This window comes from Pseudomonas sp. CH61, assembly GCF_059429415.1.
Map to the genome: position 1 here is coordinate 5,668,174 of NZ_CM182098.1, position 226,827 is coordinate 5,895,000.

The 226,827-nt window shown below is 59.4% G+C and carries 209 protein-coding genes (2 of these 209 cut by a window edge); 92 read left to right on the forward strand and 117 right to left on the reverse strand.

Annotated features, from left to right (window positions below):
• The 4 genes from AC5SEM_RS25605 to AC5SEM_RS25620 form a co-directional block, all read left to right on the forward strand.
• Positions 1–603 carry the 3' end of an ankyrin repeat domain-containing protein gene (locus AC5SEM_RS25605; RefSeq protein WP_495471531.1) on the forward strand. The gene continues 1,287 nt to the left of window position 1, outside the view, so the window shows 603 of its 1,890 coding nt (coding positions 1,288–1,890); its start codon lies beyond the left edge, outside the window; the stop codon is at positions 601–603.
• Positions 604–768: 165 nt separating this feature from the next.
• Entirely contained in the window at positions 769–1,794 is a 1,026-nt protein-coding gene (locus tag AC5SEM_RS25610) for a histone deacetylase family protein (protein WP_368966353.1), read from the forward strand.
• Between the two features lie 153 nt (positions 1,795–1,947).
• Positions 1,948–5,268, forward strand: coding sequence for a dermonecrotic toxin domain-containing protein (locus AC5SEM_RS25615; protein WP_495471532.1), 3,321 nt, complete (start codon positions 1,948–1,950; stop codon positions 5,266–5,268).
• Positions 5,265–6,542 (forward strand): hypothetical protein, encoded by a 1,278-nt coding sequence (locus AC5SEM_RS25620; protein WP_495471533.1) that lies wholly within the window; start codon positions 5,265–5,267, stop codon positions 6,540–6,542. The genes AC5SEM_RS25615 and AC5SEM_RS25620 overlap by 4 nt, the downstream gene beginning before the upstream one ends.
• Here AC5SEM_RS25620 and pdxR read toward each other — a convergent pair.
• Positions 6,499–8,052 carry a MocR-like pyridoxine biosynthesis transcription factor PdxR gene (gene pdxR, locus AC5SEM_RS25625; RefSeq protein WP_495471534.1) on the reverse strand — a complete coding sequence of 518 codons (1,554 nt, stop codon included), beginning with the start codon at positions 8,050–8,052 and terminating at the stop codon, positions 6,499–6,501. The two genes, AC5SEM_RS25620 and pdxR, sit on opposite strands and share 44 nt — an antisense overlap.
• A gap of 92 nt (positions 8,053–8,144) precedes the next feature.
• Between pdxR and AC5SEM_RS25630 the strand changes: the two genes are divergently transcribed.
• From AC5SEM_RS25630 to AC5SEM_RS25640, 3 genes are read left to right on the forward strand one after another with little or no spacing between them, the layout of a single operon-like run.
• Positions 8,145–8,768 (forward strand): FMN-binding negative transcriptional regulator, encoded by a 624-nt coding sequence (locus tag AC5SEM_RS25630; protein WP_495471535.1) that lies wholly within the window; start codon positions 8,145–8,147, stop codon positions 8,766–8,768.
• A 10-nt stretch (positions 8,769–8,778) separates the two neighbouring features.
• Positions 8,779–9,225 (forward strand): GNAT family N-acetyltransferase, encoded by a 447-nt coding sequence (locus AC5SEM_RS25635; protein ID WP_495471536.1) that lies wholly within the window; start codon positions 8,779–8,781, stop codon positions 9,223–9,225.
• A 12-nt stretch (positions 9,226–9,237) separates the two neighbouring features.
• The gene (locus AC5SEM_RS25640; RefSeq protein ID WP_495471537.1) at positions 9,238–9,909 is read left to right on the forward strand and encodes a GNAT family N-acetyltransferase; all 672 of its coding nucleotides are present in this window, start codon (positions 9,238–9,240) and stop codon (positions 9,907–9,909) included.
• 100 nt (positions 9,910–10,009) lie between these two features.
• Here the strand turns inward: AC5SEM_RS25640 and AC5SEM_RS25645 are convergent, their stop codons facing one another.
• A complete protein-coding gene (locus AC5SEM_RS25645) occupies positions 10,010–10,909 on the reverse strand; it encodes a homocysteine S-methyltransferase family protein (protein ID WP_495471538.1) in 900 nt (299 codons plus the stop codon).
• Positions 10,910–11,022: 113 nt separating this feature from the next.
• Between AC5SEM_RS25645 and AC5SEM_RS25650 the strand changes: the two genes are divergently transcribed.
• Entirely contained in the window at positions 11,023–11,844 is an 822-nt protein-coding gene (locus AC5SEM_RS25650; RefSeq protein ID WP_495471539.1) for an ABC transporter substrate-binding protein, read from the forward strand.
• Entirely contained in the window at positions 11,841–12,677 is an 837-nt protein-coding gene (locus AC5SEM_RS25655) for an amino acid ABC transporter permease (RefSeq protein ID WP_495471540.1), read from the forward strand. Before AC5SEM_RS25650 ends, AC5SEM_RS25655 begins: the two co-directional genes overlap by 4 nt.
• 32 nt (positions 12,678–12,709) lie before the next feature.
• Here AC5SEM_RS25655 and AC5SEM_RS25660 read toward each other — a convergent pair whose 3' ends face one another.
• Complete coding sequence (locus AC5SEM_RS25660; RefSeq protein WP_077575106.1) at positions 12,710–12,988, reverse strand: helix-turn-helix domain-containing protein; 279 nt, start codon at positions 12,986–12,988, stop codon at positions 12,710–12,712.
• 243 nt (positions 12,989–13,231) lie between these two features.
• Between AC5SEM_RS25660 and AC5SEM_RS25665 the strand changes: the two genes are divergently transcribed.
• Positions 13,232–16,189 (forward strand): autotransporter outer membrane beta-barrel domain-containing protein, encoded by a 2,958-nt coding sequence (locus AC5SEM_RS25665; RefSeq protein WP_495471541.1) that lies wholly within the window; start codon positions 13,232–13,234, stop codon positions 16,187–16,189.
• A 199-nt stretch (positions 16,190–16,388) separates the two neighbouring features.
• On the forward strand, positions 16,389–18,566 hold the full coding sequence (locus AC5SEM_RS25670; RefSeq protein WP_495471542.1) for an autotransporter outer membrane beta-barrel domain-containing protein: 2,178 nt from the start codon (positions 16,389–16,391) through the stop codon (positions 18,564–18,566).
• A 192-nt stretch (positions 18,567–18,758) separates the two neighbouring features.
• On the opposite strand, the gene oadA is transcribed toward AC5SEM_RS25670, so the two are convergent.
• Both oadA and AC5SEM_RS25680 read right to left on the reverse strand, forming a co-directional pair.
• Positions 18,759–20,567 (reverse strand): sodium-extruding oxaloacetate decarboxylase subunit alpha, encoded by a 1,809-nt coding sequence (gene oadA / locus AC5SEM_RS25675; RefSeq protein WP_077575109.1) that lies wholly within the window; start codon positions 20,565–20,567, stop codon positions 18,759–18,761.
• Between the two features lie 101 nt (positions 20,568–20,668).
• Positions 20,669–22,084, reverse strand: coding sequence for an acetyl-CoA carboxylase biotin carboxylase subunit (locus AC5SEM_RS25680; RefSeq protein WP_025112637.1), 1,416 nt, complete (start codon positions 22,082–22,084; stop codon positions 20,669–20,671).
• Between the two features lie 190 nt (positions 22,085–22,274).
• Here AC5SEM_RS25680 and AC5SEM_RS25685 point away from each other — a divergent pair, with 190 nt between their 5' ends.
• Positions 22,275–23,237 carry a LysR family transcriptional regulator gene (locus tag AC5SEM_RS25685; protein ID WP_077575110.1) on the forward strand — a complete coding sequence of 321 codons (963 nt, stop codon included), beginning with the start codon at positions 22,275–22,277 and terminating at the stop codon, positions 23,235–23,237.
• Here AC5SEM_RS25685 and AC5SEM_RS25690 read toward each other — a convergent pair.
• The 3 genes from AC5SEM_RS25690 to AC5SEM_RS25700 form a co-directional block, all read right to left on the reverse strand.
• The gene (locus AC5SEM_RS25690) at positions 23,179–23,382 is read right to left on the reverse strand and encodes a PA3496 family putative envelope integrity protein (protein ID WP_495471543.1); all 204 of its coding nucleotides are present in this window, start codon (positions 23,380–23,382) and stop codon (positions 23,179–23,181) included. The two genes, AC5SEM_RS25685 and AC5SEM_RS25690, sit on opposite strands and share 59 nt — an antisense overlap.
• Positions 23,383–23,621: 239 nt before the next feature.
• A complete protein-coding gene (hexR, locus tag AC5SEM_RS25695) occupies positions 23,622–24,488 on the reverse strand; it encodes a transcriptional regulator HexR (protein ID WP_007912071.1) in 867 nt (288 codons plus the stop codon).
• Positions 24,489–24,615: 127 nt separating this feature from the next.
• Complete coding sequence (locus tag AC5SEM_RS25700) at positions 24,616–27,486, reverse strand: putative bifunctional diguanylate cyclase/phosphodiesterase (protein WP_495471544.1); 2,871 nt, start codon at positions 27,484–27,486, stop codon at positions 24,616–24,618.
• Positions 27,487–27,743: 257 nt separating this feature from the next.
• Between AC5SEM_RS25700 and uvrD the strand changes: the two genes are divergently transcribed.
• The 4 genes from uvrD (at position 27,744) to AC5SEM_RS25720 (ending at position 32,108) form a co-directional block, all read left to right on the forward strand.
• Complete coding sequence (uvrD, locus tag AC5SEM_RS25705; protein WP_007912069.1) at positions 27,744–29,927, forward strand: DNA helicase II; 2,184 nt, start codon at positions 27,744–27,746, stop codon at positions 29,925–29,927.
• 142 nt (positions 29,928–30,069) lie between these two features.
• The gene (locus AC5SEM_RS25710; RefSeq protein ID WP_495471545.1) at positions 30,070–30,510 is read left to right on the forward strand and encodes an EamA family transporter; all 441 of its coding nucleotides are present in this window, start codon (positions 30,070–30,072) and stop codon (positions 30,508–30,510) included.
• A gap of 176 nt (positions 30,511–30,686) precedes the next feature.
• On the forward strand, positions 30,687–31,562 hold the full coding sequence (locus tag AC5SEM_RS25715) for a Tim44 domain-containing protein (RefSeq protein WP_150649087.1): 876 nt from the start codon (positions 30,687–30,689) through the stop codon (positions 31,560–31,562).
• 138 nt (positions 31,563–31,700) lie between these two features.
• Positions 31,701–32,108, forward strand: coding sequence for an SMI1/KNR4 family protein (locus AC5SEM_RS25720; RefSeq protein WP_003187120.1), 408 nt, complete (start codon positions 31,701–31,703; stop codon positions 32,106–32,108).
• A gap of 21 nt (positions 32,109–32,129) precedes the next feature.
• Here AC5SEM_RS25720 and AC5SEM_RS25725 read toward each other — a convergent pair whose 3' ends face one another.
• Positions 32,130–33,893 carry a cation:proton antiporter gene (locus AC5SEM_RS25725; RefSeq protein ID WP_495471546.1) on the reverse strand — a complete coding sequence of 588 codons (1,764 nt, stop codon included), beginning with the start codon at positions 33,891–33,893 and terminating at the stop codon, positions 32,130–32,132.
• Between the two features lie 279 nt (positions 33,894–34,172).
• Between AC5SEM_RS25725 and AC5SEM_RS25730 the strand changes: the two genes are divergently transcribed.
• Positions 34,173–34,655 (forward strand): acyl-CoA thioesterase, encoded by a 483-nt coding sequence (locus AC5SEM_RS25730; RefSeq protein ID WP_003229693.1) that lies wholly within the window; start codon positions 34,173–34,175, stop codon positions 34,653–34,655.
• Positions 34,656–34,759: 104 nt separating this feature from the next.
• Here the strand turns inward: AC5SEM_RS25730 and pdxY are convergent, their stop codons facing one another.
• Positions 34,760–35,632 (reverse strand): pyridoxal kinase PdxY, encoded by an 873-nt coding sequence (pdxY, locus tag AC5SEM_RS25735; RefSeq protein ID WP_116028573.1) that lies wholly within the window; start codon positions 35,630–35,632, stop codon positions 34,760–34,762.
• 117 nt (positions 35,633–35,749) lie between these two features.
• Here pdxY and AC5SEM_RS25740 point away from each other — a divergent pair, with 117 nt between their 5' ends.
• Complete coding sequence (locus AC5SEM_RS25740) at positions 35,750–36,163, forward strand: DUF3301 domain-containing protein (protein ID WP_026000521.1); 414 nt, start codon at positions 35,750–35,752, stop codon at positions 36,161–36,163.
• A gap of 78 nt (positions 36,164–36,241) precedes the next feature.
• On the opposite strand, the gene AC5SEM_RS25745 is transcribed toward AC5SEM_RS25740, so the two are convergent.
• Positions 36,242–37,207, reverse strand: coding sequence for a CobW family GTP-binding protein (locus tag AC5SEM_RS25745; RefSeq protein WP_116028574.1), 966 nt, complete (start codon positions 37,205–37,207; stop codon positions 36,242–36,244).
• 29 nt (positions 37,208–37,236) lie between these two features.
• Between AC5SEM_RS25745 and AC5SEM_RS25750 the strand changes: the two genes are divergently transcribed.
• Positions 37,237–37,593 carry an NADH:ubiquinone oxidoreductase gene (locus tag AC5SEM_RS25750; RefSeq protein ID WP_116028575.1) on the forward strand — a complete coding sequence of 119 codons (357 nt, stop codon included), beginning with the start codon at positions 37,237–37,239 and terminating at the stop codon, positions 37,591–37,593.
• A gap of 4 nt (positions 37,594–37,597) precedes the next feature.
• Here the strand turns inward: AC5SEM_RS25750 and AC5SEM_RS25755 are convergent, their stop codons facing one another.
• Positions 37,598–38,242 (reverse strand): DUF1826 domain-containing protein, encoded by a 645-nt coding sequence (locus AC5SEM_RS25755; protein ID WP_495471547.1) that lies wholly within the window; start codon positions 38,240–38,242, stop codon positions 37,598–37,600.
• Positions 38,242–39,447: a zinc metallochaperone GTPase ZigA gene (zigA, locus tag AC5SEM_RS25760; protein WP_495471548.1), complete on the reverse strand. Its 1,206-nt coding sequence runs from the start codon at positions 39,445–39,447 to the stop codon at positions 38,242–38,244. The genes AC5SEM_RS25755 and zigA overlap by 1 nt, the downstream gene beginning before the upstream one ends.
• A gap of 221 nt (positions 39,448–39,668) precedes the next feature.
• Here zigA and AC5SEM_RS25765 point away from each other — a divergent pair, with 221 nt between their 5' ends.
• Positions 39,669–40,046: a glutamine synthetase gene (locus tag AC5SEM_RS25765; RefSeq protein ID WP_495471549.1), complete on the forward strand. Its 378-nt coding sequence runs from the start codon at positions 39,669–39,671 to the stop codon at positions 40,044–40,046.
• Here the strand turns inward: AC5SEM_RS25765 and AC5SEM_RS25770 are convergent.
• The gene (locus tag AC5SEM_RS25770) at positions 40,043–41,245 is read right to left on the reverse strand and encodes an N-acetylmuramoyl-L-alanine amidase (RefSeq protein WP_495471550.1); all 1,203 of its coding nucleotides are present in this window, start codon (positions 41,243–41,245) and stop codon (positions 40,043–40,045) included. The genes AC5SEM_RS25765 and AC5SEM_RS25770 overlap by 4 nt on opposite strands.
• A gap of 84 nt (positions 41,246–41,329) precedes the next feature.
• Between AC5SEM_RS25770 and folE2 the strand changes: the two genes are divergently transcribed.
• From folE2 to AC5SEM_RS25800, 6 genes are read left to right on the forward strand one after another with little or no spacing between them, the layout of a single operon-like run.
• A complete protein-coding gene (gene folE2, locus AC5SEM_RS25775) occupies positions 41,330–42,226 on the forward strand; it encodes a GTP cyclohydrolase FolE2 (protein ID WP_495473503.1) in 897 nt (298 codons plus the stop codon).
• Positions 42,223–42,891 (forward strand): metal ABC transporter ATP-binding protein, encoded by a 669-nt coding sequence (locus AC5SEM_RS25780; RefSeq protein ID WP_495471551.1) that lies wholly within the window; start codon positions 42,223–42,225, stop codon positions 42,889–42,891. Before folE2 ends, AC5SEM_RS25780 begins: the two co-directional genes overlap by 4 nt.
• Entirely contained in the window at positions 42,891–43,757 is an 867-nt protein-coding gene (locus AC5SEM_RS25785) for a metal ABC transporter permease (RefSeq protein WP_077575123.1), read from the forward strand. Before AC5SEM_RS25780 ends, AC5SEM_RS25785 begins: the two co-directional genes overlap by 1 nt.
• A gap of 11 nt (positions 43,758–43,768) precedes the next feature.
• A complete protein-coding gene (locus AC5SEM_RS25790) occupies positions 43,769–44,644 on the forward strand; it encodes a metal ABC transporter substrate-binding protein (RefSeq protein ID WP_495471552.1) in 876 nt (291 codons plus the stop codon).
• Positions 44,641–45,201 (forward strand): gamma carbonic anhydrase family protein, encoded by a 561-nt coding sequence (locus tag AC5SEM_RS25795; protein ID WP_077575125.1) that lies wholly within the window; start codon positions 44,641–44,643, stop codon positions 45,199–45,201. Before AC5SEM_RS25790 ends, AC5SEM_RS25795 begins: the two co-directional genes overlap by 4 nt.
• Positions 45,202–45,204: 3 nt before the next feature.
• Positions 45,205–46,536 (forward strand): dihydroorotase, encoded by a 1,332-nt coding sequence (locus tag AC5SEM_RS25800; protein ID WP_495471553.1) that lies wholly within the window; start codon positions 45,205–45,207, stop codon positions 46,534–46,536.
• A 96-nt stretch (positions 46,537–46,632) separates the two neighbouring features.
• On the opposite strand, the gene AC5SEM_RS25805 is transcribed toward AC5SEM_RS25800, so the two are convergent.
• A complete protein-coding gene (locus tag AC5SEM_RS25805; RefSeq protein ID WP_038359480.1) occupies positions 46,633–47,151 on the reverse strand; it encodes a DUF3617 domain-containing protein in 519 nt (172 codons plus the stop codon).
• A 132-nt stretch (positions 47,152–47,283) separates the two neighbouring features.
• Here AC5SEM_RS25805 and cls point away from each other — a divergent pair, with 132 nt between their 5' ends.
• Positions 47,284–48,723 (forward strand): cardiolipin synthase, encoded by a 1,440-nt coding sequence (cls, locus tag AC5SEM_RS25810; protein WP_495471554.1) that lies wholly within the window; start codon positions 47,284–47,286, stop codon positions 48,721–48,723.
• A gap of 48 nt (positions 48,724–48,771) precedes the next feature.
• Here the strand turns inward: cls and cfaB are convergent, their stop codons facing one another.
• The 5 genes from cfaB to hflK (AC5SEM_RS25835) form a co-directional block, all read right to left on the reverse strand.
• Positions 48,772–49,959, reverse strand: coding sequence for a C17 cyclopropane fatty acid synthase CfaB (gene cfaB, locus AC5SEM_RS25815; protein WP_495471555.1), 1,188 nt, complete (start codon positions 49,957–49,959; stop codon positions 48,772–48,774).
• 168 nt (positions 49,960–50,127) lie between these two features.
• The gene (locus AC5SEM_RS25820) at positions 50,128–52,035 is read right to left on the reverse strand and encodes a heavy metal translocating P-type ATPase (RefSeq protein WP_495471556.1); all 1,908 of its coding nucleotides are present in this window, start codon (positions 52,033–52,035) and stop codon (positions 50,128–50,130) included.
• Positions 52,032–53,081 carry a protease modulator HflK gene (hflK, locus tag AC5SEM_RS25825; RefSeq protein ID WP_371042134.1) on the reverse strand — a complete coding sequence of 350 codons (1,050 nt, stop codon included), beginning with the start codon at positions 53,079–53,081 and terminating at the stop codon, positions 52,032–52,034. Before hflK (AC5SEM_RS25825) ends, AC5SEM_RS25820 begins: the two co-directional genes overlap by 4 nt.
• On the reverse strand, positions 53,078–54,118 hold the full coding sequence (gene hflC / locus AC5SEM_RS25830; RefSeq protein ID WP_495471557.1) for a protease modulator HflC: 1,041 nt from the start codon (positions 54,116–54,118) through the stop codon (positions 53,078–53,080). Before hflC ends, hflK (AC5SEM_RS25825) begins: the two co-directional genes overlap by 4 nt.
• On the reverse strand, positions 54,115–56,079 hold the full coding sequence (hflK, locus tag AC5SEM_RS25835; protein ID WP_495471558.1) for a protease modulator HflK: 1,965 nt from the start codon (positions 56,077–56,079) through the stop codon (positions 54,115–54,117). Before hflK (AC5SEM_RS25835) ends, hflC begins: the two co-directional genes overlap by 4 nt.
• Before the next feature lie 212 nt (positions 56,080–56,291).
• On the opposite strand from hflK (AC5SEM_RS25835), the gene lpdA reads away from it, so the two are divergent.
• Entirely contained in the window at positions 56,292–57,692 is a 1,401-nt protein-coding gene (gene lpdA / locus AC5SEM_RS25840; protein WP_495471559.1) for a dihydrolipoyl dehydrogenase, read from the forward strand.
• Positions 57,693–57,822: 130 nt separating this feature from the next.
• On the opposite strand, the gene AC5SEM_RS25845 is transcribed toward lpdA, so the two are convergent.
• Positions 57,823–58,296 (reverse strand): Lrp/AsnC family transcriptional regulator, encoded by a 474-nt coding sequence (locus tag AC5SEM_RS25845; protein WP_077575134.1) that lies wholly within the window; start codon positions 58,294–58,296, stop codon positions 57,823–57,825.
• A 144-nt stretch (positions 58,297–58,440) separates the two neighbouring features.
• On the opposite strand from AC5SEM_RS25845, the gene AC5SEM_RS25850 reads away from it, so the two are divergent.
• Complete coding sequence (locus AC5SEM_RS25850) at positions 58,441–59,070, forward strand: LysE family translocator (protein ID WP_495471560.1); 630 nt, start codon at positions 58,441–58,443, stop codon at positions 59,068–59,070.
• Here AC5SEM_RS25850 and AC5SEM_RS25855 read toward each other — a convergent pair.
• The 7 genes from AC5SEM_RS25855 to AC5SEM_RS25885 form a co-directional block, all read right to left on the reverse strand.
• Positions 59,067–61,205 (reverse strand): hypothetical protein, encoded by a 2,139-nt coding sequence (locus AC5SEM_RS25855; protein WP_495471561.1) that lies wholly within the window; start codon positions 61,203–61,205, stop codon positions 59,067–59,069. The two genes, AC5SEM_RS25850 and AC5SEM_RS25855, sit on opposite strands and share 4 nt — an antisense overlap.
• Positions 61,192–62,376, reverse strand: coding sequence for a DUF3142 domain-containing protein (locus tag AC5SEM_RS25860; protein ID WP_495471562.1), 1,185 nt, complete (start codon positions 62,374–62,376; stop codon positions 61,192–61,194). The genes AC5SEM_RS25855 and AC5SEM_RS25860 overlap by 14 nt, the downstream gene beginning before the upstream one ends.
• A 134-nt stretch (positions 62,377–62,510) precedes the next feature.
• Positions 62,511–63,350, reverse strand: coding sequence for a class I SAM-dependent methyltransferase (locus tag AC5SEM_RS25865; protein ID WP_495471563.1), 840 nt, complete (start codon positions 63,348–63,350; stop codon positions 62,511–62,513).
• Positions 63,344–64,498, reverse strand: a complete 1,155-nt coding sequence (locus tag AC5SEM_RS25870; RefSeq protein ID WP_495471564.1) for an acyltransferase family protein — start codon at positions 64,496–64,498, stop codon at positions 63,344–63,346. Before AC5SEM_RS25870 ends, AC5SEM_RS25865 begins: the two co-directional genes overlap by 7 nt.
• Positions 64,495–65,367, reverse strand: coding sequence for a class I SAM-dependent methyltransferase (locus tag AC5SEM_RS25875; RefSeq protein WP_495471565.1), 873 nt, complete (start codon positions 65,365–65,367; stop codon positions 64,495–64,497). The genes AC5SEM_RS25870 and AC5SEM_RS25875 overlap by 4 nt, the downstream gene beginning before the upstream one ends.
• Complete coding sequence (locus AC5SEM_RS25880) at positions 65,364–66,668, reverse strand: glycosyltransferase (RefSeq protein ID WP_495471566.1); 1,305 nt, start codon at positions 66,666–66,668, stop codon at positions 65,364–65,366. The genes AC5SEM_RS25875 and AC5SEM_RS25880 overlap by 4 nt, the downstream gene beginning before the upstream one ends.
• The gene (locus AC5SEM_RS25885; RefSeq protein ID WP_495471567.1) at positions 66,662–68,260 is read right to left on the reverse strand and encodes a glycosyltransferase; all 1,599 of its coding nucleotides are present in this window, start codon (positions 68,258–68,260) and stop codon (positions 66,662–66,664) included. The genes AC5SEM_RS25880 and AC5SEM_RS25885 overlap by 7 nt, the downstream gene beginning before the upstream one ends.
• Before the next feature lie 427 nt (positions 68,261–68,687).
• On the opposite strand from AC5SEM_RS25885, the gene AC5SEM_RS25890 reads away from it, so the two are divergent.
• The 8 genes from AC5SEM_RS25890 to AC5SEM_RS25925 are packed head-to-tail and all read left to right on the forward strand — an operon-like array spanning position 68,688 to position 77,697.
• Positions 68,688–69,602 (forward strand): GDP-mannose 4,6-dehydratase, encoded by a 915-nt coding sequence (locus AC5SEM_RS25890; RefSeq protein ID WP_495471568.1) that lies wholly within the window; start codon positions 68,688–68,690, stop codon positions 69,600–69,602.
• Positions 69,599–70,570, forward strand: a complete 972-nt coding sequence (gene gmd, locus AC5SEM_RS25895) for a GDP-mannose 4,6-dehydratase (protein ID WP_011336673.1) — start codon at positions 69,599–69,601, stop codon at positions 70,568–70,570. The genes AC5SEM_RS25890 and gmd overlap by 4 nt, the downstream gene beginning before the upstream one ends.
• A 3-nt stretch (positions 70,571–70,573) precedes the next feature.
• On the forward strand, positions 70,574–72,016 hold the full coding sequence (locus AC5SEM_RS25900) for a mannose-1-phosphate guanylyltransferase/mannose-6-phosphate isomerase (RefSeq protein ID WP_331693181.1): 1,443 nt from the start codon (positions 70,574–70,576) through the stop codon (positions 72,014–72,016).
• A complete protein-coding gene (locus tag AC5SEM_RS25905; RefSeq protein ID WP_495471569.1) occupies positions 72,017–72,814 on the forward strand; it encodes an ABC transporter permease in 798 nt (265 codons plus the stop codon).
• Positions 72,814–74,079: an ABC transporter ATP-binding protein gene (locus tag AC5SEM_RS25910; RefSeq protein ID WP_495471570.1), complete on the forward strand. Its 1,266-nt coding sequence runs from the start codon at positions 72,814–72,816 to the stop codon at positions 74,077–74,079. Before AC5SEM_RS25905 ends, AC5SEM_RS25910 begins: the two co-directional genes overlap by 1 nt.
• Positions 74,076–75,452: a glycosyltransferase family 4 protein gene (locus tag AC5SEM_RS25915; protein ID WP_495471571.1), complete on the forward strand. Its 1,377-nt coding sequence runs from the start codon at positions 74,076–74,078 to the stop codon at positions 75,450–75,452. The genes AC5SEM_RS25910 and AC5SEM_RS25915 overlap by 4 nt, the downstream gene beginning before the upstream one ends.
• On the forward strand, positions 75,436–76,566 hold the full coding sequence (locus AC5SEM_RS25920) for a glycosyltransferase family 4 protein (RefSeq protein WP_495471572.1): 1,131 nt from the start codon (positions 75,436–75,438) through the stop codon (positions 76,564–76,566). Before AC5SEM_RS25915 ends, AC5SEM_RS25920 begins: the two co-directional genes overlap by 17 nt.
• A complete protein-coding gene (locus tag AC5SEM_RS25925; protein WP_495471573.1) occupies positions 76,567–77,697 on the forward strand; it encodes a glycosyltransferase family 4 protein in 1,131 nt (376 codons plus the stop codon).
• A gap of 137 nt (positions 77,698–77,834) precedes the next feature.
• On the opposite strand, the gene AC5SEM_RS25930 is transcribed toward AC5SEM_RS25925, so the two are convergent.
• The 20 genes from AC5SEM_RS25930 to mnmG all read right to left on the reverse strand — a co-directional run bounded on the left by AC5SEM_RS25930 (position 77,835) and on the right by mnmG (position 98,356).
• The gene (locus AC5SEM_RS25930) at positions 77,835–79,865 is read right to left on the reverse strand and encodes a pyridoxamine 5'-phosphate oxidase family protein (protein WP_495471574.1); all 2,031 of its coding nucleotides are present in this window, start codon (positions 79,863–79,865) and stop codon (positions 77,835–77,837) included.
• 45 nt (positions 79,866–79,910) lie between these two features.
• A complete protein-coding gene (locus AC5SEM_RS25935; RefSeq protein WP_371042150.1) occupies positions 79,911–80,537 on the reverse strand; it encodes a glutathione S-transferase family protein in 627 nt (208 codons plus the stop codon).
• Between the two features lie 105 nt (positions 80,538–80,642).
• A complete protein-coding gene (locus AC5SEM_RS25940) occupies positions 80,643–81,569 on the reverse strand; it encodes a LysR family transcriptional regulator (protein WP_495471575.1) in 927 nt (308 codons plus the stop codon).
• Between the two features lie 71 nt (positions 81,570–81,640).
• Positions 81,641–82,396 (reverse strand): helix-turn-helix domain-containing protein, encoded by a 756-nt coding sequence (locus tag AC5SEM_RS25945; RefSeq protein WP_495471576.1) that lies wholly within the window; start codon positions 82,394–82,396, stop codon positions 81,641–81,643.
• 198 nt (positions 82,397–82,594) lie between these two features.
• Positions 82,595–84,427: a glutamine--fructose-6-phosphate transaminase (isomerizing) gene (gene glmS, locus AC5SEM_RS25950; RefSeq protein ID WP_495471577.1), complete on the reverse strand. Its 1,833-nt coding sequence runs from the start codon at positions 84,425–84,427 to the stop codon at positions 82,595–82,597.
• A gap of 2 nt (positions 84,428–84,429) precedes the next feature.
• Positions 84,430–85,206, reverse strand: a complete 777-nt coding sequence (locus AC5SEM_RS25955) for a DeoR/GlpR family DNA-binding transcription regulator (RefSeq protein WP_495471578.1) — start codon at positions 85,204–85,206, stop codon at positions 84,430–84,432.
• Between the two features lie 159 nt (positions 85,207–85,365).
• Positions 85,366–86,733: a bifunctional UDP-N-acetylglucosamine diphosphorylase/glucosamine-1-phosphate N-acetyltransferase GlmU gene (glmU, locus tag AC5SEM_RS25960; protein ID WP_077575153.1), complete on the reverse strand. Its 1,368-nt coding sequence runs from the start codon at positions 86,731–86,733 to the stop codon at positions 85,366–85,368.
• A gap of 118 nt (positions 86,734–86,851) precedes the next feature.
• Positions 86,852–87,277 (reverse strand): F0F1 ATP synthase subunit epsilon, encoded by a 426-nt coding sequence (locus AC5SEM_RS25965; RefSeq protein ID WP_007911962.1) that lies wholly within the window; start codon positions 87,275–87,277, stop codon positions 86,852–86,854.
• 45 nt (positions 87,278–87,322) lie between these two features.
• A complete protein-coding gene (atpD, locus tag AC5SEM_RS25970; RefSeq protein WP_016984062.1) occupies positions 87,323–88,702 on the reverse strand; it encodes a F0F1 ATP synthase subunit beta in 1,380 nt (459 codons plus the stop codon).
• Between the two features lie 27 nt (positions 88,703–88,729).
• Positions 88,730–89,590 carry a F0F1 ATP synthase subunit gamma gene (gene atpG, locus AC5SEM_RS25975; RefSeq protein WP_007911960.1) on the reverse strand — a complete coding sequence of 287 codons (861 nt, stop codon included), beginning with the start codon at positions 89,588–89,590 and terminating at the stop codon, positions 88,730–88,732.
• A 50-nt stretch (positions 89,591–89,640) separates the two neighbouring features.
• Positions 89,641–91,185 (reverse strand): F0F1 ATP synthase subunit alpha, encoded by a 1,545-nt coding sequence (gene atpA / locus AC5SEM_RS25980; protein WP_016984064.1) that lies wholly within the window; start codon positions 91,183–91,185, stop codon positions 89,641–89,643.
• 21 nt (positions 91,186–91,206) lie between these two features.
• Positions 91,207–91,743 carry a F0F1 ATP synthase subunit delta gene (locus AC5SEM_RS25985; protein ID WP_007911956.1) on the reverse strand — a complete coding sequence of 179 codons (537 nt, stop codon included), beginning with the start codon at positions 91,741–91,743 and terminating at the stop codon, positions 91,207–91,209.
• 12 nt (positions 91,744–91,755) lie between these two features.
• On the reverse strand, positions 91,756–92,226 hold the full coding sequence (locus AC5SEM_RS25990; RefSeq protein ID WP_003229781.1) for a F0F1 ATP synthase subunit B: 471 nt from the start codon (positions 92,224–92,226) through the stop codon (positions 91,756–91,758).
• A gap of 59 nt (positions 92,227–92,285) precedes the next feature.
• Positions 92,286–92,543 carry a F0F1 ATP synthase subunit C gene (gene atpE, locus AC5SEM_RS25995; protein WP_003097235.1) on the reverse strand — a complete coding sequence of 86 codons (258 nt, stop codon included), beginning with the start codon at positions 92,541–92,543 and terminating at the stop codon, positions 92,286–92,288.
• 133 nt (positions 92,544–92,676) lie between these two features.
• A complete protein-coding gene (atpB, locus tag AC5SEM_RS26000) occupies positions 92,677–93,546 on the reverse strand; it encodes a F0F1 ATP synthase subunit A (protein WP_007911917.1) in 870 nt (289 codons plus the stop codon).
• A gap of 16 nt (positions 93,547–93,562) precedes the next feature.
• A complete protein-coding gene (locus tag AC5SEM_RS26005; RefSeq protein ID WP_008084411.1) occupies positions 93,563–93,970 on the reverse strand; it encodes a F0F1 ATP synthase subunit I in 408 nt (135 codons plus the stop codon).
• Between the two features lie 148 nt (positions 93,971–94,118).
• Entirely contained in the window at positions 94,119–94,991 is an 873-nt protein-coding gene (locus tag AC5SEM_RS26010) for a ParB/RepB/Spo0J family partition protein (protein WP_116028606.1), read from the reverse strand.
• A 9-nt stretch (positions 94,992–95,000) separates the two neighbouring features.
• Positions 95,001–95,798, reverse strand: coding sequence for a ParA family protein (locus AC5SEM_RS26015; protein ID WP_007911909.1), 798 nt, complete (start codon positions 95,796–95,798; stop codon positions 95,001–95,003).
• Between the two features lie 18 nt (positions 95,799–95,816).
• The gene (gene rsmG, locus AC5SEM_RS26020) at positions 95,817–96,461 is read right to left on the reverse strand and encodes a 16S rRNA (guanine(527)-N(7))-methyltransferase RsmG (RefSeq protein WP_007911906.1); all 645 of its coding nucleotides are present in this window, start codon (positions 96,459–96,461) and stop codon (positions 95,817–95,819) included.
• Positions 96,458–98,356 carry a tRNA uridine-5-carboxymethylaminomethyl(34) synthesis enzyme MnmG gene (gene mnmG / locus AC5SEM_RS26025; protein WP_495471579.1) on the reverse strand — a complete coding sequence of 633 codons (1,899 nt, stop codon included), beginning with the start codon at positions 98,354–98,356 and terminating at the stop codon, positions 96,458–96,460. Before mnmG ends, rsmG begins: the two co-directional genes overlap by 4 nt.
• A 570-nt stretch (positions 98,357–98,926) precedes the next feature.
• On the opposite strand from mnmG, the gene AC5SEM_RS26030 reads away from it, so the two are divergent.
• The 3 genes from AC5SEM_RS26030 to AC5SEM_RS26040 all read left to right on the forward strand — a co-directional run bounded on the left by AC5SEM_RS26030 (position 98,927) and on the right by AC5SEM_RS26040 (position 102,936).
• The gene (locus AC5SEM_RS26030; protein ID WP_077575156.1) at positions 98,927–99,433 is read left to right on the forward strand and encodes a sigma-70 family RNA polymerase sigma factor; all 507 of its coding nucleotides are present in this window, start codon (positions 98,927–98,929) and stop codon (positions 99,431–99,433) included.
• Positions 99,433–100,380: a FecR domain-containing protein gene (locus AC5SEM_RS26035; RefSeq protein WP_495471580.1), complete on the forward strand. Its 948-nt coding sequence runs from the start codon at positions 99,433–99,435 to the stop codon at positions 100,378–100,380. The genes AC5SEM_RS26030 and AC5SEM_RS26035 overlap by 1 nt, the downstream gene beginning before the upstream one ends.
• A 120-nt stretch (positions 100,381–100,500) precedes the next feature.
• A complete protein-coding gene (locus tag AC5SEM_RS26040) occupies positions 100,501–102,936 on the forward strand; it encodes a TonB-dependent siderophore receptor (RefSeq protein WP_495471581.1) in 2,436 nt (811 codons plus the stop codon).
• 43 nt (positions 102,937–102,979) lie between these two features.
• On the opposite strand, the gene mnmE is transcribed toward AC5SEM_RS26040, so the two are convergent.
• The 5 genes from mnmE to rpmH form a co-directional block, all read right to left on the reverse strand.
• The gene (gene mnmE, locus AC5SEM_RS26045) at positions 102,980–104,350 is read right to left on the reverse strand and encodes a tRNA uridine-5-carboxymethylaminomethyl(34) synthesis GTPase MnmE (RefSeq protein ID WP_034152189.1); all 1,371 of its coding nucleotides are present in this window, start codon (positions 104,348–104,350) and stop codon (positions 102,980–102,982) included.
• 79 nt (positions 104,351–104,429) lie between these two features.
• Positions 104,430–106,109 carry a membrane protein insertase YidC gene (yidC, locus tag AC5SEM_RS26050; RefSeq protein ID WP_123593439.1) on the reverse strand — a complete coding sequence of 560 codons (1,680 nt, stop codon included), beginning with the start codon at positions 106,107–106,109 and terminating at the stop codon, positions 104,430–104,432.
• A gap of 2 nt (positions 106,110–106,111) precedes the next feature.
• Positions 106,112–106,357, reverse strand: coding sequence for a membrane protein insertion efficiency factor YidD (gene yidD / locus AC5SEM_RS26055; protein WP_010465488.1), 246 nt, complete (start codon positions 106,355–106,357; stop codon positions 106,112–106,114).
• Complete coding sequence (gene rnpA / locus AC5SEM_RS26060; RefSeq protein ID WP_016984072.1) at positions 106,350–106,751, reverse strand: ribonuclease P protein component; 402 nt, start codon at positions 106,749–106,751, stop codon at positions 106,350–106,352. The genes yidD and rnpA overlap by 8 nt, the downstream gene beginning before the upstream one ends.
• Before the next feature lie 16 nt (positions 106,752–106,767).
• On the reverse strand, positions 106,768–106,902 hold the full coding sequence (gene rpmH / locus AC5SEM_RS26065; protein ID WP_003213577.1) for a 50S ribosomal protein L34: 135 nt from the start codon (positions 106,900–106,902) through the stop codon (positions 106,768–106,770).
• A 566-nt stretch (positions 106,903–107,468) separates the two neighbouring features.
• Between rpmH and dnaA the strand changes: the two genes are divergently transcribed.
• From dnaA to AC5SEM_RS26090, 5 genes are all read left to right on the forward strand, one after another.
• Positions 107,469–108,995 carry a chromosomal replication initiator protein DnaA gene (gene dnaA, locus AC5SEM_RS26070; protein WP_212620707.1) on the forward strand — a complete coding sequence of 509 codons (1,527 nt, stop codon included), beginning with the start codon at positions 107,469–107,471 and terminating at the stop codon, positions 108,993–108,995.
• A 39-nt stretch (positions 108,996–109,034) separates the two neighbouring features.
• Positions 109,035–110,138, forward strand: coding sequence for a DNA polymerase III subunit beta (dnaN, locus tag AC5SEM_RS26075; RefSeq protein ID WP_007911887.1), 1,104 nt, complete (start codon positions 109,035–109,037; stop codon positions 110,136–110,138).
• Positions 110,139–110,152: 14 nt separating this feature from the next.
• The gene (gene recF, locus AC5SEM_RS26080; RefSeq protein ID WP_038359568.1) at positions 110,153–111,256 is read left to right on the forward strand and encodes a DNA replication/repair protein RecF; all 1,104 of its coding nucleotides are present in this window, start codon (positions 110,153–110,155) and stop codon (positions 111,254–111,256) included.
• A gap of 5 nt (positions 111,257–111,261) precedes the next feature.
• Positions 111,262–113,679 carry a DNA topoisomerase (ATP-hydrolyzing) subunit B gene (gyrB, locus tag AC5SEM_RS26085; protein WP_007911885.1) on the forward strand — a complete coding sequence of 806 codons (2,418 nt, stop codon included), beginning with the start codon at positions 111,262–111,264 and terminating at the stop codon, positions 113,677–113,679.
• Positions 113,680–113,825: 146 nt separating this feature from the next.
• Positions 113,826–115,949 (forward strand): DUF6311 domain-containing protein, encoded by a 2,124-nt coding sequence (locus AC5SEM_RS26090; protein WP_495471582.1) that lies wholly within the window; start codon positions 113,826–113,828, stop codon positions 115,947–115,949.
• 47 nt (positions 115,950–115,996) lie between these two features.
• Here AC5SEM_RS26090 and AC5SEM_RS26095 read toward each other — a convergent pair whose 3' ends face one another.
• Complete coding sequence (locus AC5SEM_RS26095; protein WP_495471583.1) at positions 115,997–116,716, reverse strand: response regulator transcription factor; 720 nt, start codon at positions 116,714–116,716, stop codon at positions 115,997–115,999.
• 169 nt (positions 116,717–116,885) lie between these two features.
• Between AC5SEM_RS26095 and AC5SEM_RS26100 the strand changes: the two genes are divergently transcribed.
• Positions 116,886–118,418, forward strand: coding sequence for a sensor histidine kinase (locus AC5SEM_RS26100; RefSeq protein WP_495471584.1), 1,533 nt, complete (start codon positions 116,886–116,888; stop codon positions 118,416–118,418).
• 168 nt (positions 118,419–118,586) lie between these two features.
• Here the strand turns inward: AC5SEM_RS26100 and AC5SEM_RS26105 are convergent, their stop codons facing one another.
• The 4 genes from AC5SEM_RS26105 to glyQ form a co-directional block, all read right to left on the reverse strand.
• Positions 118,587–119,366 (reverse strand): lysophospholipid acyltransferase family protein, encoded by a 780-nt coding sequence (locus AC5SEM_RS26105; protein ID WP_016984077.1) that lies wholly within the window; start codon positions 119,364–119,366, stop codon positions 118,587–118,589.
• 83 nt (positions 119,367–119,449) lie between these two features.
• Complete coding sequence (gmhB, locus tag AC5SEM_RS26110; protein ID WP_174245032.1) at positions 119,450–119,989, reverse strand: D-glycero-beta-D-manno-heptose 1,7-bisphosphate 7-phosphatase; 540 nt, start codon at positions 119,987–119,989, stop codon at positions 119,450–119,452.
• Between the two features lie 4 nt (positions 119,990–119,993).
• Positions 119,994–122,048: a glycine--tRNA ligase subunit beta gene (gene glyS / locus AC5SEM_RS26115; protein ID WP_495471585.1), complete on the reverse strand. Its 2,055-nt coding sequence runs from the start codon at positions 122,046–122,048 to the stop codon at positions 119,994–119,996.
• A complete protein-coding gene (gene glyQ / locus AC5SEM_RS26120; protein ID WP_034152298.1) occupies positions 122,045–122,998 on the reverse strand; it encodes a glycine--tRNA ligase subunit alpha in 954 nt (317 codons plus the stop codon). Before glyQ ends, glyS begins: the two co-directional genes overlap by 4 nt.
• 81 nt (positions 122,999–123,079) lie before the next feature.
• Here glyQ and AC5SEM_RS26125 point away from each other — a divergent pair, with 81 nt between their 5' ends.
• The 3 genes from AC5SEM_RS26125 to AC5SEM_RS26135 all read left to right on the forward strand — a co-directional run bounded on the left by AC5SEM_RS26125 (position 123,080) and on the right by AC5SEM_RS26135 (position 124,911).
• Positions 123,080–123,637: a DNA-3-methyladenine glycosylase I gene (locus AC5SEM_RS26125; protein ID WP_123593434.1), complete on the forward strand. Its 558-nt coding sequence runs from the start codon at positions 123,080–123,082 to the stop codon at positions 123,635–123,637.
• A gap of 40 nt (positions 123,638–123,677) precedes the next feature.
• Positions 123,678–124,565: a lysophospholipid acyltransferase gene (locus AC5SEM_RS26130; protein WP_008084359.1), complete on the forward strand. Its 888-nt coding sequence runs from the start codon at positions 123,678–123,680 to the stop codon at positions 124,563–124,565.
• A 106-nt stretch (positions 124,566–124,671) separates the two neighbouring features.
• Positions 124,672–124,911, forward strand: a complete 240-nt coding sequence (locus AC5SEM_RS26135) for a PilZ domain-containing protein (protein WP_105704752.1) — start codon at positions 124,672–124,674, stop codon at positions 124,909–124,911.
• A gap of 1 nt (position 124,912) precedes the next feature.
• Here AC5SEM_RS26135 and AC5SEM_RS26140 read toward each other — a convergent pair whose 3' ends face one another.
• The 5 genes from AC5SEM_RS26140 to def all read right to left on the reverse strand — a co-directional run bounded on the left by AC5SEM_RS26140 (position 124,913) and on the right by def (position 129,608).
• Positions 124,913–125,227: a tetratricopeptide repeat protein gene (locus AC5SEM_RS26140; protein WP_495471586.1), complete on the reverse strand. Its 315-nt coding sequence runs from the start codon at positions 125,225–125,227 to the stop codon at positions 124,913–124,915.
• Between the two features lie 150 nt (positions 125,228–125,377).
• Positions 125,378–126,754 (reverse strand): Trk system potassium transporter TrkA, encoded by a 1,377-nt coding sequence (gene trkA, locus AC5SEM_RS26145; protein WP_077575169.1) that lies wholly within the window; start codon positions 126,752–126,754, stop codon positions 125,378–125,380.
• A gap of 22 nt (positions 126,755–126,776) precedes the next feature.
• A complete protein-coding gene (gene rsmB / locus AC5SEM_RS26150; RefSeq protein WP_495471587.1) occupies positions 126,777–128,087 on the reverse strand; it encodes a 16S rRNA (cytosine(967)-C(5))-methyltransferase RsmB in 1,311 nt (436 codons plus the stop codon).
• Positions 128,084–129,043 (reverse strand): methionyl-tRNA formyltransferase, encoded by a 960-nt coding sequence (fmt, locus tag AC5SEM_RS26155; RefSeq protein ID WP_495471588.1) that lies wholly within the window; start codon positions 129,041–129,043, stop codon positions 128,084–128,086. Before fmt ends, rsmB begins: the two co-directional genes overlap by 4 nt.
• 58 nt (positions 129,044–129,101) lie before the next feature.
• On the reverse strand, positions 129,102–129,608 hold the full coding sequence (gene def, locus AC5SEM_RS26160; RefSeq protein WP_016984087.1) for a peptide deformylase: 507 nt from the start codon (positions 129,606–129,608) through the stop codon (positions 129,102–129,104).
• Between the two features lie 160 nt (positions 129,609–129,768).
• Between def and AC5SEM_RS26165 the strand changes: the two genes are divergently transcribed.
• The 4 genes from AC5SEM_RS26165 to AC5SEM_RS26180 all read left to right on the forward strand — a co-directional run bounded on the left by AC5SEM_RS26165 (position 129,769) and on the right by AC5SEM_RS26180 (position 133,503).
• The gene (locus AC5SEM_RS26165) at positions 129,769–130,794 is read left to right on the forward strand and encodes a LysM peptidoglycan-binding domain-containing protein (protein WP_495471589.1); all 1,026 of its coding nucleotides are present in this window, start codon (positions 129,769–129,771) and stop codon (positions 130,792–130,794) included.
• 80 nt (positions 130,795–130,874) lie between these two features.
• Positions 130,875–131,975, forward strand: a complete 1,101-nt coding sequence (gene dprA, locus AC5SEM_RS26170; protein WP_495473504.1) for a DNA-processing protein DprA — start codon at positions 130,875–130,877, stop codon at positions 131,973–131,975.
• A gap of 55 nt (positions 131,976–132,030) precedes the next feature.
• Entirely contained in the window at positions 132,031–132,588 is a 558-nt protein-coding gene (tsaC, locus tag AC5SEM_RS26175) for an L-threonylcarbamoyladenylate synthase type 1 TsaC (RefSeq protein WP_038359601.1), read from the forward strand.
• Positions 132,589–132,828: 240 nt separating this feature from the next.
• Positions 132,829–133,503, forward strand: coding sequence for a hypothetical protein (locus AC5SEM_RS26180; RefSeq protein WP_077575174.1), 675 nt, complete (start codon positions 132,829–132,831; stop codon positions 133,501–133,503).
• 64 nt (positions 133,504–133,567) lie between these two features.
• On the opposite strand, the gene AC5SEM_RS26185 is transcribed toward AC5SEM_RS26180, so the two are convergent.
• Positions 133,568–134,545 (reverse strand): NADPH:quinone reductase, encoded by a 978-nt coding sequence (locus AC5SEM_RS26185; protein WP_495471590.1) that lies wholly within the window; start codon positions 134,543–134,545, stop codon positions 133,568–133,570.
• Between the two features lie 149 nt (positions 134,546–134,694).
• Between AC5SEM_RS26185 and hemF the strand changes: the two genes are divergently transcribed.
• Both hemF and aroE read left to right on the forward strand, forming a co-directional pair.
• Positions 134,695–135,609 (forward strand): oxygen-dependent coproporphyrinogen oxidase, encoded by a 915-nt coding sequence (gene hemF, locus AC5SEM_RS26190; RefSeq protein WP_495471591.1) that lies wholly within the window; start codon positions 134,695–134,697, stop codon positions 135,607–135,609.
• A 9-nt stretch (positions 135,610–135,618) separates the two neighbouring features.
• Positions 135,619–136,440: a shikimate dehydrogenase gene (gene aroE, locus AC5SEM_RS26195; RefSeq protein ID WP_495471592.1), complete on the forward strand. Its 822-nt coding sequence runs from the start codon at positions 135,619–135,621 to the stop codon at positions 136,438–136,440.
• A gap of 117 nt (positions 136,441–136,557) precedes the next feature.
• On the opposite strand, the gene AC5SEM_RS26200 is transcribed toward aroE, so the two are convergent.
• The 3 genes from AC5SEM_RS26200 to betC form a co-directional block, all read right to left on the reverse strand.
• Positions 136,558–138,126 (reverse strand): SulP family inorganic anion transporter, encoded by a 1,569-nt coding sequence (locus tag AC5SEM_RS26200; RefSeq protein WP_495471593.1) that lies wholly within the window; start codon positions 138,124–138,126, stop codon positions 136,558–136,560.
• Between the two features lie 257 nt (positions 138,127–138,383).
• A complete protein-coding gene (gene choX / locus AC5SEM_RS26205; protein ID WP_212620697.1) occupies positions 138,384–139,304 on the reverse strand; it encodes a choline ABC transporter substrate-binding protein in 921 nt (306 codons plus the stop codon).
• Positions 139,305–139,320: 16 nt separating this feature from the next.
• Positions 139,321–140,835: a choline-sulfatase gene (betC, locus tag AC5SEM_RS26210; RefSeq protein WP_495471594.1), complete on the reverse strand. Its 1,515-nt coding sequence runs from the start codon at positions 140,833–140,835 to the stop codon at positions 139,321–139,323.
• Between the two features lie 114 nt (positions 140,836–140,949).
• Here betC and AC5SEM_RS26215 point away from each other — a divergent pair, with 114 nt between their 5' ends.
• Positions 140,950–141,900, forward strand: coding sequence for a choline sulfate utilization transcriptional regulator (locus AC5SEM_RS26215; protein ID WP_137218437.1), 951 nt, complete (start codon positions 140,950–140,952; stop codon positions 141,898–141,900).
• A gap of 72 nt (positions 141,901–141,972) precedes the next feature.
• Here AC5SEM_RS26215 and AC5SEM_RS26220 read toward each other — a convergent pair whose 3' ends face one another.
• Complete coding sequence (locus AC5SEM_RS26220) at positions 141,973–142,638, reverse strand: NAD(P)-dependent oxidoreductase (protein WP_077575182.1); 666 nt, start codon at positions 142,636–142,638, stop codon at positions 141,973–141,975.
• An 82-nt stretch (positions 142,639–142,720) separates the two neighbouring features.
• Here AC5SEM_RS26220 and AC5SEM_RS26225 point away from each other — a divergent pair, with 82 nt between their 5' ends.
• Positions 142,721–143,047, forward strand: a complete 327-nt coding sequence (locus tag AC5SEM_RS26225) for a DOPA 4,5-dioxygenase family protein (RefSeq protein ID WP_495471595.1) — start codon at positions 142,721–142,723, stop codon at positions 143,045–143,047.
• Between the two features lie 16 nt (positions 143,048–143,063).
• Here AC5SEM_RS26225 and AC5SEM_RS26230 read toward each other — a convergent pair whose 3' ends face one another.
• Complete coding sequence (locus tag AC5SEM_RS26230; RefSeq protein ID WP_495471596.1) at positions 143,064–143,465, reverse strand: GFA family protein; 402 nt, start codon at positions 143,463–143,465, stop codon at positions 143,064–143,066.
• Positions 143,466–143,786: 321 nt separating this feature from the next.
• On the opposite strand from AC5SEM_RS26230, the gene AC5SEM_RS26235 reads away from it, so the two are divergent.
• The 9 genes from AC5SEM_RS26235 to AC5SEM_RS26275 all read left to right on the forward strand — a co-directional run bounded on the left by AC5SEM_RS26235 (position 143,787) and on the right by AC5SEM_RS26275 (position 154,241).
• Positions 143,787–145,094: a CitMHS family transporter gene (locus AC5SEM_RS26235; RefSeq protein ID WP_495471597.1), complete on the forward strand. Its 1,308-nt coding sequence runs from the start codon at positions 143,787–143,789 to the stop codon at positions 145,092–145,094.
• An 85-nt stretch (positions 145,095–145,179) separates the two neighbouring features.
• The gene (locus AC5SEM_RS26240; RefSeq protein ID WP_095119663.1) at positions 145,180–145,947 is read left to right on the forward strand and encodes a TerC family protein; all 768 of its coding nucleotides are present in this window, start codon (positions 145,180–145,182) and stop codon (positions 145,945–145,947) included.
• 305 nt (positions 145,948–146,252) lie between these two features.
• On the forward strand, positions 146,253–147,911 hold the full coding sequence (locus AC5SEM_RS26245) for a Na/Pi cotransporter family protein (RefSeq protein WP_495471598.1): 1,659 nt from the start codon (positions 146,253–146,255) through the stop codon (positions 147,909–147,911).
• Between the two features lie 168 nt (positions 147,912–148,079).
• Positions 148,080–149,471, forward strand: coding sequence for a M16 family metallopeptidase (locus AC5SEM_RS26250; RefSeq protein WP_495471599.1), 1,392 nt, complete (start codon positions 148,080–148,082; stop codon positions 149,469–149,471).
• A gap of 178 nt (positions 149,472–149,649) precedes the next feature.
• The gene (locus tag AC5SEM_RS26255) at positions 149,650–150,678 is read left to right on the forward strand and encodes a DUF5924 family protein (protein WP_095049553.1); all 1,029 of its coding nucleotides are present in this window, start codon (positions 149,650–149,652) and stop codon (positions 150,676–150,678) included.
• A 54-nt stretch (positions 150,679–150,732) separates the two neighbouring features.
• Positions 150,733–151,881 carry an ABC transporter permease gene (locus AC5SEM_RS26260; protein WP_495471600.1) on the forward strand — a complete coding sequence of 383 codons (1,149 nt, stop codon included), beginning with the start codon at positions 150,733–150,735 and terminating at the stop codon, positions 151,879–151,881.
• On the forward strand, positions 151,878–152,681 hold the full coding sequence (locus tag AC5SEM_RS26265; RefSeq protein WP_007911797.1) for an ABC transporter ATP-binding protein: 804 nt from the start codon (positions 151,878–151,880) through the stop codon (positions 152,679–152,681). Before AC5SEM_RS26260 ends, AC5SEM_RS26265 begins: the two co-directional genes overlap by 4 nt.
• A 1-nt stretch (position 152,682) precedes the next feature.
• Positions 152,683–153,621, forward strand: a complete 939-nt coding sequence (locus tag AC5SEM_RS26270; protein WP_016986431.1) for an MlaD family protein — start codon at positions 152,683–152,685, stop codon at positions 153,619–153,621.
• Positions 153,618–154,241: an ABC-type transport auxiliary lipoprotein family protein gene (locus tag AC5SEM_RS26275; RefSeq protein ID WP_123593420.1), complete on the forward strand. Its 624-nt coding sequence runs from the start codon at positions 153,618–153,620 to the stop codon at positions 154,239–154,241. The genes AC5SEM_RS26270 and AC5SEM_RS26275 overlap by 4 nt, the downstream gene beginning before the upstream one ends.
• Positions 154,242–154,358: 117 nt before the next feature.
• On the opposite strand, the gene AC5SEM_RS26280 is transcribed toward AC5SEM_RS26275, so the two are convergent.
• The 5 genes from AC5SEM_RS26280 to AC5SEM_RS26300 form a co-directional block, all read right to left on the reverse strand.
• Positions 154,359–155,588 carry a nucleoside recognition domain-containing protein gene (locus AC5SEM_RS26280; RefSeq protein WP_007911793.1) on the reverse strand — a complete coding sequence of 410 codons (1,230 nt, stop codon included), beginning with the start codon at positions 155,586–155,588 and terminating at the stop codon, positions 154,359–154,361.
• A gap of 198 nt (positions 155,589–155,786) precedes the next feature.
• Complete coding sequence (gene gltP / locus AC5SEM_RS26285; protein ID WP_034152229.1) at positions 155,787–157,118, reverse strand: glutamate/aspartate:proton symporter GltP; 1,332 nt, start codon at positions 157,116–157,118, stop codon at positions 155,787–155,789.
• 701 nt (positions 157,119–157,819) lie between these two features.
• Complete coding sequence (locus AC5SEM_RS26290; RefSeq protein ID WP_077575191.1) at positions 157,820–158,284, reverse strand: inhibitor of vertebrate lysozyme family protein; 465 nt, start codon at positions 158,282–158,284, stop codon at positions 157,820–157,822.
• 2 nt (positions 158,285–158,286) lie between these two features.
• The gene (locus tag AC5SEM_RS26295) at positions 158,287–158,451 is read right to left on the reverse strand and encodes a DUF1328 domain-containing protein (protein ID WP_003177151.1); all 165 of its coding nucleotides are present in this window, start codon (positions 158,449–158,451) and stop codon (positions 158,287–158,289) included.
• Between the two features lie 73 nt (positions 158,452–158,524).
• On the reverse strand, positions 158,525–158,809 hold the full coding sequence (locus AC5SEM_RS26300) for a hypothetical protein (protein ID WP_077575192.1): 285 nt from the start codon (positions 158,807–158,809) through the stop codon (positions 158,525–158,527).
• A 427-nt stretch (positions 158,810–159,236) separates the two neighbouring features.
• On the opposite strand from AC5SEM_RS26300, the gene algB reads away from it, so the two are divergent.
• The gene (gene algB, locus AC5SEM_RS26305) at positions 159,237–160,583 is read left to right on the forward strand and encodes a sigma-54-dependent response regulator transcription factor AlgB (protein ID WP_025112294.1); all 1,347 of its coding nucleotides are present in this window, start codon (positions 159,237–159,239) and stop codon (positions 160,581–160,583) included.
• 10 nt (positions 160,584–160,593) lie between these two features.
• Positions 160,594–162,384 carry an ATP-binding protein gene (locus tag AC5SEM_RS26310; protein WP_368967405.1) on the forward strand — a complete coding sequence of 597 codons (1,791 nt, stop codon included), beginning with the start codon at positions 160,594–160,596 and terminating at the stop codon, positions 162,382–162,384.
• Here AC5SEM_RS26310 and AC5SEM_RS26315 read toward each other — a convergent pair.
• The 7 genes from AC5SEM_RS26315 to AC5SEM_RS26345 all read right to left on the reverse strand — a co-directional run bounded on the left by AC5SEM_RS26315 (position 162,381) and on the right by AC5SEM_RS26345 (position 169,770).
• Positions 162,381–163,994, reverse strand: a complete 1,614-nt coding sequence (locus AC5SEM_RS26315) for an EAL domain-containing protein (protein ID WP_495473505.1) — start codon at positions 163,992–163,994, stop codon at positions 162,381–162,383. The two genes, AC5SEM_RS26310 and AC5SEM_RS26315, sit on opposite strands and share 4 nt — an antisense overlap.
• Before the next feature lie 76 nt (positions 163,995–164,070).
• Entirely contained in the window at positions 164,071–164,853 is a 783-nt protein-coding gene (locus AC5SEM_RS26320) for an N-acetylmuramoyl-L-alanine amidase (protein ID WP_495471601.1), read from the reverse strand.
• Positions 164,854–164,954: 101 nt separating this feature from the next.
• A complete protein-coding gene (locus tag AC5SEM_RS26325) occupies positions 164,955–167,027 on the reverse strand; it encodes a GGDEF domain-containing protein (RefSeq protein WP_495471602.1) in 2,073 nt (690 codons plus the stop codon).
• A complete protein-coding gene (locus AC5SEM_RS26330; protein ID WP_007911779.1) occupies positions 167,024–167,902 on the reverse strand; it encodes an endonuclease/exonuclease/phosphatase family protein in 879 nt (292 codons plus the stop codon). The genes AC5SEM_RS26325 and AC5SEM_RS26330 overlap by 4 nt, the downstream gene beginning before the upstream one ends.
• A 14-nt stretch (positions 167,903–167,916) precedes the next feature.
• Positions 167,917–168,558, reverse strand: coding sequence for a thiol:disulfide interchange protein DsbA/DsbL (locus tag AC5SEM_RS26335; protein ID WP_495471603.1), 642 nt, complete (start codon positions 168,556–168,558; stop codon positions 167,917–167,919).
• Between the two features lie 266 nt (positions 168,559–168,824).
• Complete coding sequence (locus AC5SEM_RS26340; protein WP_008081240.1) at positions 168,825–169,436, reverse strand: c-type cytochrome; 612 nt, start codon at positions 169,434–169,436, stop codon at positions 168,825–168,827.
• 43 nt (positions 169,437–169,479) lie between these two features.
• The gene (locus tag AC5SEM_RS26345; protein ID WP_016986444.1) at positions 169,480–169,770 is read right to left on the reverse strand and encodes a c-type cytochrome; all 291 of its coding nucleotides are present in this window, start codon (positions 169,768–169,770) and stop codon (positions 169,480–169,482) included.
• A 191-nt stretch (positions 169,771–169,961) separates the two neighbouring features.
• Here AC5SEM_RS26345 and yihA point away from each other — a divergent pair, with 191 nt between their 5' ends.
• Positions 169,962–170,606, forward strand: a complete 645-nt coding sequence (yihA, locus tag AC5SEM_RS26350; RefSeq protein WP_008081236.1) for a ribosome biogenesis GTP-binding protein YihA/YsxC — start codon at positions 169,962–169,964, stop codon at positions 170,604–170,606.
• A 412-nt stretch (positions 170,607–171,018) separates the two neighbouring features.
• On the opposite strand, the gene polA is transcribed toward yihA, so the two are convergent.
• A complete protein-coding gene (gene polA, locus AC5SEM_RS26355; protein WP_495471604.1) occupies positions 171,019–173,823 on the reverse strand; it encodes a DNA polymerase I in 2,805 nt (934 codons plus the stop codon).
• A gap of 74 nt (positions 173,824–173,897) precedes the next feature.
• Here polA and AC5SEM_RS26360 point away from each other — a divergent pair, with 74 nt between their 5' ends.
• Both AC5SEM_RS26360 and AC5SEM_RS26365 read left to right on the forward strand, forming a co-directional pair.
• Positions 173,898–174,194: a DUF2782 domain-containing protein gene (locus AC5SEM_RS26360; protein WP_077575200.1), complete on the forward strand. Its 297-nt coding sequence runs from the start codon at positions 173,898–173,900 to the stop codon at positions 174,192–174,194.
• Between the two features lie 61 nt (positions 174,195–174,255).
• Entirely contained in the window at positions 174,256–175,209 is a 954-nt protein-coding gene (locus AC5SEM_RS26365; protein ID WP_495471605.1) for a homoserine kinase, read from the forward strand.
• An 88-nt stretch (positions 175,210–175,297) separates the two neighbouring features.
• Here the strand turns inward: AC5SEM_RS26365 and AC5SEM_RS26370 are convergent, their stop codons facing one another.
• A complete protein-coding gene (locus AC5SEM_RS26370; RefSeq protein WP_116028678.1) occupies positions 175,298–176,218 on the reverse strand; it encodes a zinc ABC transporter substrate-binding protein ZnuA in 921 nt (306 codons plus the stop codon).
• Between the two features lie 66 nt (positions 176,219–176,284).
• Here AC5SEM_RS26370 and AC5SEM_RS26375 point away from each other — a divergent pair, with 66 nt between their 5' ends.
• Genes AC5SEM_RS26375 through AC5SEM_RS26390 form a run of 4 tightly spaced genes read left to right on the forward strand, consistent with a single transcriptional unit; the run spans position 176,285 to position 179,084 of the window.
• The gene (locus AC5SEM_RS26375; RefSeq protein WP_007911760.1) at positions 176,285–176,767 is read left to right on the forward strand and encodes a Fur family transcriptional regulator; all 483 of its coding nucleotides are present in this window, start codon (positions 176,285–176,287) and stop codon (positions 176,765–176,767) included.
• On the forward strand, positions 176,767–177,552 hold the full coding sequence (gene znuC / locus AC5SEM_RS26380) for a zinc ABC transporter ATP-binding protein ZnuC (RefSeq protein ID WP_201229598.1): 786 nt from the start codon (positions 176,767–176,769) through the stop codon (positions 177,550–177,552). The genes AC5SEM_RS26375 and znuC overlap by 1 nt, the downstream gene beginning before the upstream one ends.
• Positions 177,545–178,333 carry a zinc ABC transporter permease subunit ZnuB gene (znuB, locus tag AC5SEM_RS26385; protein WP_007911758.1) on the forward strand — a complete coding sequence of 263 codons (789 nt, stop codon included), beginning with the start codon at positions 177,545–177,547 and terminating at the stop codon, positions 178,331–178,333. Before znuC ends, znuB begins: the two co-directional genes overlap by 8 nt.
• 37 nt (positions 178,334–178,370) lie before the next feature.
• Positions 178,371–179,084, forward strand: a complete 714-nt coding sequence (locus AC5SEM_RS26390; protein WP_008081221.1) for a PA5502 family lipoprotein — start codon at positions 178,371–178,373, stop codon at positions 179,082–179,084.
• A 105-nt stretch (positions 179,085–179,189) separates the two neighbouring features.
• On the opposite strand, the gene katE is transcribed toward AC5SEM_RS26390, so the two are convergent.
• The gene (katE, locus tag AC5SEM_RS26395) at positions 179,190–181,331 is read right to left on the reverse strand and encodes a catalase HPII (RefSeq protein WP_495473506.1); all 2,142 of its coding nucleotides are present in this window, start codon (positions 181,329–181,331) and stop codon (positions 179,190–179,192) included.
• Positions 181,332–181,591: 260 nt separating this feature from the next.
• Between katE and AC5SEM_RS26400 the strand changes: the two genes are divergently transcribed.
• The 3 genes from AC5SEM_RS26400 (at position 181,592) to AC5SEM_RS26410 (ending at position 184,120) form a co-directional block, all read left to right on the forward strand.
• Complete coding sequence (locus AC5SEM_RS26400) at positions 181,592–182,599, forward strand: methionine ABC transporter ATP-binding protein (protein WP_127925315.1); 1,008 nt, start codon at positions 181,592–181,594, stop codon at positions 182,597–182,599.
• Positions 182,599–183,273 carry a methionine ABC transporter permease gene (locus AC5SEM_RS26405; protein WP_016986455.1) on the forward strand — a complete coding sequence of 225 codons (675 nt, stop codon included), beginning with the start codon at positions 182,599–182,601 and terminating at the stop codon, positions 183,271–183,273. The genes AC5SEM_RS26400 and AC5SEM_RS26405 overlap by 1 nt, the downstream gene beginning before the upstream one ends.
• Positions 183,274–183,349: 76 nt before the next feature.
• A complete protein-coding gene (locus tag AC5SEM_RS26410; RefSeq protein ID WP_476336397.1) occupies positions 183,350–184,120 on the forward strand; it encodes a MetQ/NlpA family ABC transporter substrate-binding protein in 771 nt (256 codons plus the stop codon).
• 279 nt (positions 184,121–184,399) lie between these two features.
• On the opposite strand, the gene AC5SEM_RS26415 is transcribed toward AC5SEM_RS26410, so the two are convergent.
• The 5 genes from AC5SEM_RS26415 to AC5SEM_RS26435 are packed head-to-tail and all read right to left on the reverse strand — an operon-like array spanning position 184,400 to position 188,308.
• Positions 184,400–185,035 (reverse strand): SCO family protein, encoded by a 636-nt coding sequence (locus AC5SEM_RS26415; RefSeq protein ID WP_034152246.1) that lies wholly within the window; start codon positions 185,033–185,035, stop codon positions 184,400–184,402.
• The gene (gene cyoE, locus AC5SEM_RS26420) at positions 185,032–185,931 is read right to left on the reverse strand and encodes a heme o synthase (protein ID WP_077575206.1); all 900 of its coding nucleotides are present in this window, start codon (positions 185,929–185,931) and stop codon (positions 185,032–185,034) included. Before cyoE ends, AC5SEM_RS26415 begins: the two co-directional genes overlap by 4 nt.
• Complete coding sequence (locus tag AC5SEM_RS26425) at positions 185,919–186,998, reverse strand: COX15/CtaA family protein (protein ID WP_116028648.1); 1,080 nt, start codon at positions 186,996–186,998, stop codon at positions 185,919–185,921. The genes cyoE and AC5SEM_RS26425 overlap by 13 nt, the downstream gene beginning before the upstream one ends.
• A gap of 10 nt (positions 186,999–187,008) precedes the next feature.
• Positions 187,009–187,602 carry a PA_0111/PP_0108 family redox-active disulfide protein gene (locus tag AC5SEM_RS26430; RefSeq protein ID WP_495471606.1) on the reverse strand — a complete coding sequence of 198 codons (594 nt, stop codon included), beginning with the start codon at positions 187,600–187,602 and terminating at the stop codon, positions 187,009–187,011.
• The gene (locus tag AC5SEM_RS26435) at positions 187,568–188,308 is read right to left on the reverse strand and encodes an SURF1 family protein (RefSeq protein WP_495471607.1); all 741 of its coding nucleotides are present in this window, start codon (positions 188,306–188,308) and stop codon (positions 187,568–187,570) included. The genes AC5SEM_RS26430 and AC5SEM_RS26435 overlap by 35 nt, the downstream gene beginning before the upstream one ends.
• Before the next feature lie 71 nt (positions 188,309–188,379).
• Between AC5SEM_RS26435 and AC5SEM_RS26440 the strand changes: the two genes are divergently transcribed.
• Entirely contained in the window at positions 188,380–188,583 is a 204-nt protein-coding gene (locus AC5SEM_RS26440; RefSeq protein WP_127925322.1) for a twin transmembrane helix small protein, read from the forward strand.
• A 9-nt stretch (positions 188,584–188,592) separates the two neighbouring features.
• Here the strand turns inward: AC5SEM_RS26440 and AC5SEM_RS26445 are convergent, their stop codons facing one another.
• From AC5SEM_RS26445 to coxB, 4 genes are all read right to left on the reverse strand, one after another.
• Positions 188,593–189,480 carry a cytochrome c oxidase subunit 3 gene (locus AC5SEM_RS26445; RefSeq protein WP_495471608.1) on the reverse strand — a complete coding sequence of 296 codons (888 nt, stop codon included), beginning with the start codon at positions 189,478–189,480 and terminating at the stop codon, positions 188,593–188,595.
• 25 nt (positions 189,481–189,505) lie between these two features.
• Positions 189,506–190,057: a cytochrome c oxidase assembly protein gene (locus AC5SEM_RS26450; RefSeq protein WP_495471609.1), complete on the reverse strand. Its 552-nt coding sequence runs from the start codon at positions 190,055–190,057 to the stop codon at positions 189,506–189,508.
• Between the two features lie 126 nt (positions 190,058–190,183).
• Positions 190,184–191,770 (reverse strand): cytochrome c oxidase subunit I, encoded by a 1,587-nt coding sequence (gene ctaD / locus AC5SEM_RS26455; protein ID WP_034152254.1) that lies wholly within the window; start codon positions 191,768–191,770, stop codon positions 190,184–190,186.
• 82 nt (positions 191,771–191,852) lie between these two features.
• Positions 191,853–192,980, reverse strand: a complete 1,128-nt coding sequence (gene coxB / locus AC5SEM_RS26460; protein WP_077575211.1) for a cytochrome c oxidase subunit II — start codon at positions 192,978–192,980, stop codon at positions 191,853–191,855.
• A gap of 369 nt (positions 192,981–193,349) precedes the next feature.
• Here coxB and AC5SEM_RS26465 point away from each other — a divergent pair, with 369 nt between their 5' ends.
• Positions 193,350–194,000 carry a hypothetical protein gene (locus tag AC5SEM_RS26465; protein ID WP_038365058.1) on the forward strand — a complete coding sequence of 217 codons (651 nt, stop codon included), beginning with the start codon at positions 193,350–193,352 and terminating at the stop codon, positions 193,998–194,000.
• Between the two features lie 128 nt (positions 194,001–194,128).
• On the opposite strand, the gene AC5SEM_RS26470 is transcribed toward AC5SEM_RS26465, so the two are convergent.
• The 3 genes from AC5SEM_RS26470 to AC5SEM_RS26480 all read right to left on the reverse strand — a co-directional run bounded on the left by AC5SEM_RS26470 (position 194,129) and on the right by AC5SEM_RS26480 (position 197,770).
• Entirely contained in the window at positions 194,129–195,655 is a 1,527-nt protein-coding gene (locus AC5SEM_RS26470) for a SulP family inorganic anion transporter (protein WP_016983437.1), read from the reverse strand.
• 90 nt (positions 195,656–195,745) lie between these two features.
• Positions 195,746–196,474 (reverse strand): carbonic anhydrase, encoded by a 729-nt coding sequence (locus AC5SEM_RS26475; protein WP_007911720.1) that lies wholly within the window; start codon positions 196,472–196,474, stop codon positions 195,746–195,748.
• A gap of 237 nt (positions 196,475–196,711) precedes the next feature.
• On the reverse strand, positions 196,712–197,770 hold the full coding sequence (locus tag AC5SEM_RS26480; RefSeq protein WP_077575212.1) for a PA0069 family radical SAM protein: 1,059 nt from the start codon (positions 197,768–197,770) through the stop codon (positions 196,712–196,714).
• A gap of 226 nt (positions 197,771–197,996) precedes the next feature.
• On the opposite strand from AC5SEM_RS26480, the gene AC5SEM_RS26485 reads away from it, so the two are divergent.
• Positions 197,997–198,299: a hypothetical protein gene (locus AC5SEM_RS26485; RefSeq protein ID WP_331693340.1), complete on the forward strand. Its 303-nt coding sequence runs from the start codon at positions 197,997–197,999 to the stop codon at positions 198,297–198,299.
• Between the two features lie 69 nt (positions 198,300–198,368).
• On the opposite strand, the gene AC5SEM_RS26490 is transcribed toward AC5SEM_RS26485, so the two are convergent.
• From AC5SEM_RS26490 to AC5SEM_RS26500, 3 genes are read right to left on the reverse strand one after another with little or no spacing between them, the layout of a single operon-like run.
• Positions 198,369–199,670: a c-type cytochrome gene (locus AC5SEM_RS26490; RefSeq protein WP_495471610.1), complete on the reverse strand. Its 1,302-nt coding sequence runs from the start codon at positions 199,668–199,670 to the stop codon at positions 198,369–198,371.
• Positions 199,671–199,682: 12 nt separating this feature from the next.
• The gene (locus tag AC5SEM_RS26495; RefSeq protein ID WP_016983441.1) at positions 199,683–201,467 is read right to left on the reverse strand and encodes a GMC family oxidoreductase; all 1,785 of its coding nucleotides are present in this window, start codon (positions 201,465–201,467) and stop codon (positions 199,683–199,685) included.
• A gap of 2 nt (positions 201,468–201,469) precedes the next feature.
• Positions 201,470–202,216, reverse strand: coding sequence for a gluconate 2-dehydrogenase subunit 3 family protein (locus AC5SEM_RS26500; protein ID WP_137219433.1), 747 nt, complete (start codon positions 202,214–202,216; stop codon positions 201,470–201,472).
• A 305-nt stretch (positions 202,217–202,521) separates the two neighbouring features.
• Here AC5SEM_RS26500 and AC5SEM_RS26505 point away from each other — a divergent pair, with 305 nt between their 5' ends.
• Positions 202,522–203,166: a dual specificity protein phosphatase family protein gene (locus AC5SEM_RS26505; protein ID WP_495471611.1), complete on the forward strand. Its 645-nt coding sequence runs from the start codon at positions 202,522–202,524 to the stop codon at positions 203,164–203,166.
• 49 nt (positions 203,167–203,215) lie between these two features.
• Here AC5SEM_RS26505 and AC5SEM_RS26510 read toward each other — a convergent pair whose 3' ends face one another.
• On the reverse strand, positions 203,216–203,503 hold the full coding sequence (locus AC5SEM_RS26510; RefSeq protein WP_077575217.1) for a YheV family putative zinc ribbon protein: 288 nt from the start codon (positions 203,501–203,503) through the stop codon (positions 203,216–203,218).
• On the reverse strand, positions 203,500–205,551 hold the full coding sequence (gene prlC / locus AC5SEM_RS26515) for an oligopeptidase A (RefSeq protein WP_495471612.1): 2,052 nt from the start codon (positions 205,549–205,551) through the stop codon (positions 203,500–203,502). Before prlC ends, AC5SEM_RS26510 begins: the two co-directional genes overlap by 4 nt.
• An 88-nt stretch (positions 205,552–205,639) precedes the next feature.
• Here prlC and AC5SEM_RS26520 point away from each other — a divergent pair, with 88 nt between their 5' ends.
• Positions 205,640–206,185, forward strand: a complete 546-nt coding sequence (locus tag AC5SEM_RS26520; RefSeq protein ID WP_116028656.1) for a gamma carbonic anhydrase family protein — start codon at positions 205,640–205,642, stop codon at positions 206,183–206,185.
• A gap of 29 nt (positions 206,186–206,214) precedes the next feature.
• Entirely contained in the window at positions 206,215–206,865 is a 651-nt protein-coding gene (locus AC5SEM_RS26525) for an HAD family hydrolase (RefSeq protein ID WP_495471613.1), read from the forward strand.
• A gap of 93 nt (positions 206,866–206,958) precedes the next feature.
• On the opposite strand, the gene AC5SEM_RS26530 is transcribed toward AC5SEM_RS26525, so the two are convergent.
• A complete protein-coding gene (locus AC5SEM_RS26530; protein ID WP_077575221.1) occupies positions 206,959–208,041 on the reverse strand; it encodes an aminopeptidase in 1,083 nt (360 codons plus the stop codon).
• Positions 208,042–208,100: 59 nt separating this feature from the next.
• Here AC5SEM_RS26530 and AC5SEM_RS26535 point away from each other — a divergent pair, with 59 nt between their 5' ends.
• Both AC5SEM_RS26535 and AC5SEM_RS26540 read left to right on the forward strand, forming a co-directional pair.
• The gene (locus AC5SEM_RS26535) at positions 208,101–208,523 is read left to right on the forward strand and encodes a PA0061/PA0062 family lipoprotein (protein ID WP_077575222.1); all 423 of its coding nucleotides are present in this window, start codon (positions 208,101–208,103) and stop codon (positions 208,521–208,523) included.
• Positions 208,524–208,563: 40 nt separating this feature from the next.
• Entirely contained in the window at positions 208,564–208,983 is a 420-nt protein-coding gene (locus AC5SEM_RS26540) for a PA0061/PA0062 family lipoprotein (protein ID WP_077575223.1), read from the forward strand.
• A 6-nt stretch (positions 208,984–208,989) separates the two neighbouring features.
• On the opposite strand, the gene AC5SEM_RS26545 is transcribed toward AC5SEM_RS26540, so the two are convergent.
• Both AC5SEM_RS26545 and AC5SEM_RS26550 read right to left on the reverse strand, forming a co-directional pair.
• Complete coding sequence (locus AC5SEM_RS26545; protein ID WP_077575224.1) at positions 208,990–209,229, reverse strand: DUF1161 domain-containing protein; 240 nt, start codon at positions 209,227–209,229, stop codon at positions 208,990–208,992.
• A gap of 242 nt (positions 209,230–209,471) precedes the next feature.
• Positions 209,472–209,903, reverse strand: coding sequence for an OsmC family protein (locus AC5SEM_RS26550; protein WP_034152273.1), 432 nt, complete (start codon positions 209,901–209,903; stop codon positions 209,472–209,474).
• 241 nt (positions 209,904–210,144) lie between these two features.
• On the opposite strand from AC5SEM_RS26550, the gene AC5SEM_RS26555 reads away from it, so the two are divergent.
• A complete protein-coding gene (locus tag AC5SEM_RS26555) occupies positions 210,145–211,146 on the forward strand; it encodes an LLM class flavin-dependent oxidoreductase (protein WP_034152274.1) in 1,002 nt (333 codons plus the stop codon).
• A gap of 249 nt (positions 211,147–211,395) precedes the next feature.
• Here AC5SEM_RS26555 and AC5SEM_RS26560 read toward each other — a convergent pair whose 3' ends face one another.
• The gene (locus tag AC5SEM_RS26560; RefSeq protein WP_150795092.1) at positions 211,396–211,620 is read right to left on the reverse strand and encodes a DUF1161 domain-containing protein; all 225 of its coding nucleotides are present in this window, start codon (positions 211,618–211,620) and stop codon (positions 211,396–211,398) included.
• 128 nt (positions 211,621–211,748) lie between these two features.
• Positions 211,749–211,964 (reverse strand): dodecin, encoded by a 216-nt coding sequence (locus AC5SEM_RS26565; RefSeq protein WP_007911688.1) that lies wholly within the window; start codon positions 211,962–211,964, stop codon positions 211,749–211,751.
• A 156-nt stretch (positions 211,965–212,120) separates the two neighbouring features.
• Between AC5SEM_RS26565 and AC5SEM_RS26570 the strand changes: the two genes are divergently transcribed.
• Positions 212,121–212,447 carry an ElaB/YgaM/YqjD family protein gene (locus tag AC5SEM_RS26570; protein ID WP_007911686.1) on the forward strand — a complete coding sequence of 109 codons (327 nt, stop codon included), beginning with the start codon at positions 212,121–212,123 and terminating at the stop codon, positions 212,445–212,447.
• Here AC5SEM_RS26570 and AC5SEM_RS26575 read toward each other — a convergent pair.
• Positions 212,420–213,337, reverse strand: coding sequence for a LysR family transcriptional regulator (locus AC5SEM_RS26575; protein ID WP_495471614.1), 918 nt, complete (start codon positions 213,335–213,337; stop codon positions 212,420–212,422). The two genes, AC5SEM_RS26570 and AC5SEM_RS26575, sit on opposite strands and share 28 nt — an antisense overlap.
• Positions 213,338–213,451: 114 nt before the next feature.
• On the opposite strand from AC5SEM_RS26575, the gene trpB reads away from it, so the two are divergent.
• The 3 genes from trpB (at position 213,452) to AC5SEM_RS26590 (ending at position 216,089) form a co-directional block, all read left to right on the forward strand.
• On the forward strand, positions 213,452–214,699 hold the full coding sequence (trpB, locus tag AC5SEM_RS26580) for a tryptophan synthase subunit beta (protein WP_077575227.1): 1,248 nt from the start codon (positions 213,452–213,454) through the stop codon (positions 214,697–214,699).
• Positions 214,699–215,511: a tryptophan synthase subunit alpha gene (gene trpA / locus AC5SEM_RS26585; RefSeq protein ID WP_123593399.1), complete on the forward strand. Its 813-nt coding sequence runs from the start codon at positions 214,699–214,701 to the stop codon at positions 215,509–215,511. The genes trpB and trpA overlap by 1 nt, the downstream gene beginning before the upstream one ends.
• 122 nt (positions 215,512–215,633) lie before the next feature.
• Positions 215,634–216,089, forward strand: a complete 456-nt coding sequence (locus AC5SEM_RS26590) for an anti-virulence regulator CigR family protein (RefSeq protein ID WP_495471615.1) — start codon at positions 215,634–215,636, stop codon at positions 216,087–216,089.
• A 47-nt stretch (positions 216,090–216,136) separates the two neighbouring features.
• On the opposite strand, the gene AC5SEM_RS26595 is transcribed toward AC5SEM_RS26590, so the two are convergent.
• The 10 genes from AC5SEM_RS26595 to AC5SEM_RS26640 all read right to left on the reverse strand — a co-directional run bounded on the left by AC5SEM_RS26595 (position 216,137) and on the right by AC5SEM_RS26640 (position 226,048).
• A complete protein-coding gene (locus AC5SEM_RS26595; protein ID WP_495471616.1) occupies positions 216,137–218,098 on the reverse strand; it encodes a DUF7844 domain-containing protein in 1,962 nt (653 codons plus the stop codon).
• Positions 218,095–218,415, reverse strand: a complete 321-nt coding sequence (locus AC5SEM_RS26600; RefSeq protein ID WP_007911662.1) for a DUF2388 domain-containing protein — start codon at positions 218,413–218,415, stop codon at positions 218,095–218,097. The genes AC5SEM_RS26595 and AC5SEM_RS26600 overlap by 4 nt, the downstream gene beginning before the upstream one ends.
• A 44-nt stretch (positions 218,416–218,459) precedes the next feature.
• A complete protein-coding gene (locus AC5SEM_RS26605) occupies positions 218,460–218,777 on the reverse strand; it encodes a DUF2388 domain-containing protein (RefSeq protein ID WP_122596922.1) in 318 nt (105 codons plus the stop codon).
• Positions 218,778–218,884: 107 nt separating this feature from the next.
• Complete coding sequence (locus AC5SEM_RS26610) at positions 218,885–219,202, reverse strand: DUF2388 domain-containing protein (protein ID WP_007911658.1); 318 nt, start codon at positions 219,200–219,202, stop codon at positions 218,885–218,887.
• A gap of 375 nt (positions 219,203–219,577) precedes the next feature.
• A complete protein-coding gene (locus AC5SEM_RS26615; RefSeq protein WP_007911656.1) occupies positions 219,578–219,793 on the reverse strand; it encodes a DUF1127 domain-containing protein in 216 nt (71 codons plus the stop codon).
• 322 nt (positions 219,794–220,115) lie between these two features.
• Positions 220,116–221,609 (reverse strand): succinyl-CoA:acetate CoA-transferase ScpC, encoded by a 1,494-nt coding sequence (scpC, locus tag AC5SEM_RS26620; protein WP_495471617.1) that lies wholly within the window; start codon positions 221,607–221,609, stop codon positions 220,116–220,118.
• A 214-nt stretch (positions 221,610–221,823) separates the two neighbouring features.
• Positions 221,824–223,257 (reverse strand): NAD(P)(+) transhydrogenase (Re/Si-specific) subunit beta, encoded by a 1,434-nt coding sequence (locus AC5SEM_RS26625; RefSeq protein ID WP_093429468.1) that lies wholly within the window; start codon positions 223,255–223,257, stop codon positions 221,824–221,826.
• Complete coding sequence (locus AC5SEM_RS26630; protein ID WP_003187417.1) at positions 223,257–223,577, reverse strand: NAD(P) transhydrogenase subunit alpha part 2; 321 nt, start codon at positions 223,575–223,577, stop codon at positions 223,257–223,259. Before AC5SEM_RS26630 ends, AC5SEM_RS26625 begins: the two co-directional genes overlap by 1 nt.
• Before the next feature lie 15 nt (positions 223,578–223,592).
• Positions 223,593–224,714: a Re/Si-specific NAD(P)(+) transhydrogenase subunit alpha gene (locus tag AC5SEM_RS26635; protein ID WP_007911649.1), complete on the reverse strand. Its 1,122-nt coding sequence runs from the start codon at positions 224,712–224,714 to the stop codon at positions 223,593–223,595.
• Between the two features lie 434 nt (positions 224,715–225,148).
• Positions 225,149–226,048 carry a LysR family transcriptional regulator gene (locus AC5SEM_RS26640; RefSeq protein WP_137219445.1) on the reverse strand — a complete coding sequence of 300 codons (900 nt, stop codon included), beginning with the start codon at positions 226,046–226,048 and terminating at the stop codon, positions 225,149–225,151.
• 158 nt (positions 226,049–226,206) lie between these two features.
• Here AC5SEM_RS26640 and AC5SEM_RS26645 point away from each other — a divergent pair, with 158 nt between their 5' ends.
• Positions 226,207–226,827, forward strand: the 5' portion of a protein-coding gene (locus AC5SEM_RS26645) for an acyl-CoA dehydrogenase (protein ID WP_007953903.1). The gene runs 561 nt beyond the window's last position; 621 of the gene's 1,182 nt are visible here — the first part of the coding sequence; its start codon is at positions 226,207–226,209; its stop codon lies beyond the right edge, outside the window.

Genomic DNA, 226,827 nt, shown 5'->3' on the forward strand with positions numbered 1-226,827 from the left:
AGCGAGCCGCTGGTAATGCAGGCATTCAACAAGGATCTCAAGACCAACAAGGATCCGGAACAGGGCCAGCGCACGCAGTTTCTACTCAGTGTCGGCGCCGCCATCGACGAACCCGATGCACGGGGTGAAACCCTGTTGATGCAGCGCGTGTCACAACGCGATGACGCACTGTTCAACTGGCTGTTCAAGCACCCGCAAAACCTTGATCGACGGCAGAGCAAAGAACAGCGTACCGCGTTGTACGAAGCGATCTACCGTAACAACTATGCGGCGGCCAAACGTCTGGTGGAGGCCGGCGCGCAACTGAATCTGCTCTACCCCGCCGGGCGCTGCTACGAGCGTGATCGCATGGATTCGGCGCTGTATTTGCTGGCCAGCGAGGCGCCAAGAAGCGACATGGACAATGAACTCGCCCGGCAACAGGTGCTGGAACTGTTCACACTGATGTTGGAGAAAGGCGCCGACCCGACGCTGGGCGATGCTTGCACAGGTGATGCCTACGAAAAACTGCGCACCGTGTTGGAGCAACGTAAACGCGCGGACTGGTTAGAAGTGCTCGATCGCCATCAATCGGTGTACAACCAGAAGCCGACACGTCTCTAATCACCTGCAGGCGCCCCGTCAGTGGGCGCCTTGCGTCTGCGAGGGGCGAATTTCGGTCACTTTTTTTGGCCATATCAGTCCCCTTTTGGCCTTTCCTGCCGTTCTCCGATTCGCTTCGCGCCGCAACACTGAGAGCAACCGAATCAGCCCTGCGGAGAACAACAAATGCTGACGATCTACTCGGACGATCACCACCTGCACCATGGCCGCTGCGAACTCATCGATGGCCAGCTCAAACCGTGCTTCGAGATGCCGTCGCGCGCCGACCATGTGCTGCAACGCGTGAAAAACCAGAACCTCGGCCCGGTCGAGGCACCGAAGGATTTCGGTCTGCAGCCGATCGCCCGTATCCACAGCCAAGACTATCTCGACTTTTTCAAAGGTGCGTGGGCGCGCTGGACTGAATTCAACACCGATGGCGACTTGTTGCCCTACACCTGGCCGGCGCGCACCCTGCGGGCAATCAAACCGACCAGCCTGCACGGCCAGCTCGGCTATTACAGCTTCGACGGCGGTGCGCCGATCACCGCCGGCACCTGGCAAGCGGCCTACAGCGCGGCGCAAGTTGCCCTGACCGCACAAGCGCAAATCCAGCGTGGCGCGCGCAGTGCCTTCGCCCTGTGCCGTCCGCCGGGACACCACGCCGCCAGCGATTTGATGGGCGGTTATTGCTACCTCAACAATGCCGCCATCGCCGCCCAGGCGTTCCTCGATCAGGGCCACAAGAAGGTCGCGATCCTTGACGTCGACTATCACCACGGCAATGGCACGCAGTCGATTTTCTATGAGCGCAGCGACGTGCTGTTCACCTCGATCCACGGTCATCCGGAAGCGGAGTTCCCGTTCTTTCTCGGCTACGACGACGAGCGTGGCGAAGGCGCCGGTGAAGGTTTCAACTTCAATTATCCGCTGCCCGCCGGTTCCGGTTGGGACGTGTGGAGTGCAGCACTGGATCAGGCCTGCGACGAGATCGATCGCTACGGCGCCGACGTGATTGTCGTTTCGCTCGGCGTCGACACGTTCAAGGACGATCCGATCTCGCAGTTCAAACTCGACAGTCCGGATTATCTGGCAATGGGCAAGCGTATTGCCGCCCTCGGCAAACCGACGCTGTTCGTCATGGAAGGTGGCTACGCCGTGGAAGAAATCGGCATCAATGCGGTGAACGTGCTCGAAGGGTTCGAGCAATAAACCAACTCAATCCCGATCAACAAAACCCGACCCGCTCAGGCGGGTCTTTTTTTGCCTGCAATATTTATCTACCGCACGGGCCCTGCGGCCCGCCTCTACCTTGCCTGAAACCGCCGCCCTTTCCGCGCGCGTCTATCAGAGCAGGAATTGCCCATGCCCGAAATCCCCTCGTCCAGTGCCGTCGATGTCGTGACCCAACTGGTGACCGGCCCTTCGTTGCGAGAAGTCGCCTCGAAAACCTTGCGTCCGGCACTCAAGACGCTGTATCCGCAGCTCGATCTCGACCCGCAGTCAGCCATGGTCGTGAGACCGACCTGGGTCATTGAAGGCGATCAAGTCGTACCCGGCCGCCCTCTGATCGAATCGCTGACCGACACACTGGTGCGTCTGGGCCTCTGCGGAATCACCGTGGCGTATCTCGACGGTGAACATTACCTGACGTTGCAGCCTGACCTGCCCTCAGCCATCCAGCTACCGGTAAAAATCAGCGCGATCGGCAAGCTGCTCAATGAACTGGCACCTTTGCTGTTCATTGCCTACAAGGAACAGCAAGTCGAGTATTGGGACGAATTCACCTACCCGGGACAACCGCGCTGGCAGCAATTGTCGCAAGCCTTGCGCAACCTCTGGAGCGTCGAGGCCAATCCCGACTGGAATACCAACCAGCGCGCCATGGTCGAGGCGGTTTACCGGCACCCGGACAAACACCAGCGCCTGCCAACCGGCAACTACCAGGTACGCGCCTGCCTGATCGATCTGGACCGCACCAAGGGTGACGACCAAGAGCATCTGACGCTCCTCGATATGGCTGTGCTGATCGGTACCGACGGCAAAAGCACCTGGATCGTGACGCATTCGGTGATTCAGGGTTTCGAGAGTTTCGAATCACTGGATGAACTCGGCAAAGCCTTGCCCCGTCGCTACTGGAAAGGAGCCTCCGGTGCCGGACTGAAATGGCGACTGTTCGAACCGCAGGGTAACTTCTTCGACTATCAGGCGTGTACCTTGATCGCGCTTGAAGCGGAAGCCCTCGGCGAAATCAGTTTCTTTCAGGATTCGAACGCCAACCCGCTCTACCCGCATGCAGGGACTGTCGGCGACCCTCGAGAACCGACACCACGCCTCAAACCTCATATCGAGCGCTTGCCTCCGATGCTGCCCGCCTGGCTCGACAGTGCGGCGCCTGCCGATCAAACCCGTTACAGCCGGCATCTGCTGGATCTGACCATGATCCAGCATACGAACAAGGGAACATCATTCCAGAGCGAAGTCATCGGCCTGCAAGCCTTCGCCCGCGATGCCTTGAAAAAACAGATGCTCAAGGATCATCCGCTGGCCGGCGACGTGAAGATCGATGACATCGAAATCAGCATCACCAGCCTGGTGGTCTGGGGCACGTTCGTCTTGCCGGGTAATACTCAGACCCAGACGCTGTCGCTCATCGAACTCGCCCTGCAAAACCTCGCGGGGCAGCCAACCGGCAATAAAACCGCACGCTACAAGGATGGCGGCGTGTTGCCTGAGTGGATGACCGTGAGCTACCTGGAACAACTGGTGAGCAGCGTCGATATCGGCAAGACCTACCTGGCGCACCTGCAAAACCTGCTGGTCGACGACAGCGAAAAGGCGGCAGCGCTGCAAGGTCTATACACCAGCCAATTGCCCATCGAATTGCCGCTGCTGGCGTTGCAACACAAGATACAAGGCAAGACCGGCATTACCGAGCAGGGTTACCGCTATGTCGTTGCCGCATTGGCCAACACTGGCGATGAACGCCATGTTGATCGCGAAGAAATTGTCATCCGTCCGCTGGCGTTCATGGCCCATCGCAGCCGTTCACAGGCGGACACCGTCAACAACATGTTCGTCATCGGCCCGCGTGACGTGGATAAAGGACCGTGCGTGCTTTATCGGCCACTGTTCGAAATGGCGCTGATGCAGTTCCCCTCCCACGCCAACCTGCTGTACGAAATCCAGCATTCGCAACATCTGCGCGAGTCGGTGCTGGCCTGGTTACCGGACGATGTGCGCTTCAACTACAGCCAGTTCGTCTTCACCGCCCGACTGCCTTCGGTCTGGACGATCCCGCAATCGCTGGTGAACCCCTTCACCGCCCTCGACATGTCCGGCCCCGTCACCCTGTCGACTGCGACGATTGAGTTCGATGTACTGGCGACGCTGCATGACAGCAACGTGCAGGCGGTCATCACCCAGGCCGATCGCCAGTCGGTCTCCGATGCAGAGGCGCGCTGGGCCACGCTCAAACGCGGCGGCTGGATGATGTTCAATGCGGCGTTGCCGTTCCTCGGGCGCAGCGTCGGCACAGCTGCGTGGATCTGGCAGATCATGGACGACCTGCAAGAGATCAGCGACGTCGCCAATGAGCAATCCGGCAAGATCGCCTGGACCGCACTGGCCGACATTCTTCTGGCGTTGGGCATGGTCCTCGCCCATCGGGCAGCGGTGGGTGATCAGCCCATCCGTGAGGCGTTTCCGCAGGAAGAACCGGCACCGACGGTCACTACCGACATCGTGGTCAGCAAACCGGCGCAGTTGCCTGACATCTCCAGCACCGAACTGCCCATTACGCATGAGATGGTGGTCAACCCTTTTACTGCACTGAAACGATCGCCCGTCGCGCTTGCGGCGCTGCTCGACAGTTTCCAGATCACCAAACCCAGAGGCATCGGCGATGCCGCCGGCGAAGGCACGCACAAGCACCTCTATCCCCGCCAGAAACAATGGTTCGCCCCCGTGGGCAAGCGCTGGTTCGAGGTCATCATCAATGAACACGCCGAGGTCCAGATCATCGACTCACGCCAGCAACCGTCGCGTAACGGACCGCTGCTGACCCGCACCGCCAACGGTGAATGGGTGATCGACCTTCGATTGCGCCTGCGAGGCGGCGGGCTCGACATTGCCCATCAGGAGATTCAGGACACCCACAAACTCGACGCGGCACAACTGATCACCGAAATCAGCGCCTTTGACGCCACGATGAAAGCCAAACAGCTGCAAATCGACGCCGAACACGACGCGTTCAAAGACGCACTTGCGTCAGTACGAGCGCAAGCGCGCCAGCAGTATCTGACTACGCTCGAATCCCAACGCAAGGCGTACGGTACGAGCGTCGAACAGATTAAGGCGTTGCATCAGAAACAACCCATTCCCAACTACCGGAAAACCATGACTCAGCGCCTGGCGATGCAGTTGTTTCTTGGGCAGGAATGGCTTGAGATTCACTCCACAGAGTTCAAAGCCAACTTGAAAACCATGCAGGCGATGCTTGCCGGTGAAGCCGGTTTCGCACAGCGGTCATTTGTTCAGATTTTTGAAGAAATGACTGATCAGACTCAGGCCATCATTGAAAAAATAGAGTTGGCTGAAACTCGTTTTGATGAACTGAAGCTGCTGGGGAAAAAGCTGTCGAAGTTGTTCGCACCTATCGCAAGGCATTGCCCGACTATGATTTGAACGACCTCAAACTTTTGCAGATCAGTCTCGGCCAGGAGATCTGCATCAAGGCCGGTGAAACGGCGACTGCTGCCAATGCCTATGAGGCGCTTGCCAGTCTCATCGAAGACGCGACGCTGAGCATCCAGAGCACGTTGAATCTGACCGCCGATGAAAGCCTGGACAACCTGCGCGAACGCACGGATGTCTTGAGCAATGTCGCCGAACAGTTTTCCTCCATTGATCAACGCTTGGGCGATCTGCTCATCGACTATCCCGAACAGATCTACACCGAGCGACTGGAGAATGTGCGCAAACGAGTGATCGGGTTCAAAGCGCGCACGGATACAAAGCTGGCCGAACTGCTGCGCTACAAGCACCTGCTGGAACCGACACCGGGTCCTTCGAGGCCGAGATCATCGACGCGCCAGATCATCAAGACCAAATCCAGGGGCACGGTGGTCGGTGTTAGGAGAAAGCGCATCAACGGTCAACACGCCGACGTGGTGGAAGTACGGAGCACCCTGAAAGGGGTCATCGCAACATTCGAGGAAGAGTCACCCGGTGTCTGGGTCGAACAACGCACGGCAAAACCCAAACCGCCCAAAGCCAGTGCCAGCCTCAATACCAGCATTCGTGAAGGCCAGGCCCTGATCGACGGCTTGGCCGCATTCCACCGCCGTATCGAGGCCCAACTCAAACGGGGGCGGCGTATTCCTGTCGAGGTTGAGGAGGACTATCACAAGCATGCCGCTGCCCTGCGCGAAGCCAACGCAGCGATCAGTGAAGCATTGACCACCAGCAATCTGACCGCCGACCTCAAGAAGCCGACCGAGGAGCTCGCCCACAAGCTTGACGAGGCTGCCAACTCCCTTGACGAAAAAGGCACCAGCACCCGCATCGGGATGGTCAAGCAACAGCCACCGACGGCGGCTGGAGTTCAGTGGCTGAAAGACAAAGGCGAAGTGAAGATCTTGCAAACCGTGACTCGACGCCGGCTCAAAGGTGCAGACCTCGGTTTCCTCGACGAGTACGAAATCCGCGACGCTCACAACAACAAGGTCGTGTGCTACGCGCATTTTCACTACAGCAGCGTGAAAGCCCCCGTCACGCCATTTCCCGTCGGGCATATGAAAACCGTGGCTCAGCGACGTATGGGAGGCGCCTATGAGCCGCGCTTTCTGAGTAATCAGGCGCTGATCGAAATCCATCGCAGCGGTATTTCCGACAAGTCTGCGCGAGCGCTGTTTCTCACACCTGCCACGCCTGTCGCAACCGAGTCAGCGCCGCTTTGATTGCCGGTTCAGGGACTGCAGCAAAACCCAGTACCAGCCCGGCACGCTGGTTCAGAGGCGTCGTGGAATCGGGCAGCCAGTAGCTGCTCAAGCCGTTGATCTCCACGTCGGCGCGGGCGGCTTGCTCAATGAGTTGCTGCTCGCGCTCGATGCTGTCGACCGCCACGGTCAAGTGCAGTCCGGCCGAGACAGCGGGTAAGTCGCCGACGCCGGCAATGGCACTCGGCCAGCCGTCGAGCAAGGTATTGCGACGGCTCAGGGCGGCGCGGCGCATGCGTCGGATATGTCGCTGAAAATGCCCGGCGGCCATGAATTCGGCCATTACCGCTTGAGTACTGACCTCGGAATGGCGGACATCGACGGCCCGGCGTTGCGAGAATGCATCGACCAGCGCCGGGGGCAGTACCAGATAACCGAGGCGCAATGCCGGAAACGCGACTTTGCCGAAAGTGCCGACATACAGCACTCGCCCCTGTCGATCGAGGGCCGCCAAAGGCGCCAGCGGCGCACCGGTGTAGCGGTATTCGCCATCGTAATCGTCCTCGACAATCCAGCCTTGGCTACGCTCGGCCCAGGCGAGCAGTTCGAGGCGTCGCGCCAGGCTCATCACCACGCCGGTCGGGTACTGATGTGAGGGCGTGACATACGCCACCCGACAATCCCCGGTGGCCGATAGCGCCGAGCAATCCATGCCCTCTTCGTCCACGGCAATGCCGTGCAAACGAGCGCCTGCCACAGCGAACGCATGACCGGCCGCGCGGTAGCCAGGATTCTCGATCGCCACAGCGTCGCCCGGCGCCACCAGCAACTGTGCACAAAGGCTAATACCTTGCTGTGCGCCGCTGGTGATCACAATTTGCTCAGGTGAACACTGCATGCCGCGCGAACTGCGTAAATAGGCAGCGATCATTGCACGCAGGCGTGCATCGCCGGACGGATCGCCGTAGCACAGTTGCTCCAGATCCGGTTTACGCCAGAAAGCCGCGTTCAGCTTGGCCCACACCTCGAACGGGAACAGATCAAACGCCGGAACACCCACCCGAAAAGCTCGCGGCGGACCACTCGGTGGCCGAGCCAAATGGTTCTTTTCGATGCGCGAAAAACTATCGCTGTGGATAACTTTACTGGATGAAATTACAGGTAAATCCAGCCAATTTGTGGATAAGGCTGTGGGTAAGCCTGTTGAAAACCCTGTGGATACTTTTGTGGATAATTTTTTCGCAGGGCTCGCTACCGGCATCAATTGTGCGACGTAGGTGCCATCGCCTACCCGCCCTTCGATAAAGCCTTCGGCATACAGTTGATCGTAGGCGCGCACCACGCTGTTGCGGGAAATCCCCAACGCCGCCGCCAGATCGCGACTGGCCGGCAACCGCGTGCCGCTCGCCAGCCGTCCATCCAGTACCCGCAGGCGCAACGCCTGATAGAGCTGACGACTCAAACCCTGGCGACGATCAAGCTCGATACCGGCGGGGTTGAATGGCATGGACATCGTTGGCGAATCGGACATGACAATGGACCTATGAAATTGGTCATCAATGGCTCTTACAACAGACCAATAGCCTGCCTACGATGCAGGCATTCGCCAAGGAAAATCTGTCCATGTACACGCCACGCGCCTTTGCCATCGAAGACCTGTCCCAACTGCACGAACTGATTCTCGCCACCCGCCTCGCCATTCTGGTGACTCACGGCGAAAGTGGCCTGCAAGCCAGCCATGTGCCGGTGCTGCTGCATTGCGAACAAGGCGAGTACGGCACGCTCTACGGGCACCTGGCCCGCGCCAATCCACAGTGGAAAGACTTGCGCGACGGCGCCGAGGCCATGCTGATCTTCGCTGGCGCCGACGCCTACGTCAGCCCGGGCTTTTATCCGAGCAAGGCCGAGCACGGCAAAGTCGTGCCGACCTGGAACTACGTCGCCGTGCACGCCTATGGCCACGCCGAAACCTTCAGCGATGGTGGGCGTTTGCTCGACATCGTCAGCACCCTCACCGACCGCCATGAAGCCGGCCGCGCACAACCGTGGTCAGTTGCCGATGCGCCCGCCGATTACATCGACGGCATGCTCAAGGCGATTGTCGGTTTCGCCATTCCCATCGACCGTCTCGAAGGCAAGCGCAAACTCAGCCAGAACCGCAGCGCCGAAGACATTGCCGGCGTGCGCGAAGGCCTCGCTGCCAGCCCGGAAATCAATGATCAAACCCTCGCCCGATTGATGCGCTAAGGAAATCACCATGAGTCAGATCGACATTCGCCAGGTCAGCGCCGACGACCACGCCGCGTGGCTACCGCTGTGGCAGGCTTACTTGCGTTTCTACAACACTGAATTGCCGGAAGCGGTGACGCACAGCACCTGGCAGCGTTTCCTCGACCCGAGCGAACCGACCCACGCGGCATTGGCCTGGGCCGACGGCAAGGCGGTGGGCATGGTGCATTACATCTATCACCGCTCGAACTGGAGCATCGAAAACTCCTGCTACCTGCAGGATCTGCTGGTAGTGCCGGAAACCCGTGGCAGCGGTGTCGGCCGCCTGTTGATCGAACACGTTTACGCCACGGCCAAGGCTGACGGTTGCGGCAAAGTGCACTGGCTGACCCACGAAACCAACGCCACCGCGATCCAGCTGTACGAGCGCATCGCCGAGCGCCCGGGCTTCATCCAGTTTCGCAAAGCCATTTAAGGAGACGCGTACATGACCGCATCACTCGCTGACTGGAAAGGCGTCCCCGCCCCCACCGCCACATTGCTTGAAGGCCGTTTCATTCGCCTGGAAAGACTCGACCCGGCGCGTCACGGTGACGAACTGTTCGCCGCCCTCGAAGGCCCGGGTGCTGACCCTAAACTCTGGGACTATTTGCCCTACGGCCCGTTCCCGGAACGCAGCGTTTTCGACGCTTGGCTGAACAACCATGCGGCCGCCAGCGACCCGTATTTCTTCGCTGTCATCGACCGCGCCAGCGCTCAGGTGCAAGGCATCCTCAGCCTGATGTCGATCGTCCCGGCCCAGGGTCGTATCGAAATCGGCCACGTCACCTTCGGCGCGCCAATGCAGCGCTCGCCGAGAAGCACCGAAGCGGTGTACCTGCTGGCCAAACACTCCTTCGACCTCGGCTACCGCCGTCTGGAATGGAAATGCAACAACGGCAACGCCCGCTCCAAGTACGCTGCCGAGCGTTTGGGTTTCAGCTTCGAAGGCGTGTTCCGTCAGCACATGGTGGTCAAGGGCCAGAACCGCGACACTGCGTGGTACTCGATTCTGGATGGTGAGTGGCCGGCGATTGCGGCGGGTTTCGAGCAGTGGCTGTCGGATGAAAATCAGACGCCCGACGGGCAGGTGAAAGGCCTGGTCAAATGCCGATCGTGATTACCTGAAAAGCAAAAAATCGCAGCCTGCGGCAGCTCCTACACGGGATTGACGTTCATCCTGTAGGAGATGCCGCAGGCTGCGATCTTTTGATCTATTTTCAGCCTAGCTTTTGCGCCAGCACCGCAATGTGTTCCGGTCCTATCCCGCAGCAACCGCCCAAATGGCTGGCACCGCGCTGCTGCCAGTCAATCGCCCAGTGCAAGTAACCCGGCGGATCCAGATCCTCGCGCAGCGGATCAAGTCCATCATTGGCCGTGGCTTCTTTTGGCTGCGGCGGAAACGCATTGGCGTAAGCACCAATGTTTATCTTCACCCCCAGACGCTCGAAGGTTGCACGCGCCGCATCAATCGCGCCACCGATCACTTCCGGCTGACTGCAATTGAACAGCAACGTCTCGACGCCCAACTCAGCCGCCACCGCCGCCGCTTCGGCGACCGGCTCGCCAGAGCGCAGGCGCGGCACTTCATCGGTGTCTTCGTCCTTCAAGGTGAACGACAACCAGAACGGCTTGCCATCCTTCGGCAACCCGGCGTGAATGGCACGCGCCTCGATGATCGAACTCTGGGTTTCCGCCAGCCACAGATCAACGTGCGATGCCAGGCCATTGACCAAGGGCGCCAGCAACTCGGTCACTCGTGCGGCCTCGAACAGATCCGGACGATAAGAGCCAAACAGCGGCGGCAATGAGCCGGCCACACGCACGGATTTCCCCGAGGCCTGCACCGCACGTCGCGCCAGCTCACCGGCCAACGCGGCCAGCGCCTGCCCTTCGGCGGCGAAACGTTCTTCGCCAATATGGAACGGCACCACGGCGTAACTGTTGGTGGTAATCACATTGGCGCCACTGGCGATATAAGCGGCATGCACCCCCTCAACCGCTTGCGGCGCCTCGCTCAACGCCAGCGCCGACCACTCCGGCTGACGAAATGGCGCCCCGGCGCGCTGCAACTCACGGCCCATGCCGCCATCGAGAATAATCGTGCTGCCTGCGCCCATATGCTTTTCACTCATATGCTTATGAAAATAACTCACTATCAGAGTCGTTCTTATAACTATTTAATACGCACCATTCCGTTAAAAACAACCTCTTTTTTACCCAGGGATCGACTGTGAAATTTAAACCGCTACTGGCCCTGGGCCTGACGATTCTGGCCGCTTCCACTCAAGCCTTTGCTGGCGCCACGCTGGATCGTATCGAGCAGAAAAAAGAACTGGTCGGTGTGCTGATGGAAAGTTATCCACCGTTCTCGTTTCTCAATGACCAGAACCAGCTCGACGGCTTCGACGTGGACGTCGCCAAAGCCGTAGCTGACAAGTTGGGCGTCAAGTTGCGACTCGAAACGCCGTCCTGGGACGTCATTGCCGCCGGTCGCTGGAGCGGGCGCTACGATATCTGCGTCTGCTCGATGACGCCGAGCAAGGCCCGCGCCGAAGTGTTCGATTTCCCGGTCGAGTACTACGCTTCGCCAGCGGTGATCGTGGTCAACGCCAAGGATGATCGGATTCACGATGCCAAGGATTTGAGTGGTAAAAAAGTCGGCCTCACCAGCGCGTCCAGTTACGAAAGCTATCTGAACAAGAACCTGGTTATCGAAGGTGCCGAAGACAAGCAGTTGCAGTACCCGTTCGAAGACGTGCAGATCGCGCCGTACGATACCGACAACGTCGCCTTCCAGGATTTGGGCCTGGGCGCCGGCGTGCGCCTGGATGCGATCCTCACCAACCTCGTCACCGCGCAGCCACGTCTGAACCAAGACAAACGCTTCAAACTGGCCGGCACGCCGCTGTATTCGGAGCCGAACTCGGTGGCCATCGAGAAGGGTGACGCGCAATGGGACGCCAAGGTGCGTGAAGTCTTCGCGCAACTGAAGCAGGACGGCACCCTGAGCAAGCTGTCGCAAAAATGGATCGGCGCTGATATCAGCCAATGACTTCTTTCCCGACACCTCCCCAGCCACCGCAACCGGTGGCTGAAACTCGCCTGCAACGCTTGTTCGGTTTTCGTACGCGGCTGTACCTGACCTGGGCAGCGCTGTTCTGCCTGTTCGCCGGGTTCTTCCTGAGCTTCGACCTGAAGTTCTCGATCATCCTCGACAAACTGCCCAATCTGGTCGGCCTGCACCTGGCACCCAACGGTTTTCTACAGGGTGCGGCGCTGACGCTTTTCCTCTGTCTGTGCTCGATTGTTGCCTCGTCCCTGCTGGGCTTCATCACCGCATTGGCACGCCTGTCGAAAAGCGCGGTGGCGTTCGGCATCGCCAGTTTTTACACCTCGTTCTTTCGCGGCACGCCACTGCTCATCCAGATCCTGCTGATCTACCTGGGCTTGCCGCAACTGGGCATCGTGCCTGGCGCCATCGTCGCCGGAATCATTGCGCTGTCGTTGAACTACGGCGCCTATCTCAGCGAAATCTTTCGCGCCGGTATCCTCGGCGTCGACCACGGCCAACGCGAAGCTTCGCTGGCACTGGGGATGCGCGAGACAGTGATTTTCTGGCGCATCACCCTGCCGCAAGCCATGCGCACGATCATCCCGCCCACCACCAACCAGTTCATCTCGATGCTCAAGGACTCGTCGCTGATTTCGGTGATGGGCGTCTGGGAAGTGATGTTTCTCGCGCAGTCCTATGGACGCTCAAGCTACCGCTACATCGAAATGCTGACGACGGCGGCCATCATTTACTGGTTGATGTCGATTGGACTGGAGTTGATTCAGGCGCGCATGGAGCGGCATTACGGCAAGGCTTACGTGCGACGGAGCTAGGGCGATCGGCACATTGCGGGCTGCGTCGGGTTTCAATTGGTCTCTCGGCGTACCCGTACAACGCCCATTTTCAGGCCAAACAATCGGAATATTGAGTCCAACGACCTCAACGTCTGATTACCCTCAGCGTGCTCTATGTGTATCAACGTGCGGACCGAAATTTTGCACATCTTAGCGAATTGGATTTGATGCAGCCCTGTCACCTCCACTCGTAAACGGCGGACGGCTTCGCTGATTTCCAATGTCCCGTCGGCGAGCGCTTCCTGGATGCTTTCGATGAGCGCCATGCGCTCAGCTACCGTCAGGCTCATTGCAGATCCCACGCTTTCATTTCCTCTACTTTTAAATGCATTTCAACAGAGCATTCATTGATGCCGGATGCAATGTAGTGCATTCAATGCCTGATAGAATGCCAAAATCTGCAACAAAATGCAGATTTATCTCTGATAAGCGAAATCTGAATGCAAAACAATACAGATCAGCCATCGACATCATTCTGTAAAAACCCTTCGCTATACAGGACGGCCCGCTTATAACAAGAAGGCCGTCCACTTATGCCGTTCCCGCCCCAGCGTCTGTCCCTCGCCATTGCCCTGTTGATCACCGCCACCACCGCCCACGGCAAAACCGTGCAGATCGACACCGCCACCACGGCAGCACAAACACTGGGTGGCAGCGACACTTTGACGATTTCGGCGCCGGGCAGCATCACCAACAGCGGCAAGGCCGTGAGCCTGAAAGACAAGACCAGTGGTGCGGGTGTGGTGGTCGATAACGCCGGCAAAATCATCTCAACCGGCGGCCGGGCCATCGACAGCAGTGGCGACCTGACCCAGGCGCGCAACTACACAATCTACAACCGCAGCGGCGGGCAGATTCTCGGCGCCAACGACGCTTTGCGCATCGACAGCAATTTCGTCAGCGGCAGTCTGTTGATCGACAACAGCGGGGTGATTCGCTCCACCACCGGCCAGGGTCTGGACCTCGATGCGCTGCGCAGTGACGGCGTGAAGACCACCATCATCAACCGCGCCAGCGGGCTGATTCGCGGCGACGCCAGCGACGGCATGAAGACCGGCGCCAACGCGACCATTACCAACTACGGCGAGATTTCCACCGGCGATTCGCACAATGCCGACGAGAAGTTCGACGGCATCGATATCGATTCCGCAAGCGGCGTCAACGTGACCAACTACGGAGTGATTTCCGGCGGCCGGCACGGCATCACCACCGATCTTGGCGCGACGCTGATCAACTACGGGCAGATCACCGGCCGCAATGGTTCCGGCTTCGGTTCCGACGGCGATGGCACGGTGATCAACCACGGCACCATTACTGGCGCTTACTCAGGCTTGCAAGCGAACGGTGACGGCGATGGCGTGGACATCGACAAGATCGCCCACATCGAAAACTACGGGACCATTCAAGGCGTCGGTGCGGGTGGTGTCGACAAGGGCGGTTTCGCTAACGGCAGCGAAGGTATTGCCCTCGGTGGTGGCTACATTCTCAACGCCAGCAACGCATTGATCAGCGGTGCCGACAGCGCCATTCTGGTCGACGATGGCAGTGGCGGCTCGGGACTGGCGGCGACCACGCTGGAGAACTTCGGCACCATCCAAGGCCTCAATGGTTTTGGTGTGAAATTCGTCGGCGAGTTCGCCGACAGCGTCATCAACGGCGGCACGATCAGTGGCAGCAATGACCTGGCACTGGATCTGGGTGGCGGCAACGACAGCCTGACCTTGCGCAACGGCAGTCGCTTTGTCGGCGTGGTGGATGGCGGCAGCGGTTATGACCGCGTAGTGATGGAGGACGCGGCCGGTGGCAGCTTCGGCGCCAGTCGCAACTTCGAATGGCTGGAGGTCAAGCAAGGCGCGTGGACACTCACCGGCAGCGGCGATTTCAGCGACGGCGGCGCGGTACGCAACGGTGCCACACTGGTCAACCAGGGCAGCATCGCCGGCAACCTGACCGTGGATGCCGGCGGTGTGTATGCCGGTGGCGGTTCGGTGGGTAGCCTGACTGTCAACGGCACATTGCGCACCGACACCCGCTTCGGTCGCGCAACCATCGTTCGCGATTTGAACATGGCCAGCACAGCCACCCTCGCTTACGGCGTCAACGCCGACGGCAGCAGCGCGCCGGTACAGGTCGGCGGCATCGCCAATCTCAACGGCGCAACGCTCGCGGTGAATCCCGGCAGCGGCACGTATCCGTGGCAGAGCCACTACACCGTGCTGCAAGCGGCGCAGGTCAACGGCACTTTCGGCAAAGTCAGCAGCGACTACGCATTCCTGACGCCGACCCTCGCCTACACCCCCACGCAAGTCGATCTGACCTACACCCGCAATGACGTGGCGTTCAATGAATTCGCCAAGACAGGCAACGGCAGCAACGCCGCCAACAGCCTGGCCTTGATCGGCAAAAACGGCGCGCTGTACAACGCCTTGCTCAATACCAGCCAAAGCAGCGCTGGCGCGGCGATCGAGCAACTGGCCGGCGCCAGCAATGCCAACCTGACCAGCGCCACCCTCGGCGCCAGCAGTCAGGTCGGCAGCAGCATGCTCTCGGCGATGCAGCAAATGGGCGGCAGCCCGGGACTGCTGGTCGGTCTCGATCAGCGTGACACACCTGTATTGGCCGCCAATGGCGTGCCGTCCGAAGCACGCAATCTGAATGACCCGAATGCGCGCGGCCGCCTCTGGCTGCAAGGCATTGGCGGTTACGGCAAGCTCGATGGCGAACACGGCAGCAGCGGCCTGGAGCAACGCACCAAGGGCAGCGTGTTGGGTGCCGACTGGTCACTTAATTCAGCGTGGCGTCTGGGCGTACTGGGCGGCTATTCGAAAACCGATCTGGATGCGACCGGCGTCGACGGCAACGTCGAGAGCTGGCACGCCGGCGTCTACGCGCTGCATCAGAACGGCCCGATCTCGCTGCGTTTCGGCGCGGCGTACAGCGGTCATCAGGGTGAAAGCAAACGCACCATCGCCTTCAATGGTTTCAACGATCGCCCGAAAGGTGACTACGACGCCGACAGTCAACAAGCCTTCGCCGAACTCGGCTACGCCATGGGCAGTGACCGGCTCAGCGCCGAGCCGTTCGCCAGCCTCGGTTATCAGCGCTACCACCGCGACAGCTACCAGGAAAAAGGTGGCGCCGCCGCGCTGCAAGTCGACAGCCAGACCCAAGACAACTTCAGCAGCACCTTCGGCCTGCGCCTGGCGCACTTGAGCAGCCTGGACAACGGCATGAGCGTGACCCCACGCATGGCTGCTGGCTGGAAACACACTTATGGCGATGTCGGCAGCTCGACGCGTCAGGCGTTTGTGACTGGCGGCACGGCGTTCAGTGTCGATGGCAGCTCGCTGGATCGTGACAGCCTGGTGCTGGAGGCCGGGCTGGATGTGGGGATTTCCGCGCGGCATACCTTGGGTGTGGGATACAGCGGCGAGATCGGCAGCAACAGCCGCAATCACGGCTTGATCGGGCAGTGGCAGATGAGTTTTTGAGGGTTGAACAGCCGGCGGGGTCTTGTTTGATTGTAGGAAAAGGGGGCGCTGCAGCCGAGTAAAAGGCTTGGTTGCGGATCTTGCGGTCATTTTCTACAAAACGATGCGATGTCGCCTGCAAGGCTTCGGGAAGCAGCCGACATCGGATCTTTCGGTGCATCAATAGAGTTGGGTCTCCCGTTAAAAGAGGCTGGACTCAATGCCCGTTCAACACATTTTCAAACCAAAACACCTGGCTTTGGCCATTTCGCTGGCGCTGGCTTGCGTAGAGCTTGCCATCGCTCAGGAACCCTCTGAAGTCGCCGATTCACCAGCAGTAATGAATGCGCCGGAACCGTCCAAAACCAACCCTAAACAAATGGCTTTCGAACGGCTTCAGGGGTTTCTCAATGACCCAGGTACGGTGCCTATCGCTTTTAACACCCCTGAAGAAAGCTTTGCAGGTACCGCTGTAAACGATCTGATCAGGCTCACGGACGGCGCAAGTTTTACCGGCCTGCTGGATGGTGGCGCGGGGGATAACGTCCTGCTCCTGGATGCGGCTGCAGGCGGTGAGCTGAAAGACACACGTAATTTCAACGGCCTGCTCCTCAACCGGGGCGACTGGACGCTGAGCTCCAAGGGAGACTTCAAGGAAGGCGGGCTGGTAAACAGCGGTACCGCTTTGACCAACCTGGGGAGCATTAAGGGCGACGTCTATGTCGAGAGCGGTGGCAGCTTTGCCGGTAAAGGTGTTGTGGGAAGCCTGGAGGTCGCAGGCCTGCTCACCGTCAATGGGGTACTCGGCAGCCCGCGCGTGAAAGGCGACTTGCGCTTGTCCCCGACCGCCGAACTGGCTTATGAGGTCACGCCCAGTGGCAGTCAAACGATCAAGGTCGATGGCACTGCCAAGCTGGAAGGCGCCACCCTGAAAGTCGTTGCGGCTCCGGGAGAATATCCGCAAAGCAGACAGTACAAAATCCTCGAAGCCGCCAAGGTAGAAGGCGAATTCGGTACGGTCATTAACGACCTCGCCTTCATGACCGCCACACCTCAATACAACAAAAAGTCCGTCGGGCTGACTTACGCCCGTAACGGTGAGCCGCTTTCGAACGCTGCCACGACAGACAACGCTCGTGCCGCTGCCGAGGGCATTGTCGATCCAACAGCACCTGCGCCATCAGCGACACCAACGCCATTGACGGCTTCTGCACCAGCTCCAATTTCTGTTCCTGTTCCGACTTCAGCACCGACTCCCATTTCAGAGTCCGGCCCTTCGCCAATGCCGGACGAACCTCTTACTGCGCAAGTTGACGAGTCCGCCGAACAGCCCGCACCTGCGCCAATAAAACCTGCAAACGCAGCAGTCGCCGCGCTTGTGACCAGCGACAAAACCACCGCTCCGGTCGCCCTCGAACAACTCGCCGCAGGCAGCAATGCCAACCTCGCCAAAGCCACGCTGAGCAGTATCACTCCGGTGAGCGCGAGCATGCTTTCGGCCATGCAGCAACTGAATAGCCGTTACGGTTCGGCCTACGGTTCCGGCAACTCGCCGCGTCAGGCCGCCGGCGGTGCCGATTCCGGGCGGGTGTGGATTCAGGCGCTCGGCCATGGCGGCAAAGTCGACCGCGAGTTCGACAGTACCCTCAAACACGCGACCCAAGGTCTGGTCATGGGCGCCGACTGGCGGCTCGATGAGCAATGGCATATCGGCCTGATCGGCGGTAAATCGCAGACCAGACTCGACGCTCGGCAATACGATGGCGACCTCGACAGTTGGCACCTCGGTGCCTACGCCGTGCGTCAGGACGGACCGTTCTCACTGCGTCTCGGGGCGACCTATGCCAGCCATGACGGCGACAGCAAACGTCGCGTGGCCTTCAACGGCTTCAGCGATCGCCTCAAGGGCAACTACGACGCCAACACTCAGCAAGCCTTTGCCGAACTGGCGGTCAATGTTGGCCGGCACAACGCGACGCTCGAACCATTCGCCAGCGTCGGTTATCAGCGCTACCAGCGCGACAGCTACAGCGAAAAAGGCGGAGATGCGGCGCTGAAAGTCTTTTGGCAAACCCGCGACAACCTCAGCAGCACCTTCGGTCTGCGCACGGCAAAAATCAATCGGCTGGATAACGGCATGACGTTGACGCCGCGCTTCAGTGCCGGCTGGAAACACACCTTTGGCGAGATTGAAAGCGACACCCGCCAGCAACTGGTCAAGGGTGGCAAGCGCTTTGAGGTTGCCGGTGCCGCGCTGGATCGAAACAGTCTGTCGGTGGATGCCGGCCTCGATCTGGGGCTGTCAGCCAATCACTCTGTCGGCGTTGGTCTCACCGGTGAAATGGCCACTGACAGCCGCACTCACGGTGTAATGGGCCAATGGCGCATGGCGTTCTGACTGACTGAACATCGTCACTGTGGGAGCGAGCCTGCTCGCGAATGCGATCTGTCAGTTGAATAAATATCGACTGACACTCCTCTTCGCGAGCAGGCTCCCACATAGGCCTCATGTGATGCAGACAAATTCCGCATAAAAAAAGGGGAGCACATGCCCCCCCGAGGTTTAAAGCGTTGGATCGCGGCCGTTATTTCAGCCTTCGATCTCGATCAGAATTTCGCCCGGATTGACCCGATCACCCTTGGCCACATGAATCGCGGTGACCTTGCCGGCAATCGCTGCCTGGACTTCGGTTTCCATCTTCATCGCTTCGGTGATCAGCACAGCCTGGCCGGCCTTGACGGTGTCGCCCTCCTTGACCAGCACATCGACGATGTTGCCTGGCATGGTGGTGCTGACGTGACCCGGGGCCGAGGCTTGCTTGCGCTTGCTGCTGCCACCGCCGACGAACTCGTTGAGCGGTTCGAACACCACTTCTTCCGGCATGCCGTCGATGGACAGGTAGAAGTGACGCTTGCCTTCAGCCTTGACGCCGACACCGGTGATGTCGACGCGATAGGTTTCGCCGTGCACGTCGATGACGAACTCGGTCGGCACGCCTTCGCCGCCAGCCTTCGTCACGCCGCCAGCCTCTGGAATCGGCAGCAGCACTTCCGGCGTGAGGGTGCCGGCGGCACGCTCTTCGAGGAACTTGCGGCCGATGTCCGGGAACATCGCAAAGGTCAGCACGTCTTCTTCGGACTTGGCCAGTGCACCGATGTCGGCACGCAGCTTGGTCATTTCCGGCTTGAGCAGATCGGCCGGGCGCACATCGATGACTTCTTCGCTGCCGATCGCCTGACGACGCAGCTTCTCGTTGACCACGCCCGGCGCTTTACCGTAGCCGCCTTGCAGGTAGAGCTTCACTTCGTTGGTGATGGTTTTGTAGCGCTCGCCGGCCAGCACGTTGAAAAACGCTTGGGTGCCGACGATCTGCGAGGTCGGGGTCACCAGCGGCGGGAAGCCGAGATCTTCACGCACACGCGGGATCTCCGCCAGGACTTCGGCCATACGGTTGAGGGCGCCCTGCTCTTTCAACTGGTTGGCGAGGTTGGAGATCATCCCGCCCGGCACCTGGTTGACTTGCACGCGGGTGTCGACTGCAGTGAATTCGCTTTCGAACTGGTGGTACTTCTTGCGCACGGCGTAGAAGTACAGACCGATCTCTTGCAGCAGTTCGAGGTTCAGACCGGTGTCGTACTCAGTACCCTTGAGTGCGGCGACCATCGACTCGGTGCCGGGATGGCTGGTGCCCGACGCAAAACTGGAGATCGCGGTGTCGATGTGGTCGGCGCCGTTTTCGATGGCCTTGAGCTGGCACATGGTCGCCAGACCCGCCGTGTCGTGCGAGTGGATGAACACCGGCAGCGATTGCTCGGCTTTCAACGCGCGAACCAGTTCGCCAGTGGCGTACGGGGTCAGCAGACCGGCCATGTCCTTGATCGCCACCGAGTCGCAACCCATGGCTTCCATCTGCTTGGCTTGGGCCACGAACGCATCGATGGTGTGCACCGGGCTGGTGGTGTAAGCGATGGTGCCTTGGGCATGTTTACCGGCAGCTTTCACCGCTTCGATGGCCACGCGCAGGTTACGCACGTCGTTCATCGCGTCGAAGATACGGAACACATCGATGCCATTCACCGCAGCCTTGGCGACGAAGGCTTTGACCACGTCGTCGCTGTAGTGGCGGTAGCCGAGCAGGTTCTGCCCGCGCAGGAGCATTTGCAGACGAGTGTTAGGCAGTGCCGCACGCAGTTGGCGCAGACGCTCCCACGGATCTTCCTTCAGGAAGCGAACACAGGCGTCGAACGTCGCGCCGCCCCAGCATTCCAGCGACCAGTAGCCGACTTTGTCGAGCTTGTCGCAGATCGGCAGCATGTCTTCGGTGCGCATGCGGGTGGCGAGCAGCGATTGGTGAGCGTCGCGCAGGATGGTGTCGGTAACGAAGATCTTCTTAGTCATTGGTATCTCCTCATAGCGGCAAGCTTCAAGCTACGAGCTGCAAGAAAAAGCCAATCTGCTTTTACTTGCCGCTTGCAGCTAAAAGCTCGCAGCTGTTTCATTCATAGGCCTGCGTGGGCGGCGATGGCGGCAGCGATGGCCAGGGCCAGCTCTTCGGGTTTGCGCTTGATCGAGTAGTTGGTCAGTTCCGGGTGGCTTTCAACGAAGCTGGTATTGAACTGGCCGCTACGGAATTCCGGGTTGCGCAGGATTTCCTGGTAGTACGCGGCGGTGGTCTTCACACCTTGCAGACGCATGTCGTCGAGGGCGCGCAGGCCACGGTCCATCGCCTCTTCCCAGGTCAGTGCCCAGACCACCAGTTTCAGGCACATCGAATCGTAGAACGGCGGAATGGTGTAACCGGTGTAGATCGCCGTGTCGGTGCGTACGCCCGGACCACCGGGGGCGTAATAGCGGGTGATCTTGCCGAAGCTCGGCAGGAAGTTGTTCTTCGGGTCTTCGGCGTTGATGCGGAACTGCAACGCGAAACCACGGTGCTGAATGTCTTCCTGCTTCACCGACAGCGGCAGGCCGGAGGCGATGCGAATCTGCTCGCGGACGATGTCGATCCCGGTGATTTCTTCGGTGATGGTGTGCTCCACCTGCACCCGGGTGTTCATCTCCATGAAGTACACCTCGCCCTCGGCGAGCAGGAACTCCACGGTGCCGGCGTTCTCGTAACCCACAGCCTTGGCCGCACGCACCGACAGGTCGCCGATGTAGGCGCGCTGTTCCGGAGTCAGTTGCGGGCTCGGGGCGATTTCGATGAGTTTCTGGTTGCGGCGCTGGATCGAGCAGTCACGCTCGAACAGGTGCACGACATTGCCAAAGCTGTCGCCAAGGATCTGCGCTTCGATGTGCTTGGGATTGACGATGCATTTTTCCAGAAACACTTCGGCAGAACCAAAGGCCTTGGTCGCTTCGGAGATGACACGAGGGAAATTCTGTTCGAGTTCTTCGCGGCTGTTGCAGCGACGGATGCCACGACCGCCACCACCGGAGGTGGCTTTGAGCATCACCGGGTAACCGATACGGTCGCCCTCGGCCAAGGCCTCTTCGATGTCAGCAACGTTGCCTTCGGTGCCCGGCGTCACCGGTACGCCGGCCTTGATCATGCTGCGGCGCGCTTCGGTCTTGTCGCCCATGCGGCGAATGACTTCGGCCGAAGGACCAATGAATTTGATTCCGCGTTCGGCGCAGATGTCTGCCAGCTCGGCGTTTTCCGAGAGGAAACCATAGCCGGGGTGCAGTGCATCACAGCCGGTCTCAACCGCCAGGTTCACCAGCTTGCGCGGGTTGAGGTAACCGGCCAGTGGCTCGGCACCGATGCTGTGGGCCTCGTCCGCACGCTTCACATGCAGTGCATGGCGGTCGGCGTCGGAAAAAATCGCAACCGAGCGAATGCCCATTTCGGCGCAGGCTCGCACGATTCGTACGGCAATCTCACCACGGTTGGCGATCAGGATCTTTGTTATCACTTGGAGGTTCCCTTGAGCCGGTGGCACCACGACCTGCTAGACCCAGGTCGACGCGTGACCAAATGTTTCAATTTAGTCGCAGGTCCACACTAGCGCTCATGAGGGATTAACAAAAATGAATAAAAATTGGGTCATGCATAAGTAAAGACTTATAGTTGAAACATCCGCCAGCCGTCAGAGCCTGTGAAAAATGCGTAAGTCCTTGATGCGTATGACATTGCGTCAATTGCAGATCTTCAACGAAGTATGTGATTTACGCTCTTACAGCCGCGCAGCCGAGGAAATGTCCCTCACACAACCGGCCGTCAGCCTACAGATTCGTCAGCTCGAAGAGCTGATCGGCCAGCCATTATTCGATTATGTCGGCAAAAAACTCTACATGACTGAGGCTGCCGAAGCCCTTCAGCGTGCCAGTCGAGACATTTTCGGGCGCCTGGAAAACCTCGATATGCAGCTGTCGGACATGCAGGGCTCGCTGCAAGGTCAGTTGAAACTGGCGGTGGAATCCAGCGCCAAGTATTTCGTGCCGCACCTGTTCGCCGCATTCAAGCGTCAGCACCCAGAAGTGAATCTACAACTGACTGTGGTCAACCGTGGCCAAGTGATTCGCAGGCTCTCGGACAACCGCGACGATCTGGTGATCATGTCGATGGTGCCGCAGGACATGGGTCTGGAATTCCTGCCGTTCCTCAACAACCCGATCGTTGCCGTGGCGCGCCCGGATCATCCATTGGCGCACATGGGCCCGCTGCGTTTGCAGGATCTGGAGCCTTACACGTTGCTGATCCGCGAACCGGGGTCGGGTACGCGACTGGCCTGCGAAGAATACTTCAAAGAGAAACGCGTGCACTTCACCCAGACTCAGGAAGTGGCCTCGGCAGAAGCGCAGCGTGAATGTGTGCAGGCGGGTCTGGGCCTGGCGCTGTTGACGCGCCACGCCCTGAACCTGGAGCTGGCGACCGGCGGCCTCGTCGAGTTGCCGGTCGATGAATTGCCGCTTTTCCGCAGCTGGTGCCTGGTGCAAGCCAAGGCCAAACGCTTGTCACCGGTGGCACACGCCTTCCTGGCGTTTATCCGCAGCGAACGGGTGCAGATCAGCGCGCTGGTTGAGCGCTTCGACGGGAAGCTGCGGGTGCCGCCTGCCAGTGAATGATCTCGGGAAAATCGCCGATTTCGGCTTGAAGCTGACGAAGTTCGAAGCGATCTTCGATAGCGCGGCGAAATTCCATGCGGCGCTGGTCTTCCTGCTGACGACGGGTTTTCGCGGCGCTGTTGCGTTCTTCGTAGGGCTGAGCCATTTCGAGTCTCCCAAGGCGATGACGGGAGTTTCACGATAGGCGGCGGGGATGACGGTTTGGCTGCGTGTGGATGACAGTGCGATGAAACTTGCGCAGGGTTGTGGTGTTTTTGAGGACGCTATCGCGAGCAGGCTCGCTCCCACATTTGATCTCGGTATGACACAGAATTTGTGTACCCCAAAGATCCCCTGTGGGAGCGAGCTTGCTCGCGAATGAGGTCGGAACGACCTTCGATGGCTTCAGTCATCCAGCGCTTTGGCGGCTTTTGGCGACAAGCGCAGACTACGCAGACTGCGCTTCACGCTCTTGAGGTGGTTGACCAGGCTCGGCCCGCGCGCCATGGCCACGCCCATCGCCAACACATCGATTACCACCAGGTGCGCAATGCGCGAGGTCAGCGGCGTATAGATTTCGGTGTCTTCATGCACATCGATCGCCAGATTTACGGTCGACAATTCAGCCAACGGCGTCTGGCTCGGGCACAAGGTAATCAACGAAGCGCCGCTCTCACGCACCAGATTGGCGGTGATCAGCAGATCCTTGGAACGCCCGGACTGCGAAATGCAGATCGCCACATCGGTCGGTTTCAACGTCACCGCCGACATCGCCTGCATGTGCGGATCGGAATACGCCGCTGCAGTCAGCAGCAAACGGAAGAACTTGTGCTGCGCATCCGCCGCCACTGCACCCGAGGCGCCGAAGCCGTAGAATTCGACGCGCTGCGCCTGCGACATCAGTGTCACCGCGCGCTGCAACTCAACCGGATCGAGTTTCTCGCGAACCTCCATCAGCGTGTGCAACGTGGTGTCGAAAATCTTCAGGCTGTAATCGGCGACCGAGTCGTCTTCATGGATCGCAAACTGGCCGAAGCTGGCACCGGCCGCGAGGCTTTGCGCCAGTTTGAGTTTGAGGTCCTGAAAACCGGAACAACCGATGGCGCGACAGAAGCGCACGATGGTCGGCTCGCTGATGCCGACGCTGTGGGCCAGGTCGGCCATGGAACTGTGCATCACCGCCGCAGGGTCAAGCAGCACGTGGTCGGCGACCTTGAGCTCCGACTTGCGTAACAGGTGACGTGACTGGGCGATGTGTTGCAGCAGATTCAAGGGGCTGGACTCTTCTTATGGGCAAGGATGTAGCACGCTTGTAGTTATACTACATGAATTGGCTTTTTGCCTGCTCAATGCGTAACTCGATGTCCCCATATCAGGCGCGATGAAGCGCATGTAGCCCTTAAAACGGTTTTTCCTGTTCACGCAAAAGCCCCGCCAGACTGTCAGCCTTCACGGGCCGGCTGATCAGATACCCCTGCACTTCATCGCAACGCTCGGCACGTAAAAACTCCAGCTGATCCTGGCGCTCGACGCCTTCGGCCACGACTTTCAGCGACAGCCCATGGGCCATGGCAATGATCGCCCGAGTGATCGCCGCATCTTCACTGCCCTCACCCAAGCCGCGAATGAATGCCTGATCGATCTTCACGTAATCCACCGGAATACGCTTGAGGTAACTCAGCGACGAATAGCCGGTGCCGAAATCATCGATCGCCAGTTTCACCCCCAGATCGCGCAGTTGCTGGAAGGTCGCGATGATGTGTTCGACGCTGTCGAGCAACTGGCTTTCGGTCAGTTCCAGCTCGAGGTAGTGCGGCGCCAAACCGGTTTCCTCCAGCACCTGGCGCACCAGACTGACCAGCTTGCCCTGACGCAACTGATGCACCGACAGGTTCACCGAAACGCGGATCGGCTCAAGCCCCTGACGCTGCCACTCGCAGGCCTGCCAGCATGCCTGACGCAAGACGAATTCGCCGATTGGCCCAATCAGGCCGGTTTCCTCGGCCAGCCCGATGAAATCCCCCGGCGGCACTCGCCCCATGGTCGGGTGATCCCAGCGCACCAGCGCTTCCGCCGCATTCAGCCGTCCGGTTTGCAGGCACAGCTTCGGCTGATAAAACACCTTCAGCTGCTTTTCCTCGATAGCTTTGCGCAACTGATTTTCCAGCTGCAAGCGCTCAAGGGTGCTGGCCTGCAGGCTGTCGGTGTAGAACTGGAAATTGTTACCGCCCAGGTGCTTGGCGTGTTGCATGGCCATGTTCGACTGGCTCACCAGCGCAGAAATCTCCCGGGCGTTGTCCGGCAGCATGCTGATGCCCATGGAAGCGCTGACCACCAGCTCATGACCATCAACCGTCAACGGCAAGCGCAGCTTGGTCGACAATCGCGTGGCGACCCGAGCCAGGCTCGACAGGTTGCCATAGGCGTCGAACAGCACCGCAAACTCATCACCAGACAATCGGGCGATGGTGTCGGCTTCCGGCAAAGCGTTGACCAGCCGGCGCGCCATTTTCTGCAGCAACTGGTCGGCAATCTCATGGCCAAGGCTGTCGTTAAGCAATTTGAAGCGATCCAGATTGATGTGCAGCAACGCCAGACTGCGTCGGCCCTGACGCGAACGTTGATGCGCTTCATGCAAGCGCTCGCGGAACAGCGAGCGGTTGGCCAGACCGGTCAGTTCGTCGTAATGGGTCAGGTAACGCATGCGCTCTTCGGATTCGCGTCGCGCCGACAGATCGGCGAAGAAGCCGACGATATGGCTGACATTTCCCCGACCATCACGCACTGCATTCAGCTGCAGCCACTGCGGATACAGTTCGCCGTTCTTGCGCGTTTCCACCAGTTCGCCCTGCCAACTGCCGTGCTGCTCCAGTGCATGACGGATCGCCACGTAATGGCGGCGCGCATCACGGCTGCACGGTAACTCGACAACGTTGCGCCCGAGCATGTCCTCGATGTCGTAGCCGGTGACCCGGCTGAACGCCTGATTGATCGCGATCAGTGCGTAGTTCGGGTCGAGAATCACGATCCCTTCGCTGGCCGCTTCGAATACCGTCGCCGCCAGGCGTTGCTGCTCTTCGAGGCTTTTACTGGCGCTGATGTCGCGCCGGGTGCCGACCATGCGAATCACCCGACCGCTGTCGCTGCGTTCTACCGCGCGGCCACGGTCTTCGATCCAGACCCAATGGCCATCGCTGTGACGCACGCGGTATTCGATCTGATAGTCCTCGGTGCGCCCCTTCAAATGCTCGATCAACGCGTATTTCAGCGTCGGCACATCGTCGGGATGCAGGCGCGGCTTGAGGTCGCGCAACAGCGCCGTGACGTATTCCGGAGCGAGGCCGAACAGTTCCTGAATCTGCGTGTGGTGGACTTCGTCGGTTTGCAGGTTCCAGTCCCACAGGCCCAACTCACTGGCCTTCAACGCCAGCGCCAGCCGCGCCTCGCTTTTACTCAGGGCCTGATTGGCCGCGTCCAGTTCGCGGCTGCGCTGGGCAACGCGGTCTTCGAGTTCGACCTGGGCTTCGCGTAGCTTGCCCTCGGCGCAGCGGCGATGATCGATTTCCCTGGCCAGTTCCTGATTGAGCTGTTCGCTGCGCGACTGCGTCTGTTGCAGGTGTTCGATCAAGTGCTGATTCTGGAAGCGGCGCAGCAAACCGCGATCGATCAGGCGATTGACCTGCCACGCGACCACACTCAGCGAGCCGAGCAAGATCAACCCGAGCCAGCCCCAACCTCGCGCCTGCTCGTCGCCACCCCAGAACAGATAACCGATCGCCGGCAACAGGCAGGGCAAGGTAAACGACAGAAATGCCGGCAGGCTCACCGCGTAGGCGACGCTCGCCGACAGAGTCGCGGCGCCAATCAGGCCGAACACCCAGGCTTGTTGCATGAAGTTGTCGGCGGGCACCAGGGCGATGCCGGCGCCGGCCAGCGTCAACCCGGTCATGGTCGAACCAAGCAGAAACATCCGCCGCCAGATCGGTTGCGCCTGACGATCAGGGATTGCCGAGTCGAACGCGGCGACCTGAATCACCCGCAACGCCACCAACGACAGCAACCACACCAGCCAGACGCTGACCACGAAGTAGCGCTGCGGGCTCCAGAGCAAACCGGCGCAGACCAGACCATTGATCAACATGAACAGAGTGGGCAACAACGAGCCCTGATACAGCAGACGCGTGCGCTCGACCGCCATTTCGACGGCATAGTGCTTGCGGATAACCCGGGGTTCCACGGAGGGGCCCGACAGTTCGGAGCTGAGGGTCATGGGCAACGTTCTTGTTCTTATAAGGCGGGCGTGCGCCCGAAACGTGGACGGAGCATACACAAGCCGATCCCGTTGCCAAACTGCTCCAGATCATAATTTCAGCGAAACTTTTCCGCCCTTTGCCACCCGCGAAACCCTTGGAGCGCGGCGGGCCGATGCCTGTAGCCAGTGACCGACCGGTCGTCATCGACAGGAGTTTCATCGGCTAATGCAAAGCTCGGTTTGCCCGGGCCTGCGGCGCACCCTAGAATGCCCCGATGCGCGATGATCTCTCCCTTCTGCTGAACTCCCTCAACGATGCCCAACGCCAGGCCGTAGCAGCCCCCGTTGGCCGTCAGTTGGTCCTGGCCGGTGCTGGCTCCGGTAAAACCCGAGTGCTGGTGCACCGTATCGCCTGGTTGATCCAGGTTGAAAACGCCTCGCCCCACTCCATCCTGTCGGTGACCTTCACCAACAAGGCCGCTGCCGAGATGCGTCACCGCATCGAGCAGTTGCTGGGTATCAACCCGGCGGGCATGTGGGTCGGCACCTTCCACGGCCTGGCGCACCGCTTGCTGCGGGCGCACTGGCAGGAAGCGGGCCTGAGCCAGACTTTCCAGATTCTCGACAGCGACGACCAGCAACGGCTGGTCAAGCGGGTGATCCGCGAGCTCGGTCTGGACGAGCAGCGTTGGCCGGCCCGTCAGGCGCAGTGGTTCATCAACGGTCAGAAAGACGAAGGTCTGCGTCCGCAGCACATTCAGGCCAGCGGCGATCTGTATCTGGCGACCATGCGCGGCATTTACGAAGCCTACGAGGCGGCGTGCCAGCGTGCCGGGGTCATCGATTTCTCCGAACTGCTGCTGCGTGCCCTCGACCTGTGGCGCGATCATCCGGGCCTGTTGGCGCATTACCAGAAGCGCTTCCGCCATATTCTGGTGGACGAGTTCCAGGACACCAACGCCGTTCAGTACGCTTGGTTGCGTCTGCTCGGCAAGGGTGGCGACAGCCTGATGGTGGTCGGCGACGACGACCAGTCGATTTATGGCTGGCGTGGCGCGAAGATCGAAAACATTCATCAGTACTCCTCCGACTTCGCGGATTCGGTAACCATTCGTCTGGAGCAGAACTACCGCTCCACCGCCGGCATCCTCAAGGCTGCCAACGCCCTGATCGCCAACAACACCGGGCGTCTGGGCAAAGAGCTATGGACCGACGGCGGTGACGGCGAAGCAATCAATCTGTACGCCGCGTTCAACGAACACGACGAAGCACGCTACGTTGTCGAAACCATCGAAAGCGCGCTGAAAACCGGCTTGGCCCGCAGCGATATCGCGATTTTGTACCGCTCCAACGCCCAATCACGCGTTTTGGAAGAAGCTTTGCTGCGTGAGCGCATTCCGTACCGTATCTATGGTGGTCAGCGCTTCTTCGAGCGTGCAGAAATCAAGAACGCCATGGCCTACCTGCGTTTGCTCGAAGGTCGCGGCAACGATGCGGCGCTGGAACGGGTGATCAACGTGCCGGCCCGTGGCATCGGCGAGAAAACTGTCGAAGCGATCCGCGATCACGCGCGCCACAGCGATGTGTCGATGTGGGAAGCGATGCGCCAACTGGTCGCCAACAAAGGCCTGACCGGTCGCGCCGCCGGTGCGCTGGGTGCGTTTATCGAGCTGATCGAAAACCTCGCCGCCAAGTGCATGGAAATGCCGCTGCACTTGATGACGCAAACCGTCATCGAGCAGTCCGGGCTGATCGCTTATCACGAAGCGGAAAAAGGCGAGAAAGGCCAGGCTCGGGTAGAAAACCTTGAGGAACTGGTCAGCGCCGCGCGCAACTTCGAGAACACCGAAGAAGACGAAGAGTTGACGCCCCTGGCGGCATTCCTCGGCCACGCTTCGCTGGAAGCCGGTGACACTCAGGCCGATGAACACGAAGACAGCATTCAGCTGATGACCCTGCACAGCGCCAAAGGCCTGGAATTCCCTTACGTGTTCCTCGTGGGCATGGAAGAAGGCCTGTTCCCGCACAAGATGAGCCTGGAAGAACCGGGGCGTCTTGAAGAAGAACGGCGTCTGGCTTACGTGGGCATCACCCGGGCGATGCAGAATCTGGTGATGACCTATGCTGAAACCCGACGCCTGTACGGCAGCGAGACCTACAACAAGGTCTCGCGCTTCGTACGTGAAGTGCCGAAAGGTCTGATCCAGGAAGTGCGTCTGTCGAACAGCGTCAGCCGACCATTTGGCGGCAACCAGTCGATGAGCGGCAGCAACCTGTTCAGCGGTAGCGAAATTCCGGAAACGGGTTTCAGCCTCGGTCAGGCGGTACGCCATTCGATCTTTGGTGACGGCGTGATCCTCAACTTCGAGGGCGCCGGCGCGCAGGCAAGGGTGCAGGTGAACTTCAGTGAAGGCAGCAAGTGGCTGATGCTCGGCTACGCCAAGCTGGAAGCTATCTGACCCCGATTTTGCTGTTTTTGTGGGAGCGAGCCTGCTCGCGAATGAAATCACCGCGGTTGATCTGATAGACCGCGGTGCGGCGTTCGCGAGCAGGCTCGCTCCCACAGGGTTTGGCGGTGGATAATCGAACAAGGACATTTCCATGGGCTCAGGCTTCTTCTCTTCCTGGACATTCTGGGCCCTGCTCTCGGCCACTTTCGCCGCATTGACGGCGATCTTCGCCAAAGTCGGCATCGAAAACGTCAATTCCGACTTCGCCACCCTACTGCGCACGATCGTGGTACTGGTCAGCCTGGCCTTGATTTTGTACGCAACGGGCCAATATCAGTCATTAGGATCAATATCCGCCAAGAGCTACCTGTTCCTGCTGTTGTCCGGACTGGGCACGGGCGCATCGTGGCTATGCTACTTCCGCGCGTTGAAAGTCGGCCCGGCCTCGCTGGTCGCGCCGGTGGACAAACTCAGCGTAGTGCTGGTGGCGGTGCTTGGCGTGACCCTGCTGGGCGAGAAACTTGATTTGCGCCAGTGGGGCGGTATCGGCCTGATCACGGCCGGTGTGGTGATGCTGGCGTTTCGTCGCTAAGCAGATTTCTCACTGAACCTGTCTCGATTTCCTACAGCCAAATGTACATGGCCTTATTGCCCCGACCGAGCTGAACGTAACCTGTCAGGCAAAAGCCCGAAACACTCTCTCGCTAGCCAGTAACACTTCAGCTGTGCAACATGGCGCGCGTGTCTCCACAAACGGGAATTCCCTTTATGAAACGTTTTCTTAGCATCGCCATGGCGTTGTGCATCGGCCTGACGATGAGCCTCGACGCCAACGCCAAGCGCTTTGGTGGTGGCAAAAGCGCCGGCGCTGCGCCGACGCACCAGACCAGCCAGATGGCTCCTTCTTCTCCAGGTGTCGGCGGCGCTGCTGCGACCGCAGGTGCTGCCGGTGCCGCAGGCGCTGCCGCCAAGGCCGGTGGTGCTTCGAAATGGCTCGGCCCTCTGGCCGGTATCGCCGCCGGTGGCCTGCTCGCGTCCATGTTCATGGGCGGCGGCTTCCAGGGCATGCAGATCTTCGACATCCTGATCATGGCCGTGATCGCGTTCGTGATCTTCCGCTTCATCGCCGCTCGTCGACGCAAGCAGCAGGAGCAGTTCGCTCCGGCCGGCGCGCCGATGCAGCGTGAAGCGTTCGAGCAGAAGCCTGCTGCCATGGGTTCGATCTTCGGTGGTTCGGCCGCACCTGCTGCCGCTCGCCCGGTGATCAACGCGCCGGCCTGGTTCAACGAGCAGAACTTCCTTGAAGCTGCACGCAGCCACTTCCAGTCGCTGCAGCAGCACTGGGATGCCAACGAAATGGACAAGATCGCCGAGTTCGTGACCCCGCAAATGCTCGAGTTCCTCAAGCGTGAGCGTGCGGATCTGGGCGACGCGTTCCAGTCGACGTACATCGACAACCTCCAGGTGCAACTGGATGGCGTGGATGATCGTGCCGACAAGACCATCGCCACCCTGACCTTCAGCGGTGTGTCGAAGACCTCGCGCTTCGACCAGGGCGAAGTGTTCAGCGAAAGCTGGAACATGGAACGTCCGCAGGGCGAGAACCAGCCTTGGCTGGTTGCCGGTATCCGCCAGAACGGCTGATCCCTCCCCATGCTTCACTTGCGGTAATAAAAACCCCAGCCTCGGCTGGGGTTTTCTATTTCGCGGTTGCATCTATAGCGAGCTACTGTATAAACCGGCCCATATAAACCGCGCCATTCAAGCAAGAGGATCCCGGACGTGGAAGAAATCATCGAACAACTGCGTGAAGCCAACGAACCCGTGCCGGTTCCTTTGGAGTTGCCTGACGAAGATCTGCTGGTAGAAATCGAAGAACAGCTGTTCATCGACATTCCGTTTGTCTTCAGAGAGTTTTTGCTGACCGTCAGCGATGTGGTGTACGGCAGCCTTGAGCCGGTGACCGTCACCGACCCACAATCCCACACCTACTTGCCGGATGTAGCCGCCAACGCCTGGGATGCCGGAGTTGATCGTAGCCTGATCCCGATCTGTCAGGACGGCGACGACTACTACTGTGTCGAAGAGGATGGCACGGTGGTGCTGTGGCAAGCCGAAGAAGAGTTGATTGCCGAGGAAACCTGGGAATCGGTGTGGCACTGGGCGCGGGACGTCTGGCTGGAAAGCTGATCGGCCAGCCGCCCCGGCAGGTCAATGCCCCGACGGCTCCTTGTGGTTGTCGAGGGTTTCCAGCAGCGCCACCTGCATCCGCGTGTGCACGCGGATGAACCAGCGCCAGAGCAGCGCCGCCACGGCGGCCGCGACCACGGCGATCAGTACCAGCAACTTGTTGGTCGGCAAGATACTGGCCGACAAGGCTGCCAACAGCAGGAAAATCACCAGCAGCGAGAGGATCGGGATCACTTCGGAGATCACCCGACGCACTCGCTGCGTGTGACGCCCGGCCATCTCTGGCTTGACACCCATCTCCGCCAGCAGCATCGACAACGCCTTGAGCTTGCGATACGCCGCAATCAAAAACGGCAGCGAGACCAGCAACGCCCCACCCCAGATCAGCGCCTTCTGCCAGCTCGGATCGCTGATCCAGTCTTGCAGCCATAGCGAGATGCGTTCGGCGAAATACGCGCCGGCGAAGAAGATCGCGATGACCAGTGCCAGATTGACCCCGACCTGCAGCAAGATCTTGCGAATGATGGAAGCCAGCATCGCGCCCTCGCCTTGCGGCTGGATGCTGCGCAGCCATTCACCGTACATGCCCAGCACACGGCCGAGAGGCTTGGGCACGGCCGCAGACAGCTTGATCGACAGCGGATCAGCCGCACGGATCAGATACGGCGTCAGCAGCGTGGTAATCACCGACACGGCCACAGCGACCGGGTAAAGGAAGTTACTGGTGACCTGCAAGGTCATGCCCAGCGCGGCGATGATGAAGGAAAATTCGCCAATCTGTGACAGACCCATTCCCACACGCAGCGAGGTGCGTCCGTCATTGCCGGCGATAAACGCCCCGAGGCCACAGGACAACATCTTGCCGAGGACAACGGCCACGGTGATCACCGCAATCGGCCACGCATATTCGAGAAGAATCATCGGGTCGAGCATCAGGCCGATGGCAACGAAGAAGATCGCACTGAACAGGTCGCGAACCGGTTCGATCAGGCGCTCGATCTTCAGCAATTGCCGCGACTCGGCCATGATCGCACCGATCAGGAACGCGCCGAGCACCATGCTGTACTCAAGTTTGACCACCAGCAGGCAGAAGCCGAAACACAGGCCGAGCACAGTGATCAGCAGCATCTCGTTGCTTTCGAATTTCGCCACGTAAGCCAGCAAACGCGGCACCAACAGGATGCCGATAACCAGCGCGACGATCATGAACAGCGACAGCTTGCCGACCGTGGAAAACACTTCGCCTGAGCTGACCGTGCCGCTGACGGCGATGCTCGATAGCAGCGCAATGATGCCGATGCCAAGGATGTCTTCGACGATCAGTACGCCGAAGATCAACTGCGCAAAGCGCTCGTTTTTCATCTTCAGATCGTTGAGCGCCTTGACGATGATGGTGGTCGAAGAGATCGCCAGGATGGCGCCGAGGAACAGCGAATCCATGGTGTTCCAGTCGAACCAGCGGCCGATTTCATAACCGATCCAGATCATCAGAACGATTTCGAGGAACGCCGCAATAAACGCCGTGGCGCCGACCTTGAACAGCTTACGCAGGCTGAACTCCAGGCCGAGGCAGAACATCAGGAAAATCACCCCGAGTTCGGCGAGGGTCTTGATGGTTTCTTCGTCGTGGATCAGGCCGAAAGGCGGCGTGTGCGGGCCGATGATGAAGCCGGCGACGATATAGCCAAGCACCACCGGCTGCTTGAAACGGTGGAACAACACGGTCACCACACCTGCGACCAACATGATCACTGCCAGATCCTGAATAAAACTGATGGCATGCATGGCGTGGGCTCCTTGAATGACGAGGCTCGCCAGCAGACGTCAGAAATGTCTGGGCGAGCGAAGTAAAAATCCGCTTTTCGTGTGGGAATTGCCTTTGTAAGGGGCTTTTGCAGGTTAACACCGCGACTTGCGGCTGGAAGGCGGTGCAATATATGGAAACAGATCGATTCCGGCGTGACGGCGGCGAGTCTCCCGGCGTCCCGATAACGGTGCTTTAGAAAAGCGACCAGGCACCCGCAGAGGTGCTTCCAGTAACCAGCCTTGATCCGTGAGAACGTTATGGAACCCGGAAACGCCCAGCTGTCGATGACGGTACTGATGACCCCCGACATGGCCAACTTCTCTGGCAATGTCCACGGCGGCACCCTGCTCAAATACCTCGACGAAGTGGCCTACGCTTGCGCGAGCCGCTATGCCGGCCGCTACGTGGTGACCCTGTCGGTAGATCAGGTGATTTTCCGCGAGCCGATTCATGTCGGCGAACTGGTGACCTTCCTCGCCTCGGTCAACTACACCGGCAACACCTCGATGGAAGTCGGCATCAAAGTCGTCACCGAGAACATCCGCGAACGCTCGGTGCGCCACACCAACAGCTGCTTCTTCACCATGGTCGCGGTGGATGATCAGCGCAAACCGGCCGCCGTGCCGCCGCTGCAACCGCAGAACAGTGAAGACAAGCGTCGTTATATGCAGGCGCAGCAGCGTCGGCAGATTCGCCAGGAGCTGGAGAAGCGCTATCAGGAGATCAAGGGCGACGCCTGAGATTTTTAGCGTTAAGAAATCGCTATCGCGAGCAGGCTCACTCCTACATTGGAACGCGTTTCCCTGTAGGAGCGAGCCTGCTCGCGAATGGGGGCAGCGCGGTCTTAAAGACTGATTGCAGTAGCCTCGAACTTCACCCGCGGATGCGCAATCCGATCCTGCGCTCGCACCAGTTGCAGCTCATAACTGGCACAGGCCTGAGTCTCCAGCAGCACCTCATGCACCGCCGCTGCGGTGAATTCGAACGCGGCTACCAGGCTGTCACCCAACAGCACCCGCGCCAGGAACAGGCCGGATGTCAGATCGCCCACACCCACCGGCTGACGCGGAAACGCCAGCAACGGACGGCGCAGATGCCAGCTACCTTCGGCCGTCACCAGCAACATCTCGAAGCCATCCGCCGGTTTGCCCGGATAATCCAGATGCTTGACCAGCACCGCTTTCGGCCCGCGCGTCAGTAGCGCACGCGCCATCGCCAGGCAATCGAACAACGACTGCGGCTTGCGCCCGGAAAAGCTGTCCAGCTCCAACTGGTTCGGGCACATGATGTCCGCCACGGCGGCCGCCTCCTCCAGGAGGAAATCGCTGACTTCGGTCGGCACGCTGCAGCCCTTCTCCGGATGGCCCATCACCGGGTCACACAGATACAGCGCCTTCGGATTGACCGACTTGATGCGTTCGACACCGCTGAGAATCGCCCGGCCCTGCGCCGCGCTGCCGAGGTATCCGGACAGCACCGCATCGCAGTTGCCCAGCTCGCCAATCGCGGCGATGCCTTCGACCAGCTCGGGAATCTGCTGCGGCGCCAGCACTTCGCCGGCCCACTGACCGTACTGGGTGTGGTTGGAAAACTGCACGGTGTTGAGCGGCCAGACATTGACCCCGACCCGCTGCATCGGAAAAACCGCGGCGCTGTTGCCGGCGTGGCCGAACACCACGTGGGACTGAATGGCGAGCAGATGAGGCGTACGTTTCATTCGGGTCATTCCGTAAAACGATTGAAATTCAAGCCGCGCAGTATGCGACGAAACGCAGCCTGTACGACAGGCCGGCGACGCAGTTAAGCTGACGCTATCTTTTGGAGTTCGATGTTGATGCTGACCCTGGAAAACATCTTCGTGCTGATACTGTTCGCCGCTGCCGGCGCCTGGCTATGGCACAACCACGGCTTGCGCGAACGCGCGCTGGAGCGGGTCAAACAGCATTGTCTGAACGTGCGGGTCGAGTTGCTCGACGGCAACGTTGCCCTGAAGAAGATCGGGTTCATCAAGGACGCCAACGGTCGCCGACGACTGGCGCGGGTGTACAACTTCGAGTTCACCGTGACCGGCGAAACCCGCCATAACGGCACCATCACCCAGTTTGGCGCGCACAGTGCGCAGATCGAACTGGCGCCCTACCCGGCACCGTTCGACGACACGCCACCGGTGGTTGAGGTGCACAAGCCGCGCGCCGAAGTCATCGAGTTGAGCCAGTGGCGCCAGGAACACACCAAGTGGAAGCCTTAAAGATCAAAAGATCGCAGCCTTCGGCAACTCCTACAGGGAATCGCATGTAGGAGCTGCCGAAGGCTGCGATCTTTTGATCTAACTTTCCCGACACCCCGACAAACCCTGCTGCAGCTTTTCAATGTTTTGCGGATCGACGAAGATCAGCTCAATCCGCGAATCCTTTCGCCACTCACTGACCTGCCAAATCAACTCGGCATTATCCAAAGCATTCGCAGACACCCAACCCTCCGAGCTGTGGATAACCAGTTTCGCCCGCTGCCAATTGAGGCGGGCGAGCCAGTCAGCGATGCGCCGCTTGTCGAACGTCTGCCCCGGATGCCAACGCCAGCCAATGCTCCAGCCTCCCTCCTGCGCCTGACTCAGGCAAATCGGCAGCGTCGGATCAGTCCAGACGGCCGGCATTTGTCCTGATCCGTTGGGTACGGCCAGATTATCCACACCATTGAGCGCTTTCGCGGCCAGGCCCGGCAGTTCGCTCAAGCTCAATTGCGCCTCTCGAGTCCAGATCAACGGCACTGCCGGCAACTGCCTGGCGATTTTTTCCCTGGCCCTGTCATCAAGGTTTTCAGCCTTGTTCAACAACAGCAGGCCAGCGGTTGCCAAGGCTTCCTGTTGCGCTGCCGGCAAGGCTCTCCCCCCTTCAAGCGCCTGAGCATCCAGCACCAGCACACACGGCTGCACCGCCAGTACACCCAACCACGGCGCCTCATTCAATTGCTTGAGCAACTGTGCTGGATGCCCCAGCCCGGACGGTTCGATGAACAGCCGATCCGGCTTCGCCTTGCGCAACAAACGCCCGAGGCCAATCTGAAACGGCGCGCCATTGACACAGCACAGGCAGCCACCGGCCACTTCGCCCAGTGCGATACCATCGGCGTCACTCGTCAGCAATGCGGCATCAAGGCCGATCTGGCCGAACTCGTTGATCAGCACCGCCCAGCGCTCGCCTTCGGGACGCTGGGCCATGAGCTGGCGAATCAGGCTGGTCTTGCCGGCGCCCAAAGGGCCAGCAATGACATGGGTAGGAATGTTCTGCAACATGGCCGGAAGCTTTCTTGGGAGATTCAAAGATGCGTTGGATGGGATGGTCGTTGCTGTTGACGCTGCTGTCGAGTGAAGCGTGGGCTCAGGCCTGCGTGGTGCACAGTCAGGGCGAGCGGCTCGACGTCAAAGTCTGTCAGCAGAACCGCAACATTCCGGAAAAACTGTTCAATGACGGTTTCTGCCAGCCAACCCTGGCCGGACAGAACGTCGAAGTGCAATACGTCGATCAATGCCCAAGCGGCGCGTTTGGCGTGTGCAGCAACGCACAAGTCGCCAATATGCCTTATCGCCAGGATATCCACTATTACGGCGTCGCCACCGATGCCGCGTATCTGAAGCCGTACTGCGAAAGCCAAAGCCAGGGTTCTTGGTTCAAGCCCTGAGGCGTCAACCGAGCCAGTCGAGGGTCAGTATCAGACGACGCTCGCCTGCGGCCGGTTGCGGCGAGCGATGGATCAAGCCGAAGCCTTCATTGCCGTGCCATTTCTCGCCTTTCAGTAAGGCGACGTCGCCGCTCTTGAGTTGCTGTATTTGCGCTTGGGGTTCGGCGTTGGCCTGCCCCAATTGACTGCGATCCATCGCGCCTTCCTTGAGCCATTGACTGCCGACGCCGGCGTACGTGGTGATCAGTCGCACCGGCACGTGATCGACATGGAAGCGCGGGCACATGGCTTTATCCAGCACCCGCAGACGCAGGCCGATGCGCCGCGCACCGAGCAAGCAGGCGAAGGCACTGACTAACCATTTCAGGTCGGCGATAAAGCCTTCGTAACCCTCCAGATCGCGGAAACCCAGAGCAAGACCGGCAAGATCAGGCTCCGCGTCCTCATCCGGCAACTCCAGACACAACGACTCCGCCAAAGGCTCGTTGAGCGACAGAAGCAAGTGGGCAAACTCGCTGATGTGCAAAGGCAGTTGGCGCTGCCAGACAGCGAGGTTGGTGTCGTCCTCCAGAATCCGCGCCAGTGCTTTCGGCGTCGGACCTTGATGTTGATGGCGGGTACGGTTTTGCAGCAGTTTGAGTGCAAGCATCAGGCGGCCTCTTCGTGCCAAGGGCCGAACGGATCCGCCAGCAATCGCCAGCCCTCTACGCCAAGGGCCATTTCTTCATCGGTGAGCAGGCAGGCATCGAGTTCGGCAGAAAGCTGCAGGAAATCGATGTTCTGACCAATGAACACCAATTCCTGGCGACAGTCGCCAACGCTTGGCGTCCAGTTTTCCATGATGGCTGCGGTGCCTTCCTGATCTTGTGGCCACTGCTCCTTCGGCACGAAGCGCCACCAGCGCCCGGCAAAACCGTGACGCATCAAACCGCCGGCCTGCGACCAGCTGCCGGCATCGGTGGGTTTGCTTGCGAGCCAGAAGAAGCCTTTGGAGCGCAGCAGTTTGCCGTTCAGCCACGGGCGGTCGATGAAGTTGAAGAAGCGCTCCGGGTGAAAGGGTCGGCGTGCGCGGTAGGCTGTGGAAGCGATGCCGTATTCATCGGTTTCCGGCACGTGCTCACCGCGCAATTCCTGCAGCCAGCCCGGTGCTTGCGCGGCTCTGTCGAAATCGAAACGACCGGTATTGAGGATCTTCTCCAGCGGCACTTCGCCCATCACCATCGGAATGATTTCGGCTTGGGCGTTGAGGCGTTTGAGGATGGCGATCAATTCCTCACGCTCGGGCTGGCTGATCAGGTCGATCTTGCTGATCAACAGCACGTCGGCGAATTCGATTTGTTCGATCAACAGATCGGTGATCGAGCGTTCGTCTTCTTCGCCGAGGATTTCGCCACGGGAAGCGAGGCTTTCTGCCGCCTGGTAGTCGGGAAGGAAATTCACACCGTCGACTACAGTGACCATGGTGTCGAGACGGGCGATGTCCGAGAGGCTTTGGCCGTGTTCATCGCGGAAAGTGAAGGTTTCTGCGACCGGCAGCGGCTCGGAGATGCCGGTGGATTCGATCAGCAAATAATCGAAGCGCCCTTCCCGGGCGAGCTTGCTGACTTCTTCAAGCAAGTCTTCGCGTAACGTACAGCAGATACAGCCGTTGCTCATTTCGACTATTTTTTCTTCTGCGCGGTTTAAGCTGACATCACGCTGAACTTCGCTGCCATCGATATTGATCTCGCTCATATCATTGACGATGACGGCTACCCGCAAACCCTTGCGATTACGTAGTACGTAATTCAAAAGTGTACTTTTTCCAGCGCCAAGAAATCCTGAAAGTACGGTAACGGGCAACTCGGCTGACATTGGATAATCCTCTTTAAATGGCAGCCGATTAGCGCTTTGCTGGCGCTTGGCGTTTTTGTGCTTCATGCGAAGGGCTTCGCTGAACGTAAACGCTTGAAATCGGCCTGCCCAGGCTCGGTTAACTTTTATGTTATAGTATAACAACACAAATAAACCAGCCCTGCTCTTGTCTTGAGCGATAAACCGCAGGAAGCTGAGTCGATAGCACTCCGGAATTCGTAATGAAAACTGCGCTGAAATGCTCGTTGTTGAGCCTTGGATTGTTGATGATTGGCAATGCATCGGCTCAGGTGGAGGCGCTTGCGACCTGCACACGCAGCGCAAATCTGTTGGCCTGCGTCGATGCCGACGGCAACGCCTATAGCGTCAACACCGTCGGCAACACGCTTTATCTGCGTGGGTTTGAAAAGGCCGGCCAGCGTTATTGGGCGCAAACCAATAGTCGTTTCGGCCAACTGACGTTCTTCACCGGCATCGCTTCTGACGGCGAAGCCTGGGTGGGCTACACACGACGTGTCGGTTGGACGACGATCAATCGCTTCTCCAGCTCGGGTGGTAGCAGCGCGAAATTCACCTGCAGCCGGATTACCGGCTGTTAAACCTGGGTCTCCTGTTGCTCCTGCTGCCAGGCCTGGTAACTGTCGACGGGGGGATTCTTTTCAAAGTAGCGCTGCAATCCTTTGAACAAACCGTCCGCCACGGCTTGCTGATGCCGAGCGGTGACCAATCGCTGGCTGTCCCGCGCATTGGAAATAAAGCCGGTTTCCACAAGGATTGAGGGCACGTCCGGCGATTTCAGCACTGCGAATCCGGCCTGTTCCACGCGCTTCTGGTGCAGAGTCGTAATGTCGGCAAGGCTGCCCAGCACCGTACTGCCAAGCTGCAAACTGGCGGCAATCGTTGCATTCATCGACATATCGAGAATCACCCCGGCGAGCATCGGGTCTTTATCTTTCAAGTTGAGCAGACTCGTTGCGCCGAGCAGGTCCGCGCCGTTCTCTCGCTGCGCCATGAAACGTGCAGTCGCCGAGGTTGCGCCACCCTCAGAAAGGCAATACACCGATGCGCCAGAAGCCGTCAGACGCGGCGCCGCATCGGCGTGCACCGAGATAAAAATGTCAGCTTTGTGCTGACGGGCGATCGCCACGCGCTTACGCAATGGAACGAAAAAGTCGTCATTGCGCACCAGTTTTACGTCGAAGCCTTTCTCTTTTTTCAGACGCTTAGCCAGCATCTGCGCGATGGAAAGCACTACATCTTTTTCCCGTTCGCCCTTGGCGCCGACCGCGCCGGGATCCTTTCCGCCATGCCCTGGATCGACGACTACGATGATGTCGCGCTTCGGATGAGCGCTGATCTGCGGTGTTTCACGTGGAACCTTTGGAGCTATTTGAATCGGTTTTGCGCTGACCAAGTCCAATACCAAGCGATGACTTTGTCCGTCTTGCGGCGCCAAAAGAAAGCTGTTCAGTAATACCGGACTGTTCAGATCCAGAACAATACGTGCATCGCCCTGACCGAATGGCCCGGATCGGATCGCGCGTATCACCGTGTCATTCAGCGCCAACTGGCTGAAATCCCCACCCAAGCTTGCCCCACTCACATCAATGATGAGTCGTTCAGGCGCACTGAGCGTGAAGGTCTTGTAGCTGACCGGCCCACTCAAATCGAACACCAACCGCACTTTGTCCTCAGATCGCCAAAGTCGTGCCTGACGAATTTGCGTAGCAGACACGCCGAAGGGCAAAGCAAAAGCGGCGCTGGCCAAAATCAGATTGAGCACTTGACGTCTGTGCATATGAAAACCTGTTCATGAAAAAGACATCGTGATTTGAATTGTTATAATGTAACATCGAATTGAATCACCATGATGGTCCCGAACATGAATTCGCTTTCACTCCCGGATATCGCCGCGCAGACCGCTCGCCAAGCTTTGCCACTCGAATGGGTGGGCATGCAGGGCATCGCATTACCCGTTTTGTTGGAAGGCCAACGCCTGAATGCCAAGGCTGACGCTGGAGTGAGCCTTGATGATGGCGAGGCGCGCGGCATTCATATGTCGCGGCTGTATTTGGCCCTGGAGATACTCGAACAGGAACGCCTGACACCCGCTCTCCTGCACGAACTACTCAAGCGTTTTCTAGAAAGTCACCAAGGGTTATCCAACTGTGCGTACGTGAATATTCACTGCGACTTACTGCTGAAACGCCCCGCGCTAATCAGCCCATTGGCCGGCTGGAAATCCTATCCAGCAACTATTTCGGCAAGCCTGAAAAATCAAATGTTCCACGTGGAACTCAAAATTGACGTGCCCTACTCTTCGACCTGCCCTTGCTCAGCGGCATTGGCGCGGCAGTTGATCCAGCAACAATTTATCGACGACTTCGCCAACAAAGGCCTGCAGCACGCAGACGTTTTGGCATGGTTAGGCTCGACCCAAGGCATCGTCGCCACACCTCACAGCCAACGCAGCACTGCGCAATTGCATCTGCACCTCGACGAATTCATCGATGAATTGCCGCTGAGTGTGATCATCAATGACGCCGAGGCGGCCCTTGGCACCGCTGTACAAACCGCAGTAAAGCGCGCGGACGAACAAGCCTTCGCCCTCGCCAACGGCCAGAACCTGATGTTCTGTGAAGATGCCGCGCGCCGTCTGAATCTGGCATTGCGTCGCACCCCAGGAGTCAGCGCATTTAACCTGCGGGTCATTCACGCCGAAAGCCTGCACGCCCACGACGCCGTCGCCGAAAGCCACTGGCAGCGTGAACAAGCATGATCCGCTGCCAATCGCTGAGTTGGGGCGCACCCGGTCAACCACTGACGAGTCCGCTGAGTCTTGAGTTCGACAGCGGCAGCCTGACCGCGATCATCGGTGCCAATGGCTGTGGCAAGAGCAGCCTGCTGAAAGTCATCGCCGGATTGCAGAAACCTTTGGCAGGTAACGTTGCCCTCAGTGTTCCACGTCAAAGCGGGTTGTCATTCCTGCCCCAGCAACAGCATCTCGACCGACAATTCCCCATCAGCCTGGAAGAGCTGATCTGCGCCGGTTTCTGGGGCCGACGGCTTTCCACACAATTGCGCGCACAACGTCTGAAAGACGCACTGGAAAACTGGCACCTCAGCGGGCTTGAACAACGTCCACTCATGGCCCTGTCCGGCGGAGAACTGCAACGTGCCCTCCTCGCCCGACTGAGTCTGACCGACGCTCCAGTGTTGTTGCTCGACGAACCCCACGCCGCTCTCGATGAACTCGGCCAACAACTGCTCTGGCAGCACATCCATACCTGGCATGGCGAAGGTCGAACACTGGTCGTCGTGTGCCACGACCTCGCCGCCGTACGCCAGCACATCCCGCAAACCTTGCTGATCAAAAACCACGAATGCGTGTTCGGAGCCAGCAACGAATTGATCCAGCAAACCCCTCACACGCAGGTGGCCTGATGCTCGCCGTCACTCACCTCTGGCAACCGTTCAACGAATTCGTGTTCATGCGTCGCGCCCTGCTCGGTGGACTGGTCCTGGCATGCAGCACGGCGCCACTCGGCGTGTTCCTTATTCTGCGACGGATGAGTCTGATCGGTGACGCCGTGGCCCACGGAATACTTCCCGGCGCCGCACTGGGTTTCTGGTTTGCCGGACTCAGCCTGCCTGCACTGACGCTCGGCGGTCTCGGGGCAGGACTGAGCATGGCCGGCCTCGCCGCCTGGATCACCCGTCGCACCGGCCTGCGTGAAGACGCCAGCCTCGCCGCGATCTATCCCATTTCCCTCGCCAGCGGCGTACTGATTCTCGGCATCGCCGGCAAACGCCTCGATCTATTGCATCTGCTGTTCGGCTCGGCACTGGCCGTTGACGGCCCGACTCTCACCGGCATGTTATGGGTTTCGGGATTCAGCCTGATCGCCATGGCACTGATCTACAAACCGCTGCTGCTCGACACCCTCGACCCGCTGTTCCTGAGAACCGTCAGCCGCCTCGGCCCACTCGCCCACGGCGTGTTCCTGACGCTGGTGGTGCTCAATCTGGTGATCGGTTTCCAGGCCATCGGCGCACTGATGGTGGTTGGACTGATGATGCTTCCCGCCGCCGCTTCGCGATTCTGGAGCCGCCGTCTGCCGATCCTGATGGCCATCGCGGCGGTCATCGGTTGCCTCTCGGTGTGGTTCGGCTTGCTGCTGTCGTTCTACTACTCGCTGCCCAGCGGCCCGGCCATCGTGTTGGTCGCCGGTCTCGGCTATCTGCTGTCCGTGGTGTTCGGGCCGGTTCACGGTTTGTTGCGCCGCCCGCCTTTGCTCACATCCCAATGAGGTGTTTCCCGATGCGCGCTCTACTCGTTTTGCTCAGCCTGATGCTGTCGATGTCCTTGTCGGCGGCGGAAAAATTACCGGTGGTCACCAGCTTCAGCATCCTCGCCGACATGGTGCATCAGGTCGGCGGCGAGCATATCCAGATCACCAACATGGTTGGCCCGGACGCTGACGCACACACCTACGAGCCGACACCGGACGATGCCAAAGCATTGCTCAGCGCCAAACTGATCATCAAGAACGGCCTCGGTTTCGAGCCGTGGCTGGATCGTCTGGTCACCAGCACCGACACTAAAGCCACGGTCATCAGTGCCAGCCACGGCGTGATTCCGCGCTCACTGGATGAGGACGGCGAAACTGTTCCCGACCCGCACGCTTGGCATAATCTGGCGAACGCCGAGTTGTATATCGCCAATATCACCAAGGCACTGGTCGCTGCGGATCCTGCAAACAAAGCCGACTACGAACGCAACAGCAAAACCTACCTGAAGCAGATCTACGCCCTGCTCGCCGAGGCCAAAGCCAAACTCGGGGCGCTGCCTCCGGGCAACCGCAAAATCGTCACCAGCCACGATGCCTTCGGTTATCTCGGCCAAGCGTACGGCATCGACTTCATGGCACCGCAAGGCCTCTCCACCGAACGCGAACCCTCGGCCGCCGAAGTCGCTGCGCTGATTACCCAGATTCGCCAAGCCCACGTCAAAGCTGTGTTCATGGAAAACATCAAAGACGCGCGCCTGCTCAAACAGATCGCCGACGAAAGCGGCGCGCACATTGGTGGCACGCTCTACTCCGACGCCCTCGCCGCCAACGGCCCCGCCAACACCTTCACGGGGCTGTTCGAATACAACCTCAACACCCTCTACAGCGCGCTGAGCCAACCATGATTCGCAAGAACCCATCAGGTGATTTGCCACAAATTGCCGAGTCAGCCTACGTCGACAAGACCGCAATCATCTGCGGCAAAGTGGTGATCGGCGAGAACGTGTTCGTCGGTCCCTACGCGGTGATCCGCGCCGACGAAGTGGACGCCTCGGGTGAAATGGAGCCGATCACCATCGGCGCCAATTCGAATATCCAGGACGGCGTGGTCATCCATTCCAAATCCGGCGCAGCAGTGACCATCGGTGAGTTCACTTCCATTGCCCACCGCTCGATCGTCCACGGCCCCTGCGTCGTGGGCGACCGCGTGTTCATCGGTTTCAACAGCGTGCTGTTCAACTGTGTCGTAGGCAATGGCTGCGTGGTGCGGCACAACTCGGTGGTCGACGGTCGGGATTTGCCGGATGCTTTCTATGTACCCTCCACGACTCGCATCGGCCCGAATACCGATCTCTCGTTATTCCCGCCGGTGAGTGTCAGCGCCTCGGAGTTTTCCGAAGATGTGGCGCGCACTAATGTCGATCTGGTGCGCGGCTACAAAGCCTTGCAGAACGAGTTCTGAACCATGAGCAGCGTGCTGATTCGCAACGCAAGGCTGGTCAATGACGGACGCGAGTTCGACGGCGATCTATTGGTCAGCAACGGGCGCATCGTCAAGATTGCGCGCAGCATCGAAGGCGAAAACGCCAAGGTGGAAATCGACGCGAATGGCCAATGGCTGTTGCCGGGAATGATCGATGACCAGGTGCACTTTCGTGAACCGGGGGCGCCGGCCAAGGGCAGCTTTTCCACCGAGTCGCGAGCGGCGGTCGCGGGTGGCATCACCAGTTTCATGGACATGCCCAACACAAATCCGGCCACCCTCACCCTCGAAGCACTGACCGATAAAAAACGGCGGGCGGCGATCAACTCGGTGGCCAATTACGGCTTTCACTTTGGCGTGAGCCGCGACAACCTCGATACGGTCGCCGCGCTCAATCCCTGCGAAGTGGCTGGGGTGAAAGTGTTCATGGGCGCGTCCACCGGCAACATGCTGGTGGATGATCCGCAAATTCTTGAGCGACTGTTCGCCGAGGTGCCAACGATCCTGTTGGCCCACTGCGAACACACGCCGAGCATCGACGCCAACGCGGCCAATCTGCGTGAGCTGTTCGGTGAGCGAATACCGCCCGGCGCTCACCCGCTTATCCGCGATGCCGAGGCATGTTATCGATCCTCTTCACTGGCGGTGGAGCTGGCGCAACGTCACGGCACGCGCCTGCACGTTTTGCACCTGACTACGGCGCGTGAACTGGCGTTGTTTGAAGACAAACCGCTGGCGCAGAAACGCATCACCGCTGAAGTCTGTCTGCATCATTTGCTGTTCGATGATCGCGACTACCCAAGCCTTGGGAACTTGATCAAGTGCAACCCGGCGATCAAGACCCAGGCCGATCGCGATGCGTTGCGCGCGGCCCTGAACAGCAATCTACTGGACGTGATCGGCAGTGACCACGCGCCGCATACCTGGGAAGAAAAGCAACGGCCTTACACGCAGGCGCCTTCTGGATTACCGCTGGTACAACATGCGTTGCCAGCGTTAATGGAGCTGGTTGCGGATGGAATTTTGTCGATCACGACCTTGGTGGCGAAGACCAGCCATCGCGTCGCGGATCTGTTTGCGATTCCCGATCGTGGGTATTTGCGTGAGGGGTATTGGGCGGATCTGGTGCTGGTTGAACGGCAAACACTGGAGGTCGATCGGCAACCCATTCTGTCGCAGTGCGGGTGGACGCCGTTTGCCGGACGCAGCTTTCGTCATCGGGTGAGTACGACGATTGTCTCGGGGCAGATTGCCTGGCGGGAGGGTCGGGTGAACGAGGGATGTCGCGGGTTGGCGCTGAGGTTTATGCGCTGAATCCAAAGAAGCTTTCGCGAGCAGGTCGAATCGTCGCACCGTCGCTCCCACATCAGACTGCATCTCAAAGTGGGAGCGAGCCTGCTCGCGAAGTTTTTAGGCTCTTGGTTTCACAGCGCCACAGTCCTGGCCCAGCCAAACCGCGCGGGTCTCGAGACTGCCTTTCTGATTGATCCCGATCGCGTTGAACGTGCCGTTGGCCACGGTGGTGAACTCACGATCACTGAGGAACGTCGCCACCCCGGTGCCCTGCGCTTTCGGGCAACTGAAACGGAATTTCCACTGGTTGCCCGTGCGATCGGTAATCTGCTGCTTGCAACCCGATTGCGGGTCGGCCAGCGGAATGTCGTTGGTCGCCACTTGCTGCGGCGTCAGACACGCGCGGATACCTTTGCCGCCGATATTGATCCCGTTCTTTTCCAGCGCCGCGCGTTGTTGCGGGGTCATCTGACCTTGCAGCTGGCCGAGGATCGATTGCACATCCATCGGCTGGTCATCGACCTTGACGTTGCTCGATGTCATTTCCCACAGCCCCGGCTGCAGCATCTGCGCCTGCGCAACCACCGGCAATGCCAAACCCAGGCCCAGCGCCAAACCCAGCAGACGAACGTTCATCGAAAAAACTCCTGATCAGTAGTGGCCGTTAGACGTCGGCCGATTGCTTCGGTTCATGGCCCAATTAAATAGCGACATTCGCGACAGAACATGGTCTGTTAAGCATTGAATCTTCCGGAGCAAGGCTGCCCCATGGATTATTTTGGACCGCACATTTTCGGTTATCTAATCGCCCTGATACACACCCTCGGCTTGATCGCTGCCATTCACGCGGTGCTCACCGTACGCACGGCTCAAGGCTCGATCGCCTGGGCATTGTCGCTGATCTTCATTCCCTACCTCACGCTTATTCCGTACCTGGTGTTCGGCCGCAGCACCTTTGATGGATACATCAAGGCGCGGCGCCAGGCGAATGAACAGATGCGTCAGGCCATCTCCGAATTGAACTGGCGTCCGTGGGTGGAAGAGGCACTGACTGCGCGTGCCTCGAATGCCTACGCCTCGTTACGCGCAATGCCCAAGCTCGGCCGCATGCCATGTCTGGCGAACAATGAAGTGCAACTGTTGATAAATGGAGCGGCCACCTTCGACGCGATCTTCCAGGCCATCGATCAAGCTAAAGAAGCGGTGCTGATTCAGTTTTTCATCATTCACGATGATCGGCTCGGCCAGAGCTTGCGTGATTTGCTACTGAAGAAGGCTGCTGAAGGCGTATCTGTTCACCTGCTCTACGACCGCATCGGCAGCCATGCCCTGCCCCACCACTATATGCAGGCATTGCGCGATGGCGGCGTTGAGGTCAAGGCCTTCGCCACGCGCAGTGGCTGGCTCAATCGCTTTCAGGTCAACTTCCGTAACCACCGCAAGATCGTCGTGGTCGATGGCGTGGTCGGCTTTGTCGGCGGGCACAACGTTGGCGATGAATACATGGGTGAAAAACCACCGCTGGCACCCTGGCGTGATACCCATGTGAAGGTACGTGGCCCGGTCGTCGCGTGTATGCAGGAATCCTTTGCCGAAGACTGGTTCTGGGCCGCGCGAGCCTTGCCGCCGCTGATCCTGCCCGACGAATACCCGGATGACGGCGTGCTCTGCCAATTGCTCGCCAGCGGCCCGGCGGACGCCTACGAAACCTGCTCGCTGTTCTTCGTCGAAGCGATACACGCGGCGACCGAAAGAGTGTGGATCACCAGCCCGTACTTCATCCCCGATGAAGCGGTATTCGCAGCGTTAAGATTGGCGGTGTTGCGCGGTGTCGATGTGCGATTGCTGCTGCCGTCGCGTCCCGATCACCGCATCGTCTACGCCGCTTCCAGCCTCTACGCCTTTGAAGCCGTGCGCGCCGGCGTGCGGGTGTTCCGTTACGAACCCGGTTTCCTGCATCAGAAAGTGGTGTTGATCGACAGTGAAATCAGCGCCATTGGCAGTGCCAATCTGGACAACCGTTCGTTCCGGCTGAATTTCGAAGTCATGCTGCTGACCGTCGACAGCGACTTCGCCGCCCGTGTGGAAAGCATGCTTATCGCCGATTTCGAACAAGCCTACGAGATTGCCAAAGAAGAAAGCCGGGAGATCCACCGCCTGCAACAGGTCGGCATGCGGATCGCCCGGCTGATTTCGCCGATTCTCTAAAACCCCTCACCCTGACCCTCTCCCAAAGGGAGAGGGGATTATTCAGTGTTAAGGGTTATAGATGTCGTCGCGCGTCCATGGCAGTTCATGGCTGCCATCCGGATGCGCCTTCACCGCGAGGATCTGGTGCAGATTGATCCAGCCACGCGCGAACGCATAGGCGCAACCGGCGAGGTACAAACGCCAGATGCGCAGCGCTTGATCCGGTACCAGTTTGCCAGCGGCTTCGAGATTGTCCTCCAGCCGTTCGCTCCAGTGATCCAGCGTACGCGCGTAGTGCAGGCGCAGACTTTCAACGTCAACAACCTCCAGGCCGGCTTCGCTGATCTCGGCCGAGATCATCGCCAGGTGCGGTAACTCACCATTGGGGAACACGTACTTCTCAATAAACTCCCCGGCACCGCGTCCCACCGGTCGACCATCGGTGTGTTTGGCGGTGATGCCATGGTTCATCACCAGACCGCCCTCCTTCACCGCGCCGAACAGGGTTTTGCAATACTCGGCGAGATTGGCGTGACCGACGTGTTCGAACATGCCGACGCTGACGACCTTGTCGAAACGCCCGTCCTGGGGCAGATCGCGATAGTCGAGCAATTGCAGTTCGATCTGCTCTTCCAGGCCTTCGGCCTTGACCCGTTCGCGCGCCAGTTCCAGCTGCTCCTTGCTCAGGGTGATGCCGAAGACCTTGGCGCCGAATTCCCGCGCGGCATACCGCGCCAACCCACCCCAGCCGCAACCGACATCCAGCAGGTAGTCGCCTGGCTGTAAACGCAGCTTGCGGCACAGGTGGCGGAATTTGGCTTGTTGCGCCTGCTCAAGGGTTTCGCTGCCCGTTTCGAAGTACGCGCAGGAATACGCCATGTCGCTGTCCAGCCAGAGCTGGTAGAACGCATTGGACAGGTCGTAGTGGTAGGAAATGGCTTTGGCGTCGGTTTCCTTGTCGTGCACCGAGCGCACTGGCTGACTGTCGTCATCTTCACCGAGCAAGGCATTGCTCAATTCGTCGCAGACCCGGATGACTTCGCTGATCGAGCCCTCCAGTTCAAGCTTGCCTTCAACGAATGCTGCTCCGAGCGCATCCAGGCTTGGATGGGTGAACTGGCTGACCATCTGCGGGTCCTTGACCACGATGGTGACGCTGGGCGCCGGCCCCAGATTAAACTCATGGCCATCCCAGAGTCGCAGGCGAAGCGGAAGCTGCAGATTCTGTAAGGCCGGTGGAAGTTGCGCGAGCATGGAAAATCCCCCCTTGTTTCAGACGTCTGATCTGAGGGTAGCCCATCCTTGAAAAATAGCAGGCTATCGATTTGATAGCCGCCGACTATAAACCTGGAAGGCTGCTTGATCCGTTTTCAACGCGCCTGATCTGAGGACAAACAACCCGGTGCGCAGTTCAAAAAATGATCAATTCTGCTCTTTCATCTTTAGCAGAGGCTCTTGGAAACGCAACAAACGACCGGCGTTACCCAGTACCAGCAATGTGCTGAGGTTGTGCAGCAGCGCGGCAATCATTGCCCCGGCAGCGCCAAGCCAACCGAAGGCGGCGAACACGACGATGGCCAGCGTCCAGCCCAGCCCGATGATCACGTTGACCTGCAACGTCCTGCGGCACTGACGACTGAGTCGTACGCAGGTGCCGAGCCGACGCAGATCGCTGCCAATCAAGACGATGTCCGCCGAGGCCAGCGCGATATCCGCTCCGCCCGCGCCCATCGCCACACCGACCACGCCCGCCTTGAGCGCGAGCGAATCGTTGATGCCGTCGCCCACCACCATTGGCCGGAAGCCGTTGTCGATTTCCTTGAGCACGCGATTGAGTTTGTCTTCGGGCAAGGCTTGCGCCTGGACTTCGTGCAATCCGACATCGCGCGCCAGGGATTGGGCCACGCTCTGGCGATCCCCGGTCAGCAACAGTTGCCGACCAAGGCCCAGTTCACGCAATTCGCCGAGGGCAAAGCGGGCTTCCGGCTTAACCGTGTCGGCCAGCAACAACCAGGCAAGGAATTCACCATTCAGAGCCAGCCCGGCGATCGGTCCATCGTGCTCAGGGACGGAGGTGGTGGCGATCGCCAATTGCGCGAACAATTCCGGTCGACCGAGCGCCGCTTCGCCCCGCTCCGTCATGGCGACTACACCAAGGCCTTGGCGTTCGTGGATATCGCTCAGCGGTAAACATTCTCCCTGACCGACCAACCCCGCAAGCGCACGACTGACCGGGTGACTGCTTGCCGCGCCGAGACTGGCGGCGAGCGCCATGACCGTGGAAGACTCTGTGCGCGGGCTGATGATCGACTGCAAGCGGAGGGTGCCGTATGTCAGGGTTCCGGTCTTGTCGACAACCAGTGAACTGAGGTCGGCCAGTTCTTCAAGAAATGCCGAACTGCGGATCAGAATCCCGTGGCGTGCCGCTACCGCGACACCGGCAATCGCCGTGGCCGGTGCCGACAGCACCAACGCGCACGGACAGGCTGCGACCAACACGGCGAGCATCGCTTGGGCATCATGGGTGATAAACCAGGTCACCGCCGCCAGCAGCAACACCAACACCATGTAGCTGCCGGCGTAACGTTCGAGCAAACGAGTGATTGGCGGTTTCGAGCGCTCTGCGTTCTGCATCAATGCGATGACTTTGCCCAGCGTCGACTCATCGCCGGTGCGCGTCACTTCGATACGCAGCAGACCGTCGAGGTTGATCGCACCACCGAACACCGTCATGCCGACACCCGCCTCGACCGGTACTGATTCACCGGTAATCGAAGCCGTATCGAGACTCGCCTGACCGGACAACACTCGACCATCAGCGGGAATCCGATCACCGGCGCGCACTTCAACGGTGTCGCCTGCCTTCAACGTGGCGTTGTCCACTTCGATGATCGAGCCATCTGCTTGAACCTTGCGCGCATGGCTGCGGGTCAGTTGACCGAGGGCGTGGATCGCTTCCTGCGAACCAATGACACTGCGCTCTTCCAACACATGACCAAAGATCATGATGATCGGCAGCAACGCCGCCGTCAGCAGATCACCGGTTGCCCAGGCGCCGAGCATCGCCAGGGCGATCAGTTGATCGGTGATGCCGTGCAGGCTCGGATAGCGCAGGCTGAACCACGCCGAACGCATCACGGGCACGCCCACCAATAAAGATGCAAACCCAAGCAGCAACTGACTGACACCGGTTTGCTCGGGCATCTGCCAACGCCAGATCAGACCCAGACCCAACAGGCCCAGCGCAAGCATGGCCAAGGTGAGTTGCCGTGCAGCGCGGCGTTGTTCGGCCGAAGACAACAAGCTCGGTGCGGCAGTCGTCGCAGTCATTTACTGGCTCCCTGAATGATCAGGCGGGAATCGTCTTTCGGGTCGACCGTGGTCACCGAACCGGCCTGACCGAGAATCTTCGGCATGCGTTCGCGGTAAAGGCGCAGGAGAAGCTGCGGGTCGGTGCTGCGGGCCAGACTTGAGACCGTGGCCGTGTCCGCAGACGCCTTGGCCAAGCGCTCACCGGCCTGCGCGTGAGCGACTTGTAGCGTGCGATCGGCTTGTTCGTTGGCGCTCTGGGTGAGTTTCTCGGCGTCAGTGCGTGCATTGGCCACGGCTTTGTCGGCCTGCTGACTGGCCGTCAATACTGCGTTAAAAGCACTGACCGCCGGATCGGGCAGACTCGATTGCACATCGACCCGCGCCACTTCAATGCCGATGCCCTGCCCGCTCGCTTTCAACTCGGCCAAGCGCTTGTTGATACCTTGCACCAGATCACCGCGCAGTCTTTCACGGCGTTCGGCCGCTTGGTTGTCAGCGCCGATCAACTCCGGGCGAGCGACGAGAATCGTGTCCAGATCCCGCGCGGCAGTCAGCGCCACGGCGCTGCGGGTGACCAATCGATCCAGCGCTGGCAACACATGATCGGCCTGCAACACGAAGTCGTAAGGGTCGCTGACTTTGTAAAACACCCGCACATCGAGTTGCACTACGCCGGCATCACCGGTCAATAAATAACCAGAGCCCGCCAGCGCATCGCTTAACGGTACGGCGAAAGAAGCGACGCGATCAGCCTTCAGTGCTTCATCGCTGCGCAACAGGTTTTCCACTCGACGTTCAATGACCCGATCCGCTGCCGGCAGCAAAATCACCTGTTCGAACGGCTGTGGCCAGGCCAATAACAGACCGGCATTCTGGATGCGATCGAGTGCGCCGAAATGCAAAACCACCGCACGACTCTGGGGGTCAATTTGCCGCACATTGGAAAATGCCCAAGCCAATGCGGCCAATACCGTCACTGCATACAAGGCGAAAAACGCCAAACGCCCAGCCTGAATCCACGGACTGTTAAGCGAATGTGTTCCACGTGGAACTTGTTCACTCATGGCTGCGATCCGGATTTGCTGTCGAGTGTCGGCGGGCCATCGACCAGCACGCGGAATGGCGCGGCGTCGGTGCGCAGAATCAATTTGGTGTCCGGCGTAACCATGGTGCCGAGGGTGTCGAGCGAGCGCAGCAAGTTGTAAAGCTGTGGCGAACTGGCGTACGCGCGGCCATAAATCTGCGCTGCTTCGACGCGAGACTGCGCTTCGATTTCTGCTGCTTTTACCGTCGCATCCGCTTGAACAATCCGTGCATCGCGTTCGGCAGCAGAGCGGATTTGTGCGGCTTCACGTTTACCGATCGCCGTTCTTTCAGTGGCGATGGTTTCACGCTCGGCGCGCATGCGATCGACGGTGGCAGTGAGCGTCACCGACGGCAAGGTCAAACGTTCAATGCCGACTTGCACCACCCGCACGCCATAGGTAGCGAGCAATTGCTGATCGATCTGCTCGCGCAACTGCGCTTCGAAATCGGCGATGCGTACCTGACTGGCATCGGTGTTCACCAGACTCGCCAGATCGAAACTGCTGGCGGTGGTTTCCAATGCCGAGCCGACAAAGGTGCGAATCTGCCGCGCCGCTTCATCCGGTTGGTTCTGCACCGCCCGCATAAAGCGCTGCACGTTATCCGGATCACCTTGTACCTGCCACGCGACGTAGGCTTGCACAATGATGCGCAAACCGTCGCGCGTGCCGACATCCTGCAAACCACTGGAGGTGGTGCGCAAACGCAAATCCACCGGAATCGCCGCCTCGAACGGTGCCGGCCAGCGCCAGCTCAAACCGGGGTCAAGCAGCACCCGCGATGGATTACCGAAACGGGTAATGACCGTGGCTTCGCCGGAGCGCACTTGCACCAGGCTCGCCGCAGCAATGGCAAACGCGACCAACAAGGCTGCCCAGCCCATCCGTCTCCACGGAAAAGGCCCGGCCTCTTCCGGCGCACCGTGGTGGTGATGGCCATGATGATGGTGATGCCCGCCGTGACCGTGAGCGTGGCCGCTGTGGTCATGATGATCGTGTGTGTGCGACTGGCTCAATGGGCGACTCCTGGTTGAGCGGTAGTGCGCGCGGGCGTCGGGTCAGCCGGCAGCGAGAACGTACGCAGGTCGATGGTCGGGGCATTGCTGCTGCCACCCAGACGATGATCGAGTATCAGCAATCTGGCTTTGCTCAGGCCTTGGCTGAGCTGGCCGAGGTATTGCTCGAGTACGAAAGCCTGCCCAGCGCTGGCGAAGGCTTTTTGCTCGGCACTGAATCTCAGGTCCGCCGCCTGCGCCGTAGCACTGGTTTCGCGGGCATTGGCACTGGCCTGATCGCGAGCCAGGCTGGCCTGCAACTGCGCCTGATTGCTCGCTTCAGCCGCCGCGCCACGCTCACGAGAGATCAATGCCTGCGCACCAATCTGCGCCGCTTGCACGCTGTGATAGGCATTGGCGGCGCCGGCCGGCGGATGAATGGCTTCGACGACTGTGGCGAGAATTTCCACGCCGCTGTCGAGTTTTTGCAGATCGCTTTGCACCGCGCGACCGATCTCCTCGCCCAGCCCTACACGGTCTTGACCGAGCAAACCGTCGAGCGTACGAGAGGCAAAGTCGTGCACCAGAATCCGGCTCGCCGTGCTGCGGATCAGCGTTGGCACATCGGCACTGTTGTAAGTGGCGGCCAGCGCAGCCTGATCAGTCAGGCCAATGCGATAGACGAAGCGCACGTCCATGTTGACGACCTGGAAGCTCTGTTGCTCGCCACGGCTGCTGGCGATGACTTGCGACTTGTCATTGACATGACTGGCGTCCCACAAACGGTTGGCGGTTATGGGCGCCGGCCCTTCCGCTGGATCGGCCTGCAGCGGTGCAGGGTTCTCGCCGACGCTGGTGGCCAACTCATGGACCACGCCGTTTTCAACGATCAACACCCGCCCCAGCGGCCACGGTAGACCCGTGTGCAATCCCGGGCCGAACACCTGCAGCGGTTTGCCAAAACGCTCATAAATACCACGACCCTGTAACGGGATTTCATGGATTCCAGTGAGTAACCAACCCACTGCTGCAACCAATGCCAGCACCGGCAGAAACGCCCGGCGCATGTAGCTGAATGCCCAGATCTGGCGCAGATCGATGCCAAAGCGATTGTGCAGTTCATGCTGCAAGGCAAGTAACGGCTGCGGTGGCCAACGCAGCATGTCGGCGACAAAACTGCGCGCCAACAACGTTGGTTCAAGCTGCTCACGGCGAGGGCTGAATACCGATAGAACAGCGCGCAATAGCAGCTCGATCGCTACCAATCCAGGCAAAATGCCGATCAATACGGCACCGCGAACCGGCCACACGGCATTCTCGCCGGCAAACAGCAAACACAGCGCGCTCAGCACCAGACTGATGATCGCCACGCGGGTCAATTGTGCCAATGCACCTGCTTCGGGCCATTGCGCTGGATGTTCCTGGGCCAGTTGCCGCTCCAGTACCAGCAAGCCGAACGCCAACAACAGCGCCAACGCCGCCCCCACCGTGGCAGATAACCCCACGTCAGCAGCCGGCAACGTGAGGTTCCACACTGAATCGATGCTCAGCACCACCAGCAGCGCCCAGCCCGCCAGCCACAGCGTCGCCGCACCGATCTGGTTGAGCAGATGCAGACTGCCTTGGCTCAAGCGCTCCAACAGCCGCTCGTACCAGCCCTGCGGCGCGGATTGTTGCTCATCAGCAAGCGGCGCCGGCACAACAGCAGGATTGATCACCTGCGCGCGCCAGTGCGCCACCCACCACGCCGATTGCAGTCCTCCGACCAGCACCAGCAGCGCCGCACTCTGGCTGACCAGCAGCGGCAGCCACAAAGACTGCGGGGCAAACAGCCCGACAAAAAATGCCAGCACCCACCCTGCCCCGGCCAATCCGCCAAGACCGATCGCCCAGCGTCGCAGGCGTCGGCTTTGCACCGCTGCCTGCTGAAAGCGCGGCAGTCCGGTCACTTGCGGGCCTTCCACGTCCAGATCGACTTGCATATCACCCCAAATTCATTGGCTCACACCTGTATATCGTTACGATATAACGAAGTAGGTGAAATATTCGTACACAATTACGCTTATTCAAAGACGCCCAACCTGTCGCTTGCCTGAAGCCTTGACCGAAATGCCTGGAAACGCACATATTACGTTCGTAATTTTTATCCAGAACTACTTTTAGCGATCCGCGTCCATCAAACAGGAGCAAGCGCATGAGCAACTATGACGTAGTGATTCTGGGCGGCGGCCCCGGTGGCTATAACGCGGCGATCCGCGCCGGCCAGTTGGGCCTCAAGGCCGCATGTGTGGAAGGTCGTGCGACGCTGGGCGGCACCTGCCTGAACGTCGGTTGCATGCCGTCAAAAGCCCTGTTGCATGCCTCGGAGCTGTACGACGCGGCAATGGGTGCGGAATTCGCCAACCTCGGTATCGAGGTCAAACCGACGTTGAATCTCGCGCAGATGATGAAACAGAAAGACGAGAGCGTGGCCGGCCTGACCAAAGGCATCGAATTTCTCTTTCGCAAAAACAAGGTCGAGTGGATCAAGGGCTGGGGCCACATCGATGGCCCGGGCAAGGTCACGGTGACTGACGATCAAGGCAACAAGGTCGAGCTGACTGCCAAGGACATCATTATCGCCACCGGTTCCGAGCCCACTCCCCTGCCCGGCGTCGAGATCGACAACCAGCGCATTCTTGATTCAACGGGCGCGCTGTCGCTGAGCGAAGTGCCCAAGCATCTGGTGGTGATCGGTGCCGGAGTGATTGGCCTGGAACTGGGCTCGGTATGGCGGCGTCTGGGCGCGCAGGTCACCGTGGTCGAATACCTTGATCGCATCTGTCCGGGCGTCGATAGCGAGGCTGGAAAGACCCTGCAACGCTCGCTGAGCAAACAAGGCATCGCCTTCAAGCTGAGTTCGAAAGTCACCAGCGCCACGTCTTCCGCCAACGGCGTGCAGCTCAGCGTCGAGCCTGCTGCGGGCGGCACTGCCGAGTTGCTTGAAGCCGATTACGTGCTGGTCGCTATCGGTCGTCGCCCGTACACCCAAGGGCTCGGTCTGGAAAACGTCGGCCTGAGCACTGACAAGCGCGGCATGCTCGCCAACAAACAGCATCGCACCGAAGCCGCCGGGGTTTGGGTGATTGGCGACGTGACCTCCGGGCCGATGCTCGCGCACAAGGCTGAAGACGAAGCCATGGCCTGCGTCGAGCAGATCCACGGCAAGGCTGGCGAGGTCAATTACGACCTGATCCCCAACGTGATCTACACCAAGCCGGAACTGGCCAGCGTCGGCAAGACCGAAGAACAGCTCAAGGCCGAGGGCCGCGCCTACAAGGTCGGCAAGTTTCCGTTCACCGCCAACAGCCGGGCGAAGATCAACCATGAGACCGAGGGCTTTGCCAAAGTCCTCGCCGATGAGCGCACCGATGAAGTCCTCGGCGTACACCTGGTCGGCCCGAGTGTGAGTGAAATGATTGGCGAGTTCTGTGTGGCGATGGAGTTCAGTGCTTCGGCTGAGGACATTGCTTTGACTTGCCATCCGCATCCAACAAGATCAGAGGCGTTGCGCCAGGCGGCGATGAATGTCGAGGGGATGGCGACGCAGATGTAGGCAGGAAATACATCAGGTGACTGGACGTCCGCTATCGCGAGCAGGCTCACTCCTACAGTTGACCGAGTTCTTCAGAAACACCGCGATCAATGTAGGAGTGAGCCTGCTCGCGATTGGGGACACCTCGGTCTCAGGCAGGAAGATGCCCCAACGGCAAAGCACCCGGCGTCTTCACCGTATGAATCGCAAAGTTGCTGCGAATATCGCTCACCCCCGGCAGTTTCAACAGGCAGCCGCTGAGAAAACGGTCATACGCACGCAAATCCGGCACCACCACCTGCAGCAAAAAGTCCGATTCCCCCGACACCAGAAACGCGGAGATTACTTCCGGCAACGCCGTCACTGCGGTGTAAAACGCCGCAGCCTGTTCATCGTTGTGGCGCTCGACCTTGACCCCGACAAACACCGTCAGCCCCAGCCCGACCTCATCGCGATCGAGATTGGCCTGATAGCCGCGAATCACCCCAGCCTCTTCCAGCATCCGCACCCGGCGCAGGCACGGCGAGGCCGACAAGCCGATTTCATCCGCCAGCTCGACATTGCTCAGGCGCCCGTTACGTTGCAGGGCCGCGAGAATCTTGCGATCGAAGGCATCGAGTTTCATGTTTGGCAGATCCCGATAGTCGTTACGTCGAAAGCCAGCAGGTTATGCTAAAACAGCAGGCTTTTGAAGCGGACTACGCAAGCACCTGCCTCACCTTTCGGCCCTAGACTTGGCGCACCGAATCGACAACGAAAGGGGTGTAGCGTGGCGAGTCTCTGGCTGTTTTTCCTGGCGTTGGCCGTGGTCTATCTGCTGCCCGGCCCGGACATGATCCTGCTTTTGCAAACCGGTGCCCGGCAAGGGCGCGGCGCAGCGCTGGCCACAGCCATCGGTCTGGGCGTTGCCCGTGGTTGTCACGTGGCCCTGGCGGCATTGGGGCTGGCCGCGCTGTTCAAAGCGGCGCCGTGGACATTCGAAGTGGTGCGATTGGCGGGGGCGGCGTATCTGTTGTGGATCGGCATTCAATGCCTGCGCAGCACCCTGCTGCCGAACCTGAATGCTGACGAAGTTATTAGCTCCCAAGGCCAATGGCGCGAAGCGATCCGTCGTGGCCTGCTGACCAATCTGCTCAATCCCAAGGCGTTGCTGTTCTGCTCGGTGCTCCTGCCGCAATTCATCGTCAATGACGGCGCACCGGTACTGAGCCAGTTCGCCGTGCTGGGCATGCTGCTGGTCGGCGTCGGCCTGCTCTTCGACAGCGCCTACGCCCTCACCGGCGCCGCGCTGGGTCGTTGGCTGCAACACAGTCCAACGGCCCAACGCGTACAACAATGGCTGTTCGGCAGTCTGTTGATCGGTTTCGCCGTGCGCCTGACCTTCGTCCAGCAGGCTTAGCCTTTGCGGGCCTTGCGCTGGCGTCGGCTGATCAAGAGCAAGGCAGCGGCCGCGACCAGCACAACGGCACCGATCTGCACCGGCCATTTGTACGGCCGCAGCGACGAGCGCACAGCATCCGTTACCTGAGTGACATAACGCTTGTCGGCGTTTTCGAAATCCGGGTACGGGCACTGATTGCCGAAGTCCACCGCCCACGGTACGAACGGGCCTTCCTTGATGTAGCGCTGATACAGCGCGCTCTGATCTTCCAGGCTGCTGTTCCAGCCAGCGGCGTTGCACAGCACAGCGGCAAATGCCTGACTGGTGTGCGGCAGGTTGTCAGCGGCGCGCCCGGCCAGCTCGGTGGCGACGAAACGGTAGTGATAGCGCTGATCCGGCTTCGCTTCGCTGGCGACCTGACGCTGCACTTCGGCTTCACTTACCAGCGGGCCGACTTTCAGCTCCGTGCTTTCCAGACTGTAGTTGCCACCGAACGTGGCGTAGTCCGGCGCCATTTCGTAACCGAGAATATCCATGCCCCACTCGCGAGCTGTCCACGCGGCGTTGTACAGCGCACTCGCACGTTTGCTCGGCCACCACGCAGCATCGGCCTTGAGCCGTTGTTCGCCGTAGAGTCGGGCCTTGTTTTGCAGGTCGGGATTGTCGAAATAAGCGACCGCATCGGCGTAATGCCCCTCACGCAGCAAACGCCGACCGAGCAGATTACGCAGATTGGCGGCGACCGGCAGCGGCACGTAGTTGTCGCGCTCCTGCTGAGTCAACGCCGGCGGCGCAGGGACGTTGTCGTCGACGTATTTTTTCAGTTCTTCGAGCGTCAGCACGCGCTCGGCCACGCTCGCGGCATCGAACCAGTAGACACTGTTGCTGCGATACAACTGCACGAAGGCTTGCAGGTATTCGCCGCGCTGCAAGGCAAGAATCGCACTTTCGCCCTCGACCCGGCACTTCGGCTGAACGGCTTCATACGCCCAGTCCGGTGTGCGCCGGTAACCCCAGTCTTCGCTCTGCGGGAAGGCCTGCGCGGCTTTCGAATAGGCGGCGGCCGCGGCATTTCTATCGCCGTCACGCACCGCCAGTTTCGCCCGTAGCCACCATGCCAGTCCGCCGTCACCGGCGTTTCCAAGGAAAGCTTTGGCGCTGGCGTAATCACCTTGTTGATAACTCATCGCCGCCAGACGATCAGCATTGTCGAGGCTGCCACGGGTGCTGTTTTGCAGCAGCTTGACCAGTTTTTTCTCGTTCGGCGGCTCATCGCCAAACGACCAGCCCTGGCGGCTTACCAGCGATGCCGTGACCAGTTGCTGCACGGCTTTGTGCTGCAGCAACTCGGCCAGTTCGGCCGCGGGCAACTCCGCCAGTTCATTCATCAATTGCTTGAGCGAGGTGTAACCCACGGCCGAGCCGTGCAGGTTCTGTGCTTCATACAATTCGATGGCGCCGCTCCAGTCGCCCGCCGTGCGCAACACCCGCGCCTCTTCACCGAGGCTGGCAACACCCAACTCCAGCGGATCGCTGAAACCGTCGATGCTCAGTTGCCGGGCCTGGCGGAACGCGTCACGCGATCGCTCCAGCGCCTCGACCGCATCCCCACCTTCGCTGCTCATCGCGAACCAGGTACGTCCCATCGAATACGCCGCCCACGTGCTGCGCAACGGACGCTGATCTGCTGGCAGGGCCAGCAGCTTGTTGAAATACTCGACAGCGAGTTGATGATCGCCCGTGGCAAACGCCACCGCACCGGCGACGTACAAACGGAATTCCGCTGGCAGACTGGCGCCCTGCGCCTCGACCTGTTGGGCATCGGTCAGACCGCGCAGTTGTTTGACCAACGCTTGCTGCTCGGCGCTCAGTCCGGCCTGTTCGGCCTTCTCCCGGGCCTCGGCGGCCGCGTTTTCTTCACCGTACATATCGTTGGGATTGTGCGTCGCCGCCGTGACGTTTTTCAGCCCGGCGATGGTTTTGCCGAGGCGGCTGAGTTCGAAGTTGAAGTTGCCCTCAGGCAGATCCGCGAGGGTCTGCCCGCGATTGTCGAGCAGGCGCATGGGGAAATCCGGCCCGCAGGCGAACGCCGAACCCAGCGGCAGGCAGAGGCTCAGGCAGAGCAGATGGCGGGGCCAGTTACGGGTCAACATGCGAACCTCCTTGATCAATATTTGCGCAACGCGCCCAACCGATGGCGCGTTGTCCGCCCGCCGGCAATCGGCCGTCGCGCAGGCGGGTGAAGGTAAGCAGATCCGGGCTTTGTTGCAACGAGTAACCGGCGAGCGCATCGGCGCCTTCACAGCTTTGCGCCTTCAGCGTGATCCGCACCGGCCAGGCACTGTCGAGATTGCCCGGGTTGTCGAGCCTGATGTCGTAGAGAGCGTTGTGTTCGCTCAACACCACGCCGAGCTGACTGGCGAGTTGCTCACCACGGGCGACTGCGCGCAGGGTGGTCAGACTCCAGGCACGGCGATCATTGACCAGCGGCAAGCGAAACCAGATCAACCCGGCCAGATGCGCCGGCGGATCTTCGCGCAACGTCTTGCCGAGTTGGCTCAATTGCAGCGGATCGGCGAGCAGTTCCTGGCGCTCGCCACCGCGCTCAAGTTGCACCTCGCTTTCCACCACCGGCGCCCCGCCGTCATCCGGCAACAGCGCGACGCCGTAAGCTGGCAGCGCAAGATAAAAAGGTTTATCGGTGATTCGCGCCCAGGCCTTGGCCCACTTCGACGCCTGATCGGAATCGAAGAGCCCTCGACGCGGGTCACTGACGGCGTGGACTTGCAGCACGCTGCTGTCGACGGTTTGCAGGAGTACGGGCAATTGCGAACTATCGAGCCAGGCTGGCAGCGCGGTGATGCTTAGCGGGATGTCCGTCGGCAATGCCACGCGCAGATGTTTGAGGAATTCAGCGTAGGCCGGCAAGCGCGCGTTACCGGCGTCGTGATCAATCTCGACGCCGCTCAGCGTCAGACCTTGCGCCTGCCAATCGGCGAGCACCTGCAGAATCTGCGCGGTGACCTGCTCCTGATCCAGCGACTTGAGCTGGCCGTCGAGTCGAATCACGGCAATCAACGGTCGGCCGTCAGCTTTCAATAACGGCGCATCGATTCGCGCGCGGCTCCATCCGGCATTTGGAAAGGCTTGCAGTGCGAGGACGCGTAGCGTTGAGAAATCCTGGCGACTGTCACGCAGCGCCGCCTCGTGGGCCGGCGTCCATTGACGTTGCCAGATGTAGAGTTGTTGGTCGAGGGGTGGCGCGTCTTGCTGCTTGCAACCCACAAGCAAGATGCCCAAGAACAGACCCACAATAAATCGCATACCTTCCAACCCCCTGACACCACAAGGCTGCAAGGGTACACAAAAACCCTGTAGGAGCTGTCGAGTGAAACGAGGCTGCGATCTATTGACCTTGTTTTTCAGGATCAAGATCAAAAGATCGCAGCGTGCCGCAGCTACAGGGGTGCGGCGGGTTTACGGGCGATGATCACCTGGCTCTTCGCAACCACCGCATCCAGCGCCTGTTTGATCTGCGCGCCACGCGACGAGTCCAGCACGGCTTGCCAGGTGTCGGCCCAGTGATTGAGCAGCGGATGATCCGGGTTGCTGAAATCGACCTTGGCTTCCCAGAACAGCAGCATCCACATCGACCAGTAAAAACCGTACTGGCTGTGGCTGACGATCTCCAGCCCGGCCTCACTGACCAGCGCCTTGAACTGCTCTTCGCTGATGATGCGAATGTGATTGGGCTTTTGGAAATACTCGGCCGCAGCGATGTCTTTCTGCAAGTCTTCGGAGCTTGGGTGTGGCACGCTCAGCAAGTACAAGGCACCCGGTTTGCCGACACGCACCAGTTCGGCGAGGAACTGCGCCGGATCATCGACGTGCTCGATGACTTCGGTGGAGACCACGCGCGTTGCGGTGCCATCGGCGATCGGCAACGGATTGCAATCGGTGACGTGGCATTCGATGTCCCGTGCCGGCGTATCGCTCAGGCGCTGACGAGTCGCTTCGACCTTGGCGGCGTCGATGTCGGCGATGATGATCTTCGCCCCGCGCATGCCGCAAAAATGCACGTTGCCGCCATCACCGCAGCCGACATCAAGCAGGATGTCATCGGCAGACACCACAAAGCCTTTGAACAGCTCGTTGGTTTCCTGGTTGAACCAGCCGCTGAGCTTGGCATCGTACAGGCCGAGCATGTACGGATCGACCTTGCTGGCGACCGGTTCCACTGCCTGCGTGGGCGCCGGTGCTGGCGTCGCCGCCGTGAGTTTCTTCAGTAGGCTCAGCATGAGGTGGCTCCGGAGGATGGGACGGTGGATCGGGACGTACCGAGGCGTCGCACGAGCGCGGCACCACGGTCGCGCATGGGCATTTCGACCAAGCGGTAATTGAGTTCGCTGAGCAACACGATCAGGCCGAAAGCGATCATCAGCGTCAGGACGGGATGGCCGGCAGGGCTGGACAAACCAGCGCCCTGCAAGCGAAAGATCAGCTCACGCACCAGTTGATAGGCGGGGATGTGAATCAGGTAGATGCCATAGGACCGGCTACCGATCCATCCCAGCAGCCGCTGCATCGCGCCAGCGGGCATCAGGTAATTGCGGTTATACGATGCGATCCACACCAGTATTGCGCTCAGTACGGCGATTGAACCGATGCGGTACCAGGCGAACGTGAAGCGATCGGTGGCCATGAAACTCAACAGTGCGCCGATCAGCATCAACGCCGACATCCCGACCCATGGCCGATCGAGAAAAATCGGCCGCCAACGCTGATAACTCGGCTGCGCACTCCACATCGCCAGCAATACACCGAGGGCCAGCGCATCAGTCCGCACCACCATCAGCAACGGCGTGCGCAGGCTGAAAATCTGCACGGCGACCAGCGCCAGCAATGCCCACACCAGATGTTTGCGACAGAGCAGAATCAGCAGCGGGAACAGCAGATAGAACTGCTCCTCCAGTGCCAGGCTCCAGTAGACGAAACTGCTGCCGTACTCGTACCGGAAGAAGCTGTCGGCAAAACGCAAGTTGGCGTACTGCAACACCCCGGCCAGCGTCGCTTGCAGGTTGGCGGACAACGTACCGAACGCCCCAGAACGATTGAGAAACACGCACGCCAGCAACATCAGCGCCAGCCATAGCCAGGCCGACGGCAATAACCGGAAAACCCGGCGAAGCCAGAAATTGCGCGTCTGCTGCCAGTATTCCTGGCGGGTTGTACAGCCTTGCAGCGCCGGGATCAGGCTTCGGGCAATGACAAACCCGGAGATGGCGAAAAACAGATCAACGCCCCACCACGGCTGCGCCCAGGCATGGATCTTTTCCAGCGACGGCACGACATCGGTGAACAGGCTCCCCTGCAAGTGATGGAACAGCACGCCCAATACGGCAACTGCGCGCAGCACTTCAATGTCCATGATCCGTTTGCCGCTCATGGTGCCTCCCCCACAACCGGCTTGCGGGCGATGATCACCTGGCTCTTGGGCATGAAGCGGTCAAGCGTCTGCTTGATCGCCAGTCCGCCCGGTTGAGCGAGCAGGTCTTGCCAGGTCTTGGCCCAGCCCTCCATCAATGGCATGAAGGGCTCCTGAATCCGGTCACGCACCGCACCGCCCGGGTCACGTCCGGCAGCCCGTTCGCCGGCCCAGAAAAAGATCATGCCCATCACCCAGAAAAACCCGCTGGCCTGACGATGTTCGATCACCAGACCGGCCTCTTCTACCAGCGCAGCGAAGCGCTCCGGGGTGAAAATCTGCACATGGTTGGGCGACTGATAGTAACTGTCCGGAGCGATGCCTTTTTGCAGGTGTTCGCCCGCCGGTGCCGGCACGCTGAACAGATATTGCGCACCCGGGCGCCCCATCCGCACCAGTTCGGCCATGAACGGTTGGGGCTGGTCAATGTGCTCCAGCACCTCCATGCACACCACTTTACTGGCGCAGCCGTCAGCCAGTGGCAGCGGCAGGCTATTGCTGACCAGCCCCAGACTGGCTTTGCCGCTTTGCGCTTCGACCTGCCGTGCGAGCTCGCGCACCTTGGCGTGTTCGCTGTCGGTAAAAATCACCGAAGCGCCCTGACGCACGGCAAACAGGGTCGCCACGCCTTCGCCGCAACCGACATCCAGCAACGTATCGTCGGCGCTGATCGCAAAGCCCTTGAGCAACTCGCCGCTGTCATTCAAGAACCAACCGTCGAGCACGGCGTCATGTAAACCGACGTCGCGAGGCGACATCTTGGCCGACGGTGCCGACAGCGGTTGCGCGGCACGCGCCGGACGCCATCGTGCGAGCAGACGCCGGATCATGCGAGCGTGACTTGCGCAGGCAACGATCCGCGGGCTTGCAGTGGCTGCACAAAAAAATCGCGCAATCTCTGCTCGGTGCTGGCCTGACTACAGAATCGCTGCAGACTGCGAATCGCCTCGGCGGACATCGCGGCGTAACGCGGCTCATCGGTTTTTGCCACGTCATAGCTGGCGCGATACGCCAGACACAGCGAATCCCAATCGGTGATGTAACGCATCGTGCGATAGGCCGCACGCGGGTCATGAGGCCAGGCGGTGAGCTCTTCGGTGAAGTCGACGATAAATGCATTATCGCTGCTCACATAATCGGCCATTGCGGTGTTCAACGGCGCAATCGCCGGTTTGCCGCAAGACATGAACTCCATCAACGGCAGGCACTGTCCTTCGCCGTAAGAACTGTTGACCACGTAGCTGGTGGCCTGCACCAGGGCTTCGTAATCGGCATCCGCCAGATAACCATGGATCAGCACGATCCGGCACTGATACGACTGGTTCTTGTACAAGTGATGCAGCATGTCGCTCAGCGCATCGGCGATGTCATGGTGGGTCAGCTTGAGCACCAGGGTCACGTCGCTGATGTCGCGAAACGTGGTGCAGAACGCGCTGACCATATCCTGCCAATTCTTGCGGCCGTCGTATGGGTTGAACACCGAGGTGTAGACCACGCCTTCCAGCTGCAATTGGCAATCCTGCGGCGGTCCTGCAAAGGACATCGGCGTTCCTTCGCGCAATCGCGGTGGGCCATACGGCCGCAAGTCCGTGCGACGACTGTCGATCAGCAATCCGCGCAGGTTCAGCGTCACAAGGTCAACCACCGGACGCTTGGTCAATTGCTCACCGCGAGCGGCAAAGCGATCCCACACCGGAGCCGGGATCGCGCAGATCGGATAGTCCGCCCCCATCACGTCGCGCACCGCGTTCACCGTGAACGTTGAATGCGTAATCGCCCGGCCACACGCCTGCAGCACCACACGCCAATCGTGGCGGGATTCGCCCTGCCAGCTTTCAGTCGGAATGGTGCTGAATTCCCAGGCGAACACCGGGATGGTCGGGCATGCGTAATGAATGGGCGTGCGATGCGGCGGCGAGAACGACAGAAAGACGCAGTCCTCGCCCCGGCTCAAGCAATCGAAATACAAACGATCCACCAGCTCGTCAGGGTTACTGACTTCAATCACCTGACCGATTCGTTCGAGAACGGGGCGAAACTCCTTGAGCACGAAGTAGTAGCTGTACTCCGGCCGGCCGAGGTTCTGCTGGATATTGCTCTTGTTGGTTTCCGAATGAATGATGATCAGCATGAGGCTGCTCCGGTCTCGACCGCCACCGAAGTCATTTCGCTATTGGCCCTCAGACCGAAAAACGCCTCCGCACGCTGCTGCACAGGCGTAAAACCGCAGTATTCACGCATCCGCTCAGCAGCGGCAGCGGCCATCGCCAAGTAAGCCTGTGGATGGTTTTTGGCCATGGCGTAGCTGTCCTCGTAGGCGGTTTTCAACGATCCCCAGTCGGGACGATGGCGCAGCGTGCGATAGAGGATGCGCACGTCCTCCGGCCAGATGGTCGGCTCGCGGCTGGACTTGACGATGAAAGCGACGCGTTCGTCGATGTAGTCGCCCATCGCGGTGTGGTTCGGCGCAATCACCGGGCGGGCACACGACATGAACTCCATCAACGGCAGGCACAACCCTTCGCAGCGCGACGCATTGACGTAGAAACTCGCAGCGCCATACAGCCGGGCGAATTCCTCTTCTTCCAGATAGCCATGCATGACCACCACGCGACAGGCGAATGGCGACAGCTGCGAGAGCAACGTAATGAGATGAACGTAATAGCTCGACAGATCGTTTTGGGTGATTTTCAGCACCAGCGTCGCGTCGTCGACATCCCGCATGGCCCAGCAGAAGGCAGTGATCAGGTGATGCCAGTTCTTGCGCCCGTCCTCGGGGTTGAACACGCTGACGTATACCACGCCGCTGACGTCGATCTGTACGTGCTGAGTGGTATCGGGGAGCAAGGCTTGCGGGTGCTCAGCCGACGGTACGGGCTCGGCAACGGGGTCAGGCAACTCGGGGCGTTTTTCGCGGCCCGAGCCAGGCAGCAAATCACTGACGGCTTCGCGATACCACTGCAACAGGTTGTGCTTGAGCAGAAACAGCGGTCGATGCTCGGAGGCTGTCGCGACGGCTCTGTAGCCCTCGACCAAGTAATGCTTGGTGATGAAAGCGCGCCGTCGCAGGGTCAGTGCCGGAAAAGGTTCCGCAATCGGCTCCGGCACGGGCTCGATCACTTGCAGTGTTTGCAGTTGCTGCTCGCTGAGTATCGGTGCGATCAAGCCATCGGCCGACAGTCCCAGCGCATGGCTGTCGATGATGCAGCCCTTGATCTGCAACGTGGTGCCCGGGTTTACCGGGACACTCGGACAGTCTCGCCGCACCTGTGCGAAGCGTTCCCACAGCGGCGTGGGCAATACCAGCACGGGGAATTCTTCACCCAGACTGCGACGGATGGCCTGCGCGGTGTGGGTGGACAACGTAATCACCCGGCCATGGCGGGCCAGTGTCTGGCGCCAGTCCTGGCGCACATCGTCGTCAGCGTATTCGCTGGGGATCGAGTCATATTCCCAGGCAATCACGCACACCATCGGGCACTGCAAGCCGATCGGGGTTTTATGCGGCGGAGCAAACGAAAGGAACAGGCATTCCTGACCGGCCTGGCGCAATTGCAGATACAGCGGATCAACGTCGTCAGTCGACGCGACCACATGCACGCGGCCAAGGCTTTCCAGCACTGGGCGATAAGCCTTGAGCACGAAATAGTAGCTGTATTCGGGACGCCCGAGACTTCGGCTGATGGAGCGGTCGTTGACGTCCGAGTAAAGAATGAAATTCATGGCATCCCACGATGAAGCAGCCGTCCCGGCAACCTCATGCTATGACGACCCGGCGTTGGATCGAGCCGCAATAACGCAGCTAGTCCATCATATTCAGGTACGTCTTCGTTCTTGTTTTAGTGGTCAGTTTCACCCTGCTTGCGCCATGCCCACGGCGGACCAGGGGGAATGGCGACGAGGGCCATTCTAAACACATCCATCAAGGATCCGGGAACCGCCCGACGAGAATAAATCGGACTACGCTGACGAGAACTGACCGGTCACGGTTTGGCCTGTTGAAATTGCTGCGCAATTGGCACAGATTGGTAACAAACAACTACAACAACTGACTTCGCCCGTCTTTCACCCGGTTTTTCCTTCGGTCTGACAGACCTCTCCTTAAAGCCTGTGAGAAAGTGGCGCAAGTTCAAGACCAAGGGGTCGCTGTTTGAAAAAGCGTCTGTTCGTCACGGGCCTCACTGGCTTCGTGGGACAACATCTTCAGTCGCGTCTGGCATTGCCTGATTCGTCGTGGGAGCTGCTGCCTGCCGCCTCGCCCTACGACCTCACGAATGCTGACAGCCTCAACGATCTGTGGCCGCAGATGCCCGATGCGGTGATTCATCTGGCCGGGCAGACCTTCGTCCCGGAAGCCTTCCGTGATCCGGCGCGCACCTTCGACATCAATCTTTTCGGCACTCTCAATCTGCTGCAGGCGCTCAAGGCGCGTGGCTTTGCCGGCACCTTCCTCTACGTCAGCTCCGGCGATGTCTACGGTCAAGTCAGCGAAAGCGATCTGCCGATCAGCGAGCAACAGTCGCCCTGCCCGCGCAATCCTTACGCGGTGAGCAAACTCTCGGCCGAATTTCTCAGCCTGCAATGGGGCCTGAGTGAAGGCTGGCCGGTGTTGGTGGCGCGTCCGTTCAACCACATTGGTAGCGGGCAGAAAGACAGTTTTGTCATCGCCAGTGCCGCCCGCCAGATAAGTCGCATCAAACAGGGCCTTCAAGCACCGCAACTGGAGGTTGGCGACATCGACGTGACGCGAGATTTCCTTGATGTCGGCGATGTGATCTCGGCCTACTTCGCGCTGCTGGAAAAAGGCACACCCGGACAGGTCTACAACATCTGCTCGGGCCGCGAGCAAAGCATCCGCAGCCTGATCGAGCAGCTCGGCGATCTGGCTGAAGTCGAGATGCAACTGGTGCAAGACCCCGCGCGCATGCGCCGCGCCGATCAGCGTCGCGTTTGTGGCAGCCACAACAGGCTGACCCAGACCACAGGATGGACGCCTGAAATCACCACACAACAATCCCTGCGGGCGATCCTGTCCGACTGGGAGACGCGAGTACGACAAGAATGACAAAAAGTGCACTGATCACAGGGATCACCGGCCAGGACGGCGCGTATCTGGCCAAGCTGTTGCTCGACAAGGGCTACAAGGTTCACGGCCTCGTCGCACGGCGCAGCAGCGATTCGCGCTGGCGCCTGCGCGAGATGGGCGTCGAAGCCGACATCGTCTATCTGGACGGTGACATGGCCGACGCCTGCTCGGTACAGCGTGCAGTCATCAAATCGGCGCCGGACGAGGTCTATAACCTCGCCGCGCAAAGCTTCGTCGCCGCCTCGTGGGATCAACCGGTGACCACCGGTATCGTCGATGGCCTGGGCGTTACTCACTTGCTCGAAGCGATCCGTCAGTTCAGTCCGCACACACGCTTTTATCAGGCCTCGACCAGCGAAATGTTCGGCTTGATCCAGGCTGAGCAGCAGGATGAAAACACCCCGTTCTACCCGCGCAGCCCTTACGGCGTGGCCAAGCTCTACGGTCACTGGATCACTGTCAACTACCGCGAAAGCTTCAACCTGCACGCCAGCAGCGGCATTCTCTTCAACCACGAATCGCCGCTGCGCGGCATCGAATTCGTGACGCGCAAGGTCACCGATGCCGCCGCACGCATCAAGCAAGGCAAACAGCAGGAGCTGGCCCTGGGCAACATCGATGCGAAACGCGACTGGGGTTTTGCCGGCGACTACGTCGAAGCCATGTGGCTGATGCTGCAACAGGACAAGCCTGACGATTTTGTCGTCGCCACCGGCGTCACCACCACGGTGCGGGAAATGTGCCGCATCGCCTTCGATCACGTCGGCCTCAACTACCGTGACTACGTGAAAATCGACCCGGCATTCTTCCGCCCGGCCGAAGTCGAAGTGCTGCTCGGCAATCCGGCCAAGGCTCAGCGCGTGCTGGGCTGGAAGCCGAAAACTGACCTGGATACCTTGATCCGCATGATGATGGATGCGGACATGAAACGCGTCGCCAAGGAGTAGGCCATGCTGATCCCCGTGATTCTGTCCGGCGGTGCCGGCACCCGTTTATGGCCGGTGTCCCGCGAGGGCCATCCCAAGCCGTTCATGACCCTGCCCGACGGCCAGTCGCTGCTGGGCAAGACCTATCAGCGTGCTGCCGCGTTGCTGGACGGCTGGGGCGATATCGTCACGGTGACCAACCGCGAGTACTACTTCCAGAGCAAGGATCACTATTGCGCCGCGCACGTGTCGCGCCATCGCGGGCACTTTCTGCTCGAGCCGACCGGCCGCAACACTGCTCCGGCCATCGCTGCGGCGGCGTTGTCGTTGCAAGCATTGCATGGTGATGACGCGATCATGGTGGTGATGCCCGCCGACCATTTGATCGTCAACCAGGACGCGCTGAAAACCGCCGTCGAGCACGCGGTCAATCTGGCCAAAGACGGTTATCTGGTGACCTTCGGTGTGACGCCGACCGCCCCGGAAACCGGCTTCGGCTACATCGAGACCGGCGCCCCGCTGGACGCCAAAGGCGCGGCGAAAGTGCAGCGTTTCGTCGAGAAACCCGACCTGCAAACCGCCACGCATTATCTGCAAAGCGGCAATTTCCTGTGGAACTCAGGGATGTTCTGCTTCACCACCGCAAGTGTGCTGGCCGAGTTGCAACTGCATGCGCCACAGTTGCTGGAACAGACCCGCGCCTGCATGGCGGCAAGCGCCCCGCTGGAAACTGTCGGCTGCCTGCAACAGGAACTGTCGCCAGCGCTGTTCGCCGAGATCACCGACATCTCCATCGACTACGCGTTGATGGAGCGCTCGGAAAAAGTCGTCGTGGTACCCGCAGGTTTCGACTGGAGCGATATCGGTTCCTGGGGCGCCGTCGCGGCTCTGGTACCGGCCGATGCCGATAACAATCGTGCCAGCGGAGAAGCGATTTTCATCGACAGCCACAATAACTTCGTTCAAAGCGAAGGTCGGCTGGTAGCTGCCGTCGGCGTCGACAACCTGATCGTCATCGACACCGCCGACGCCGTACTGGTCGCCCACGCTGATCGTGCGCAGGACGTGCGACGGGTGGCCAAGCAGCTCAAGGACAAATCCCACGAAGCCTACCGCCTGCACCGTACGGTGAGTCGGCCATGGGGCACCTACACCGTGCTTGAGGAAGGCCCGCGCTTCAAGATCAAGCGCATTGTGGTCAAACCCGGCGCCAAGCTGTCTCTGCAAATGCACCATCACCGCAACGAACACTGGGTGGTGGTCGAAGGCATGGCCAAGGTCACCAACAACGGAACCGGCACCCATCTGGTGGCGAAAAACGAATCGACATTCATCGCTGCCGGTCACCGCCATCGCCTGGAAAATCCCGGGGTGATCGATCTGGTGATCATCGAAGTACAAAGCGGCGAATACCTGGGAGAGGACGACATCGTTCGCTTCGAAGACCAATACGGCAGGACGGTTTGAATGCTGCTTTCCCTGTACCGCTCAATGCGCAGTTATCGCGGGTTCATCCTCGGTAGCGTCAAGCGGGAGTTTCAATCACGTTATCGCAACTCGTTGTTCGGCGCGCTGTGGACGGTACTCAACCCGTTGTCGATGATCGTTGTGTACACGGTGATCTTTTCCCAGATCATGCGTGCGCGGCTGCCGGGCGTGGACGATGGCCTGGCCTACAGTGTCTATCTCTGCGCCGGCCTGCTGACCTGGGGTCTGTTCGCGGAAATCACCTCGCGCAGCCAGAGCATGTTTCTGGAAAACGCCAACCTGCTGAAGAAAATCAGCTTCCCGCGCATTTGCCTGCCGGTGATAACCCTGCTCAACGCCGGGATCAACTTTGCGATCATTCTGGCGCTGTTTTTCGGCTTTCTGCTGATCAGCGGGCGCCTGCCCGGCATGGCCCTGCTGGCACTGATCCCGCTGCTGATCCTGCAGGTGATCTTTGCCGCCGGGCTGGGCATGTTACTCGGCATTCTCAATGTGTTCTTTCGCGATGTCGGGCAGATGTTCGGCATCTGCCTGCAGTTCTGGTTCTGGCTGACGCCCATCGTTTACCCGCTGTCGATCCTGCCGCCAGGCATCCAGCACCTCATCAGCCTGAACCCGATGACGGCACTGATGACCAGCTACCAGAACGTGTTCCTCTACAACCAATGGCCGCAGTGGTCGTCACTGACACCGCTGCTGATCATCGGTGTGCTGCTCTGCGCCATGGCGCTGCGTCTGTTCCGTCAGCGTGTCGGTGAAATGGTGGATGAACTCTGATGGGACACATACGCGTCACTGGCCTGGCCAAAGCCTATAAACAGTACCCGAATCGCTGGAGTCGCCTGCTGGAATGGCTGGTGCCGTTCTCGCCGAACCGCCACCACCTGCACTGGGTCTTGCAAGACGTCGATTTCGAGATCAGCCCCGGTGAAGCCGTTGGCATCGTCGGCGTCAACGGCGCGGGCAAAAGCACCCTGCTGAAGATGATCACCGGCACCACCCAACCGACCTGTGGACAGATCCATCTGCAAGGCCGCGTGGCCGCGTTGCTGGAATTGGGCATGGGTTTTCACCCGGACTTTACCGGTCGGCAGAACGCTGTCATGGCCGGTCAGCTGCTGGGCATGCAGGTCGAAGAGATCGAAGCGTTGATGCCGCAAATCGAAAGTTTTGCCGAAATCGGCGAAGCCATCGATCAACCGGTGCGCACCTATTCCAGCGGCATGCAGATGCGCCTGGCATTCAGCGTCGCGACTGCGCGGCGTCCGGACATCCTGATCGTCGACGAAGCGCTGTCAGTGGGCGATGCGTATTTCCAGCATAAAAGTTTCGAGCGCATCCGCAGCTTCCGCAAAGCCGGCACCACCCTGCTGATCGTGTCCCATGACCGCTCGGCCATTCAATCGATCTGCGACACCGCGATTCTGTTGGAAAACGGCCGGTTGGCCATGCGTGGCAAACCCGAAGAAGTCATGGATTACTACAACGCCATGCTGGCCCAGCGCGAAGGCCAGACCGTGCGCCAGGAGATGCTCGCCAATGGCCAGGTACAGACCATTTCCGGCACCGGCGAAGCCGGGATTCTCAGCGTGCGCCTGCTCGATGCGCAGGGCCGCAGCCTTGAAGTCGCGGAGGTCGGTCAGCCTGTGGTGCTGGAAGTGCAGACCGAAATTCGTGAAGACATCGAGCGGCTGATTCTCGGCTTCATGATCAAGGATCGTCTGGGCCAAGCCATTTATGGCATCAACACCCATCGCCTCGACAAAGCGATTACCGAGCTGAGTGCCGGCGAGCGCGTGACCTTTCGTTTCGCTTTCGACATGCGACTGGGCAAGGGTAACTACTCAGTGGCGTTGAGCCTGTCACGTCTGGACTCGCACCTGGATCGCAACTTCGAGTGGCGCGACTACGGTTTGATCTTCCACGTGATCAACAATCGCCAGGAAGACTTTGTCGGCTGCTCATGGCTGCAGGCCCGGACCGAAATCACCCGCACCCGTGAAAACCTTGTAAAAACGCCTGATACGGAGATCTTGCGATGACACGATTGTTGGTGGAGTGCACCTACGTATTCGAACATCCCTCCGCCAACTCGGGCATTCAACGTGTTGTACGCAACGTCATTCAGCAGTTGCCGGCGGCCGATGAAACCGTCGAATGCATCCCGGTGGTGATGATCAATGGCGGTTTGTACGAAGTTAAAAGTCTGGCGCCGCTGAAGTCCACGAAGCTCGACCTGATGGGTCTGCGGGTGAAACTGGAACAGTGGGCCAACGCCTTCTGGCTACGTCACCGGGCAGTGGAACGGCGCTGGCCGTTCAACCGGTCGCATTTCACCCGTCGGGTGCTATACGTCGGCTGCCGGCTCACGGCATTCGCTTGTTTGAGCTTGCCCATGCGTCTGCTTGAACGAGTCCTCAAGGGCCAACATATTCCCGAGCGCTGCGTACCGCTGGCCCACCGGGCAGGCGATCAATTGGTGCTGCTCGATTCATCCTGGCACGCCAACTTTTTCCCCCTCGCCGAGCAACTCAAGCGTGAGGGTGTGGGCATCATTTCAGTGATTTACGACCTGATCCCCCTGACCCACCCGCAGTTTTGCGATGCCGGGCTGGTCAAAGTGTTCAACGACTGGTTCGACTGGATCGCGCGCACCGCCGACGGCTATGTCGCGATCTCGACCACGATCCGCGATCAGGTGCGCGAGGAAATGCTGCGCCGGATCGGCACGCAACAGGTCGGGCAGCGCTGGTTCGATTACTTCCACCTCGGCTCCGAGCTGGACTTGAGCGAGGCCGATGCCAAGGTCGACCGTGGCCTGCTGGACATGTTCCAGACGGCTGACCCGGTGTTTCTCATGGTCAGCACCATCGAGCCGCGCAAAAACCATGCGTACCTGCTCGAGGCGTTTGAGCTCGCCTGGGCAACAGGATCGAAAGCGCGGTTATGCATCGTCGGCAAGATTGGCTGGAAGTGCGACGCACTGATCGAACGAATCCGCCAGCATCCCGAGCTGAACCGACGTTTGTTCATGTACAACTCGCTCTCGGACAAAAGTCTCGAACACGCCTACTCCCACGCCACGGCGCTGGTGTTTCCGTCCCATGTCGAAGGTTTCGGCTTGCCACTGGTGGAAGCCATGCAACGCAAGTTACCGGCAATGGCCAGCGATATTCCGGTGTTCCGCGAGATCGGCGGCGACTACATGGCGTATTTCGACCTGGCGAATCCACAGAGTCTGAGCGATCTGGTGACCGGCATGGAGCGCTCCGGCGAGTTTCCGGCAGCGCTGGGCCTCGAACAATGGCGCTGGCTGAGTTGGCGCGAAGCGAGCGCCCAATTGGTCGAGCGTATTGAGCGCAACTTGCATGCATCGTTGCCTGCCCCTGAGAGCCAGCATGCGCATTGCTCTTAACGCGCGCATTCTTCAGGCGCCGCGCACCGGCATCGGCCATTACGTTGCCGAGCTGGTCAACGCCTTGCGCAGCGAGCCCGACGTTGATGTGACATTGTTCCACGGCTGGGGCTGGAGCTCGGCGCTGCCGGAAGCGGCCATGCCCGGTTACTCGCGCCTGACGCCGCTACTGCGACAGATTCCCGGGGCCTATCAGGCGCGTCGCTGGCTGGAGCAGAAACGCTTCGATCAGGGCCGCGCGCAAGGCATCGACCTCTATCACGAACCGAGCCTGTGGCCACTGGCCTTCGACGGCCCGACCGTGATCACCCTGCATGACCTGACGCACCTGCATTTCCCCGAGACCCAGCCCGCGGCGCGGCTCAAGGAAATCGAGCGTCGATTGGCTGTTGGGGTGCAACAGGCGCAGGTGATTCTCACCGACTCGCAAGCGATTGCCGACGAAGCTCAAGCGTATTTCGGCCTGCCTGCCGAGCGTTTTGTGGTGGCACCACTGGGGGTCGCCGCGCGCTTTCATCCGCGCGAGGCGAGCGCCATTGACGCAGTGCTCAAAGCGCACGCGGTAGAAGCGCGGGAGTATTTTCTCTGTGTGGGCACGCTGGAGCCGCGCAAGAACCTTGGCCTGGCCCTGCGCGCCCATGCCCTGCTGCCGGAGGCAGTACGTCAGCGCTTTCCACTGCTGATCGTCGGCATGGCCGGATGGGAGCGCGAGCAATTCAGTGAAGCGTTGCGTCTGGCACTGGCCAGCGGGCATGTGTGCCTGCTCGGTTATCTGCCCGACGAACAAGTGGCGCAGCTTTTGGCCGGCGCCCGAGCGCTGATTTTTCCGTCGCTGTATGAAGGTTTTGGTCTGCCGGTACTGGAGGCCATGGCCAGCGGCACTCCGGTGCTGCTCACGCGTTCTTCGGCGATGCCGGAAGTCGCCGGTGCAGCGGGCAACTATATTGAAGCTGACGATGCAGAAGGCCTGCGTGATGCGCTGAGCCGACTGATCGACGATCAAGCGCATTGGCAGGCATGCCAAGAAGCCGGGTTGCAGCAGTCACGGCTTTTTTCCTGGGAGCGTTGTGCACAGGCCACGGCCAGTGCCTACCGCCAGGCCATGGGAGGTTGAATGCGAGTTCTTCATTTTTTCAAGACGTACCTGCCTGACTCGGTCGGCGGTATTGAGCAAGTGATCTTCCAGCTCTGCGAAAGCGGCGCCCAGCACGGCATCGACGGCCAGGTGCTGACGCTCAGCGCGGATCCGACGCCGGCCGTGGTGAAATTGGGTCAGCATGAAGTGCACCGGGCCAAACTCGACATCCAGTTCGCCTCCACCGGTTTTTCCTGGAGCGTGTTCAAACAGTTTCGCGAGATGGCGGCCGAAGCCGACGTGGTCAACTATCACTTCCCGTGGCCATTCATGGACCTGGTGCATTTTGCCAGCGCCAGGAACAAACCCACTGTGGTGACTTACCACTCGGACATCATTCGCCAGAAGCACCTGCTCAAACTCTACCGGCCACTGATGAACCGCTTCCTCGCCAGTGCCGACCGCATCGTTGCCGCTTCGCCAAACTACCTGCACACCAGCGATGTGCTGCAGCAGTTTCAGGACAAGACCCGGGTGATTCCCTACGGTTTGAACAAGGCCGGTTATCCACAGCCCGATCCCGAACGAATGAATCGCTGGCGCCAGCAGGTTGGGGATAAGTTTTTTCTGTTTGTCGGCGTGATGCGTTACTACAAAGGCCTGCACATTTTGCTGGAGGCCCTGAAAGATGTGGATTATCCCGTGGTCATTGTCGGCGCCGGGCCGCTGGAACTGGAGCTGCACGCTCAGGCGCAGGCGTTGGGCCTGCGCAACATACACTTCCTCGGGCGTCTGGGTGACGAAGACAAAGTCGCACTGCTGCAACTGAGCTACGCCATTGTGTTCCCGTCGCACCTGCGCTCGGAAGCGTTCGGCATTTCTTTGCTGGAAGGCGCAATGTACGGCAAACCGATGATCTCCAGCGAGATCGGCACCGGCACCAGCTACATCAATATCCACAACGAAACCGGGCTGGTTGTTCCGCCCAGTCATCCACAGGCGTTTCGCGAGGCGATGCGCACGCTGTGGGAGGATCCGGAGCGGGCAGCTGCGATGGGCGTAAAAGCTGAAGCACGTTATCGGCAGTTGTTCACAGCCGACGACATGGGCCGCAAGTGGACAGAGCTGTATCAGGAATTGCTGGAGGAGAAATCGCTGTCCTACGCCTGAACCCTGTTCTGGAACACATACCAAGTGTGGGAGCGAGCCTGCTCGCGAATGCGGTCTGTCAGCAACAATGATGTTGACTGAGCCGACGCATTCGCGAGCAGGCTCGCTCCCACAGGGTATTTGTGGTGGGTTCGCAATTACAGATCCAGCACTAAAGGCTGCGTGCTTTGTGCCGGAACGGCACAGCAAATCAGCACATGCCCCGCTTCCGGAATGTCCGCCGGCACCTGTGGATAATTCACCGCACCACTGACCAGCCGGGTCTTGCAGGTACCGCACGAACCACCTCGGCAACTGAACTCCGGGCGCAGTCCGCGACTTTCCGCCAGTTCCAGCAAACTCCCGCCATCCGGCTGCCAACGCGCCTCTTTCGCCGAGCGCTCGAACACCACCGGCACCGAAGTCGTCGCTGCGGGCGGTTGCTCGATCACGATCGCATCCGCATCGGCCTGACGTTTCAGCGTCGACGGCCCGAAGGTTTCCGCATGAATCTGCGCATCGCGCACATCCAGTTCGCGCAGGGTGTCGTACAGTCCTTGGGTAAAACCACCGGGGCCGCAGAGCACAAAGTCGAGCTGGTCGAAATCCTCGGCATCCAGCAGGTTTCTCAGCACGGTGCCGTCGATGCGCCCATGCACATCGAAATCCTCGCCCTCTTGCAGATCGGCTTCCGGCTGGCTGAGCAAGCGCAGGACTCGCACAGAGTCGCCTGCGGCTTCGAGCAAACGATCCAGCTCCCTGCGAAACGGCTGATCGGCGAGGCTGCGTGAACTCTGCAGCAACAATGTCGGACGAATCCCCCGAGTGCGTAAGCCTTGGTAAACCACCTCACGCAACATCGACAGCAACGGCGTGATTCCTACCCCGGCCGCCAACAGCACCAACGGTCGGTGCTCCAGCGGTGCGACGGTGAAATGCCCTTGTGGTGCCCGCGCTTCCAGTACATCGCCGACGTGGATCTGCTCATGCAGATGCGATGAAATCAGCCCTTCGCGCTTGACGCTGATGCGGTAGAACCCATCCGACGGCGCACTCGAAAGACTGTAGGTGCGGATATGCACCTCGCCATTAATCGTGAAACGCAGCGGCAAATGCTGGCCCGCGAGAAACACCGGCAAACCGGCGCCATCGGTTGGCTCCAGATAGATTGAACGGATGCTGCGGCTTTCCGCCTCAATCTTCGCCACGCGCAACGGCCGCCATTGATTGCCCAGCGCCTGCGCCTGCAAACGCGCATCGGCTTCGGCCCAGTTACCGGTCAAAAGACTGGTCGGCGACATGCCGTCGAAACGCCAGCGCAATGCCAGGGCTGCGGGGCGCCGCACCAGTTTCTCCACTTCAAACGTCCACAGCCGTTCCGCGCCTTGAAAGGCCTCGATCTGCGGGTCATCGAGAAGGATCTCGGTGCGCCCGCTGAGTTGCAGCAGATCGCCTGTGGAAAAGTCGATGAACAACAAGCCAGCCTTGGGATTGAGCAGTAGATTGCCCAAGGTGTTGAAGTGCAGGTTGCCGGCGAAATCGGGGATGGTCAGACGATTGCCTTCCACCCGCACGAAACCGGCTTGGCCACCCCGGTGGGAAACATCCACGGAGCGCTGGCCCTCGACATCGACATAACTGGCGACAAAGAACGTATCGGCGCCAGCGATCAGCGCAACGGCCGCGTCATCAAGGCCGTGCAGATACTCAGCCGGGCGGGTCTGCGGATCCGTCAGCGGCACCCGCTGAAACTGGCGCAGTTGAATGTATTGCGGGCAGTTGCCGAAGGCCTGATCCACGCTCACCTCAAAACCCTGAGCGCTCAGATTGCCGACATGGCCGTTAAGGCGATTGCGCCGGCGGGTGTGCAATTCGATGCCGAGCAAACCGATCGGTTCGCCATTGCGTAGTTGCGCCGGGTCATCGGCAGCAACCTGGCTGGCGAAATGCAGATGCTCGGGATCCGGCGAATGGGCAAACCCCGGCGCGCCTTCGAGCACACTGGCCCACGGGCGCCCATCTGCATCGACTGCGCCGTACAGCATGAAGGGCAGTTGCTGATAGAACTCACGGTGCTGATCCGGCATCCAGGTGCGAATCACCTTGCGCCCGAAGGCTTCCATGCGTTCGGCAACCCCGACCTTCGCTTGCAACTGTTGCTCGCCAGCGTGCCACGGTGAACGTTCCATCACGACCTCTCCCCTGCACCGTCGGCGCAGTGTGGATTGCGAAAATCAGGCGGTGGTTTGCAGACCGGCAACCGTGCGCGGCATGGCGACGAAACCCGGTAGGGCTTCAACCCGGGCCAGCCAGGCGCGGACGTTGCCGTAATCGTCCAGTGACACGTTGCCTTCCGGTGCGTGGGCGATGTAACTGTAGGCAGAAACGTCGGCAATGGTCGGTTCGTCGCCGGCCAAGTACGCGGTTTTGCCCAACTCGATGTCCATCACCTTGAGCAGGTTGTGCGCCCGGGTAATCGCTTCTTCTGCATTCAGCTGGGCACCAAACACCGTGACCAATCGCGCAGCGGCGGGGCCGAAAGCAATCGGCCCGGCGGCAGCCGACAACCAGCGCTGTACCCGCGCGGCGCCAACCGGATCGGTTGGCAGCCAACGACCGTGGCCGTATTTCTGCGCCAGATAAACCAGAATGGCGTTGGAGTCGGCCAGCACCACGCCGTCGTCGTCGATGGCCGGCACTTGGCCGAAACTATTGATAGCAAGGTACGCCGGCTGTTTGTGCTCGCCTTTGGCCAGATCGACGAAGATCAGCTCGGTCGGCAGTTGCAGCAGGGACAACATCAGCTCGACACGGTGGGCGTGGCCGGAACGTGGAAAGTTGTAGAGTTTGATCGCTTGCATGGTCGACTCCGCTGAACAGGGGCGCCGCTGCGGGGGTGAGAGCGCCGATGGAGGCCATCATCCACTGACCGCGAAAAGAACAGAATCACCAGCAACTGCAATCGATTATTTCAGCTCATGCAATAACGCGGCGTGTTTAAGCGCTGGATGCTCACGCAAAGCCTTGGCCGTGAAATCGACGAAACTGCGGATTCGCGCTGGCGCCTTGCGCCCACCCTGATACACCACGTGGATCGGCAATGGCGGCAGCTCAAATTCGGCGAGGACGATTTCCAGCTCACCGGTGGCGATTTTGCTGGCGACTTGATAGGACAACACTCGGGTCAAGCCCAGCCCCATACAGGCTGCGGTAATCGCTGCCTGATTGGCGGTCACGATCAGACGCGGCTCAGGACGCACACCGAGTGGTTCGCCACCGTCGAGAAACGGCCAACTGCGTTGCTGACCGATCGCTGAAGTCGCCACCACTGGCGCGCCCGCCAATGCGTGGGGATGAGCCGGTCGGCCATATTTGGCAAAGTAGTCCGGCGAGCCGCAAATGACGCTACGCACCTCACCCACGCGAACAGCATGCTGACTGCTGTCCGGCAGATCACCGATGCGCACCGCCACATCGATGCCCTCCTCGACCATGTTGACGATCCGATCAACCAGTACGGCATTGATCGTGACATCCGGATACTGCGCGAGATAACTCGCCATCACCGGCGTCACAAACAAATCACCGAACAACACCGGCGCTGTCACCGTCAGCTGCCCACGCGGCTCGGCATGACTGCCCGCCGCCGAATCCTCGGCTTCCTGCACCTCGGCGAGAATCCTCCGACAATCTTCAAGATACCGTTGCCCCGCTTCGCTCAAATGCACACTGCGCGTGGTGCGGATCAGCAACTGCGTACCAATTCGCAACTCCAGCGCCGCCACCGCCCGCGTGACGCTCGCCGCTGACAAACCCAGACGCCGCGCGGCCGCAGAGAAGCCTTGTTCTTGAGCGACGGTGGTGAAGATGTGCATTTCCTGGAAGCGATCCATGGAAGAGACCTCGATCAAAAAGGAAATGCCGTTCTTCCATTTATGGAATTAGTTCTGGCCTTACCAATTATTCAATACGCAGGGATATCAGGAGATCGGCGAATGATATGACTGATTACAGTGCCCAGAATCTCGATGTCCAGCGGATCCAGAGCAATTGGGCCTTGGGGCATCGCAGGGTCAAGAGGCATCAAGACAGCCTCACTCTGACCGGGTTCCTTGGCTAAACGCCGCAGCCCAGGCGCATTTTCCTCGCCACGATACCGGTAGATCACATCACTTCCACTATCAATATCTTCGACCGCCGTTAGTGCTGCGTCGAAAATCAACACAGATCCGCCAGGGTACTGGGTGAGGTATGGCAACGCGCCGGGAAAAACGGTTGCCCTGTGCTGATCAAAAAAAGTCTTGATCACAGGAACGAAGGCATGAATGTCTGCACTTTTCGGTCCGTACTTACCCTCTGCATTGAAGATTGGCATTCGAACCGATCCCGACGAAAGTGTTTTCCAGTCCTCAATGAACACTAGCGATACATCAACCTTCAAACCTTGATCGCGAACATTACGCCGTCGCTCAGCAAAAAACTTGTGGTCATCTACCGAGTTTCCCGTTGCGAGCCAAGTTGCATCTACTTCCAGGCTCGCTGCAAGGCGCCGGATGGTCTCTGCCCGTGGGAAGCTATGGCCGTTTTCATATTGTGAAATGGTTCGCTTATCTATACCAACCAATGCGCCCAAATCCTGTTGAGTAAGGCCTTTTTCTCCACGCTTACCGATCAGACGACTGGCAAAGTCCGCATTCGGTCCATCAATCAATATCGCCACATCATCTCCAAATCATCACGAAAATCACCATTCATCAGCAATCTATGATTTATAGGACGATAAATCAAGCAGATAAAACCGTTAAAAGATCACATACATCCTAAAGCTCACAAAAACCGACTGCATCAAATTGTTCTTCGCAAAAAAAATCGCAGCCGAAGCTGCGATTTTTTTGTGCGTAGGTCAGCTGTGGATAACTTATTCCACCGTCACCGACTTCGCCAGGTTACGCGGCTGATCGACGTCCGTGCCCTTGAGCACCGCGACGTAGTACGACAGCAACTGCAGCGGAACCGTGTAGAGGATCGGTGAGAGGATGTCGTGGATATGCGGCATCTGCACCACGTGGGTGCCTTCGCCGTTGGTCATGCCGGCTTTTTCGTCGGCGAACACGATCAGTTCGCCGCCACGGGCGCGGACTTCCTGCAGGTTGGATTTGAGCTTTTCCAGCAGTTCGTTGTTCGGCGCCACGGTAACCACCGGCATGTCGTTATCCACAAGCGCCAGCGGGCCGTGTTTCAGCTCGCCGGCCGGGTAGGCTTCGGCGTGGATGTAGGAGATTTCCTTGAGTTTCAGGGCACCTTCCATCGCCACCGGGAATTGCGCACCACGACCGAGGAACAGGGTGTGGTTTTTCTCGGCGAACAGCTCGGCGATTTTTTCCACGGTACTGTCCATCGCCAATGCTTCACCGAGACGGTTTGGCAGGCGACGCAGTTCTTCGACTAGCGTGGCTTCAACGCCTTTGCCTAGCGTGCCGCGCACTTGACCCAGCGACAGGGTCAGCAGCAACAAGCCGACCAATTGCGTGGTGAAGGCTTTGGTCGAGGCCACGCCGATTTCGCGACCGGCCTGGGTCAGGAGGGTCAGGTCGGACTCGCGCACCAGCGAACTGATGCCGACGTTGCAGATGGCCAGGCTGGCGAGGAAACCCAGCTCTTTGGCATTGCGCAGGGCCGCCAGGGTGTCGGCGGTTTCGCCGGACTGGGAAATGGTCACGAACAAGGTGTCTGGCTGCACTACGACTTTGCGGTAGCGGAATTCGCTGGCGACTTCGACCTGACACGGGATCCCGGCCAGTTCTTCCAGCCAGTAACGGGCAACCATGCCGGCGTGATAACTGGTACCGCAGGCGACGATTTGTACATTGCGCACTTTGGCGAACAGCTCGGCGGCTTGTGGGCCGAACGCTTGCACCAGAACCTGATCATTGCTCAGGCGACCTTCGAGGGTGCGTTGTACAACGGCCGGTTGCTCGTGGATTTCCTTGAGCATGTAGTGGCGGTATTCACCTTTGTCGGCAGCTTCGGCACCGTCGCTGTACTGCACGGTCTGGCGCTCGACGGCATTGCCGTTGATGTCCCAGATCTGCACGTTATCGCGGCGAATTTCGGCGATATCGCCTTCTTCCAGGTACATGAAGCGGTCGGTGACCTGACGCAGCGCCAACTGGTCAGACGCGAGGAAGTTCTCGCCCAGACCCAGACCGATCACCAGTGGGCTACCGCTGCGCGCGGCGACCAGACGATCCGGCTGCTTGGCATTGATCACGGCCAGGCCGTAAGCACCGTGCAGTTCCTTGACCGTCGCTTTAAGCGCAACGCTCAGGTCTGGCTGGTCCTTGAGTTTGTGGCTGAGCAGGTGGGCGATGACTTCGGTGTCGGTATCCGAAGTAAACACGTAACCCAGCGCTTTCAGTTGTTCGCGCAGGGCTTCGTGGTTTTCGATGATGCCGTTGTGCACCACGGCGATGTCGCCGGAGAAATGCGGGTGAGCGTTGCGTTCGCACGGCGCGCCGTGAGTCGCCCAACGGGTGTGGGCAATGCCCAGACGACCCACCAACGGGTGTTCGGCCAGCGCCGCTTCGAGCTCGCTGACTTTACCCGGGCGACGCATGCGCTCGAGGGTTTCGTCGTTGGTGAAGACCGCGACACCGGCGCTGTCATAGCCGCGGTATTCAAGGCGCTTGAGGCCTTCGAGCAGGATGGCGGTGATATTACGTTCAGCAACTGCGCCGACAATTCCACACATGCTTATTTCTCCTGACTGACAGCCGCGCAAATCACGGTGATACCGCGGGCCTGTATCTGATCGCGCGCTTCGATAGGCAGGCGATCATCGGTAATGAGGGTATGGACGCTGCTCCACGGCAGTTCCAGATTGGGAATCTTGCGACCGATCTTGTCGGCCTCGACCATGACGATGACTTCCCGCGCCACGTCAGCCATGACCCGGCTCAAACCGAGTAGCTCATTGAAGGTCGTGGTGCCACGCACCAGGTCGATGCCATCGGCGCCGATGAACAACTGGTCGAAGTCGTAAGAGCGTAGTACTTGCTCAGCGACCTGGCCCTGAAAGGATTCCGAATGCGGATCCCAGGTGCCGCCGGTCATCAACAGCACCGGTTCGTGCTCGAGTTCGCTCAAGGCGTTGGCGACGTGCAGGGAATTGGTCATCACCACCAGACCCGGCTGTTGGCCAAGTTCCGGGATCATCGCGGCGGTGGTGCTGCCGCTGTCGATGATGATGCGCGCGTGTTCGCGGATGCGTTTCACCGCAGCGCGGGCAATCGCCTGTTTGTACTTGGAAACGCTCTGCGCGGTTTCCGCGACCAGTTCCTGCGGCATGGTGATCGCCCCGCCGTAGCGGCGCAGCAACAGGCCATGACTTTCCAGCGCAGCGAGATCCTTGCGAATCGTAACTTCGGAGGTTTCGAAGCGCTTGGCCAGTTCATCCACACTGACTTCGCCCTGCTCGTTGAGCAAGGCGAGAATGTTGTGACGACGTTGTGGCGTGTTGCGTTTCGACATGGCGGCTTAAGTTTCGTTTCGAAAGATAACGTAAGCAATCAAAACCTATCGGCTCTAAATCGTCAAGCGGTCGCCCAAAAAAAACCGCAACCCCCACAGTCCCCATAGGAGCTGCGAAGGCTGCGATCTTTTGATCTTCAAAAAGCCGCTGTGGATAACTCAGCTCTTCTTGATCTTCTCCGGCCGTTTCCAACCGTCGATATTTCTCTGCCGCGCTCGGCCCACGGCCAACTGCGCGTTATCCACATTCTGCGTGATGGTCGAGCCGGCCGCCGTGGTTGCACCGGCAGAGATATCCACAGGCGCGACCAACGAATTATTGGAGCCGATGAACACATCCGCACCCAACACGGTTTTCCACTTGTTGGCGCCGTCGTAGTTGCAGGTGATGGTGCCAGCGCCAATGTTGGTGCGCGCACCGATTTCGGCATCGCCCAGATACGTGAGGTGACCGGCCTTGGCGCCTTCGCCCATGTGGGCGTTTTTCAATTCAACAAAGTTACCCACATGCGCACGCGCTTCAAGCACGGTACCCGGACGCAGACGCGCAAACGGGCCGGCATCGCTGCCCTCGCCCAGAACGGCACCCTCAATGTGCGAGTTGGCCTTGATCACCACGCCTTTGCGCAGGGTGCTGTCCTTGATCACACAATTCGGGCCGATGACTACGTCGTCTTCGATGACCACATTGCCTTCGAGGATCACGTTGATGTCGATCAGCACGTCACGACCCACGGTGACTTCGCCACGCACATCGAAACGTGCCGGATCCCGCAAGGTGACGCCTTGCGCCATCAACCGCCGACCGGCGCGCAACTGGTAATGGCGCTCCAGCTCTGACAATTGCTTGCGATCGTTGGCGCCCTGCACTTCCATTGGATCATGCGGTTGTTCGGTGGCGACAACCAGGCCATCGCTGACCGCCATTTCGATCACATCGGTCAGGTAGTACTCGCCTTGGGCATTGTTGTTTGACAGACGACTCATCCAGTCGGCCAGACGATTGGCCGGCACGGCGAGAATGCCGGTGTTGCCTTCGGTGATCGCGCGCTGCGCTTCGCTGGCGTCTTTGTGCTCAACGATGGCTGCGACCTTACCGTCTGCATCGCGCACGATGCGGCCATAACCGGTCGGGTCGTCCAGCTCGACGGTGAGCAAACCCATCTGCCCCGGCACGACATGCTTGAGCAGCCGTTGCAGGGTTTCGACTTCGATCAGCGGCACGTCACCGTAGAGGATCAGCACGGTGTCGGCAGTAATGAACGGCACCGCTTGCGCAGTGGCGTGGCCGGTGCCGAGCTGCTTGTCCTGCAGGACGAAATTCAGATCCTCAGCGGCCAGGCGTTCACGCACCACATCCGCGCCATGGCCGATCACCACATGAATGCGTTGTGGATCGAGTTGTCGGGCGCTGTGGATAACATGGCCCAACATGGAATTGCCGGCAATCGGATGCAGAACCTTCGGCAGTGCCGAACGCATACGAGTGCCTTGACCGGCCGCGAGGATAACGATTTCAAGAGACATGACTGGCTACCAATCCTGGGTGGTCAGCAACTGCGACCAGGTTTCGGGAATTCGGAAAAGAAAAAAGGGTAGCCGAGGCTACCCTTTTTTATCAATCGCACAACAAGCGGCTGACGGATTAACCGCCAAACTTCTTGCGGATCTGCTGGACGGTGCGCAGCTGAGCTGCAGCCTCGGCCAGACGTGCTGACGCAGCGCTGTAGTCGAAATCAGCGCCTTTTTCATGCAGAGCATGCTCGGCAGCCTTGAGAGCTGCTTGAGCCTGAGCTTCATCCAGGTCGGCGGCACGTTGCACGGTATCGGCAAGCACTTTGACCATGTTCGGCTGAACCTCGAGGAAACCACCGGAGATGTAAAACACCTCGGGTTCCCCGCCTTGCTTGATCAGGCGGATCGGACCTGGCTTCAGATTAGTGATCAGCGGCGCGTGACCCAGAGCGATACCAAGATCACCCAGTGCACCGTGCGCAATCACCATCTCGACCAGGCCGGAAAAGATTTCCCCTTCCGCGCTGACGATATCGCAATGGACTGTCATAGCCATCTGATTGCCTCAACCTAAATTAGCGCCCGTTGCCGGGCGCCGGGATTACAGTTTCTTGGCTTTCTCGATCGCTTCTTCGATGCCGCCAACCATGTAGAACGCTTGTTCTGGCAGGTGGTCGTAGTCACCGTTGAGGATGCCTTTGAAGCCAGCAATGGTGTCTTTCAGGGAAACGTATTTACCCGAAGCACCGGTGAAGACTTCAGCCACGAAGAACGGCTGCGACAAGAAGCGCTGGATCTTACGAGCACGGTTTACCAACTGCTTGTCGGCTTCCGACAGCTCGTCCATACCCAGGATCGCGATGATGTCCTTCAGCTCTTTGTAACGTTGCAGAACGTACTGAACGCCGCGAGCGGTGTCGTAGTGGTCCTGGCCGATTACGTTCGGGTCCAGCTGGCGCGAAGTCGAATCCAGTGGATCTACCGCTGGGTAGATACCCAGGGAAGCGATGTCACGGGACAGAACGACGGTGGCGTCCAAGTGGGCGAAGGTGGTCGCTGGCGATGGGTCGGTCAAGTCATCCGCAGGTACGTATACCGCTTGGATCGAGGTGATCGAACCTTCCTTGGTCGAAGTGATACGTTCTTGCAGAACGCCCATCTCTTCAGCCAGGGTCGGCTGGTAACCTACTGCCGAAGGCATACGGCCCAGCAGTGCGGATACTTCAGTACCGGCCAGGGTGTAACGATAGATGTTGTCGACGAACAGCAGAACGTCGTTACCTTCGTCACGGAACTTCTCGGCCATGGTCAGGCCGGTCAGTGCTACGCGCAGACGGTTACCCGGCGGCTCGTTCATCTGACCGTAAACCAGTGCCACTTTGTCCAGAACGTTGGAATCCTTCATCTCGTGGTAGAAGTCGTTACCCTCACGAGTACGCTCACCCACACCGGCGAACACGGAATAACCGCTGTGCTCGATGGCGATGTTACGGATCAATTCCATCATGTTTACGGTTTTGCCTACACCGGCACCACCGAACAGACCGACTTTACCGCCTTTGGCAAACGGGCAAACCAGGTCGATAACCTTGATGCCGGTTTCCAGCAGGTCGTTGCCGCCTGCCTGTTCAGCGAACGAAGGTGCTGGGCGGTGAATGCCCCAACGCTCTTCGGTGTCGATCGGGCCAGCTTCGTCGATCGGGTTACCGAGGACGTCCATGATCCGGCCCAGGGTCGCTTTACCGACCGGTACGGAGATGGCTGCGCCAGAGTCGGTAACTTCCAGACCGCGCTTCAAGCCCTCGGTGGAACCCATCGCAATGGTACGAACCACGCCGTCGCCCAGCTGCTGCTGAACTTCCAGAGTGGTGCCGGCATCGCTTTTGACTTTCAAAGCGTTGTAGATGCTCGGTACGCTGTCGCGTGGAAATTCCACGTCGATAACGGCGCCGATGATTTGAACGATACGTCCGCTACTCATAGCTGGATCCTCTGAATATTTGAACCGTTAAACCGCGGCAGCGCCGCCGACGATTTCCGAGATCTCTTGGGTGATCGCAGCCTGACGCGCCTTGTTGTAGATCAGCTGCAAATCGCTGATCAAATCACCGGCGTTGTCGGTAGCGTTCTTCATCGCGATCATCCGCGCAGCTTGTTCAGCCGCGTTGTTCTCGACCACCGCCTGGTAGACCTGCGACTCAACGTAGCGGACCATCAAGCCGTCAAGCAGCTCTTTGGCATCCGGTTCGTAGAGATAGTCCCAGTGGTGTTTGAGATCCTGATCCGGGGTGGCCACCAGTGGAATCAATTGCTCCACGGTAGGCTGTTGCGTCATGGTGTTGATGAACTTGTTGGACACCACGGACAGGCGGTCAATACGGCCGTCCAGGTAGGCATCCAGCATCACCTTGACGCTGCCGATCAAGTCATTGATCGACGGCTCTTCACCCAGGTGGCTGATAGCTGCAACGACGTTACCGCCGAAGTTGCGGAAAAAGGCCGCACCCTTGCTACCAACGACACACAGATCAATCTCGACGCCGTTTTCGCGGTTTACCGCCATGTCCTTGACCAGGGCCTTGAACAGGTTGGTATTCAAGCCGCCGCACAGACCACGGTCACTGCTCACCACAACATAACCAACGCGCTTGATTTCGCGGTCGATCATGAACGGGTGGCGGTATTCCGGGTTGGCGTTGGCCAGATGCCCAATAACCTGGCGGATACGCTCCGCATAAGGACGGCTAGCAGCCATGCGCATTTGTGCCTTGCGCATTTTGCTGACCGCCACTTTTTCCATGGCGCTGGTAATCTTTTGCGTGCTTTTGATGCTCGCAATCTTACTGCGAATCTCTTTTGCGCCTGCCATGTAACACCTATCAGGTTAGCAAGCGGGAGCCTCGCGGCTCCCGCTGCGGCTTACCAGGTTTGGGTGGCCTTGAACTTCTCGATACCGGCTTTCATGCCAGCGTCGATTTCGTCATTGAAGTCACCTTTAACGTTGATCTTGGCCATCAAATCGGCGTGATCGCGGTTGAAGAAAGCAATCAGCGCTTGTTCGAAGCTGCCGATCTTGGCGATTTCAATGTCAGTCAGGAACCCACGCTCAGCGGCATACAGCGACAGCGCCATGTCAGCGATCGACATTGGTGCGTATTGCTTCTGCTTCATCAGCTCGGTAACGCGCTGACCATGCTCAAGTTGCTTACGGGTCGCTTCGTCCAGGTCAGAAGCGAACTGGGCGAATGCCGCCAGTTCACGGTACTGAGCCAGAGCGGTACGGATACCACCGGACAGCTTCTTGATGATCTTGGTCTGAGCGGCACCACCCACACGGGATACCGAAACACCGGCGTTCACTGCAGGGCGGATGCCCGAGTTGAACATGGCCGATTCCAGGAAGATCTGACCGTCGGTGATGGAAATCACGTTGGTCGGAACGAACGCGGAAACGTCGCCAGCCTGGGTTTCGATGATCGGCAGTGCGGTCAGGGAACCGGTTTTGCCGGTCACTGCGCCGTTGGTGAACTTCTCTACGTATTCTTCCGAAACGCGGGATGCGCGCTCCAGCAGACGGGAGTGGAGATAGAACACGTCGCCTGGATAAGCTTCACGGCCTGGTGGACGGCGCAGCAGCAGGGAAATCTGGCGGTAAGCCACTGCTTGCTTGGACAGATCGTCATAAACGATCAGCGCGTCTTCACCGCGGTCGCGGAAGAATTCACCCATGGTGCAACCGGAGTACGGTGCCAGGAATTGCAGCGCAGGAGATTCCGAAGCACTGGCAGCCACGATGATCGTGTTGGCCAGGGCGCCGTTTTCTTCCAGCTTGCGAACCACGTTGGCGATGGTCGATTGTTTCTGACCAATAGCTACGTAGACGCAGAAAATGCCGCTGTCTTTCTGGTTGATGATCGCGTCGATCGCCAGAGCGGTTTTACCGATCTGACGGTCACCGATGATCAGCTCACGCTGGCCACGGCCGACAGGGATCATGGCATCGACTGCCTTGTAGCCAGTCTGTACAGGCTGGTCTACCGACTTACGCCAGATCACGCCTGGAGCAACTTTCTCGACCGCGTCGGTCTCGGTGTTGCCCAGTGGACCTTTGCCGTCAACAGGGTTACCCAGTGCGTCGACTACGCGACCCAGCAGTTCCTTACCAACCGGAACTTCTAGGATGCGGCCGGTGCACTTGGCGCTCATGCCTTCAGCCAGAGACTGGTAAGCGCCCAGTACAACGGCACCTACGGAGTCTTGCTCCAGGTTGAGGGCCATACCGTAGACGCCGCCCGGAAACTCGATCATCTCGCCGTACATGACGTCGGCCAGACCGTGAATCCGCACGATGCCGTCAGATACGCTGACGACAGTGCCTTCGTTACGGGCTTGGGAGGTCACATCGAGCTTGTCGATGCGGCCCTTGATAATTTCACTTATTTCGGAAGGATTGAGTTGCTGCATTGCTCTGCTGCCCCTTCAAACTCAAGATTTCAATGCTTCGGCAAGTTTCGCGATTTTGCCGCGAATCGAGCCATCGATAACCAGGTCGCCGGCGCGGATGACGACACCACCTATAAGGGCAGCATCCTCCGCAACTTGCAGGCGCACTTCCCGGTTGAGTCGTGCACTGAGAACCTTGGCGAGTTTGTCTTGCTGTTCTTGGTTCAATGCAAAAGCACTGGTCACTTCAACGTCTACCGACTTCTCTTGTTCGGCCTTGTACAGGTCGAAAAGAGCGGCAATCTCCGGCAGAAGCGGGAGACGGTCGTTTTCGGCAACGACATTGATGAAGTTCTGTGCCTTGGCATCAAACTTGTCGCCGCACACGTCAATAAACGTGGCGGCCTTTTCTGCGCTCGTCAGTCGCGGGGCCTTGAGCACGCGCTGCATGGTGTCATCTTGTGACACCGCTGCAGCCAGGCCGAGCATGGCTGACCAATTGGCCAGTTGCTGGTGGGCCTGAGCGTGCTCGAAGGCCGCCTTAGCGTAAGGTCGGGCCAACGTGGTCAGTTCTGCCATGATCGCCCTCGCTTAGATTTCAGCAGCCAGTTGGTTAACCAGCTCTGCGTGCGCGTTTTGATCGATTGTGGCACCCAGGATCTTCTCGGCGCCGCCGACAGCCAGCAAACCCACTTGGGCGCGCAGCTTGTCTTTGACACTGTTCAGTTCCTGTTCGATCTCGGCTTGAGCCTGAACCTTCACACGGTCAGCGTCGACACGGGCCTTTTCAACGGCCTCTTCGACAATCTGGTTACCGCGTTTCTTGGCTTGCTCGATGATTTCAGCTGCCTGAGCTTTCGCTTCGCGCAGTTGCTGACCCGCTTTTTCTTGGGCCAACTCCAGGTCGCGAGCTGCACGGCTGGCAGCGTCCAGACCATCAGCGATCTTCTTTTGACGTTCGTGCAGAGCAGCGATGACCGGAGGCCATACATACTTCATGCAGAACAGTACAAAAATCAGGAACGCAACGGACTGGCCAATCAGGGTCGCATTAATGTTCACGCCAACACCTCGCAGTTACGTTGTCCATCACATCAAATTACTCGGAAGAATCCGGGTAATTAGCCAGCGATCTGACCAACGAACGGGTTCGCAAAGGTGAAGAACAGAGCGATACCAACACCGATCATGGTTACGGCGTCGAGCAGACCGGCAACGATGAACATTTTAACTTGCAGCATTGGAACCATTTCTGGCTGACGCGCTGCGCCTTCCAGGAACTTGCCGCCCAGCAGGCCGAAACCAATTGCGGTACCCAGTGCGCCCAGGCCGATCAACAGTGCAACAGCGATAGCGGTTAGACCAACTACAGTTTCCATCTTTCCTCCCGACTTTTACGTCGTATGGTTTAGGTTTTTTAGATTAAAGCGGTAAAACAAATCGTTTCAGGTGCCCTGTGAAGAGCCCCTTCCCGTTTGACCGGGAAGGACATCAGACTAGTCGAGACTGGCCTTAATGGTTTTCTTCGTGCGCCATCGACAGGTAGACGATGGTCAGCATCATGAAGATGAACGCCTGCAGCGTGATGATCAGGATGTGGAACACAGCCCACGCCCACTGCAGAACAACGCCCAGGCCGCTCAGCCAGAGCAGGCCGCTGCCGAACATCACAGCGATCAGAATGAACACCAGCTCGCCGGCATACATGTTGCCGAATAGACGCAGAGCCAGAGAGATCGGCTTGGCGATCAGGGTCACGAATTCCAGCAGGAAGTTCACCGGGATCAGCAGGGCTTGAACGAAAATGTTCTTGCTGCCGAACGGGTGCAGGGTCAGTTCGCCGATGAAGCCGCCGAAGCCCTTGACCTTGATGCTGTAGAAAATGATCAGTGCGAAAACCGAGAACGCCATGCCCAGGGTCGCGTTCGGGTCGGTAGTCGACACGGCGCGGAACGGGATGTGGTGGTCACCGGAGATCAGGATGGCCAGTTGAGGAATCCAGTCGACCGGTACCAGGTCGACGGCGTTCATCAGGAACACCCAGACGAAGATGGTCAGTGCCAGCGGTGCAATGACCGGGCTACGGCCATGGAAGCTGTCTTTCACGCTGCCATCGACGAATTCGACCAATACTTCAACGAAGTTCTGCAAAGCACCCGGCTGACCCGAAGTCGCTTTCTTTGCCGCCATGCGGAAAAGAAGAACGAAGATCAGACCCAACGCGACCGACCAGCCGAGAGTATCGACGTGGAAAGCCCAGAAGCCCATTTCTTTGGCCTCTGCTGCGGTATGGGCAAAGCCCCAGCCGCCGTTAGGTAGCTGACCGAAGGTCAGGTTCTGCAAGTGGTGCTGGATATAGCCCGAAGCGGTTGTTTCTGCCATGGTTGCCTCAAACGCCCTAAGGTCTCGAAAGTCTTGTTCTCATCAGCAGGGGAGCGAACCAGCTGACCGACTGAGTCAGCACGAACACGCCGAATACTGCTATCGGCGCCAGTGGCTTCACACCTGCAAACACCAGTGCAAAGAGCACTGCCGTCAAAATCAGTTTGCCTGCCTCGCCGGCATAAAATGACCGGACGATGGACTGGGCTGCTCGGGCGCCGGAAAACCGAAATGCCTTGTGAGCAAAATAAACATTGGGCAGCAAGGCTATCAGGCCTCCGCAAAGTCCCGAGTATCCGGCAACGACTCCATGCCATTGCCAGAGCGCCAAAGCGGCAATCAGCAAAATGACAAATTGAGCCATCAACACCGGAAAAACCGCCAGGCGATGGAACGGCAGGCGGTTTGGCTTGCGGGTTTCCATCACGTTTGCTCTCCAATGGTCGGCTGCCAGAATTCAATAACTTGGCATAATTTGTGCCGACAAAATGCGCGCAGAGTATAGGGGCGGTTCTGCCCCTATTCAACTGTCAGGTAGTGATTTCCGACTGCGCGCTACATGAGGAAATGTTTCAGCGGATGTGTGCGAGCACACCTTGAAGCTCATCGAGGGAGTTGTAACCGATCACCAACTGCCCCTTTCCCTTCTTGCCGTGGCGAATCTGCACCGCAGAGCCTAGGCGCTCGGCCAGACGCTGTTCGAGACGAGCAATATCCGGGTCGGGTTTGCTCGCTTCCACAGGCTCCGGTTTGCCACTCAACCACTGGCGAACCAGTGCCTCGGTTTGGCGCACGGTGAGACCACGTGCGACAACATGTCGCGCCCCTTCAACCTGCTGATTGTCCGGCAGACCGAGCAAAGCACGGGCATGGCCCATTTCCAGGTCGCCGTGGGACAGCATGGTCTTGATGACTTCCGGCAGTGCAATAAGGCGCAACAGGTTAGCCACAGTGACGCGGGACTTACCCACAGCCTCGGCAACTTGTTGCTGAGTCAGCTGGAATTCCTGCTGCAAACGCTGCAGGGCCACCGCTTCTTCGATCGGGTTGAGGTCTTCGCGCTGGATGTTCTCGATCAGCGCGATGGCGATCGCGGTTTCATCCGGCACATCGCGGACCATCGCCGGGATGGTTTCCTGCCCGGCTTGCTGACTCGCGCGCCAGCGACGTTCACCAGCGATGATCTCGAAGCGGCCACCGCCAATCGGGCGCACCACGATCGGCTGCATCACGCCTTGCGCCTTGATCGACGCTGCCAGTTCTTCCAGCGCCTGCGGATCCATATCCCGGCGCGGCTGGTATTTACCGCGCTGCAGCAGATCCAACGGCAAGTGCTGCAGTTCGCGGGTGTCAGCTTGCGCCGCTTGTTCTTCCAGCGCGCTGACGGTCGGACCACTCAGCAGTGCATCCAGTCCACGTCCGAGACCTCGTTTCTTGACGGCCATGGGGATTCCTTAAGTTGCCTGAGCGGCGGCGATGCGTGAGTTTTTGCGCTGACGACGAACCATCTCGCCGGCCAGGGCCAGATAAGCCAGGGCGCCGCGCGATTGCTTGTCGTAGGCCAGCGCCGGCATGCCGTAGCTCGGCGCTTCGGCCAGGCGGATGTTGCGCGGGATCACCGTATCGTAGAGCTGCTCGCCGAAGTGTTCCTTGAGTTGCGCCGAAACGTCGTTCATCAGGCTCAGGCGCGGGTCATACATGGTCCGCAGCAGGCCTTCGACTTTCAGGTTCGGGTTCAACAATTCGGCGATGCGCTTGATGTTATCCACAAGGTCGCTCAAACCTTCGAGCGCAAAGTATTCGCACTGCATGGGGATAATCACCCCATCGGCTGCCACCAAAGCGTTCAGCGTGAGCATCGACAGCGACGGCGGGCAGTCGATCAGAATGTAATCGTAGTTTTCGCGGATCGGCGCCAACGCGCTGCGCAGACGGCTTTCCTTCATCTGCATTTCCAGCAGCACGACTTCGGCCGCCGTCAAATCGCGGTTGGCTGGCAGCAGTTGGTAACCGCCATGTTCGGAATAGTGCATGGCCTGGGCCAGATCGCATTCGCCGATCAGCAGGTCATAGACCGAATTTTCCAGGCCGTGTTTATCCACACCGCTACCCATGGTGGCGTTGCCCTGTGGATCGAGATCGATCAACAGCACCCGGCGCTTGGTCGCGACCAGGGATGCTGCGAGGTTGATGCAGGTGGTGGTCTTGCCCACACCACCCTTTTGGTTCGCTATCGCGAATACCTTAGCCATTCTTGCTTGTGTTCCCAATCATGCCGTGCGGCGCAGTATCAGCAGATGGCGTTGGCCTTGGCAACCGGGTACGGCCAGGGCGTGTTCGCTATCGAGTTTGAAGTCTGCCGGCAATGCTACCAGCTCATCGGCCGGATGAACGCCCTTCATTGCCAGCCAGCGTGTATCGGCATCGCCGAGGTGGCGAGTCCAGTTGGTGAAGTTCTCCATGCTGCTGAACGCCCGGGAAATGATCCCATTGAACGGTTGCGCAGGCTGGAAGGCTTCGACACGACTGTGGATAACTTGCAGGTTATCCAGTTTGAGTTCGAGTTTGACCTGGGTCAGGAAGCGGGTTTTCTTGCCGTTGCTGTCCAGGCAGGTCACTTGCGAGTCGGGATAGAGGATCGCCAACGGGATCCCCGGCATGCCGCCACCACTGCCGACGTCGAGCCAGCGGCCGTTTTCGATGAACGACATCACGCTGAGACTATCGAGCAAGTGTCGCGACACCATTTCGTCCGGATCGCGCACCGCAGTCAGGTTGTAGGCCTGGTTCCATTTGATCAACAGGGCCAGATAACCCAGCAGCAATTCGTGCTGGGTTTCAGTGAGATTGACACCGAGCTCGCGGGCTCCTGTGGATAACTCTTCGGCGTGTTGCGAAGTGACCTTAGAACTCAAGCGCTTTGCTCCAACTGACGGCCCGCGCCGCGTTTTTTCAAATGAATCATCAACAGCGAAATCGCTGCCGGGGTCACACCCGGGATCCGTGAAGCCTGGCCCAGCGTCTCTGGACGAGTCGCGCCGAGCTTGCTCTGGATCTCCTTGGAGAGACCGGAAATGTTGGTGTAATCGATATCCACAGGCAATTTCGTGTCTTCACTGGCGCGCAGACGGGCAATTTCGTCCTGTTGACGGTCGATGTAACCGGCGTACTTGGTCTTGATTTCAACCTGCTCGGCGACCTGTGGATCTTCGGCGCCGTTGCCGGTCACTTCGACCAGACCAGCGTAGTCGATTTCCGGACGGCTCAAGAGGTTGAGCAAGTTGTATTCGTGAGTCAGTGGCGTACCGAACTTTTCGGCAATCGCATCGCCCTGCTGCGTATTCGGGCGAACCCAGGTGCTTTTCAGGCGTTGCTCTTCCAGCTCAATGCTTTCGCGTTTCTTGCAGAAGGCCGCCCAACGCGCGTCATCGACCAGACCGAGCTCGCGACCTTTTTCGGTCAGACGCAGGTCGGCGTTGTCCTCACGCAGGATCAGGCGGTACTCGGCACGGGAAGTGAACATGCGGTACGGCTCTTGGGTGCCGAGGGTGATCAGGTCGTCGACCAACACGCCGATGTACGCTTCATCGCGACGCGGGCACCAGGCTTCTTTGCCCTTGGCGCGCAGTGCGGCGTTGGCGCCGGCGAGCAACCCCTGGGCGCCGGCTTCTTCGTAACCGGTGGTGCCGTTGATTTGCCCGGCGAAGAACAGACCGCCGATGACTTTGGTTTCCAGGCTGTACTTCAGGTCGCGCGGATCGAAGTAGTCGTATTCGATCGCATAACCCGGACGCACGATGTGCGCGTTTTCCATGCCGCGGATCGATTGCACGATCTGCAATTGCACGTCGAACGGCAAGCTTGTGGATATCCCGTTCGGGTACAGCTCATGGGTGGTCAAACCTTCCGGTTCGATAAACACCTGATGGCTTTCCTTGTCGGCAAAGCGGTGGATCTTGTCTTCGATCGACGGGCAATAGCGCGGGCCAATGCCTTCGATCTCGCCGGCAGCGGAATACATCGGCGAACGATCGAGGTTCGCCGCGATGATTTCGTGGGTGCGGGCGTTGGTGTGAGTAATCCAGCAGCTGACCTGGCGTGGATGCTGTTGTTTGTTGCCCATGAACGACATCACCGGAATCGGTGTATCGCCGGGTTGCTCGGTCATTACCGAGAAATCCACAGACTTGCCGTCGATACGCGGCGGTGTGCCGGTTTTCAGGCGACCGACACGCAGTGGCAGTTCACGCAAACGGTGAGCCAGGGCAATCGACGGCGGATCACCGGCGCGACCGCCGGAAAAATTCTGCAAACCGATGTGGATAAGTCCGCCGAGGAACGTACCGGTGGTCAGCACCACGGAATCGGCGAAAAAGCGCAGACCCATTTGCGTGACAACACCACGGACTTGTTCCTGCTCGACGATCAGGTCGTCAGCGGCTTGTTGGAATATCCACAGGTTCGGCTGATTTTCCAGAATTTCGCGGACAGCGGCTTTGTACAGAATCCGGTCAGCTTGCGCACGGGTTGCACGCACGGCTGGGCCTTTGCGGCTGTTCAACACGCGAAACTGGATGCCACCCAAATCGGTAGCGGTGGCCATCGCGCCGCCGAGGGCATCGATTTCCTTGACCAGATGGCTTTTGCCAATGCCACCGATGGCCGGGTTGCAGCTCATGGCACCGAGGGTTTCCACGTTATGCGTCAGCAACAGGGTTTTTGCCCCCATACGTGCTGAGGCCAGTGCTGCCTCGGTACCGGCATGACCGCCGCCGATGACGATCACTTCAAAACGGGAAGGGAAATCCACCACGCACCTCGTGCCTGCTTAAGTAGGTAATTCAGGAATAGTTTGAGATCAGGTTTTTGGACCTGGTCGACAAGTATAGGGACTTCGCCCTTCCTAAAGAACCCTTTGCACAAAATTTAACCAGCTGTGGAGAACTCGAGGTTAAAAGAATAAAAAAGAGAGAAATTTATAAAACCTTTGTTTTTATGTTTATTCTTACTGAGCATACTTTCTGTGGATAGATTGCTACAGGCCTTTATATTCAATGTGTACAGAGTTTCAAAACCCTGTGCTCATGTGCCAATGAGGCCCTTGGATAACCGGTGTAAGCCTGTGGATGAAATGGGTGGTTATCCACAGACGGGGTTATGTCCAGTTTTCAGGCCCTGTTATCAACTGCCCTTAGTGGCAGTTATTCACAGGGCTTAATCCACAGAAAAACGACGCAACGGCTTTTTCAGAGCGCAAAAAAAACGCCAGCGAGGGTTCGCTGGCGACAAAGAAGCCGATGGAGGGAAGTGCGGGGACTATTGTGAGAGAACGTAACAGGGGCTAATAATAGGCATTATCATTAACTCATCAGTTTTCCCTATGCCCCTACCCGCCCACACTGCTGCGATTGAGCAAATCTACGAGCAACATCATTCGTGGCTATATGGATGGCTCAAGGGAAAATTGCATGACGCCTGCGATGCCGCCGATGTGGCGCATGACACGTTTGTGCGGATTCTGGCGGCCCGCAATGCCGCGCAGATTCGCGAGCCACGGGACTATCTGGCGACAATTGCACGCGGCCTGGTGATTGATCGTTATCGCAGACAGGCTATCGAAGCCGCGTATTTGCAGACCCTCGCAGCTCGACCGGAAGCCACCGCCATCAGCGAGGAAGACAAGGCGCTGATCATTGAGACCCTGGTCGCTGTGGATAAAGCTTTGGCCGGCCTTGGCGCCAGAAGCCAACAGATCTTCATGCTCTCTCAGATCGATGGCCTGACTTATCAACAGATTGCTCTGCAGTTAAAGGTTTCGCTGACCACGGTGAAGAAACACATGATCCGCGCCCTGACGGAATGTGCGCTGATCATGGCGCAGCATTGATGGCCACCGCACCCAACCGTCAGGTTTTCGAAGCGGCCGCCAGCTGGTATGTGCAGCTTCAGGCAGAACCGCCGACGCTCGCCGAACAGAAAGCCTGGCAGCTGTGGATCGACAGTGATCCAGCGCATCTGGCGGCATGGAACCAGATTGAACAACTGCAGCGCCACCTCGGTACGTTGCCGCCGGATTTGAAACGTCGCGCCCTGAATACCGGACAGCAACGACGCCAGGTGCTGAAATTGTTGCTGCTCGCTGCGGGGGCTGGGTTCGTTGGCTGGAATGTTCAGCAACACACATCCTTGGGGAATGTCTGGGCCGACTATAAAACCGGCGTTGGTCAGCGTCGCAATATCACATTGGCGGATGGCAGCCAGATTCAGCTCAACACCGACACTGCCATCGACGTGTCTTTCGACCCGGCACAGCGGCTGATTCGCCTGCGCTCCGGCGAGATCCTCATTCAAACCGGAAAGCTTGGCGATCAACGGCCCTTTTTCGTCGAAACCCGGGATGGCCGGATTCAAGCACTGGGCACCCGGTTTTCCGTACATCAGTTATCGGGGGCTACCCGTGTGGGTGTGCTGGAAGACCGGGTCATTGTTCAGCCCGCCGATCTATCAACAGCCGCAATTGTTCTGAGCGCAGGTGAAGGCGCCGATTTTGATCGTCGACACATAAGGCTCATTCACCCCTTCAAATCTACGGAAGTAGCATGGACCAACGGCCAATTGATCGTGCTCAACGCACGCTTGGGCAATGTCATTGAAGAATTGGGCCGCTATCGCCGCGGCGTTTTGCACTGTGATGACCGCGCGCGAGATCTGCGGGTATCCGGCACCTTCCGGCTCGATTCTACCGATGCAGTCCTGGCCAATCTTCAGGCTTCGCTGCCGATCAACGTGCGCTATTTCACTCATTACTGGGTCTCGATCAGCCGCAACGCTTGATCGAAATTTCACCTGGGGAAAATAAATCGAAAACAGGGTTATCTTTTTTCGCCCTGATCCGGCCCTACAGGTAATCGCGATAAACGCGGCTCTTTTGCCACCTTCAGGGCTTATCCACACATGCGTCTTCCCACGATTCGTCAGCGTTTTTCCTATCACTGCATTGCCTACAGCCTACTGATGACCAGCGCCGCGTCCTGCCTGGTAATGACCAACAACGCCTTCGCGGCGACGGCTGCCCAGCGCTACACCATTGTTGCCGGCCCGCTGGACAATGCCTTGAGCCAGTTCGCCTCGGCTGCGAATGTGATTCTGTCGTTCTCGCCACAGCAGACCAGCCGTTTGCGCAGCGCCGGGCTGAACGGCAACTTCACCGTCGACCAGGGATTCGCCCAACTGCTGCAAGGCTCGGGGTTGCAAGCCGTACCGCAGGCGCCGGGCAGCTACATTCTGCAGGCACTGCCGAACGGCGATTCACTGGAGCTGGCCCCGACCAACATCAACGGTGAGTTGGCTAACCCGATGAATCTGGATTACGCCGCTGACGTCGGCTACAAAGCGCAGAACAGCCGAATCGGTACGAAAACCAGTACGCCGTTGTCGGAAACGCCACGTTCGGTTTCGGTGGTAACCGCGCAACGCATGAAAGATCAGAAATCTCAGACACTCACTGAAGTACTCGGCTACGTCCCGGGGATCTTTGCCCCACCGTTCGCCGCCGGCGACAGCCTCGCCGGGGACCTGTTCTACATTCGCGGTTTCAACGCCACCGATTACGGCTACGGTCTGTTGCGCGATGGACTACGCGTACAGGGCAACCGCTATGACACCAGTACCGAGCCTTACGGTCTTGAGCGAGTGGAGATTTTCCGCGGCCCGTCTTCTCTGCTGTACGGCGAAAACGCCCCCGGCGGTCTGGTCAATCTGGTGAGCAAACGGCCAACCGCTGCACCGCAAGGCGAAGTGCAACTGGGCTATGGCTCGAACAACCGTCGGCAGATCGGCGTCGACGTGTCGGGGCCACTCAACGACAGCGGCAACATTCTCGGGCGCGTCGTCATGCTCGGTCGCAAGGCCGACACCCAGACCGATCACGTCCCGGATGACCGCATTTACATCGCCCCCTCGCTAACCCTGAATTTCGACGACTTCAACACCCTGACCCTGCTGGCCAACTACCAGAAGGATCACACCAACATGGAACTTGGCCTGCCGGCGGCCGGGACTTTGCTGACAAACCCCAACGGCAAGTTATCCAAAGGCTCCATGCTCGGCGACCCGGACTGGAACACTTTCGAGCGGGAAACCTGGAGCACCGGTTACGAATTCAGCCACTCATTCAACGACGACTGGCAGTTCCGCCAGAACTCGCGCTACCTGCAATCGCGTATCAACCGTCACGAAACCTGGCCGGGCAACCTCAACAACGCCGGGTTCGGCACGCGTCTGAACATGACCGCTTACGATCGCTACAACAAATCGATGGTGTATTCGCTGGATAACCAACTGGAAGGCAAATTCCAGCTCGGTGAGCTGGAGAACACCGTGTTGTTCGGCGCCAGCTACGATCGCACCTCTTTCAATCAGGACTGGGACGCCGGCATCGTCGGACCGATCGATGTGTATAACCCGGTTTACCTGCGCGACCCGACCACGCCGATTGCGGTGCAAAACACCTTGCTTGAGCAACAGATGAAAGGGGTTTATGCACAGATCCAGAGCAAGTACGACCATTGGCTGTTGCTGCTCGGTGGCCGTCAGGATTGGGTCGACAGTGATTTTCGCGACAAGGTGGCCCAGTCGAGCGACATCAGTTCCGAGGACAAGAAATTCACTTATCAAGGCGGCGTGATGTACCAGTTCGACAACGGCATGACGCCGTATGTCAGCTACTCCACCTCGTTCGTACCGGTGCAGCAGATTTCCAATGCCGGCGCACCGCTCGATCCGATCACCAGCAGCCAATACGAAGTGGGCCTGAAGTACGAACCGATCGGCTGGGATACTGCGTTCACCGCGTCGGTGTATGACCTGCGCAAAAAGGACGACACCTACTTCGACTCGACCACGTCTACCTATCGCCAGGTCGGCGAAAGCCGTTCCAAAGGTGTGGAACTGGAACTGAACAGCAACCTGACCCCGAACCTCAATGTCACGGCGGCCTACACCTACACCGATGCGCGCATCACCAAGGACGCCGCGACGTCATTGGTCAAAGGCCATCAAATGACCGGCGTGCCACGTAATCAGGCTTCGGTCTGGGCGAAATATCGATTCCTCGATGGTGACTTGAAAGGCCTGTACGTCGGCGGTGGTGTGCGTTACTTCGACAGTGCCTTCGCCTATACCTCGCCTTCTCTGTACGGGAAGCTCGATGCCGGCGATGTCACGTTGGTGGATGCTGCGATCGGCTATCAGATCAACACGCACTGGAGCGTCGACCTGAACGCGAAAAACCTGTTCAACAAGGAATATGTGTCGGGATGCAACGATGCTGGCCGTTGCTATTGGGGCGAGGACCGCACATTGCTCGGTACGGTTTCCTACAACTGGTAAATGAAAAAGGGGCTGTGGATAAATTGTCCACAGCCCCTTTTTGTTATTTGCCGATGCAAAAGCTGGAAAAGATTCTTCCCAGCAGATCATCAGAGCTGAAAGCCCCGGTGATTTCGCCGAGAGAATGCTGGGCCTGACGCAAATCTTCGGCCAGTAACTCGCCAGCACCAGCCAGGGTCAACTGAGCGCGGCCGTGTTCCAGCGCAGCGCTGGCATGGCGCAAGGCTTCCAGATGCCGACGACGTGCACTGAAGCTGCTTTCCGACGTTTGCTCGTAACCCATGCAGGCCTTGAGATGATCGCGCAGCAAGTCCAGACCTTCACCGGCCGACTTGGCGCTGAGGCTGATCGTCACGTGCCCGTCTTCGCTGGTTTCCAAAACAATGGCTTCGCCCGTTAGATCGGCCTTGTTGCGGATCAACGTAACTTTGGCCGGATCTGGCCGGGTTTCGAGGAATTCAGGCCACAGGGCAAACGGATCAAGTGCTTCCGGAGCGGTTGCATCGACCACCAGCAACACCCGATCTGCCTCGCCAATGGCTTTCAACGCCCGTTCAACGCCGATCTTTTCCACATGATCATCGGTATCACGCAGACCTGCAGTATCGACAACGTGCAGCGGCATGCCGTCGATGTGGATATGTTCGCGCAGGATATCTCGCGTGGTGCCGGCAATCTCAGTCACGATTGCAGCTTCGCGACCGGCCAACGCATTCAGCAGGCTGGATTTACCGGCATTCGGACGCCCGGCAATCACCACGGTCATGCCATCACGCAACAACGCGCCCTGCCCGGCTTCGCGCAGTACTGTGGATAACTCATCACGGACTTTGTCGAGCATGCTCAGCACATGGCCATCGGCGAGGAAGTCGATTTCTTCTTCCGGAAAGTCGATGGCAGCTTCGACGTAGATACGCAAACCGATCAGCTGTTCGGTCAAGTTATGCACACGCTGGGAAAACGCACCCTGCAGAGAACGCAGAGCATTACGCGCGGCCTGTGCAGAACTGGCTTCGATCAAATCGGCAATCGCCTCGGCCTGGGCCAGGTCGAGTTTGTCATTGAGGAAGGCGCGTTCGCTGAATTCACCTGGACGCGCCAAACGGCAACCCAGTTCCAGGCAGCGCTTGAGCAACATGTCCAGAACGATCGGGCCGCCGTGGCCTTGCAGTTCCAGCACGTCTTCGCCGGTGAACGAGTTTGGCCCCGGGAAATACAGCGCCAGACCTTCATCGAGGACTTGCTGGTCATCGCTGAAAAACGGCCCGTAATGGGCGTAACGCGGTTTCAGTTCGCGGCCGCTGATCGCTTTTGCCGCGACACTGGCCAACGGCCCGGAAATACGGACGATGCCCACACCACCACGACCTTGAGCGGTGGCAACGGCGGCGATGGTTTCACGAGGTACGCTCATTAACCGGAATCCAGACAAAAATGACAGATAGCAAAACGCCCCACTAGGGGGCGTTTTGAGTGGTTATCCACAGTGTAAATCAAGCGGCTGCTTTGGTAGCCCGTTCGATCTTACGCGTGATGTACCACTGTTGGGTGATGGACAGGCAGTTGTTCACAACCCAGTACAGCACCAGACCCGCAGGGAACCACAGGAAGAAGAAGGTGAAGATGATTGGCATCATTTTCATGACCTTCGCCTGCATCGGATCCGGAGGAGTCGGGTTCAGCTGCTGCTGGATGAACATGGTTGCGCCCATGATGATCGGCAGAATGAAGAACGGATCCTTGATCGACAGGTCAGTGATCCACAGCATGAATGGCGCCTGGCGCATTTCCACGCTTTCCAGCAGAACCCAGTACAGCGAAAGGAAAACCGGCATCTGCACGAGGATCGGCAAGCAACCACCCAGCGGATTGATCTTCTCTTTCTTGTACAGCTCCATCATGGCTTGCGACATTTTTTGCCGATCATCGCCATGTTGCTCTTTCAGAGCAGCCAGTTTCGGTGCAACGGCACGCATGCGCGCCATCGATTTGTAGCTGGCAGCCGACAGAGGGAAGAACAGACCCTTGATCAGCATGGTCAGGAAGATGATCGACCAGCCCCAGTTACCGACAATGGCGTGGATGTGTTGCAGCAGCCAGAAGATTGGCTGGGCAATGAACCACAGAATGCCGTAGTCGACGGTCAGTTCCAGACCTGGGGACAACTCTTTCAGTACAGCCTGGCTTTTCGGACCGGCGTACAGCACAGCGCTGGTTTCAACTTTGGCACCCGGTGCAGCGGTCAATGTAGGACCGGTGTAACCGATGATGTAGTTGCCTTTGCTGTCTTTACGGGTCTGGACGATGTTGTTTTCGCCCTTGGCCGGAATCCACGCGGTCACGAAGTAGTGTTGCAGCCAGGCTACCCAACCACCGGTGACGGTTTCTTTCAGTTGCGCCTTGTCCATGTCCTTCATGGACACTTTCTTGTACGGCTCCGAACTTGTCCACAGGGCAGCGCCCAGGTAAGTCGCGGTGCCAGTAGCAGTCGTGGACGAAGGATCAGCGCTGTTGTCGCGCTTCAACTGAGCAAACATTGCGCCGTTCCAGGGCTGAGCGCTCTGGTTATCCACAATGTAGGAAACGGCTACGTCGTACAGGCCGCGTTTCAGGGTGAAACGCTTGATGTAATTGACGCCGTCCTTGCTGAACTTCAGGTCCACGACCAGTTGGTCCTGACCGTCAGCCAGTTGATAAGTCTTCTTCTCCGCGGAGTAGACCGGACGACCGGCCGGATTTGCATCCGGGCCGTTGGTGCCGATCAGACCGCTTTGGGCCAGATAAACACGTTCGCCGCCGTTATCGAACAGCTGGAACGGGACATCAGGACGATCCTGACGACGCGGATACAGAGGCAAGGTCAGTTGAGCGACATCGCCACCTTGTGGATCGATCGCGAGATCGAGCACATCGGTTTTGATCTGGATCAGATCCTTGCTGGCGGCTACCGGCGTTTCGGCAGGTGCGCTGGTATCGCTAGCGGCGCGCGGAATATCGTCACTGGCGGCAGCATTATTGCCAGTGGCGGTGTCCGGCAAACCGGATGTAGTCGTACTGGAAGCAACATTCTGAGTCGGCAGGGCAGCCTGACCATAGTCCTGGTTCCATTTAAGGACCATAACGTAGGCCACGATTGCCAGGGCGACGATCAGGATCGTGCGTTTGATATCCATGATTACTCGGCCATCGAAGAAGAACGGGAGGTAGGGATAGGTGGAACCGGGTCATAACCACCGGGATTCCACGGATGACAGCGACCTAAACGACGAAAGGTCAGCCAGCCACCGCGCAGAAGGCCATGATTTTCAATGGCTTCATACGCGTAGCAGGAACAACTGGGGTAGAAACGACAGTGACTGGCCATCAAAGGACTAATGGCATAGCGATAAAACTGGATCGGAACGAGGGCCAGTTTACGCATCGGTACTGTCTACCCCTACAGTTTCGGTTTTGACTTCTGGAACTGGCTTGCTGCGTGCCAGACGCTTCCAGAGCTTGCCGAAATGCTGAATCAATTCGGGGTTTTCTACATCGCCCAGACCTTTGCGCGCGACGATAACGATATCCCAGCCGACCAGTGAATCCTGGTGCAGACGGAACGATTCGCGCATCAAACGTTTGAGGCGATTGCGCTCAACGGAGAGCTTTACGCTCTTTTTCCCGATAACCAGCCCGAGACGGGGGTGATCGAGATCGTTGTTGCGTGCAAGGAGCAGGAGATTTTTCCCCGGAACCTTGCCGGTAGGGGAGTCAAAGACTGCCTTGAAATGCCGGGGGGTAAGCAGACGCTTTTCCCGACTGAAGTCCTGACTCACCTCCAGTACCGGATTATCAAACTGCCAGACGCGCACGACCTTTGGCGCGGCGACGCGACAGGACAGCACGGCCGTTCTTGGTAGCCATGCGAGCACGGAAACCGTGAGTACGGGCGCGTTTGATAGTGCTTGGTTGGAAAGTACGTTTCATGTCGTGTTACCTGGTTCGTCCACAACGGGCCGGAATGGCCCCCGTTTTAAGAGACCGGGGATTCTAGAGAAAGCAAGCCTTCAGGTCAATTTCCAACCAACGTTTCCTTATAAATAGATCTCAAGGTGTTCTTTGCCTGATCACCTGCTCGCCATACATAAAAATAAAGAAGGGAATTATTTAAAGCTTTTCTGTAAAGCTTATAAAAGCTAGGCACGCCTTCTTCTGTGGATAAGTGACAGCAGCCCATGTTTTACCTGCTGTACAGAGAATGACAACTACAGTGGAAAACCGTGATCAGCCTGTGCTGCGCTATCGGATAACCTGTGCGTGGAATGGGCTGTTATCCACAGGCAGGTTATCCACCGAGTTCAACCCCCAGTTGTCCAGTGCCCTTAGAGGCGGTTATCCACAGAGCTTATTCACACACCGTTGGTCGCCTTTTTCTGATTCAACGCGTTGATAAATCATGCTCACCCGGCAACCTGCATGTGGATAAGTGGACGGCTCGCCGCTACAATGGCCGCTTGTTTTTGCCTCACCGGCTTTCAACTTAGGGGATATCCGTGTCAGTGGAACTTTGGCAGCAGTGCGTGGAGCTTTTGCGCGAGGAGCTGCCTGCCCAACAATTCAACACCTGGATCCGTCCACTACAGGTCGAAGCCGAAGGCGACGAGTTGCGCGTCTACGCACCGAACCGTTTTGTGCTGGACTGGGTCAACGAAAAGTACCTGGGACGGGTCCTTGAACTGCTGGATGAGCACGGCAACGGCATGGCGCCTGCGCTTTCCTTATTAATAGGCAGCAAACGCAGTTCCGCTCCGCGTGCCGCACCGAACGCGCCGCTTGCAGCCGCGCAGGTTTCTCAGGCTCAGGCCAATGCCGCGCCTGCGAACACGCCGGCACCCTCGCAGACGCCTGCACCGACGGCCAAGCGCTCTACGCAGAAAAGCCCTGAAATCAGCGATGAACCGTCTCGCGACAGTTTCGATCCGATGTCCGGGGCTGCTTCGCAACAGGCGCCGGTCCGTGCCGAACAGCGGACTGTGCAGGTCGAAGGTGCGCTCAAGCACACCAGTTATCTGAACCGCACCTTTACCTTTGAAAACTTCGTCGAAGGTAAATCCAACCAGCTCGCCCGCGCGGCGGCCTGGCAAGTGGCGGACAACCCCAAGCACGGCTACAACCCACTGTTCCTTTATGGTGGTGTCGGCCTGGGTAAAACCCACTTGATGCACGCGGTGGGTAACCACCTATTAAAGAAGAACCCGAATGCCAAGGTCGTGTACCTGCATTCCGAGCGTTTCGTCGCCGACATGGTCAAGGCGCTGCAACTGAACGCGATCAACGAGTTCAAGCGTTTCTACCGTTCGGTGGATGCCTTGCTGATCGACGACATTCAGTTCTTCGCCCGCAAAGAGCGTTCGCAGGAAGAGTTTTTCCACACCTTCAACGCCCTGCTTGAAGGTGGCCAGCAGGTCATTCTCACCAGTGACCGCTACCCGAAAGAAATCGAAGGCCTTGAAGAGCGCCTCAAATCCCGCTTTGGCTGGGGCCTGACGGTAGCCGTCGAGCCGCCGGAACTGGAAACCCGCGTCGCGATCTTGATGAAGAAGGCCGACCAGGCCAAAGTCGAGTTGCCGCACGACGCCGCGTTCTTTATTGCCCAGCGCATTCGCTCCAACGTCCGAGAGCTGGAAGGCGCGCTGAAACGCGTGATCGCCCACTCGCACTTCATGGGCCGCGACATCACCATCGAGCTGATTCGCGAATCCCTGAAAGACCTGTTGGCGTTGCAGGACAAACTGGTCTCTGTGGATAACATTCAGCGCACCGTCGCCGAGTACTACAAGATCAAGATCTCGGACTTGCTGTCCAAGCGCCGTTCGCGCTCGGTGGCGCGTCCGCGTCAGGTGGCCATGGCCTTGTCCAAGGAACTGACCAACCACAGCCTGCCGGAAATCGGCGATGTGTTTGGCGGCCGTGACCACACCACCGTGTTGCACGCCTGCCGCAAGATCAACGAACTTAAGGAATCCGACGCGGACATCCGCGAGGACTACAAGAACCTGCTGCGTACACTGACCACTTGATGAACACCAGCGCAGCTTATTAAGGCAAGGGACTAGACCATGCATTTCACCATTCAACGCGAAGCCCTGTTGAAACCCCTGCAACTGGTCGCAGGCGTTGTCGAGCGCCGACAGACCTTGCCGGTACTCTCCAACGTGCTGCTGGTTGTCGAAGGCCAGCAACTGTCGCTGACCGGTACTGACCTGGAAGTCGAGCTGGTCGGTCGTGTGCAACTTGAAGAGCCGGCTGAAACAGGTTCCATCACTGTGCCTGCGCGCAAGCTGATGGATATCTGCAAAAGCTTGCCCAACGATGCGCTGATCGACATCAAGGTCGACGAGCAGAAGCTGGTGGTAAAAGCCGGCCGTAGCCGTTTCACCCTGTCGACCTTGCCGGCCAACGATTTCCCGACCGTTGAAGAAGGCCCGGGCTCGCTGACCTGCAGCCTGGAGCAAAGCAAACTGCGTCGTCTGATCGAACGCACCAGCTTCGCCATGGCTCAGCAGGACGTGCGTTACTACCTCAACGGTATGCTGCTGGAAGTGTCCGAAGGCATCATCCGCGCCGTGGCCACCGACGGTCACCGTCTGGCCATGTGCTCGATGAAAGCCGATATCGGCCAGCCTGATCGCCATCAAGTGATCGTGCCGCGCAAAGGTATCCTTGAACTGGCACGGCTGCTCACCGAGCCCGACGGCAACGTCAGCATCGTCCTGGGTCAGCACCACATCCGCGCGACCACTGGTGAATTCACCTTCACCTCGAAACTGGTCGACGGCAAGTTCCCGGACTACGAGCGCGTTCTGCCGAAGGGCGGCGACAAACTGGTACTCGGCGATCGCCAGGCGCTGCGTGAAGCGTTCAGCCGTACCGCGATTCTGTCCAACGAGAAGTACCGCGGTATCCGTCTGCAACTGGCCAGCGGTCAGTTGAAGATCCAGGCCAACAACCCGGAGCAGGAAGAAGCGGAAGAAGAAGTGGGCGTTGAATACAACGGCGGCTCGCTGGAAATCGGCTTCAACGTGAGCTACTTGCTTGACGTGCTGGGCGTGATGACCACCGAGCAGGTTCGTCTGATCCTGTCCGACTCCAACAGCAGTGCGCTGGTGCAAGAGTCTGACAACGACGATTCGGCTTACGTTGTCATGCCGATGCGTCTGTAATCAGCTGACCCTGGATGTCCTTAAGTCGTGTTTCGGTCACCGCGGTGCGCAATCTGCACCCGGTGACCTTCTCCCCCTCCCCCCGCATCAACATTCTTTACGGCGCCAACGGCAGCGGCAAAACCAGTGTTCTGGAAGCCATTCATCTGCTGGGGCTTGCCCGTTCGTTTCGTAGCACGCGGCTTTTGCCGGTCATCCAGTACGAACAGCTCGCCTGTACCGTGTTCGGTCAGGTCGAATTGGCCGAGGGTGGCCATAGCGCGTTGGGGATCTCGCGTGATCGTCAGGGCGAGTTCCAGATCCGCATCGACGGTCAGAACGCCCGCAGTGCTGCGCAACTGGCGGAGATCCTGCCATTGCAGTTGATCAACCCCGACAGCTTCCGCCTGCTTGAAGGTGCGCCGAAGATTCGCCGGCAGTTTCTCGACTGGGGCGTGTTCCACGTCGAGCCACGGTTCATGGCCACTTGGCAGCGTTTGCAGAAGGCCTTGCGCCAGAGAAACTCATGGCTGCGGCATGGTACACTTGACGCCGTTTCGCAAGCGGTTTGGGACAGGGAACTGTGCCAGGCCAGCGCTGAAATCGATGAATACCGCCGCGCTTACATCAAAGCCTTGAAACCAGTCTTTGAACAAACCTTGAGCGAACTGGTTGAGCTCGAAGGTTTGACGCTCAGCTATTACCGAGGCTGGGACAAAGACCGGGAACTGAGCGCCGTACTGGCTGGTTCCGTGCAACGGGATCAGCAAATGGGTCATACCCAGGCCGGACCGCAACGAGCTGATTTGCGTCTTAGATTGGGCGCACACAATGCCGCGGACATTTTGTCCCGGGGTCAGCAGAAGTTGGTGGTCTGTGCACTGCGGATTGCCCAAGGGCATCTGGTCAGCCAGGCCCGCCGCGGTCAGTGTATTTATCTGGTGGATGACTTGCCGTCCGAGCTGGACGAGGGCCACCGTCGCGCGCTGTGCCGCTTGCTGGAAGACTTACGCTGCCAGGTGTTCATCACCTGTGTAGATCACGAATTATTGAGGGAAGGCTGGCAGACGGAAACGCCAGTCGCTCTGTTCCACGTGGAACAGGGCCGTATCACCCAGACCCACGACCATCGGGAGTGAAGGCATTGAGCGAAGAAAATACGTACGACTCAACGAGCATTAAAGTGCTGAAAGGCCTGGATGCCGTACGCAAACGTCCCGGTATGTACATTGGTGACACCGACGATGGCAGCGGTCTGCACCACATGGTGTTCGAGGTGGTCGACAACTCGATCGACGAAGCCCTCGCCGGCCACTGCGACGACATCAGCATCATTATCCACCCGGATGAGTCCATCACCGTTAAAGACAACGGCCGTGGCATCCCGGTAGACGTGCACAAAGAGGAAGGCGTTTCCGCCGCCGAGGTCATCATGACCGTCCTCCACGCTGGCGGTAAGTTCGACGACAACTCCTACAAAGTATCCGGCGGTCTGCACGGTGTAGGTGTGTCGGTAGTGAACGCACTGTCCGAAGAGCTGGTACTGACCGTTCGCCGCAGCGGCAAGATCTGGGAACAGACCTACGTCCACGGCGTACCTCAGGCTCCGATGGCCATCGTTGGCGACAGCGAAACCACCGGCACCCAGATCCACTTCAAGGCTTCCAGCGAAACCTTCAAGAACATTCACTTCAGCTGGGACATCCTCGCCAAGCGCATTCGTGAACTGTCCTTCCTCAACTCCGGTGTTGGCATCGTCCTCAAGGATGAGCGCAGCGGCAAGGAAGAGCTGTTCAAGTACGAAGGCGGCTTGCGTGCGTTCGTTGAATACCTGAACACCAACAAGACTGCGGTCAACCAGGTGTTCCACTTCAACATCCAGCGTGAAGACGGCATCGGCGTGGAAATCGCCCTGCAGTGGAACGACAGCTTCAACGAGAACCTGTTGTGCTTCACCAACAACATTCCGCAGCGCGACGGCGGTACTCACCTGGTGGGTTTCCGTTCGGCACTGACGCGTAACCTGAACAACTACATCGAGCAGGAAGGTCTGGCGAAAAAACACAAAGTCGCCACCACCGGTGACGATGCCCGTGAAGGCCTGACCGCGATCATCTCGGTGAAAGTGCCGGATCCGAAGTTCAGCTCGCAGACCAAAGACAAGCTGGTCTCCTCCGAAGTGAAGACCGCGGTCGAGCAGGAGATGGGCAAGTACTTCTCCGACTTCCTTCTGGAAAACCCGAACGAAGCCAAGCTGGTCGTCGGCAAGATGATCGACGCGGCGCGTGCCCGTGAAGCGGCGCGTAAAGCCCGTGAGATGACCCGCCGCAAAGGCGCGCTGGACATCGCCGGCCTGCCGGGCAAGCTCGCTGACTGCCAGGAAAAAGACCCGGCGCTGTCCGAACTGTACCTGGTGGAAGGTGACTCCGCGGGCGGCTCTGCCAAGCAGGGACGTAACCGCAAGACCCAGGCGATCCTGCCGTTGAAGGGCAAGATCCTCAACGTCGAGAAAGCGCGTTTCGACAAGATGATCTCTTCCCAGGAAGTGGGCACCTTGATCACCGCACTGGGCTGCGGTATCGGTCGCGACGAATACAACATCGACAAGCTGCGTTATCACAACATCATCATCATGACCGATGCTGACGTTGACGGTTCGCACATCCGTACCCTGCTGCTGACCTTCTTCTTCCGTCAGTTGCCGGAGCTGATCGAGCGTGGCTATATCTACATCGCCCAGCCGCCGCTATACAAGGTCAAGAAAGGCAAGCAAGAGCAATACATCAAAGACGACGACGCCATGGAAGAGTACATGACGCAGTCGGCCCTGGAAGATGCGAGCCTGCACCTGAACGAAGAAGCCCCGGGCATTTCCGGTGAAGCACTGGAGCGTCTGGTAAACGACTTCCGCATGGTGATGAAGACCCTCAAGCGTCTGTCGCGCCTGTACCCGCAGGAGCTGACCGAGCACTTCATCTACCTGCCGGCCGTGAGCCTGGAAAAGCTCGGCGACCACGCCGCAATGCAAGAGTGGCTGGCCCAGTACGAAGCGCGTCTGCGCACCGTGGAGAAATCCGGTCTGGTCTACAAAGCCAGCCTGCGTGAAGATCGTGAACGTGGCGTGTGGCTGCCAGAGGTCGAACTGATCTCCCACGGCCTGTCGAACTACGTCACCTTCAACCGCGACTTCTTCGGCAGCAACGACTACAAAACCGTCGTCACCCTCGGCGCTCAACTGAGCACCCTGCTCGACGAAGGCGCGTACATCCAGCGTGGCGAGCGCAAGAAAGCGGTCACCGAGTTCAAGGAAGCACTGGACTGGCTGATGGCGGAAAGCACCAAGCGCCACACCATCCAGCGATACAAAGGTCTGGGCGAAATGAACCCGGATCAGCTGTGGGAAACCACCATGGACCCAAGCGTGCGCCGCATGCTGAAAGTCACTATCGAAGACGCCATTGGCGCAGACCAGATCTTCAACACCCTGATGGGTGATGCGGTCGAACCTCGCCGTGACTTCATCGAGAGCAATGCTCTCGCGGTATCCAATCTGGACTTCTAGGTTGCCGACTCCGCACAGGAAAGGCCCGCGCAAGCGGGCTTTTTTTTGCGTTCAATTTCGTCTTGAAGCGCGATACGATGCGGCTCTTTCGTCGCAGACAGGCGGCGGCCAGATTGTAGAAAAACGACTAAAAAAAGAGCAATCAATTGACTCATCAATGCGTCAGGAAGGATTCCGTCACACGTCTATCGGTCAATGTGCTGCCCCTGCTGTTGGGGATTCTGGCCTTTTTTATCGTCATCGGTCCAAGGGCGCTAAACCCGCAAAACATTGCGTGGCTGGGCAGCGGTGATCCGGCAACGCACTACCTTGGCTGGGTGTTTTTCAGGCATTCGCCCTGGTCGTTGCCGCTGGGGCTCAATCCTTCGTATGGATTGGAGCTGAGCAGCGCGATCATCTACTCGGATTCGAACCCGCTGCTGGCGTTGATCTTCAAACCCTTTGCCGCATGGCTTCCCGAGCCTTTCCAGTACTTTGGCCTGTGGCTGTTGTTGTGTTTTGTGTTGCAGGGCTGGTTTGCCTGGAAGCTGATGGGCCTGGCCACCGCCAACATTGCGCTGCGTTTGCTGGGGGCGGCACTGTTTCTGTTCAACCCGGCGCTGATTTCGCGGATGGCAGAGCATTTATCCCTCGCCGGGCACTTCCTGATCCTGGCCGCCCTGTATCTGGCGCTGCGCCCTCATGCCGAGCGGCGTTGTCCGGCCTGGGGCACGTTGCTGGCGGTCGCGGCCTTGATACACGCTTATCTGTTGGCAATGGTTGGCTTGATCTGGCTGGCCGACTTGCTGGGCCGATCATTGAGGCGGCAGTTGCTGCTGAAGAAGTCGTTCGTCGAGCTGGTTGGCCTGCTGTTGCTGACCGGGGTGTGTTGCTGGCAAGCAGGCTATTTCACCATTGAAGGTGAGGGACTGGCTTCATTCGGATTCGGATTGTTTCGCGCCAATGTGCTGACGTTTTTCGACCCCGCTGGATGGTCTCGCGTCCTCGGCGATATACCTGGCGTACCTGGGGATTCGGCCGGCATGGCTTTCCCGGGGCTGGGGGTGATGTTTCTGCTCGTTTGCGCGCTGTGGTTCATTTGCTCAGGCGAAGGCCAGATCGTTGCAACGATGCGCAAACGCTGGTTATTGCTGCTGGCACTGTTTGGACTGATGCTTTTTGCATTCTCCAACAGGATCGGCGTCGGACCGCTCGAGTTCGTCTACTGGTTGCCTGACCCCGTCATTTCCATGGCCGGTATTTTCCGCGCTTCGGGGCGGATGATCTGGCCGGTCATGTACGCGGCGATCTTTGCGGTGGTGTTCCTGATCGCGCGTAACGCGGCGCCACGGACTGCGCTGTTGCTGCTGGTGACAGCCCTTCTGGTACAGGTCTTCGACACCCGCGCCGGTTGGGCAGGCATACGCCGGCAGCAGATGGTCACACCTGCTGCGACCTGGAAAACCCCGATGGTCAATCCGTTCTGGCAAAGCGCGGCAGCGCACTATCAGAAGGTCCGCTACGTGATTCCGCAGAACCTGACGACGCATTGGATGACCCTCTCCGATTACGCGGGCCGCAATCATCTCGCCACCGATGCGGTGTACCTGGGCCGGGTGAGTGCGCAAGCGCAGGAGGATCTGCAGCGTACTGCCGCCAGAACCATCGACTCCGGCAAGTATGAGCGCGATACCCTCTACGTGCTTGAGCAGCGGACAGCGCTGCAAGCGGCGCTAAACGTGGATGGCGACAGCGATATGCTGGCCAGGATTGACGGCTTCCATGTGCTGGCACCGGGCTGGAAGCGCTGCGCTGACTGTCTGCCACTCATGGCCGGTGCTCCCCGGGATTTGATCCCTTCATTCGACACCGGCGAAAAGCTGCAGTTTGTGGAGGGGAGCCGGGGCACGGATGCACTTGGAAAAGGCTGGTGGTTTGCCGAGGCGTGGGGCACCGGATCGGTCGGGCCGGATGCCGAGATCATCCTGCGCCCCAAGGCTGGCGTGAGTTCACTGACGCTTGAAACCAACGCGTTCCTGTCTGAGAAAACGCCGCGCCAAACGGTGGATATCAGCATCAATAACGTGCCGGTAATCTCTGCCAGCCTGACCAACGCCACCAGCAATGCAATCAATATCAACCTGCCCGCCGAGGTGCAGGCCCTCGTCGCGCAACAAGGTGTGCTGCGTATCCAGCTGCATTTCCCGCTGGCAGTCAGTCCGCATGATCTCGGCTGGGGAGAAGACATCCGCAAACTGGCGATTGGTTTGCTGGCATTGACCTTTCATTGATCAGTGGTGCCAGCCGGGGCCAACGTAATGCCGTTGGCCTTCCCTCTTCACTCGCTCGTTGCCGTGACACTCTCCAGCCGATATCCATACCCATAAATGGTCAGCAGTTGCCAACCCCGCTCCGCCGTCAGCCCGAGCTTGTTGCGCAGACGATAGATATGCGTATCCAACGGTCGCGATGACGCCATCTCCTCATGCGGCCAGAACCGCTCATAGAGATAATCCCGCGACAACGGCCGGCCCAGATTGCTGAACAGACACCGCGCCAGTCGATACTCGCGTTCGGTCATGACGATGGGTTTTCCCTCGCGGGTAACAGTCAGTTCGGCGTCATCGAAGGTCAGGTCGTTGAAGCTCAGCACTTCGCTCGCGGCGGTGCGTTGTTGGGCATGTCGCCGTAGCACCGCAGCCACCCGCGCCTTCAGCTCATTGGGCCGAAACGGCTTGCTCACATAATCATCAGCCCCCGCATTCAACGCCTGAACAATATCGCTCTCACCATCGCGACTGGTCAGCATGATCGCTGCCGGTGGCGCTTCCATGTGCTCGCGGGTCCAGCGCAGCAGGGATAGACCCGTGAGGTCGGGCAGTTGCCAGTCGAGGATCAGCAGGTCGAAGGTCTCCCGGCGTAGCTGTCGCAACAGGTCTTCACCACGCTCGAAGCTGTGCAGTGACCACGGCTGTTCGCCGGCATCGGCCATTTGCTGCAGGGTTTGCTCGACCCGGCGCAGTTCGGCGGGTTCGTCGTCCAGTATCGCAACGCGCATACGCGGTGGTTCCTTGTTGCTTGGGCAGTTGGGCGTCAACCATAGTCGCTTGGTCATCACCTTGAAAGTAAGCGGCCCGCCGTTGGTCGACGTCCGCTATGATTCTTCGAGTCTACGTCTCAGACCTGTGACCTATGAAAGCATTCACCCTGACCTGCCCTTTTTCCCTATGAACAATCAGCGCCGGCGCGAAAGCCGTGAGCCAAGTCAGGTGCAGCGACTGTTTCGACAGTTGGTGCGTGAGTGGTTGTGGATAAGTCTAGTGCTGTTGCCGCTGACTGCGCTGCTGTCTTATCGCGCGCAGATCAACCTGCACGATGCGCATCCAGCGATGGGCGCATTGTTGTCGGTCGTTTGGGTGGCAGGCAGTCTAGGGTTGCTGTTATGGCGCCCGCGCTGGGCGCTTTGGGTCACGTTGATCGGCATGGCGTGTGCACTGCTAGCCAGTGCGGCTCTGGCAGAAATGCGTCTTTGGTGGTCACCGACGCCGGCAGTGCTGGGGATGTTGTTCGGTTATCTGATCTGGAATTGGCGGCGCCTGAGTGTGGTGTTGACCTATTTCGGTTGGGAATTGGCACGACTGGACAGTGAACCGAAAGTTTTCCCCGAGCGCCGGCGCTCGCAATTCACCGGGGCTGACCGCCTGCAGGGCCAGATCATGGCGCTCGAACAAGCCATGAGCCGCACCCGCGATACCCGGCGTTTTATCGCCGACGGTCTGGAGTACCTGCCGGTTGCCACACTGATCAGTGACCCCAAGGGGCAGATACTGTTGGGCAATCGCAAGGCTCGCCAGCTCTTCGATAACAACCTGGTGGGGGATGACGTCCTCGATCAACTCGAGCGGCTCGGTTACCCGGAATTATCCACAGAGCTGCGCCCGCCGCTATCCGCCCTGCCGCTGTTGGAGTTCCGCGATCACAAGGAGCGCAGCCTGCGTCTGGAACGTGCCGCCCTCCTTCCGGTGGACGGTGACACGCCAATTGGCTGGCTGCTGAGCCTCACCGACCTCAGTGCCGAACGCGCGGCCGAGGAACAACGTAGCGTGTTGCTGCGCTTTCTTTCCCACGACTTGCGCGCGCCGCACTCGGCGATCCTCGCCTTGCTCGATGTGCACCGTTATCAAGTCGGGGCCGATGCGCCGTTGTTCGAACAAATCGAACGCCAGGTACGTCGCGCGCTGGATCTGACTGACGGGTTTGTTCTGTTGGCGCGGGCCGAATCCGAGGCTTATCAATTTCAGCCGACGCTGTTCGCGATGCTGGTATTGGATGTGCTGGATCAAGCGTTGCCCATCGCCCAGCAGAAACGTATCGAGCTGCTGCATGACATGGATGAAGAGTCGCAGGAACGTCTGATCAATGCTGATCAGGGCTTGCTGACCCGTGCGCTGTTCAACCTGCTGGAGAACGCGATCAAGTACAGCCCGGCAGATACCACTATCACCCTGCGCGTCAGTTGCCGTGAGGAATGGTTGCACTGTGAATTGATCGATCAAGGCAAGGGCATCGCCGCTGATGAATTGCCCGACCTGTTCAGCCAATACCGACGTTTTTCTTCCGCGCAGGGCATCGACGGCGTGGGCCTCGGCTTGTCGATGGTCAAAGCGGTAGTCGATCACCACGGCGGCAGAATCGAATGCCACAGCGTGGTTGATCAAGGCACCACCTTCCTGCTTGAGTTACCGCTTGTCCCCGACTGATCAGGCACAAAAAAACCGGCTATATCAGCCGGTTTTTTTACATCCGAAAAAAACTTATGCACCTTTTACGGTCTTTTATGAGCTTGAGAAATATATAAATAAATCAATCACTTAATTTCAATATTCAAGCGTTTTCAACAAAACCGTACACAGGTTATCCACAAAATCTCAGACAGCGATCTGATCACTTGCGGCCGGTGCCTGCGGGGCCGGTGGCAGTGAGCCCATTTCGCGCTGAGTCTTCTCGTTCCAGGCTTGCACCCGGTCGTTCAGCTCGGCGATGGCGCGCGGGCCTGTGCCTTCGGCATACATCGGCTCACCGATGACCACGGTGATCACGCCGGACTTTTTGCCCCAGCCGATTTTCGGCCAGAACTTGCCGGCATTGTGTGCAATCGGCAGCACCGGAAGCGCCGCATTCACCGCCAACGCGCTACCACTGCGAGAGAACTTGCCGACAGTGCCAAACGGCACACGTGTGCCTTCCGGAAAGATCAGCACCCAAACGTTGTCCTTGAGCAGTTCATCACCCTTGGCCGCGACTTGTTTCAGCGCCGCTTTCGGGTTGTCGCGGTCAATCGCGATCGGCCGCAACATGGCCATCGCCCAGCCGAAAAACGGCACATAGAGCAATTCGCGCTTGAGCACCTGGCTCAACGGCGAGAAATAAGCGGAGAGAAAAAACGTCTCCCAGGTGCTCTGGTGGTTCGACTGAATCACGCAGGGCCGGTCAGGCACGTTTTCAGCGCCTTTGATTTCGTAACGGATACCGAGAAACACCTTGGTCAACCACAAGGCGCAACGGCACCAGTACACGTTGATAAAACGATAACGCGCCTTGAACGGCAAAAACGGCGCGATAAAAAAACTCAAGCTGCACCACAGCAGGGAGGTGGTGCCCAGCAGCAGGTAAAAGAGAAAAATCCTGATGGCCCGCAGTATCGACATAGTGACGTTTACCGTGACGGGGCAATGCCCGAGTGTTCAAGCGCACTCCCGATCAATCCCTGGTCAGGAACTTCAGAAGTACTCTAGTTGTGGATAAGTTCTGCGGCAATCGCCGCCAGATCGTCAAAAATCAGAGTGCCAACCGGCAGGGTTTTGCCCTGAGTCTTCGCGCCTTTTCCGGTCTTTACCAAAACTGGCTGTGAATCGACGGCTTTGGCAGCCTCCAGGTCACCAAGGCTGTCGCCGACGAACCAGACATTGGTCAGCTCGACGTCGTAATGCGCCGCGATGGTTTTCAACATCCCCGGTTTCGGCTTGCGGCAATCGCAGCCTTCGTCCGGCCCATGCGGGCAATACACGATCAGCCCGACCTCACCGCCCTGCTCCGCTACCAGTTCGCGCAAACGCGCGTGCATGGCATCGAGGGTGGCGAGGTCGTAGTAGCCGCGAGCGATGCCCGACTGGTTGGTGGCCACTGCCACCGTCCAGCCGGCCTTGCTCAACTGCGCAATCGCCTCGATCGAGCCGGGCAACGGAATCCACTCCGCCACCGACTTGATGTAAGCGTCGGAGTCGTAATTGATCACTCCGTCCCGATCGAGAATCAGCAGTTTCAACAGCAATCCCTCAACCCAGCAGCGAAATGTCGGCAACGCCGAGGAACAGACCACGCAGGCGCGCCAGCAGCGCGTAACGGTTGGCCCGCACATTGGCATCGTCGGCATTGACCATCACCGCGTCGAAGAACGCATCCACCGGCTCACGCAATGCCGCCAGGCGTGCCAGCGATTCGTTGTACTGACGCGCCGCGGCCATTGGCTGTACAGCCTGATCCGCTTGTTGAATCGCCGAGTACAGCGAGAACTCGTTGGCGTTGTCGAAGTACTTGGCTTGCACCTCGGTCGGTACCGCGCCTTCGACTTTGCTCAACAGGTTCGATACACGCTTGTTCACCGCCGCCAGCGCTGCCGCTTCCGGCAGTTTGCGGAAGGCCTGCACCGCTTGCACACGCTGATCGAAATCCAGCGCCGAACCCGGCTTCAGGGCACGTACCGACAGGTAAGTGGCGACTTCAACGCCTTCGTCTTCGTAACGTGCACGCAGACGGTCGAAGATGAATTCCAGCACGGACTCGTTGAGGCCGGCAGCCTTGACCTTGGCACCGAACGCGGCCACGGCGAAAGCCACGGCGTCGTTCAGATCCAGATCGAGTTTTTTCTCGATGAGGATACGCAGCACGCCGAGTGCCGCACGGCGCAGGGCATACGGGTCTTTGCTGCCGGTTGGCAGCATGCCGATACCGAAGATACCGACCAGGGTGTCGAGCTTGTCAGCGATCGCGACGGCCGCACCGGTCAGGGTGGCCGGCAGTTCTGCACCGGCACCGCGTGGCATGTACTGCTCGTTCAGCGCCAGTGCGACATCTTCTGGCTCGCCATCATTGAGGGCGTAGTAGTAACCGGCGACGCCTTGCATCTCCGGGAACTCGCCGACCATCTCGGTGGCCAGGTCGCACTTCGACAGCAGGCCAGCGCGGGCAGCCCACGAAGCGTTGCCGCCGATGCGAGCGGCGATGTACGCGGCCAGCTTGGAAACGCGCTCGGCCTTGTCGTAGACGCTGCCGAGTTTTTCCTGGAACACCACGTTCTTCAGGCGATCATTGAAGGCTTCGAGTTTCTGCTTCTTGTCCTGCTTGAAGAAGAACTCTGCGTCGGTCAGGCGTGGGCGAACCACTTTCTCGTTACCGGCGATGATCTGCTGCGGGTCTTTGCTTTCGATGTTGGCCACAGTGATGAAACGTGGCAGCAACTTGCCGTCGGCATCCAACAGGCAGAAATACTTCTGGTTGTCCTGCATGGTGGTGATCAGTGCTTCTTGCGGCACGTCGAGGAAATGCTCCTCGAACGAGCACACCAGCGGCACCGGCCATTCGACCAGCGCGGTCACTTCGTCGAGCAGTGCCGGCGGAACGATGGCCGTGCCTTCCTGACGGGTGGCCAGCTCTTCGGTGCGCTTGCTGATGATCTCGCGACGCTCATTGGCGTCGGCCAGCACATAAGCGGCACGCAGGTCAGCGAGGTAGCTCGACGGCGAACCGATGCGCACGCTTTGCGGGTGATGGAAACGGTGACCACGGGAGTCACGGCCAGCCTTCTGCGCGAGGATGGTGCAGTCGATGACCTGGTCACCGAGCAGCATCACCAGCCATTGGGTCGGACGCACGAACTCTTCCTTGCGCGCACCCCAACGCATGCGTTTCGGGATCGGCAGGTCGTTCAGCGAATCTTCGACGATGGTCGGCAGCAGGCTCGCGGTCGGCTTGCCGGCGATGCTCTGGCTGTAACGCAGTTTCGGGCCGCTCTGGTCGATTTCGCTCAGATCAACGCCGCACTTCTTGGCAAAGCCCAATGCTGCCTGAGTCGGGTTGCCGTCAGCGTCGAACGCCGCCTGACGTGGCGGGCCGTCGAGGTTGATGCTGCGATCCGGCTGCTGGGTAGCCAGCGCGGTGATCAGCACAGCCAGACGACGCGGTGCGGCGTAGACGGTTTTGGTTTCGTAGCTCAGGCCAGCGGCTTGCAGGCCCTTGTCGATACCGGCGAGGAACGCGTCAGCCAAGGTGTTCAGGGCTTTCGGTGGCAGTTCTTCGGTGCCCAGTTCAACCAGAAAATCTTGCGCACTCATTGTGCTGCCTCCAGCTTGGCCAGTACTTCGTCACGCAGGTCCGGGGTCGCCATCGGGAAGCCCAGCTTGGCGCGTGCCAGCAGGTAGGCTTGCGCAACGGAACGCGCCAGGGTGCGAACGCGCAGAATGTATTGCTGACGCGCGGTCACCGAGATCGCCCGGCGCGCATCCAGCAGGTTGAAGGTGTGCGACGCCTTCAGAACCATTTCGTAGCTCGGCAACGGCAGCGGCTGGTCGAGTTCGATCAGACGCTTGGCTTCGCCTTCATAGAAGTCGAACAGTTCGAACAGTTTGTCGACGTTGGCGTGCTCGAAGTTGTAAGTGGACTGCTCCACTTCGTTCTGGTGGAACACGTCGCCGTAGGTGACTTTGCCCATCGGGCCGTCAGCCCAGACCAGGTCGTAGACCGAATCCACGCCTTGCAGGTACATGGCCAGACGCTCGAGACCGTAAGTGATCTCGCCGGTCACCGGGTAGCACTCGATGCCGCCCGCCTGCTGGAAGTAAGTGAACTGAGTCACTTCCATGCCGTTCAGCCAGACTTCCCAGCCCAGACCCCAGGCGCCGAGGGTCGGCGATTCCCAGTTGTCTTCGACGAAGCGAATGTCGTGGACCAGCGGGTCCAGACCGACATGCTTGAGCGAGCCCAGGTATAGTTCCTGGAAGTTGTCCGGGTTCGGCTTCAGGACGACCTGGAACTGATAGTAGTGCTGCAGACGGTTAGGGTTTTCACCGTAACGGCCGTCAGTCGGACGGCGGCTTGGCTGCACGTAGGCGGCGTTCCAGGTTTCCGGGCCGATGGCGCGGAGGAAGGTCGCGGTGTGGAAAGTGCCGGCGCCTACTTCCATATCGTAGGGCTGAAGTACCACGCAACCTTGCTCGGCCCAGTATTGCTGGAGCGCGAGGATCAAGTCTTGGAAGGTACGCACGGCTGGCGTAGGCTGGCTCACGAAATTCACCTGTTTCTTGGGCTGCGATTTAAAGAGCGGGAGTATACCCGATTCATTGCTGCGCACGCCCCCTGGAGCCTTATGCCACGCTGCTTTTGGTGTACCGAAGATCCGCTGTACATGGCTTATCACGACCAGGAGTGGGGCACGCCGCTACGCGATGCGCAGGGTTTGTTCGAGTTGCTTTTGCTCGAAGGGTTCCAGGCCGGGCTGTCGTGGATCACCGTGCTGCGCAAGCGTGAGCGTTATCGCGAGGTGTTGTTCGGCTTCGACGTGCAGCGCGTGGCGCAGATGAGCGACGCCGAAATCGACGAATTGATGCTCGATCCGGGGATCATCCGCAACCGCCTCAAACTCAACGCCGCCCGTCGTAATGCCCAGGCCTGGCTGGCGCTGGAGGATCCGGTGGCGTTGCTCTGGTCGTTCGTGAACGACCAACCGATCATCAATCATTTCAAGGATCGCAGCGAAGTCCCGGCGATCACCCCCGAAGCGCTGGCGATGAGCAAAGCCTTGAAAAAGGCCGGGTTCACGTTCGTCGGACCGACCATTTGCTACGCGCTGATGCAGGCCTCGGGCATGGTCATGGATCACACCCAGGATTGCGACCGCTACGCGCAGCTCGTCAACGGCGGTTAGAATGGCCGCCTCGCGCACCGCACAAGATCAGGAGTGACCTGTGGAAAAGTTTAAAGGCGCCTTGCTGGTAGGCGCTCTGCGGCTGTTTGCCCTGCTGCCATGGCGGGCCGTGCAGGCCGTGGGTTCGGCGATCGGCTGGATCATGTGGAAAACCCCCAACCGCTCCCGCGACGTGGTGCGGATCAACCTAGCCAAATGTTTTCCACAGATGGACCCGGCCGAGCGCGAGCGCTTGGTTGGCCAGAGTTTGAAAGATATCGGTAAGTCGCTGACCGAAAGCGCCTGCGCGTGGATCTGGCCGGCGCAGCGTTCGATCGACCTGGTGCGTGAAGTCGAAGGTCTCGACGTTCTCAAGGATGCGCTGGCCTCGGGCAAAGGCGTGGTCGGCATCACCAGTCACCTCGGCAACTGGGAAGTGCTCAATCATTTCTATTGCAGCCAGTGCAAACCGATCATTTTCTACCGTCCGCCGAAGCTCAAGGCTGTGGATGAATTGCTGCGCAAGCAGCGCGTGCAACTGGGCAACAAAGTCGCTGCTTCCACCAAGGAAGGCATCCTCAGCGTCATCAAGGAAGTGCGCAAAGGTGGTGCAGTGGGCATTCCCGCTGACCCGGAACCGGCCGAATCCGCCGGGATCTTTGTGCCATTCTTCGCGACTCAAGCGCTGACCAGCAAATTCGTGCCGAACATGTTGGCTGGTGGCAAAGCCGTCGGCGTGTTCCTGCATGCGCTGCGCCTGCCTGACGGTTCTGGCTATAAAGTCATCCTCGAAGCCGCGCCAGAAGCGATGTACAGCACCGATACCGCCGAATCCTGCGCAGCGATGAGCAAAGTGGTCGAGCGTTATGTCGCGGCGTATCCGAGCCAGTACATGTGGAGCATGAAGCGCTTCAAAAAGCGTCCGCCGGGCGAAGAGCGCTGGTACTGACGAAAGTGGCACACTCTGTGGATAACCTGTAGGAGCTGCCGAAGGCTGCGATCTTCTGATCTTGCTTGAGGTTATCCACAACCCGTTCATTCAAGGGCGCGTAAAGATGTCCGAACAACGCAAATCCTTCCGCATCAAGATCACCCACGACAGTTTTGGCGAATGCCTCGGGCAGACGCGCAATCTGTCGCCTACCGGCGTGTTCGTGCAGCATCCGGTTTTGGCTTCCTTGCCCAAAGGCGCAGTGGTTTACGGCCAGGTGCAGGGTTTACCCACCGGCGCGCCGCGGGTGCGCATGGAAGTGGTGACGGTAGATGCCGACGGTATCGGTCTTCGTTACCTTTGATTCACTGCGGCTGACGATCCAGTTTCTTCAGAAACACCGTCATTTCCTTCTCGGCCTGTTTGTCGCCATGGGCGCGGGCGGCTTCCAGACCTTGTTCCCACGCTTGCCGCGCGGCGGCGTGATCGCCCTGCGCCAGTTGAGCTTTGCCTAACAGTTTCCATGCCGCCGAATACTTCGGATCAAAACCGACACAGCGCTGGAAATGCTCGGCAGCCTTGGCGTTTTCGCCCAGATCCAGATAACCCTTGCCCAGGCCGAAGCGCAGCAATGAGTTATCCACACCCTTGGCGAGCATTTTTTCCAGGGATTCGAGCATCGGTGGAGTCCTTTCTTGGAGTGTCAGGTGTTGAAGGGGTTTAGTGAGAGCGCCTTCGCGAGCAGGCTCGCTCCCACAGGGGAAACGCATTCCAAAGGTGGGAGCGAGCCTGCTCGCGATGGCGCCAGTCTGATCACCCAAAAATCCGGATCAGAAGAAGCTCAACCCCACATGGAACAGCTTTTCCACATCGCGAATATGCTTTTTATCCACAAGGAACAGAATCACGTGGTCGCCCGCTTCGATCACCGTGTCATCGTGGGCGATGATCACCTGTTCGTTGCGGATCACCGCACCAATCGTGGTGCCCGGCGGCAGGCCGATCTTCTCGATTGGCTTGCCAATCACCTTGCTCGACTTCGCATCACCGTGGGCAATCGCCTCAATGGCTTCGGCGGCACCGCGACGCAGTGAGTGCACGCTGACGATATCGCCACGACGCACGTGGGCCAGCAGCGTGCCGATGGTCGCCAGTTGCGGGCTGATGGCGATGTCGATGTCACCGCCCTGAATCAGGTCGACATAGGCCGGGTTATTGATGATCGTCATGACCTTCTTCGCCCCCAGCCGTTTCGCCAGCAGCGACGACATGATGTTGGCTTCATCATCGTTGGTCAGCGCGAGGAAAATATCGGCGTCGGCGATGTTCTCTTCCAGCAACAGATCACGGTCGGAGGCGCTGCCCTGCAACACCACAGTGCTGTCGAGGGTGTCGGACAGATAACGGCAACGCGCCGGGTTCATCTCGATGATCTTCACCTGATAACGGCTTTCGATGGCCTCGGCCAACCGTTCACCGATCTGCCCGCCGCCCGCAATGACGATGCGTTTGTAGGTTTCGTCGAGGCGGCGCATTTCGCTCATGACCGCGCGAATATTCTCACGGGCGGCGATGAAAAAGACTTCGTCATCCGCCTCGATCACCGTATCGCCCTGGGGCAGGATTGGCCGGTCACGGCGGAAAATCGCTGCCACACGGGTTTCGACATTCGGCATGTGCTCACGCAACTGACGCAATTGCTGACCGACCAGCGGCCCGCCGTAATAAGCTCGCACCGCCACCAGTTGCGCCGCGCCTTCGGCGAAGTCGATCACCTGCAAGGCACCCGGATGCTGAATCAGGCGCTTGATATAGTTGGTCACCACTTGCTCGGGACTGATCAGCACGTCGACCGGAATCGCTTCGTTCTGGAACAGCTGTTCTTCGCGATGGAGGTAAGACGCTTCGCGCACCCGGGCGATCTTGGTCGGGGTGTGGAACAGGGTGTGGGCGACCTGACAGGCGACCATGTTGGTTTCGTCGCTGTTGGTCACCGCCACCAGCATGTCGGCGTCGTCGGCGCCGGCCTGACGCAGCACCGACGGCAGCGAGCCACGGCCCTGCACGGTACGAATATCGAGGCGATCGCCGAGGTCGCGCAGGCGCTCGCCGTCGGTGTCGACCACGGTGATGTCATTGGCCTCGCTGGCCAAATGCTCGGCCAGCGAACCGCCGACCTGTCCCGCACCGAGGATGATGATTTTCATCCAGTCACTCCATTGAATCCGTTTAGCCGCGCGCGGCAGCGATCTTGATCAGCTTGGCGTAGTAGAACCCGTCATGCCCGCCCTGCTGGGCCAGCAATTGGCGACCATGGGGCTGCTTGATCCCGGCGCTGGTGGCCAGATCCAGTTCGCGGGCACCCGGCGTACGCTCAAGGAACGCAGCGATGACTTCGGTGTTTTCGGTCGGCAGCGTCGAGCAGGTGGCGTAGAGCAGGATGCCGCCGACTTCGAGGGTTTTCCACATGGCGTCGAGCAACTCGCCTTGCAATTGCGCGAGGGCGACGATGTCGTCGGGCTGACGGGTCAGCTTGATGTCCGGATGGCGGCGGATAACGCCGGTGGCCGAGCATGGCGCGTCGAGCAGGATGCGCTGGAACGGTCTGCCGTCCCACCATTTCTCGGTGTCGCGACCGTCGGCGGCGATCAGTTCGGCATTCAGACCAAGGCGTTCAAGGTTTTCCTTAACGCGCACCAGACGCTTGGCTTCCAGATCCACCGCGACTACGCCGGCCAGCGTCGGTTCGGCTTCGAGGATGTGGCAGGTCTTGCCGCCGGGCGCGCAACAGGCGTCGAGCACGCGTTGCCCCGGTGCCAGATCGAGCAAGTCGGCGGCCAGTTGCGCCGCTTCGTCCTGCACGCTGATCCAGCCTTCGGCGAAACCCGGCAGGCTGCGCACATCGGCGGCGGCTTCAAGGATGATGCCGTCGCGACTGTAAACGCACGGCGTCGCGGCAATCCCGGCCTCAGTCAGCAACCCGAGGTACGCGTCGCGGCTGTGATGACGGCGATTGACCCGCAGGATCATCGGCGGATGCGCATTGTTCGCCTCGCAAATCGCTTCCCACTGTTCCGGCCAGAACGCCTTGAGGGATTTTTGCAGCCAGCGCGGGTGAGCGGTGCGCACCACCGGATCACGTTCCAGTTCGGCGAAAATCGTTTCGCTTTCGCGCTGGGCATTGCGCAACACGGCGTTGAGCAGGCCTTTGGCCCATGGCTTTTTCAGCTTCTCGGCGCAACCGACGGTTTCGCCGATGGCGGCGTGAGCCGGCACGCGGGTGTAGAGCAATTGGTAGAGGCCGACCAGCAGCAACGCTTCGACATCGGCGTCGGCAGCCTTGAACGGTTTCTGCAGCAGTTTCTCCGCCAATGCCGAAAGACGTGGCTGCCAGCGCGCGGTACCGAAGGCCAGGTCCTGAGTGAAACCGCGATCGCGATCCTCGACCTTGTCCAGTTGCGTCGGCAGTGAGCTGTTCAACGAGGCTTTGCCGCTGAGCACGGCGGCGAGTGCCTTGGCGGCGGCCAGACGCGGATTCATTGTGCGTCCACCGCTGCGCCGAGCACCGTGCCGACCGCGAATTTCTCCCGGCGGCTGTTGAACAGGTCGCTGAAGTTCAGTGCTTTGCCTCCCGGTAATTGCAGGCGGGTCAGGCACAGGGTTTGGTCGCCGCAAGCGACGACCAAACCGTCCTTGCTGGCGCTGAGGATTTCACCCGGCGCGCCTTTGCCTTCGGCAAGTGTCGCCGCCAGCACTTTCAATGCTTCACCGTTAAGGGTGCTGTGGGTGATCGGCCATGGGTTGAAGGCGCGCACCAGTCGCTCCAGCTCAACCGCCGGACGGCTCCAGTCGATGCGTGCTTCGTCCTTGTTCAGCTTGTGTGCATAAGTGGCGAGCTCATCGTTCTGCACTTCGCCTTCCAGGGTGCCGGCAGCCAGACCGGCAATCGCTTGCACCACGGCCGGCGGGCCCATTTCGGCGAGGCGGTCATGCAGGCTGCCGCCCGTGTCTTCAGCGCTGATCGGGGTGACGACCTTGAGCAGCATCGGCCCGGTGTCGAGGCCAGCCTCCATGCGCATCACGGTCACGCCGCTTTCCGCATCACCGTGTTCCACGGCGCGTTGAATCGGCGCCGCACCGCGCCAGCGTGGCAGCAAGGACGCGTGACTGTTGATGCAGCCCAGACGCGGAATATCCAGCACCACTTGCGGCAGGATCAGGCCGTAGGCGACCACCACCATCAAGTCTGGTTTCAGCGCAGCCAGTTCAGCCTGGGCGTCGGCGTTACGCAAAGTCGGTGGCTGCAACACCTGGATATTATTTTCCAGGGCCAGCTGTTTGACCGGGCTCGGCATCAGTTTTTGCCCGCGACCGGCCGGACGATCCGGTTGGGTGTAGACCGCAACGATCTCGTAAGGGCTGTTCAGCAGGGCCTTGAGGTGCTCGGCGGCGAATTCCGGGGTACCGGCAAAAACGATGCGCAGTGGCTCAGTCATGAAGGGCGTCTCATAAAAAGAAAAAGGCTTGCCGCAGCAAGCCTTTGAAGGAGGGGCATCAAGCGTTCTGGCGGTGCTGCTTTTCCAGTTTCTTCTTGATCCGGTCGCGTTTGAGCGTGGACAGGTAATCGACGAACAATTTGCCGTTGAGGTGGTCGCATTCGTGCTGGATGCACACCGCGAGCAGGCCTTCGGCGATCAGTTCATAGGGCTTGCCGTCGCGGTCCAGCGCCTTGATTTTGACCTTCTGCGGGCGGTCGACGTTTTCGTAGAAACCCGGTACCGACAGGCAGCCTTCCTGGTATTGGTCCATTTCGTCGGTCAGCGATTCGAACTCGGGGTTGATGAACACCCGCGGTTCGGTGCGGTCTTCGGAGAGGTCCATCACGACGATACGTTTGTGCACGTTGACCTGGGTCGCGGCAAGGCCGATGCCCGGCGCTTCATACATTGTTTCAAACATGTCATCGACCAACTGACGCACTTCGTCGTCCACTACAGCCACAGGCTTGGCGATAGTGCGCAGACGCGGGTCCGGGAATTCGAGGATGTTTAAAATGGCCATAGGCTTTGATTGCTGCACACGTTGAGTAAAGTCGGGCGATGGCCTGGCAGGTCCGAAGATGCAGGCTACCGTTGTGAAGCGTAGCTTGTGCATTTTGCACAAGCGAGCCACGGGGGCTCTGACGGTTCACGCGAATGCACATGATAAAGGGATTCACTGCATGAGGAAAACACTACTCGCCCTGCTGCTGTTGGCTTCGGCCGGCGTGGCGCAAGGGCAAGTGCAACTCAGGGATGGTTTTCCACAGCAATACACGGTGGTTTCGGGGGACACGCTCTGGGACATTTCCGGCAAATACCTGCGCGAGCCCTGGCAGTGGCCACAACTGTGGCGGGCCAATCCGCAAATCGAAAACCCCAACCTGATCTATCCCGGCGACACGCTGACCCTCAGTTATGTCGACGGCCAGCCACGTCTGATGCTCAATCGTGGCGAATCGCGCGGCACCATCAAGCTCTCGCCACGGATCCGCACCAGCCCGGTGGCCGAGGCGATTCCGAGCATTCCGCTGAAATCGATCAACAGCTTTCTGCTGAGTAACCGCATCGTCGACAAGGCCGAGGATTTCGACAAGGCACCGTACATCGTCGTCGGCGATGCCGAACGCGTTCTCAGCGGCACCGGTGACCGCATCTTCGCCCGTGGCCATTTCGATCCGGATCAGCCGGTCTACGGCATTTTCCGTCAGGGCAAGGTCTACACCGATCCGCAGACCAAGGAGTTTCTCGGGATCAACGCCGACGATATCGGTGGCGGTGAAATTGTCGCCACCGAAGGCGACGTTGCCACCCTCGCCCTGCAACGCACCACGCAGGAAGTGCGCCTTGGCGACCGCTTGTTCAGCGGCGAAGAGCGTTCGATCAATTCAACCTTCATGCCAAGCGCGCCAACGACCAATATCAATGGCGTAATCATCGATGTACCGCGCGGCGTCACCCAGATTGGCGTGATGGACGTGGTCACGTTGAACAAAGGCAAGCGCGATGGTCTCGCCGAAGGCAACGTTTTGGTGGTGATGAAAACCGGCGAAACCGTGCGTGACCGCATTACCGGCCAGCCACTGAAAATTCCCGACGAACGCGCTGGGTTGCTGATGGTGTTCCGCACCTACGACAAACTCAGTTATGGCCTCGTGCTCAACGCATCGCGCTCGCTGGCGGTGCTCGACAAGGTGCGAAATCCGTAAGCTTGCTTCACAAGTTACCAACAGAGTTATCCACAGCTTGTTCCGAATGGTTCGGGGCTTATAACGATCAAGGATGATCCATCATGTTGCCTGTCTGTACGCCAGTTTCCCCGGCGGAACTGGAAGCGCGTCTGCGCCTGCACCGCTTGCCGGATGTCGGCCCGAAACGCTTTGCCAAATTGCTCGAAGCCTTTGGCTCGGCCTCCAAAGCCCTCAGCGCACCGGCCAGCGCCTGGCGTTCGCTGGGTGTACCGGCGGCGAGTGCCGAAGCGCGGCGCTGTCCCGAAGTTCGCGACGGCGCCAGTCACGCAATGCGCTGGCTAGAGCGGCCGGAGCATCATTTGCTGATGTGGGACCAAGTGGATTACCCGGCGTTGCTGGCGCAGATTCCCGACCCGCCACCGTTGTTATTCGTGGCGGGTGACCCACTGATTCTGGAGAAACCGCAACTGGCGATGGTCGGCAGCCGCCGCGCGTCGCGCCCGGGAATGGACACCGCTGCGGCGTTTTCCCGCTGCCTCGCCGGGGCCGGTTTTGTCATTACCAGCGGTCTGGCGCTGGGTATTGATGCCGCCGCGCATCAGGCCGCACTGGATGTTGGCGGGTTGACGGTCGGTGTTCTCGGCACGGGGCTGGAAAACTTTTATCCACAGCGCAATCGGCGTCTGGCTGACGCGATGATTGCCTCGGGCAGCGCGGTGCTTTCCGAGTTTCCGCTGGATGCCGGGCCGACGGCGAGCAACTTCCCGCGCCGCAACCGCATCATCAGCGGTTTGTCCCTTGGTGTGTTGGTGGTCGAGGCCAGTGTCGCTAGCGGTTCATTGATCACCGCGCGCCTTGCAGCGGAACAGGGGCGCGAGGTGTATGCGATTCCCGGCTCTATTCATCACCCCGGCGCGCGCGGTTGTCACCAGTTGATTCGTGACGGTGCGGTGTTGGTGGAAACCATCGAACATATCCTCGAAGCCCTGCGCGGTTGGCAGCATTTGCCGTTGTCCACGGACACTGCGAAAGTCGATCATCCACTACTTATTCTGCTCCACGCGGCGCCGCACACCAGCGAAGGCTTGGCCGACAGCAGCGGCTGGGCATTACCGAAAGTGCTGGCGGCCCTGACCGAACTGGAAATGGATGGCCGTGCGGTGTGCGAAAACGGTCGCTGGTTGGCCAGGACGAGCTAGGTTTTACAAGGAAGATCGGTAAACTGCGCGAAACCTGTTTGCGGAGAGTTTTTTCATGGTTAACAGTTGGCGTGTGCAACAAGCCGCACGAGAGATTCGCGCCGGGGCGGTGATTGCCTATCCAACCGAAGCCGTCTGGGGGCTGGGTTGCGACCCGTGGAACGAGGAGGCAGTGGATCGCTTGCTGGCGATCAAGAATCGTTCGGTGGTCAAAGGGTTGATTCTGGTTGCCGACAATATTCGCCAGTTCGACTTCCTGTTCGAAGACTTCCCGCAAGAATGGATCGACCGCATGGCCAGCACCTGGCCGGGGCCGAATACCTGGCTGGTACCGCACCAGGGCTTGTTGCCTGAGTGGGTGACCGGCGTGCACGACACCGTGGCGCTGCGGGTCAGTGATCATCCGCAAGTGCGCGATCTGTGTTCGATGGTCGGGCCGTTGATTTCCACCTCGGCCAACCCGCAGGGTCGCCCGGCGGCGCGCACCCGATTGCGTGTCGAGCAATATTTCCGCGGGCAGATCGATCTGATACTGGGCGGGCAACTGGGTGGGCGCAAGAACCCCAGCGTGATCCGTGATCTGGCAACCGGCAAAGTCATTCGTCCCGACTGAACCAGCCTCGAACATTTGTAACGTGAGTACTCCTCGCCTTGACGGCGAGGAGTACTACACATGCCTGCGATTTATCCTGCAATGATGCTGTTTGTTGCGTCGGAGAAATCCTCAACTGCTTGGATTAGCTGAATTTTCCCACCTGATTATCAGACCGCGTTTCGTGGCGGTATCGCCAAAAGCAACCATCCTTTCCCTGCACTCGGAACACTTCGATAAGTTAAGGTCTGCGGAGAAAGAATGGACACTACGGATTTGCAACTCACGGATTACCTGCAGACGCTTCAGGTGACGTTAAACAGTCATCATGAGGGCTGTCGTATCGTGATGCTTGAAGCGGGGTCGGATACCCAAGTGTTCGATCGGTTTATCGATCGGCAATTTCGGCTTCGGCTGCAGCACTACATGCTGACGTCCCGGGCGCGGATGCTCGAAACGCAACTGGCGACAAGGTCGCGCAGTACCCACTTTCTGTTGTATCGGCACGAGCAGTTGCTGGCGGTATTGAGGGCCACTCCGGCGCCGTTCGAGTGGGCATCGCTGGCGCGGCAACATGTATCGCCCACGGTGGCGTTGTCACGCCATGTCGAACTCAGTCGCTTGATCTCGCAGGTGCCCAGCCAACAGCCCATTGCCGTCAACAGTCTGCTGGCGGCCGCTGCCGAGTGGGCGATAAAACAGGGCTATCAAGGTGTCACAGCGTTGTGCAGGGCATCGCAGTTGCGCCTGTATCAGCGTTTCGGTCTGATGCCGGTCGCCTCCAATCCCTTGCAGATTGAACACCGCGCACGCGGTGATTACTGGGTGTTGTCAGCCGAGTGGCGGCAAATCCTCGCAGCGGTTCAACAGCCTGATCACACAACGGTCGGTCATTGGGCGCAAAAACCATTGGCGAGTCATCTACCGAGGTTCTGAACGCGCCTGAATCGTCCAGTCAGTCATGGTTGTGAAACCCTGACTGGCCGGACGCCGGAAGGTATCAGGGCAGCAGAACGGTGGAGCCTGTGGTGCGTCGTGCCGAGAGTTCGGTTTGCGCCTTCGCTGCATCAGCCAGTGAATAACGCTGGCTGATGTCTACCTTCAGCTTGCCGCTGATGATCATCTCGAACAATTCATCAGCCATCCGCTGCAGGTTCTCTGCATTGTTGGCATAAGTCGCCAGCGTCGGTCGGGTCACGTACAGCGAACCCTTGGCGGAGAGAATGCCCAGGTTCACGCCGTCTACCGCACCAGAGGCATTACCGAAGCTCACGACCAGGCCGCGCGGCGACACGCTGTCGAGGGACGTCAGCCAGGTGTCCTTGCCGACACCGTCATAAACCACCGGGACTTTCTTGCCGTCGGTCAATTCCAGCACGCGTTGCGCAACGTTTTCATGGCTGTAATCGATCGTCGCCCAGGCACCATTGGCCTTGGCCAGTTCGGCTTTTTCTTTGGAGCTGACGGTGCCGATCAGCTTCACGCCCAACGCTTTGGCCCACTGACAGGCCAGCGAACCGACACCACCGGCCGCCGCGTGGAACAGAATGGTTTCGCCACCCTTGAGTTCATAGGTCTGGCGCAGCAGGTATTGCACGGTCAGGCCTTTGAGCATTACACCGGCAGCCGTTTCGAAACTGATTTCGTCGGGCAGATGCACCAGATTGTCCTGGGGCAGCACATGCAATTCGCTGTAGGCCCCCAACGGGCCGCTGCCATAGGCGACGCGATCGCCGACCTTGAACCGGGTGACGTCGCTGCCCACGGCATCGACGATCCCCGCACCTTCAGCACCCAGGCCGGACGGCAAGGCGGGCGGTGCATACAGGCCGCTGCGGAAATAGGTATCGATGAAGTTCAGGCCGATGGCCTTGTTGGCCACGCGCACTTGATTCGGGCCGGGTGCGGCGGGTTGGTAATCAACATATTCGAGCACTTCGGGGCCGCCGTGGGCGCTGAACTGGATACGCTTTGCCATCTGCCTGCTCTCCTTGGGTCTTTTGTGAGCCCCCTATCCAACTCCCATGCTTGATCTTCGTCAACTGCGGCGCGCTGTTGTGCGGTGGTATGCTACGCGCCCATTTGCGTCGCCCGCCCGCGGGGCGCCGCCCGATTCAAGGTGAAGCCATGACGACCCGCACCGACGCCGTAAAGGCCTATCTGCTCGATCTGCAAGACCGCATCTGTGCGGCCCTCGAAAGCGAAGACGGCGGCACGCGCTTCGTCGAAGACGCCTGGACCCGGCCCGCCGGCGGTGGCGGTCGTACCCGCGTGATCGAGAACGGTACGGTGATCGAAAAGGGTGGCGTCAACTTCTCCCACGTCTTTGGCAGCGGTCTGCCGCCATCGGCCAGCGCCCATCGCCCGGAACTGGCCGGGCGCGGTTTTGAAGCCCTTGGCGTGTCGCTGGTGATCCACCCGCACAATCCGCATGTGCCGACTTCCCACGCCAACGTGCGCTTTTTCATTGCCGAGAAGGAAGGTGAAGAACCGGTCTGGTGGTTCGGCGGCGGCTTTGACTTGACCCCGTATTACGGCAACGAAGAAGACTGCGTTCATTGGCACCGCGTTGCCGAACAGGCTTGCGCGCCTTTCGGGCCGGATGTCTACCCGCGCTACAAAGCCTGGTGTGACACCTATTTCCACATCAAGCATCGCCACGAACCGCGCGGCATCGGCGGTCTGTTCTTCGATGACCTGAACGAGTGGGACTTCGACACCAGCTTCGCCTTCATGCGCGCCATCGGCGATGCTTACATCGACGCTTATCTGCCGATCGTGCAGCGTCGCAAACACGATGCCTTCACCGCTCAACAGCGTGAATTCCAGGAATTCCGCCGTGGCCGTTACGTCGAATTCAACCTGGTGTACGACCGTGGCACCTTGTTCGGTCTGCAATCGGGCGGGCGTACCGAGTCGATCCTGATGTCGCTGCCGCCGCAAGTGCGCTGGGGTTATGACTGGAAGGCTGCGCCTGGCAGCGAAGAAGCGCGCCTGACCGAGTACTTCCTGCAAGATCGCGACTGGCTGGCCGAGGCCTGAGGATTTCTGATGGATCGTTACGTCGTTTTCGGTAACCCGATCGGTCACAGCAAATCGCCGATGATTCACAAGCTGTTTGCCGAACAGACCGGCCAGCACCTCGACTACAGCACCCTGCTGGCGCCGCTTGATGATTTCGCCGGTTGCGCCACGGCGTTTTTCCAGGAAGGTCGCGGTGCCAACGTTACTGTGCCGTTCAAGGAAGACGCTTACCGTTTGGCCAACAGCCTGACGGCGCGGGCGCAGCGTGCTGGTGCGGTGAATACCTTGAGCAAACTCGCCGACGGTTCGCTGCTCGGTGACAACACCGACGGTGCCGGGCTGGTGCGTGATCTGACGGTGAACGCCGGGTTCAGCCTGAGCGGCAAACGCATCCTGCTGCTCGGCGCTGGTGGCGCGGTGCGCGGTGCGCTGGAGCCGTTGCTGGCGGAAAAGCCGGCGTCGGTGATCATCGCCAATCGCACGGTGGACAAGGCTGAACTGCTGGCGGAGTTGTTCTGCGACCTGGGGCCGGTGTCTGCCAGTGGTTTTGATTGGTTGCGTGAGCCGGTCGACGTGATCATCAATGCCACGTCGGCGAGCCTGACCGGTGATGTACCGCCGATCGCGCCGAGCCTGATCGAGCCGGGCAAGACCCTGTGCTACGACATGATGTATGGCAAGGAACCGACGGCGTTCTGCCGCTGGGCCAGTGAACAGGGCGCGGCAGTGTCGATGGATGGCTTGGGAATGCTCGCCGAGCAGGCCGCCGAGGCGTTCTTTTTGTGGCGCGGTGTGCGCCCGGACACAGCGCCAGTATTAGCCGAACTGCGCCGCCAGTTGGCCCAATAAATACCCATGTGGGAGCGAGCCTGCTCGCGAAAGCGGTCTGTCTGACACATCAATGTTGGATGTGCCTCCGTCTTCGCGAGCAGGCTCGCTCCCACAAGGTATGTGCTGATCCCGAGATCAATCCTCAAACCGGATCGGACACTTCTCCGGCCCTTCCAGCTTGCGCAACTCCTCCACCACCTGCGGCCGCGCCCGGCGCAAGGTCAGGCTGCGATTCTGGCCCAGCAGGCGTCGCGCCTCCTGATGCAGCATCTCCACCCCCGAATAATCGATGAAATTGATCTGCTGCGCCTCGATCACCACCCGCGCGCCATGCATCCGTTGCAGACGCACTTGCAGGTAATGACTGGCGCCGAAAAAGATCGACCCGCCGACGCGCAGCACATCGTCCTCACCGTCGCGCCAATGCTGCACGCGCGGTTGCGAGGTGCGCTTGAGATAGAAGAACAGCGAGGCCAACACGCCCGCATAGATTGCCGTCTGCAATTCCAGCAGCAACGTCGCGAGGCAGGTCAGGGCCATGACCACGAACTCGGCGCGGCTGACCCGCAGCAAGGCGCGAATTCCGCGATGATCGATCAGGCCCCAGGCAATCAAAAGAATGCTGCCCGCCATCGCCGGAATCGGAATGTGCGCAATCAGCCCCGCGCCGAAAATCGCGAACAGCGCGACCCAGATCGCCGAAAACACCCCGGCCAATGGCGAACAGGCACCCGCCTCGTAACTCAATCCCGAGCGAGTGAACGATCCGGCCGACAATGATCCGGAAAAGAACGCCCCGACGATATTCGACAAGCCCTGCGCGCGGACTTCCTGATTGGCATCGAGCAATTGCTGCGAGCGTGCCGAAATCGAGCGGGCAATCGACAGACTGGTGACCAGTCCAAGCATGCCCACCGCCACAGCGCTCGGCAGCAGGCGCAAGATCAAATCCAGATCCAGCGGCAACGCACTGAACGGCGGCAACCGCCCGACAAACGCGCTGACCAGATGCACGTGGCCGAACATCGCCGGCCACAGCCACACCAGCAGGCTGGCCAAAGCGAGGGTTATCAACAGCGTCGGCCAGCGCGGCAGCAATTGTTTCAACACCACACCGACAACCACCGTCGCCACACCGAGTACCAACGAAGGTTTATCCACAGCCCTGAGGTGTTGCAGCAGATCCATCACACTCGCCAGCGCCGTGGCCTTGGCCGGCAACTCCAGCCCAAGCAGGTTCGGCAGTTGCCCGATGGCGATCACCACAGCGGCACCGAGGGTGAACCCCAGCACCACCGAATGCGAGACGAAATTCACCAGCGCGCCGAAACGCAGTAAACCGAGCAGCCACTGGAAAATCCCGGCCAGAAACGTCAGCAACAAGATCAGAGTGATGTAGTCCTGCGACGCCGGAACCGCTAAAGGACTGACACTGGCAAACAGCACAATGGAAATCGCCGCCGTCGGGCCGCAGATCAGATGCCACGACGAGCCCCACAGGCAAGCGATCAGCACCGGGATGATCGCGGCATACAGTCCGTACTCGGGTGGGAGGCCAGCGATCAACGCGTAGGCAATCGACTGGGGTAACGCGAGAATCGCACCGCTGAGGCCGACGATCAGATCCCGTCCTACGCTGGCGCGGGTTTGCCGCGGTAGCCAGGTGAGGAAGGGCAAGAGAGAGTGGCGGCTGGGGAAGGCCATGGGTCCTCGCGGTTGGGGTTTTGTTCAAGGTTATCAGGGTGCCAGGGGAAAGGCCCCTCACCCTAGCCCTCTCCCAGAGGGAGAGGGGACTGATCGTGGTGTTTGTCAGAGATTCATCAACCAGCGATTTCAAAGTTGAACGCAAGTTTTGAATCCAACAAATATCGGCTCCCTTCCCCCCTCGCCCCCTCTGGGGGAGAGGGCTGGGGTGAGGGGGAATAAATCTCAAGCCGTGAACAATTCCAGCAACCCCACAATCAAAGCTTCGCTTTCACCGCCGCCAACGCATCCTTGCCATCCGCAGTCTTCACCCCATCCAGCCACTTATCCAGCACCGCCGGATTCGCCTTGATCCACGCCTTCGCCGCCTCGGCATTAGTGACCTTCTTGTTCACCACCTCAGCCATGATGCTGTTCTCCATCTCCTGCGTGAACGACAGATTGCTCAGCAACTTACCCACATTCGGACAGGCTTCGGCGTAGCCCTTGCGCGTCAACGTAAACACGCTGCCGGTATCGCCAAAATACTTCTCGCCACCCTTGAGGTAATGCATCTTCAACTGCACGTTCATCGGGTGCGGGGTCCAGCCGAGGAAGGTGACGAATTTCTGTTTCTTCACCGCCCGCGACACTTCTGCCAGCATCGCCTGTTCACTGGATTCGATGAGCTTCCACTGGCCCATGTCGAAGTCGTTCTTCTTGATGATTTCCTGCAGCGAGATATTCGCCGGCGCGCCGGAGCCGATGCCGTAGATCTTGCGCTCGAACTTGTCCGCGTATTTGTTCAGGTCGGCAAAGTTATGCACACCCGCGTCCCACACGTAGTCCGGCACGGCGAGGGTGAACTCGGTGCCGTCGAGATTTTTCGCCAGTTGCGTGACATCGCCGGTGGCGACGAACTTGTCATAGAAGCCCTGCTGCGCTGGCATCCAGTTGCCGAGGAATACGTCCACCTGACCGTCTTTCAAACCGCCAAAGGTGATCGGCACCGCGAGGGTGTCGACCTTGGCCTTATAGCCCATGCCGTCCAGCAGAAACCCGGTGATCGCATTGGTCGCGGCGATGTCGCTCCAGCCCGGGTCGGCCATCTTCACCGTGTCGCAGCTCTGCTCGGCGAAGGCCGAAGCGCTGCTTAGCGCGAGCAGGCCAACCGTCACTACTGTGGATAACTTACGCATGGACTTCCCCTTAACATTATTGGTTTTGGCAGGGTTGTGGATAACGTGCTTTGCGTTCCAGATCATCGAGGTCGATGTGGTTGCGCATGTACTGCTGACTGGCGTCCACCAGCGGCTGGTGATCCCAGCTCTTCAGCTTGCCGATGGTCAGCGCGTCGGCAACAAAGCGCCGGCGCCGTTGGCTGGCTAGGACTTGCCGGTGAATCGCCGGAATGTCCCACTTGGCCCGCGCTTCGGCGAGAAAATCGTCGAATAGCTGGCGATGTTGCGGCGATTGACTGAGTTCTTCCAGCTCACGCGGATCGTTGCTCACATCGAAGAGTAGGCAAGGGTCGTTTTCACTGTAGATAAATTTGTAGGTGCCGCGACGGATCATCATCAACGGGCTGATGGTGCCTTCGGCCATGTATTCGCCGAACACTTCGTCATGACCGCCCTGCCCTTGCAGGTGTGAAACCAGTGAGCGGCCGTCCAGCGGCAAGCCTGGTTGCAGCGTGCCGCCGGCCAGTTCAACGAATGTCGGCAGCAGGTCGGCGGTCGACACGGCAGCGCTGACGCGGCCCGATTCGAACTGCCCCGGCCCACTTATCAACAGGGGCACACGGGCCGCCATTTCGTACCAGTGCATTTTGTACCAGAGGCCTTTCTCGCCGAGCATGTCGCCGTGGTCACCGGAGAACACAATGATCGTGTCATCGATTAACCCGGTTTCTTCCAGTGTTTGCAGAAGTTTGCCGACGTTGGCGTCGATATAGCTGCACGCACCGAAGTACGCCCGACGCGCATCGCGAATCTTATCCACAGGCAGTGGCTTGTCCCACAGGTCGTAAACCTTGAGCAAACGCTGCGAGTGCGGATCGAGTTCATGTTGATCCGGCGTTGTAGGCAACGGGATTTCGGCATCGTCGTACAAATCCCAGAACGCCTTGGGAATTGTGTACGGGTCGTGTGGGTGCGTCATCGATACAGTCAGGCAGAACGGCTGATCGCCATCTTCGCGAATGTGATCGAACAAATACTGCTGCGCCTTGAACACCACCTCTTCATCGAAATCCAGCTGATTGGTCCGTACACACGGTCCGGCCTGCAGCACCGAGGACATGTTGTGATACCAGGTCGGCCGCACATCCGGCTCATCCCAATTCACCGCCCAGCCATAGTCGGCCGGGTAGATGTCGCTAGTCAGGCGTTCTTCGTAGCCGTGCAACTGATCGGGGCCACAGAAATGCATCTTGCCCGACAGCGCCGTGCGGTAGCCGAGACGGCGCAGGTAATGGGCGTAAGTCGGCACATCGGCGGGGAAATCGGCAGCGTTGTCGTAGGCGCCGATCTTGCTCGGCAACTGGCCGCTGACCAGGGTGAAACGCGATGGCGCGCACAGCGGGCTGTTGCAGTAAGCGGCGTCGAACACCACGCCTTGTTCGGCGAGGCGGGAAAGATTCGGCAATTTTATCGGCGAAGGGCCGTAGAACGGCAACATTGGCGCGGCCATCTGATCGGCCATGATGAAAAGAATATTCTTGCGCTTCATGTGATCGCGGCATTCCATAGTGAATATTTATGCGACATTGCTGCGACCGAGCATGGAGTCCATGCTGTATCCGGTAAAGCCTGCGCCGGACAATGACTAGGATAAGCACAGCTTATGTATGACGCCTTGGGTGATCTATCCCTCGACCTGTTACGCGCCTTTGAGGCGGCCGCTCGCCAACGCAGTTTTACCGCCGCGGCGGTTGAGCTTGGCACTACGCAACCAGCAATCAGTCAGCAGATCAAACGGCTGGAAGAACAACTCGGCACGCGGCTATTTGATCGCATCTACCGGGGGATCGAGCTGACCGAAGTCGGCGCGATACTGTTTGAGCAAGTTACCCTCGGTTTGCAGAATATCGATGCCGGATTGAGCGCGATCAGCGCACAGCAGCAACATGAGGTCCTGCAAGTTGCCACTGATTTTGCCTTCGCTGCGTATTGGCTGATGCCGCGCCTGCATCGTTTTCATGAGGCCAATCCGCAGGTCGACGTCAGCCTGGTGACCAGTGAACGCAACCACAACATGCTGCGCACCGATATCGACGTCGCGATCCTGTTTGGCGACGGGCGTTTCAAGCAGGGCGAAAGCCATTGGCTGTTCAGCGAAGAAGTGTTCCCGGTGTGCAGTCCGCAGTTGCTCAAGGATCGCCTCCTGCCCCTGCCGGCTCAGGCGTTGCTGGAGTTTCCGTTGTTGCACCTGCGCGGGGAAAACAGCAGCAACTGGTTTGACTGGAGTGGTCTGTTCCGTGAACTCGGTATCAATACACCGCCGGCGCCGGGGCAATTGCGCTTCGACAATTACACGCTGTTGATTCAAGCGGCGATTGGCGGTCAAGGCGTGGCGATTGGCTGGCGCCACCTTGTGGATAACTTGCTGAGTCAGGGTTTGCTGTGCCGACCCATCGCCGAAACGACCCTGTCGCGCCTCGGTTATTACGTAGTGCTGCCGCAACGCAAACGCCGGGGTGCGTTGATTCAGCAGTTTGTTGATTGGTTGATGGCGGAACAGGCGAGCAGCGCGGAGTCCTTGAGTGGGCTGGCGCTGCCTTCGATTGCGGTTTGAGGATCAAAAGATCGCAGCCTGCGGCAGCTCCTACACCGATCTCATGTAGGAGCTGCCGCAGGCTGCGATCTTTTACGAATCTGAAGCCGCCACGAAATTCACATGCTGGCCCACATGCAGATTCAACCGCAGCTCATCAGCAATCCCCACCGCCACGCGGTTCAATCGCTCCAGCGGTTCGGCCAGACCCGGTTCCAGATTGCCGCCGACCTGACTGAAATGCTCAATCGTCAGCCCTGCCACGCCGTGTGGCGCATTCACCAGCGTCCAGTGCAACGGGCTGCTTTGCACGGCTTCACGGATTTCCTCGGCGGCGTGACGTTGCAGGCGATCATCGACATCCGGCTCATCGAGCACGGCAAAGTCGCCCACCAGAAACAGCCGCGACACATTGGCCGCTTGCAGCCCATCGACCAGTGCGTCGACGGCCAGCACCTGTTCGACCGGGCCGAGCACGACGGCCCGTTCCACCTGATCGCTACTGAACGGCAACCCCGGCGCATCCAATAAACAGATGACTGCCGAACTACCGGCCACGCTCTGATTGATCCGCTCCGAGTCGAACAAATCGCCTGTTTTGGTGCGCAAACCCGGACGCGGTGCGAGTGCAGTCAAATCGTCGAGGATGGCAATGACTTCGTGCTGACGGCGCAGCAATTCAGCCATCAACGCGCTGCCCAGGCTACTCATGGCACCATAGAGCACCACTTTTACCGCCGGGGTTTCGGCATTTTTCATGGCTGATCCCTTTTCTTATCCCTTGTATGGCGTGTGACATACGGGCAACGCCGAGGGTTCGAACCGATTCAGAGGCTTTCAGATGCAAGCGATCAAGGGTTATCACGCCCATGTCTATTTCGACGCCAATACCATTGAGCAGGCGCGGGCCTTGTGCGAGAAAGCCGCGCAATTGTTTGCGCTGAAAATGGGCCGCGTCCACGAGCGCCCGGTCGGGCCGCATCCGGACTGGAGTTGCCAATTGGCCTTCGGCCCTGAGTTGATCGGCGAGGTGCTGCCGTGGCTGGCGCTCAATCGCAAAGGCCTGGTGGTGTTTTTGCACCCGGACACTGGCGATGACTTGCTCGACCATACGGATCACGCGATCTGGATGGGCGCGATCCGAACGCTGGATCTGTCTGTTTTTTGATCAGGCTCTTGTAAACCTACAGCGTTTCTTCGGCTTCGCCTGGCAGATGCTCGTCCAGATGCAGCCAAGGCAATTGGCTGTCCGTCCAGATATGCCGCTCCGCCGGCGCCAGTTGCGGCTGATCAAGGGTAGCGATGGTCACGTCGATGCTCTCGGGGCTGAGCAACGTCACCAGCGCCAGTTGTGCGCCGCAGTTCGGGCAGAAGAACCGCGCGCAACTGGCCGACGAGTCATATCGCGAAGGCATGCCGGCCAGCCACTGGAAATTTGCCGCCGGCACGGTGATCCATGTGGTGACGATGCCACCGCTGACTCGGCGACAAATCGAACAATGGCAATGGGCGATATCCTGCAACTCCCCGCTGAACTGATAACGAATGTGTCCGCAATGGCAGCCGCCGCTGTGCAATTCGCTCATTTCGAAGCTCCCCTTCCCGTGTTTATTGACTCTGGTTCGCATCCGACGGCCGGTTGACCGTTCATTCAAAGCTTTCTGCAGCGAAAGGTAGCTGAAAGCTTCCCGGATTAGGATCGCCTCACTTCCGGCAACAGACCGGTTGGCCAACGCGTGTGATACCTCGCACGGACGGCCCAATTAACAACAACAATGGTGATTCTGATGTCCTCTGTAGCCCGCCTCCTCGCTTCAACTCCGCCCGTACGTCTCGTGCTTGCCGTTCTGCGCTGATCCCGTCCGATCTGCTCATTTAACTAGCCGCGCTACGCCTGGAGTATTCCCATGCTGACTTTCCTTGGCTTCGCCATGGTCATCACGTTCATGTTCCTGATCATGACCAAGCGCCTGTCCGCGCTGATCGCTCTGATCATCATCCCGATTGTCTTCGCCTTGTTCGGTGGTTTCGCGCCGAAGATCGGCCCGATGATGCTCGAAGGCATTACCAAGCTTGCGCCGACTGGCGTGATGCTGATGTTCGCTATTCTCTATTTCGCCTTGATGATCGACTCCGGCCTGTTCGACCCGGCCGTGCGCAAGATCCTCAAACTGGTCAAGGGCGACCCGCTGAAGGTTTCGGTCGGCACCGCCGTACTGGCGCTCGTCGTTTCCCTCGATGGTGACGGCGCGACCACTTACATGATCTGCGTGGCCGCCATGCTGCCGCTGTACAGCCGCATCGGCATGAGCCCGCGGATCATGGCCGGTCTGATCATCCTCGCCGGTGGCGTGATGAACATGACCCCGTGGGGTGGCCCGACTGCTCGTGCCGCGAGTGCGTTGCATGTCGATCCGTCGGACATTTTCGTGCCGATGATTCCGGCCATGGCCGCGGGTGTGGTGGCGATTCTGCTGATCGCTTATTTCTACGGTAAACGTGAACGTGCGCGTCTAGGTGAGTTGCATCTGGTTGGCGACGAGATCGATCACAGCGAAATCAGCGTCTCGCAATTCCCCGATGCGCGCCGTCCGAAACTGATCTGGTTCAACGGCGCCCTGACCTTCGGCCTGATGTGCACCCTGATCGCCGGCCTGTTGCCGTTGCCGGTGCTGTTCATGGTGGCATTCAGTATTGCCATGATCGTCAACTACCCTTGCCTGCAGATGCAGAAGGATCGCGTCGCCGCTCACGCCGGCAGCGTGCTGGCAGTGGTCGGGCTGATCTTTGCGGCGGGTATCTTCACCGGTATCCTGTCCGGCACCGGCATGGTCGATGCGATGTCGAAGAGCCTGTTGGCAGTGATTCCGGATTTCCTCGGCCCGTATCTGGCCGTAATCACGGCGCTGGTGAGCATGCCGTTCACCTTCTTCATGTCCAACGATGCGTTCTACTATGGCGTGTTGCCGGTGTTGGCCGAAGCCGCCAGTCACTACGGGATCACCGCAGTGGAAATGGCCCGTGCCTCGATCGTCGGTCAGCCCGTCCACTTGCTGAGCCCGTTGGTGCCATCGACGTATCTGTTGGTGGCCCTGGCCGGCATTGATTTCGGTGACCACCAGCGTTTCACCCTGAAATGGGCGATCCTGGTGTGTATCTGCATCCTGATTGCTGCACTGCTGTTGGGGACTTTCCCGGTGTTCAGCACTCTATAAGCCCAAGACTCACCGTTTCGGGTCCTGGCTTCGCGGTTTGAAGCCCGGACCTTTTTCGGTTTAACAATTGCTCAAAGGAATACACATGGAATGGCTGACCAACCCCGAAATCTGGGTTGCCTTCTTCACCCTGACCGCCCTGGAAATCGTCCTCGGCATCGATAACATCATCATGATTTCGATCCTGGTCAGCCGCATGCCCAAGCACATGCAGCAGCGCACCCGGATCTTCGGTCTTGGCCTGGCCATGATCACGCGCATCCTGTTGCTGCTGTCGATCACCTGGGTCATGCGCCTCACCGCTGACCTGTTCGAAGTGTTCGGCCAAGGCATTTCGGGTCGCGACCTGATCCTGTTCTTCGGTGGTCTGTTCCTGCTGTGGAAGAGCTCGCAAGAGATGTACCACGCGCTGGAAGGCGAAGATGAGAGTGATGACACCCCCGGCGGCAAGGGCGGCAACTTCCTCTACACCATCATCCAGATCGCGATCATCGACATCGTCTTCTCGCTGGATTCGGTGATCACTGCCGTGGGCATGGTTTCCCACGTGCCGGTGATGGTTGCGGCGATCGTTGTGGCGGTGCTGGTGATGATGCTGGCCTCGGGCAAGATCAGCGAGTTCATCGACAAGCACCCGTCGCTGAAAATGCTAGCGCTGTCGTTCCTGCTGGTGGTCGGTACCGTGCTGATCGCCGAGTCGTTCGACGTGCATGTGCCGAAGGGCTACGTCTACTTCGCCATGGCGTTCTCGCTGGCGGTTGAGGCGATCAACATCAAGCTGCGCGGCGCGATGGCCAAGAAGAGACAGCAGCAAGACCCGGTGAAACTGCGCAAGGACATCCCGGGCCAGTAGCCCGGTAGTCTTCAGGCAACACCCCTTGTAGGAGTGAGCCTGCTCGCGATAGCGGTCTGTCAGTCAACATCAATGTTGAGGCTGATGGCCCTATCGCGAGCAGGCTCACTCCTACATTTGTTTGTGGTGGATTCAGGTGGGTGTATGAAGCGCTTTTCATGACACTTTTGTTTCAATCCGCACTTTAGCTGTGCAATGCTGGCGCCCAGACCGTTAGCCAACTACAGCTTAAGTATCAAAAACGTAGAAACCGCGCGGTACCGTCAACTTGCCTCTCTGAGGCACTGCTATTACAGGGGGTCTGCATGCTCACCCTGCTCAATCTGCTTTCCGCCGTCGCCCTGCTGATCTGGGGTACGCACATCGTCCGAACCGGCATCCTGCGGGTGTACGGCACCAACCTGCGCCATGTGATTGGCCAGAACATGTCCAAGCGCTGGCTCGCCTTTGTCGCCGGCATCGTCGTCACCGCGATGGTGCAGAGCAGCAACGCCACCGCCATGCTCGTCACCTCCTTCGTCGGCCAGGGCCTGATGGCGCTGACCCCGGCGCTGGCGACCATGCTCGGCGCCGACGTCGGTACCGCGCTGATGGCGCGGGTGCTGACCTTCGACCTGTCGTGGCTATCGCCGCTGCTGATTTTCCTCGGGGTGATTTTCTTTCTGTCGCGCAAACAGACGCGCCTCGGGCAGATGGGCCGGGTGTCCATTGGCCTCGGGCTGATCATTCTCGCGCTGCAACTGATCGTCGAGGCCGCCGCGCCGATCACCCATGCCCAAGGTGTGAAGGTGATTTTCGCCTCGTTGACTGGCGACATCCTCCTCGACGCCTTGGTCGGCGCGCTGTTCGCGATGATTTCCTACTCCAGCCTCGCCGCCGTACTGCTCACGGCGACTCTCGCCGGTGCCAGTGTGATCAGTCTGCCGGTGGCAATTGGTCTGGTGATCGGCGCCAACATCGGCAGCGGCATTCTTGCGTTCATGAGCACCAGCATGCAGAACGCCGCTGGCCGGCAAGTGGCGTTGGGCAGCCTGTTGTACAAACTGATCGGCCTGCTGCTGATCATCCCGGTGCTCGACCCGCTGGTGCACTGGATCGACAGCCTCGATTTCAGCCCGCAGGAAATGGTCATCGGTTTTCACCTGCTCTACAACACCGTGCGCTGCCTGATTCTGCTGCCGTCGGTGGGGCCGATGGCGCGGCTCTGCGCGTGGTTGCTCCCGGAGCGGCCGGAGGTCAACGGTACTGCCAAACCGCGTCACCTCGACGCTACCGCGCTGGTCACGCCAAGTCTGGCCTTGGCCAATGCCGCGCGGGAAACCCTGCGCATGGGCGATCTGCTCGACAACATGCTCGACGCCGCCCTCGATGTGCTGCGCGGCAAGCAGACCGCTGTCACCCAGGAAATGCGTCGGCTGACCGATGACGTCGAAGCGCTGTACAGCGCAATCAAGCTGTACCTGGCGCAGATGCCCCGCGAAGACCTCGGCGAGCAGGACAGTCGGCGCTGGGCCGAGATCATTGAACTGGCGATCAACCTCAAATTGGCTGCCGACCTGATCGAACGCATGCTGCGCAAGATTCAGCAGCAGAAGACTTCGCAGCGCCGCTCCTTTTCCGAAGAAGGTCTGGAGGATCTGGCCGGGTTGCAGCAGCAATTGATCGCTAATCTGCGTTTGGGGCTGTCGGTGTTTCTCAGTGGTGACCGCGAAAGCGCCCGCCAGCTACTGCGCGAGAAACGCCGTTTTCGCGCACAGGAACGCCGTTTGGCCCATGCGCATGTCAGCCGTTTGCAACGCAAGATCGTGCAGAGTCTGGAAACCAGTTCGTTGCACCTGGAGTTGATTGCCGATATGAAGCGGCTCAATTCGCTGTTTTGCGGCAGTGCGTATGTGGTGCTGGAAACGGCGGATACCGGGGCGCTGGCGGCGGATGATATTGCCGACATTACGCATTCGCCTTGAACGACTGGGGCTGGGGTTAGTCAGTTACATTGATTCAGCCTTCAGGCCGCTATCGCGAGCAGGCTCACTCCTACAGGGGGACGCATTCCAAATGCAGGAGTGAGCCTGCTCGCGATGGGGCCCTGACTGACGACACGGATCTCCAAATCAGCCGTACGGAAGCCTGTTATGCGTTGCCTGTTGTTCGCCTGTCTGTTGCTCGGTTCCCTGCCCGCCTTTGCCCTGGATCGTTTTCAGGTCGAAGGCTATGCGCTGCCCAACGGTCTGCAGCTGATGCTCAAGCCCGGCACCGAACGCGGGCATGTGGCGATTCGGCTGGTGGTCGGCGTCGGCCTCGACGATTTCGATTGTGATGACAAGGAGCTGCCGCACCTGCTTGAGCACTTGTTGTTCAGCGGCATCGATGCCACTGGCGAAGGTGGTTTAGAGGAGCGCATGCAGGCGCTGGGCGGTGACTGGAACGCGTTCACCAGCAACGCCGACACCACCTTCGTCATCGAAGCGCCGGCGAAAAATCAGCGCAAGGTGCTCGACCTGCTGCTCGCTCTGCTCACACAAACGCGCATCGACGACAACGCCATCAACGCCGCCAAGCGTGTGGTTGAACGTGAAGACGGCGGCCATTACACACGGCTGCAACGCTTTCTCGATCGTCAGGATCTCGGCCACACCGCGAGCAATCAGCTCGCCGTCGAACTGGGCCTGAAATGCCCGCAGCGTGCCGAAGTCGGTCACCTGACTCAGGAGCAGTTGGAAAAGGTGCGCAAAGCCTGGTACGCGCCAAACAACATGACCCTGATCGTCGTCGGCGAACTCGACAAACTGCTACCGGCGTATCTGGAGCGCACGTGGGGCGCGCTCGACGCGGTCGAGCCGAGCGAGCATCGGCCACTGCCGGACATCAGCACCAGCGCCGCCCATGAACGCACCCTCACCCGTGGTTTTATCGGCGACAGCGCCAAGCTGCACTGGCTGGTGCCGGAACCGGTGATCGATGATCAATACGATCAGACCTTCGACATTCTCAAGGATTATCTCGACTGGGCGTTGTACCGGCAGATTCGTCTCAACCACGGCTTGTCCTACGGGCCATGGGCCGAGCGTGAGGTGTTTGGCGGCGTCGGTTTCATGAGCCTGAATGCCGACCTGGATCGTGATGACGTCGACGAAGCCATTCAGGTGCTGGAAGACCTCAAGGCTGATCTGCTGAAAAACGGCCTCGACCCGGACACCTTCGCGCGGATCAAACAGGCTTCCATCGCCCATCAGGCCTGGGCGGTGCAGGGTAACAGCGCGATGGCGGATTACTACTGGAGTGCACTGGGCGATTACGAGGACGGCCGTTTTGCCAACCCGGCGCGGGAGCTGCAAGGGGTGACCCTGGAAGCGGCGAACAAGGCCATGCGTGAGTTGCTGTTGCAACCGGGGTATTTGCGGATCGAGAAGCCGTTGATCAGTGATGATCAGGTGTTGTGGTTGAGTGCGGGTGGCTTGGGCCTGGTGTTGCTGGTCCTGATCGGCTGGCGCTTGCACCACCGCCGAAAACCCGCCGAACACTGACCCTGTAGGAGTGAGCCTGCTCGCGATAGCGGTGTATCAGCCGCATAAACAGTGACTGAAAGACCGCAATCGCGAGCAGGCTCACTCCTACAGGGGTATGTGCTGGTTTTAAGTGACCATCAGCCTTGCGGGCGCTACTCTGTCGAGGTTTTTTCCTATCCAGTCGTGAACCGCCCAAATGCCGAAAATACAGCTCCTGATCCAGCGCATCCTCGAACTGATGAAGCGCTATCCCGGGGTCATTGCACTTGGCGGTTTCATTTCCGGGGTCGGCAGTTTCATCATGGTCGATCGTCAGCAAGGGCTGGCGAGCTGGATCACCGTGATCATGCTGCTCAGCTGGATCTGGCTGATGCTGGAAAACACCCTCACCGGCCTCTTCACCCGCGTGTTCAAACGCGAGATTCCCCAGCCGCTGCTGCGTTACGCGACGCAGATGATCCATCAGGAAAGCCTGTTCTTCGTCCTGCCGTTTTTCTTCATCACCACGACCTGGAACAGCGGCCAGTTGTTCTTCACCGGCCTGCTCAGCGTCGCCGCCCTGATTTCCATCGTCGACCCGCTCTATTACAAATGGCTGGCGCCACGGCGCTGGGCGTTTCTCGCGCTGCACACCCTGACCCTGTTCGCCGCCCTGCTCACTGCGTTGCCAGTGATCATGCACCTGACCACGGCGCAAAGTTTCAAATGGGCGCTGGGCATTGCCGTGTTGTTGTCGTTCCCGAGTCTGGCGTCGATCTTCCCGATCCGCACGCTGCGCAACGCCCTGGCGATCCTGTGCATCACCGTCGGCATTGGCGGCGTCGGTTGGGCGCTGCGTTCGTGGGTGCCGCCGGCGACGCTGTGGATGACCGACGTGGCGATCAGCACGCAAATGCAGGACCGCACCCCCGGTGCCAGCCTCGACACGGTCAGCGCCGAGCAGATTCGTGGCGATGGCCTCTACGCCTACACCGCAATCAACGCGCCGCGCGGGCTCGATGAGCGGATTTACCACGTCTGGCAGTTCAACGGCAAAGAGGTCGATCGCATCGCCCTCGACATCCATGGCGGGCGCAAGGAAGGCTACCGCGCCTGGACGCACAAGCAGAATTTCCCTGGCAATCCGGCGGGCAAGTGGCAGGTGCGGGTGCTGACCGAGGATGGCCAGGTGATCGGCGTGCTGCGCTTCGAAGTCACGGACAGCACAGCGATCAAAGAAAAGTAACCGCGTTCGTGCTATTACGTTAGTTCGCCTGATAACCGGACAAGCACGGAGCTTATGACCAGCAGCTCGATCAGCGGCAATGCCCAACTGGACACATCGATCAGCCCTGCCCGCCTGCGGGTCACGGGGGACTGGACGCTTGCTCATTACGCCGAGCTCAAGCACTTGAGCGAAAAGCTCCACGGCCAGTACGACGCCAACACGTCGATTGATCTGAATAGCCTCGGCGCCCTCGACACCGCTGGTGCGTCGCTGCTGGTCGAACTGCTCGGCTCCGAGCGTCTCGGCAAATCCGCCGAACATCCCGATTGCACGCTCTCCTCCGCCGACCGCGCGCTGCTGCAAACCGTGTATCAATCGATGACGGATTTCTGCGTGCCGATCAAGGAGGCGGAAGTCAGCGTCAGCGTGCAATTGCTGACCCGGATCGGCCGCGCCGTGGAAACGGTCTGGCAAGACACCCTGCAGGTGCTGGGTTTCATCGGCCTGATCCTGGAAACCATCGCCCGTGGCCTGTTCCGGCCCAAGCGCTGGCGCATCACGCCGATGATCGCGCACATCGAACAGACCGGTCTCGACGCCGCGCCAATCGTGGCTTTGCTGACTTTTCTGGTGGGCGCGGTGGTGGCGTTTCTCGGCGCCACGGTGCTGGCCAGTTTCGGCGCGACGATTTTTACTGTGGACCTGGTGGGCTTCTCGTTCCTGAGGGAATTCGGTGTGTTGCTCACGGCAATCCTCATGGCCGGGCGCACCGCCAGTGCCTTCACCGCGCAGATCGGCTCGATGAAGGCCAACGAAGAAATCGACGCGATTCGCACCCTTGGCCTCGACCCGGTGGAGTTGCTGGTGGTACCGCGTGTGCTGGCGATGCTGGTGGCGCTGCCGATGTTGACCTTCCTCGCCATGCTTTGCGGGATCATCGGAGGCGGCGTGGTCTGCGCGGTGTCACTGGATATCTCGCCGGCGATGTTCCTGACGCTGTTGCAGTCGGACATCGGCGTGCAGCACTTTCTGGTCGGCTTGGTGAAGGCGCCAATCTTCGCCTTCATCATTGCCGCGATTGGTTGCCTGGAAGGCTTCAAGGTCAGTGGCAGCGCCGAGTCGGTCGGCGCCCACACCACGTCCGCCGTGGTGCAATCGATTTTCGTGGTGATCGTGCTCGATGCGGTGGCCGCGCTGTTCTTCATGGAGATGGGCTGGTGAGTCGTCTACCCCGCGCGCCCTCGGAGGCGGTGATCGAAGTCCGTGGCCTGTGCAATCGCTTTGGCAGCCAGAGCGTGCACGAGAACCTCGATCTGGATTTGTACAAAGGCGAAATCCTCGCCGTGGTCGGCGGCTCCGGCAGCGGCAAATCGGTGTTGCTGCGCAGCATTGTCGGATTACGCCGGCCCAGCGAAGGCATGGTCAAAGTGTTCGGCAAGAACCTGCCGAGCCTGTCCGAGCATGAGCGCTCACTGGTTGAGCGGCGCTTCGGTGTGCTGTTCCAGAAAGGCGCGCTGTTCTCCTCGCTGACGGTCACCGAGAACGTCGCCCTGCCCCTTATCGAACACGCCGGCCTCAGTCGCAACGACGCTGAGCACTTGGCTGCCGTGAAACTGGCGCTGGCCGGATTACCACTGTCAGCGGCGGACAAATATCCGGCGTCGCTGTCCGGCGGCATGATCAAGCGCGCCGCGCTGGCCCGTGCTTTGGCGCTGGATCCGGACATATTGTTTCTCGACGAACCCACCGCCGGCCTCGATCCGATTGGCGCGGCGCAATTCGATCAATTGATCCTGACCTTGCGCGATGCACTCGGCCTTAGCGTGTTTCTGGTGACCCACGACCTCGACACGCTCTACACCATCACCGACCGCGTGGCGGTGCTGGCACAGAAAAAAGTGCTGGTCGCCGGTCCCATCGACGTGGTCTCGGAAACCGACGACGCGTGGATTCACGAATACTTCCACGGCCCGCGCGGCCGCTCGGCGCTGGACGCCGCCAAATTGCTCAACGAGGTCTGACATGGAAACCCGAGCGCATCATGTGTTGATCGGCTTGTTCACCGTGATCGTGGTGGCAGGCGCCCTGCTCTTCGGTCTGTTCCTCGCCAAGTCCAGCGTCGACACCGAGTTCAAGGATTACGAGATTGTCTTCAGCGAGGCAGTCAGTGGCCTGTCCAAGGGCAGCCCGGTGCAATACAGCGGGATCAAGGTCGGCGATGTGATCAACCTGCGCCTTGATCCAAAGGATCCACGGCGGGTGCTGGCGCGGATTCGTCTGGCCGGGGACACGCCGGTGAAGGAAGACACCCAGGCCAAACTGGCGCTGGCCGGGATCACCGGGACGTCGATCATCCAGCTCAGCGGTGGCACGCCCGAGAGCCCGAAACTGCGTGGGCATGACGGTAATCTGCCGACCATCGTCGCCTCGCCCTCGCCTATTTCGCGCTTGCTCAATGACTCCAACGATTTGATGACCGGCATCACTGCGCTGCTGCAGAACGCCAACCAGATGTTCTCTGCCGAGAACGTCGAGCGTGTGAGCAAAACGCTCGCGCATCTGGAGCAAACCACCGGCACCATCAACGATCAGCGCGGTGACATCAAGCAAGCCATGCAGCAACTGGCGACCGTCGGTAAACAGGCCGGCAGCATGCTCGAACAGACCTCACTGCTGATGCGCAACGCCAACGGCCTGATCAACGACCAGGGCAAACAGGCACTGGGCAGCGCCGAGCAGGCGATGAAGTCGCTGGAGCAAAGCACGACCACCATCAGCACCTTGCTCAGCAAAAACGAAAACTCACTCGACAACGGCATGCAGGGCCTCAATGGCCTGGCCCCGGCGATCCGCGAACTGCGTGAAACGCTGACCTCGCTGCGCGCCATCTCGCAACGCCTTGAGGCCAACCCCAGCGGCTACCTGCTGGGCCGTGACAAGAACAAGGAATTCACGCCATGAAGCTGACTCGACTTGCCCTCCTCGCCGGCTTCACGCTGATCAGTGCCTGCTCGATTCTGCCGCAGTCCGAGCCGTCGGATGTCTATCGCCTGCCGGCCGCACAGGCGCCCGCCTCGGCCAGTTCAGCGGCGACGCAACGGTGGTCGTTGCGGCTGAACAAGTTGCAGGCCAGTGAGGCGTTGAACCGGCCGACGATTGCGGTGATTCCACAGGGCGATGTGATCAGCAGCTACAAGGGCTCGCGCTGGAGCGATCCGGCGCCGGTGCTGGTGCGTAATCGTCTGCTGGATGGGTTTCAGCGTGATGGTCGGGTGACGTTGCTCAGTACCGATGACAGCAACTTTGCTGCGGATCTGGAATTGGGCGGGAGTTTGCAGGCGTTTCAGACCGAGTATCAGGGCACGCAGGCCAGCGTCGTGGTGCGCGTCGATGCGTTGCTCGTGCGCGGTTATGACCAGCGGATTCTGGCCAGCCGCCGCTTTGAAGAGCGCCAGTCTCTGAACGATGTGCAGGTGCCAGCGGTGGTTGCGGGATTTGGCCAGGCCAGTGATCGCCTGACCGCGAAAGTCGTGGCCTGGGCCGTCGACCAGGGCCAAAAGCTGGCCCCCCAAAGACCTTAAGCCCAAACACCAATCCCTGTGGGAGCGAGCCTGCTCGCGAAGGCGTCGTGTCAGACACATCAACGTGAATGACACACCGCTTTCGCGAGCAGGCTCGCTCCCACATTGGATATTTGTTCAGCCGAAGAACCAGTAGCAGACGAAGATCGCACCCACGACCCCGGCAAACTCCGCCAGCAACGCACACCCCACCGCATGCCGCGCCCGCTGAATCCCCACCGCGCCGAAATACACCGCCAGCACATAGAACGTGGTCTCGGTACTGCCCTGAATCGTCGCCGCGACCAGCGCCGGGAAGCTGTCGACGCCGGACGTCTTCATCGTCTCGATCAACATCGCCCGCGCCGCACTGCCAGAGAACGGTTTGACCATCGCCGTCGGCAACGCGTCGACAAACCGCGTGTCCCAACCGGCCCACTCAACCAGATGGCGAATCCCGTCCAGGCCGAAGTCCAGGGCACCAGAGGCACGCAGTACGCCCACCGCGCAGAGCATCGCCACCAGATACGGCAGCAGATTCTTCGCGACATCGAAGCCTTCTTTGGCGCCTTCAACAAACGCCTCGTAGACCTTGACCTTCTTTAGCGCGCCGATCAGCAAGAACAGCATGATCAACCCGAACAGTGTGAGATTGCCGAGGATCGACGACAATCCCGCCAAAGCCGTCGCCGACAGGGTGCCCAGCAGCGCCATGAAGCCACCGAGAATCAGCGCGCCGGGAATCAGATACGCCAACACCACCGGATCCCAGATCCGCAAACGCTGCATGAACGCCACCGACAGGAAGCCGACAATCGTCGAGCAACTGGTCGCCAGGAGGATTGGCAGAAACACCAGCGTCGGGTCCGGCGCGCCTTGCTGGGCGCGGTACATGAAGATCGTCACCGGCAGCAGGGTCAGGGAGGAGGCGTTGAGCACCAGGAAGAGGATTTGCGCGTTACTGGCGATGGTGGCACTGGGATTGAGCTCCTGCAGCGCCTTCATGGCTTTCAGGCCGATGGGCGTGGCCGCGTTGTCGAGGCCCAGACCGTTGGCGGCGAAGTTCAAAGTGATCAGGCCCAGGGCAGGGTGGCCGGCCGGGACTTCCGGCATCAGCCGCAGGAACAGCGGGCCGAGCACCTTGGCCAGCCATTCGACGATCCCGGCCTTTTCGGCAATGCGCAGAAAGCCCAGCCACAGGGTGAGGGTGCCGAACAGCAGCACCATGACTTCGACCGAGAGCTTGGCCATGGCGAAAATGCTTTCCACCATCGCCGCAAAGATCCCGGCGTTGCCGCCGATCAGCCACTGCGCCAGCGCCGATACGGCTGCCACGATGAAGAAGCCAAGCCACAGGCCATTAAGCATCAGTCAAATCCCCCGAAGAATGCCGCGAATGATAGCGGGGTCGCCAGAAACGACAAACCCCGGATTTCTCCGGGGTTCGTATGGCTGACTCGGTCCACTGTAGGAGTGAGCCTGCTCGCGATCGCGGTGTATCAGACAACAGAGATGTTGAATGTACAGCCCTCATCGCGAGCAGGCTCACTCCTACAGGGATTTGTGTCAGTTCTTCGAGATTTCGCCCGCTGGCAGTTTTTCCTTGCTGCGCCAGTGCGGCAGGGAGTTCCAGTAGCGCTGGCCCTTGGCATCGTCGTACATGCCTTCCCAACGTGCGATAACCAGCACCGCCAGGGCGTTACCAATCACATTCAGAGCGGTACGCGCCATGTCCATGATGCGGTCGACACCGGCGATGAACGCCAGACCTTCCAGCGGAATACCAACACTGCCGAGGGTCGCCAGCAGCACCACGAAGGACACGCCCGGTACACCGGCGATGCCTTTGGAGGTGACCATCAGGGTCAGGACCAGCAGCAGCTGCTGGCTGATCGACAGATCAATGCCGTACAGCTGAGCGATGAAGATCGCCGCGATGGACTGGTACAGGGTCGAACCGTCGAGGTTGAACGAATAACCGGTCGGTACCACGAAGCTGCAGATGGCTTTCGGCGCGCCGTAGGCTTCCATCTTCTCGATCACGCGTGGCAGCACGGTTTCCGAAGAAGCGGTGGAGTAGGCCAGCACCAGCTCATCCTTGAAGATGCGCATCAGCTTGATCACCGAGAAGCCGAACAGCTTGGCGATCAGGCCCAGTACCACGAAGGCGAAGAAGGCGATGGCGACGTAAACCAGGATCACCAGTTTGGCCAGCGGCAGCAGTGAGGCGAAGCCGAAGTTGGCGACGGTCACCGCGATCAGTGCGAATACGCCGATCGGCGCATAGTTCATGATCATGTGGGTGACTTTGAACATGCTTTCCGAGACGCCCTGGAACATCTTCACCAGCGGCTCGCGCAGGTCCGACTGCAGGCTCGACAGACCGAGACCGAACAGCACGGAGAAGAAGATGATCGGCAGCATTTCGCCGCGGGCCATGGCCGCGAAGATGTTCGACGGGATCAGGTTGAGGATGGTCTCGATGAACGCGTGTTCATGCTGTACCTCGGCGGCGGTTGCCTGGTACTTGGAGATATCCACCGTGCCGAGGGTGCTCATGTCGATGCCTGTGCCCGGATGGAACAGGTTGGCCAGCAGCAGGCCGACGACGATGGCGATGGTGGTGACGATTTCGAAATAGATGATCGTCTTCAGGCCGATACGCCCGAGTTTCTTGGCGTCGCCCACGCCGGCGATGCCGACGATCAGGGAAGAGATGACGATCGGAATCACGATCATCTTGATCAGACGGATAAAGATATCGCCTGCCGGTTGCAGGACGTTGCTGATCCACCAGGCCTTCTCGGCACTGAAGTGGTTGAGCAACGCACCAATTGCAATACCCAAAACCAGACCGATGAGGATCTGCCAGGCGAGGCTAATTTTTGCCTTCTTCATTATCTTTACCCTTACTTGCGTTTGACTCAGGCACATGCAGGAACTGGAACGCTCATTAGCGGAAAAGTCTGTGCATCTGCCTCCGTATAAGGTGCCCCGAAGCGCGTGATTACGGCTCTTCGGCAGGCGAAAAAAGGCGCAACTATTCCGATGCAAGGTTGCGCCGTCTAATGCCGTAAACGCCTACCCTATGCCGAATCGGCATGAGCTTTTTTAAATGAAACTGGCGTCCCAACCGGTTCGATTGTGACATTTCGGCCGGCATAAGTGCCGTGAACCGGTCATTACAGCGTGGGTTGGTTATTTTTTGAACGAGAAAAATCGACTAAAACTCTCGGAAAAAGCCTACGAAGGAAGACTAGAAGTCCTACTGTTTAAACGGTCTCTTTGTCGATATACGGTCGCCGTGAAACACCGCGTAATGTTTTTGCGCGCAGTGTCAGCGATAAAAAGGATGAGCTGGACGCTCTGGATCAATGTTTTGCGTGTTTGAAAGCTCAGCGCAAGTCCGTCGAGCCACTGTGGGTCGGCGAACCTGCGGCGCAGCTTTTACCCTGACCCGGCCCTCGCGCAGGCACTCCCTGTACCCGTAGGTCACTCCGACCCTGCAACAGTCAGAACGTCCCGGCCCCTTGGTCATGCGCCGGCCTTCCTCAGGTGGGCGCAATGGAGGGCAGCAGGGCGCTGCCCTCATGTTCAAATCAATACCACTTCGGATCTTTCTTCAGGGTTTCCATCAGTAGATCCTGCATACCTTGGTCGGGTTTGCCGAAGAAGCGATAGGTCGCATGTCGCGTCGGTGACTTGTCTTGCGGAAGGCCTTCAGGCACATCAACCAGCATGGCGTAGGCGTCATCCTTGTCAAAACTGAATGCGACTATCAATCGATGATTCAGGCACTTGTCCTGATTCTCGCAGAGCGGGCCGACCAAGTATTTCTCGTCGTCTTCAGTAACCGCGTTCATCTGTTGTTCGGAGGTCCCGGACAGGTTGATCACCCATTCCGGTACGCGCTCTTCTTTCTTGATCACGCCTTCCCAGGTTTCACGGTACTGCTCGTCAGAGGCGAGCAGTTCGTTGACCCGCGCCTGGCCGTCATTGGCCGCCATCGCCATGGCACTACCGCCCAGAAGCAGGGCGGCTGCCAGTGTCTTTAACGCACTCATCGTTAACCTCGGCCGCGACGGCCAAAGAAGAAGGAAGCGATGAACATCACCAGGAACACGACAAAGAGAATCTTGGCGATACCCGTGGCGGTGCCCGCGATACCACCGAAGCCCAGTACTGCAGCGATGATGGCAATGATCAAGAATGTAATTGCCCAGCTCAACATGGTGATTCTCCTTACTTCTCTATTTAGGGGTGTTACGTGTTCCGGCGCTGTGCGCCCGAATTCATTCAATCAGTCAGAAAACCCAACGCTCTTCACGTGGCAGTTGATCCAGTGGCTGCGCCTGATCGACGTCCATCATGCGCATCGAGGCGCTCTCGGCCTGGCTGCTGCTGACGGCGCTGAAGTGCGTTTGCGTGTTGTGCTGGATCGAAATCAGCGGCTCAGCCTGCTGGCTGTTTTCCCAGCGCAGGTATTGCTGGCAGGCGATCAGGGTGATCAACAGCGCCAATACGCCAAACAGACCTTGCTGGATGTGCAGTGGCGAGATACGCACTTGGGCGGCACGTTGGCGAGTCATCCTGGGTTCCTCACTCTTATTCGGTTGGGGCAGTTCATTTCTGCCCGGGCTGAGTAAGGTATTGCAGCCTGCATGCCAGTTTTTTAATTGAAAAATATCCAATAAAATCAATAAGTTATGCGTATGCAGAAAATCGTTTGCGACGCATCCTGCACGATGGGTCATCTGGGATCGTGCGCAATGCACGATTTTTTCGTAGGAGATTTCATTCTTATGGAATTGAGAGCGGGGCGCAGATGTCAGAAAAGTACGCAGGGAATTCCCTGCAAATCGGTATTTGTTTAAAAAACCAACAAAATCAACGTATTGGCCGTAAAGGCAGGAGAGAGCTACCCTCCTATGGCTGGCATCGTTCAGAATCAACCATGCAACTTGCCCGATTTTTCCGGGACTAACCCAAGACCAATCACTATGGAGCGTAGGAAAAATGGAATCTGCCACTGAGCATCAAGGCCGCATTCTGCTGGTGGACGACGAATCCGCCATCCTGCGTACTTTCCGTTATTGCCTCGAAGATGAAGGCTATACGGTCGCCACAGCCAACAGCGCGGCCCAGGCTGACGCCTTGTTGCAACGTCAGGTCTTCGACCTGTGCTTCCTTGATTTACGCTTGGGCGAAGACAACGGTCTCGACGTGCTGGCGCAGATGCGCATTCAGGCGCCATGGATGCGTGTGGTGATCGTCACTGCGCATTCGGCCGTCGACACTGCCGTGGATGCGATCCAGGCCGGCGCCGCCGACTATCTGGTCAAACCGTGCAGCCCGGATCAGTTGCGTCTGGCCACCGCCAAGCAACTGGAAGTGCGCCAACTGTCGGCGCGCCTCGAAGCGCTGGAAGGCGAGATCCGCAAACCGAAGGATGGCCTCGATTCCCACAGCCCAGCGATGAAAGTTGTCCTGGAAACGGCCCGCCAGGTTGCCAGCACTGACGCCAACATTCTGATCCTCGGCGAGTCCGGTACCGGTAAAGGTGAGCTGGCCCGAGCGATTCATGGCTGGAGCAAACGCGAGAAGAAATCCTGCGTGACCATCAACTGCCCGTCGCTGACGGCGGAATTGATGGAGAGCGAGCTGTTCGGTCACAGTCGCGGGGCGTTTACCGGGGCCAGCGAAAGCACCTTGGGGCGAGTCAATCAGGCGGACGGCGGCACGCTGTTTCTCGACGAGATCGGCGATTTTCCCCTGACATTACAACCCAAATTGCTGCGTTTCATTCAGGACAAGGAATACGAGCGGGTAGGGGATCCGGTCACCCGCCGGGCCGACGTGCGCATTCTAGCGGCGACCAATCTCAATCTCGAAGACATGGTCCGTGACGGGCGTTTCCGTGAAGACCTGCTCTATCGCCTGAACGTCATCACCCTGCACCTGCCGCCACTGCGCGAGCGTGCCGAGGACATTCTGACCCTGGCCGATCGCTTCCTCGCCCGTTTCGTCAAAGAGTACGCACGTCCGGCACGGGGCTTCAGCGACGAGGCTCGCGAGGCGCTGCTGGGCTACCGCTGGCCGGGCAACATTCGTGAGCTGCGTAACGTGGTCGAGCGGGCGAGCATCATCTGCCCGCAGGAACGCGTGGAAATCAGCCACCTCGGCATGGCCGAGCAACCGGCCAACAACGCTCCTCGCGTCGGTGCGGCGTTGAGTCTCGACGAGTTGGAAAAGGCCCACATCGGTGCGGTACTCGCTACTGCCGGCACCCTGGATCAAGCGGCAAAAACCCTCGGCATCGACGCTTCGACCCTGTACCGCAAGCGCAAGCAGTACAACCTGTGAGTGTCCGGCGATGAAACTGGCGATGAAGTTGCGGACCCGTTTGTTCTTGAGCATTTCCGCGCTGATCACCGTGGCCTTGCTCGGGCTGTTGCTCGGGCTGGTCAGCGTGATGCAGATGGCCGGCACTCAAGAAGCGTTGGTGCGCAGCAATTTCGTCACTCTGGATCTGGGGCTCAAGTTGCGCCAGACGCTGGGTGATCAACTGATCATCATGCTCGCGGAAAAGCCTGATCCCGTGGCGTTCGAAGCGTCAAAACAGCATTACTTCGAATTGCTGGACCAGGGCATCGCCCAAGAGCAAGAGGGCGATGGTCGGCTCTACGGCTTCAGTCGGGCAAAAGCGGATTATCTGAGTTTCCTCGAAGCTTTCGATTTGTCCCGTGACCCGGCCAGCTCGATGAGTAGCAGCGCCGAATTCCGGGAGCGCTTCAACACGTTGCGCAACGGACTGATCACCGAACACAAGCATGCACTGGACAACATCAACGCGGTACAGCGTGAGGCGCGTGACCGTGCCTTGTTGATTGCCGGTCTGCTGGGATTTGTCGGGTTGGCGGTGCTGATCATCGGTTTCATCACGGCCCACGGCATTGCCAGGCGTTTTGGCGCGCCGATCGAGGCGCTGGCGAAAGCGGCGGACAATATCGGCCAAGGCAATTTTGAAGTAACCCTGCCGATTTCTTCGGCAATGGAGATGAATCTGCTGACCAAACGCTTCGGCCTGATGGCCGAGGCACTGCGCGAGCATCAGGCGACCAATGTCGATGAATTGCTCGCTGGTCAGCAACGCTTGCAGGCGGTGCTCGACAGCATCGATGACGGCTTGCTGATGATCGACCGTCAGGGAAATCTGGAGCACCTCAATCCAGTGGCTCAGCGCCAATTGGGCTGGGACGATGATCGTCTTGGCCAGGGGCTGGGCACGGCGCTGGAACGCCCAGAGCTGGATGCGCAGCTGCAACTGGTGCTGCGCGGCGGCACGCTGGAGCGGGCGCCGGAAGATTTGAGTATCGAGGTCGACGGCGAATCACGCCTGCTGACCTACAGCCTGACCCCGGTCAGTCACACCCAAGGGCATATTCTCGGCGCGGTGATGGTGCTGCACGATGTCACCGAGCAGCGCGCCTTCGAGCGGGTGCGCAGTGAATTCGTCTTGCGCGCCTCCCACGAACTGCGCACGCCGGTCACCGGTATGCACATGGCGTTCGGTTTGTTCCGCGAGCGGGCGAAGTTTCCAGCGGAGTCCCGCGAGGCTGATCTGCTCGATACGGTGAACGAGGAAATGCAGCGTCTGATGCAGTTGATCAATGACTTGCTCAACTTCTCGCGTTATCAGAATGGCCTGCAGAAACTCACACTGGCGCCGTGCTCCATCGAAGATTTGCTGGAGCAGGCGCAATTGCGTTTTGCCGACTCGGCGGCGGCCAAGGGCATCGCCCTGAATGTCGAAGTACAGGCGCCGCTGCCACGTTTGCAGGCCGATCAGGCGCAACTCGATCGCGTGCTCGACAACCTGATCGACAACGCCCTGCGGCATACCGCCCGCGACGGTCAGATCCGTTTGCAGGCGCGCCGACATGGCGAGCGAGTGATCATCAGCGTCGAAGACAACGGCGAAGGCATTGCCTACGGCCAGCAAGGACGGATCTTCGAGCCGTTCGTGCAGGTCGGTCGCAAAAAGGGCGGCGCCGGGCTTGGTCTGGCGCTGTGCAAGGAAATCGTCCAATTGCACGGCGGACGCATGGGTGTTTATTCGCGACCGGGGCAGGGCACGCAGTTCTATATGGCGCTCGCCGTTTAGGCTTCGTCGTCCATACGCCTTCCCGCGAGGCGTCGGCCACGGGTGATCAGTTCGATGAACTGCACCGCGCTCAGCGCATGGGCGAACAACCAGCCCTGACCGAACTTCACACCTTCGCTGCTGAGCAGTTCAGCCTGTGATTCCAGTTCGATGCCTTCGGCAATCACCTTCAGATCCAGCGCCTGGGCCATATGAATGATGTGCGGGGCGACGCCGCTGCTCGCTGCGTCATGGCCGAGGGCGTCGATAAAGGCTTTGTCGATCTTCAGGCAATCGACCGGTAGGGTTTGCAAGTAGGCGAGGCTGCAATAGCCGGTGCCGAAATCGTCGATCAATACCTGATGGCCGACATCGCGCAAGGCTTGCAGGTTTTCCCGCGCCACTACCACATCGATCAAGCCACGTTCGGTGACCTCGAAGGCAATCTGCCGCGCGGCCACTCGATGCAATGTGAGCAAGCGCGCCATGACCAGACCGATGCGCGGCACCATCACGTCGCAGGCTGCGAGGTTGACCGAGATATACAGCTGCGGGTTGGCGCGCAGCAATTGGCCCAATTGCTCCAGCAGACGCTGCAGGACGAAATCGGTCATCTGCCGGATTTGCCCGGTGTTTTCCGCCATGGGGATAAACAGATCCGGGCTGGTCAGTGTGCCGTCAGGGCGGCGCCAGCGCAGCAGCGCTTCGGCGCCGACGCAGTTGCGGCTGTCGAGGTCGAAGATCGGCTGATAGAGCACCTGCAACTCGCCCCGACGAATGGCGCCATTAAGTTCGGCGTCCAGCGATTGGCGCTGGCGCACCAGCAAGAACACAAAGAACCCTACGAATGCGCCGAGCAATAGACAGGCCGGAACCATCCACCACCAGATTGCAGGGATGTGCATGCCAGTGCGCGGCGTGATCAGCACCAGTTGATATTCCGGGTTGTCGGTAGGCATGCGGTAGATCAGCCGAGTCTGAGTGACCTGTAATGACTCGCGACTTTTCGGTGGCCAATGTTCGGTCGGTGGCCAGGCCTGCGCCGTGCCGAGCACCGGGATCGCCCGGGTGCCGTGATCGAGCACCACCAAAAGGCTGCTGCCGGGCGACAGATCGACCATGTCGGTCAGATGCCCGCGTGACGTGGCCACACGAAAATTGCCGCGACCCAGCATCAGCGCGGCGCGGTTTTCATCGGGTTCGGTGGTGGTATTGAGCCAATAGCTGTAAGTCGGCCCTCTGATATCCGGCGCTCGTACTACCGACACGCCTTCCTGACGTGGGCGGTTGGAGCAGATCCGTGAGGCGTCCATGTAAGCCGCTTCGTAGACGAAGCGATAGTTGAAGGTGACTTGCTGCAGGGTCGCGATCATTTCATCGTCACAACTGCGCAATGGCTGCGCTTCGAGATCGTCGAGACTTTCGCGCAACTGGCCGAACAATTGTTCGAGGCGGGCGAGGAAACGTTCGCCTTGCGCGTTCATTTCCTGACTTTCGCTTTGCTCGACCTGTCGCATTGCCACGAACATTCCGCCGGCGATCAGCAGGCAGGCACTGAGGACAGCCGCGATCATCGCCAAAAACCACGGGCGATAGAACCAGCTACGCAGCGTCTCTCGGGTAGCAACCATCATGGAATATCCGAAGAATTACCAATGAGTTATAGCTGCTGATTGCGATTTCGCCCTGACCGTCGGGCGGGCGTCATTATTTTGTCTGGTTCAGTACCAGCAACAGCGCTGCTGTTTGCGCATCCGGCGTGCCATCGAAGCGCGAAGGGCGGAAGTGCATCTGGAACGCGGCGAGGACATGGCGTGTCGCAACGTCGAGTTCGCCGGTCTGCGGCGTGTCATACCCCAAGTGCGCCAGTTGTGCCTGGAACCAGCTGATGCTCGGCAGTTCGCTGCTGTTGAACAGCATTTGCTGACGCGCAACCGCCTGTTCGTTCGGCCATACGCCAAGGCCTTCAGCGGCGAGACGCTTCCAGGGGAACAACGGCCCTGGATCAAGTTTGCGCAGCGGCGCGATGTCGCTATGGCCAATGATGTGTTGGGGGCTGATACCGTTGCGTTTGCTGATGTCCTTGAGCAGGACGATCAGCGATTGAATCTGTGCTTCGCTGTACGGATACCACAGGCGCCCGGTTGGCGTGTCCTTGAAGCCCGGATTGACGATTTCGATACCGATGGAGCTTGAGTTCAGCCAGGTGCGACCCTGCCACTGGCTTTCGCCGGCGTGCCAAGCGCGCTGGTTTTCATCCATCAGTTTGTAAATGGTGCCGCTCTTGTCGTCGCCGATCAGGTAATGACTGCTGACTTCGCCATGGGTCAGCAATTGCAGCGAACGCTCCAGCGAGGTCGAGGTGTAATGGACGATCACGAACTGAATGCGGCTGTCGTAATTGGCCGAAGGATGGCTGGTGTTGTAGCGCGGGCCGCTGGCACAACCGGCCAGAACGAGCAGCGACGCGAGGAGGGCAAAGAATTTCATGGCAGAAGGCAGTACACGCAAGACAGTAATGCAACAGTGTAACGTACTGCCTTGCGTCTCGACGGTCAGCGGGCGGATTTAAACAAAATGGAACAATTTGCTCAGCCCAGCTCGACCCGGTTGCGTCCTGCATTTTTAGCGCGGTAAAGCGCCTGATCGGCTCTTTTCAGCACCAGATCGCTGTGTTCTCCAGCGCGGAATGTTGCCAGTCCCATGGAAATGGTGATCGTCACGCGCTCGCCCTTGAAGTGGAAAGGGCAGGCTTCGATCGCTGCGCGCAGGGTTTCCAACAGTTTGGCGCCGACTGCCGGCGGCGTTGCCGGCATCAACAGAACGAACTCTTCCCCGCCGAAACGGGCAATGAAGTCCGAGCCGCGCAGGCGTTTGCGCAACACGGTGGCAATGATCTTCAGCACCTTGTCGCCGGCCAAATGGCCGTAGTTGTCGTTGATGCGTTTGAAGTGATCGAGGTCGAGCATGGCCAGGCTCAAGGTGTTGCCGTGCTGCTGCCACTGCTTGATTTCATGCTCGAGGCGTTCGCTCCATGCGGCGCGATTGGGCAGGCCGGTGAGTGGGTCGATCAAGGCTTTCTGTCTTTGTACTTCAAGATGTTCGCGGAAACCCTGGGCTTCCTGCTCCATATGCGCCACGCGTTCGGACAGGCTTTTCAGCCGCGTGGCGACCTCTTGCTCGCGGGCATCGCGCTGCTTCTGGTGCTGGTCCATGGTGCCGAGCAGGCCTTCGAGATGGTTCTCCAGCACGTGCTTGAGGTCTTCCAGATCCGCCGCTTCCTGCACGCTGGTCTGCAGGCCGTCGACTTGCTCGCGGATCTGCGTGTCCATTGCCCGCGCCGCCGAGCTGTTGTCGGCATGGCCTTCACTGGCAGCCTGCAGATTGCTCTGGAATGCTTCGAGGCGCTCGTTGAGCTGTTGCAGATAGGCTTCGAATTCGTGCTGACCGCTGTCGGTGATCGCCAGCATCAATGTCGCCAGATCGTCGAGGATCGGGATCAGTTCGTACCAGTTCAACCCGTGTTTGAGCCGCTCGCGCATGGCTTCGGCTTGCGGGCGGTGGCGTTCCGGCAGGGTCAGGTCGTCGAGCAGCCCGATCAGGGTGTCTTCGATGTGTTTGGCCACGGAGCTATAGGATGGCTCGGGAGTGTCCGGCAGGGCGAACAGGATGTCGTGCTCGGGCTGCTCCGGGTCAAGGGCGGCCAACGCCTGCGCAATTGGCCCGGGCAGCGGCAGGCTGTCGAGGATCAGCGGTGTCGGATCGCCGGGGCGGATCAGTTCATCAGGATTGATGGCGGCAGGCGCGATTTCATTCTGAGCAGGGTCCGGGATGAAAACAGGTTCGGGCTCGAAGTGCTCAGCCTGCGGTTCGAGCGGAGGGCTGCTGACTGTGCTGACGACCTTCGGTGGCACAAAGGTAACCACCTCTGCCGGTTCTGGTTCCAAATGAGCCCGAGCGGCTGGCGTCGTTGTTTCGACGGGCACCACACCTTCGATGGCAGGCGCTGCCGTCATGGCTTCGATCACGGCGACAGGGGCGGGCTGTGCGGCTTCTGGTTCGGGCGCCGGTGGGGCAAGCGGTTGCGGCGGCGTGGCTTGCAGCGGCGCGGGTGATTCTGTCGCTGGCGCTTCTTCGCTGTCGCGGCTACCAAACAGCCGTTGCAGCAGACCCGGGCGACCCGGCTCTGCGGGCGTTTCCAGCTGACTCAACGCCTTGCCCTGCAAGCCGCTGAGTTCACTCAGCAGCAATGGCATTTCCCGCGCAGACCCGACGCGGCTGTCCAGCTGTTTGGCGAACTTCTTCAGTGGCTGAGCGACTTCACGCGGCAGCGGCAACGCCTGCAACTGGGTGACTAGCGACGTCAGCGCGGTGCTGACCTGATCGATGCGGGTTTCGCGACGCTGCTCGGAATCGAGCACGGCTTTTTCCAGACGCGGCAGCAAGGCGGCGAGTCCGGCGTCCATGTCATCGGTGCGCACCACGTCGCGCATCTCTTTCATGCATTGATCAACGGCCTTGTCGGTGCCTTCAGCCGCCAATGTGCTGCGCACCAGACCGCGACGCAGCAAATCGAGCCTGGCGGCCCAGCGGCGTTCAAGTTTGTCCTGTTGTTCGATGCTTTTGAGGTACTTCTCTTTCCAGCGCTGGGCGTCGTCGCTCATTCAGGGGTTCCGCGAGGGGCAGGACTCAACGCGGGCAATGCATCGGCCGTGAGCGAACCCGGCAGACGAATCTCTACCGCGACCGGCAGGTGATCGGAAATCGGTTGTGCCAGCACTTCGACCTTTTCCAGGGTCAGGGTCGGGCTGAGCAAAATATGATCAAGGCAACGCTGTGGGCGCCAGCTGGGGAAAGTCGCTTCCACCTGCGGGGCCAGCAGGCCGAGATCGCGTAACGGAGAATGTTGTAGCAGATCGCTGGCGTGGGTGTTCATGTCACCCATCAACACTTGGTGTTTATAGCCACCGATCAGCTCACGAATATAGGCCAGTTGCAGGCTGCGGGTTCGCGCGCCAAGGGCCAGGTGCATCATCACCACCACCAGCGCTTCCGGGCCTTCGCCGAAACGCAGCAGAATCGCTCCACGACCTTTCGGGCCGGGCAGCGGGTGATCTTCAATCGCCGACGGTTTCAGACGACTGAGCACGCCATTGCTGTGCTGAGCGAGTCGGCCGAGGTTGCGATTGAGTTGTTGATACCAGTAGGGAAAGGCGCCGAGTTGCGCCAGATGCTCGACCTGATTGACGTAGCCCGAACGCAGGCTGCCGCCATCGGCTTCCTGCAGGGCGACCAGATCGAAGTCGCCCAGCAAGTCACCGATCTTTTGCAGATTGCCTGAGCGGCCGTTGTGCGGCAGCAGGTGCTGCCAGCTACGGGTCAGGTAATGCCGATAGCGCTCGGTGCTGATGCCGACCTGGATATTGAAACTGAGCAGACGCAAACGCTGGTCTGCGGGCAGGCCCGTGGACTCCAGGTGATGCTCGTTGACCTGCGGATCATGCAGGCCAACGATGCGTTCAGACTTCCAGCGGCGCATGGCGGTTGCCGCGCTTAGTTGGCAGCAGCCTTGGTTGCCGCTCGCTCTTTGGCGACCAAGTCGTCAGCCAGTTTCAGTGCCTGCTCGGCGCCACCGGCAGAGCCGATGTCAAAGCGGTACTTGCCGTTGACGATCATGGTTGGCACGCCAGTGATTTCATACTTCTTGGCCAGTTCGCGAGCTTTTACGATCTGACCTTTGATGGCGAACGAGTCGAAGGTGGCGAGGAATTTGTCCTTGTCCACGTCCTGAGTGGCGAGGAAGTCAGCCATGTCGTTCTTGTCGGTCAGCTTCTTGTGTTCTTTCTGGATTGCGTTGAACACGGCGTTGTGAACCTTGTGCTCGACACCCATCGCTTCGAGGGTCAGGAACATTTGACCGTGAGCGTCCCACGGGCCGCCGAACATGGCCGGGATGCGCACGAAGTTGACGTCGGAGGGCAGTTTTTCAACCCAAGGATTGATCACCGGCTCGAAGGCGTAGCAGTGCGGGCAGCCGTACCAGAACAGCTCGACCACTTCGATTTTGCCAGGCTCTGCAACCGGCACCGGGTTGGCCAGTTCCACGTAAGGGGCGGCAGGTGCTTCGGCGGCTTGAGCGGTCACGCCGAACAGGCTGGCAGCGACGAGAGCGGCGCTGATGATCAGATTACGCATGCTTTACTCCTGGACAATTTTGGTCGCCTCGCGCGACCTGTTTTCAGACAGATCCTGGCGGGCATGAGTTCTGTAGTGTAACGGTAGCGGCCACAAAAAAGGGCGGCCAAAGCCACCCTTTTTATACTTGCTGCGACGGATTAATCGAGCGTTAACATTGCCGGAGATATCAACTCCTGCATTGAATCACGCAACACCCCTGTAGGAGCTGCCGAAGGCTGCGATCTTTTGATCTTCAGCCTCGCTCAACGCCCGATACGACACGCTTAGTGCAAACCCTGAATGTAGCTGGAGACTGCAGCGATGTCTTCGTCGCTCAGGCGCTTGGCGATGGTCTGCATGGTCATGGTGTCGCCGTCGTTGGTACGACCGCCTTCTTCCTTGCGGAAATCGGTCAGCTGCTTGGCGATGTATTGAGCGTGTTGGCCACCCAGGTGTGGGAAACCGGCAGCGGCGTTGCCGGCGCCGTTCGGCGAGTGGCAGCCGGTGCAGGCTGGCAGGCCCTTGGCGAGGTTGCCGCCACGGAACAGCGCTTCACCGCGCGCAACGATCTTCGGATCGGCGGCGCCGACGCTGCCTTTCTGGCTGGCAAAGTAGGCGGCAATGTCGGCCAGGTCCTGATCGCTCAGGTTGGTCAGCAGGCCGGTCATTTCCAGAACGGTGCGCTTGCCCGACTTGATGTCGTGCAGTTGCTTGGTCAGGTAGCGTTCACCTTGACCGGCCAGTTTCGGAAAGTTTGGCGCCATGCTGTTGCCGTCCGGGCCATGGCAGGCTCCGCAGACGGCGGCTTTTGCCTGGCCTGCTGCGGCATCACCGGCAGCATGGGCGAAGCCTGAGATTCCCACGGTCAACAGCAGACTCACGATCAATTTGTTCATCAGCTAATCCAACTACGGCTAAGGGTTAAGTTATGGACCGGGTTTACTCGCTCATCCACAGGATGATGGCTTGGTAATCCTCGGCACTGCAGTCCATGCACAAACCACGCGGCGGCATCGCCTTGAAACCCTGGGTCACGTGTTGCACCAGCGTCCCCATACCTTTCGCCAACCTCGGCGTCCAAGCTTCCTGATCGCCTCTTTCGGGCGCCATGGGTAGTTGGCCGGAATGACAGGCACCACAAACACGGTTGTACACAGCTTCCGGATCCTGTGTAGCCTGTGCGCTGTAAAGCGGCATCAAGACTCCGGCAGCCAGCAGCCATTTCGTCATAAAACGACCTTTTCAGGGTTGAGAGCGTTCTGCGTTCTAATGCGCAATCAAGGTCTGTCGCTCTCGTGAACTTCATCCTACGCTGGGACAAAGCACACACAAAATCTGCGGCATTATATACTGGCGTCACTGAAACGGAAGCGACACCGCGTTCCGCGCCCAATCCCGGCGCCGCCCACATCGGAAATCCCATGCAACTCAAGAATCCCATCCTCGGCCTGTGCCAACAGTCCACGTTCATGCTCAGTGCCGCCAAAGTCGATCAATGCCCTGACGACGAAGGCTTCGAAGTGGCGTTTGCCGGTCGTTCCAACGCCGGCAAATCCAGCGCACTGAACACCCTGACTCACGCCAGCCTGGCGCGTACCTCGAAAACCCCGGGTCGCACACAGCTGTTGAACTTCTTCAAGCTAGACGAAGATCGTCGTCTGGTCGACCTGCCGGGCTACGGTTACGCAAAAGTACCGATCCCGCTGAAGATGCACTGGCAGCGTCACCTTGAGGCTTACCTCGGTGGCCGTGAGAGTTTGAAGGGTTTGATTTTGATGATGGACATCCGTCATCCAATGACCGACTTCGACTTGCTGATGCTCGACTGGGCCGTTGCGGCCGGCATGCCGATGCACATCCTGCTGACCAAGGCCGACAAGCTCACCTACGGCGCAGCCAAGAACACCCTGCTCAAAGTGCAGTCGGAAATCCGCAAGGGTTGGGGCGACCTGGTCACCATCCAGCTGTTCTCGGCGCCAAAACGCATGGGCCTGGAAGAGGCCTACACTGTACTGGCCGGCTGGATGGAACTGGCAGACAAAGGCGCCGAGGCGGCAGCCGAGTAAGTCGGGATTGGGAAAAATTGGTTGTAGTGTGGTCAGGCAAGGCAAAGGTGATGCTCAAAAGCGGAGTTTAGGGGACCTAAATGAGCATTTTGAGTAGCGCCTTTAACGCAGCATGGCCGCGCTACAGCCGATTTTTGGGCAAAAAAAGCCCCGGATTTCATTGGGGAGGGAGAAATTCCGGGGTTTAAGTTCCGAACCGCTAGGGCGGGGTTCAGATATCTGCCAACACTTAACACAACATAGGAGCATCGAAGGGCTTCACCAGCCATTCAGTATCTCTGAGTAGTGTCCTTCCAGATTAGTTCAGATTTTTTTCAAAAAGCTTTGGAATAATCCCAAGCGCTTTTCGAAATAAGCAGGTTTTACCGGCGTTGCCGCGACAACAGGTCGCGGCAAACCGTGTTCAAAAGGCTCAGTGAGCCTCATCCCAATTGTTGCCTACACCCACTTCGACCAGCAGCGGTACATCCAGCTTCGCCGCTTCGCTCATGTGCACGCGAATCTCGGCGCTGACCTGGTCGACCAGATCCTCGCGAACCTCCAGCACCAGTTCATCGTGCACCTGCAGGATGACTTTGGCGTCCAGCCCGGACGTCGCCAGCCAGTTATCCACCGCGACCATGGCTTTCTTGATGATGTCCGCAGCCGTGCCTTGCATCGGCGCGTTGATCGCCGTGCGCTCGGCGGCGGCGCGTTCCTGCGGCTTGTTCGAGTTGATCTCCGGCAGATACAGGCGACGACCGAAGAACGTCTCGACATAACCCTGATCCGCCGCCTGCGTGCGGGTGCGCTCCATGTATTCGCGAACCCCCGGATAGCGGGCGAAGTAGGTGTCGATGTAAGCCTTGGCGGTCTTGGTGTCGACGCCGATGTCTTTGCCGAGCTTCTGCGCGCCCATGCCGTAGATCAGGCCGAAGTTGATCGCCTTGGCGCCACGGCGCTGGTCGGAGGTCACTTCGTTGAGCTCGACCTTGAACACTTCGGCTGCGGTCGCGGTATGCACGTCCAGATTGTTGCGGAAGGCGTTCATCAGGCCTTCGTCCTTGGACAGGTGCGCCATGATCCGCAGCTCGATCTGCGAATAGTCCGCCGCCAGCAGTTTGTAGCCTTTCGGCGCGACGAAGGCCTGACGGATGCGCCGGCCTTCAGCGGTACGCACCGGGATGTTCTGCAGGTTCGGATCGCTGGAGGACAAGCGACCGGTCGACGCCACAGCCTGATGATACGAGGTGTGAATACGCCCGGTGCGCGGGTTGATCTGCTCCGGCAGGCGATCGGTGTAGGTGCTTTTCAGCTTGCTCATCGAACGGTGCTCCATCAGCACTTTCGGCAAGCGGTGATCGTCTTCGGCGAGTTTCGCCAACACTTCTTCAGCAGTGGACGGCTGACCTTTGGCGGTCTTCTTCAGCACTGGCAGGCCGAGTTTCTCGTAGAGAATCACGCCCAGTTGCTTCGGCGAGCCAAGATTGAATTCTTCCCCGGCGATCTCGAACGCTTCGCGCTCCAGCGCGACCATTTTGTTGCCCAACTCGATGCTCTGGATGCCGAGCAGCTCAGCGTCGACAAACGCGCCTTGGCGTTCGATACGCGCCAGCACCGGCACCAGCGGGATTTCGATGTCAGTCAGCACGCTGGCCAGGCTCGGAATGGCGCTGAGTTTTTCGAACAAGGTCTGGTGCAGACGCAGGGTGATGTCGGCGTCTTCGGCGGCGTACGGGCCGGCTTGTTCCAAAGCGATCTGGTCGAAGGTCAGCTGCTTGGCGCCTTTGCCGGCTATGTCCTGGAAACTCACGGTGGTGTGATCCAGGTACTTCTGCGCGAGGCTGTCCATGTCGTGGCGGGTGGCGGTAGAGTTGAGCACGTAGGACTCAAGCATCGTGTCGAAGGCGATGCCGCGCACGGTGATGCCGTTGTTCTGGTCGCCACCGATGGCGCAGTTGGCCAGAATATTCATGTCGAACTTGGCGTGCTGGCCGACCTTGAGTTTGCTCGGGTCTTCGAGAATCGGCTTGAGTGCGCGCAGTACGGTGTCGCGATCCAGCTGCTCCGGCACGCCGATGTAGGAGTGGGTCAGCGGAATGTACGCGGCTTCGTTGGCCTGCACGGCGAACGATAGACCGACCAGTTGCGCCTGCTGTGCGTCGATGCCGGTGGTTTCGGTGTCGAAGGCGAACAGCTTGGCGTTATTGAGTTTTTCCAGCCAGACGTCGAAACGTGCCTGATCGAGGATGGTTTCGTAGGCAGCCTCAGCGGGAGCGGCGGGCGCTTCTTCTGCTGGCGCGCTGAACAGATCGCCGGCCGGCGCAGGCTCGGTGGCTGCGCTCAGTTCCAGACGTTTGGCGTCGCGATCCAGATCATTGATCCAGCTTTTGAATTCGAGCAGCGAGTACAACTCGTAGAGCTTGGCCGGGTCTTCCGCGCCCATTTGCAGGTCGTCGAGTTCGACGTCCAGCGGCACGTCGACTTTGATGGTCGCCAGTTGATAGGAGAGGAACGCCATCTCCTTGTGCTCTTCGAGCTTGGCCGGCAGGGTTTTCGCGCCGCGAATCGGCAGGGTCGGGACGATGTCGAGATTGGCGTACAGCTCGGTAAGGCCACCGTTGACCCCGACCAACAGGCCGGAGGCAGTTTTCGGGCCGATGCCCGGAACGCCCGGAATGTTGTCGGACGAATCGCCCATCAGCGCCAGATAATCGATGATCTGCTCCGGTGCGACGCCGAATTTCTCCTTCACGCCCTCCACGTCCATCGAGCTACCGGACATGGTGTTGACCAAGGTAATGTGGCCGTCGACCAGTTGCGCCATGTCCTTGTCGCCGGTGGAGATAACCACCGGGCGATCCGCCGCCGCGCTGCTGCGGGCGAGGGTGCCGATGACGTCGTCGGCCTCGACGCCTTCCACGCACAGCAGCGGGAAACCGAGGGCGATCACGCTCTGGTGCAGCGGCTCGATCTGCACGCGCATGTCGTCGGGCATGCTTGGGCGATTGGCTTTGTATTCGGCGTACATCTCATCGCGAAATGTCCCACCCTTGGCGTCGAACACCACGGCGAACGGGCTGTCCGGGTACTGCTTGCGCAGACTCTTGAGCATGTTCAGCACGCCTTTGACCGCACCGGTCGGCAGGCCTTTGGAGGTGGTCAGTGGTGGCAATGCGTGAAACGCGCGGTACAGGTAAGACGAACCGTCCACCAGGACGAGGGGGGCTTGGCTCATGAGCAGGATCAACCTTTTCGGCGGGTCCGGCGCTAGAATAGCGGGACCGTTGACGACAAAGGGACAAGGTTATCATGCGTACGTTAAATCGCTTGCTGCTGGTCGGTCTGATTGCTGTCTCACCTATGGCCGCGATGGCGGCGGATGATGCGCCTGCCTCGGAGCCGGAAGTTACGATCAACACGCACACGGAAGGCGACAAGGTCATCCAGGAATACAGTCGCAGTGGCTTCGTCTATGCGATCAAGGTCACGCCAAAGGGTGGCAAACCGTATTTCCTGGTGCGCGCCGATGGCACGGACGCGAACTACATTCGCTCCGACCAGCCGGATATGCTGATTCCGTCGTGGGAAATCTTTACCTGGAAGTAAGTTTCCCGACTTTTAATCGGCGTCGCCTGACCGCGACGCCTGAACTGAGCAGTTTTTAACCATGTCTGTGTTCACTCCCCTGGCTCGGCCCGAGCTGGAAACCTTTCTCGCCCCTTACGGGCTTGGCCGTCTGCTTGATTTCCAGGGGATCGCCGCCGGCAGCGAAAACACCAATTTCTTTATCAGCCTGGAGCAGGGCGAATTCGTCCTGACTCTGGTCGAGCGCGGCCCGGTGCAGGAGATGCCGTTCTTCATCGACCTGCTCGACGTGTTGCATGAAGCCGACTTGCCGGTGCCTTACGCACTGCGCACCACCGACGGCGTGGCGTTGCGTGAGCTGAAAGGCAAGCCGGCTCTGCTGCAGCCGCGCCTCTCCGGCAAGCACATCAAGGTCGCCAATGCCCAGCATTGCGCGCAGGTCGGCGAGTTGCAGGCCCATCTGCACCTGGCGACCCAGGGCGAGCGCATGATCAAGCGCAAGACCGATCGTGGCCTCGACTGGATGCTGGAGGAGGGCACGGAATTTCTCTCGCACCTGAGTGATGAGCCGCGTGCTTTGCTGCAGAAGGCGCTGGATGAAATCACCGAGCGCAAAGACAAGATTCTTGCGCTGCCTCGGGCGAACATTCATGCGGATCTGTTTCGCGACAACGCGATGTTCGAAGGCACGCACCTGACCGGGCTGATCGACTTCTACAACGCCTGCTCAGGGCCGATGCTGTACGACGTGGCGATTGCCTTGAACGACTGGTGTTCGGACGAGGAAGGTTTGATCGATGGCCCACGTGCCCGCGCGTTTCTCGGCGCCTATGCGGCGTTGCGACCGTTTACGGCGGCGGAGGCTGAGTTGTGGCCGACCATGCTGCGCGTGGCGTGTGTGCGGTTCTGGCTGTCGCGGTTGATCGCGGCGGAGCAGTTCGCCGGGCAGGACGTGTTGATTCACGATCCGCAGGAGTTTGAGCAGCGCTTGGCGCAGCGGCAGCAGGTTCACACACCGTTGCCTTTCGCCCTTTAAGATCAAAAGATCGCAGCCTTCGGCAGCTCCTACATGGGATTGATGTAGACCCTGTAGCTGCCGAAGGCTGCGATCTTTTTCTATGGGGCTACAGAGATTCCAGGCACCCGGCCAAATCATTGCCCAACTTCTCCAGCACCTGCTCATAGCCCTGAGCCGTCGCCGGGGTGTACCCGCCCAACGCATCCAGCTCAGCCAGTTTCACCGGCAAACCCGCCACCAGCGTCTCCGCCAGACGCGGCCGCAATGGCGGCTCACTGAACACACAAGTCTTGCCCACTTCCTGCAAACGCTTGCGCATCGCCGCGACATGCTGCGCGCCCGGCTGCACTTCGGCAGCTACGCTGAACACGCCGGCATGCTTCAGGCCATAGGCTTCTTCAAAGTAATCAAACGCCTCGTGAAAGACGAAGTACGGCTTGCCTTCAACACTGGCCAGACGCTTCTTCAAACGCTGATCCAGCGCGTCCAGACGCTCGTCGAATGTTTTGGCATTGCTCTGATAACGCTCGGCGTTAGCCGGGTCGGCGGCGCTGAGGTCTGCGGCCATTTTGTCGGCAATCACCCGCGCGTTGACCGGCGATAGCCACAAATGTGCATCCAGTGTGCCCGGACGATGATCGTGATCATGCTCGTCGGCGTCTTCGGCGTGGGAGTGGCTGTCCTCAGCAAAACGCCGCAGCTTCATCCCCGGCAAATCCTGCACCGCGACGCTCGGCAGCGTACGACTGCTCAGCACGCGCGGCAGGAAACCTTCCATGTCCGGGCCGATCCAGTAGAGCAGATCCACCGATTGCACCTTCCGTACGTCGGATGGGCGCAGGGCGTAATTGTGTGGCGACGCGCCCGGCGGCAGCAGCACTTCGGGAATCGCCACGCCGTCCTGCACGGCCGCTGCAATCAGCTGCAACGGTTTGATGCTGGTGAGGACTTTGACCTCGGCCTGAGCCGAACCGATCAGCAGGAAACTGGCGACAAAAGCCACAAAAACAGAAAAAAGTCGGGACACGATGACCACTCAAGGAGGCGAGAACGGGTAACATAATAACGTCTCTATCAAAACTCGTCGCCGCCCATGCCTATTACACCGATTGCCAGCCGTCCCCACGACCACTCACATTGCGTGCACAGCGCTTTGTCCGAGGCCGATACCTTGTGTGCCCAGAAAGGCTTGCGCCTGACCGCGTTGCGCCGCCGGGTGCTGGAATTGGTGTGGCAGAGCCACAAACCGCTGGGCGCCTACGACATTCTTGCCGTGTTGAGCGAGCAGGACGGCCGCCGCGCCGCGCCGCCGACCGTGTACCGTGCGCTGGATTTCCTTCTGGAAAACGGCCTGGTGCACCGCATCTCCTCGCTCAACGCCTTTGTCGGCTGCGTGCATCCGGAACACGCGCATCAGGGCCAATTCCTGATCTGCCGCGATTGCCACGCCGCCATCGAGCTTGAACAAAAAGTGATCAGCGACGCGATCATCAACAGCGCCAAAGACGTTGGTTTCATTGTCGAAGCGCAGACCGTCGAAGTCGTCGGCCTGTGCTCCGGTTGCCAGGGGGCTTGATGAGCAATGCGCTGATCCGTCTGGAGCAGGTCGCCGTCACATTTGCCGGGCAGACCGTGCTGGACAACATCGAGCTGAGTGTCGAGCCGGGGCAGATCGTCACCCTGATCGGTCCCAACGGCGCCGGCAAGACCACGCTGGTGCGCGCCGTGCTCGGGCTGTTGAAACCAGACAGCGGCAGCGTCTGGCGCAAGCCGAAGCTGCGCGTCGGCTACATGCCGCAAAAACTTCACGTCGATCCGACCTTGCCGCTGTCGGTGCTGCGCTTTCTGCGTCTGGTGCCGGGCGTTGATCGTCCGCGTGCGCTGGCCGCATTGAAAGAAGTTGGCGCCGAGCACGTCATCGACAGCCCGGTGCAAAGCGTTTCCGGCGGTGAAATGCAGCGTGTGCTGCTCGCGCGGGCGCTGCTGCGTGAACCGGAACTGCTGGTGCTCGATGAGCCGGTACAAGGCGTCGACGTTGCCGGCCAGGCCGAGCTGTACAGCCTGATCACCCGTCTGCGCGATCGCCATGGTTGCGGTGTGTTGATGGTGTCCCACGATTTGCATCTGGTGATGAGCACCACCGATCAGGTGGTCTGCCTCAACCGTCACGTCTGCTGCTCCGGGCATCCCGAGCAGGTCAGCGGTGATCCGGCGTTTGTCGAGTTGTTCGGCAAGAACGCACAGAGCCTGGCGGTCTATCACCACCATCACGACCACGCTCACGACCTGCACGGCTCCGTCGTCAAAGGGCCGGTAACGGGTCAACCCCACGTTCACGGAGACAACTGCAAGCATGGCTGATTTTCTGTTGTATGCCCTGCTTGCAGGTCTGGCGTTGGCGATCGTTGCAGGTCCGCTGGGTTCGTTCGTGGTCTGGCGGCGCATGGCCTATTTCGGCGATACCTTGTCCCACGCCGCACTGCTCGGCGTGGCGCTGGGCTTTTTGCTGGATGTCAGCCCGACCGTCGCGGTCACCGTAGGCTGTCTGTTGCTGGCGGTGCTGCTGGTCACGCTGCAACAGCGCCAACCGCTGGCGTCCGACACGCTGTTGGGAATTCTCGCACCGAGCACGCTCTCTCTCGGCCTGGTGGTACTAAGCTTCATGCATGAAGTGCGGATCGACCTGATGGCCTATCTGTTCGGCGACCTGCTGGCGATCAGCCCGACCGATCTGGCGTGGATCCTCGGCGGCAGTGCGGCGGTGCTGGTGTTGCTGGTGACGCTGTGGCGGCCGTTGCTGGCGATTACCGTGCACGAAGAGTTGGCCAAGGTCGAAGGCCTGCCGGTCGCGGGCCTGCGCATGGCGCTGATGCTGTTGATTGCGGTGGTGATCGCGGTGGCGATGAAAATCGTCGGTGTGTTGCTGATTACGTCGCTGTTGATCATTCCGGCGGCTGCGGCACAGCGTCACGCCCGCTCGCCGGAGCAGATGGCACTGGGCGCGAGCCTGCTGGGCATGCTCGCGGTGTGTGGCGGGCTGGCGTTGTCGTGGTTCAAGGACACCCCGGCCGGGCCGTCAATCGTTGTGACGGCGGCCGCACTGTTTCTGCTGAGTTTTGTTCTGCCCCGCCGCGGGGTGTAGACTTGGCCGCTTTTTGCGCAAATAGAGAGTCGCAGGAATGAAGCCGTTCGCCTCCCGTTATCTGCTCCTTGTCGCATTTTCAGTGCTGCTGGGCGCCTGCCAAAGTACGCCGCCGGTGGCTGAAGTCCCCGATGCGCGGGCTACGGCCATCGCACAGCTGGAGCAAAGCCTAGCCAGCAGCGAACTGGCCACTGCCGAAGACCAGTTGGCCGCTTTGCAGAAAGAAACCCCCAACGATCAATCCCTTGAGCAATACCAGCGGCAGCTTGCCGAAGCGTATCTGCGTCGCAGCCAGATCGTGCTGCAGAAGGGTGATGTGAATGCTGCCGCCACGGCGCTGAGCCGTGCTCGTGCGCTGATGCCGAAAGCGCCGGCGCTGACCGGTGGCGTGAATGGTGCCATCACTGAAGCGCGCAAGGCTGAGCTGGAAAAGGCTGAAGCGGCGCTGTTGGCAGCCGAAGCGAAGCCGAAAGCCAAGGTGATCGATCCGACTGCCGAGAGCACCACAGTCGCGCTGAATATCACTGATAGCCGCAAACTTCGCCGACAACTGGATGCGATCGCCGCTGATGTGGTGAATTATGAGTGTGGGGTGACCATTCAGGCGCCACGCACGAATGACTATCCGTGGTTGGCGACGTTGCTGACCAAGCGGGTCAAGAAATTGAATCCGGATTTTGATCTGAAGATTGTGAAGCAGACCGTGCGCACCGTGCCTGCGCAGATGGTTCTGAGCCCGCGTAAACCCTAAAAAGCTTCGCGAGCAGGCTCGCTCCCACACTGGATTCGTGAACGACACAAAGCCAATGTGGGAGCGAGCCTGCTCGCGAAAGCGGTCTTTCTAATACCGGAGATTTTAAGCTGGAATGGCTTTCGCCTTAGGCTCCCGCGCCCAAACCCGATGCTGCCCGATCGCCGCAAAAAACGGCTTGGTCAGCGCCGGTACATCCTTGCCCTGCAGCAATCCAGCATCCGCTTCCAGCTTCAGCAGATCCTGCAGTTGCTTGGCATCACCCTGCAACGCAATCGCCTTCAAATGCTTGTACGCCTCCAGCAGGTAATGCAACGCCACGCCGTCGCCGCTCAACGCCTTGACCGACGCCGCGCCACCCGGCACGAACACCGCGTCGAAGATCACTGATGGCATGCCTTCCATCGAAGCATCCACTGGCAACATTTTGCCGTCAGCGGTCTTCACCGGCGCCGAAGTCGGGCCGAGCAACTTGGCATGCGCACCCTCAGCGGCCAATGCCTTCTTCATTGCATCAATCGCCGCACCATCGACGCCGTTGGCAGCAAGAATCGCCACTTTTCGGGTTTTGATGTTTTCTGGCAGCAAATTAGCCTGGCTCAATGATGGCGAGTGATCGAAAGACACCTTGCGCGCATCCACCGTGCCTTTGGTAGGTGCAGGCAGACCTAGATTAGCCGCCACGCGCTTGGCCAGTTCCAGATCGATGTTGGCGAGAATCTCGTTCACCTCCCGCGCACGGATGAACTCGCGCTCAACCTTGCCCAGCTCGAAGCTGTAAGCGGCAATGATGTGCTCCTTCTCGTGATCGCTCATGCTGTTGAAGAACAACGTCGCCTGGGAGAAGTGATCGCTGAACGACTCACTGCGCTGACGGATCTTGTTGGCATCGATGCGCTCTGGATAACTTTCGAAACCACCGTCCTGCGCGGCTGGTGGCGTTTCTTTCGGCCAGCCGCCATCAATCGAGTTTGGCTCATAGGAGGCGCGGCCCTTGTCGATCACCGTGCGGTGCTGCGCATCGCGCTGACCGTTGTGGAACGGCGCCACCGGGCGGTTGATCGGCAACTCATGAAAGTTCGGCCCACCGAGTCGGCTGATTTGCGTATCGGTGTAGGAAAACAGCCGACCTTGCAGCAGCGGGTCGTTGGAGAAGTCGATGCCCGGCACGATGTGGCCAGGGCAGAACGCGACCTGCTCGGTCTCGGCGAAGAAGTTGTCCGGGTTACGGTTCAGCGTCATCTTGCCGAGCGGTGTGATCGGCACTATTTCTTCGGGAATCAGCTTGGTCGGGTCGAGGATGTCGAAATCGAAGTCGTGCTCGTTTTCCTCCTCGATGATCTGTACACCCAGCTCCCATTCCGGATAGTCGCCCATCTCGATCGCTTCCCAAAGGTCGCGACGGTGGTAGTCGGTGTCTTTACCGGCGAGCTTCTGCGCCTCGTCCCAGACCAGCGAGCAAGTGCCGGCAGTGGGGCGCCAGTGGAATTTGACGAAGCGCGATTTGCCCTCTGCATTGATCAGGCGGAAGGTGTGGACGCCAAAGCCCTGCATACTGCGCAGGCTTTTCGGGATCGCCCGGTCGGACATTGCCCAGATGACCATGTGCGCCGATTCCGGCACCAATGAAACGAAGTCCCAGAACGTATCGTGCGCCGAACCGCCAGTCGGGATTTCATTGTGCGGTTCGGGTTTCACCGCGTGAACGAAGTCGGGAAACTTGATCGCGTCCTGAATGAAAAACACTGGCATGTTGTTGCCGACCAGGTCGAAGTTGCCTTCATCGGTGAAGAACTTCACCGCGAAACCGCGTACGTCACGCACGGTGTCGCCGGAACCACGCGGCCCCTGCACCGTGGAAAAGCGCACAAACACCGGGGTCTTTTTCCCCGGATCCTGTAGGAAACCAGCCTTGGTCAGCGCCGAATGGTTCTCGTAGGCCTGAAAGAAGCCATGCGCCCCGGTGCCGCGTGCGTGGACGATACGTTCCGGGATCCGCTCATGGTCAAAATGCGTGATCTTTTCGCGCATGATGAAGTCTTCCAGCAGCGACGGCCCACGCGGGCCGGCCTTGAGGGTGTTCTGGTTGTCGGCGATCTTCACGCCCTGGTTGGTGCGCAGCGCCTGGCCGGTGGCGTCGGAGCGAAACTTTTCCAGGCTGTCGAGTTTGGCGTTGGTGTTGGCGCGATCCGGGGTATCGGTACCGGCCATCTGGCTTTTGTCGGTCGTAGGCTTCTTGCTCATCAGTCGTAAACTCCTCGGTTGACCCCGTGGTTTGCCGGGGACTCTTGAGTGGTTCCCGGGCACGGCACCCAGGGTTTTCAAGTCGCTTACTTAGTGACTGATGAGGCACTTGGGGCGTTCCTTTTTTATGACCTTTGATCTTGTTATTGCCAAATCGAAGGTTAATTGCGAAATAAATGCTAAGAACCTCTATACGGACAGGCTAAAATGCGCGCCCGGCTAACCGCTGATCCTTTTCTAACGCGCCCCACAAGGTTCGCTACGTGATCGAGTTTCAAAACGTCCACAAGACTTACCGCGTCGCCGGTAAGGACATTCCCGCGCTGCACCCGACCAGTCTCGCCATCGAGAACGGGCAGGTGTTCGGCCTCATCGGCCATTCCGGCGCGGGCAAAAGTACCCTGCTGCGTCTGATCAATCGCCTGGAGAACTCCAGCGGCGGCAAGATCATCGTCGACGGCGAAGAAGTCACCGCGCTGGACGCCAACGGCCTGCGCCGTTTCCGCCAGCAAGTCGGGATGATCTTCCAGCACTTCAACCTGCTCGCCTCCAAGACTGTGGCCGACAACGTTGCGTTGCCGCTGACCCTGGCCGGCGAACTGTCGGGCAGCGAGATCGACAAGCGTGTGGCCGAGTTGCTGGCGCGGGTCGGTCTGTCCGACCACGCCAAGAAGTATCCGGCGCAATTGTCCGGCGGTCAGAAACAGCGCGTCGGCATCGCCCGCGCCCTGGCGACCAAGCCAAAAATTCTGCTGTGCGACGAGGCCACCAGTGCCCTTGACCCGCAGACCACCGCGTCGGTCCTGCAATTGCTGGCCGAGATCAACCGCGAGCTGAAACTGACCATCGTCCTGATCACCCACGAGATGGATGTCATCCGTCGCGTCTGCGATCAGGTGGCGGTGATGGATGCCGGCGTGATCGTCGAGCAAGGTTCGGTGGCCGATGTGTTCCTGCATCCGCAGCACCCGACCACCAAGCGTTTCGTTCAGGAAAGCGAGCAGATCGACGAAAGCGAGCAGCGTGATGACTTCGCGCACGTGCCGGGTCGTATCGTGCGTCTGACCTTCCAAGGCGAAGCGACCTACGCGCCGCTGCTCGGTACTGTCGCCCGGGAAACCGGCGTCGACTACAGCATCCTCGCCGGTCGCATCGACCGCATCAAAGACATTCCGTACGGGCAATTGACCCTCGCCGTCACCGGTGGCGACATGGAAGCGGCCTTCGCCCGCTTCACCGCCGCTGACGTTCACATGGAGGTATTGCGCTAATGGAAGACCTGATCAGTTTCTTCACCAATATCGACTGGTACGAAATCTGGCTGGCCACCGGCGACACCATGCTGATGCTTGGCGGTTCGCTGCTGTTCACCGTGCTGCTCGGCCTGCCGCTGGGCGTGTTGTTGTTCCTCTGCAGCCCGCGTCAGTTGCTGGAAAACCGTGGCCTCTACGCATTCATGTCGCTGGCGGTGAACATCCTGCGTTCGCTGCCGTTCATTATTCTGTTGATCGTGATGATCCCGTTCACCGTGCTGATCACCGGCACGTCGCTGGGCGTGGCCGGTGCGATTCCGCCGTTGGTCGTCGGTGCCACACCGTTCTTCGCGCGTCTGGTGGAAACCGCGCTGCGTGAAGTCGATCGCGGCATCATCGAAGCGACCCAGTCGATGGGCGCGACCACGCGGCAGATCATCATGAACGCCTTGCTGCCGGAAGCCCGCCCGGGCATCTTCGCGGCGATTACGGTGACGGCGATTACACTGGTGTCCTACACGGCGATGGCCGGTGTAGTCGGTGCCGGTGGTCTGGGTGACCTGGCCATCCGTTTCGGTTACCAGCGTTTCCAGACTGACGTGATGATCGTCACCGTGGTGTTGCTGTTGATTCTGGTGCAAGTGCTGCAGATGGTCGGTGATCGACTGGTCGTGCATTTCTCGCGCAAATAAGCAGTTTTGTATTGAACAGATGAGCCGGCCATTCGCTGGCAGGCGCCAGACGGGCGCCTCATAAGGAGTTAGCTGAATGAAAAAACTGATCGCTGCTTTTGCTGCCGTTGCAGCATTCTCGGCCCACGCCGAAACCCTGACCGTTGCCGCCACTCCGGTGCCGCACGCAGAAATCCTCGAGTTCGTGAAGCCGGCGCTGGCCAAAGAAGGTGTGGATCTGAAGGTCAAGGTCTTCACCGACTACATTCAGCCGAACGTACAGGTCGCGGAAAAGCGTCTGGACGCCAACTTCTTCCAGCACCAGCCGTACCTCGATGAGTTCAACAAGGCCAAGGGCACCAGCCTGGTCGCCGTGACCGGTGTGCATCTGGAGCCGCTGGGCGCTTACTCGAGCAAGCTCAAGGATCTGAAGGATCTGCCAAGCGGCGCCAACGTGGTGATCCCGAACGACGCCACCAACGGCGGCCGTGCGCTGTTGCTGCTGGCGAAGGCTGGCGTGATCACGCTGAAGGATCCGACCAACATCCTGTCGACCGTCAAAGACATCGCGACCAACCCGAAAGACCTGAAAATCCGTGAACTGGAAGCCGCGACCATCCCGCGCGTGCTGACCCAGGTCGATCTGGCGCTGATCAACACCAACTACGCGCTGGAAGCCAAGCTCGATCCGTCCAAGGATGCGCTGGTGATCGAAGGTAACGACTCGCCGTACGTGAACATCCTCGTGTCCCGCGCGGACAACAAGGACAGCGACGCGATGAAGAAACTCGCTGCTGCGCTGCACAGCCCGGAAGTGAAGCAATTCATTACCGAGAAGTACAAAGGCGCAGTATTGCCGGCGTTCTGATCGCTCTTTCGGCTTGATCGTGCCCATGCTCCGCGTGGGCATGCATCCCCGGACGCTCCGCGTTCGCTGGGACGCAGAGCGTCCCTTGCTGCATTCCCACGCAGAGCGTGGGAACGATCAAAGAAAAAGGGGGCGCCATGAGCGTCCCCTTTTTTTGTTTGAAATACCGACCCTGTAGGAGTGAGCCTGCTCGCGATTGCGGTATAGCTGTCACATCAATATTGGATGTGCCGACGTCATCGCGAGCAGGCTCACTCCTACAAGGGATTGGCGGTTTTCTTATTTGCGGTTAAGCATGACCGGCAGCTGCGCAACCAATTTGACGTTGTTCAACGGCGCCCGAATAAACCCACGCTGCGTCCCGTCCGGGCCAATCACCGCGAGATTGCCGCTATGGTCGACGGTGTAATTCGGCTTGCTCGTATCCGCCGGAATAAACGGAATACTCACCGCGTTCGCGACCTTCTGCAGCTCTTCAATCGAAGTCGGCGTCAGGCCAACAAACTGCGGATCGAAGTAACCCAGATACTGCTTCAACTGCTTGGGGTTATCGCGGTTCGGGTCGACGCTGACCAGCACGATCTGCAACTTGTCCACAGCGTCCTTGGGCAGTTCACTCTTGATCTGCCGCAACTGGGCGAGGGTGGTCGGGCAGATGTCCGGGCAGAAGGTGTAGCCAAAAAACAGCAGACTCCACTTACCTTTGAGCTCATTGATCGCCACCGGTTTGCCGTCCTGATCGGTCATCGTCACGTCCGGCAAATTACGGCTCTGCGGCAGCAGAATGATGCCGGCGTCGATCAGCGCAGTGGGGTCGCCCTGGCCCTTGCCGCTCAGCACTTTGTTGACGGTCAGGCCGAGGATCAGCGCGATCACGGCGACGAGGATGAAGACGGTTTTCTGGGTTCGAGTCATAGGTTCAACAGTAAGTAGTGGTCTACGAGCAGGGCGATGAACAGCAGGAACAAGTACCAAATAGAGTACTTGAAGGTGTTGATCGCCGCGTGCGGCCGAGTGCCACGGTACAGCACCACGGCCCATTGCAGAAACCTTGCACCGAGGGCGAGTGCGCAAATCAGGTAGAGCATGCCGCTCATGTGAATCACGTACGGCAACAGACTCACCGCCAGCAGCGCAAACGTGTACAGCAGAATATGGACCTTGGTGTAGTGCTCGCCGTGGGTGACCGGCAGCATCGGGATGTCGGCCTTGGCGTATTCCTCCTTGCGATGAATCGCCAGCGCCCAGAAGTGCGGCGGCGTCCAGGCGAAGATGATCAGCACCAGCAACAACGGTTCGGCGCTGACGTGGCCGGTGGCGGCGGTCCAGCCGAGCAGCGGCGGTGCGGCGCCGGCGAGGCCACCGATGACGATGTTCTGCGGCGTCGCGCGTTTGAGGAAACCGGTGTAGATCACCGCATAACCGAGCAGTGAGGCCAAGGTCAGCCAAGCGGTCAGCGGATTGGTGAAGGTCAGCAACAGGGCCTGGCCGAGCAGGGCCAACACCAACGCAAAGGTCAGCGCTGCCGCCGGTGAAACCCGACCTTCAGCGAGCGGCCGTTTATGCGTGCGCGCCATCACCGCATCAATGCGCCGATCCACCACATGATTGACCGCCGCCGCGCCGCCGGCACACAACGCAATCCCCAGATTGCCGAACACCAGCACCGTCCACGGCACCCCGGCACGGGTCGCGAGGAACATGCCGACCAGCGAGGTGATCAGCATCAGCACCACGACTTTCGGTTTGGTCAGTTCCAGATAATCACGCCAGATCGCCTGATGCGGGCGCTCGCCAATCAGAATCGCCACGGCGTTTCTCCTTTGATAGTGATGGGCGCGGCGGAGTGTTTGCGCGGGCTCAGGCGCCAGCGCGCGAGCACCGGTTGTTTGACCCGAACCAGACTGGTGCGCGCGTGGTAATTGACCAGCACCATGGTCAGCAACAGCGCCGCACCGCCAGCGTTATGCGCGACCGCCACCGGCAGCGGCAGATGGAACAGCACGTTGCTGATGCCGAGGCTGATCTGCGCCGCGAGGGCAATCAGCACCAGACCGGCCAAGCGAGTCATGCCGACCACTTTCAATTGCCAGGCCAGACCGAGCAAAACCAATGTCACCAGCAGCGCGCCGATACGGTGAGTCAGGTGAATCGCCGTGCGTGCATCGCTGTCGAGTTGTCCGCCCAGATAATTCGGGCCGATGTGTTGGGTCAGGTGAAAGCCATTGGCGAAATCCGCCGGCGGCAGCCATTGCCCGTGGCAGGTCGGGAAGTCGATGCAGGCCACCGCCGCGTAGTTGGAACTGACCCAGCCACCCAGCGCGATCTGGCCAATCACCAGCAACAATCCCGCCGTCGCCCAATACTGCAGACGCTTGGGCACGGTCAGCGCCGGCAACACTCCGGACAATCGCAACGTCAGCAAAAACAGCAGACTCAAGGTCGCAAACCCGCCGAGCAAATGCCCGGTGACCACCTGCGGCCAAAGCTTGAGCGTCACCGTCCACATGCCGAACGCCGCTTGGGCAAACACCACCGCCAGCAGAAACAGCGGTAGCTTCAACGGTTGCCCCGGATGACGACGGTTGACCCACGCGCGCCCGGCCAGAATCGAAATCAGCAGGCCGAGGGTGCCGGCGAAGTAGCGGTGGATCATCTCGTTCCAGCCCTTGTGCGCCTCCACCGGCGAGTCGGGGTAATGCAGTTCGGCATGGGCCAGTTGGGCTTCGCTTTTCGGCACGCTGATAAAGCCGTAGCAGCCCGGCCAGTCCGGACAACCGAGGCCGGCGTGGGTCAGGCGCGTGTAGGCGCCGAGCAGCACCACAATCAGTGCCAGCAGGGTGGCAAACAGCGCGAGGCGAAATCCAGGTTTGGCCATGACGATGCCCTTATCCGATGTTCGACAGTTTCAGCAGGTGACGCAGGTCGTTGAGCAGATCCTTGCCTTTCACATTCGGCTCGTAGCGCAGCACGAGGTTGCCGTGAGGGTCGATGATCCATAGTTGCGGCGTGGCCTTGTCGCCCGTGGTTTTGCTGAACGTCGTAGCGTCCAGCGGATAACGTTGCAGCTGTGGATATTCGCGGGTCAGTTTGGCGTCGTAATCGGCGCTCACCGGTTGCGCAGCAGCGAGTGCATGGCTGGCGCGGCCGGCGTCGCGACCGAGGCCGATCTGGATCTGCCGCGCCAGATACACCAGTTGCTGGCAATCCACCGCGCAATCCTTCGGCGCGGTGACCAGGATCTGCCAGCGCTCCTCGTCGGCTTGCACGCCGAGGTCGGCGCGGGTCTGGCCGTTGCCAATCAGTTCGCCGTGATAGCTGCGACCCTCCGGTACCCAGAACTGCAATTTGTACATGCCGGTGGCGAGCACCATCGGGCCGATCACGCCGAGCACAATCAGCAGCAATTGAATGCGCCCGCGACGGCGGGTGGCGGCAGGTTTCGCCTCAGACATGCTGGGTGGATTCATGGCCGTTCCCATGGTGTTTCTCCTTTGCGTTGTGCAAGCCCAAATAGACGTAGAGGCCGAGCAGGGCGGTGGCCATGGCGAACCACTGCACGGCGTAACCGAGGTGTTTTTCCGGGCCCATGGCGACCACCGGCCAATCGGCCTCGTAGCTGGCCGGGCCGGGTTCGGCGCGTAATTCATAGGCGAAGCCGTCGCGGTCGAGGGTTTTCCACAGCTTGGCCGGCTCGACGGCGGTGATGGTTTGCGGCCAGGTGCTGCTGGCAGGGTCGGCGTGCAACTGGAAGGTCGCGCCGGGGGCGACGTAGACCCAGGCATCGACATTCAAAGCTTCTGTTGGCGTGGTGAATTGCGGCGGCACGCGGCGATCCGGCCACGGCAACCAGCCGCGATTGACCAGCAGCCACATGCCAGTGCGTTGATCCTGAAACGGTTGCAGCAGCTCGACACCGACCTTGCCGTTACGCTGACGGTTATCCAGCAGCAAGCTGTGCGCGGCATCGAACTGGCCGTGCAGATGCACGCGGCGATACGCCAGGTCGGCGCTGCTCAGCAACTCGCTGCTGGCCATTGGTTCGGCGGCGCGGCGTTCGGCGTAACTGGCGAGCAGGGCGGTTTTCTCAGCGCCCCGGCTCAGTTGCCAGAAGCCCAGCGACACCAGCAGCGGCAGCAAAAGCGCCACCACCACGGTCGGAATCACGCCCGGACGAAAGCGCTTCATGGCTGCGCCAAAAAGTCAGTCGTCGCGATCGCTATACTCAACTGCATCGCCTGTCCCCCGGAGTTCTTCCCATGCTCAAAACAGCCATCGTCCTGATGCTGATTGCCACGGTGATCAGCCTGTTCAGCGGCCTGTTTTTCCTGGTCAAGGACGACAGCAGTTCCAATCGCCTGGTCATCGCCTTGAGTGTTCGGGTGGCATTGGCCGCAGTCACCGTCGGCTTGATCGCCTGGGGCTTTTACAGCGGCCAACTGGTGTCGCATGCGCCTTGGTAACTCTGGTCCTCAGAGCACGTAAACGAAGATAAACAGGCCGATCCACACCACGTCGACGAAGTGCCAATACCAGCTCGCCGCTTCGAAACCGAACTGATGTTCGTTGTCGAAATGGCCCTTCATGATGCGCATCAGCATTACGAACAGAATGATCGTGCCGATGGTCACGTGGGCGCCGTGGAAACCGGTGAGCATGAAGAACGTCGCGCCATAAATGCCCGAACCGAGGGTCAGGCCCAGTTCGTGATAGGCGTGCATGTATTCCTCAGCCTGGAAACCAAGAAACGCGCAACCGAGCAGCACGGTGATCGCCAGCCAGATTTTCAGCGCGCCGCGATGACCTTTTTTCAGGGCATGGTGGGCGATGGTGATGGTCACACTGGAGCTGACCAGCAGAATCGTATTGATCAGCGGCAGGCCCCACGGGCTGATGACTTCTTTCGGTGGTGGGAACAATTTCGGGTCCGGCGTGTGCAGCAGCGGCCAGGTGAACTGGAAGTTTGGCCAGAGCATGTGCGCGATGCCCTTGGTGCCTTCACCGCCGAGCGCCGGTCCGGAGACGTGCCGCACGTAAAATAGCGCGCCGAAGAAGGCGATGAAGAACATCACCTCGGAGAAGATGAACCAACTCATGCCCCAGCGAAACGAGCGATCCAGTTGCGCACTGTAAAGGCCCGCGCGGCTTTCCTTGATCACCGTACCGAACCAGCCGAACAGCATGTACGCCAGCAACAGGCCACCGACGAAAAAGATGTACGGGCCGTGGGATTCCGGGCGCGCCGCCTTCAGATCGTTGAACCAGGTAGCGAGGCCGTACACGGTGATGGCCATGCCGAAGGTCGCGATGATCGGCCATTTGCTCTGGGCCGGAACGAAATAGTGCTCATGAGTTGCCATTTATTGTTCTCCTTATCGGGCACGCTCAACCGCCAGTGTTTACAGCCACCGGCGGATGTCGGGCGGTGATATCGAACAGCGTGTAGGACAGCGTCAGGTGCTTCACATCCTTGGGCATGTCGCGGTCAACAATGAAGCGCACCGGCATTTCGATCTGCTGACCGGGCTGCAGCACCTGCTGGGTAAAGCAAAAGCATTCGGTCTTGTGGAAATACGCCGCCGCATTGCTCGGCGCGATGCTCGGCACGGCTTGCGCACTCATCGGTTTGTCGGTGGGGTTGCGCGCGATGAAGATCATCTCGTTGACCGCGCCGGGGTTGGCGGTGAGTTCGTCATGCTTGGGGTAGAAGTCCCACGGCATGTCGGCGGTGTTGGTCGAGAGAAACTGCACACGGATCTGGCGAGAAGTGTCGACCACTTGCTGACCCTCGTACTGCCCACCGGTCTTGCCGTTGATGCCGAAGGCCTTGCACATCACGTCGTAGATCGGCACCAGGGCAAAGCCGAAGACAAACATCGCCACCACCACCCCGAGCAGGCGGGTGACCAGTTTTTTCAGCGAGATCGAGTCAGCCATGGTTCATGCCTCCCTCCAGATCCCTTGTGGGAGCGAGCCTGCTCGCGAAGCAGACAACTCGGTGCACCAGATGAACCGCGTCATCGTTCTTCGCGAGCAGGCTCGCTCCCACAGGGAGATCTCTGTTCATTTCACTTCCGGCGGCGTGGTGAAGGTGTGATACGGCGCCGGCGAAGGCACGCTCCACTCCAGACCTTCCGCGCCATCCCATGGTTTGGCCGGCGCTGGCGGGCCGCCGCGAATGGTCTTGATCACGATGAACAGGAAGAAAATCTGCGTCGCACCAAACATGAACGCGCCAATCGAGGAGACCATGTTGAAGTCGGCGAACTGCAGGTTGTAGTCCGGAATCCGTCGCGGCATTCCCGCAAGACCGACGAAGTGCATCGGGAAAAAGGTCAGATTCATGCCGACGAACGACAGCCAGAAATGCAGCTTGCCGAGGGTTTCGTCGTACATGTGCCCGGTCCATTTCGGCAGCCAGTAGTAGGTCGAGGCGAAGATCCCGAAGATCGCCCCCGGCACCAGCACGTAGTGGAAGTGTGCGACCACAAAGTAGGTGTCCTGATACTGGAAGTCCGCCGGGGCGATGGCCAGCATCAGCCCGGAGAAACCACCGATGGAGAACAGGATCACGAACGCCACGGCAAACAGCATCGGCGTTTCGAAGGTCAGCGAGCCTTGCCACATCGTGCTGGCCCAGTTGAACACCTTCACCCCGGTCGGCACCGCGATCAGCAGCGTGGCGTACATGAAGAACAGCTCGCCCACCAACGGAATGCCGACCACGAACATGTGGTGCGCCCAGACGATGAACGACAGGAAGGCGATGCTCGCCGTCGCGTAGACCATCGAGGTGTAGCCGAACAGCGGCTTGCGCGAGAAGGTCGGGATGATTGAGCTGACGGCGCCGAAGGCCGGCAGGATCATGATGTACACCTCGGGATGGCCGAAGAACCAGAACACATGCTGGAACAACACCGGGTCACCGCCACCGGCAGCACTGAAGAAACTGGTGCCGAAGTGGATGTCCATCAACATCATCGTCACGCACCCGGCCAGTACCGGCATCACCGCAATCAGCAGGAACGCGGTGATCAGCCAGGTCCAGACGAACAGCGGCATTTTCATCAGGGTCATGCCGGGAGCACGCAGGTTGAGAATGGTCGCGATCACGTTGATCGCACCCATGATCGAACTGATCCCCATCAAGTGGATGGCGAAAATGAAGAAAGTCACGCTTTCCGGTGCGTAGGTCGTCGACAGCGGCGCATAGAACGTCCAGCCGAAGTTCGGCCCGCCACCGGGGGTGAACAGGGTCGACACGAGGATCAGGAACGCCGCCGGCAACAGCCAGAAGCTGAAGTTGTTCATCCGGGGCAGGGCCATATCCGGCGCGCCGATCATCAACGGGATCATCCAGTTGGCGAGGCCGACGAAGGCTGGCATCACCGCACCGAAGACCATCACCAGACCATGCATGGTGGTCATCTGGTTGAAGAACGCCGGTTCGACGATCTGCAATCCGGGCTGGAACAGTTCGGCGCGAATCACCATCGCGAACGTACCGCCGAGCAGGAACATGGAAAACGCAAACCACAGGTACAGCGTGCCAATGTCCTTGTGGTTGGTGGTCAGCACCCAGCGCATCAGGCCTTTGGCGGGGCCGTGGGCGTGGTCGGCATGACCATGGTCATCAATGACAGCGCTCATGGCCGGTCTCCTTTACGTGAGTGGGTGGGGCAGGCCGGGGCGCGCTGCCCCGGCCGGTTCACGAGGTACGCGATAGACCGGCTCATTTGCTTTCCGCCTGTTTCAGCTCCAGCACTTCTTTTGGCGTGACCATGTCGCCCTTGTTGTTGCCCCAGGCGTTACGTTCGTAGGTCACGACCGCTGCGATATCGACTTCCGACAGCTGTTTGCCGAACGCCGCCATGGCAGTGCCGGGCTTGCCGTGGAAGACAATGCTCAGGTGGCCTTCTTTCGGTCCGGTGGCGATTTTCGAACCCTTGAGCGCCGGGAACATCGGCGGCAGGCCCTGACCTTCGGCCTGGTGACAGGCAACGCAGGTGGTGTGATAGATCTTGTCGCCACGTTCCTTGAGTTCGTCGAGGGTCCATTCCTTGCTGGTCAGCTCTTTCAGCTGCGCGGCCTCGGCTTTACGCTCGGCGAGCCACTTGTCGTAGTCGGCCTTGTCCTTGACCTCGACCACGATCGGCATGAAGCCGTGATCCTTGCCGCACAGTTCGGCGCACTGGCCACGGTAGATTCCGGGCTTGTCGATGCGCGTCCAGGCTTCGTTGACGAACCCCGGAATCGCGTCGCGTTTCACCGCGAAGGCCGGCACCCACCAGGAGTGGATAACGTCGGCCGAGGTCACGAGGAAGCGCACCTTGGCGCCGGTCGGCAGCACGAGCGGCTTATCGACCTCGAGCAAATAGTGCTCGCCCTTGGTTTCCTTGTTGTGGATCTGTTCGGCGGGGGTGGCCAGGTTGCTGAAGAACTCGACGTCCTGGCCCAGGTATTTGTAGTGCCACTTCCACTGATAACCGGTGATCTGGATATCGATATCCGGCTCACTGGTGTCGTACATCTTGATCAGGGTGGCGGTCGCCGGCACGGCCATCGCTACCAGAATCAGGAACGGTACGACGGTCCAGAGAATCTCGACGGTGGTGCTTTCGTGGAATTTTGCGGCGACCTGCCCGGTAGAACGGCGGTGCACCATCATCGACCAGAACATGGCGCCGAAGACGATGATCCCGATCACCACACAGATCCAGAAAATGGTCATGTGCAGGTCGAATACTGCGTGACTGATTTCAGTCGCTCCAGGCGCCATATTCACAGTCCATGCGGCGTGTGCCGGACTGAAAATCGACCACAACAGGAGGCCCATCCAGACGTGTGGATGTCGCATCATTGCGGGTTCCCCTTATCGTTCTTGTTATCCCGCCGGCTTACGCCTGCGGCAAGGGAGCGGCTGCATCAGACTACGAACTTGAATCGCCGGGCCTTGCTGCGGGTGCAGTCGGGCGTCATCAGCTAACTCCATTCACTGGCGAGTATAGACAGCGACGGGAAATTGCAATGTGCGCACGTAAATCAACTGAAACAGCTGGCACTTGCGTTCAAGGGCACGAATGGAGAAGGATGCAGACGAGTGGTGGCAAACCGATATAACGCAGGTGCATCAAGGATGAAATAATTATGACAAATGCGTCTTAGCATTTTTCGTAAGCCAGCTAAGTTATGTCTTCCCTATTTCATTGCCTTGTTTCCTGGAGTTTTCATGAACACCGCCGCATTGCGCGAGCAGATCCAAAAAGCCCAACAACACGAAAAAGAAACCGGCCTGCTGACCCGTCAGCTGGAAAGCAAGCTGCCTCATTTACACCCGGCGATTCAATTGCCGGAAGCCGACGCCAATGGTGTGCTGACGCGTTTTGTCGCCGCCTATATCGATGAAGTGCCAGACCTGCTGGATGCAGCCAATGAAGTTGCCAGGGAAGCGGGAATCGAATCGCAGATCAAACCGGTGCTGAAAATCGCCGAGCAGTATTTCCTCCAGCCGCCAGCCATCATGGCCGGGCACGTTGGCCTGGACAGCCTGCTCGACGAAGCCTATCTGGCGCACCGTTTTGTCGAAGAGGTCAACGACCTGTACATCAAGCATTTCGGCCAGCCACTGATCCCCTTGGACATGACGGTCGCCAACTTGATTGCTCACCAATTGATCGGTGAGGAATTTGCCAACCAACTGGACGAAGCGGTGCATCACGCGATCGACGAGATGCTCAACGACGAAAGTTTTGCGCTGGAGTCGGTAGAGGTTTACCGCGACAAACTCAGTAGCCCGGACACCGGCGCCGCGTGGAAACGCTGGCCGTGCATGGGCCGCCGACTGGGTGTGGGCCTGGAACTGGACCAGCCTGCTGCCTGAGTTCACACGATCCAATGTAGGAGTGAGCCTGCTCGCGATTGCGATAGATCATTCAACATCTCTGTTGACTGACCCACCGCCATCGCGAGCAGGCTCACTCCTACAGGGGTTGAGTTCAACCCGGAGATTTAGCCGGCCGCACCGATACCTGTTGTTGTGCGAATCCGTCCCTCAAGCCTGCGCTTCAACCCCCGCGACTCAATCAACAGCTTCGAGCCCTTCGCCGCATTCGCCCGGCCCCACTCCTCCAGCAACTCCAGACACGAATGGTCGATGTAGCTCAGGTTATTGAGCGGCACATGCACCGTCGTCCCCTGCGGAATACTGCCCAGCACTTGCGTCAGCGCCGGCACCTTGAGGAATGTCGCCGCACCGACCAGACGCAACTCCATCTCACCATCCTGTGGCAGATCGATCAGGCTGATCTTCAACCGCGACGCCTTGAACGCCAGTTTCAACATCGTCAGACCGAAACCGATCAACACGCCCGTCAGCAGGTCAGTGAAGATAATCGCCAGCGCTGTCGCCGCGTAGGTGAACATCGGCATCCGCCCATAACGACCCAGACCTCGAAACGCTTTGAGATCGACCAGTTTGAACCCGGTGTAAACCAGCACACCGGCCAGACTCGCCACCGGAATGCTTTGCAGCACACTCGACAGCAACAGCACGAATGCCAGCAGCCACAGGCCATGGAAGATCGTCGAGTAACGCGTGGTCGCACCGGCCTGGACGTTGGCCGAACTGCGCACGATCACCCCGGTCATCGGCAGCGCGCCGAGCAGACCGCAGAGCATGTTGCCGACCCCTTGCGCCGACAGTTCGCGGTCGAAGTCCGAACGTACGCCGCTGTGCATGCGATCCACCGCTGCGGCGGACAGCAAGGTTTCCGCGCTGGCGATAAACGCCACGGCGAACGCGGCGATCAACAGCGTCGGATCGGCCAGGCTGAGCAAGTCCGCCGGTTTCAGCCAATCGATGGCTTCGGCCAAATTCGCCGGCACTTCAACACGCTTCACCTGCAACGCCAGCAGCAGACTCGCGCCGGTCGCCAGCCCGACACCGAGCAATGCCCCGGGCACGAAGCGCAGCGAATGCGGGCGAAACTTCTCCCACAGCCACATCACCGCAATCGTCGACAGCCCGAGCAGCCCGGCCTGCCAGCCGAACGACGGCAAGGCCTGCGCCACAGCAGCCGGGAACGCCGTGAGGTTATCCAGCCCTGAAGGCTTGGGTGACGCATCAAGCATCACATGCACCTGTGACAGCACGATCAACACGCCAATCCCCGCCAGCATCCCGTACACCACCGCTGGCGCCGTGACCCGAAACCAGCAACCCAGTTTCAAGCGGCCGGCGACCAGTTGCAGAAAACCGGCGAGCAGCAGAATCGGTCCGAGCATCTCGATGCCGTGCTGGCGCACCAGTTCGAACACCAACACCGCCAGACCTGCCGCCGGCCCGCTGACCTGCAACGGCGAACCCGCCAGCCAACCGACCACCAGACCACCGATGATCCCGGTGATCAGCCCTTTGGCCGGTGGCAACCCTGAGGCGATCGCAATACCCATGCACAGCGGCAGGGCGACCAGAAACACAACCACTGAAGCGAGCAGCTCCCGTGGCAACACCGCTTTCAATTGAGCCGCACGCATGGCGATTCTCCCGAAGTTTTCTTCAGGCATGGCAAGGCCGGGTCGCTGAATCAGCGACCGGCGTCAAACCACACAGATGTTTAGGAGGATTTAGAAGCGCGCTTTGGGCGTCGCCACCGGAATTGGATGGCTGCCGTCGAGCGGCAGGAAACGTCCCTGATCCGCGTCGTAAGCTTTGATTTCGCTGGTTTCGATGTCGTAGACCCAGCCATGGATGAACAAATGACCGTTCGCCATGCGCGAGGCTACCGAAGGATGGGTACGCAAGTGCTGCAATTGGGCGATGACGTTTTCCTCGGTGAGGATCGGCATGCTTTCTTTTTCGTCGGCGCAGTTACAGTTTTCATGCACCATGGTTTTCGCGACTTCAGCGTGGCGCAGCCAGGCTTTGACTGTCGGCATCTTTTCCAGACTGTCCGGATTGAGCACTGCACGCATGGCGCCGCAATCGGAGTGGCCGCAGATGATGATGTGCTGCACGCCGAGCGCCAATACCGCGTATTCGATTGCGGTGGAAACGCCGCCGTTCATCTGCCCGTAAGGCGGCACGACGTTGCCGACGTTACGGGTCACGAACAGATCGCCGGGCGAGCTGTGAGTAATCAGCTCGGGGACGATGCGCGAGTCGGCGCAGGTGATGAACATCGCCTTGGGCGCCTGGGCCGTGGCAAGTTTCTTGAAGAGCTCTTCCTGCTGTGGGAAGACCTCATGATGAAAATGCAAAAAGCCGTCTACGATCTGTCGCAGCGCTGCATCGGCGGATTCCGCTTCAGGGGTTTGCGCCGACGCAGCCAACGGCTGTTTATCCTTGTCACTCATGATTCATCCTCTTTGGCGGATTAGGGGAGTCATTCCCATGTATTCCGGTATGAAGCCAGTGGCTGTTTAAACATCCGGGTCATCCCGACCCGTCAGTCACTCGATGAACAAGGTAGCCGCCGAAACTTAACTCAAACTGAATCAAACGCTCTAGAACGTGTGTTCCAGGTCACAAAAAACGTGACTGAGTGATTTCGGCGGAAGGATTCCAACCCCTCAACCATAGGCCAATTGTCGCTAAATCAAAGACATCTGGCGACCCGGCGGACAGAAGGCCGTGCAATCGAGGTTATAGCCCTCGCGATGATTCAAGCCAAGACGCTTGATTGCTTTGGCAAACCGCTGCGCGAGCAGATCGGCGAACACCCCTTCGCCGCGCATGCGTGCACCAAAACGGCTGTCGTAGAGTTCGCCGCCACGGCTCTGGCGGATCAGGCTCAGCACGTGCGCGGCGCGTTGCGGGTAGTGCGCCTGAAGCCATTCCTCGAACAGCGGCGCCACTTCCAGCGGCAGACGCAACATCATGTACGCAGCACTTTGCGCACCGGCGGCGTGGGCTTCGTTGAGCAGATTTTCGATTTCACTGTCATTGATCATTGGAATCATCGGTGAACACAGCACACCAACGGGAATGCCTGCTTCGCGCATCACCCGGATCGCGCGCAATCGTGCCTTGGGTGCAGCGGCGCGCGGTTCGAGGATGCGTTTGAGTTCGTCATCGAGCGTGGTCAGGCTGATCATCACGGCTACTAACCGTTGCTGCGCCAGTTCGGTGAGCAGATCGAGGTCGCGCAGGATCAGCGAGCCCTTGGTGACGATGGTCACCGGGTGCTTATAGCGCAGCAGCACTTCGAGGATCTGGCGGGTGATTTTGTGCTCACGCTCGATCGGCTGATACGGGTCGGTGTTGGAACCCAGGTTGATCGGCGCACATTGATAACCCTTTTTCCCGAGTTGTTCTTCCAGCACTTGCGCGGCGTTGGTCTTGGCGATCAGCCTGGTTTCGAAATCCAGCCCTGGCGACATGTCCCAGTAAGCGTGGCTGGGCCGTGCGTAGCAATAGATGCAGCCATGTTCGCAGCCGCGATAAGGATTGATCGAGCGGTCGAAAGGCAGATCCGGTGAAGTGTTGCGAGTGATGATGGTTTTTGCGGTTTCGATCATCACCTCGGTGCCCTGAGTCTCAGGAACTTCCTGATACCAGCCGTCATCCTCGGCCACCGAGCGGTTCGGCGCGAAGCGGTTGTGCGGGTTGGTCGCGGTGCCGCGACCGCGGGGCGGGAGAGGATTGATCATTGGGCGGGCTCCTGATCTGTATATGCATACAGTACCTGAGCGTGCCCGGTGTGATCCAGTACCGTTCAGCGATGGGATCTTTTTGAATTCAAAAGTTTATATAGAGGTGCGAAGGATAAATACAACCCGAGATACATATGTTCCATTGTCGCGACAAGTTATCGAATATAGTCTTGGCCACTTCCATCGGTACTTGTCCGATAACTAGATTAAAAGGATTTAATTCATGTCTTATCTCAATCAGCGTGGCGTCTTTATGCAACTGATGTTGCCCAATGCATCGGAGCCCAATACTGTTGTTTCGATGCAACTTGCGCGTAAGGAGCTGGGCTGGAACGCCGAGCAGGAGCTGCCCACCGAGACGCTGGTCGACTCGATCTACGTGGTGGCGGTGTCCAGCGACCGTGGCAAGACATTCACTATTCGCACCAACAAGAAAGATGTAGACGGTGATGGCGATATTGATAACGACGACAAGGCAAAGTTGATTTCCCTGGCCAAAACCTATGTAAGTATCGTTAATCCGTAAGATTGAAGTTTGTTACGATATCTGTAATTAAAAAACCCTGCATGAATGGTTCATGCAGGGTCTCAGTTTTTAATGATGATCTGTTATTTGGCCAAGATCATCGGTGGACGTTGTTTTCATATCGTCGCTGCGTAACTCCGCAACTTCTTTGGCACTGACCGGCGCACCTTTGTTGCCCCAACTGCCACGGATGAAACTCACCACATCCGCCACTTCCTGATCCGACAGGCGCCAGGCGAAACCGGGCATGGTGAAGGTCGACGGTGCCGTGTGCGTCGCCGGCAACGTACCGCCCTTGAGCACGATGTGGATCAACGAAGTCGGGTCTTCCGATTGCAGCACCGGATTACCTGCCAGCGCGGGGAATACCCGGGTGTAACCGTGGCCATCGGTGCGGTGGCACGCTGCGCAGTTGTCGATGTAGACCGCAGCGCCACGTTGACTGTCATCGCCGTTCCACAGCGCTTTGGCGGCTTTTTCATCGTACTGATGCGGTTGATCGTTCGGATCACTGGCCGGCAACGACTTGAGGTAGCGGGCAATCGCCGTCAGGTCGGCATCCGTCATGTATTGCATGCTGTGGGTGACCACATCGCTCATGCCGCCGAACACCGCGCTGCGATCGCTGCGACCGGTCTTGAGGAACTGCACCAGTTGCTCTTCGCTCCAGCTACCGAGGCCATCCTTGTGATCACCGCGCAGACTTTTGGCGATCCAGCCTTCCAGCGGCGCACTGCCGGCGAGGAAGGTTGTACCGTCAGCGGCGCTCAGGGATTTCTCCTGCATGGTCAGCGCACGTGGCGTATGGCAGGCACCGCAATGGCCGAGGCCTTCGACCAGATACGCGCCACGGTTGATGACCGCGTCGTCACCGGTTGCTTTGTAGTCCTCGACCTTTGGCGCAAACATCCAGCGCCAGCCCATTAGCGGCCAGCGCATGCTGAGTGGCCACGGAATGTCGCTGGCCTTGTTCTCTTGCGCCACCGGTTCTACGCCGTGCATGAAGTACGCGTACAACGCTTGCATGTCGGTTTCGCTGACACGCGCGTAGGACGGATACGGCATCGCCGGGTACAACGTACTACCGTTTTTGGCGACGCCATGGCGTACGGCCTGGTCGAAGTCCTCGAAGCTGTATTCACCGACGCCGGTTTTGTCCGGGGTGATGTTGGTCGAGTAGATCGTGCCGATCGGGGTTTCCATCGGCAGGCCACCGGCGAACGGTTTGCCGCCCTTGGCGGTGTGGCAGGCCACACAGTCACCGGCGCGTGCCAGATATTCGCCCTGTTTGATCAGACTTTGATCAACTTCAGCCGCATGAATTGAGGCACTGCCGAGCAGCGCCAGGGTCGCGATAACAAGATTTTTCATGGTCATCGCTCCTTAAGCCTGAACCAGCGGGCCGGGGTTTTTCAGGTACTGCTCGCGGATCGCCTTCGCCGACCAGTAGGTCAGTGCGGCAACCAGCCCGGTCGGGTTGTAACCGAGGCCTTGCGGGAATGCCGAGGCACCCGGAACGAAAACGTTGTGCACGTCCCAGCTCTGCAAGTAGCGGTTCAGCGCGCTCTTCTTCGGATCGGTGCCCATGATCGCGCCACCGTTAAGGTGAGTGGTCTGGTACGAGGCCGTATTGAAGTGGTCACCGACTTTCTTGCCGATCACCGCAATCGCTTTCGGCCCCATCGCTTCAGCGACCTTGCCCATTTTCTCGACCATGAAGCGGTTCATCTTGATGTCGTTTTCCTGCCAGTCGAAGGTCATTCGCAGCAGCGGCAAACCGTAGGCATCGCGGTACACCGGATCGAGATCGAGGTAGTTGCCACGGTAGGACTGATGCGCGCCGTGGGCGTCCATCGACACCTGATGGGTGTAGTAATCGGCGGTCGCGCGTTTCCACGCACTGCCCCAGGCCGGGGTGCCCGGCGGGTTCGAGGTACCGGCAATCGGCCGGCTGCCGGCCTGGTTGACCCACATCGGCGAGCCGCCGACGAAGCCGTGCGGGCCGTGGTCGAAGTTGTCGGCGTTGAAATCGTCCAGCGCCACGCCGTTGCCGCCAGCGCCAATGAAGTTGTTGGTGTGGGTGTCCTTGTCGAAGAACGCCTTGATGGTCGCCATGTTCTGGTAGGCAAAGTTACGCCCGACCACGCCTTCGCCGCTGATCGGGTCGTACGGCTTGCCGATGCCGGAGAGCAGCATCAGACGCACGTTGTGCAACTGGAACGCGCCGAGGATCACCAGATCCGCCGGTTGCTCGATCTCGCGACCCTGTCCGTCGATGTAGGTCACGCCGGTGGCTTTGGATTTCGTGCTGTCGAGGTTGACCCGCAGTACGTGAGAGTTAGGCCGCAACTCGAAATTCGGCAAAGGTTTCAGCGCCGGCAGAATGTTCACGTTTGGCGAAGCCTTGGAGTACATGTAGCAGACGTAACCGCTGCAGAAGCCGCAGAAGTTGCATGGGCCCATCTGCGCGCCGTAGGGATTGGTGTACGGCCCTGACGTATTCGCGGACGGCAGGTTGTAGGGTTTGTAACCGACTTCCGTAGCCGCTTTGCCGAACAGCTGTGCGGAGACCGTATTCTTCTGCGCTTCCAGCGGGAACGGGTTGGAACGATCCGGCGCGTAGGGGTTGCCGCCCTTGCCCTGACCGACCAGTTGGCCTTTCACGGTCCAGGCCTGGCCGGAGGTGCCGAAGACTTTTTCGGCGAAATCGAAGAACGGCTCCAGCTCTTCATAGCTGACGCCGAAGTCCTGGATAGTCATGTCCTTGGGGATAAAGCTTTTGCCGTAGCGCTCTTCATAGTGGCTGCGCATGCGCAACTCGATCGGGTCGACCCGGAAGTGCACGCCCGACCAATGCAGGCCGGCGCCGCCCACACCATTACCCGGCAGGAACGCGCCCAACTGGCGGTTCGGCAGGGCGATGTCGTTGACGCTGTGGCGGATGGTGACGGTTTCTTTCGAGATGTCCTGAAAAAGTTTTTTGCGCACGCTGTAGGTGAGTTCGTCGATCACCTGTGGATAGTTGCCGTCGGGGTAAGTGTCCTGCATCGGCCCGCGCTCCAGCGCCAGCACGTTGAGACCCGCTTCGGTCAGCTCTTTGGCCATGATCGCGCCGGTCCAGCCGAAACCGACGATCACTGCGTCAACCTTCTTCATTACCGTTGCCATGCTTACGCCCTCTCGCCGCGAATCGAAACTGCCGGGAAGGGGTATTGCTCGTTGCGTTCCACCCAATCCATGAAATCGGCGCGGGCGCCGGGGAAGCCGATCATGGTCCAGCCGACCATGCCTTTGTTGCCACCGTGGATCGGGTCGCAGAAGAACCCTTCCTTGGTGTTTTGCAGCAGCAGATTGAAGAAAATCTTCGCTGGAACGGCGTCAAACTGAGGTTTGCCGGCTTCGAGTTGCTTGAGCAAATCGTCTCGGGTAGCGCTGTCTTGCTCAGCAAATACTTTACCGTTGAGGGATTTTGCCCACTGATCCGCGGCGGCGATGCCGAGGCGATAAATCTCTTTGGGCACCAGTTTGCTCTGCCAGCCCATTTCCGGAGCGGCGTCGGCATTGAACGGGCCTTGCATGTACCACAGGGCACCGGCGGCATACGGCGTGTTCATCTGACGGTCGATGTATTCCGGCACACCGGCTTCGAGCGCGCCCGGGCCTTGGGCATCGTTGGGGATCAACTGCGCGACGGCGGCGTTGATAAACGCCCACTCTTCGGCGGTGAAATAACTCGGTTGGTAGACGCTGGCGTCAGCTCGAGCCGGTTGTGGCGCGGGCGCAGCCGGTGCCGCTTCAGGCGCTGCTTGCAGGACGCTGCTGCCCAGACCGGTGCCGGCCAGGGTGACCACTGGAATCAGGGTCAGGGATTTGCGCAAAAACTCACGCCGCGGGTTGTCTCGATCTTCATCAGACATGGGGGTGCACCTCATCAGGCATTAGGGGACAGCCGCTTCTGCGAACGGCTTGAGGATTTTTCGTCGCGACGACAGCGGTCTGACCCGGGAAAAGGCGACGCGCCTGCAACATCATGTGACAAATGGTAGCAGGCTAAGCTTCTGGATGAACCGATTCATCGGAAAAAAACAGCGGTTTTCTGCGTGACGGTGAATGAAACCATGCCGATTCACGATTCTTTGACAAGCGCCTCACAGGGCTTTGACCGCGCAACGCCGAAGCTGCGGTTCCTATCACCGATGAACCCCGACACGGTTACCCCAGCATGTCCCGAGTGCGTTTTTTCCCTGTTTTGTGTTTATCACTTGTAGCACTGCTGCACTGGCTGCCGGCCCAGGCTGCGGCAACCGCGACGGCCCGTCCCGCTGATTGGGCGCAACCGGTCGAAGTGCAATACAACCTGTTCCAGATGTCGCCGACGCTCTATCGAAGCGCGTTACCGGATGGCGGCGCCGTGCCGTTGCTGAAAAATCTCAAAGTCACCACGGTGATCAACTTCCTCCCGGAAGCCGACAGCAACTGGTTGTCCGAGCCCGGCATTAACCAGGTGCAACTGCCGTATCGCACCAACCACGTTGACGACGCCGATGTGCTCAAGACTTTGCGGGCTATTCAGTCTGCCGAAGCCAACGGTCCGGTATTGATGCACTGCAAGCATGGCTCCGACCGCACGGGTCTGATGGCGGCGATGTACCGCGTGGTGGTTCAGGGCTGGAGCAAAGAGGATGCCTTGAGCGAGATGACCCAGGGCGGTTTTGGCGAGAGCGGGCACTTCCGCGACAGCGTGCGCTATGTGATGCAGGCCGATGTCGACAAGCTGCGCACGGCGCTGGCCAATGGCGATTGCAGCACCAGCGCGTTCGCCACTTGCTCGATGAAGAGCTGGTTTCAGTCCGTCAATCTGAAGTAATCCGCGACCTTCCACGACATTGCATCGTGGAAGGTTTTCAAGCCGCCGCTCAGTCTTCGGATTTCTTCTTCAGCTTCGGATTCGGAAAGAACTGCACCGCCTGCACGGTCTTGTCCGGCGCAGGCTTGTTCAGCGCGCTGGTGTTGACCCGCGTGCCCAGCTCTTTCGGTACCGACAGACCTTGCTCGTTGAGCGTGTCGGAGTAACCGCAAGCCACGCATTCACGGTGCGGCACGCTGTCTTCGTTCCACATCATCAACTTGTCCGGCTCGCTGCACGCCGGGCAGACCGCCCCGGCGATAAAGCGTTTCTTGGTAATCACAGGCCCCTCACTCATGCTGCCGCGTCCTCACTCAGGCCGCTGTGGCGCAACAGTGCGTCAATCGACGGCTCACGACCACGGAAGTCGACGAACAGCACCATCGGTGCCTGCGAACCGCCGCGCGCCAGAATCGCTTCGCGGAAGGCACGGCCGGTTTCTGCGTTGAGCACGCCGTCCTCTTCAAACTTCGAGAAGGCATCCGCCGACAGCACTTCAGCCCACTTGTAGCTGTAGTAACCCGCCGCGTAACCGCCGGCAAAGATGTGCGCGAAGCTGTTCGGGAAGCGGTTATAGGCCGGTGGATGCATGACAGAAACTTCGTCACGCACGCCTTCCAGCACCTGCGCAACGCTGCGGCCGTCACCGTGGGTGGCGTGCAGTTCGAAGTCGAACAGCGAGAACTCCAGCTGACGGACCATCATCAGGCCGGACTGGAAATTCTTCGCCGCGAGCATTTTTTCCAGCAGGTCCTGGGGCAGCGGCTCGCCGCTTTCGTAATGACCGGAAATCAGCGCGAGGCCTTCCGGCTCCCAGCACCAGTTTTCCATGAATTGGCTCGGCAGCTCGACCGCGTCCCACGCCACGCCGTTGATGCCGGAAACACCGGCGTGATCAACGCGGGTCAGCAGGTGATGCAGGCCATGACCGAATTCGTGGAACAGCGTGGTCACTTCATCGTGGGTCAACAGCGCAGGTTTGCCGCTGTCGGCCGGGGTGAAGTTGCACACCAGGTTGGCCACCGGGCTTTGCAGCACGCCGTCGACGGTGCGACGACGGTCGCGGGCGCCGTCCATCCACGCACCGCCACGCTTGTTGGCGCGAGCATAGAGGTCGAAGAAGAAGCGGCCGACGTGCAGACCGTTTTCCTTGATTTCGAACAGGCGAACGTCCGGGTGCCAGGTGTCGAAGCCTTTCTGTTCGGCGATTTCGATGCCGTACAGACGCTGGACGATGGCAAACAGACCGCCCAGTACTTTGTCGATCGGGAAGTAGGCGCGCAGGGTTTCCTGGGCGACGCTGTAGCGTTGTTCACGCAGCTTTTCGCCGTAGAAACCGCTGTCCCAGCTTTGCAGATCGGCGCAGCCCTGTTCGGCGGCGTAGGCGCGCAGCTGTTGCAGATCCTGCTCAGCGAACGGCTTGCTGCGCTTGGCCAGATCGCGCAGGAAGCTCAGCACCTGATCGCTGGATTCAGCCATTTTGGTGGCCAGGCTTAGCTCGGAGAAGCTGGCGAAACCCAAGAGTTTGGCCAGTTCCTGACGCAGGTCGAGGATCTCTTCCATCACCGGGCCATTGTCATTCTGGCCAGCATTCGGGCCTTGATCCGAGGCGCGGGTGCAGTAGGCGGCGTAGACTTCTTCACGCAGCGCACGGTCTTGCGCGTAGGTCATCACCGCGTAGTAGCTCGGGAATTCCAGGGTGATCAGCCAGCCATCGAGGCCTTTCGCCTGCGCGGCGGCAGCCATTTGCGCCTTGGCCGAGTCGGTCAGGCCGGCGAGGGCGGCTTCTTCGCTGACGTGTTTGGTCCACGCCTGAGTGGCGTCGAGCAGTTGATTGGAGAAGCGGCTGCCCAGCTCGGACAGTTTGCTTTGCACTTCGGCGTAGCGTTTCTGCTCGGCTTCCGGCAGGTCGATACCCGACAGACGGAAGTCACGCAGGGCGTGTTCCAGAATAGTCTTTTGCGCCACGTCGAAACCGGCGGCTTCCGGGCTGTTGGCCAGTGCTTCATAAGCCTGGAACAGCTCGCGGTTCTGGCCCATTTCGGTGGAGTAGGCGCTCAGGGCTGGCAGGCACGACTCGTAGGCTTCGCGCAGTTCGGCGCTGTTGCACACGGCGTTGAGGTGGCTGACCGGGCTCCAGGCAGCGCCGAGGCGGTCATTGAGTTCGTCCATCGCCAAAACCAGGCCGGCCCAGGTCGGGTTCTGGCCTTGGCTCTTGAGGATTTCGGCAATGGCGGCGCGGTTGTCCGCCAGGATCGTTTCGATGGCGGGCAGGACGTGTTCGGCACGGATCGTGGAGAACGGTGGCAGGTCATAGGACTGCAGCAGAGGGTTGTTCACGCTCACGGTTGGCACCTTGGCTGGGGAAACATTGCCCCATCTTAATTACAATCGGCATCATCCGCAGCTATCGGCGACAGAGAGAGAAATTATCGTGTCCGTTCGCAAGTACCAGAATCACACCCCCAGCCTTTGCAAAGGCGCGTTTGTCGACAGCTCGGCGGTGGTGATCGGCGACGTCGAAATCGGTGAAGACAGCTCGGTCTGGCCGCTGACCGTGATCCGTGGCGACATGCACCGCATCCGCATCGGTGCGCGCACCAGTGTGCAGGACGGTTGCGTGCTGCACATCACCCACGCCGGCCCGTTCAATCCGGACGGCTTCCCGCTGCTGATCGGCGATGATGTGACCATCGCCCATAAAGTCATGCTGCATGGCTGCACTGTCGGCAGCCGCGTGCTGATCGGCATGGGCAGCATCGTCATGGACGGCGCGGTGGTCGAGGACGACGTGATCATCGGCGCCGGCAGCCTGGTGCCGCCGGGCAAGCGTCTGCAAAGTGGCTTCCTCTACGTGGGTAGCCCGGTGAAACAGGTGCGAGAACTCACCGACAAGGAAAAAGCCTTCTTCACTTACAGCGCGGCGAACTACGTGAAACTCAAGGACCTGCATCTGGCCGAAGGCTACGACACACTCTGAATCGAAATCGCGACCGCTCAGGAATTCCCATGCATTACCAAACCGTACTGTTCGACCTCGATGGCACCCTGACCGACCCGCGTGAGGGCATCACCCGTTCCATCCAGTTCGCTCTCGCCAAGCTCGGTATCGACGAGCCGGACCTGACCAAGCTGGAACACTTCATCGGCCCGCCGTTGTTGCAGGCGTTTATGCAGTTCTACGATTTTGATGAAGCCAAGGCGTGGCAGGCGGTGAATTTCTATCGTGAGCGCTTCAAAGTGACGGGCCTGTACGAGAACCGTGTGTTCGATGGCGTCACGCCGTTGCTGGAAACCCTCAGTGGCCAAGGCCGGCAGCTGTATATCGCCACCTCGAAGCCGTGGGGATTTGCCCGCGAGATTGCCCGGCATTTTGATTTTGCCCGGCACTTCAAGGTGATTTACGGCAGTGAGCTGGATGGCACGCGGACCAACAAGGTTGAGTTGATTGCGCATCTGATCGAGGAAGAAGGGCTGGATCCGGCGAATACGCTGATGATTGGCGATCGCAAGCATGACCTGATCGGTGCCCGGAGCAATGGGCTGGATGCGGCGGCAGTGGGTTATGGGTTTGGCAGTTTTGAAGAGTTGAATGCTGAGGCGCCGGCTTATCACTTTGAAACTTTGGACGAGTTGCATCAGGCCTTTTTGCAGCGCTGATTAGATTGCAATCGCGAGCAGGCTCACTCCTACATTTGGAACGCATTCCCCTGTAGGAGTGAGCCTGCTCGCGATGACTTACTCCCAATCAACTCAACTGTTTGGATCTGCCAACATTTTCAAAGCCGCTTTGCGCTCAGCCACCGGCAACCCACCCAACCGCTCAACCTGCGCATAAAACCTCAGCCAATCCCCTCCAACCTGCTTGAACAACGCCGCAAACGCCGGTACCCATTGGTCATACAGCCCAAACGGCAACAACCGCGCATTGTTCAACGGCGTATTCACCCAAGCGTCATAACGCTTGTCCCCGGCCCACTGGCTGTCCCTCATCATTCGGTATTCGCGGCGAAACTGTTCGAACTCGGCTGCTTTGTGTTCGCGCATTTGCTCAACCGGTATTGACTGCGCGTAGAGCTTTTCCAGCCGTGAGCGGGTATCGAGGACCAATTCAATAAACTGATCGCGCTGCTTCAGCCGTGAATCGGTGTCCGCCGGCAAGCCACGAAACGCCCGCCACTGCCGCGTGCCTTCCTGCTCGACGAACGTGGCAAAGGACTCGTTGAATTCGGTGTCGTCCTTCACATAGAAACGCTGGTGCGCCAGCTCGTGAAAGATCAGCGTGGCCAGACGCTCATCGCCCCAACCCATCATCGAATTGAGGATCGGGTCGTTGAACCAGCCGAGCGTCGAGTAAGCCTCGACACCGCCAATCGACACGTCCATGCCCTGCAGGCGCTGGATCGCCGCTTCGCCTCGCGCGGCACTCTGACTGTAATAACCGCGATAGGCCACGCAGCCGGCAATCGGGAAGCAATGATTCTGTGGCGTCAGGGAGAACTCCTGAGTGGCGAACACATTCCACACCACGTACGGGCGATGGATATCGGCGTAAAGGCGATAGCTCTGGTTATCGGGCAGGTGCAGATGTTCGCTGGCAAAGGCGCGGGCTTTTTGTGACTGGGCCAGATGCGCTCGCAAAGTGGCATCGCGGGTCGGATCGGCAATCACCTTTTCCACAGGCTCTCGGGCCCGCAGCAATTGCAACTGACCGCTGGCCAACTGAGCGTAATAGCTGACGCTGGCGCAACCGTTGAGCAACAAAAACAACACACCCGGAAACAAAACTCGAAAAACGCGATCAAGTAACCCAAGGCTTGGAAACGGCCTGCTCAAAATAAGAAATCCCCCGGAGAGTCTGCCCGCAAGACTATCCCGCCTTAAGGAGCACCGCTATGCGCATGTTGATGCTGTCAGGAGGCCTGCTGACGCTGGCCGGTTGTGCCGGATTCGGAATGCCCGATCCTGATCCCTCGCAAGCCTGGGTCGATCTCGATGCCCGGCAGCAGGACACGACGTTGCAAGCGTTGAAGGTCGATAGCAGCGTGACCGACGACAAACGCTATTTTGAAGTGCAGCCAGGCAGCCATGAATTGAAGGTGCGTTATCAGTTTCCGGTGGCGGCGACCAACATCGGTCCTGACGCTGAGCCGCTGTGGCGCGATTGCCAATTGAACGTGAAATTCAAGGACTTCAATGCCGGCCAGCGTTATCAGTTGCAGGCTGGCAGCATTGGTTTTCGGCCATGGGCCAAGCTCTATGACGAGCAGCGCAAAGTGGTAGGCCAGGGCACGCCGGCAGGCTGCCAGAGCAGCTGATCGGCGCTATGCTGGATATTCAGATCTTTGGATATCCATCATGCGCCAGTTGCTGTTATTGCTCGTTGCCAGTCTTGTGGCCGGTTGTCAGACGCCGTTGCCACCGGTCGATCCGCAGATGGCCTGGGTCGATTTTTCGACGCCGACACCCGGCGGTAAGGTGCTCATGGCCGAGCGCCTCGACAAACAACGACTGAATGACGGGCGCTTCTTCCAGGTCACCCCCGGCAGCCACGAATTGCGCGTGCGGTTCGATTTCGAAGTGTTTGGTGGTGGCGGCAGTTTGATGAACGGCCCGGTAGAGCGGTTGTGTTACATGTACATCCGCTATGACCATTTCGAGGCCGGTCAGCGTTACACGCTGGAGGGCCGTTCGCTGGCGTTCACCCCGAGTGCCCGGCTGTACAACGCCAAGCGCGAAATCGTCGCCGAGGACTACGACTACAACTGCATTATCTGAGGTAACTCAGCTGTCGTTCTTCTGATAGATGATCGCTTTGGTGCCGTTCTCGCATGAACCGACCACCATGGCGATGTCATGTTTTGCGGCTTCTTCCTTGCTTACGATTTCCAGTGTGTAGGACGGCACTGCTTTGGCCTGAATCTTGACCTCAATCTCGTTCTTCAATTCTTCGCAGTCTTTGGGTGCCGCAATTACCGAGGTGGCCAGTGCACTGCAGAGGATCGCCAAGCCAATACGTTTCATGAGTGAAGCTCCCTGAGGCAGCGCGCACGGGGGTGCGCTGAAGCTGCTGTCACTTATTCGACCATATTTTTACAGCGAGGGTTCTGACTTCGCTCACAAGTTGTGCTGAAGGTTTCAAACCTTGTGTTGATTTTGAAATCGCCTTCGCGAGCAGGCTCGCTCCCACATTTGGAACTGTGTGCCACACGAATCCCTGTGGGAGCGAGCCTGCTCGCGAAGGCGTCAGACCGGCCAGCGCCGAATCAACTGACCAGCGAAGCCTCAAGCGTAATCTTCGCATTCAGCACTTTCGACACAGGGCACCCTTCCTTGGCCTTGTTGCTCAGCTCTTCAAACTGCGCCTGCGTCGCCCCAGGGATTTTCGCCTTGAGGATCAATTTCACCGCGGTGATCGCGAAGCCGCCATCGACCTGATCCAGAGTCACTTCAGCCTGAGTGTCGATGCTGTCGGCCTTCAGCCCCGCATCGCCCAAAATCATCGAAAACGCCATGGAGAAGCAGCCGGCATGCGCGGCGCCGATCAGTTCCTCCGGGTTGGTACCTTTGCCGCCCTCGAAGCGCGCCTTGAAACCGTACGGCGCTTCTCTGAGGACCCCGGTTTCTGTGGAGATCGAGCCAATGCCGGTTTTCAGATCGCCTGCCCAATGTGCGGATGCTTTCTTCACGATAGCCATGTCTGCCTCCTCAAGATCTGGCGCGGAAACGCCGCGCCGTCGTGGTTTTACTTGCAAGGCTTCTGAGGATAGACGCCGCAGCAAAGTTCAGCCCGGCTGAATCGTTGACTTTTTTAGTAGGAAATTTCATCGCTGCTATTGAAACTCGGGTATATGCCCTCATTGCACAAAACACGCTTATGGATTTGGCAGGTTTTCGTTCGCAAGAAAAGCCTGCCTCCTCACTCGGAGACGCAGGTTTATGAAGCAACTGTCCGACGTAAAATTTTCCACCCTCGATCTGGTACCGGTACGCGAGAACGGCAGCCCGGCGCAATCGCTGCGCAATTCGCTGGATCTGGCGCAGCACGTCGAGAAATTCGGCTACACGCGGTTCTGGGTGGCCGAACACCACAACATGGACGGCATCGCCAGTTCTGCGACGTCTGTTCTGCTCGGCTATCTGGCTGGCGGTACGTCGACGATTCGTGTCGGCTCCGGCGGCGTGATGCTGCCCAACCATGCGCCGTTGGTGATTGCCGAGCAGTTCGGCACACTGGAAAGTCTGTACCCGGGCCGGATTGACCTCGGCCTGGGCCGTGCTCCCGGATCCGATCAGATGACCGCCCGCGCCTTGCGCCGTGAGCGCTCCGGTAGCGCCGATGATTTCCCCGAAGACGTCGCCGAACTGGTGCGCTACCTCGGCCCGCGCACGCCGGATCAGCGGGTGATCGCGATGCCGGGCACCGGCACCAATGTGCCGATCTGGCTGCTGGGTTCCAGCCTGTTCAGCGCGCAATTGGCTGGTGAGCGCGGCTTGCCTTACGCCTTCGCCTCGCATTTCGCTCCGCGCTTCATGCATGAGGCGATCCGCGTTTATCGCAATCACTTCAAGCCTTCGGCGGTGCTCGACAAACCGTACGTGATGCTCGGCGTGCCGCTGGTGGCCGCCGATACCGATGAACAAGCCGATTACCTCGCGACTTCGGTGTACCAGCGCATTCTTGCGTTGATGCGTGGGCAGAGTCTGGTGCAGCGTCCGCCGGTGAAAACCATGGACGGGCTGTGGCTACCGCATGAGCGTGAGGCGGTGGGGGATTTCCTGGGGCTGGCGATGGTGGGGAGCCCGCAGAAGATCCGCGCCAAGCTGGAAGTGCTGGTTGAGCAGACGCAGGCGGATGAGCTGATTTTTACCAGTGATCTGTATGAGCATGCTGATCGCGTGCATTCGTACGAGTTGTTGGCGCAGGTCATGAAGGGCTGAAAAGCCCCTCACCCTAACCCTCTCCCGGAGGGAGAGGGTACTGACCGGGTTGACTGTTCGAGATACGCCGACCTGAAATTCCAGTCGTACTCAGGCTCTGAACAACCCCCGATCTGCTCCCTTTCCCCCTCGCCCCCCTGGGGGAGAGGGCTGGGGTGAGGGGGTTAGATTTCAAACCCACCCAAAATCTCAAATACCGGACACAAAAAAGCCGACGCCTTCACGTCGGCTTTGGCATTTCAGTCACGATCAACCGCGCTTGTAGACGATTTCCTTGGAGCCAGCTTCGCAGGTGCCAACGACGTCGCCACCAGCGGCCGCGCCCTTGTCGACAATCTCCAGCGAATACCCGGAAACGCCCTTGGCATCCAGCTTCGCCGCAATCTCGCTTTTCAGCTCTTCACATGGCTTACCGGCAGCAAACGCACCACCCGCAAGGCTCAACAAACCTACTGCCAACATGAACTTCTTCATCGGTCGCACTCCCTGGTCGGATTGAAAGAGGCGGGCATCAGGTCATCCACCCGATGCACTCGCCCTGTAGCGCTTTGCCATTCCTATGGCACTCGGCCAGCGCGCAAGTTCAGAAGACTAGACCAAACTCAGCTGCTGGCAATGCGGAAGCCGACTTTCAGCGTCACCTGAAAGTGCGCAGCCTTGCCGTCCTTGATGTGGCCACGGGTATCGACCACTTCAAACCACTCAAGATGCTTGATGCTCTTGTTGGCTTCGGCCAGCGCGTTGTTGATGGCGTCTTCGATGCTGCTGGCGGACGAACCGACCAGCTCGACTTTCTTGTACGTGTGATGGTCACTCATGGCGATCTCCTAGGCGTGTGGAATTGAGACTAGCAGTGAATCTGCACTGTTGATTCGGTGGCTGCGCGCAGGCGAAGTTCAGATTTTCTGCACTTTCTCAAACCGCTGAAGTCCCAACCAACACACGCCACTCATCACCAATGCAGGAGAGCCACCATGGCCAACACCTCTTTACGTAAAGCCTCGTTGCAAAGCATGGAAGCCGAGATCGAGAGTCTGCTCAAATCGTTGGAAAGCTTGAAGGACGACGCTTCGGACGAGTCGCGCAAGACCCTCAAGGCGCTGAAAAGCAATGCCGAAAGTGCGCTGAAGCACTCGCGCCATCTGCTCAGCGATGCCTATGAAGAAGTCAAAGTGAAAACCCGCGAAACCGGGATCGCTACCCGTGATTACGCCCAGGAACATCCATGGACGACGGCCGGTGTGGCCGTCGGTGCGATCGGTCTGCTGGCGGCTTACTTGCTGTTCAAGCGCGGCGAGTGATCCGTCTGGCGCAGTTCGTTCTTGAGCCACTGCGCCAGTTGCCGGGCGCGCCCGTCTGCGGCGCGCTTGGGTAGCCACAACGCCAGTTGCGCCGGGGTTTCACAAAAGCCCCATGGCGCAACCAGGCGACCGGCCTTCAAATCTTCCGTCACCAACGGCTCCGGCGCGATGGCCACGCCAAGGCCTGCCACTGCTGCTTCCAGCAAGTAATACAAATGCTCGAAACCTTGCCCCAGCTTCAACGCTTTTGCGTCGAGTGCGTTCTGCTGCGCCCAACTCGGCCAGGCTTGCGGACGCGAAGTGGTGTGCAGCAGCGGTTCATTGAGCAGCGCCGAGGCTGGCGCGGTTTCCAGGCGCAGATAACCACTGAACAGCGGACTCATGACCGGACCGATGCGTTCTGCGGCCAGTTCATATACCTGCATGTCCGCAGGCCATGGTGGCTCGGCGAACAGCAGCAAAGCATCCAGTCCCGGACGTCGTGGATCGAGATCGCCTTCACCCGCCGACAGATGCAGGCGCAAATCCGGCAGATCGGCATTCAATCGCCCCAAGCGCGGGATAAACCAGCGCGCCAGCAGACTTCCCGAGCAACCCAGTACGAAAGGCGCATCCGCCGTGCTTTGCGTCAATTCCGCGCAAACACTGCGCAACCGGTCAAACGCCTCGCCACTGGCATCGCGCAAACGCATGCCGGCATCTGTGAGTTTCAAGCCGCGTCCATCCTTGACGAACAGACTGACGCCCAGGTGTTCTTCCAGCACTTTGAGCTGACGACTGACCGCGCCATGGGTGACGTGAAGCTGTTCGGCAGCCTGACTGACACTGTTCAGCCGGGCGGTCGCTTCGAACGCACGCAAGGCGTTCAACGGGGGAAGGTCGTGGCTCATGGTATCTGTGAGTTTTCCTGACAGGTTGTGGCGATCTTATCGGTTTTCAGCCTGGACCGTCAGGGGTAGAGTGGTCGTCATTGTCTTTTGACCCGAATTCACCTGGAGCGACTCATGACCCAGACTTCGAACACCTCTGATCTGCGTAACGGCCCGGACGATAACGGCCTGTTCGGCTCGTTCGGTGGCCGCTACGTGGCGGAAACCCTGATGCCGTTGATCCTCGATCTGGCCCGCGAATACGAAGCGGCCAAGGAAGATCCGGCGTTCAAAGAAGAATTGGCCTACTTCCAGCGCGACTACGTCGGACGTCCGAGCCCGCTGTATTTCGCTGAACGCCTGACCGAGTTCTGCGGCGGAGCGAAGATTTACCTCAAGCGCGAAGAGCTGAACCACACCGGCGCGCACAAGATCAACAACTGCATCGGCCAGATCCTGCTGGCGCGGCGCATGGGCAAAAAGCGCATCATCGCCGAGACCGGCGCCGGCATGCACGGCGTGGCCACCGCCACCGTCGCTGCGCGTTTCGGTCTGGATTGCGTGATCTACATGGGCACCACTGACATTGAACGTCAGCAGGCCAACGTCTTTCGCATGAAGCTGCTGGGCGCTGAAGTGATTCCTGTGGTGGCCGGTACCGGCACCCTGAAAGACGCGATGAACGAAGCCCTGCGTGACTGGGTAACCAACGTCGACAACACCTTCTACCTGATCGGCACCGTGGCCGGCCCGCATCCTTACCCGGCGATGGTTCGCGACTTCCAGGCCGTGATCGGCAAGGAAACCCGTGATCAGTTGCAGGCTCAGGAAGGCCGTCTGCCGGACAGCCTGGTGGCGTGCATCGGTGGCGGTTCCAACGCGATGGGCCTGTTCCACCCGTTCCTCGACGACAAGAGCGTTGAGATCATCGGCGTTGAAGCCGCCGGTTACGGCATCGAAACCGGTAAGCACGCAGCCAGCCTGAATGGCGGTGTTCCGGGTGTGTTGCACGGTAACCGCACCTTCCTGCTGCAGGACGACGATGGCCAGATCATTGACGCTCACTCGATCTCCGCTGGCCTCGATTACCCCGGCATTGGTCCTGAGCACGCCTGGTTGCATGACATCGGCCGCGTTCAATACACCTCGGTGACCGACGACGAAGCCCTCGACGCGTTCCACAAATGCTGCCGCCTCGAAGGGATCATTCCTGCCCTGGAAAGCGCTCACGCTCTGGCCGAAGTGTTCAAACGCGCACCGAAGCTGCCGAAGGATCACCTGATGGTGGTCAACCTGTCGGGCCGTGGCGACAAAGACATGCAGACCGTCATGCACCATATGGAAAACTCTCAACAAGAGCCATCCAAGCAGGAGAAACACTGATGAGCCGCCTGCAAACGCGTTTTGCCGACCTCAAAGAACAGAACCGCGCGGCGCTGGTGACCTTCGTCACTGCCGGTGATCCGGACTACGACACTTCGCTGGCGATCCTCAAAGGCTTGCCGGGTGCCGGCGCCGACGTGATCGAGCTGGGCATGCCGTTTACCGACCCGATGGCCGACGGCCCGGCGATTCAACTGGCGAACATCCGTGCGCTGGGCGCCAAACAGAACCTGGTGAAAACCCTGCAAATGGTTCGCGAGTTCCGCGAAGGCAACAGCGATACGCCGCTGGTACTGATGGGCTACTTCAATCCGATCCATATGTATGGCGTTGAACGCTTCATCGCTGACGCGAAAGAGGCCGGCGTCGATGGCCTGATCGTGGTCGACATGCCGCCTGAGCACAACGCCGAGCTGTGCGACCCGGCGCAGGCTGCCGGTCTGGACTTTATCCGTCTGACCACGCCGACCACTGACGACGCGCGTCTGCCGAAGGTGCTCAATGGCAGCTCCGGTTTCGTTTACTACGTGTCGGTGGCCGGTGTGACCGGTGCCGGTGCGGCGACCTTGGAGCACGTCGAGGAAGCGGTAACTCGTCTGCGCCGTCATACCGATCTGCCAATCAGCATCGGTTTCGGCATCCGTACGCCGGAGCAAGCAGCGTCCATCGCACGTCTGGCCGACGGCGTGGTGGTGGGCTCGGCGTTGATCGATCACATCGCCAATGCGACCACGCCTGCTCAAGCCGTCGACGGCGTATTGGGCTTGTGCTCGGCACTGTCGGAAGGCGTGCGTAAGGCCCGCGTCAGCTGAAGGTAAAGTTCCTGATACAGAGGAATTAGCGCCTCGCGGCACAGACTAAATGAGCAAGACCGAGGGCTTCAGAACATCGTTCTGAAGCCCTTTTTGCTGTTTGTGCCGTGAGGAAATACCCGATGAAAATGCCGAAACGTCTGATAGCCGGACTGGGCGTGCTGTTGATCAGTGCGACTCCGCTGCTGGCCAGCGCCGATCAGCGCGATGATCAAGACCACGGCGGCCCACAGCAGGGCCAGCACGATAACCGCGGCGACAATCACGGTGATGATCACCGTGGTCCGCAAAATGATCATCGAGGTGGCCCGCCACCGCACGACTTCGGCCCGGTGCGTCAGACCATTCGTGACAATCATGGCTACTTTGTCCGCGGTGCGCCGCCGCCTCCGGGGATTCATCTGGAGCGTGGGCGGCCGTTGCCGCATGGGTATTACGGTGAACGTCTGGACGGTCGCGCGTTGGGTCGTTTGCCGGTGTATCCGGGTTATGAATGGCGTCGGGCGGGGGGCGATATCGTGCTGATCGCGGTGGGCACCGGGATCGTCTACGAAATTCTCGATGGCGTTTTGTATTGATCCGCAGGCAATAAAAAAGACCGCAGCCAATGGCTGCGGTCTTTTTTTCAGGGCAGCTCCAGTCCGCCGGAGGCCTTGTGCAGTTTGCGCAGATGCGCGCCAATCTGCTTCACGTTCTCTTCGCTGGCCGCAATCTCCGCAGCCCGCTTGGGCTCCAGCAACTTGCGCACTTCGGCGTCGAGATCGCCCGACAGCGCGAGCAGCTTCTTCTGCCGCTGACTGCTCTCCGCTTCCAGTCGAGTGAACTCGGTCGGCTGTGGCAATCCGTAACCCTTGGCGTCGAGCAATTCCGCCGGACGGCTGAGGAACCCGCTATTGGCGAGGATTTCCTGCAAGGTCGCGTTGGCCTTGTCCATGCCGCCGTTTTCCAGCTCCCGCGCGCCGAGGTAGCGTTGCTTGACCTCGTCTTGTGCCAGCAGCAATTGGCGGCGATAACTCGCCTGCTCCAGCAACAACAACGCGGCGCTGGTGCGCAAGTCGGCGCGCTCAAACCACTCACGGCGTTCTTCGGCTGTCAGTGAAAGCCATTCTTCGACGGTGTTCTGCTTGATCGGCAATTGCTTCTTAAGCACATCGAACATGGCCTGATAGCGATCGCGGAACGAGTCGAAGCGGTAGCCAAGACGCAACGCTTCTTTCGGATCATCCAGCACACTGGTGTCCGCCAGACCACGGCCCTTCATCACTTCCAGCAAGCCGTTGGGCATGATGCTGTCCAGACCCACGAACTGGCTGTTGTCACTGCCGCTGCGCAACAGCTTCAGGCCTTCCACCGCACAGTTGTTGGAGAGGAAGAAGTAGTTGCCGTCATAGCTCCAGTGCATCTCGGCCGCATGCTCGACTACGCCCTCGATCTCGTCCCGTGACAGGTTCAACGGCACGGAAGCGAGGCTGCGCAGTTCGGTCTTGGTGTATTCGTCGATGACCTGCGCGAGCGGCAACACGAACAGCCGCGACGGGTATTTGCCGACCAGTCCGTCCCAGCTCGACAGCTGCACATCGCCGACGAAGGCGCGGTAGGACAACACCAGATGCTGGTCCAGATCGAGTCGGCAATCCGGCCCGCGCGGGCGGCCCGGTGCGCAGATCACCAGACGCAACATGCTGTGGCCCCAACGGCTGACCCAGTTCTGATTAGCCTCGGCCAGTAGGTAGTCGACGGCATAGACCCGTTCCGGATCGACTTGCCCCAGGGGTTGTTTGGCGAAGTCGTTGCCGGCATTGAGGAACGAGAAGGTTTTGCTGCAGGCGTCCTTGGCCGGAGGAGCCCAGCCGAAGTGCTCCTGGTAATAGCGATACAGCGCCGGGCGGCGGCAGGCATAACTCGGGTCGAGGAGGAAATACTCCATATTGACCGCGACGAACTCCTTGGGGCTGGAGATTTCGTACAGGTCCGGGCTACGAGCGATCTGCCGGTTGTGTTGTTCGCGCTCACCACGACGACCGACGTATTGCTGCCAACCGGCGAGGTCGAGCAGGCGCGGATCATCGCTGAGGGTGAAGCGCCGGCCGTTCTGACCGCGACACTCGTCCGGTATGCCGATCAGCCCGGCGCTGTTGAACCGTCGAGTGCAACGCTGGATCAGCGTGCGTTCGGCAGTCGGCCACAGGCGCGCGCGATCATAAATATGGGTGATTTCATGCAGCACCGTGGCGAGCAGTTCCTGGCGCACAGTGCCGTGGGGGCGATTGGTTTTTTCTTTGGCGGCGCTGCCGTCAGTCAGGCTGGCGAGCAGTTTGCGATTCAGATCGAGTTCGGCCACCAGCGTGGCCTGGCCATAGGCGTTGCTGGGCATGTCGTCGGTCCAGCCGACATCGATGCGCCGATCCAGCCGCTCGATAAAGCTCGGCGGCAGCTTTTGCATCGCCTCATCGATCAGCGCCTGGCTGGCCTGTTGTTGAGCGGGGCTCAGACCGTCGGTCTTGAGCCGCAATTGCAGGCCGGCGTGGGCGTTGTTGCCAAGCAGCAACAACGCCCCGGCCAGCAGCCAGGTGCCGAGTGACTTCACAGTGCGAGGATGGCTTCGGCGAGAACCTGATCGCTGGCGTCGCGCGCTTCCGGCACACGGGTGCGCAGGGTATTGAGCGCGGCTTCCAGATGCGCGCCACGGATATCACCGTTAGTGGCAACGAAACTGGCAGCGTCGTCGTGGGCTTCGCGGATGATTTTCGAATCGCGAATCGACGTGGTGGTGTCGGAGGTGAAATCGATGGTGCGCTGGGAGGCACGAACGATGATGTTACTGGTGGCTACCAGGGTGTGCGCCTGGGCCACGTCGGCCAACAAAAACAGGCCAAGGGCGGCAGCAATCAGCGGGCTACGCATGGAACGACTCCGGAAGGGCAAGGATAACTGGGGGTACAGGATAACTATTGGACGAGAATTGCTTCTGCCAGTTCAAGGTCGCTGACATGAAGTTTCGGCCGGGTTTTGCGCAGGTAATGCAGCGCGGATTCCAGACGAGCACCTCGCCATTCACCGTCACTGGCAACGAACGCGGCCGCGTCATCGTGAGCGGCGAGCAGCAGTTTACGGTCGAACGGTGCGGAAGACACCATGCTGGTGGCGTAACCACTGACGACGGTGCCTTGGGTCGACGCGTTGAAAGCATCAAAGGCATTAACCGGCGCCGTCCAGCAGGCGGTGAACAATAGGGAGGGAATCAGTAGATTTGGAAGAAAGCGCATCGGACTCGGTAATTTTTGGTGAGCCCAAAGGCTAGCGCAATGCCCGGGCCAGAGCCAGCGCCGAAACATCGGGACACGACCGGCGTGTCCCGAATGGTACCTGGCGCTTAGATCGTCAGAATGGCCTGCGCCAGTTGTGCGTCAGTGGCTTGCAGCTGTGGCGCCTGGTGACGGATGTGATCCAGTGCGCTTTCCAGTTTCACCCCACGGATTTCACCTTCGCTGGCCACGAAGCTGGCAGCGTCGTCACGGGCGGCAAGGACAATTTTGTCGTCACGGAAGGATGAAGTCACATCGGACGTGGCGTCGGACGAGGATTTCAGAGCGCCGACAACGGCGTCGGTGGTCACGATGAAGCTGGTGGCGCTGGCGTTGGCAGCCACGGCCAACAGGGCGGCGGCACTGAGCAGACGAAGACGGGACATGGTGTAACTCCTTTGGATAAACCGTAGAGAGAGGTGGCTCGGTATCTGAGGAGTCAGACGCCAGTGACACAGCTTTCGCCACGTTCTGCGTGGATATTAGGCGCAGAACCCGATACCTAACCAGCATCCAGACGAAAAACTGTAGGAGCTGCCGAAGGCTGCGATCTTTTGCTTTGGATTTTCAAGATCAAAAGATCGCAGCCTTCGGCAGCTCCTACAATTGTAATGGTCTAATTTCGAATTATGTGAACTGTACTGGTATGGCTTTTTAAGAGCCCAAAACGACAAAACCCGTCGCGGTTTCCCACGACGGGTTTTGTTTGTTCAATTCGGGTTGCTGGCGGTGGGTCTAACGACCAGAGCCAGCGACGCTACTTAGCGCCAGAACGGCTTGCTCAGCTCTTCGTAGCGTTGTGCTTCGCTGATACCGGCGTCAGCCAGCAGACGCGAATCCAGACGAGCCAGTTGGTGGCGGCTGGAGATGCGGCGCTGCCACAACATCAGGTTGGCGATAACGCGCAGAGGCAGGGAAGCCTGGGTGTTTACAGCTTTGTCTTCGAAGAACAGTTCGGAACTGAGTGTACGTTCCATGGTTGACATCCTTCCGCTTGTGGCGGGATCAGGTAGTGGTTTGACTGGTGCCCATGATCCTCTCGTTTGCCTAGTCTCTCTAGATACAGTTCAACTGTATTGTGAGTGACCAGTTAACTGTTTATAGGGGGTGTACGGGTCAAAATTGAGCAAACTGTACTTGTCCGCACTCAAGTGGTGCATTTTTGCTCGATTCACTCGGAAAAGTAGGTAAAGGCTGTAGGAAACGACCGGTACAGCAGTACAGTTTTTGTCAGGCGGGGAGGCTTGAGAAAGTTCGCCGACGCAAACTGTATTAGCGTCGGCGGTTTATCTGTGTGAATCAGACAGCGAGCATGCGCCCGGTTTCTTCCAGATTCATGTGCCAGCTCAGGGCTTCACGCAGGATGTGCGGGGTGTGGCCACCGATGGCACAGGCTGCCGTGAAGTAATCGTTCAGTGCCTGACGGTAGTCCGGGTGCACACAGTTATCGATGATGACCCGCGCGCGCTCCCGTGGCGCCAGGCCGCGCAAGTCAGCCAGACCCACTTCGGTCACCAGAATGTCGACATCGTGCTCGGTATGGTCAACGTGGCTGACCATCGGCACCACACTGGAAATCGCGCCGCCCTTGGCGATCGACTTGGTCACGAACACCGCCAGATGCGCGTTGCGCGCGAAGTCACCCGAACCGCCGATGCCGTTCATCATCCGCGTGCCACAGACGTGGGTGGAATTGACGTTGCCGTAGATGTCGAACTCCAGCGCCGTGTTGATGCCGATGATGCCCAGGCGCCGCACCACCTCCGGATGGTTGGAGATCTCCTGCGGCCGCAGCACCAGTTTGTCCTTGTACTTCTCCAGATTGCCGAACACGTCGCTGTTGCGGCGCTCCGACAGGGTGATCGAGCTGCCCGAAGCAAAACTCAGCTTGCCGGCATCGATCAGGTCGAACGTCGAATCCTGCAGCACTTCGGAGTACATGGTCAGGTCTTCGAACGGCGAATCGATCAGGCCGCACATCACCGCGTTGGCAATGTTGCCGATCCCGGCCTGCAACGGGCCGAGCTTGTTGGTCATGCGCCCGGCGTCGACTTCCTGCTTGAAGAAGGTAATCAGGTGATCGGCGATGGCGTTGGTGTCGACGTCCGGCGACGACACGGTGGACGGCGAATCGGCCTGCTGGGTGATGACGATGGCGACAATCTTCTCCGGCGGAATCGGAATCGCGGTGCTGCCGATGCGGTCGTCGACTTTCACCAGCGGGATCGGCGTGCGCGTCGGGCGGTACGTCGGGATATAAATGTCGTGCAGGCCTTCGAGGTTGGCGTTGTGCGCCAGATTGATCTCGACGATCACCTGTTTGGCGAAAATCGCGAAGCTCGCCGAGTTGCCCACCGACGTGGTCGGCACGATGTGGCCTTGCTCGGTGATGGCCACGGCTTCGATGACCGCGATGTCTGGCAGCTTCAGTTGCTGGTTGCGCAACTGCTCGACGGTTTCCGACAGATGCTGGTCGATGAACATGACCTCGCCGGCGTTGATTGCCTTGCGCAAGGTGCTGTCGACCTGGAACGGCATGCGCCGCGACAGCACGCCGGCTTCGGTCAGTTGCTTGTCGAGATCGTTGCCCAGGCTGGCGCCGGTCATCAGGCTGATCTTCAGCGGCGTGATCTTGGCGCGCTCGGCCAATGCGTGAGGGACGGCTTTGGCTTCGCCGGCGCGGGTGAAACCGCTCATGCCGACGGTCATGCCATCCTCAATCAGAGCAGCAGCGTCGGCGGCGCTCATCACTTTATCCAACAACGAAGGCAGGCGAATACGGTCACGGTACATGGATTATTATCTCGGGCAACGAGTAGCAGGATGCGCAGTCTAGTGAATTTGACGGGCGCCTGTCCCGCTACCAAGGTCGCAAACGAGGCGTCTATTTAGCGGGTTTCAAGTAAAACACCGTTACCGGAACTGCAACAACGCGGCAAATTGTCCGACTGTTTGCGCAAACAAAAACGCCCCGACGAGTCGGGGCGTTCGGTCTTGCAGCGGGGAATTACTCGACCGCTTTGACCATGTCTTCGATGACTTTCTTCGCGTCGCCGAAGACCATCATGGTCTTGTCCAGATAGAACAGCTCGTTGTCCAGACCGGCATAGCCGCTGGCCATCGAGCGTTTGTTAACGATGATGGTTTTGGCCTTGAACGCTTCGAGAATCGGCATGCCGGCAATCGGCGATTTCGGATCGTTCTTCGCGGCCGGGTTGACCACGTCGTTCGCGCCGAGCACCAACACCACGTCGGCCTGGCCGAACTCGGAGTTGATGTCTTCCATCTCGAACACCTGATCGTAAGGCACTTCGGCCTCGGCGAGCAGAACGTTCATGTGCCCCGGCATACGGCCGGCAACCGGGTGGATCGCATACTTCACGGTCACGCCACGGTGGGTCAGCTTCTCGGTCAATTCCTTCAGCGCATGCTGTGCACGCGCTACTGCCAAGCCGTAACCCGGGACGATGATCACGGTGTCGGCGTTGGTCAGCAGGAAAGTTGCGTCGTCAGCCGAACCGGATTTCACCGGACGGGCTTCTTTCGCACCGGCAGGACCTGCATCGGCCGTATTGCCGAAACCACCGAGCAGTACATTAAAGAAGGAACGGTTCATCGCCTTGCACATAATGTACGAGAGGATCGCACCGCTCGAACCCACCAGCGAACCGGCGATGATCAGCATCGAGTTGTTCAGCGAGAAGCCAATTCCCGCCGCCGCCCAGCCCGAGTAGCTGTTGAGCATCGACACCACCACCGGCATGTCGGCGCCGCCGATCGGGATGATGATCAGCACACCCATCACGAACGCCAGCGCCAGCATCAGCGCGAACGCGGTGAGGTTGCCGGTGAACATGAAGGTCAGGCCCAGTGCCAGCGTCGCCAGGCCCAGTACGGCGTTCAGCTTGTGCTGACCAACGAACTGTACCGGGGCGCCCTGGAACAGGCGAAACTTGTACTTGCCCGACAGCTTGCCGAACGCAATCACCGAACCGGAGAAGGTGATCGCACCGATGGCAGCGCCGAGGAACAGCTCCAGACGGTTGCCCGCCGGAATCGAGTCGCCCAGCTGTTTAACAATGCCCAGCGACTGCGGCTCAACAACTGCGGCGATCGCGATGAACACCGCTGCCAGGCCGATCATGCTGTGCATGAAGGCGACCAGTTCCGGCATCTTGGTCATTTCAACGCGCTTGGCCATGATCGAACCGGCAGTGCCGCCGACCAGCAGACCGACGATGACGTAACCGATACCGGCAGTTGCCAGCTCAGCACCCAACTTATAGATGAGGCCGACGGTAGTCAGGATGGCCAAGGCCATGCCGAGCATGCCGAACAGGTTGCCGCGCCGCGATGTCGTGGGGTGCGACAGGCCTTTGAGGGCCTGGATAAAACAGATCGACGCGATCAGGTAGAGCGTCGTGACGAGATTCATGCTCATTACTTCGGCGCCTCTTCTTTTACTTTCGGGGCTTTCTTCTTGAACATCTCAAGCATGCGGCGGGTGACCAGGAAGCCACCAAACACGTTGACCGCCGCCAGTGCCACGGCGAGGGTGCCCATGGTTTTGCCCAGCGGCGTGACAGTCAGTGCAGCAGCGAGCATGGCGCCGACGATCACGATCGCCGAGATGGCGTTGGTCACTGCCATCAATGGCGTGTGCAGCGCAGGTGTAACGTTCCAGACCACGTGGTAACCGACATAAATCGCCAGCACGAAGATGATCAGGTTGTAGATACCGGGGGAGATAAGCTCTTCCATCGTCTGAATCCCTGCTTAGGCGTTTTTGCGGATGACTTGGCCGTCGCGGCACATCAGGCACGCGGCGACGATGTCGTCTTCGAGGTTGACGTCGAACTGGCCTTCTTTGGTGAAAACCAGCTTGAGGAAGTCCAGCAGGTTGCGCGCGTACAGTGCCGAGGCATCTGCAGCGACTTCACCGGCCAGATTGGTTGGGCCGCAAATGGTCACGCCATTTTCGACCACGACCTGATCGGCCACGGTCAACGGGCAGTTGCCGCCCTGAGCCGCCGCGAGATCGATGACCACCGAGCCCGGTTTCATCTGCGCTACAGTCTCCGCGCTCAACAGCGTCGGCGCCTTGCGGCCCGGAATCAGCGCGGTGGTGATGACGATATCAGCCTGCTTGGCGCGCTCGTGCACAGCCTGCGCCTGACGCTGCATCCAGCTCGCTGGCATTGGCCGCGCGTAACCGCCGACACCGACGGCGCATTCGCGCTCTTCATCGGTTTCGTAAGGCACGTCGACGAACTTCGCACCGAGGGATTCGATTTGCTCTTTTACCGCCGGACGCACGTCGGACGCTTCGATCACCGCACCCAGACGTTTCGCCGTGGCGATCGCCTGCAACCCTGCCACACCGGCGCCGAGAATCAGCACACGCGCCGCCTTCACGGTACCCGCAGCGGTCATCAGCATCGGCATGAAGCGTGGGTAGTGGTGAGCAGCCAGCAACACAGCCTTATAGCCGGCAATGTTCGCCTGCGACGACAACACATCGAGACTCTGCGCGCGCGAGGTGCGCGGCGCCGCTTCGAGGGCGAACGCGGTAATGCCGCACTCGGCCATCTTCGCGATGGTTTCGTTGTTGAACGGGTTGAGCATGCCCACCAGCACCGTACCGCGCTTGATCAGCGTCAGTTCGGCATCGCTTGGGGCGACCACTTTGAGAATCAGCTCGGCGCCAAACGCGTCATTGGCACTGCCAATGGTTGCGCCTGCCGCTTCATAGGCACTGTCGACCACACTGGCTTTTACGCCGGCGCCGGTTTGCACAGTGACCTTATGACCTTGGCTGATCAGCTTTTTAATGGTTTCCGGGGTTGCAGCAACCCGTGTTTCACCGGTCTGGGTTTCGAGAGGAACACCAATGTGCACGTCAAATCTCCTGCGTGATCTTATTGAGTAAACCCATGCACTACGGATGGTGCGACTGGGGCGGCCGATCAGCACGATCCCGCCAAATCAGGGCGGGGCGCGGCATTTTGCAGGCGAACTTTATGCCCTTCAAGGGATTATGACGGGTGACGGAAAATTAACTACAAGTCATGCCGTGACCGAATGTCGCAGATGGCCAGTTGAATCCCTTGTAGGCCGTGCCTTGCAAGGATTCTGGCCGATTATGGAAAAATTTCTCATCGGTGACGTGAATAGGTACTAATGCGTCGCTGATGAAGGCTCAAAGCCACGTCGTCAGGCGCTTGTGGGACGTCTGTACGACTTTCGGATACAGTCTGTGCAATTGCGACAAATACTTATATCTGTAGTGCTTTTGATTTCCTGACTACGGGGTTAATTATCGCTGTGAGCCTTTACCCTTCAAGGCTGTAGCTCTGTGCCTGGGTTACCAGCCAGTCACGAAATGCCTTCAATGACGCTGATTCGACCTTTCGTTCGGGAATCATCAGGTAATAGGCCTTGATGCTCGAGAGTGCCTGGGAGTTGGCAATCACCAAGCGCTTCTCGGCCAGTTCACGTTGAATCAGGAACGGTGGGATCAGCGCAATGCCCATGTCGTGCATGGCGGCCTGGGCGAGCATGGAGAATAGCTCGTAGCGTGGACCTGTCATGTCGCGGGGGATATTCAGGTGTTGTGAGTTGAACCATTGGCGCCAGGCATAAGGGCGGGTGGTCTGCTGCAACAAAGGTAGCTCGGCGATTGCCTCGGCTGTCAGATGTGTCTTGTCACCGAGTAGGGCCGGGCTGCACACCGGCATCGGATTCTCGCCCATCAGTCTGTGGGATTCGGTGCCCGACCAGTCGGCATCGCCGAAGTAGATCGCTGCATCGAACTCGGTATCGGCAAACAGGAAGGGGCGAGTGCGGTTGGTCAGGTTGACGGTGACTTCCGGGTGTTTGAGCTGGAAATCCTTGAGTCGCGGTAGCAGCCATTGCGTGCCAAAGGTCGGCACCACCGCCAGTTCGATCACGTTGGTGCCTTGCTGGCCCATCACCGAGAGGGTGTCGCGCTCGACCGCATCAAGTTGCGTGGCGACTCGGCGGCTGTAGGAAAGTCCTGCTTCGGTCAGTTTCACTCCGCGTCGCGAGCGTCGGAACAGTTCCACGCTGAGGAACTCCTCTAGGCTGGCGATCTGTCGGCAAATGGCGCCTTGGGTGAGGGAAAGTTCTTCAGCGGCGCGGGTAAAGCTCTCGTGACGCGCGGCGGCCTCGAAACTGATCAGTGCTGTGGTGCTGGGGATCTTCCTGCGCATGTACATCAACCTCACTAATGCGCCGCATAAAAGGCATTTCGCGACGTTTCGGAGTGAGAAATTAGCACAACAGAATGCGAAATCCTCGTTTGCCGCGACGGCGAACCGCGCCTACGATCAATGCCACGTTAATTCACCCGATTTGCGAGGACACACTCATGGGCGGTAAAGCTAGCTTCAACTGGATCGATCCCCTGCTGCTGGATCAACAGCTCACTGAAGAGGAGCGCATGATCCGCGACACCGCCGAGCAGTTCGCTCAACAGAGCCTCGCACCGCGTGTTCTCGAAGCTTTCCGTCATGAGAAGACTGACCCGGCGATCTTCCGCGAGATGGGCGAAGTCGGCCTGTTGGGCGCGACCATCCCTGAGCAGTACGGCGGCAGCGGTCTCAACTATGTCAGCTACGGTCTGATTGCTCGCGAAGTCGAGCGTGTCGACTCCGGCTACCGCTCGATGATGAGCGTGCAGTCTTCCTTGGTCATGGTGCCGATCAACGAATTCGGCACTGAAGCACAGAAGCAGAAATACCTGCCGAAGCTGGCTTCCGGCGAGTGGATCGGCTGCTTCGGCCTGACCGAGCCAAACCACGGTTCCGATCCGGGCGCGATGATTACCCGTGCACGTAAAGTCGACGGTGGCTACAGCCTGACCGGCGCGAAGATGTGGATCACCAACAGCCCGATCGCCGATGTGTTCGTGGTCTGGGCCAAAGACGATGCTGGCGACATCCGTGGTTTCGTACTGGAGAAGGGCTGGAAAGGTCTGAGCGCTCCGGCG

Excerpts from the sequence above, each read along its gene's own strand:
- AC5SEM_RS26510 (WP_077575217.1), bottom strand. The coding sequence starts at position 203,503 with ATGAGTGAGGGGCCTGTGATTACCAAGAAACGCTTTATCGCCGGGGCG.
- AC5SEM_RS25690 (WP_495471543.1), bottom strand. The coding sequence starts at position 23,382 with ATGGCTCAGCCCTACGAAGAACGCAACAGCGCCGCGAAAACCCGTCGT.
- AC5SEM_RS26415 (WP_034152246.1), bottom strand. The coding sequence starts at position 185,035 with ATGACTCGAACCCAGAAAACCGTCTTCATCCTCGTCGCCGTGATCGCG.
- trkA (WP_077575169.1), bottom strand. The coding sequence starts at position 126,754 with ATGAAAATCATCATCCTCGGTGCGGGACAGGTCGGCGGTTCGCTGGCC.
- AC5SEM_RS26135 (WP_105704752.1), top strand. The coding sequence starts at position 124,672 with ATGTCCGAACAACGCAAATCCTTCCGCATCAAGATCACCCACGACAGT.
- AC5SEM_RS26360 (WP_077575200.1), top strand. The coding sequence starts at position 173,898 with ATGCGTACGTTAAATCGCTTGCTGCTGGTCGGTCTGATTGCTGTCTCA.
- AC5SEM_RS26225 (WP_495471595.1), top strand. The coding sequence starts at position 142,721 with ATGCAAGCGATCAAGGGTTATCACGCCCATGTCTATTTCGACGCCAAT.
- atpA (WP_016984064.1), bottom strand. The coding sequence starts at position 91,185 with ATGCAGCAACTCAATCCTTCCGAAATAAGTGAAATTATCAAGGGCCGC.
- AC5SEM_RS26235 (WP_495471597.1), top strand. The coding sequence starts at position 143,787 with ATGCTGACTTTCCTTGGCTTCGCCATGGTCATCACGTTCATGTTCCTG.
- uvrD (WP_007912069.1), top strand. The coding sequence starts at position 27,744 with ATGCGCGATGATCTCTCCCTTCTGCTGAACTCCCTCAACGATGCCCAA.
- AC5SEM_RS26605 (WP_122596922.1), bottom strand. The coding sequence starts at position 218,777 with ATGCGCTTTCTTCCAAATCTACTGATTCCCTCCCTATTGTTCACCGCC.
- AC5SEM_RS25880 (WP_495471566.1), bottom strand. The coding sequence starts at position 66,668 with ATGCTGATCATCATTCATTCGGAAACCAACAAGAGCAATATCCAGCAG.
- hflK (WP_371042134.1), bottom strand. The coding sequence starts at position 53,081 with ATGAGTGAACAAGTTCCACGTGGAACACATTCGCTTAACAGTCCGTGG.
- AC5SEM_RS26590 (WP_495471615.1), top strand. The coding sequence starts at position 215,634 with ATGAAAATGCCGAAACGTCTGATAGCCGGACTGGGCGTGCTGTTGATC.
- znuC (WP_201229598.1), top strand. The coding sequence starts at position 176,767 with ATGAGCAATGCGCTGATCCGTCTGGAGCAGGTCGCCGTCACATTTGCC.
- polA (WP_495471604.1), bottom strand. The coding sequence starts at position 173,823 with ATGAGCCAAGCCCCCCTCGTCCTGGTGGACGGTTCGTCTTACCTGTAC.
- AC5SEM_RS25780 (WP_495471551.1), top strand. The coding sequence starts at position 42,223 with ATGATCCGCTGCCAATCGCTGAGTTGGGGCGCACCCGGTCAACCACTG.
- AC5SEM_RS25910 (WP_495471570.1), top strand. The coding sequence starts at position 72,814 with ATGGGACACATACGCGTCACTGGCCTGGCCAAAGCCTATAAACAGTAC.
- atpE (WP_003097235.1), bottom strand. The coding sequence starts at position 92,543 with ATGGAAACTGTAGTTGGTCTAACCGCTATCGCTGTTGCACTGTTGATC.
- AC5SEM_RS26100 (WP_495471584.1), top strand. The coding sequence starts at position 116,886 with ATGAACAATCAGCGCCGGCGCGAAAGCCGTGAGCCAAGTCAGGTGCAG.
- AC5SEM_RS25765 (WP_495471549.1), top strand. The coding sequence starts at position 39,669 with ATGAAAACTGCGCTGAAATGCTCGTTGTTGAGCCTTGGATTGTTGATG.
- AC5SEM_RS26630 (WP_003187417.1), bottom strand. The coding sequence starts at position 223,577 with ATGGAAGAGCTTATCTCCCCCGGTATCTACAACCTGATCATCTTCGTG.
- AC5SEM_RS26330 (WP_007911779.1), bottom strand. The coding sequence starts at position 167,902 with ATGCGCCGCTGGAAGTCTGAACGCATCGTTGGCCTGCATGATCCGCAG.
- AC5SEM_RS25905 (WP_495471569.1), top strand. The coding sequence starts at position 72,017 with ATGCTGCTTTCCCTGTACCGCTCAATGCGCAGTTATCGCGGGTTCATC.
- AC5SEM_RS26215 (WP_137218437.1), top strand. The coding sequence starts at position 140,950 with ATGTATGACGCCTTGGGTGATCTATCCCTCGACCTGTTACGCGCCTTT.
- AC5SEM_RS25820 (WP_495471556.1), bottom strand. The coding sequence starts at position 52,035 with ATGACTGCGACGACTGCCGCACCGAGCTTGTTGTCTTCGGCCGAACAA.
- AC5SEM_RS26480 (WP_077575212.1), bottom strand. The coding sequence starts at position 197,770 with ATGATCAATCCTCTCCCGCCCCGCGGTCGCGGCACCGCGACCAACCCG.
- betC (WP_495471594.1), bottom strand. The coding sequence starts at position 140,835 with ATGAAGCGCAAGAATATTCTTTTCATCATGGCCGATCAGATGGCCGCG.
- algB (WP_025112294.1), top strand. The coding sequence starts at position 159,237 with ATGGAATCTGCCACTGAGCATCAAGGCCGCATTCTGCTGGTGGACGAC.
- AC5SEM_RS26390 (WP_008081221.1), top strand. The coding sequence starts at position 178,371 with ATGAAGCCGTTCGCCTCCCGTTATCTGCTCCTTGTCGCATTTTCAGTG.
- AC5SEM_RS25955 (WP_495471578.1), bottom strand. The coding sequence starts at position 85,206 with ATGTCGAAACGCAACACGCCACAACGTCGTCACAACATTCTCGCCTTG.
- AC5SEM_RS25860 (WP_495471562.1), bottom strand. The coding sequence starts at position 62,376 with ATGCGATTTATTGTGGGTCTGTTCTTGGGCATCTTGCTTGTGGGTTGC.
- AC5SEM_RS25665 (WP_495471541.1), top strand. The coding sequence starts at position 13,232 with ATGCCGTTCCCGCCCCAGCGTCTGTCCCTCGCCATTGCCCTGTTGATC.
- AC5SEM_RS26300 (WP_077575192.1), bottom strand. The coding sequence starts at position 158,809 with ATGACTCGCCAACGTGCCGCCCAAGTGCGTATCTCGCCACTGCACATC.
- AC5SEM_RS26325 (WP_495471602.1), bottom strand. The coding sequence starts at position 167,027 with ATGAGCGACGACGCCCAGCGCTGGAAAGAGAAGTACCTCAAAAGCATC.
- AC5SEM_RS26105 (WP_016984077.1), bottom strand. The coding sequence starts at position 119,366 with ATGTCGATACTGCGGGCCATCAGGATTTTTCTCTTTTACCTGCTGCTG.
- AC5SEM_RS26495 (WP_016983441.1), bottom strand. The coding sequence starts at position 201,467 with ATGGCAACGGTAATGAAGAAGGTTGACGCAGTGATCGTCGGTTTCGGC.
- AC5SEM_RS26500 (WP_137219433.1), bottom strand. The coding sequence starts at position 202,216 with ATGTCTGATGAAGATCGAGACAACCCGCGGCGTGAGTTTTTGCGCAAA.
- AC5SEM_RS26375 (WP_007911760.1), top strand. The coding sequence starts at position 176,285 with ATGCCTATTACACCGATTGCCAGCCGTCCCCACGACCACTCACATTGC.
- AC5SEM_RS25915 (WP_495471571.1), top strand. The coding sequence starts at position 74,076 with ATGACACGATTGTTGGTGGAGTGCACCTACGTATTCGAACATCCCTCC.
- atpD (WP_016984062.1), bottom strand. The coding sequence starts at position 88,702 with ATGAGTAGCGGACGTATCGTTCAAATCATCGGCGCCGTTATCGACGTG.
- AC5SEM_RS26015 (WP_007911909.1), bottom strand. The coding sequence starts at position 95,798 with ATGGCTAAGGTATTCGCGATAGCGAACCAAAAGGGTGGTGTGGGCAAG.
- AC5SEM_RS26430 (WP_495471606.1), bottom strand. The coding sequence starts at position 187,602 with ATGGGAACGGCCATGAATCCACCCAGCATGTCTGAGGCGAAACCTGCC.
- AC5SEM_RS26320 (WP_495471601.1), bottom strand. The coding sequence starts at position 164,853 with ATGAAATTCTTTGCCCTCCTCGCGTCGCTGCTCGTTCTGGCCGGTTGT.
- yidD (WP_010465488.1), bottom strand. The coding sequence starts at position 106,357 with ATGCGTAAACTGGCCCTCGTTCCGATCCAGTTTTATCGCTATGCCATT.
- AC5SEM_RS26185 (WP_495471590.1), bottom strand. The coding sequence starts at position 134,545 with ATGGCAAAGCGTATCCAGTTCAGCGCCCACGGCGGCCCCGAAGTGCTC.
- AC5SEM_RS26125 (WP_123593434.1), top strand. The coding sequence starts at position 123,080 with ATGCCACGCTGCTTTTGGTGTACCGAAGATCCGCTGTACATGGCTTAT.
- AC5SEM_RS26625 (WP_093429468.1), bottom strand. The coding sequence starts at position 223,257 with ATGAGCATGAATCTCGTCACGACGCTCTACCTGATCGCGTCGATCTGT.
- AC5SEM_RS25770 (WP_495471550.1), bottom strand. The coding sequence starts at position 41,245 with ATGCACAGACGTCAAGTGCTCAATCTGATTTTGGCCAGCGCCGCTTTT.
- AC5SEM_RS25740 (WP_026000521.1), top strand. The coding sequence starts at position 35,750 with ATGCTGACCCTGGAAAACATCTTCGTGCTGATACTGTTCGCCGCTGCC.
- AC5SEM_RS25870 (WP_495471564.1), bottom strand. The coding sequence starts at position 64,498 with ATGAGCGGCAAACGGATCATGGACATTGAAGTGCTGCGCGCAGTTGCC.
- AC5SEM_RS25635 (WP_495471536.1), top strand. The coding sequence starts at position 8,779 with ATGAGTCAGATCGACATTCGCCAGGTCAGCGCCGACGACCACGCCGCG.
- AC5SEM_RS26560 (WP_150795092.1), bottom strand. The coding sequence starts at position 211,620 with ATGAAGAAGTTCATGTTGGCAGTAGGTTTGTTGAGCCTTGCGGGTGGT.
- oadA (WP_077575109.1), bottom strand. The coding sequence starts at position 20,567 with ATGACTAAGAAGATCTTCGTTACCGACACCATCCTGCGCGACGCTCAC.
- AC5SEM_RS26095 (WP_495471583.1), bottom strand. The coding sequence starts at position 116,716 with ATGCGCGTTGCGATACTGGACGACGAACCCGCCGAACTGCGCCGGGTC.
- AC5SEM_RS26340 (WP_008081240.1), bottom strand. The coding sequence starts at position 169,436 with ATGAACAAATTGATCGTGAGTCTGCTGTTGACCGTGGGAATCTCAGGC.
- AC5SEM_RS26450 (WP_495471609.1), bottom strand. The coding sequence starts at position 190,057 with ATGGCTGACTCGATCTCGCTGAAAAAACTGGTCACCCGCCTGCTCGGG.
- pdxY (WP_116028573.1), bottom strand. The coding sequence starts at position 35,632 with ATGAAACGTACGCCTCATCTGCTCGCCATTCAGTCCCACGTGGTGTTC.
- AC5SEM_RS26165 (WP_495471589.1), top strand. The coding sequence starts at position 129,769 with ATGAGGAAAACACTACTCGCCCTGCTGCTGTTGGCTTCGGCCGGCGTG.
- AC5SEM_RS25785 (WP_077575123.1), top strand. The coding sequence starts at position 42,891 with ATGCTCGCCGTCACTCACCTCTGGCAACCGTTCAACGAATTCGTGTTC.
- AC5SEM_RS25865 (WP_495471563.1), bottom strand. The coding sequence starts at position 63,350 with ATGCTGAGCCTACTGAAGAAACTCACGGCGGCGACGCCAGCACCGGCG.
- AC5SEM_RS26640 (WP_137219445.1), bottom strand. The coding sequence starts at position 226,048 with ATGCGCAGGAAGATCCCCAGCACCACAGCACTGATCAGTTTCGAGGCC.
- AC5SEM_RS25900 (WP_331693181.1), top strand. The coding sequence starts at position 70,574 with ATGCTGATCCCCGTGATTCTGTCCGGCGGTGCCGGCACCCGTTTATGG.
- AC5SEM_RS25875 (WP_495471565.1), bottom strand. The coding sequence starts at position 65,367 with ATGATCCGGCGTCTGCTCGCACGATGGCGTCCGGCGCGTGCCGCGCAA.
- AC5SEM_RS26310 (WP_368967405.1), top strand. The coding sequence starts at position 160,594 with ATGAAACTGGCGATGAAGTTGCGGACCCGTTTGTTCTTGAGCATTTCC.
- AC5SEM_RS26405 (WP_016986455.1), top strand. The coding sequence starts at position 182,599 with ATGGAAGACCTGATCAGTTTCTTCACCAATATCGACTGGTACGAAATC.
- AC5SEM_RS25730 (WP_003229693.1), top strand. The coding sequence starts at position 34,173 with ATGGAACCCGGAAACGCCCAGCTGTCGATGACGGTACTGATGACCCCC.
- AC5SEM_RS26470 (WP_016983437.1), bottom strand. The coding sequence starts at position 195,655 with ATGCGTGCGGCTCAATTGAAAGCGGTGTTGCCACGGGAGCTGCTCGCT.
- AC5SEM_RS26565 (WP_007911688.1), bottom strand. The coding sequence starts at position 211,964 with ATGAGTGACCATCACACGTACAAGAAAGTCGAGCTGGTCGGTTCGTCC.
- AC5SEM_RS25645 (WP_495471538.1), bottom strand. The coding sequence starts at position 10,909 with ATGGGCGCAGGCAGCACGATTATTCTCGATGGCGGCATGGGCCGTGAG.
- AC5SEM_RS26295 (WP_003177151.1), bottom strand. The coding sequence starts at position 158,451 with ATGTTGAGCTGGGCAATTACATTCTTGATCATTGCCATCATCGCTGCA.
- AC5SEM_RS26545 (WP_077575224.1), bottom strand. The coding sequence starts at position 209,229 with ATGAAACGTATTGGCTTGGCGATCCTCTGCAGTGCACTGGCCACCTCG.
- AC5SEM_RS25790 (WP_495471552.1), top strand. The coding sequence starts at position 43,769 with ATGCGCGCTCTACTCGTTTTGCTCAGCCTGATGCTGTCGATGTCCTTG.
- zigA (WP_495471548.1), bottom strand. The coding sequence starts at position 39,447 with ATGTCAGCCGAGTTGCCCGTTACCGTACTTTCAGGATTTCTTGGCGCT.
- AC5SEM_RS25655 (WP_495471540.1), top strand. The coding sequence starts at position 11,841 with ATGACTTCTTTCCCGACACCTCCCCAGCCACCGCAACCGGTGGCTGAA.
- AC5SEM_RS26465 (WP_038365058.1), top strand. The coding sequence starts at position 193,350 with ATGAACACCGCCGCATTGCGCGAGCAGATCCAAAAAGCCCAACAACAC.
- AC5SEM_RS25745 (WP_116028574.1), bottom strand. The coding sequence starts at position 37,207 with ATGTTGCAGAACATTCCTACCCATGTCATTGCTGGCCCTTTGGGCGCC.
- AC5SEM_RS25615 (WP_495471532.1), top strand. The coding sequence starts at position 1,948 with ATGCCCGAAATCCCCTCGTCCAGTGCCGTCGATGTCGTGACCCAACTG.
- AC5SEM_RS25630 (WP_495471535.1), top strand. The coding sequence starts at position 8,145 with ATGTACACGCCACGCGCCTTTGCCATCGAAGACCTGTCCCAACTGCAC.
- aroE (WP_495471592.1), top strand. The coding sequence starts at position 135,619 with ATGGATCGTTACGTCGTTTTCGGTAACCCGATCGGTCACAGCAAATCG.
- yihA (WP_008081236.1), top strand. The coding sequence starts at position 169,962 with ATGCAACTCAAGAATCCCATCCTCGGCCTGTGCCAACAGTCCACGTTC.
- gmd (WP_011336673.1), top strand. The coding sequence starts at position 69,599 with ATGACAAAAAGTGCACTGATCACAGGGATCACCGGCCAGGACGGCGCG.
- AC5SEM_RS25640 (WP_495471537.1), top strand. The coding sequence starts at position 9,238 with ATGACCGCATCACTCGCTGACTGGAAAGGCGTCCCCGCCCCCACCGCC.
- AC5SEM_RS26275 (WP_123593420.1), top strand. The coding sequence starts at position 153,618 with ATGAAGCTGACTCGACTTGCCCTCCTCGCCGGCTTCACGCTGATCAGT.
- glmU (WP_077575153.1), bottom strand. The coding sequence starts at position 86,733 with ATGTCTCTTGAAATCGTTATCCTCGCGGCCGGTCAAGGCACTCGTATG.
- gltP (WP_034152229.1), bottom strand. The coding sequence starts at position 157,118 with ATGAAGAAGGCAAAAATTAGCCTCGCCTGGCAGATCCTCATCGGTCTG.
- AC5SEM_RS26230 (WP_495471596.1), bottom strand. The coding sequence starts at position 143,465 with ATGAGCGAATTGCACAGCGGCGGCTGCCATTGCGGACACATTCGTTAT.
- AC5SEM_RS26550 (WP_034152273.1), bottom strand. The coding sequence starts at position 209,903 with ATGGCTATCGTGAAGAAAGCATCCGCACATTGGGCAGGCGATCTGAAA.
- AC5SEM_RS25715 (WP_150649087.1), top strand. The coding sequence starts at position 30,687 with ATGAAACGTTTTCTTAGCATCGCCATGGCGTTGTGCATCGGCCTGACG.
- lpdA (WP_495471559.1), top strand. The coding sequence starts at position 56,292 with ATGAGCAACTATGACGTAGTGATTCTGGGCGGCGGCCCCGGTGGCTAT.
- AC5SEM_RS25965 (WP_007911962.1), bottom strand. The coding sequence starts at position 87,277 with ATGGCTATGACAGTCCATTGCGATATCGTCAGCGCGGAAGGGGAAATC.
- AC5SEM_RS26010 (WP_116028606.1), bottom strand. The coding sequence starts at position 94,991 with ATGGCCGTCAAGAAACGAGGTCTCGGACGTGGACTGGATGCACTGCTG.
- AC5SEM_RS26280 (WP_007911793.1), bottom strand. The coding sequence starts at position 155,588 with ATGCTTAATGGCCTGTGGCTTGGCTTCTTCATCGTGGCAGCCGTATCG.
- AC5SEM_RS25750 (WP_116028575.1), top strand. The coding sequence starts at position 37,237 with ATGCGTTGGATGGGATGGTCGTTGCTGTTGACGCTGCTGTCGAGTGAA.
- AC5SEM_RS25940 (WP_495471575.1), bottom strand. The coding sequence starts at position 81,569 with ATGGATCGCTTCCAGGAAATGCACATCTTCACCACCGTCGCTCAAGAA.
- rpmH (WP_003213577.1), bottom strand. The coding sequence starts at position 106,902 with ATGAAACGTACTTTCCAACCAAGCACTATCAAACGCGCCCGTACTCAC.
- AC5SEM_RS26365 (WP_495471605.1), top strand. The coding sequence starts at position 174,256 with ATGTCTGTGTTCACTCCCCTGGCTCGGCCCGAGCTGGAAACCTTTCTC.
- dnaN (WP_007911887.1), top strand. The coding sequence starts at position 109,035 with ATGCATTTCACCATTCAACGCGAAGCCCTGTTGAAACCCCTGCAACTG.
- AC5SEM_RS26315 (WP_495473505.1), bottom strand. The coding sequence starts at position 163,994 with ATGGTTGCTACCCGAGAGACGCTGCGTAGCTGGTTCTATCGCCCGTGG.
- AC5SEM_RS25610 (WP_368966353.1), top strand. The coding sequence starts at position 769 with ATGCTGACGATCTACTCGGACGATCACCACCTGCACCATGGCCGCTGC.
- AC5SEM_RS25795 (WP_077575125.1), top strand. The coding sequence starts at position 44,641 with ATGATTCGCAAGAACCCATCAGGTGATTTGCCACAAATTGCCGAGTCA.
- rsmB (WP_495471587.1), bottom strand. The coding sequence starts at position 128,087 with ATGAATCCGCGTCTGGCCGCCGCCAAGGCACTCGCCGCCGTGCTCAGC.
- AC5SEM_RS25935 (WP_371042150.1), bottom strand. The coding sequence starts at position 80,537 with ATGCAAGCGATCAAACTCTACAACTTTCCACGTTCCGGCCACGCCCAC.
- AC5SEM_RS26425 (WP_116028648.1), bottom strand. The coding sequence starts at position 186,998 with ATGGCCAAACCTGGATTTCGCCTCGCGCTGTTTGCCACCCTGCTGGCA.
- AC5SEM_RS26290 (WP_077575191.1), bottom strand. The coding sequence starts at position 158,284 with ATGAGTGCGTTAAAGACACTGGCAGCCGCCCTGCTTCTGGGCGGTAGT.
- tsaC (WP_038359601.1), top strand. The coding sequence starts at position 132,031 with ATGGTTAACAGTTGGCGTGTGCAACAAGCCGCACGAGAGATTCGCGCC.
- AC5SEM_RS26575 (WP_495471614.1), bottom strand. The coding sequence starts at position 213,337 with ATGAGCCACGACCTTCCCCCGTTGAACGCCTTGCGTGCGTTCGAAGCG.
- AC5SEM_RS26140 (WP_495471586.1), bottom strand. The coding sequence starts at position 125,227 with ATGCTCGAATCCCTGGAAAAAATGCTCGCCAAGGGTGTGGATAACTCA.
- AC5SEM_RS25985 (WP_007911956.1), bottom strand. The coding sequence starts at position 91,743 with ATGGCAGAACTGACCACGTTGGCCCGACCTTACGCTAAGGCGGCCTTC.
- AC5SEM_RS26200 (WP_495471593.1), bottom strand. The coding sequence starts at position 138,126 with ATGGCCTTCCCCAGCCGCCACTCTCTCTTGCCCTTCCTCACCTGGCTA.
- AC5SEM_RS25930 (WP_495471574.1), bottom strand. The coding sequence starts at position 79,865 with ATGGAACGTTCACCGTGGCACGCTGGCGAGCAACAGTTGCAAGCGAAG.
- cfaB (WP_495471555.1), bottom strand. The coding sequence starts at position 49,959 with ATGCTCGCGCAACTTCCACCGGCCTTACAGAATCTGCAGCTTCCGCTT.
- mnmE (WP_034152189.1), bottom strand. The coding sequence starts at position 104,350 with ATGAGCGTACCTCGTGAAACCATCGCCGCCGTTGCCACCGCTCAAGGT.
- AC5SEM_RS26250 (WP_495471599.1), top strand. The coding sequence starts at position 148,080 with ATGCGTTGCCTGTTGTTCGCCTGTCTGTTGCTCGGTTCCCTGCCCGCC.
- coxB (WP_077575211.1), bottom strand. The coding sequence starts at position 192,980 with ATGATGCGACATCCACACGTCTGGATGGGCCTCCTGTTGTGGTCGATT.
- AC5SEM_RS25925 (WP_495471573.1), top strand. The coding sequence starts at position 76,567 with ATGCGAGTTCTTCATTTTTTCAAGACGTACCTGCCTGACTCGGTCGGC.
- trpB (WP_077575227.1), top strand. The coding sequence starts at position 213,452 with ATGACCCAGACTTCGAACACCTCTGATCTGCGTAACGGCCCGGACGAT.
- AC5SEM_RS26030 (WP_077575156.1), top strand. The coding sequence starts at position 98,927 with ATGCCCCTACCCGCCCACACTGCTGCGATTGAGCAAATCTACGAGCAA.
- def (WP_016984087.1), bottom strand. The coding sequence starts at position 129,608 with ATGGCCATTTTAAACATCCTCGAATTCCCGGACCCGCGTCTGCGCACT.
- AC5SEM_RS26535 (WP_077575222.1), top strand. The coding sequence starts at position 208,101 with ATGCGCATGTTGATGCTGTCAGGAGGCCTGCTGACGCTGGCCGGTTGT.
- AC5SEM_RS26570 (WP_007911686.1), top strand. The coding sequence starts at position 212,121 with ATGGCCAACACCTCTTTACGTAAAGCCTCGTTGCAAAGCATGGAAGCC.
- AC5SEM_RS25855 (WP_495471561.1), bottom strand. The coding sequence starts at position 61,205 with ATGTTGACCCGTAACTGGCCCCGCCATCTGCTCTGCCTGAGCCTCTGC.
- znuB (WP_007911758.1), top strand. The coding sequence starts at position 177,545 with ATGGCTGATTTTCTGTTGTATGCCCTGCTTGCAGGTCTGGCGTTGGCG.
- ctaD (WP_034152254.1), bottom strand. The coding sequence starts at position 191,770 with ATGAGCGCTGTCATTGATGACCATGGTCATGCCGACCACGCCCACGGC.
- atpB (WP_007911917.1), bottom strand. The coding sequence starts at position 93,546 with ATGGCAGAAACAACCGCTTCGGGCTATATCCAGCACCACTTGCAGAAC.
- AC5SEM_RS26245 (WP_495471598.1), top strand. The coding sequence starts at position 146,253 with ATGCTCACCCTGCTCAATCTGCTTTCCGCCGTCGCCCTGCTGATCTGG.
- AC5SEM_RS26260 (WP_495471600.1), top strand. The coding sequence starts at position 150,733 with ATGACCAGCAGCTCGATCAGCGGCAATGCCCAACTGGACACATCGATC.
- AC5SEM_RS25700 (WP_495471544.1), bottom strand. The coding sequence starts at position 27,486 with ATGACCCTCAGCTCCGAACTGTCGGGCCCCTCCGTGGAACCCCGGGTT.
- AC5SEM_RS26035 (WP_495471580.1), top strand. The coding sequence starts at position 99,433 with ATGGCCACCGCACCCAACCGTCAGGTTTTCGAAGCGGCCGCCAGCTGG.
- AC5SEM_RS25670 (WP_495471542.1), top strand. The coding sequence starts at position 16,389 with ATGCCCGTTCAACACATTTTCAAACCAAAACACCTGGCTTTGGCCATT.
- AC5SEM_RS26270 (WP_016986431.1), top strand. The coding sequence starts at position 152,683 with ATGGAAACCCGAGCGCATCATGTGTTGATCGGCTTGTTCACCGTGATC.
- trpA (WP_123593399.1), top strand. The coding sequence starts at position 214,699 with ATGAGCCGCCTGCAAACGCGTTTTGCCGACCTCAAAGAACAGAACCGC.
- AC5SEM_RS25885 (WP_495471567.1), bottom strand. The coding sequence starts at position 68,260 with ATGAATTTCATTCTTTACTCGGACGTCAACGACCGCTCCATCAGCCGA.
- AC5SEM_RS25660 (WP_077575106.1), bottom strand. The coding sequence starts at position 12,988 with ATGAGCCTGACGGTAGCTGAGCGCATGGCGCTCATCGAAAGCATCCAG.
- AC5SEM_RS26040 (WP_495471581.1), top strand. The coding sequence starts at position 100,501 with ATGCGTCTTCCCACGATTCGTCAGCGTTTTTCCTATCACTGCATTGCC.
- glmS (WP_495471577.1), bottom strand. The coding sequence starts at position 84,427 with ATGTGTGGAATTGTCGGCGCAGTTGCTGAACGTAATATCACCGCCATC.
- AC5SEM_RS26410 (WP_476336397.1), top strand. The coding sequence starts at position 183,350 with ATGAAAAAACTGATCGCTGCTTTTGCTGCCGTTGCAGCATTCTCGGCC.
- choX (WP_212620697.1), bottom strand. The coding sequence starts at position 139,304 with ATGCGTAAGTTATCCACAGTAGTGACGGTTGGCCTGCTCGCGCTAAGC.
- AC5SEM_RS25755 (WP_495471547.1), bottom strand. The coding sequence starts at position 38,242 with ATGCTTGCACTCAAACTGCTGCAAAACCGTACCCGCCATCAACATCAA.
- AC5SEM_RS26600 (WP_007911662.1), bottom strand. The coding sequence starts at position 218,415 with ATGCGTAGCCCGCTGATTGCTGCCGCCCTTGGCCTGTTTTTGTTGGCC.
- AC5SEM_RS26555 (WP_034152274.1), top strand. The coding sequence starts at position 210,145 with ATGAAGCAACTGTCCGACGTAAAATTTTCCACCCTCGATCTGGTACCG.
- AC5SEM_RS26615 (WP_007911656.1), bottom strand. The coding sequence starts at position 219,793 with ATGGAACGTACACTCAGTTCCGAACTGTTCTTCGAAGACAAAGCTGTA.
- glyS (WP_495471585.1), bottom strand. The coding sequence starts at position 122,048 with ATGAGTGCGCAAGATTTTCTGGTTGAACTGGGCACCGAAGAACTGCCA.
- AC5SEM_RS26255 (WP_095049553.1), top strand. The coding sequence starts at position 149,650 with ATGCCGAAAATACAGCTCCTGATCCAGCGCATCCTCGAACTGATGAAG.
- AC5SEM_RS26475 (WP_007911720.1), bottom strand. The coding sequence starts at position 196,474 with ATGAGTGACAAGGATAAACAGCCGTTGGCTGCGTCGGCGCAAACCCCT.
- AC5SEM_RS26435 (WP_495471607.1), bottom strand. The coding sequence starts at position 188,308 with ATGAAGCGCTTTCGTCCGGGCGTGATTCCGACCGTGGTGGTGGCGCTT.
- AC5SEM_RS25710 (WP_495471545.1), top strand. The coding sequence starts at position 30,070 with ATGGGCTCAGGCTTCTTCTCTTCCTGGACATTCTGGGCCCTGCTCTCG.
- AC5SEM_RS25805 (WP_038359480.1), bottom strand. The coding sequence starts at position 47,151 with ATGAACGTTCGTCTGCTGGGTTTGGCGCTGGGCCTGGGTTTGGCATTG.
- AC5SEM_RS26440 (WP_127925322.1), top strand. The coding sequence starts at position 188,380 with ATGCTCAAAACAGCCATCGTCCTGATGCTGATTGCCACGGTGATCAGC.
- hemF (WP_495471591.1), top strand. The coding sequence starts at position 134,695 with ATGACGACCCGCACCGACGCCGTAAAGGCCTATCTGCTCGATCTGCAA.
- AC5SEM_RS26490 (WP_495471610.1), bottom strand. The coding sequence starts at position 199,670 with ATGAAAAATCTTGTTATCGCGACCCTGGCGCTGCTCGGCAGTGCCTCA.
- cls (WP_495471554.1), top strand. The coding sequence starts at position 47,284 with ATGGATTATTTTGGACCGCACATTTTCGGTTATCTAATCGCCCTGATA.
- AC5SEM_RS25845 (WP_077575134.1), bottom strand. The coding sequence starts at position 58,296 with ATGAAACTCGATGCCTTCGATCGCAAGATTCTCGCGGCCCTGCAACGT.
- fmt (WP_495471588.1), bottom strand. The coding sequence starts at position 129,043 with ATGACTGAGCCACTGCGCATCGTTTTTGCCGGTACCCCGGAATTCGCC.
- AC5SEM_RS26220 (WP_077575182.1), bottom strand. The coding sequence starts at position 142,638 with ATGAAAAATGCCGAAACCCCGGCGGTAAAAGTGGTGCTCTATGGTGCC.
- AC5SEM_RS25920 (WP_495471572.1), top strand. The coding sequence starts at position 75,436 with ATGCGCATTGCTCTTAACGCGCGCATTCTTCAGGCGCCGCGCACCGGC.
- AC5SEM_RS26540 (WP_077575223.1), top strand. The coding sequence starts at position 208,564 with ATGCGCCAGTTGCTGTTATTGCTCGTTGCCAGTCTTGTGGCCGGTTGT.
- atpG (WP_007911960.1), bottom strand. The coding sequence starts at position 89,590 with ATGGCAGGCGCAAAAGAGATTCGCAGTAAGATTGCGAGCATCAAAAGC.
- pdxR (WP_495471534.1), bottom strand. The coding sequence starts at position 8,052 with ATGTCCGATTCGCCAACGATGTCCATGCCATTCAACCCCGCCGGTATC.
- AC5SEM_RS26485 (WP_331693340.1), top strand. The coding sequence starts at position 197,997 with ATGTCTTATCTCAATCAGCGTGGCGTCTTTATGCAACTGATGTTGCCC.
- yidC (WP_123593439.1), bottom strand. The coding sequence starts at position 106,109 with ATGGATATCAAACGCACGATCCTGATCGTCGCCCTGGCAATCGTGGCC.
- AC5SEM_RS26505 (WP_495471611.1), top strand. The coding sequence starts at position 202,522 with ATGTCCCGAGTGCGTTTTTTCCCTGTTTTGTGTTTATCACTTGTAGCA.
- AC5SEM_RS26345 (WP_016986444.1), bottom strand. The coding sequence starts at position 169,770 with ATGACGAAATGGCTGCTGGCTGCCGGAGTCTTGATGCCGCTTTACAGC.
- AC5SEM_RS26240 (WP_095119663.1), top strand. The coding sequence starts at position 145,180 with ATGGAATGGCTGACCAACCCCGAAATCTGGGTTGCCTTCTTCACCCTG.
- AC5SEM_RS25800 (WP_495471553.1), top strand. The coding sequence starts at position 45,205 with ATGAGCAGCGTGCTGATTCGCAACGCAAGGCTGGTCAATGACGGACGC.
- scpC (WP_495471617.1), bottom strand. The coding sequence starts at position 221,609 with ATGTACCGTGACCGTATTCGCCTGCCTTCGTTGTTGGATAAAGTGATG.
- AC5SEM_RS26335 (WP_495471603.1), bottom strand. The coding sequence starts at position 168,558 with ATGCGTAATCTGATCATCAGCGCCGCTCTCGTCGCTGCCAGCCTGTTC.
- folE2 (WP_495473503.1), top strand. The coding sequence starts at position 41,330 with ATGAATTCGCTTTCACTCCCGGATATCGCCGCGCAGACCGCTCGCCAA.
- AC5SEM_RS26180 (WP_077575174.1), top strand. The coding sequence starts at position 132,829 with ATGGACACTACGGATTTGCAACTCACGGATTACCTGCAGACGCTTCAG.
- AC5SEM_RS25685 (WP_077575110.1), top strand. The coding sequence starts at position 22,275 with ATGCGTAAGTCCTTGATGCGTATGACATTGCGTCAATTGCAGATCTTC.
- recF (WP_038359568.1), top strand. The coding sequence starts at position 110,153 with ATGTCCTTAAGTCGTGTTTCGGTCACCGCGGTGCGCAATCTGCACCCG.
- AC5SEM_RS26610 (WP_007911658.1), bottom strand. The coding sequence starts at position 219,202 with ATGTCCCGTCTTCGTCTGCTCAGTGCCGCCGCCCTGTTGGCCGTGGCT.
- AC5SEM_RS26445 (WP_495471608.1), bottom strand. The coding sequence starts at position 189,480 with ATGGCAACTCATGAGCACTATTTCGTTCCGGCCCAGAGCAAATGGCCG.
- AC5SEM_RS26005 (WP_008084411.1), bottom strand. The coding sequence starts at position 93,970 with ATGGAAACCCGCAAGCCAAACCGCCTGCCGTTCCATCGCCTGGCGGTT.
- AC5SEM_RS25725 (WP_495471546.1), bottom strand. The coding sequence starts at position 33,893 with ATGCATGCCATCAGTTTTATTCAGGATCTGGCAGTGATCATGTTGGTC.
- hflK (WP_495471558.1), bottom strand. The coding sequence starts at position 56,079 with ATGCAAGTCGATCTGGACGTGGAAGGCCCGCAAGTGACCGGACTGCCG.
- AC5SEM_RS26525 (WP_495471613.1), top strand. The coding sequence starts at position 206,215 with ATGCATTACCAAACCGTACTGTTCGACCTCGATGGCACCCTGACCGAC.